The following is a 161949-nucleotide window of genomic DNA, read 5'->3' on the forward strand; positions in this document are numbered from 1 at the left end:
GTTCATAAATATTGTTATTATACCAGCGTTAAAAAAATCTATAAATAAACTTCCTACTAAAGGTACAATGAAAAAGGCTTTTGGTGCTGGGCCAAACTTTGTTACAATAGCCTCCATATTTGCCATTGCATTTGGTGTAGCTCCCATTCCGAAACCACAGTTTGCAGAAGCCATTACAGCTGCTTCATAATCCCTCCCCATTAAATTGAAGGTTACAAAGTAAGCAAATAAAGCCATTAGTACTGTTTGAGATAATAACATTATGATTAAAGGTAATGCTAAATCCGCTAACTGCCATAGTTGTAATGCCATTAAAGCCATGGCTAGGAATAATGATAATGCAATATTTCCTAAGATATCAATTTCATCTCCATAAATTTTAAATTTACTAGTAGAATCTGATAAATTTCTTAAAATAGCCGCAGCAAACATAGCACCTATATATGGTGGAAATGTCATGCCTGTTTTCTGAAGTAATGCTGAAATGATTGTCCCAATTCCCATAGCTAGAAAGATTTGTGCTGTTGCATTCATAAAGTTATTAGGAACTAATTTCTTAGTATTCCCCTCTTCAGTAGCTGCACTTTCTTCATGAGCTACTTCTGAAAAGCTTTTCTTTTTTGCCAGAAGATTATTCTTATCTATTAATCTCTTAGCAATAGGTCCGCCAATCATACTTCCCATTATAAGACCAAAAGTTGCTGATGCAATGGCTACAGTGGTAGCTCCCACTGCTCCTGCCTTTTCAAATACCGGTCCAAAGGCTCCTGCTGTTCCGTGTCCTCCTACCATAGGCACAGAAGCTGTAGCAAGTCCTATAAGTGGATTCAGTTTAAATAGTTTTGCTAAAAATACCCCAGTAAAATCTTGAAGAGTTACAAGGGATACTGAAATGGCAAGAAATATGAAAACTTGTACTCCACCCTTTTTTAACAGCTTAAAGCTAGCTGTAAACCCAATAGTTGTAAAAAATACAGTCATGAATAGTTTTTGTAGGGTTGCATCCATTTCTAGAGTTAACATACCCGTTTGTTTCAAAATTAAAGTCATTATTGCAAACAATAAACCACCTATAACTGGTGAAGGTATACAATATTTTTCAAGAAAAGTTGCTTTGCTTTTTATAAACTGTCCTATAAATAAAACTATAACTCCAATTGCTGCTGTTTGAACCATGTCCAATTTTAAAATCATATATTTCCCTCCTCCATAATTAATTAATATAAAATTAATTATAGCTAGTTACTACATCAAATAACAAAATACTACGGGAAACTTCCGAAAAATATTTTTAAATTTTCTAATTATTGATAACTATCTGTAATCAAGGTATGACTAATGGCTTAATATGATTTTTATAACCATATATTCAACGGTAAAATGCTTTGAATTTATGAGTATTTTATTTGCTTTAACACCATTTTACGAGCTTATTTCTAATTTAAAAGAGATTTGAGGTTTATATGATATTCTGTGGCTTCAAAGGTTGTATTATACTTTAACTTTATTTAATCCCCAAGGAATTATAGAAGGTCTTTAATCCAACCTTCTTATTAATTAATGAACAAGTTAATTTTTAGTAGCAAATTTGAAAGTAGAATTAACTTAGTTTTGCAATAATGCCTTCAATAAACTTTTTCACGCTAATCTTCCCAGGCTCTTCAGCAGGATTATTTATATGCCTAATCTCTTGTCTTATTTGTTTAAAATCAAAAATCAAGGTACTGTATTCTGTGAAAATGCTGTTGCTATAATCCTCACAGCCCAATTCCGCTATAGTAGTAAAGGCCTTTTGAATTGTTCTTCTCACTCTTTGTTCTAGAGCCTTCTTGCTTGCAGCAGTATTTTCTTTAATCCCCTCTTCTTCAACAACTTCTTCATATATGTCTTGCAATACATAATTCAAAGAAGGATTTTTCCTTCTTTGCTCTAATATTTTATAAATAATCTTTCTTAAATCATTACTTCCAATTACCGCTGAAATTCCTATGTCCGTAAAAATATTAGTTATTTTCTTATCTATATCCAACTGTTCAATTGTATTAGCTCCACTGTCCTTTAAGTTTAACACAGCATCTTTAATTAAATTCAATGAATTTTCTAGGTCAATATTCTCACATACACCCTTAATAACCTTTATAACTTCTATATTGTTAATAGGTTTGCTTATAAAAAACTTTATTCCACTCTCATAGGCTCTTGATACTAAAGCTTCATCTTCCACTTGAGATATCATAATGAACTTTCCTTTATACCCCATTTTAGTAGCAGAATTTATAGTTTCAATACCATCCTTAACAGGCATTAATAGATCTATAAGCACAATACTAGGGTTATAAAACAAGATTTCTTGCGCTCCATGCTCACCACTGTCTAATTCGCAAATTACACGACCTAAATTATTCTTTTTTATTATAATTCCAAGCATTTTTCTTATGTTAACATCATCATCAATTATTAAAAAAGTCTTTTCCATACTTATCACCTGCTCAATGAATTTTTAGGAATTCTCACTAAAAATGTAGTTCCTTCCTGTAATTTTGACTCTACAGAAATAGCTCCCTTTAAGTTTTCAATAATATTTTTTACATGAGCTAATCCAATTCCTGTAGAAGAGGTCCCAGTTTCCTCCTGAAATTTTGTTGTAAAACCTGGGTTGAATATATAAGGCAGCACTTCTTCTTCAATTCCACGTCCATTGTCTACGACTTTTATGTATATGTTTCCGTCCCTTTCCTGTTCTATGACATCGATATTGCAATTGTCCTCACAGGCTTCTATACTATTTATAATCAAATTATTTAATATTGCAAACAGGCTATAGTAAGGTATTATTTCAAAATTCTGTTCAAAGGAAAAATGCAACTTTACTTGAAGTCCATTAGCATTAATATATCTAGTTGTATTATCCCTTATAATTGTAAACACTGTGGATAAGGTCATAACCTCTTGATTTTCCACACTATTAATTAAGTCTTCTAATCCACTTGTAACCCTATGATAATCTTTTTTAATTTCATGTACTTCTCTAGCAATATTTAAGGTTTTTTCCTTTAATTTTTCTTCATGGCTATATTCTTCGTATAAACTATAGCTTTCTCCCATGACCTTTTCTATATCCTTCATAGATTTTTTCAAATAGAACATCTCACTTTGAATGTTAGACATTAACAAATTTAATTGAGAATATCTTTCCTGATGCTCTTTTTTTAAAATATATAATTTTTCTTTTTTATGAGCTAAACTTAATAGATAAACTATTAAACTTCTTATAATGGCCGCTAAAACAATTACCTTAAGCACCTTAATACTTATATTTCTTCTTATTAAAGCTTCAAAAATATTGCTTAAAGAATCTAAAGTTGCAAGAAGCAAGAAGCTATAGATAATATTCTCCTTATGTTGTCTAATTTTAGTTGCCTTTATTAAAGTTCCTAAAATTAAATAATATAAAAATGATGGAAAGTTAAAAATCAATCCTTGATAAATTTCAGCTTTAAACAATAATACACTTATAATAGTTCTTACAAATAACACGCCTATTCCACAAAATACCCCTAAGGTAATTTCTTCAATATCTTCTCTTGTTAAAATAACAAAGTTGAAAATAATAACCCCTATTGAAAGTTTTAAATCACTTTGAAAGGGATAAAAGTACACCTGAGCAAACAATGTTATTAATAGTACAATAAAAAAAAGCTTCTTTTCCTTCAACTTATTCCCCTCATTTACTAATAAAATTCTTTGTATAAATTTCTATAATACTGCAATATGAAGTTTTTATATTAGTTTTCTATAGGTATATTTCTTCATAATTAAATAATGAACAAGTTCATTTTGTGAAGCTGCTTTGGCAGCATTTTGGGACTAAACAAAGGTATCTTTGAATTTTTAGCAAAGAAAAAGGCACTCCATCTCTCTAAGATTAGTGCTTCTCTCAACCCAGTAATTAATTTAATAGCTTAAAGCTGAGAATATATACATAACTTAACATTAAGCCTTTAAATTTATTATTTATATTATATCATAGTAATTTTAAAAATAAACCTATAATCTAGCTTAGGCATCTTCAAAAAATGAATAAGTCAGTATGCTTGTCTATTTTGTGTTATACCGCGTCAACAGAACCCTTAGATAGCTCTACTATCTAAGGAACCTCTTTCCTTGTCTAACTCAAAATATACTTCACATCTTTGACTTGTTATTTATTTTCAGATGCCTTATCTTACTCTATTCTTAAAAGGATACTCTACTTGTTTTGTAAAAACTCCTTATGCTCAGTGACAAAGTCCCGCCCCATGTTTTTAAGATGCTTTTTAATAAAGGTCTCTGAAAACTCCTCTGGGGTAATTCCATAACAAGCTAAAGCATCAGTGTAATACATGATTACATCTACCATCTCTTCTACAAAAGCCCGCCTTACTTCAGAGTCATTCATTATAGCTTTTTCCCCGCGCTTTTTAATGATAGCTATAACCTCTCCCATTTCTTCAATGAGCCACAACAAACTGCTGCGTCCATTTTCAGGGATTAAAGGCATCCATTTTCCTTTATATTTTTCTTGTAATTCATTTTGCATTGACATAATTTCTGATATTGTTAAATCTGACATAATACACTCCATATTATTTTATTTTTTCTTATGGTTATAAAGGCTTTACATTTCCAAGGCAATAATATAATTAAATAGCTATAAAAAGCCATAAACCTTTAAGGGCTAATTCATATTTAAGCATCTTCACACCTTTGACTTCCTTTAAATTGCCTATTAATACAATTTTACTATCCAATCCTCACCTGACTTATTTCTCTCATACATAAATTCATTATAATTATCCGAATCAAAAACCTTTAGTAACTCCATAAAGTCATCCACTAATGCATAATCCTCTAATGAGTCCCTATGGATCCACTTCATTTCTCCTTCATCAGAAGAAACTAAAGTGCCCTCATATTTATCTGTCTTAAAGAGCAATACAATATATCTTTCGTCCTCATCTGTCTGAAATTGTTTAACTCCACATAGTTTAGGGTCTTTTATATTTAGCCCAGTCTCTTCATAAATTTCACGGATAACAGCCTGAACAAAGGATTCCTCCTTTTCAACATGTCCCCCTGGAAAGGTAAGTCCATGCCAATCTTTTTTCACCCTATCTTGAAGCAAAATCTTATCCTCATCATAAACCATACACAAAACTGTTACTATTGCCTTTTCACACTTACTCATTTTTATCTCCTTTTGTACTTAGTCCTCTTCACTTTCTCGTGACATTTCCAACTACAAGCTATTTCTTATAATAATCCGTAAAAATAATGGGCTAATAACATTTTTCCCATTATGCTTATCATATCTTATGTGATTTTCTCTTATGCCAAGTTTGTTAATTCCACAAGCTAACATTAAATTTCTAGTTTTCAGGAACTGTAATACTTCTTAAATACCTGCCTTGTCCTTGAATATTATCCGGTGCTTCAACAAAGGCTTCTCTCACTAAATATTCATTGGTTGCCCCGAAAATTTGGTGCCATAACTCATTTGCTATTTCCTTTATATCCACCAAATGTGTTACTGGTGTTAACTTTGTTGCGTTAGTTTCAAAGCTTTTAAAAATCTCCTTAACTTCTGGAAAAATATTGTTAAGAATAATATCTGAGACTTCCTTAACAACTGTATCCATTTCAAAGTCATAAAATACTGGAACCTTCACTGAAATACTATTATCACTTTCCTTTATGGTAAGGTACTCTAATTCTTCCAAGAAATGAGCTAAATCCTTCTCCTGTGGTGAAAGCTCAGTATACTGTATGTTTTTATTTGTTACATTGCATATTAACCTGCCACAGTCATATGCCATTTCTTTATTTTTCCTATCCAAAATTTTGTTATAGGCTATATTCACACCTCCAAAAGGACTTGATTCACTAAAACCCTTTTGTGCAAGCCTAAGAAATCTAAACATGTCTTTTCTTGAACCATTTAAATCTCCAAAGCTATTAAAGGTAAAACCACCGCTTCTGTAGTTATTGCTACTACACAAGATTTTATTGCTATGATTTTCAACTAAATCACTATTTTCATATGCAACTATGATATAATCTCTGTTTGCTGGCTGTAATTTTGATGCGCAAAAGGTATTTTTTTCTGTGAAAAAATCAAATGCTGTACCGTCAAAAATCTTGTCACAAACTACATGATAAAGTATGCGCTGATGACTATGGTGTTTTGAACATTTTAGCTCTAAAACTTTTTCATAAAGTTCATCCTTCAGCTCTATTACTTTTTTACCAATAACCTCACCAATGTCATTAAGGTAATTCTCCATGTCAATAACATCTTCTTCTAGAAAAATTGGGAATGTAACTCTATATCCATTGTTTCTAGCCTCTATTGCATTAATGAACTGAAGACTATTAATTAGATCAATTGCCACCACATCTTCTAGATTTAACCTCTTTGCTATTTCCCGACTATTTATAGAAAAGGGTTTGTTTTTAGCAATTAAGTACAAGATTTCAGAAGCATATTTTTTATTGCATACATAAGCTGGATTATAATCATCATATTCCCCAACATCTCCGAAAAAATAAAAATTCAGTTTTTTATTAATCATTTTAACTTCCCCAATCCCCATAAGATTAGTAATAATTAAACTACTCATACCTTTATTTCATTTTTATGTATTATTTCTTGAATATTGCAGACCAAAGTCAAAGTATAAGTTATATCTACATAAAACCTACCATAACTCCCTTAAGACCTTTTAAAAGCAAATAGAATAAATCTTTGATCTTAAGGCTTTTTCCTATTAAACTTGGTCATGCCCTTTTATCAAAAACGCTACCAGCATTTTTTCTAGGACTTTATTTGCTTCACTGTTAACTATTTAAACAATAATCACTAATCCTTTAGAAATTTACCCATTATAATGGAATCTATATATCCTTCAGTTGTTTTGATGGATTTTTTTCTTCTACCTTCTTCAGCAAAACCAAACTTTTTATAAAGACCAATGGCTGGTATGTTGTTCTCAAAAACTTCTAGCTCAATTTTTTCAACATGATTTAAGTCACACCACTCAATGATCTTTTTCATTATCATACTACCTAAACCCATTCCGGAATACTCCTTTAAAATAGTTATACCAAAGGTTACAGTATGATTTAGCTTACTCTTGCTGCTCCTATCTAAAGAAGCTGAACCTACCATTTTGCCCTGAATTTCTGCAACTAAAAAAAGTGCAGTGCTTAATATGTATTGTTCTTCTTGCTCCACAGTAATATTAAATTCGTCAGCCGTTGATGGGAAAAATGGAGATTCTTCCATAACTTGCTTAACCATCAATATCATTTCTTCAGCATCCTTAGGTTCTGCATCTCTAATTATTATATTTTTATTGTTTATTAAATCTTTTATCATTTTTTCTCCCCCTCATGTCTTATAAGTTTTAGTTAACGAATTAACCAGTTTGCATATCAAAATATTAATTATCATTTCAATTACTTTTTTATTATTTATTCATTGTATAATGGCTCTTCAATAAATGTTGGATAAAATTTATTGGTTTTTATATATTCTATTAACTTCTCATGAATGTAAGGTACATAATTAATATTCTTCAATTCTTCTATTTCCACCCATTTTGTATTACTTGTAACCGCTGGATTATTAGGGTCTATATCTGGTACAGATGGTGGCTTAATCTCATAGTTTCCATTTAGAAAACAACTAAATACAAGACTTATATGTGGTGTTTCTCCATAAATAAAGTTAGACTTATTAGGCTCATACTCATATACATATATCAAGTCACCTACAATAACATCTAAACCTGATTCTTCTCGTATTTCTCTCACCACAGCTTGTTTAACAGTTTCCCCTATTTCAACAGCACCACCAGGTATATTGTAGTATTCACCATTTCCAAATTCATTTAATAAAATCTTGTCATTGTTAATAACTATACCTCGTGCACTGACTCTTATATGAAAATTCATTAAATTCCTCCCCATTAATGACCTAAAAATTTCTTATGTTAAATCATTTATCTGCTTAATCAAAATTATAGTTCCCTCTGATATTCTATAGAATTAACTATAGTATATTGATATATGAAATCTTAAAACTTGGATAATTTTAATATATAGCCACTATATCTCTTAATATCTCTATATTTTTATCCATATCTCCCCAAAACTCTAATCTATGACCAACTCCATAAATTTGCTTTAAATAAATATTTTCTTTTTTACAATGATCTTTTAGAAGTTCAGCATTTAACTGCTTATCCTCTGTGCCTGCAACTACAGCTATAATGCCTTTTCCATATTTAATGTAAGGTAAGGTTTCTTCTATGGGTGTCAAAAATATGTGTCTTGCTTTAATACATAGTTCTTCCTCAATCCATCCAGCAATTACAGTTCCTAGACTTTTTGAAATAAATACTATATCATCATACTTCGGCAAGCCAAAGTTCTGTAATTGGGCTAAAACTGAATTCTTTATATCCCTTACACACTCTTCAAATGATTTATCCTGTTTAAAAAAATTATTATAATTAATAGCTATTTTTTCATATCCCCTAAGCTCAAATTTAAAACCAGCATAGTACAATAGCGGACAATCTACACTATAATTTGCTCCTGGAAATATCACAACCACTTTTTTATCCCCCAATTAATTCTCCCCCATATATATATTGTTATTAATGATGTTCATTATATCTTTTTAGTTATATACAAAGTAAAGTTAAATAATGCTCCTACATAACCACCATTGTGATTTATTAACTCCTCAATTTCTCTATTCATATTTTCAATAGCCAACTGGCTTAAACCATCAACTTTTGATGTAAAAGCTGGAACGGAATTGAGAACTTTTAAATATTGTTTAGCATTATTCTTTGTTTCTTCTGTGTACTCTATTTTTTCCACTAGTTCAAATAAACCAGATGCTTCAATCTCTGATTTTCTTTCATCATCCTCACATACTCCATCATGCTCTCTTCTTTGTGGTTTTTCACTATTTGTAGCATAGCTAGAAACATATTTGTTAACTATGCTATCAATATTTTCTCTTATTCCTATGGTTTCTGCTAATTCATCATTGCTTGAGGTGTACCAAAATAAAATAAGATACCCATTATCTTTCAAAAGTTCATGACATTTTTTGTACTTAATATTTTTATCTAGCCAATGAAAGGCCTGGGCTGAATATATCACATCAAACTTTTCATCATTGTCCACTTGCCACTGCTCAAAAGAAGCTATATCTACCGAAACCTTTGGATAGCTTGTACATTTATCCTTTAATATTGCAGCCATATCTTCTCCAAGTTCTATAGCATTTATAGCAAATCCTTTCTTTGCAAATTGTACAGTTGCTTTTCCTGTGCCTGCACCAATTTCTAATATCCTATTATTCAAACTTAAATCAGTTTTAAAGATAATATCTTCAATTAACTTCTCTGGATATGATGGTCTTATTTCATCATATATCTCAGCAATTCCTTTATAAGGTTCGATTTTCTTAATCATAAATTCCCCACCGCCTATATATCTTTAAATAATTATATAGTGTACATAAATCCTCTAAGTAAACTATTTCTTTTCTATAATTTCTCTACTCATGTGTCAGAGCTACCACCCTTAGATAATTAAAGTTGAAATCGCTGCTTTATCATCTTAGCAACCATTTCTGGTGAAAGATTTGAATTGTCTATTTTTATGTAGTTATCATAAGGAATTTCACCCTCATTGCTTACACATCTGTATTTTATGCTGTCGTTTATTAATCTTTGGTTAGATGCTTCAATATCTCTCTTTGATGCTTTATTTTTCAGACGATTTTCAGTAGCATTCCTTTGTAGTCTAATTTCTTCAGGCGCCACAAGCTCCACAAAAAATATATCTGCATTGTATTTTTTGAAAATATTGCAAACACCCTCAACATAATCCCAATCTGCCTGTTGGTCAAAGGCCCACATATATGTAAAAATCATTCCATATTGCTGAGAACTTGCAAATTCCTCAAAAATAACTTGTCTTATTTTACCGATAGCCTTTCCATTGAAATAGCCAAATATATCTAGTACGGGTTCAATAATCATATGATTGTGAAATAACCGCAAATCTGTAATTTTGGTAAGTTCTTGTCCAACAGTCATCTTACCCACTGCACTATCTCCAACAATAAAAACTAATTTCAAAATAACACCTCTTTTATCAACTATGAATAATATTTACTCAGTTATACTTGTTTAGCTGGATTATATCTATCTCCATATTTTTCTTTTGCCATTTTTGTGTACTTCAAAATGAAATCTGATTTAGCACTGGTATATCCATCTCTATTATGCTTATATTTATCCATAAGTCCTAATTTTAGCTTGCCATATTCATCAGCAACCTCTTTATGCTCCAAAAGGTAATCCCTAAAATATAATTCATTCCAATTATCAAAGTTGCGAACATGCAAGTGATATACCTTTTCTGCAAACCCTTCTTTTGTATAACCTTTATTAAAGGATAATTGCAGGTATGGACTTTCTTGAGATGACATCAATGCCCAACCACACTGACTTAAAATATTCTTGAATTTTTCAATATTTGTTTCAGAATCTACTTCTAATAAAATATCTACTGTAGGTTTAGAAATCAAGCCTTCAACTGCACTGCTTCCTATATGACTAATACGCATGATATTTTTATTATCAAGACAATTTAAAAGTTCTTCCTTCTCAATTTCATACCAATGCTTATAGTTATAGTTATGTTCTTTTAAAATGATAGGAAATAGCTCCCAAAGCTCCTCCAGTGTCATTTCTGATAATTCTTTCCCCATATTCATACCTCCATGAAATAAAAGTTAAATTATATTAATTTGCTATTAATTTTAATTCTTAAAAACATCCATTTCTAAGTTAATCATTAATCTGCATTTTTATTATAAATTCCTAGTTTCTTATTTTAGAATGCTGAAATAACTTTCAGCCTATTGACTATCCTTATTTAACTCCTTATTTACTTGTTGCTGAACTCTTCCAAATGAGATTTCCTTATTTTCTCCACCTAAGGTTAAAAAACTCTTTGCCAAATCCTCAACGGTAGGCTCTAATACATGCATAAATTGGTCATAGGCAAAATTAAATTTAGGATCATTTTCATCTTGTCCAAAAACAGAATATAAAAGTTGCTCAATCATTTGATCCATTCCCCATAGTTTCAAATGCAGTAGTTCATGTATAATCAATGCTTCTAAATTAGTTTGCTTTGGATTGTAATTATTTATCATTAATATGGCTTTTCTGTCCGTCACATCTATTTTAATATCACCACTTTTACGCCACTCTGTATTAACAATCTCATATTTTATATCCCAGTCTCTTAGCCTTAAAACATATTGCCATTTTGTTAGATAAGTTTCTATTAATTCTTCATCAAATTTCATAAATACTCTCACCTTTAATTTTAATATTTTAATAAGACTCTTTAATAATCTTTTTATTTATAAAGCCTAAAGATTATTGTAAATTCTTTCTTTGCTTCATAAGCAAAGCCTATCTTTTTCTTAACAACAACTTGAAATGTCTTGAAAATTTATTTGTATTATCAATATCATAATATTCTATTTCTTCAACAGGTATTTTTACAAATTCATAACCTACGAAATACTTCTTTATATCTTCTATATCAACATAAAAGTGTGGAACATTTCTTTCGGTATCATGTTCATCTCTTAAAATTGTATTTTCATCAACTCTTACATATTTATCAGCATTCTCATATGCTGTTGAGTTCTTTGAGTTTAAAGTTATAAATAACTCTCCATTTCTTTTCAGTATACGAGTAATTTCTTTTAGTGATTTTATAAACCCTTCTGTGTCAGTGTGGTAAATTACATTATAAGCCATAATGCAGTGAAAGGTTTCATCCGGAAATGGTAACTTAAGCATATCACCCTGCTCTATTTGAATTTCCATCTGTTCTTCCCTAGCCCAACTTCTCAAATGATTAATTCCACTTTCCGACAAATCAATTGCACTTACCTCGTATCCTTGCTTCGCAAAATACATAGAATGTCTTCCTAACCCACATCCCAAATCTAGAAATTTACTATATCCCTTTGATTGCCAACTTTCAGCTAAAAAACTTGCTTCAGTGGTTGGCACTAACCAATAATCTATTTCATTTTTATCCCAATCCCATGCTTTTGATTTAATCATATTTCCCCCACTACCTAATAAAATTAACTTGTGCTAATGTCATATATCTATTTTCATTTCCATTACCTTAGTAAATACAATCAAACAAACTAACCTGTACTGATTGATTATACTTTGTCTTTATCTCAGCAATCTTTAGTAACTCCTCTAAGTAAAGTATTTCTTTTTTCTTCTTCTGTACCTCTAATAATCCTAAAAATACCTGGGCAGTTAGTATGCAATCTGCCAAGGCTCTATGCCTATTTTCAGGTATTTCTAAGTTTAAAGCCTGAGCTAAGGTATCTAGTTTATAATTTTGCAAATCAGGTAATACATATTTTCCAAGTAAAATGGTATCCATTATAGGAGTTTTAGCAATAGCTTCATACTTTTCTGTATGATGTGATAAGATATTTGCTTCATACTTTGCATTTTGAGCTATAAATACATAATCCTTTTTTCCACATGAATTATTAACCTTTCTCATAACCTCATCTATGCAGGGCTTTCCTATTAAATCCCTATCTTTGATTCCAGTTTGAATTATACCTCGTTCTGTAAGATGACATCCTTCAGGTGGTTGTATAAGCCAACTTATAGAAGCTTTTTCATCTATGCTAAAGCCCTGTACTCTTTGTATTCCTAATTCTATTGGTTCTGGAGAACGTCCCTTTGGAGTTACGGTTTCAAAATCTATCACCAAAAACTCCGTGTCACTTAATAATTTCTTAGCCATAATCCAGATTGTTCCTTTCATTTATTTCACTTTTCATTGTATTTTAACAATATTTTGAAAGTCTAAAGGCTCTAGCTTTTCTCAGGTTTTTGAGCAAGAAATAATTCTACTGTATCCTTGATAATTATTTCATTTCCCGATTCCTCAATTGCCGATTTTATCCTGTGAAAAAGCTGAGACTTTATTGTTTCTTCTAAGGCTATGTGATTTGAATAAGTATTAAGTAATTCTATATATTCAACTCCAGTCATTTTCCTCATATTATGGTATAGCTTAAACTCAGCATTAATAAAACCATATTCCTCTATTTTGCTTATACTTGAATATCTTGGTTTGTCTTGGTTATTGGATGCCTCAATACTCCACTGTGGTAAAAGCTCTTTATAAATAGCTTGAATTTTTTTATGTACTGGATTATCCTCGTGATTTGGTGATGGTTTATTCCAAAATAAAGCAATTGTACCTCCACTTTTTATTACTTTATAAGCCTTTTTATACCCATACTCTTCTGGTATCCAATGAAAGGCAGTAGCAGAATATAACATATCAAACTTATTCTCTTCACAGTCATAATCTTCAAAGGCACATTGAATAACATTAAAGTTGTCATAAGCTTTAAACTTTTCTCTTGTATAAGAAGCAAGATTTTCCCCTAGTTCAACTGCAGTTACCTTACAATTTGCCTTTAAAAAAGGTTCTGTTGCTTGACCTGTTCCGCAGCCTATTTCTATAAGAGACTTACCCTTAGTGATTTTGCCATATTCCATTATATCCTTGTATATTTCCGTTCCATAACTTGGACGTCTCTTTTCATAAGTTAAGACTGCCTCATCAAAGGTATATTTTAACTCCATATAATCTTCTCCTTCACAATAATTTTTCAGTATTTTGTCCATAAAAGAAATTTATAAATTCCTCTATTTATCTCTAGTCTATCTTTAAGGATGTTACTACAGGTAGTACAGAGCGACCATTCCACCTATCACCAAGTCCCAGTTCCCCTGGAGAATCATTCTGGTAATGTCCATTAATACCTTCAATATTAATACCACCATTTTCAGTAATTGTGATACTAGCATATAGTTCATCTTTATATAGAACTAAGTCTTTTATAAAGGGATACTGCTGGTGAATTTCTTCTGAATAAGAAAAATGCTCATGTTCAGGTCCAACCCAAATATAAGACATAGAATTAAGCCCAAAATAATAGGTTTGTCCAATTTTCTCAAGTGAATCTCCATGGTCATGTCCATTAATGCATAAAAGTACCTTTCTTCCTCTATCATTTATCCTATTAATTAAAGCTTTTACTTCAGCCTTGTTATGTACCCCTCTTTTAGCAAACTCATTTTCAAAACTATGATGGGAGAAAATCACATAATAATCACTACTATCAGTCAATTCATTTTCTAACCATTTTAATTGTTCCTCAGGAAGAACTGGATAAGCATCTTTTGTTTTGTTATAATTTCTCTTATAATATGGTTCATATCCCTCATCAGTTTTTATAAAACAGGTATCTAGTACAATAAATTTAAAATTGCCCTTTTTAAAGGAGTAGTAACTATTGTCCAGGTTTAAAAACTTCATCACATCTTTTCTTGGAACCGCATCAGAATCATGATTCCCTATGACATGATAAACAGGCTTTCCAATATCTAAAAGCATATGCAGTAAAAATTTATTTTCCTCTTTTGGTACACAGAAATCTCCAAGTTGAATAACAAAATCCAGCTGCTTATCTTTTACCTTAGTTATAAAATTTGGGAGCTTCTCAGCTCCATCATGAATATGGTCATAGTGTAAGTCAGCAAATACTGCAAATTTAACCTTTTCCATTCATTTACCCCAAATCCTTTTTTAGTTTACTATACTTCTAAATAATACTTAAAATTCTATTATACACCAATGTATCTCTATTTTACCATATTATTACTTGTATTTTATACCACTTATTTCTTAAATTTACACTTAAGAACCGTCTATTAAATTATAAGTTTGTTTGAAAAATTGTTTACCTTTATGCAAAAAGCCTGTAGACTTTTTTACGCCCTACAGACCTTAATCTCAATATATACTTAACATGGATATTTAACCTTAAATTTTTCTTAATTAGTTACTAAAAACTTTGTTATTTTACCATTGAAATTTCCTTCTCTAGGACATCAGCAAATCTTTGAATATAAGGTCCAAGCCCTTCTAGCCATTTTATAACTTCCTCATGATCTTTATACTTACTTGGCTCTTCCCTAATCCTTATAGTCTTCTCCATGACCTCAATGTCTTCAATTAGGTTGTTATCCAAAGCCCACTTCCCTGCTTTAGTTTTAGAAATGATTTTACCTGTCCTAAGGGTATAAATACATCTTGCAATATCTAAAAGCCACCCAGCAGAATACAGTCTTTTATCTGTTTTGGCTCCAAATCTTCTTATTGTATCATAATGTTTTATCACAGCTTCCAGGACTTCTTCTTTTCTTGGATAGGTAAAATTGTGCCTTAGTTCCTTACCATATAACAAATGACCCTGTTCAATTAATTCTATCATGGAAAAAGGATCAAAGCAGTATTTATTTGTTATTTTCTGACCACTAGTCCCCCAATATACCACTGTATCTGGATTATTATTAATGAATCCATCCAGTGTTAAAAATCCACCTTCAAAGGAAGGAAAGTACAAATTATTTCTATATTTCCTAGAAAGCTCTTGTCTTAAATTAAGTAATTCCTTTCCTTGAGTATCTGAAATTTCTGTTTCAGTTAAACATAATATATCAATATCACTCCACCCTAATTTAAAATCTTCAAGGACAACTGAACCATAAAGATATATTGAGGGCTTATTTTCTAGTAAAATATCCACTATGCGATTTTTAATTATTTTAATTGACTGCTGCATTTCTAAAACTCCTCATTTTAATAATAATCATATGAAACTAATATGCTCCTGCTCAGTTAGAAATTATAAAGGATGTAATAATAAAAATCTTCTTATCACATCCTTTAAAATAACTTCCTTAATTTATTTCACGGCAATTCAAATAATGTAGTTTAAACTACCTACTTAGGCATCTTCAAAAAATAAATAAGTTAGTATCCTCGTCTATTTTGAGTTATACTGCGTCAACAGAACCCTTAGATAGCCCACTATCTAAAGAACCAGTTTCCTTGTCGGCACAAGCTTGCTTGTGAGCTCAAAATATCCTTCACATCTTTGACTTGTTATTTATTTTCAGATACCTTAATTACTTTTTTTCTGTATCTATAAATATCGCCGCCTGATTTACTAACATGGTAAAAGGCTTCAAATCCTCGTTTTAATAATTCTTCCTTAGGTTTTCTCTTTCTGTTATCTTCACCAATACAATCAATTATATAACCGCCATCCTTAACAACCCTTGTTAACTCAGCAATTTCAGCATCATAATTATCCCCTACTACATGTCCAGACATTACAATATCAAAAGTATTATCCTCATATGGAATTTTCTCTACTGTGCCATCTAAAACTACGACATTAAGAATATTCTCAGCCTTTATTTTATCACGTAAATATTCTCGTAGTGCATCTGTTGGTTCACTGGCATAAACTCGTCTAGCCTTTTCAGCAGCAGCAAATGCAAGTCTTCCCGTACCACTTCCAATGTCTAGAACTACCTTATCCTTAAAATCAGCTAGGTCAAATAGAAAGTTCTTATCCCAATCATAGATATAATCACAGTTTTTATTCATGAGTTCAGGGTATACATAAACTATTGATGTTTCCATTTCTCCTATAACAAAAACTTCTGCTTTACGTACCTCTTGATGAGAAAGATTTTTAGGCACTTCATGAGTTAACTTTTCAAGGAAAACTCTACTCTCAGGGCACTTATGAAAAAAGTACCATTTTACTGCTGGATTGTATTCCAGTGCTATTGCTAAATTTTTAGAAAAATCCTTATCACTTAAATGATTTTCACACATCATTCTAATAATCCATCTATCCATAAGTAAAAACGAGTTGAAAGAAAATTCTTCTGGCTTGATCCAGTTATAATTCATATACTACTCCTCCATTTGTTGAGGGCTACAGCATATTCACCCGTTACATAAAATCTACTAAAGTCTACTATTTAGAGATTTTTTCCTTATTCACCGTAACCTGTTTTGTCATAAGACTACTCCAGTTTGTTATGTTGCTCCAAAGGCTTAAATTCCTGTGTAACGAACAGTACATATCAGCATTATCTTTTTTATTGATACTATGCTGATTCCTTGTATCTTGAAAGATTTATTGATGCGTTTTTATCCCTATCGATCCTGCTATTGCATGATGGGCAGGTAAAAACTCTATCTTTAAGTTTTAAATCTTTCTTTATTGTTCCACAACAAGAGCAGGTTTTGCTTGAAGGATAAAACCTATCTGCTTTAACAAATTCAATGCCATTAAATTTACTTTTGTATTCTAAAATACTCATAAACTTATGGAAACATTGTTCGCTAATAGCTTTTGATAAGTGTTTATTTTTAAGCATACCTTTTACATTTAAATCTTCAACAACTATTCTGCTTGGCTTGGTTTTCACTATTGCAGTTGTTGCTTGATGAATATGATTTAAACGTATATTAGAAAGCCTTCTTTGAATAAGTTTTATTTCTCTTTCCAGTTTTTTTATATTATTAGTTTTAGTGAACTTATAGTGGTTTTCACATTCCTTTCCTATTTGAATTTTACCTTTTTCATATTTTGTTGAAACTTGTCTTTGTTTTCTTTTTAATTTCTTTTTTAGTCTTTTAACTTCTTTAGTTTTATTAATATTTTTAAAGGGCTTATCTATATTTGAAACTATTGCTAACTCTTTAAGTCCAAGGTCTACACCTATTGATATACCGGTGTTTTCAGGTATAGGTTCCCTTTTCTCAACACCTACAGATATATACCAAAACTTCCCATCAAAACTTATTCTGGGATTGGTATATTTAATATCCATTGGTATCTGCTCTGCCGTCTTAATCCAACCAACCTTTTCAATCAATACTAAATTGTCTTTTACTTTTAATTTATGTGTATCATTATAGAATGATGGTTTGCTTTTTCTTCTACTTTTAAATTTGGGTTTATCCGCTAACCCCTTAAAGAAGTTTTTATAAGCATTGCAGGCATCTTTTACAGCCTGTTTTGCAACATTGTTAGATACTTCACTGAGCCAGTTAAGTTCGAATTTCTTTAATATGGTTAATTCTTTTCTCAAATCTCCATCTTTTATAAACTTGTCACCATTTTTATAATTTTGTTCTTGCCTTCCAAGTGTCCAGTTATATATAAATCTTGAAGTTCCAATTGATTGCCATAATTTTTGTTCTTGCTCTACGTTAGGAATAATTCTAACTTTCTTCGCCTGTATCATTTTCTAATAACTCCTTAATCATTTCCTTAGCTTTATTTTCCCTCTTGATTAATTTGCTGTTCAGAATAATAAAGGTGTCCACCTTCTGTTATATGGTGTGGTTTTAATTTCCCTTCATTATTCCATAGTCTTAAAGTTTGAATACTTTTTCCTACTAACTTTGAGAATTGACCAATTGTATAATACTTCATGCTATCACCTCTTTATGCATATTATGGCAGCATAAAAATAATAATATACAAATATATTTTATTAAGTTTTAGTAGTTCTATTCAAGCTGTTGCTCTCCTCCCATTATTTATAATAGAAAATCTAACATTACACTTCATATCACTTCACCCTTTCAAAATAATATTTGTTATCACCATAGACTTAAACAATGGAATAATAAATTATTCCTAACTTATTTTACCATATTATTACTTGTAATTTATACCATAAATTATCAATACTTATGCAGTTTTTTGATTATAGTTTGAAATTAATAAGAGAAGAAAACATTTCATCAAAATTAATGTTTTCTTCCCTTATTAATAGATTTAAGCTAAATACTTAATATTTCTTATAACAAAAATTTTCATGATAGCTTACCCATGTTTTTTAGATAACATATTATTACTCTTATTCCACATTGCTTTAAAAACTTAATGGTAGCAAATTAAATAAACTTAGCTACATATTAACATTAAAGCTCCTTCTATTAAGTTGTTTCAAAAAAGCGTAATCTACAGTCATCAATGGTTATGACACTGCATTCCTTTGCTCCCCATGGTTCTTCTTCAATGTCTGAAATTTGATTCCACCCATTTTCTTTAACAAACTTGTGAAAAGCTTCAATTCCTTCAATCATTAGAAATCCAGCCACATCTTTTACTGGCTCTCCTTTAAATAGATGAAACCCTCTAAATGGAGTTATGTGAGCAACCGCTACTTCATCTGGATAATCGGTGACACAACCATAGTTTCCACTCCCATCACTATACCTTGAAACCACGTCTCCATACCAGCCAAGAACTTCTTCAAACCATTTTACAGTTTTGTCCATATCTTTTGTAAAATACACTGGTCCATTCTCTCTAACAACATAACCTCTTTCAGCAAATTTACTCATTTTTTTAAACCTCTCTTTCTCAATAAGTTGGAAGTTTATTTTAGGATAAGCATTAAGATCAATGAAAGTATCACGAGCAGCTGAAGGAGTTACCCCATAAAGTTTACTAAAGGCACGAGAAAAAGCTGATGCGGATTCATAACCATACTTGAGCGCAATGTCAATTATTTTCAACTCACTACCTTTAATGTCATAAGCTGCAAGTGTAAGCTTTCTTTTGCGAATATACTCACCCAAGGATATGTGAGTCAAAAATGAGAATATACGTTGAAATTCCCATGTTGAGCATCCAACTAACCTAGCGGCCACATTAAAATCAATAGTTCCAGTTAAATTACTTTCTATATAGTCCATTGCAATATTCATATCCTTTTGCCAATCCATTTTTTCACCTCCTAATCCTATTATAAAGAAACAGTTTTATTCTTACTTTGCATTTTATGTATTCTTCTGCATATTAAAAGCATAGATAATTTCTGCATGAATCTTCTAAATTAAATTATAAGCCTTCAAAAATGTGCTTTTACCTTTTACAGCACAAAGTATAACTAAGCCTAATTAATTCTACCACATTTTTACTTGTAATTTATACCATAAAATTGCTATTATTTTTTATTTACTTTATCTTATTCGCCAATTTAAAAGAGAAGAAAACACACTAATAAAATTAATGTTTTCTCCTCTTTTTATAAATCAAGCTATAAAAGTTTTTTTAACTTTGTGGACATGAACTTATTTCTTTTTTATATCCATACTTGTATATTAGCAATAAACCAGCTATAGTCAGAATTAAATCGTAAAGTATTGAGTTTAGTATTGGCGGTCTATAGCTTAAGTTAAACAACTTTATAATGCTAAAGTCTATTACATTATTTAGTGAAAGCTTCTGGAAGAAAATTCCTGTAAGAAATACATAAAATGTAGGTAGTATATAAGCAATGATCTTATTATTAAAAGCTACTGTTGCCCCAAGGATAAAAGTTGAAAAAGCAGCTACTGAAATGGATAAACATAATATTACAAAAGCTATATATCCAACTTTAGAAATATGATATATATTTCCATAAGGTCCTAAATGAGGTATATACATTGGATCTGTATTAGCAAGTCCAAATTTTAGTATAAAGCATAACGCTAATATGATGTAGCTAACTGAAAATACAACAAAGTTTATTATTGCATTCACAGCTATCTTAACTACATAATAAGTTTTTACATTTATTACATCCAATAATTTAAATAAAAATTTTGTCTCCTTATCTTTTATTATAGATGTAGCATAAATAAATCCAACTATCACTGGTGTAAATATATATATATAAGACCTTTGATAAATTGTAACAAAATAACTTACTCCATTAATAACCTCTAGTTCATAGACCACTTTATTTAAATAAGGTATAGATATACAAATTATAATTGCTATCATAGAAATTATAGTTTTCCATGATAGTAAAGTCTTTTTCAGTTCTAACTTAAAATAAGCCTTCATATAAAACTCCCCCTAGTATTTATCAGCTACAGCCCCAATTGTAGCTGCTTTTATATAATTTAAATTCTTTAAGGCTTTTAATGTTTCCACATCTCCACTTACTACTACTCCAATAATCCTTAAATCCTCTTTATTAATTTCAGTTTTTCCCCCACTTAATACGTTGAATAAACTTTTATATCTATAATGAGTATCTTTATTTGAATTCCCACAGATTATTGAATCAATAAAACTTTCTTCTGGATTTTTCATTACCCTTCCTTGCTTATCCAGAGCTTTTATGCCATATACCTCATCTTCTTCCAGTATGGATTTTGACAATTTATCTTTATTATTTTTATCTAGAGTGTCTACCCAATACCAATTTAAAGTTATACCTTCTGGTATTAGAGCTTTAGCTTCTTCAAGGCTATAGCTTTTATCAAAAGACAGTGATATTTCCATGAGTTTATCTTTTTCTATGTTGTTAAGTTCCTCTAAATCATTAATGTATTTATCATAGCTTATTAAAGGATGATAAAATTTCATAACTAGCTTTCCTACTTTATTATATTTTCTCATTTCTTCTAGGTCCTTAAAGCCTTCACCTGAACTACTGAATAAATAATGTCCCATGTCTCCATAGATACCATCAATTAGTGGCATATAAGAATAATCTTCTTTGAAAATACCATCCACTATTGGCTTTTCTCCTAAAAATCTATACCTTGGGTACTCAATCTCTCCAATCATTATTCTATCATCCTCTTGTGTATTTCCCATATAAGCATTAGGCATCGCTACTTGAAACCAGGTATGTAATTCATTTAATTTCTTGTTTCTTACATGATTTAAAATAAAACTGTTTGCAATTAATAATGCAGCACTTAAAGTTATAAATATCATTAAGCTTATGATTATGTTTCTTATTATAGAAAAAGTTTTGGCTCTTTTAATAGTGTTATTAAAACTAGGTGTTGGTTTATCTTTCATCTCAAACAATTCTCTTAATCTTTCCTCATCACTTTTCAAAATTATCCCTCCAAACTTTTTTAAATTGTTCCCTAGCCCTAAAAAGATAGGTCTTTACTGTATTCTCATTAATATCTAAAATTTCAGCTATTTCTTTGTAAGACAATCCCATGTCATACTTAAATAACAGTAAGTTCTTTTGTATTTCACTAATTGAATTTAAACATTTTAGAATTTCTTCTTTTTTCTCTGAATCTAGTATGAAATCTTCCACTAATCTATCCTCTCTTAGGCTTTCTTTAAAAATGTCTTCATGGAGACTAAGCTGAATATGCCTATTGTTTTTTCTGCATAAATCGTAATATTTGTTGATTGCTACCTTAAAGAGCCAGGAAGATAACTTTTCAGTTTGTATTCCATCTATATATTTTAATGCTTTATAGAAGGTATCTTGAACAATGTCCTCAGCATTAGCTTCACTACATCCAAGCTTAATTAAATATTTATATATGAGATTCATCTTTTTCTCAAACATCTCATTAATTAATTCATTGCTCATCATATCCTCCTTCCATAAAGTTAGTTAATTAGGCATCTGAAAATAAATAACAAGTCAAAGATGTGAAGACTATTTTGTGATAGACAAGGAAACAGGTTCCGCAGATAGTGGAGCTATCAAAGGGTTCTGTTGACGCAGTATAGCACAAAATAGACTAGCAGATTGACTTACTTATTTTTTGAAGATGCCTTATTTGTTTCTGAAGTACTTCTATTATTAAGACGTTCAGCGAGCAAATATGTATACACTAATTTTACACTAAATGAAAAATCTACCAAACATTTTTTATATAATCCATATGCACGGTATATAAACATGTGGCAGATTTTTAAATATATTTTTAATGAAAGGTGTTTGTTCATCAAAAAGTTAAACACAGTTGTAAATTGATTCTTTTCAAGTTCATAAGTATAAAATATCAAAGTTATTTATTAGGGTAGAACTTTTAATTTTTTATAGATTTATACATTTCTAAACTTGTTTATACCTATAAATTCTTGTTCATTTTATAATACTTCGTACTCCTGCTAAATATGGGTTGGAAAATCCAAGTTTACAATTGTATATAATTTTGTTAAATACTTTGAATATGTAAATATTTTCTGTATAATTTAAAATAAAACTTTTAATATTTCCAAGGGAATATCTTTTGGGGGATAGGGGGATACATATGAAGCTAGATGAGCTATATGAACGTTTTGAAGAGGATAAAAGATTAAATACAAATAAGGCTAATAGTATAGAGTTTTTAACTTCCATATCATATATTGATAAATACTTAAAGGAAGGTATGAAGATTCTTGATATAGGAGCTGGTACAGGAGCCTATAGCATTTACTATGCAAGCAAAGGCTATGATGTAACTGCTGTTGAGCCGGTGGAAAGAAATTTAGAGGTTATTAAAGCTAAGGCACTAGAAAAGAACCTTAAAATTAACATTCAGCAAGGTAATGCTTTAGACTTATCTCATTTACCAGCCGAAAGTTTTGATGTTGTTTTATGTTTTGGACCACTATACCATGTGGACACTGACGAGAAAAAACTAAAGTGCATTGAAGAAACTAAAAGAGTTTGCAAGAAAAATGGAAAGATATTTTATGCTTACTTATCAAATGATATGGTATTCATAACTGAGTCAATGCTTTACAACAAAGAGTATTTAGGTGGACCTCATTATGACCATAATACTTTTAAATTAACTGATATGCCCTTTTGTTTTATGACTGTTAATCACATGGAACACTTAATGGAACTTTCAAAGCTGAAAGAAGTAAAACATTTTGCTGCAGACGGATTATCTGAGTTATTAAGTGAAAAAATAAATACCTTTAATGGGGAACAGTTCAAAGAATGGTTTAGGTTCCATCTTTACACCTGTGAAAAGAAAGAACTTTTAGGCTATAGCAATCATATAGTTTTTATTGCTGAAAAACAGGACTAAAATTAAAGGCAAATCCTATGATAAATATATAAATCAAAGTTAAACTTCCTAGTTTTTAATATAGACTTGAAGAAGAAAAATTTATTTTCTGTTTTCAAAAGGTCTTAAGGGAGACAAGATAAGGGTTATATATAAATCAGTGTTGATTTTGACTTCATATAATTAAAGGTAGTTTTTATGATTTTCACTAATGTGATTACTATAAATTCTTATAGAAAAAAATGTGCTAACTTAGCTTTTAAGTTAGCACATTTTATTTTTATCTGATTTTCTACTTATTCTATAATGTACTTATTCTATAAGTATACCAACTTTAGGAAGGTCAGATAGTTTCTCTTCTATTTCACCATATCCATAAAGCTGTGGAGTTAAATCTTCTCCAGCAGCGAGTCCAAGGTCCATTGCTTTTCTCCATCTTGGATTATTGCTTACATCATATACAATGCCTTTAATGGCTACATAAGCAGGACTCCCCATTATACCGTCAAACTGAGCTAGTTCATTTAAGGTAAATTTCCTAGGTTGTCTAAGATAACTTTGTTGAGCTTCATAATAATTTCTATGATTATGCTCTGCAGCATCTGCATCAGCTTTAGTTCTATGAACTGTCCCATGTGGATGTTGAGGTGGTGCATAAATAGAATATAGTTTAATTGGTTTTTTGCCTGTATTAATTAAATTATGCCATGTACCAGCTGGTATGATGAATATGAAGTCATCACAAACTCTTGCTCTAAAATCTAAGCAATTTTTTCTGTCTCCCATCATAACAATGCCTTCCCCTTCTTCAATCCTTATGAATTGATCAAGGTGTGGGTGATTTTCTAAACCTATTTCTCCTCCAACAGGGATGCTCATTAAGGTAAGTTGTAAATGCTTTCCTGTCCATAAAGCAGTACGGAAATTTTTATTTTCTTTAGTAGCCTCTTCAATATTAGTTACAAAAGGCTTTGGACCATAGTCCTTTGATTTCATCTCCATACAGTCTAAGTCATGCATTGGTTTTTTGTTATGATGTGGGTAATGATTCATGTCATAATCCTCATGCATTAAGTGATAATCATGCTTTGACTCTTCATCACAATGCCAGCAAGGATATTTTTTGTTAGAATTAGGCATATTGTTACTCCTTTTATAATGTTCTACCACCATAATATGATTAATGTTTACAAAAGGTGATTTTAATTCATAGAGTAAAACGACCATTCTTTCATACTGCTAAGATACGGTGTTCATGACTTAATCTCTTCTTCCTTATATTAACTCAATGGTATCTAGAACTTCCCTAGCTCTCTTAATAAGTCTATAATCTGCCCTTTCTATAATGAATTCACTATTAGCAGTATTCATTCTTTTAGTGCACTCTCTGTATTCCATTTTACTTCCCACATTTACCTTCCCAGATAAATGAAAATTAGTACATCCAGTTAATTTATATATTTCTTCTAAATTATTAGCATTTACTCCGCATCCAGGCATTATAGTTATAAAACCCCCAAAATTCTTCTGGATTTCTCCAATATAGTTTGCTCCTTCAAGGGCATTTTTTCTTTGTCCTGAAGTTAAAATTCGGCATATTCCCATTTCAATAAGTTTTGGAACGTCCTCTATTGGGTCTTTCGCATCATCAAATGCTCTATGAAGTACTACTTTAAGAGGGTGAGCAATTTTTACAAGTTCCTTCATTCTCACTATATCTATCTTTCCATCACTTAATAATATACCAGTAACTATGCCCTGAAATCCCATTTCTTTTGCAAGGATAATATCACTTTTCATAGTTTCAATTTCATTATCATCATATAGAAAGTCTCCAGAGCGAGGACGTATCATTACAAAAACTTCTATGTCCTTTAATTCTTTTGCCTTTTTCATTAATCCATAGCTTGGTGTCAGTCCTCCTATATTTAAAGCAGAACATAATTCTATTCGGTCTGCTCCTGCCTTCTTCGCTGTTATCATGGATGTATAGGAATCCACACACACTTCTAATATCATAACCTTATCCTTCCTTTGCTACGAGGTTATCTAAAGCATTATATTTAAAATCATCATCTAATGGGAATATTGGTCTTTTCACCAATTTATAATCTAGAGTTTTTAAATCTTCATTTGTACTCCCCTTTGTAAGTGCCATTATGCTGCGCTTTGCAACCACCTCATGCTGATGAGTAAGATAACCAAGCTTACATACTACTATTTCTGCCTCCTTTGGATCTACGCCTAAGTCTGTAAACATCTCAGGTACTATATAGCCAACATGAGCTTCTGCAAGAACTATATCCACTCCATGACTATTAAACAGTGCTAAGTCCCCTTTTATCATTCCTTCTCTAGACCAATCTTTAATATAAGCTTTTACTAATCCCTTTGCTGTTATAGGTGATGTAGTAATAGTATCAAACTTAGCACCAAAGGTAAGTGTTATTTCTTTTCCAACTTTTCCTTCACACTCTTTTGTCGCTATAGGATCATATATTCCACCATATATAACTGGTCTTCTTAAATTATTTGTTCTCTCGTCCGCCATTATTAGTTTTAAAAAGTCTGTACAGTCTGAAGAGGAACCAGCCGTTGGGTTATCCCCAGAATCAGAAAGATAAATAGGTAACTTCCCTTCTTTAACTACTTCAAAAGCAACATCTAAAGCTTCCTTTTCATTATAGGTCTCAGTATGGAAATGAAAATCATGTTTTTTTGACCAAATTAACTCTGCTAATCTAACTGCCTCTCTTTCTGCCAACTTAAGGTCATCATTTGCTACTACGTAAACAGCAATAGAGCTATCCTTATTATCTGCCCAAGGGAACCCCATCAAATAGGAAGCAGCCATTATACCTTCCTTTTCTTCGCACTGTCTAAGTTCATTAATTAGTTCTACCATGGGCTCCACAGAAGTTTGTGATTGTTCTCCAGCAATTAAAATTGGCACCTTTACCCAAGCTGACTTAGGCTTTGCATTACTTTCAAGAACCTCTATGGTCATCTTTGCAGCATGCTCACCAGTTTCAAAGCAATCTGTATGAGGAGCACATTTATAACCAACAAAACCATCACAATTGTTGTGCATTCTTTCAGTCATAGTAGTGTGCATATCAAGGGAAGAAATAATAGGAATACTTGGAAACATTCTTCTTAAGTCTTCCAAAAGGTATCCTTCTGCCTCACCTTGTTTATCAACTCTCATAGATCCATGCAATGCTAAGGTTATTGCATCTATTGGTGCTTTTTCCTGTGCAGCTTTAGCTCTTTCTATTATTTCTTCCTTAATTTTCATATAAAAATCATAATCAACTTCACCATTAGGCACTGCTCTAGCAAACACCGTAGGAATTACTTCATAACCAGCGCCTTGTAAAGTCTTTATAACTCCAGTTGTAGAATCATTTTCTCGAAGATTATTAAAAATATCCTCTCCATATATAATTTTAAAATCTTTTTCACCTGCTATTATAGGATTAAAAGAATTAGATTCATGGTGCATTCCTGCAATTAAAACTCTTTTCATTATATTTCCTCCTCATATTTTTATGTTAACACTAGCAATTAACTGTAGTGAAAGATTATTTGTTATTACAGATATTGTTTTCTCTTTTAAAACCTAACCCTTGTTTTGAATTATTTTATCTAAAATAAGTTTCAAATCCATTATTTATAATTTCTGAACCCCTTGGTACTTGAACTGCTATTAAACACATATTGAGAAAATCAGCACTTGACCCCATGGCGTTCATCAAACATAGAAATAATGTAAACCAGTTGAGCCATCCTAAAATACTAAGAATAAAAGGTAGTATCATTGATAATAGAATGAATGGCACAACAGATATAATTAAATATCTTCCCTTTTTGATTTTTTCTGTAGTATAAACAAAACCTACAAAACCATTGATCCCCCAGTACACTTTATCTGAAGTAAAAGCCTTGGGAATAAAACTAGCATGAAGGAATTCATGTATTGTCATAAATATAAAAAACATAATAACATATAGAAAAGTAACCAAATTTACCGTAAAGGTAATACTCAAGTCATTATTAATATTGAATAGTTCCTTCAAAGGAGGATATAAATAATAGGCAATAACTGCAAATATAATTCCATTTATAATCATAAAAGGTACTGATAGTAAAATTGTTATACCTAAATTAGAAGGCTCTTTTAATTTAGTCCATCCATCTGCTACTAATTTACCACTTACCGCTTTGTCAGCAGCAGGTATTTTTGTTATATATTTCATTATTCAACCTCATTTCTTCAAGTGTACATAATATCTACTAAGAACTTACTATGAAATTCATATATTTCATAACCTATAAACTTTAAGTAGCTTTATCTTATTCACACTTGTCCCATTACTCATCAGTCTGATCCATTAGAGTAATTCTCTTTTTATATTATTTAGGTAATATATATTTAAGAATATCTCTTAAATCTTCAGTATCCACAGAATACATTGCATTCTCACGAACCTTTGAAGAGCTATTTACTTCTTAGTAAATCCAAAAAACTTATAGCTTCCATCTTCACCTTCTACAAGTTCATAAGGCTTAGTTTGTGCAAACCATTTCTTGGCAAATTTATTTTTTCCTGCAGGATATAGTAAGTAATGTACCTCTCCATTAAAACGCACAAATTCCAGTCCTTCCTCCCCTAACTCTAAAGCTATTTTGTCTTTGTAATATACACCTTCGTATTTAGAAAGCTCTTCTCTATCTATTTTAACTTCTGGAATCCTTTTTGGTTCCTCAGTTTCTCCTGTAAAAATAATTTCAGCAATAGCATTACCAATGTGATAATTGTTTCCACATTCTGAATTAGACAATATCACAATACAGATATCCTCATCATAGAAGTCTTGTCTATATGTCATAACCCCTAAATGATCCCCTCCATGATAGAATCTTGTCCTCCCATACACCTTATCCTTGGTTAACCCATAGCAATAGCCTTCTTTATTTTCAGTAAAGAAGCGGTTATAGGTGTTATGGGATAAATATAATCTATGTTTAAGGTAGTAATACCACTTGCACAAATCTTCAAAATTAGATACTACAGCTCCTGCCCCAATGCTGAATTTTTCATTATAATACTGGCATCTTACTACTTCATTTCTATCCATCTGATATGGGAAGGCCTTATTTTTTATAATAACATGTCCATCATCAAGCACTGTGTTTTTCATTTCAAGAGGTTCAAAGATATATTTTTTTAAAGCATCACCAAAATTCATACCAACAATGTTTTCTATTGTCCATGCTATCATGTTGTAATTAGCGTTATTATATTCAAATTTACTTCCTGGCTGAAAACTTAGGGGTTTCTTAATAAATTCATGGAAAAACTCTTGACGATTAAAAGTATTTCTATCATAGCATTGGAAAAAGTCATCTTCCCAATTATAAAATTGGTGAAGTCCTGAAGTATGTGATAATAAATGATGAGCTGTAATGTTGCTATCAATGTGTAATTCTTTAGGTAAGTATAAGTTTATAGACTTATCTATATCTATTTTTTTCTGGTCATATAATAACATAATTAAAAACGCTGTAAACTGCTTAGATATTGATCCCAAGGTATAGCATGTATCTATACTATTTGGAATATTGTATTCATGACATGCCATTCCAGAAGATTTATTAAACATAACCTCCCCTTTATTCAAAACAGCTATAGTGCCTGAAAATGGCCAAATCTCTAAATATTTATTGATATAACTTTCTATAGTTCTTAGCTTCATAACTATTAATTCCTTTATTAATATTCATCATTCTTCATCTATTTTTTCTTTGTTAATTTCATATAGGTTTTCTCACCTTTTTTCCAGATGTTTAAATTAGCTAATCTCTCCCCATTATCTCCATGGTCAGGATTATTGAAAGCATCTTGAAGGTTTTCACAGGGCAGTTTGTTACAGTGTCCACAGTGGTTAAATCCCTTTTCAATAGAGCATTTTGCTATTTCACATTGTCCCCAAAACATTTTCCCCTGACTTTGTTGGCAACCTGGACAGTTTGTACCTTCTCTCCACTCACAATCCCCGCAATAAGCTCCACACATAGCAATCATATTTTTATCCATATATATCCCCACTTTCTTTTATATCTATTTTAACTCAACAAAATGTGAAATTTCAGAAACCTTTATATATGTATTCCACTAAATATATTGATTTCCTCCAAGCGCATGAGAAAAACTCAATGAATAATATTAAATAAAAATTTACCCCTAACCTTTACAAAGATTAGGGGTGCACTTAATTATTCTAAGTTTATAAAAATTCATATCAAAAACTTATGGATGATATCTTTTTGAATATCGCTTCTGCATTTTCTTTTTTAAGCTATCAAGGACCTAAAAGAGCAATTATCTTTTATAATCATGCTTAACTCGTTTAATAGTTCCCCATTCCTTCTTTTTTTTCTTGTATCCAATAAATGAAGTTACTCGAACAAAAGAAATAACATATCGGAAAAATAAACTCTCTAATAAACAAATAAATACTGCCTTCAAGGCATCTGAAGGTGTTATTTTTAAATTCTGGGTATATATTCTTTGAAAAAATGCTGTTATTGTTAAAATTCCTCCATATAATGAATAAAGTAAAAAGAACTTTATCATAAAAGGAATATTAAGTATTCCAAAATTCCATGCAATAACTGTGGCAACTATGCCAAATACTTCTATGGCAGGGGCTAAAAGTTCAAATAGTAAGTAATACATATAGGATACAAAACTTACTAACCCAAATCTTAAGTTAGCAAAAACTCTATAATACTTCGTCATACTTTGAAATAGCCCCAGATACCAACGTCGACGCTGCTTCATCAAATCTTTTAGTGAACCAGGCGTTTGGCTCCAGCATATAGCATTCGGTTCATAACGAAGAGAGTATTTAATATTGTTATTGCGGCAAAATACATGAAGCTTCACGGCTAGTTCCATATCTTCTCCTAAAGTGTTGCTATCGTATCCACCTGCTGCCACAACAATATCTTTTTTAAATAATCCAAAGGCACCTGAAATGATTAAATTTCCATTAAATTGGTCCATAAGAATTCTTGATGCTAAAAAGGATCTATCATATTCAACAACCTGCATACAAGTGATGAGATTTAGAGGAAGATGATAACCTTTAACTTCACCACCTACCATTTCTACGCACTGTGCTACACGAATAAGTCCTCCTACAGCCACAATAGAATCATCTTCTAACACCGGTTGTACAATCTTTTCTAGTGAGTCTCTTTGTAAAAGAGAATCTGCATCAATACCAAGAAAATATGGAAAACGTGAAGCATTTATACCCATATTTAATGCATCGCCTTTTCCTCCATTTAACTTACTAATCAAAGTAAGCTTTATGTTCCCTACCATAGCTTCATAAACGGCCTTATGAGGCTTACATTCCAAACGTCTATGGATAGGTCTACTCACTGGCTTTAGCTGAAATGCTTCAATTAACTTCTTTGCAGTATTATCCTTTGAACCATCATCTACCACAATTATTTCATAAAGCCTATAGTTTAATTCTAATAAAGATTTTACACTATCCACAATGGTAACTTCCTCGTTATATGCAGCTACAAGTATGGAAACAGGCACATAATAATTATGCTTTAGCTCATTACGAAACTTAATCATCCTATCTCTTTGATAAAGCTGCAATGCCCCAATAGTTACAGATAAGAAAAGGTATGAAGCATAGGTTAGCAGATAAATTAAATAGAACCATCCTACCCCTTCCATAAATTTATCGACAAAACTAATCATTGCTCCTCTTCCACCTTTCGTTGCTCTATCATATAACTAAGAATCTCCTTGGCATAACGATCTTTGCCTTCTAGAACATCTTGCAACTTTTCAATATCAACCTTTAGATTTACTAAAGAAAGAGCTGCATTATATCTAAGATACCAATTTCTATGATGCAAGGCTTTCTTTAAGGTATCAATAGTTTCCTTACTAGGATATTTATCTAAAATAGCTGCTGCTACAATCTTTATATTTTCATCTACTTCTTTTTCATCATTCAAGTAGGCTATTAACAAAGGCTCAACAGGCTTGTAAACATATCTACGGTAGTACCTCATGATTGCTAGCTTAATTTCAATACTTATATCTTCCGATTGGAGAACTGAAAAGAATCTTGTTTTAAAATTACTTGAATAAGCTGTAATAAACTGTATCACTGATACCATAATATTATCATCCCATTTTTTAAAATAACTCCATAATCGCTCTGCAAGATCATACTTATCGCCAGCAAAAGTTAGTAATCCATCAGAAAGTAGCTTCCTATGGTGGAACCATTGCCTATCATTCATAATTTGCAAACTGTTCTCTATGGCTTGGGAATTTCCTAAAGCATACAAAGCATTCAAAACATTTTCACGACAGTACACTGTGGAATTATCCATATAGGATATAAGTATCTCCATAAGAGGGCTATAATCCCTGTCCTTTTGAGGAGGATTTTTGAAAATGAAGTATGCAAAGAAAGCTCGACTCATACTTTCTTTCCTTGCATATTTATAAGCTAATTCTTGGATAACCAAATAGTTTTCTTGTATATATTTCTCCAGCTTAAGTCCTGTATCTCTCAAACTATCTAGTGCACGAACATAAAAAATCAATTCATTAACATTATTTAACCGTTTATTTAATAGCTTTTTATGGTTTTCTTCTATAGCTCTTCCTAAATTTAAATTATGAAGCTGTGTCCTGATCTCCTTTTTCCATCCATTGACCTTCTTATTATATTTCTTTTTTTCCCTTTTAGAGTAGGCTATGTAGATAATATTATAAATCAAAAGCACACAGCAAACAAAAAGGTAACTGTAGATAACCTTATCTATACTAAAATTCATATTATGTCCCCCAGCTTTCCTTTAAAATAAAGTAGGACCTTTTTAGCTGCTGGTAATAGATTACCTTGCTTCTCCATGGCTTTAGCTGCATCTCAGTCATAGATATTGGAGTTTCTTCTAATAGTTCACTAACACCAATATACATACTTGAAATTTTCAAACCTTCAACACCAAAATTCTCGTAATAATCATCATGAACTTCCATGTCAGCAGGGTTATAGAAGTTTAATAGTTGCCAAGGAATTCTAATCTCTACAAAACCTGTTCCATAGCAGAAATCTGCCAAAGAGTTATAATTACTACTGTTGGGATTTCCATTTCCATAAACCAATCTTCCTGTTTCATAGGTATCAAAGAATCTTTGAGTCATAATTTCCTCATCAGTCATACCTTTTGACACTAATGCTTTATTCTTACAAATCATAGAAATAGGCACAAATTCACTGGAGTCTTTTGCTGGAACGGTTACAAAAGGATCTTCTCCTTTAATCTGAGTTAAATAATTTTCTCTTAAAGACTCATATCTTGACTGTACTAACAAGCGACTATCCTTAGTTCCATTAATACAAAGGAGGAAATCTGCTTCCCTTTCAAAGTTAAGCTTAGGATTTTCACTTCTTTTGCTACCACTTTTAGGTGTAGTATCAATAGGAATATAAAGTGAAGTCTGTTCACTAATATTCTTTTTCTCAACTAAAATATAAAGAAAACTCTCATCATATCTAGCAGATAAAGTAACCTCTTCTCTACTTAATATCTTATCCTTATCCTCCCACTCAGAAGAATCCCCATCTATATAGGTGGTTTCTTCCGGTGTACCAGTATGAAAAGACATCAATCCATATCCTTGTCCATCAGTCTGAAGGTCATGCCAGCGATATGACTCTTTTACATTTACTGCATAGGAAGTATTCCAGGTACGTCTTTCCCATACATCCTGCCATGTACTAACTACTGCTCCACTACAACCTGAATTTACAATATCACTGTAAGTTGAAACCAAAGCTTTTCCCTGTTCCTCTTCTGTAATAGGTCCACTTATATCATCAGTTCCTCTAGCGGAAGAAAATCCATAACTTGCAATAACTACAGGCATAGAGTGATAGGTAGCTAGAAGCTGAGTATAGCCCTCATAATAAAATTCCTTATTTAAAGTTGAAAGTATACCTGAGAGTTTAGCTTTCTGCTCTTCAGAAAAGTATTCTTGAAAACCTGGGCAGAATTCATATAATCTATAAGAAGCAAAAAAACCACTAATAACTTCATCAGTTGAAAGGATATTTTCTGCATCTAAATAATTATATTTTCCAAGCTGCTTTCCATAAAACTCCTCATAAACAAAAGGATCGTTTTGAGGGTCATTAATAAAGGATATTAGCCTTTGTGTCTTATACTTTTTACTCTCATAAGAAAGCATATCATCCATAATTTTTGCCAACATTGCCTCAAATACTGTGGCATCTTCATCTGTACGGAAATACTTTCCCTGATAAAAATTATCTTGAGTTTCATTGTGATTTGTATAAGCCATGGTGCCTGGATTCCAGTAACTCCCAATGATATATCCTAGCACCCAAGGTGATATGTTCTTTCGATAGTTTCCGCTTCCCTTCATCTTATTTATAGAAATGCTTTTTCTCCCGTGAATTATATCCACCACATCTTTAGAATCTGCCCTCAAGGTTTCATAAAAATCATTACTATAGGCATCTTTACCAGAATTATTAGCATAATCTGATACCTGAATTCCTTGTAGCAAATAAAGTGGAACTTCTCTTTGGCTATTATATTCATAAAAAGCATTATAAAAAGTATCGTTATAAATTGTATTTATACGAATAGTATTAGCTCCCATTTCTTGTATCTGTGTAAACCACTTTATCCAAGTATTCTTATCAACAGCGTAATCCGTAGCATGGTAGCTGGGTATATTACTTTCCAAATCCACCCCTTTAACCAAAAATTCTTTGTCTTCCCCATTTTCATTTTTAATGTAAATCTTTTTGTTTTCAGTTCTCCACTGGGTTGTTACTGGCCTATCTGGATGGAAATCAATATAAAAACCACCGTAATACACCGCATAGCGTAGCCCCAGCACAGAAAGCACAAGCATGACAGCGGTAATTATAAATTTTCTCATTTGGCCCTCTCCTTCATTATTTCACTAAATCATTTATATTCTTAGATTCATGAGAGTATTGATAAAGAGTATTTATATGCTCATCAAGCCAATTCCCTCTGGCTACAAGAAAGTCCTTTAGCTGTTTTACTGACTGCTCATAGCTAGTATAATTTCTCTCTACTGGTGTTAAATAATTCATATGATTATAATTAGATAAATCAAATACATATCCCCAAACCTTATAGTTTCTATCAACAGAACTCCCTAACCACTGATTAGTTTCATCAATATAACTAAGAAGGTAAGCTTCACTGAGAGTTTCCTTGCGTAATTCCTTGTATCTTTTAATAACTGCAGTAACAAACTTTTCATCCTTAATTAAAGCATTAAACAAGGGTGAATTTATCATGGTAAATCCAGCTTCATTCCAGGCATTTTCCATGTAATTGTCCCCTCCATTGTTAAAGTCCCACACACAAGGTTTTAGTTTTCCCCTTACATCCTTATAGTAAAAGGTAGAATAGTGCCCAGCATCCACGTTTCGGAAAAATTCATTGATTACAAAATACTCAGCAAAACTATTTAAGTCTATATACTGGGTATATCCCTTTTTTTCATCAGTTAAATCATAAGAGTACAGTACCTTTTCAATCTTGCTTATATCTTTCCTTATATATTCTTTACGCTCCTCTGTAATTTGGGTTAATCCTGGATATCTAACATCTAGTGCAGAAATGCCACTACGATAGGTGTAATGAGCATAATTATCTAGTTCCTCATTACCTTTTCCTTCTCTATCCCAAAGTACAATATAGCTAGTAATAGTGCTATTTTTATCAGGTTTTTTAATATTGATTCGTCCTTCACCTCTACTTACACTTTCCATGAGTAGATAAAGGCCCTGATACTTTCCATCTAGAAACACCTCACAGTATCTAACATTTGGAGCATAATCCATAATTTCTCCTGAAATATTCAAAGCAACATAATTACGCATAAGGGTTCTATCAAGAAATGGCCCATTTAGCACCCATTCATCATGTGGTTCCATTCCTGCAATCCCTTTCTTATTCTCCGTACCATCCTCCAAAACAAGGTGAATAGAATAAGATTTCTTATCAAAAAATCTAGATGAATTTCCCCGGTAACTTATTTCTGCTAAAGAAGATAATGTAGGTTTATCAGTAATATTATTAGCACCCTTTTGCTGGTCTATAACAGAAAAAGATGCTGTAATCCTTGGTAATTCATCTGCTGCAGTCTCATATCCCACAGTTTCACCATTTTCTACAATTGGTGTGCCAGGGACCTTTTGTCCACCAGTATTTATATTAACAATTGGAAGGTGTGTTTTAAATTCTTCACTTTTTTCATCATTAGTTGCTTGCCATTGCTTTTCACGATGCTGATGAACTCTAATGGATTTACTTTCACCATTTAATTGGTATAACCCAACGCAAATTCCTATAATAAATACCATAGTAATCGTATATATCAATTTGCTCTTCATTGTTTTTACCCACTTATTTCATCATTTTGTGTAATTATATTTACATACTCCACACTGCCAAGAGCATATAATTTCTGAGTTATTCCTTCACTTTTTTTATAAGAAAGATTATAAGTGCTACGCGACATTTCAAATATAAATTCTACTGCTTGCTCAGTTGTATTCTTAACTCTTAACAAAGGCTTTTTGTTAAAATACTCAAAAACTATTCCTTCAATATCAGTTTCTTTACTTCTACTTGCACGAACAATTAGTAGAATTCTATTTTCATTTTTTACTCTTCCCATTAAAAGTAATACCACAAAAACTACAACGGTACCTATTCCAGCAACTAGATAATCTCCAACCCCACAACATATACCAACGATGATAGCCCAAAAGATATAGGTGGCATCTCTAGAATCCTTAACTGCTGTTCTAAAACGAACAATAGATAATGCACCCACCATACCAAGGGAAAGGGCAACGTTATTTCCTATAACCGTCATAACTGTTGCAGTTAAAATAGTTAATGTCATTAGAGAAACATTGAACTTTCGACTATATGCAGTACCTACGTGGGTAAACCAGTAGGAAATATAAATAGCAATTGAAATTAAAGCTGATGAGATAATATGTAATAAAATTGACTGAGTACTTAAGGTACCACTTTGTTCCAAAACATTCAGTAATAATTCTTTCATAAAAACTTATCCCTTCCCATATTAAAATAGGTAATGCTTACTGACGGATCTTCCTAGAGAATATTTGCTTACAGAAACTTCACTAGTATCACATTCATTAAGCATATCCTTGATATACGCAAACAAAAATCCATTAAATTTTACTTCTAGTACCCCTAGATAAGGGTCTAAAATACTATTTTCCACAAGAGTATCAGAAAAAATATCAAAGGAACTTTCTGTGCCAATAATATGATGATCAAAGGTTACTCTTATATCATTAGCATTTGCAACAAAAGCTTTTCTTTTATAGGTTACAACTGTCTTAGGTCTATAACAAAGCATATTCATTAATGAAAAGCATTCCGCAGCAAAAGGTTCTTTATACTTTAAAAGCACAGAATAATTTCCTTGAATCATCCTTTGGGCATCTTCCTTATTTAATCGTAAAGAACGTTTTTTTTGCAGTGGCCCTTGCTTCTGCTTCATTTCTAATAAGGCAAAATTTGCTTTAGGATCATATATTCTTAATCTAATCTTTCGTCGAAGCTCCACGCCCTCTTCCTTTTCATGATAATCCTTATCATCCAAGGTATCAAAATATAAGGATCTTATCATATACCCATCATCCTGACTATGACTGTCCACTTGAAGGATTTTGCTTAAATTATGGCTATATTGATAAAATTGAGCAAGAGAGATTAAAAACTTCTTTTCTTGCCTTAAAACTTCATTCATTTCCTATAATCTCCTTTAATGCTGCATAATCATGAAAAGCTATAGAAATCTTCCTTCCATTAAAGGATTTCTTCAACTCAGCAAAATTTTTCTCCACTGAATTTAACCCTTCCTCATGGTATGTGTTTTTATCTATCAAGCCATGTTTACCTGGAGCTTGCATTTCATATATATTGATAAGCTCTTTGCCATACTTGTTAGTCAATGCCTCTTCATTTTCAATATGTTTTTGCTCTTTCCCCTGATAATAATTCATAACTGCTAAGCTATCACAACTAGCTTTTATTAACTCTTCAACTTGCTGTGAAAATCCAAAATCATCATAAAAATAAGGAATGCAAGCAATTACTTCTAGTCCGTTTTCATGTGCCTTTTCATAGGTTTTCTTCATATTTGCTACAAGTCCATCCATAATTTTTTCCCGTGATTGCTTATCCCATTCATCTAATAGGTAAGGCTCCACATCAAATAACACACCCTTTATTCCTGCACTTTTCTCTAGTGATTTATTAATATTAATTACTTTTTCTACTTCACTAAGCATAGTTTCTCCACTTTCTTCTAATGCCCATTGTGGAGCCCCTGTAAGGAGATATACACTAATTTTTTTATCAGTAGCTTCCCTCACAAAATTCAAAATATCCTTCTCCTGTAAATCTTCCGAAAAACTTTGATAAATTGTGTTAAGCTTCAAATCTTTCATTGTTTCATAAAGCTGAGCACGGCCCTCTAATACTTCAGAATCCTTCCACGAAAATAACCCTCTTGTTTCCTGTGCAGTTTTATTTAAACTGCATCCACTAAAAAAACATCCTACTGTAAAGAAAATTGCTATAAATAATATTTTATTTATTTTAAGCTTCATTAAACTTATCCTACCTTTATGATACTTTTTAATACATTGTTTATGGTAATTATAAGGAATTAGATTTGAAACTTAACTTATACACCAGTCCTCCCCTGCTTCTCTTAAGGGTTTATGAATCTGAATAAGTTAAAATCCTATCGTTGAACCCTATATAAAAATATATCTTAATCCTTCTCATTGAATTTCATAATACTACATAGTACTACATAATACGACTAATTAATACAAATTTCTATTGTAGATTATACTCCATATTTTTATAATACTCAATTACCTTTTCCTTATTTTCAATTTTTTATGAAATATGTATTATGCTTACAACCTTTATGATAGCCAGTACCCTAGTAAATATATTTAACATATCTACTAATTTACTTTTACAAAAAAATTATGCTGAAATTTACAGGTTTTTATACACAAAACCCAACTTGTACAGTACTCCTATGTTTACCTTAAAGCCTTTCGGGGTGTATATAATATATCTTCATCATGAAACCCTATAATTTATAAATACTCTAACCAATAGATAAGCCATGGATATATAGAGAAATACTTCTTCTACTATCCATGGCTTATAAATATTAAATTAATAAATATTGGTTTTTGGCTAAACCCTTATTATCTTACTTCATTAATCTGCACATTCTTCTTTTAATATAGAATAATATTTGCAATTCACTAAAGAACCATCTTTAATCTTGTGTATTTGTCTTAAAGTGCCTTCATATTTTAACCCACACTTTTCAATAACCCTGCCAGAAGCTGTATTATCCACATGATGACGCCCTGTTATTCGATTAAACCCTACTTCTTTAAAGGCAAATTTAATTAGAGCTGAAAAAGCTTCAGTGATTAACCCTTTATTCCAATAGGCTCTACCGATGCAATAACCTATTTCACAGCTTTCAATATTATTATCTACATTCATAAGTGCAATAGAACCAACTACACTTTTATTTTCCTTTACTTCAATTGCCCAGTTATAATTTTCTTCACTACTATATTTATCAATCCACATTTCAAGAAGCCTTCTACTTACTTCAACATCACTGTGAGTTGGCCAAGATAAGTATTTTGTAATCTCGTCGTCTGATGCCCAATTATTATACATATCCTTAGCATCATCTTCTTTAAACCTTCTTAGTATAAGTCTTTCAGTTTCTATGGTTTTAGTTCCTATATGATGTAACATTGTGCCCCCCACCTAAAATTCATTCTATGTTCTTCAATATGAATTTTTTATATTTACCATATTCTTATTTGTTTTTCATGTATTTATAAAAATTCCTAGTAACATTAAGTTGTGCTAGATTTGCATTTTTTAAAAATATAATATTTCCATGGTGAATCTTTATCTAAGAGAATCTCTTTTACAAAATTAAACTTTTCATTGGAATACTGCTTCAATTCATCTAAGGTGTGGAAGTAAAAATCTCTATCGTATTCCTCACCCTCAATTGTTGTATAGCTTGATTTTTCGCTTTTCCCTGTGCCATCTTTAACCGCTATAAATAAAAATCCATTATCATTTATAACCTTATAAACTTCCTCGAATGCCTTTGAGAGCTTATGATTTGGAAGGTGTATTAAACCAGCTATTATAATGGAACCATGAAATTTACCAAGATAAGAATAATCATTTAACATATCTTCAACAACAAACTTAATATGAGGATTTAACTCTTTTGCAATTTTAATACTTTCTTCACTAAAATCAAGTCCAGTAACTTCAGCACCAAGGTTTTCTAATCTCATGCTCTCATATCCCGCTCCACAGCATAAATCTAAAACCCTTGGGTTTTGTGGCAAGTAATTAATAAATTCCATTAGATATGGAATCATGGATTCATCGTCATACCATTTACTAGCCCACTCTGAAGCAGTTTTATTATAAAAATCTTTTGTACCCTTCATAGAGAATCCCCCCAATGTTATGTTAGTGTTTTTACCTTAAAGTATACCTTTTAACTTTATCCTTTATAAAGTTTTGCATTTCCTAGCAACACTACCTCATCACCCTTTACAATTATGGCACTCTGAGGCTCTGTAGTGTACACTCTTTTTCCTTTTTCACTCATGTACTTTTCAATACTCTCATTTTGTGATTCTGTATTTTTATAATGAACTTCCACAGCAAAATCCTTAACATAACTCAGACCTTTTTCATAAACAAACTCTGGATAATCATCATCTGGTGAAATGTAGTAATCCTCACACTGCATCATAGTACCAGCACTCCACCCCATCTTAATTCCAGGATGATTTTCAAGGGTTTCAATTAAATTAAATTCTTCCAACCTTCTCATTGTTTTCTCTGGAAAGCCACCAGTAAAAAAGATTATATGGCTTTCATTAATTTTTTCCTTTGCACCATGGCTATCATCCGTAAAATAATTAATCAATGTTATATTGTCATCACTAATACCATAGGCATGGAAAGGAGTAGTCATCCTTAAGCATTCTTCTCCATTAATTTTACTGTAAAGTGATTCCCACTGTTCTGCATCCTTTATCCAATCTTCATGAAAAGCAAAAGGTATTATGCAAACTTTATGGTCAGGTTTAATTATATTTTTAAAAGTTTCATAAGCCCAAGGCTGATGAAAATCTAACTTATCTAATAAAATATTCATTGTATTGCCCCCTTAATCTAATCTTAAATTATTCTCTAACCTTGGTTCCTTGATGGAAAAACAATTGCCATGTTCCATCAATAAGCTTCCATATAGAACTTCTCCTTGAAGTTACCCCAGTACTTTTATTAAAGGTTTCAAAATTAATTAAAACTACATCTTGTGCTAAACTCCTTACTATAAAGTTCTTTGGAACTATCTCTACTTCCTTGTTATCAGGTACACTATCTAAGGTTTCCTGCTTATTACAAACATACCCTGAAGTACAATACTCAATAAATTCATCTGCTAATAATTTATCTAGTTCTTCTACGGATTTTCTTACCTTAGGATCTAAAAGTCTTTTTTCAAGGTATATAATCTTCTCTGAGAGAGTTTGAACCCCCATAAATAACCCCCCTTTTTTAGAAAAAGCCACTAATAAATAGTGACCTTAAATTTTTCTATTTCTTACTCAATATGCTCTTCTTTTATTCTGATTACCTCTACCTGTGGATACCTTTCTTTAAGCAGTTTTCCTAGAGTTTCAAGTCCAAGGATTTCAGTAAAAGTATGACTTCCTACAATTAAATTTATTTTTGCATATCTTGCATACTCCACAGTATATAATAATTTTTCTCCTGTAAAATAAACATCGCAGCCTTCATCTACACAGGTCTTAATATCTATAGCTGAAAACCCCGCTCCTGTAACAACTCCAATTTTCTTAATCAACTTATCACTGTTTTTCCAACTTCCTACAGGTTCTTCTAGTAACTCTTCTATTTGTTTTACTAATTCCTCAAAGGTAATAGGCTTGTCTAATATTCCAATTCTCCCGCAATACATGCCCTCATCATTAGAAAACTTATCAGTAACTTTAAAGCCAAGTTTATTTAATATAGAAACATTATTACCAAACTCAGCATCATCTAGTGGTAAATGAATATAAAAATGAGTAATTGCGTTATCTCTTAAAATCTTTAGGCAATCTTCCTTCATTCCCTCCATCCATGTCCAAGCATCATGGTGAGTTATAAGTAGATTTATGCCATTTTTAACTGCTTCTTCTGCTGTTTCAATGGTTAAATTAGTACAATAACCTACTTTAGTAATAGGTTCGCTTCCTATGTTGGTAAAGCCATACTCATCTTTACCCTCTACAATATCTAACTTTTCTTTTGTAAAAGTATCTATTATAAACTTTTCAAATTCCTTAACTAACATACTCTCATCCCCCATTCTACTTTTAAAGCTCTACCCAATATCTTTGAGTTATTTTATCACCTTCTATAACCTCATTCTCTAGCACTCCACCATTTTTCATTATGGTGCCTGCTGAACCTAAATTATCCTTATCGCAGGTAATTAAAGCCTTATTAATTCCTAGTTCTTTTGCCTTAGATAGCGCAAGTGACAACATCAATGATGCATAACCCTTTTTTCTTTCGCTAGGTCTTATGCCATAACCAATATGTCCTCCATAATTAAGTAAATAGTCATTTAAATAGTGTCTAATATTTATAGCGCCTAAAATTCTCTTATTATCTTCAACCAAGAATAAAGTATGAGCTGGAACAAAACCATCAGGACAGGTTTCTTCAAATTTATAGGTGTTTTCTAACCAAGTTTTATAATCCATATCAAGTAATCTTGCAGCATAAGGTACAATATTTTCCTTAGCTTCATCCCACTCTGTTATAAAATCGTAATGCATCTCTTCCATTTCTAAAGTAGGTCTTAATAATTCTATCTTCATATAATTCATCCCCTTTATAAATACTTTTCATCTCTAAGGCTCTTCTCTTGTTAATGCCTTTTTCAAGTTAATTAACTTTTATTTCCTTATGAATACGTAAAATAAACATTTTTTCTAAACCTTTACTTCTGATATCTTAAATATGAAAATCCTATGCCTCTGATTTTCATAAGGATTATTAAATCTCAATCTTCATTCCATCATAAGCAAATTTTATATTCTCATACTGTTTTTCCAGCTTCAAATAGTCATCATAGGATTTGCCCCAATCCTCTCCTAGATGAGTCATAATAACTTCTTTAATGCTATACTTGTGCTTTAGTTCTTCTATTTCCTCCATTGTAAATAATTCTTCTCTAAGCAAATTATCCTTTTTAAGTATAAACCCACCCTTAAGCGTTTCTCCAATAACTGTGTCTCCAATTATCATCACATCTGCATTCTCAAAAATGCTATGTTCTGGGAAAGGCGTCACATCACAAGGGGCATAAATAACCTTATTTCCATTTTGTTCAAAGACAAACACTGTAGCCGAGGTTGCTTTAATAAAAGCAATTTTTATATCCTTTATAGTAATGCTTTCTTCTACTACCTGCCTTTTTATTAAGTTTCTAGCCTTTTCATAGTAATCTAAGAAAGAGCCATACTTAAAACCAATGGTGTTTATATCCTCCATTACATGGTTCATAGCTAGCACCTTTATTGGATTTGTGCATTCTCTTCCCTCTGAAATCTCTAGCCAATCAATGCGAAGCTGTTCAAAAATTCTCATTCCTAGAGTGTGGTCGGGGTCTATATGGCTAAATAGTACTGTATCTATTTGCTTCACATTGCTATAATTAATAGCATGAACAATATCCTCTGGTGTATCCACCATCAGGTTTAAATCTTCTAGGTATAAGCTGCAACCAAACCTAGAATAAGGTTTTCCTTTTTCCCTTGCTTCTTTGCATATATCGCATTGACAAAGTGGTTTAGGTAGTGCAACACAGCCACCGCTTCCTAGTATTATAAACTTCATCTTTCTATCCTCCAAACTGTAATAAAAATCAGATCTATATCTTTCTTTTCTGTTTCAAAAGCCATTGGTAAAGCTCAGGTTCTTCATATGCTAATGTGCACACTTCATGTCCTGCACCTTTATAAATTTTAAATATAATATTAGGATTATAAATTCTTAAGCAATCAACTATTCGTTTAGATTCCTCAAATTCAACTACAGTGTCATTATCTCCATGTGCAACCCAAATAGGTAATTGATTTAAACTCATAGCCTTTTTAGGTGATATTGCACCTCCGCTTATGGGAACTATTGCAGCAAATCTTTCTTGGTTAAGTATGGCGAAATTCCATGTTCCATATGCCCCTAAGCTATATCCTGTTAGATACTCTCTTTCCTTATGTATACTATAATTATTTTCTATTTCATCTAGTAATTCCTTTAACATATTAAACTGCATTTCCCATACTTCACCTGATGGGCACTGGGGACATACCACAATGAATGGAAAGTTATTATCTTCCCTTAATATCTTATTTATACCCCATTTTTTAACATCATCTATGTTATTGCCACGCTCCCCTGAACCATGCAAAGAAAGAATCAAAGGCCATTTACTATTAGTTGTATAGTTTTCAGGTAGATAAACAATATAATTTAATGTAAGCTTAATAGTTTTTTCAAACTTATAACTTTTAATCATTACTTAATTCACCCCTTGGAATGCTTCCTTTAACATTACTACTAGACTCTATATAATTTATAGTAAAAAAATAGTTCCTATAACTCTATCCAATACCTTAGAACCTCTTTACCAGTTTCTTTTGAAACTATGGTATTTTCAAGTTTACCGCCATTGGACTCAATAATTCTCTTTGATCCTATATTATCAAAATCACATGTTACCAATACTTTTTCAAATCCTAGTTCTTTAGCTTTTTCTAATACTAACTTTAATATAACCTTCCCATATCCTTTTCTTCTGTATCTAGGTGATATATCATACCCAATATGTCCACCTTCTTCAAAATTTCTTTTACCAAGTTCATGTCTTAACCTAACAGTACCTAGAATATCGCTATTACTGTTTATAAGCCACCATTCAGTTGAAAGTACATATCCTTGTGACAAACCAATGCCATTAGATAAATCTTTAAGGTCCTGAATATAATTTTCAAAATTAAAATCAGTATTTAAATAATCACTGCTAAAGATATTTTCATTGTTATCATTATAATCACTAACCATGTTAGTGAATTTTTCTTTTAACCAAATATCTGGTTTAACTAAACTACACACACTCATCACCTCATTATATAAAGAAAATTTTCTGTCATAATAAATTACTTAACCTCTTAACTTACCTTTGTTCACTACTACAAATTCAGCTCCATTCTTCTATTTCGTGTTGTCATACCTAATGCTTCATAAAACTTAATAGCAGCACAGTTAAATTCCCATACAACTAACTGTAAAGATGAAGCGCCTTCTGCCTTTGCATAATTTACAACATGTTCAAACAACAATCTTCCAATTCCTTGTTTATGACAGCTTGACTTAACACAAAAGTCATCTATAAATGCAATTTTTGCTGGAATTAGTATTTGAATATTTTTAGAAGTTATTATCTTCACAATACTGTATGCTACCAACTCTTTATTACTGACATCTTCAACTACAAAGAGTTTTGTATCATTTGGAGTTATTAACTCATCAAATTGCCCTTTTATCATTGGTGTATCAACATCTACATACACATCTGGTCTATTATTCACATGTAGCTTATGAACTTCTGAAACAAGCTCGTTTATGCTTTTGAAATCACTTACCACCGCTTGTCTTATTTTAGCTTTCATTTTTTTTACCATTCACACCCTATCAATAAGCTCACTCAAAGGTTAAAAATTCATTTAACCTTTGAATATAATAGATTATCAAAATACATACCGTTAAACTCCATAACTTTTCTTAATAAGCCTTCTTTTTCAAAGCCACATTTTATAGCAACCTTTTCACTTGCTTTATTTCTTGGATCTATACGAATTTCGAGCCTAATTAAGCCAAGCTCCTCAAAGGCTATTTTTTCTAGCTCTTTTACTGCTTTAGAAGCAATTCCTTTGTTAAAAAGCTTTCTATCTATAAAATAACCTATCTCCCCAATATGAGGACTTTCTTGAAATATTCTTATATTACATCCTCCAACAACCTCATTGTTATATATAATTGAGTAATTATATTCTAAGTTATTTTTTCTCTTATGCTCCCGCCTTTTAATCCATTCTCTCTCCAAATCAATGCTTTCAGTAATGGTAGCATGATAGTATTCAAATTTACCTTCTGTTAAGATTCTAAAATATGATTCTGCATCTTCAATTATTGGATATCGTAATTCAATCATAAACCTCTCTCCCCATATGTTAAGTTTAATTTAATCTCGATTGTTTAAAATTCACACCTATTGAAAATATCCTAAAGTAACTACTTAAATTCTCATAGTTATATTAATACCTATAACTATAGATTATTTCATCCTTAACTTCTGGCTCCTCAGCTCCTATGCTCCTGTATAGTGCACAGGCTGCTTCGTTACCTATATTTGTTGGAATCCATATTTTCATTGCTTCATGTAGCTTTCCATCTTCAATAATTTTTTCAATTATTCTTTTAGCAATTCCCATTTTTCTATAACACTTCAAGGTTCCAATTTCATATAAACAAATCATGTTTTTTGTAGTATCAAGTCGTCTTTGAATATAAGCTATAGCATAAGCTACTGGCTTACCCTCTACTGTTGCAACATAAAACCAATTATCACCACTACTTAAAAACTTTTCTATGGCGGCTTCACTAAAAGAACATAAATCTTCTTCACCTTTTACATTGCTAATGGCATCTTTAACATAACTCATTTCATCTATTCCGCATCTAAAAATCTTTTCAATCATCTTTATTCCCCAAAAGCCATAAATAATTATTCTTAAAAATCATCAGCTAGCTTTTCTTCTACAATAAATCTAGTTGGCCAAAATTCATATAAACTAATGCTTTCAATATATCCTGAGAAAGAAGAAAAGTTTTCTGCTACTATTGGTATTGCCTTTTGTATAACCTCTGGTTTATCAATAATTATGGTAGCGTGAGGTGCCCAGTTTAAATCATTTGCATAACTACTATTAAAGTTTTCTTGTAAATTCAATAGCTCATGGGAAACTGATGGCGCAGCAAATAGCACTTCCATTCCAAATAAACCAATATGGTTAAAAGATACCTGTATCTTTGATGTATTACTGTCAACTTTCTTTAATAGTTCCTTTAATTCATTTTCTTTTTCTAACTCAAAAGTTCCTAGAGTGATATGATAAGGTAGGTTAGGAGTTTGATTCCCTACAAAACCTGCTTCCAAAAGCCTCTTATATATCCTTCCTAATTTTTCTTCAGTTTCTTTATCAAACTGTGCCATTACACATAAGAACTTGTCTCTCATTGACTTATCCCTCTTTTCTATATATCTATTAAGTTGGCATTAGTTGTTTAACAAGAAATTTATATAATAGACTTTTCATATCTGTATTCAATTAATTTTTTACCTATGGTTATTTCCTTAATCGCTCCATCATGTTTAAAACCAACTTTTTCGTAAAATTTTCTTGCATTTATATTTTCTTCAAGAACCCATAAAATAACTTTACTATAATCCCTTTTCTTTAATTCATTTATTCCCCAGTTAATTAATTCAGAACCAATCCCCATATTCCAATATTCTGGCAGTAAGTATATACCCCATATTTCCCCACAAGTATCAGTTTTATCTGCATCTCTGCATTTGCCTATACATATAAGTCCAACTGCATCATTATCCTTAAATATAATCGCATCTTCTTCCCACTTCTCTGTTAATGCCTTTTCAAAGTATGCTTGTCTCTTTTCAACGGTAATGTTTTTTAATATTTCATCTGGTACTATACCTTTATATGCTACCTTCCATGACTTTGAATGAATTTCTCCCAATGTTTTAGCATCACCTATATTAGCGTAGCGAATTCTAAACATAATATCCTCCCCTACTAAACTCAACACTATCTATTTTGATTTTTTATAAATTCCGAATCTATTCATCATATGATATGATATAACGTAATTCCTTTAAATCTTTACCCATATCGGTTATTCGAAAAGTATTATCATATTTGAAACCTATTTTCTCATAGAAATTTCTGGCTCTTATATTTTTTTCCAATACCCAAAGTTCTATATTAGTTAATCCTTCTTTCAGTATTTCGTTGATTCCCCATTCTATTAATTCTTTAGAAATGCCGCTTCCCCAAAACTTTGGAAGCAAATAAACTCTCAAAATCTCTATACATAATTTTTCACTATTATCATCTCTAGGTTTTCCAAAAGATATTAGCCCTGCTGGTTCACTTTCATCAAAAGCAATAATAGTCTTAGGAGAACCCTCTGATAATTCACTAATAAATCTTTCTGTTCTTCTTTCAACAGAAAAAACGTCACTTAAAATATGGTCAGGAATAATATCTTTAAATCCAGCTTGTGATGACTCAGAAAGAATTTTGCCCAAAACAGCTGAATCATCTAAGTTTGCATATCGAATTAATGTGCTCATGAAAATCCCCTCCCTCTGAATGTAATATTACCTACTAGATGGTAATCTACGGCTATCCAAAGAACTTGCTATCTCACCATCTTTATACTTAAAATAAACCCCCTAAATGTCCATGTTATCATCCATAATTTTAATAAATGAATTCTAAATGCAAATTCATAAAAAAAATGATGCAAACTGCTGATGTTGATTTTCGCTTCTGATATTTCTCTCAATCTTTGCCTAAAGTATTAACTTAGTTGTCAACACTATCTTTGACAAAAACAGAACGGATGCCCAGCAGGGTCAATCATAACTGTCCAATCATCTGAAAACTGAACAGGAGTTACAGCAGCCCCACAGTTGATAGCGTGTTGGATAGCTTTTTTTGTGTCTGATACGGCAAAGTCCAAATGAATACTTTTCTGTTGCTCATTAGGATTATCCGGCCAAACAGGAGGTTTATAGTCAGCTTCTTCTTGGAATATCAAGAAAGGAGTTATTCCTGTTTTGCTTACAGATATCCATTCTGGATCATCGTTATGCTTTTGCCACCCCAATAGCTTTGCATAGAAGTCAGCTAATGCGTTTGCATTTTGACAGTCAATTACTACCGAGAATATCCTAATGCTTAACTCTTTATCACTTTTTATTTCACTCATAATTTATCTTTAGTGAGAGAGTGTATAATAAGTACCAAACCTCACTAAAACTCACCTCTTTTCTATATCTAGTGTACATTCCTAGACACAGATTGATTTTATTTTCATTATACATAGACTACATATAATCTATGTGGTCTATGATTTATTGCTTGTGTATAACCTATTAATAACTATGTGTGTAATTCGTCATATGAGAATATTAACTGGTAACTTTATCCTATTTATATCTTTCTTGCTAATATTCCTGCTGTATGATGATAATGAGGTTCACCATGTCCATCGTCTATAATATTTTCTTCAAAGTATTTAATTATCTCCCAATGTTTAAACATCATTCTTAATTCATTGTCCTTAAAACCAGTTACCCATGTACCTATCTTATCTGAATAATAGGTATCCTCATTTTTTATTTCTGCAAGTTCATATTGGCGGCTAAATGCATTATCGTGAATTGTGAATACCGTAACATACATATATCCACCATCTTGTACGTTATTTTTTAGTCTTTGAATAACCTGGATTGATGCTGCTTTATCTAAAAAATTAAGTGCACCACCTGTAGAAAGAACTAAATCATATTTGTTATTATCATAATAGTCAAATACTGAAATAACCTCTGTCTCGATGTTCAATCCAATACTTGCAGCATTTTTGCTCAAAAGTTTTAAACCTTCTCTTGATATATCTATAGCCTTTACTCTTATTCCTTCTCTAGCAAGAAATATTGAATGTCTTCCATTACCTGCCCCCGCATCAAGACTTGTTTCGATCGGGTGTTCTCTTACTATCCTTGCAATTATTTCATCTGGTTTCTCTAAATACCCATCAGTGTCTGAATAAATTTTATTTCATACATTCATTTTAATATCACTCATAAATATCCCCTCCCTCTGAATTTAATATTTCCTACTGTTATCCACAGAACTTATATCCTCTCACCATTTTCATACTTAAAATAAACCCCATAAATGTCCATGTTATTATCCACAATTTTAATAAATGAACTATCATATAATCCATAAATAGTTCCATACTGTGATGCTTCATAAACTTCTTTCATATGGTCTTCACTTGCAGAATCTAGATGTGGTTCAACATTAATGTCCACAAGTCCAATGCCTTCATAAATAGCTAGTTCTGGAATGTTATCATTTATATCTCTTGCTAGCACTACTCTTTTAGCCATATTTATTGAACCAGCACTCATTCCAATTGTAATCCCTTCTCTCTTCTGCAGAGCAGGAATTAAATTATATTGTTTTAAGTACTCAATTTGCTTTAATGTATTTCCACCTGAAAGCCAAATCACATCAGCATTTTCTACATATTCAAGAGCTTTTTCTTTGGGAGTTCTATAATCTATGGTGTTAACTTCATTGAAAACAACCTCATTTTCTCTGAACATGGTGAGAAATACTTGCAGATATTTATCAGTTTTTAAGTGCTCAGCAAAGTCTGATGCAATAAATAACATAGATCCATTGTTATGATAATGTTCTTTTATGCAATTAATAAAATCCTCAGTAAATCCATATGGAAATCCACTTGTTAAAATCGATACTCTCATTTCTCATTCCCCCTAACGTGCTATAAAGCTTAATAATTCAATTAGCTACTTAGCTTTCTAATAAGCTCTTCCGCTACTTTAATTGAGTTTAGTGCTGCTAATTCCACATTACTTTTAAAAGATTCCGAACCATTCTCATCAGCATTATCTGACATAGATCGAATAACTATAAAGGGAATTTTATTAACATAGCAGCTATGAGCTACACTAGCACTTTCCATATCCACACATAAAGGGTTAAATCTTTCTATTAAATCTTCTCTTTCATTGTGTGTAATAAAGGCTTCTCCAGTAATTATCCTTCCAATATAGCATTTATTCTGAGGTTCTATTTCTTTGCCAACTTCTTCGCATAAGCTTAACAACCTTCCATCTGCTCTAAAATATATATCCTCCATCCAAGGATGGTATTCTGTTAAAATTCCACCTTTCACATCATGGTAAGCTATTTCATTTGAAATAACTGTATCTCCAATTTTAAGCCTTTTATTTAAGGCACCAGCAACTCCAGTTAAAATAACCCGAGTAACTCCAAAGCTATCAATTAAAATTTGTGTTGCAATAGCAGCATTTACTTTACAAACTCCACATAATACTGCTACTACTTCAACCCCTTCATAAGTTCCTGAGTAAAACTTTAACATAGCTTTTTCACAAAGCTTTTTATCTTCTATCTTATCTATAAATGGCTGTATTTCTTTTTCTGTAGGTCCAATTATTCCTATTCTCATTTTTCTCCCCCATGTATTAATTCCTATGCAATATAAATCTTTGGTGTGGATAGTTTCTATCTATAAGTAACTCATCCTCCACAAATCCAAACTTCTTATACAGTGCTCTTGGAGCTATTCCCTTCTCATCATCTTCTCGAAAAGTCATAACCAAAATATCCTCACCTTTTGGTAAGAGACAAAGCATTTCCTCAACCATTGCAGCACCTATGCCCCTTTGTCTATACTCTGGATGCACCGCCATACAGGATAAACATTTTTGGTTGTAAGAAAATATTAGAACTCCAACAACTTTTTCTTTGTGTTTAACACAAATTGCAGAATTTCTATTAATATTTTTAATTACAACCTGTTTGTAGTCATTTATTTCTTTATCTGTATCTAACCCTGGGAAGTTATGTTTTACAACTTCCACCAGTTCCATCCAAGAGCCTAAATCACTTAACTCTGCCATTTTTAGTTGAAGCTTCTTATCCATAGCCCCGCCTCCTAATCCTTCAAAGGTAATATATTTTTTAAAGTTTGTTTATAATCAAGTTTCCTGATTCGTATTTTTTAAGTCCTTTATAAAAGGCGGTATAAGCAATGATTATCCACATAACTGCTACTGCTAGCACAGAAAATAACATTGGTAAATTAAAGTTGCTTATAATTCTAGCGGGCATATATACCATGAAAGCAGCCGGTATTATGGTATATAAAACATACCTAAGTCCACCTTTAAATATGCCTTCTGGATATATGGTAAAGCTTATTAGAAATTCAGTGGTAAGTTGTGCAATACCTTCGGTGTTACCACTATAAAAACTTAAAGCATGTATGGTTACTAAAACTGAAGCAAAGATTAGTGCACCTGTAATTATAAAGAGTAAAAATAACCCAAAGGCTTTAATATTAAAGCCCTTAATAAAGAAAAATAAAATAACTCCATATAAGGTGTCTCCCCAAGCTGAAACTATAGTCTTTGAACAAAGAATGTTTATTAAAGGGTCCTTAGGCTGTAATAAATAGGTGTCTAATTCTCCATTTAAAATCATTCTAGTAATTTGATTTACATTGCCAAAAGTTATGAAGCAAAGTCCAAAACTTGCTGAAGATATTGCCCAAAGCATCATTACATCTGTAAAGCCATAGCCACCTATAGTATTTACATTGTTAAATAGTATCCACCAGAAAAATATGAAAGCAGAATTATTTAATGCCATTCCAAAGCACTGCATTAAAAAGCTTACCCTATATTCCATCACTGCAGATAAATTGAATTTAAAATAAAAACCCATGAGCTTTAAGCTCTTTTTAACCTCCATTAACATTTAAGTTCTTTGCCCCCTTTCTGTATAAAATCATAGCTAGCAAGAAAAATCCTATTAAATAAATTATTTGTATTCCAAAACCTTTGTAAAACGCACTGAAGGAAAAATCTACTGCAAGCTTTCCTGGTACATAAGTTACGTAGGCAAAGGGTAAATACTGTGATATATTCTTAAGCCAATTAGGAAAAAGCTCTATTGGCATTAACATTCCACCTAAAGTAAAAATAAGCTTTGAATAAATCCAAAAGAAAGCACTATTTTCTTCAAACCAAAAGGAGGTTAAGGCTAAGGATATATAAATAAAGAAATTTATAAAGCAACCTACCATTAAGGATAAAAATATAAAAGGTAGATGTGCAAAGTTGAACCCTTGCAAAGTTCCTACATAAATTAATCCTACTAAAATTCCTATAATTCCATTGGTCAAAAGCTTTACCCCTACTTCTCCAAGAAAATAAGAAAAACAATATAATACATAGTTATAGGGTTTGTTTAAAAGATAAGCTATATTTCCACTTTTAACATCTTCATTTACTTGAAGGTGTACCTCTGTTCTTGAAAGAGTTATTAGTTCTGTAACTACTAAATACCAAATCATTTGATTTAAGGTAAACCCTCCAACTAAAGCTCCCTTTTCACTGTAAATGGCTTTCCAAAGCATTAGATATATAAACATAATAAAGATGAAAAATATATTCTTACCTAAGAAGTTCCAAAAATATACTAGGCTGTTTGCCATGGTGATTTTTGAAATTTGACCATACTTACGAATTAATTGCATAGTTCTCACCGCCCTTTTTTTGTGTATAAATTAGTGAGATTACCTCCTCTAGGGGTGCTTCTGATATGGTGATATCATTAACCTTTCCACATTTTATAAGTGTTGTTAATACCTCATCTATATCCTGTTTTGTGGTATCAACTTGTACCTTTACTGCATTTCCTTTATGCTTTATTATATTTAAATTTGAATCCTGTAAATTTACAGTGTCACTGTACTTAATGTGGATTTCCTTTTTATTTAGATAATCATACTTAAGACTTTTTATGGTTTCATTTAGTACTACTTCTCCATGGTTTATTATGATAGCTCTTTTACATAACTGCTCAATGTCTCCAGCATCATGGGAAGTTAAGAAAATTGTAGTCTTCTCTTCCTTATTTAACTGTAAAATAAGCTCTCTAATTTTTTGTTTAACCACAACATCTAGTCCAATGGTTGGCTCATCCAAGAATATTATTTCTGGCTCATGTAAAATTGAAGCTGCAATTTCACAGCGAATTCTTTGTCCTAAAGATAGTTTTCTAACAGGTACATCCATTAAATCTCCTATTTCAAAAACTTCCTTAAGCATTTCAATTCTCTTTTTAAGCTTTTCCTTATCCATTTCATAAATATTTCCCAGTAAATTAAAACTGTCTAATGGAGGTAAGTGAAACCAAAGTTGTGATTTCTGTCCAAACACTGTACCTATTTTATAAGATAACTCTCTTCTATCTTTAGCTGGATTTAATCCTAGAACCTCAATATTTCCTGAGGATGGATATAAAATTCCAGTCATCATTTTAATTGTTGTTGATTTTCCTGCTCCATTTGGTCCAATAAAAGCTAATATTTCTCCCTTTTCTACTTGAAAGGAAATATCCTTTACAGCTTTCACTTCCTTATAGGAAGGTGCAAACATTGATTTTATGCTTCCACTTAGCCCTGGTTCTTTTGTTTTTACCTTAAAAGTTTTGCATAGATTATTTACCTTGATGATGCTCATAAAAGCGCCCCCCTTTTTTTTATTTGTATATTAATAATTAAGACTTTGTTTATACATGAAATCTTTTAATAATTAATATCTTATTGCAATAAATTGTGCACTGATTTAATTGCAACTTTCATGATTACTATTTAGCCTTAAAAATTTGTAAAAAAATAAAGCCTAAAGTACAAATCTCATAGGTTGAGACTCGTCCTTTAGGCTTTTTTCCTAAAAGTGTAGATAAAATCCTGCATCGCTCGGACCAGACATGTTTCCATCGGAACCCTAGATGCACTCTCATAGTAAGTCAATTATAGTATATTTAGAAACATTTGTAAATACAGTTTTTATAAAATTCTAAATTGTTTTATAAATACCTAAGGTAGAAGCTCAATAATAAATGCCCAAATACCTCCTATAATCATTCCTATGATGGAGTCGCACCAATCATTACCTTTGTCTGGATTTCCCTTAATTACTACATTAACTGTTTCAGTTAATGTAGATTGGTTTCCAGCTAAATCAGTAGCAATTACTGTAATAGTATTCTTTCCTGGTACCAAATCAACATCTATCTTGAAGCTACCCTTTTTATCTATACAGACTTCTTTACCATTTACTGTTACATTCTTAAGATTCTTATCTTTTACCGTGCCACTAATTTTTATTGATTTTTTATTAATTAACTCCTTATCCTTTGGAAATTTCACTTTAAGCTCAGGCAGTTTTTTGTCTACAATTACTTTAACTGGTGCTGATTGAGTTGTTTCTATTTTATTTTCTTCTCCCGTAACCGTAATAGTATTTACTTCTGCAGTAAGCTCTATATTAATTGCAAAGTTTTTATCCTTGGTTTCTGCTGAGGCTGTTTTCTTTCCATTTACATATACATTAATTTTGCCATCAACATTCATTTTACCTTCAAGAATTATACTGTCTTTATTTACATAAGTTGTTTCTTTTAAGTTTGTAATTTCAGGTGTTTCAACACTTTGGGTTACTACATTAACCTTCTTTGTTACTGTAGTTTGGTTTCCTGCTAAGTCCGTAGCTGTTACTGTAATTTGATTTTCTCCCTTTACAGCATCTAAAGCTGTCTTAAAGTTACCTTTTTCATCTACAACTACTTCCTTATCATTAACCACTACTTTGTTAAGATATTTATCTGCAACTGTTCCTGTTACTTCAATAGAGGTTGCATTGATTAAAGCTTCATCTGCTGGCACTGTTACCTTTAATTCAGGTAAGGTTTTATCTACAATGACCTTAATTGGTACTGACATATCAGAAGTCTTTCCATTAGCTTCACCATTGACTGTAATTGTATTTTCCCCTTCTTTAAGCTTTAACTCTGCTTTAAACATTTTGTTATCAGTATCAACACTTAAAGCTGAAGCTCCATTTACAAATATATTCACTTTTCCATCCACATTGGTTTTGCCTTCTAAAGTTACAGTATCTTTGTTTAAATAATTTAATTCTTTTAGATTATTTATCTCCGGCGTTTTTACTTCTTCTGCTGGTGCTTCTGTTTCATATTGCATTATTGCTCTAACCATCATAGAACCAGTTATTTTATACTCAGCTATAGGTGTAAGTCCACCATTATAAACATAGCTTCTGTCATTAGCTGTACTATTTTTGTCTATACCTATAGCAGGTGATTCTGCTACTGGATATAACTGCTTTGTCACTATATAAAAATCTTTGTCTGTAGAATAATCAAAATCTAATAGATTTATTTTATTCCACTGGCCTCTATTTATAGTAATTTCTTTTAAGTCTCCTGCTAATTGTACTTCTCCTTTTTCATCTAAGTAAGCTATACCTATTCCTATTTTGTTACCAAGAGCTTTTGAGTGATCATCTACGAAGAAGATATTAGCGTACCCAACTCTTCCATAACTTTTAGGTGTAAATTTAACTCCAAAACCAGCCCCACTATTTGTAAATGCTGTTGAGGCATCTTTTATGCCATCATCGTAGGATATTTCTTCCTCAGTATTATGGAACTTTCTCATAGCGATGTTAGCTGAATTATCTTTTTCACCTTCAACAGTTACTTTAATATTCTCAGTATGGAAGTTTTCATTTGTAACTCTTAAAGTATATTCTCCAGCAAATACTCCCTTGATTGTAAAGTTTCCTTCAGCATCAGTAGTTACACTTTCATAATTTGAATCTTCCAGAATTCTTACAGTAGCATTAGCTACAGGTGCATTAGAAGCCTTATCTATTACTTTACCTACAACATTCCCCTTCTTTATAGGGTCTAACTTAATTTGCTGTGTAATAGTTTGTTCTTCTTTAAGTGATACTTGAACTTCTTTTGGATGATATCCATAAGCAACAGTTCTAAGGGTATAACTTTCCCCTTCTTTGTTCCCTGCATGAGTTATTGTAAAGTTTCCTGTTGCGGGATCAGTCTTTACACTTCTACCTGTTTCTAGTATTGTAACAACTGCATCAGCTGGTAAAAAGCCTTCAACAAACTGATCAGCTTGAGCTTTTGGTTCTTGAGTTTCCTCTGCTTGAGTCTCTGCAGCTGCAGCAATTGAAACAATTGAGTTAGTGTTATTATTTGACACACTAGCTTTTGGTAATACAGCTACTGAATCAATATACCATCCTGGTGCACCCATTAATCCGTTAGTATATAGATAAAATCTTACTTTAACTGATTTTCCTTTATAAGCGGATAAATCTAATGAAAGTGTTTCCCACTTCTTAGCCCCCTTCATAGAATCTTTTAAAACAGTCCAAGTAGTACCATTGTCCTCTGATATTTGCACATTTGCAAAATCATCAGTTCCATTGTATACATAGCTATAAGCATCTAACCAGTGATCAACAGATAATACTGTTTCTTCATCAGCTGGTAGATTTATAGCTGGTGTATCTAAATATCCTGCATGGTCATAGGAATAATTACCCGCAAGATTAGTTGCCCATACCTTAGTTCCTGTTAATGCAGCTTTTGGTCCAGAGGTTGGTGCTCCCCATGCCCAGTCATTATTTTTACCTTTATCTGATAAGATTCCAGTGGTAAATCCACCATTATCTTTTTCAAAATTTGTATAGAATATCTTTTTAATTTCTTTGTAGTCAAGTGCTACTTCTTGTGAATATACACTTTCATTTCCTGTGAAATCAACAGAAGTTACCACATAATAGTACATTCCTGTTTTTACATCAGTATCTGTGTAATAAGGATTAATTGTAGTTGCAATATTACTATATGGTCCCCCTTGAGTAGTTCCACGATATATATTATATTGTTTAAAATCCGAGGTAGTAACCTTATTCCAATTTAAAGCTACACCTGATTTGTTAATAGCTGCTGTAAAATTACTTGGAACACTTGGTGCTTCTTTATCAGTTCCAACAAAGCTCATATTTTCAAAATACCAACCGATACCGAAACCTGCAGAGCCTGTTGTGAATTTAAACTTAACAAAAACTGGCTTTTGGTTTCCTATATAAGAAGCAAGGTCTAAATAAACCTCATGCCATTCTTTATTTGAACCAGTAACCTTTCTAAGTTGTTTCCAAGTAGCTCCTTCATCTGTTGATATAAGCATTTCTGCGTTATGAGAATATGAAATATCATTCCACTCAGAAATTCTTAAACTAGCTTCCTTTAAGTTTGTATCTCTTAAATCCAATGGAGGTGATAAAACCTCACTAACTGTATTAGGAGATACATCATAGCTTTCAAGCTTAGTACCAATTACCTTACTTCCACTTAATGCTTTAGGCCCTGAAGTAGATGTAGGCGCTCCCCATTGAAATTCACCTGACAATTTCCATCCTAAAACATCTTTCTCAAAATCATTACTATATTTGTCTGGTTTTATACCAAACATAACAGTAAGGTTGTAAACCTCTGATGTAAAAGTATTCTTACTATAATCTGAAACAGAAATTTTATATTCTAATCCCTGCTTAATAACTAAGTTTCCTGGTACTATAGCTTCATAAGTACCACTTTTGGCATTTCCTGATACGCGTTTCATAGCAATTTCTTGCCATTGGCTCATGTCAGCATTCTTTACTAAAAGCTTAGCTGATGTTACTCCTACATTATCTTTTATTTCTGCTGTTATAGTTGATGCTGTATTTGCAAACACTTCTGGTAATTGTCCATGAACTATTTCTGGTGCTATTTTATCTTCACCTGGAACTAAAACCTGACCTTCTATTGTACCAGTGCCAATCCCTAAAACTTTTGCTACCGCATCATAAGCATTCACTAACCCATAACCGTAACCCATATTTGGAGACTCTGCATATTGGTTATCAGTTAATTTTGTTGCTGTTTCTTTAAGTATTTTTTCCATTTCCTCTACTGTTAAGGAGAAATTTGCTGACTTCATAAGTGCTGCTACCCCTGCAACGTGGGGTGCTGCCATAGAAGTTCCATCCCAGCCTGCCTCATAACCATCTATAACCGATGAACGTATATTTACTCCTGGTGCTGATATTTCTGGTTTAATTAACTCAGGATTCCATGGAGATGGCCCTAATTTTGAGAAATTTCCTCTTTTATTGTTAATATCAGTTGCTCCAACTGCAAAACTTCCAGGCAGATTTGATGGATTTTGAATTGAACCTGGTCCTGGTATTGGCTCACCGGTTTTTTGATTTCCTGCTGCAAATACTGGCAATATTCCAGCTGCTCTCCATGCATTAAGAATATCTACGAACCATGGGTCTACCCCTGCTGATCCTCCCCAAGAGTTATTAATTATATCTGGAGCCTTTTCAGCATTTCCACCTGGGGCAAGGAACCATTGTGCACCTGCTAGCAAATGAACACGTTGTCCTCCAGCATCTGTAAATGCTTTTGCTGCAATCCATTGGGCTCCTGGCGCTACTCCTATGGTATTTTTCCCATCTGGTTCTTGTCCAAGTATTGTGCCTGTACAGTGACTTCCATGTGGTACCCCGGAGTTATCCCATGGAAGCTCTGAGTTTGTCATAGGATCGTACCAGCTTTCTTTAGGATTAACCACTTGTCCCGTTGTTTTGTCATAACCTCTCCATTTTTCTTTAAGAGCTGGGTTATCCCAATCAACTCCAGAGTCTAATACGCCTACTACTACCCCTGTACCATCCACCTTGAAATTCTCCCAAACCTTCGGTGCACCTATCTGTTTAATATTCCATCCTATTTCATCTTCAGGCATATCTGTAACAGTATTAGTTGCTTCAGTTTTTAAAGGCTTGTCTATTTCTATAGTATCATTATAGTAAACCTTTTCTACATCACTTCTTTTTGCCAGTTCTTCAATTACTTCTTTATTTGCTTTAACATAAACAATGTTTGCTATATGAAAAGATTTAATATTCCGAACCTTATTTTTAGTCTTTTGCTTTTCTAAATATGAAATTATTGGTGCCTGCGTTATTTCAGCCTTCTCTTTTAAGCTATTAATAACGCTCTTTCTTGCTGAAAGTTCTTTTTCGTGTAAAGTCTTCCCTTTAGCACTTAGGCTTGCAATTTTAGCGGTATCAACTCTATCTTTTAAATATACTAATACCTCTAATAATTCCTCCCCACTATCAAACTTCTGTTTTACCTTCTGCTCAATTTTGTCTAAATGATTTTTGTTATTTAAATTCCCAGTACTAGGCATTTCCCTAGCTTGTACCACATTCGAAAAGCATCCAAGTAAAAGTGTTAAAGATAGCAACAAAGAAATAAATGATTTAATTTTTTTTGGTTTTTTCATTCATATCCCCCCAAATATTGATTATTACATCCTTTAAAATTCTCCTTCTTTTGTGAGTTAATTCCTCTACCTTCACTTAACCTTCACTTATTGTATATCTACCCATTTACATTATATCACTTACATTTATTGTAATCAAAGTATAATTATAACTTTTTATAAAATTAGTATATTTTTTATTTTACTTATTTTTTTATTTTTCGTGTTTTTTCACTAACCAATATAAAAACTTAGTAAATGCATCTTAGTGAGTTTTAAGTGCAACTTACTCCCCATATTATTTACAGAGCTTATTTATAGGTTTATATTAGTATTAGGATATGATATTGAAAAATATGGAATATAAATAAGATAGATGTTAATTTTTGAAACTTATTTTTTTAAGGTCATAAAAAAACTATTTATATCTGAGCTCATATCTTACGCTAGTCTTATAAGTATAAAAATACTCATGTTTAAGTTTTGTGATGAATTGCAAGCTATAAGGCTTACTTAGAAGAATTGCTTAGCTTTAAAAAAATATTTATAAGAGGATTTACTTTTAAAAAATTTGTAATAAATCACAAAAATAACTTTTTAGGAGGTGGTACTTTGAAAATAATCATTGACAGTTCTGCAGAAAATAAAGAAATAGAAATAATAATTAAATGCACGGAAGTTAATGAAGAAATACAAAAAATCATTTCACTACTTAAGCAAAATGATGAGAAAATCATTGGTATTTCTAATGGTACTTCCTACCTCATTGAACCAAATGATATATATTACTTTGAAACTGTAGATAAAAAGACTTTTATTTACACAGAAGCGCAGGTTTTAGAGACTCATTTAAGACTCTATGAAATAGAGGAAAAACTATCAAAGCTAGATTTCTTTAGAGCCAGTAAATCTACCATAATAAACATTTCTAAAATTAAAAAGCTTGCACCTAGATTTAATGGTAGGCTAGAAGCTCAACTAGAAAATGATGAAAAGCTTATTATTTCAAGACAGTATGTGCCAGTAATTAAGGAAATCTTGGGGATGTAAAGGAGTGATTGTATGAAAAAAAACATGGAATTACTAATGCAATTTAAGTTTGTATGGGGACTTTTCTATGCTGCAGCTATTATAATTTACACTATTGTAAATATGCTCCTAGGGAAATCCTCTATGGAATTCATAGTGGTATGGCAACTGATGATTTTAACTATTGTTCTTGTGTTAATTCAATATCTAATTTTCGGTGAATTCACTTTAAATAATGTTTCTATGAAGGGAAAATTCCTAATTCATTTTATACTCTGCTATGTAATAGTACTATTGTTCTTAAATATGTTTCAGTGGATAAATGTACAAAATATCTCTTCCTTAGGACTTTACACTGGAGGATACACACTTTTTTACCTTGGAATACTTAATTCACTTCACATATATTATAAACTAACGGGAGAAGAGCTAAATAGTAAGCTTGCAGTTTATAAACAAAGTAAAAATCTTAAAAAATAAGTTATTTTAACTAAGGCTATACTTTAATGTACAGATTACCAAAGTGCAAATGCATTTTATTCATCACCAGAAAGCCATAAGAGAATCAAGGTAGGCACTATGTAAAAGTTTAGTCTTGACTTTAGTTCTCAAAAATATAGTAATATTGAAAAGTAATCATAGTTTTCATAGTATGGAGGGATTATTGTGAATGTTATTGAAATAAAAAATTTAACTAAAACCTACGGAAAAAGCCGTGGTATAGATGGGGTTACCCTATCAGTAAAGCAGGGTGAAATTTACGGATTTATCGGTCCTAATGGGGCTGGTAAGTCAACCACTATAAAACTATTACTAAACCTTATATTTCCTAATAGTGGAGAAGCTAAAATCTTTGGCTTAGACTGTGTTAAGGATACAACTAAAATTAAAGAAGATTTAGGCTATGTACCAAGTGAGGTTAGATATTATGATGATGTAAAGGTTGGAGAAATAATTAACTATGCCAAAACCTTTAAGAAAAACATTGATGAAGAGTATGTGAATCACTTAATTAAAACCTTTGATGTGGATTTAAATAAAAAGATTTTTGAATTATCCCTAGGAAATAAAAAGAAAGTAGCTCTAATTCAAGCCTTTATTCATAAACCAAAGCTTTTAATTTTAGACGAGCCTACTAACGGACTTGATCCATTAGTTCAACAAAAGCTATTCACTGAGCTGGTAGCCCTTAAAAATTCAGGTTCCACTATTTTCTTATCTAGTCACAACTTAACTGAAGTTGAAGAGTTTTGTGATAGAGTAGCCATAATTAAAGAGGGTAAAATCATTGAAGTTAAAAATATTGAAGAGTTTGCAAATAAAAAGGTTAAAAGAATCACCCTAAAGCTTTCTCAAAATCTTTCTGAAGAAGTTAAAACTCTAGGTGGAGAAATTGTTCAATTTAAAGATAATGTATTGGTCTTTAATTACAATGGGAACATTACTAAGCTTCTTTCCCTTTTAGTTAAATATCCTGTGGAAGATCTAATCATTGAGGAAAAGAAACTTTCTGAAGTATTTATGGCTTATTACGAAATGGAGGGGAAATAAATGAATATGTTTAAAATGGAACTAAAAAGAGGTTTAAAACCTTTAGCCATATGGAGCATTGTTTGTGTTCTACTAATTATCTTGTTTATGTCCATGTTCCCTTCAATGAAAGATAGTGGCATGCAAGAGCTTGTTAACACTAAAATGGATGCCATGCCTAAAGCGCTTCTTGAAGCTTTTAACTTAGAGAATATGCCTGATTTTTCAAAGCTTAATGAGTATTTTGCTTATGTATTTCAATATATAGTAATTGCTGGTTCTATCTATGGTGGTATTTTAGGCTCTAAAGCCTTAATCAAGGAAGAAAGCGAAGGAACTATAGAATTTCTTTATGCTCAACCAGTTAGTAGAACTAAAATTGTTACTATGAAAATCTTATCTTCTGTGGTAATATTCTATTTATTTGTAATGGTAATGGCTCTTGCTTCAATAGGAATTTCTCTACTTGTGAAACCAGAAGATTTAAAAGTAATAGATTTAGTGATGGATATGAAACTTCTCTTTGGTGGTTTCTTCTTAATAGGTTTAGTATTTATGTCTATAGGCTTTTTAATATCAGTGGTAATAAAAAGCCTAAGGCTTGCAATGCCAATCTCTACGGGAATATTTTTTACCACTTATCTACTTGGAACATTCTCTGGTATGATAGATAGCCTAGAATTCTTAAAATACTTTTCTCCATTCCACTATGCAGTTCCATCGGAGCTTCTTAAAAATGGTTTAGATATTTCAAACGTTGTAATATCTATAGTTATTATAATAGTAACTATTACTGCAACTTACTTTATTTATAGAAGAAAAGACTTTATAATTTAATACAACCTTGATAATTTCAAGTCCCTCATCTTCAATAAGTGGTAGACTAAATCTGAATCCAAAACTGTTAGCTCTATGCAGTTTACTGCTACTTTAATGTAAAATTCAAAGCCCTATAAGTTTTACTTTACTTATAGGGCCTATTATATGACTATTATTTTTGTTTTTTCATTACGTTATAATTAGCTTGAAAACTTATACGAGCTACAGACCCCCACGATAAAAATTTATTTTATTCTTCTCCAATAAGCCTTTAAGGAATCAATATAGGTTTAGTTAACAAGTTATGCCTTCACTTTTACTCCTTGCAATATTAACTCCACATATCCTTTGTTAGTTCTTCAATTTCTTTTCTTCTTTTTTCTGTTTCTTCTGGATTTATGTTATATGTGTTACCTATTTTTTCAATTATATCCCCTTCATGAGGTTTTCCAACAATAAAGCTTCTTGCAATATTATGCATTTTTCCTTCTTCATCTTCGCAAACTGCAAAGTTACCTTCAAATCTATCTATTATAAACTTCATAATATCCTCCCCATATTTTTAAAATTCACCTGAACTTATATAAACCTTTAAAGCCCTAAGAAGTTTTTTTAGCTTTATACTTTATTATTTCACACATTTGTCACATGGGTCTGCTTTGGGACTTGATGAAAGTGCTCCTTCATTTATGGTCTTACTCCTTGATAAAGTTGAACAGTTCTTATCATAGTGATAGGATTTACCATTTGGTGTCCAATATACTGTTCTATTTGAACTTGAAGACACTGAAGCCGGAGTAGTTACACTGCTCTCCTCCTTTACACTTGGTGCAGGGGTATTTTGCTGCTGGCTACTAGCCACTGCATTATCTTCCTTTTCTTCATAAGAGCTTTTATCACTTGAACCAGTTGAATTTCCAAAACCATTGTAAGTTCCTGGTTTAGTATTAAAGGTTACTGCATTTCCATCACTAGTTGCAACTATAGTGCCACTCTCATCAGTTCTATATACTGGTGTACCTTTGCCTTTTAGCCTATCTAAAATATTTTGCTTTGGATGTCCATAAGTGTTATCTTTCCCTACAGAAATCACAGCATACTTTGGATTTACTTTATTTAAAAACTCTGAAGTTGTAGAACTATTGCTTCCATGGTGCCCAACCTTTAAAACTGTAGAAGATACATCAAAACCCTTAGCTATTATTTCCTTTTCAGGCACATCTTCTGCATCTCCTGTTAAAAGAAACGAAGTATTTCCAAAGGCTACTTTAACCACTATTGAGTAATTATTTAAATCCTCATAGCTTGAGCCATTTGGGGATAAAATTGTTACAGTTGCTTCTCCTAATTTAAAGCTTTCTCCTGGCTTAGGAGCTGTAAAACTTAGCCCCTTATTTTTTGCCGCATTAACAACATCTGTAAAGGTCTTAGTATTTGAAGCTACCTTTGGCATATATAGCTTTCCAACCTTGAAGGAATTTATAACGTAATCCAATCCTCCAATATGATCCTCATGAGGATGAGTTCCAATTAAATAATCCACATTTTTTATTCCTTGCTTTTGTAAGTAATCCTTAACTAAGTTTCCATCGTCATTGTTTCCTGCATCTACAACCATAGCCTTATCGCCTTGCTGAATTAAAATAGAGTCCGCCTGTCCCACATCAATAAAGTGAACCTTTAGCTCACCCTTTACCCCTGTACTTCCATTTGCTGAAGCTGGGTTGGTTACACTATTACTATCACCTTCAGGTGCATTGCTTTCATTTTTACTATCTCCCTGAGTTTGCACGGTATCTCCTGTTTTATCATTTGTTGTTCCACCATTAGCACACCCACTAAAGCCAAATAATGCGGTAATTAAAAAGGCAATAAGGGTAATACTACTTATGTTTTTTCTTAGCTTATTCATCTAAATCCCTCCTACATTTATTATTTCTACAACCTATGATTCTATCCTTTAGGTAATTTTTTGAAAATCTTGCTATATGAAAATTTATAATAATTGTTCCAGGAGATAAGGAACATAATATCTTTCATAGCCCATTTCCCTCTCTACAATCATAAATACGTCACTGCCTATTAAAGGTGCTAAAAGTATAACAAAAACCAGGTATGGTTGTCCACACCTGGCCCAAAAGAATCTATCTAACTATCATGCACCTTAATAATTATAGGAAAGTTCATATATAACCTGCCTATAATAACTACTATATCTTTATAAACACATGTCCTATAAATATATTAACTTTTCCTTTTCTAAATTTCTACCACCAACATCCGCAACCCAAGCCACCGAATAAGAAGAATAATAAGAAAAGTAAACCTAAGTCTCCAAATCCTGTGTTGGAATTATTACCCCATTGAGGGTTTACTCCTGAGTATCCTGGATTGTAATTGTTGAAATTAGCAGTATCAAAGCCTTCATTACTATTCAATCTTCTTAGTAATTCTCTTCCTTCTGGAGAGTTTAGCAGATTTTTCAAAGCTTGCGCTTCTGTCATTCTAATCACCCCTAATAAATTTTAAGTAAAAGCAATCATTAAGACAAAGCAAGATTACTTTATTTCATGCTGATCAACCTTTACTTAAGTAACGATAATACTGCCTAATAATATACTATGTAGCTTGTACACTTTTGTTACTGTGAACTTTTTATAGTTTTTATGTCCAGGACATTGAAAGAAAAAAATTTATTTAATTTGTTATTAAGACTAAGAACATAAAATTGTTTTACAGGAAACATTTGGAAATTATTCCATATAAATCAACCTTATTTTTTTCTTTCATTAGTAACCATTAGTAAAATTTTGGTATAATAATTATGTATGGACTTAAAATTAAAGCTAAGCTTATTTAAGATTCTACCTTGCTTGTCTTTAAGACTCTAATGATAAATAAATAAGATAGTTCTTAATTAGGAAAAGCATACCTTTACGTAATTACAAATTAATTTTAGTACTTTTCCAACTTGTACATTGAAATTTTATGTTGATATACTAGAAATTTATATTTAGAAAGGAGTCTATAATGAAGTATAATTTTGATTCTATTATAAACAGAAGGGGTACTAACTCTTTAAAGTGGGATTATGTTAACGCTACATTTAATAAGGAAGATATAATTCCCCTTTGGGTGGCAGATATGGATTTTAAGTGCGCTGAACCTATAACAAAAGCCATTGAAGAAAGGGCAATGCATGGCATTTTTGGATACACTGGTAAACCAGAATCCTATTATAATTCAATAATTAACTGGATGAAAAAAAGGCATGGTTGGGAGATAAAAAAGTCTTGGATTTCACATAGTCCTGGTATTGTGCCTGCAATAAATATATGTGTGCTTGCATACTCAAATCCTGGTGATAGAATTTTGGTTCAATGTCCAGTTTATTATCCTTTCTTTTCTTCCATTGAAAATCATGGGAGAATATTAGTAAATAGCCCTCTAAAATTAGTTCATGAGAAGTATTACATGGACTTTAACGATCTTGAAGACAAATTTAAAACTGGAATTAAACTTATGATTTTATGCAATCCTCATAACCCAGTTGGTAGAGTATGGTCTCTAGAGGAACTTAAGCTTTTAGGAGATTTGTGCGTAAAATATGATGTCACTATTATTTCTGATGAAATACATTCAGACTTAATTTACCCTTTTTACAAGCACATTTCTATTGCATCAATTTCAGAAGAACTAGCTCTTAAAACAGTTACTTGTATAGCTCCTAGTAAAACCTTTAATATAGCTGGTCTTGCTACCGCTACTATAATAATTCCAAATCAGGAGCTATTAAATAAATACAATGCAGTGCTTAATAATCTCGGAATATCTATGTGTAATACTTTTGGAGTAACAGCCCTTGAGGCTGCCTATACCTATGGTGAAGATTGGCTTGAACAGCTGCTCCTATACCTAGAAGGCAATATGAAGTTTTTAGATAACTTTCTTAAAACTCGCATTCCAAGAATCAAATTGATTCCTCCTGAAGGAACCTATCTTGCGTGGCTAGATTGCAGAGATTTGAATCTTAATGGCGAAGAACTTAAGAACTTTATGATTAGTAAGGCTGGGGTTGGGTTAAATAATGGCCTTGAATTTGGGTGTGGTGGTGAAGGTTTTCAAAGAATGAATGTGGCTTGTTCTAGAGAAATTTTAGAGAAAGCTTTAACTAACATAGAAGAAGCAGTTAATAATTTGGATTAATATGTTTACATTTACTCCTTTTAGTATATATTAAATCAATACCTAATTTGCATTAATCATATTTAAATAAAGTATATTATAGATGCACTGGAGTATGTTTCTCCTGTGCATCTTATTTTTAATCTATTAAAAGCACGCTCTTTAAAAACTTCCTTCTCTCTTTATTAATGTCTGAATAACTCTTTCTATATTTAATAGTCCGTAACCAAAATAGTCATCTCTACCTTTTTCACCTAAATCTGTGGATGTACTTTTAAGGATTTCTTCTATTTCTTCTGGCTGAAGTTTAGGATTAATTCCCTTCATTAAACCTACAGCAGCTGAAACCATAGGCGCTGAGTAGGATGTGCCGCTATCTATAACCCTTTCATTGTCCCTACTAAAAACTAAAAGTTTATCTCCTGGAGCAACCAGGTCTAGTTCCCTGCCAAAGGCTGAACCACCCTTTTCTCCCCAAAGTGCTCTATTATTATTAATACCTGTTGAACCCACTGCTACAACATTTTTTAGCTTAGCGCTATAGTTAGTAATTTCCTTATTATCATTGCCTGCTACAGTTACAAAGGTTATGCCATAAGAAGCTGCTCTATTAATAGCTGCCTCCAGTTCTCTTTTAAGCTTTTTTACTTCTTCATTATCTTCATGTTTAAAAGCTATAACACTGCTAAAATTAATTGCTGCTATGTTTAATTTTTCTTCTAAAACATAATGGTCAATTATATCATTAATGGCATAAGTTAGCCTTGTTACATCTGATTCTCCGCTAGCCTCAGATATTTTGTATTGTATGGTCATTATAGGTTGAGACAAGCTATATCTTCCATTATTATTAATTCCCAAATCATAAATTATCTCATCACAAACAAACTGAACTTCTGTACCATGATTAATTCCTACCTGATAGCTAGTCCAAGGATCTTTATGATATTCTCCCCAAGCTGGTACACACCTAGTACCATACACATATTTTCCTTCATTCTGCCTTTTATACTTATAATCAATGCCTGAATCTAATATGACAATATAAGAACTTTCAAGCTTCCTATTCTTTAATAACTTAGCAGCCTGAGCAGTCTTTATTTTATTCTTATAATACAGATTATCCCTTAAGGAACTTGTTTTATAGCCAGACATAGTAGCTGTAACCATCATAGCAATTATAAGCAATATCAGCTTTTTATTCATAACACCACCCAATTACAAACCCCCTTCAAAATGAAATTTCCTTTACTTTTATTAACTATCCTTGACATTTATAAGAATTTCTAAACGAAATTGTCTTAGTATTGTAGAGTAAGTTTTATGTTGCTAAGTCTTCTGTAAGTGATCAAAGATATACTTCTGTATAAGTAGATATATCCATTTACTTTCCAATATTAAATATATTATTTCACATGTGAAATAATTATAGATTAGCCGTTTTCTTTTGCTTCATAAGCTGAAATCCCAGATAAAAATTTATTATTTTTCATAAGTATCTTATAAAACTATAAATTTAAGTCCAAAAAACTTTGTAGATTTATACTACATAACAGTTTCTTTGAAGCATTCATAAGCATAGTATATAAGTACAGTATGTTTTGGGAGGTTTTCATTGTTGTTAACAAGCAATAAGAATAATTTATCTAAATGTCCTAGTTTTTCAACATCTTCAAATACTGATATAAACTACAGGGAAAAATACAATTGTAATTTAGCTTGTAAACGGATAGATGTTAGTGGTACATGGATTACTGGTTGGAAAGGAGCTCCAGTTAAAATGTACTTATTCCAAGAGGGTAATTTGGTTACTGGTACTTATGAATTCAATGATGGAAAAGTAATAGGAGTATTAAATGGCAATATTCTAGAAGGGGGTTGGGCTGAACTAGATAATGTAGGTAACTTTCGCTTTGCTTTCTTTGATAATGGAACTCGCTTTGAAGGTAATTGGGGTTATGGTAAAGATTCAACCGGTGCAGGAATTTGGTATGGAAGGAAGTTTCAGGAGGAGTCCTTTGATATAACAGGAGTTTGGGATAGTAATTATAGCAGAATGTATCTTGAACAAAGAGATAATACAGTTGTAGGAAAATATGATAAAAATAATGGACGGATGGAAGGGGTTTTAGAGGGTAATATTTTAACTGGCAATTGGTTTGAAAGTAGGTTTAAAATTGGCACTTTTGATACTACTGGAAGATTTAGACTTACCTTCAATACTCCCAATACCTTTACTGGAAGTCGAGGTGTTAAGGACAGTATAAATAATGAAGGCCCTTGGACAGGAAAAAAAGTAGGTTCTTTAAGCTCCTTGGCCATTGAAGAAATAACAATAGATACCACAGGAACCTGGAATACAAACTTTAATACAATGTATCTAAGGCAAACAGGCTTCAACGTCAGTGGAGAGTTTGAATTTAATAATGGAAAAATACTAGGTGTTATTTACGGAGATACAATGACAGGAAACTGGTACCAAGATATTGACAAGGATGGAATCTATAATACCATTGGCACTTTTATATTTATTTTCTCTAGGGACAATACTTCTTTCAAAGGAACCTGGGGATATGGTGAAAGCCCTTCTGATGGTGGTCTATGGAATGGTGTTAGAGTAGCTTGAGTGTAGAGATCATTATGGTGATTCTTAGAAGTTACTTATTTTAGAAAAGTGCTCCCCAAATTCTATGGTAAAAAACATGCAAAGCCCTGAAACCCTCATAAACACTATATCTTCTTATCTTTATATATTTTTTTTAAGATTTATGCTTATATTCTTATAAATATTTATTCTTATATTTTTATTAATATTTGTTCCTATCTTTTTTAAAAGATTTCTTTATGTATTTTTATAAAGATTTATTCTTATATCTTTGTAAAGACTTCTTCTTGTATTTATAGCCCTTTATGATTCCTATTTCTCACTGATTTCCTTTGTTTTTCCACCTAAAAAGACCTTAAGCCAGAGGCTTAAGGTCTTTTTACTAATATATTAATATACTAATTAACTATTATCTGATTTAATTATTAAGTGTTTCTTGATTTAACAGCTTCCTATCCTATTGCCACTTACTTTTCTAAGTAAGCCTTTGCAGCCTCTATGAATTCTTCTTGTGTATCTTTTACAACAAAATCATCCCCGAAGAAGCCATAAGCTTTATCTTTATATCTCCAGCATTCAGCTATGCATGTAGTTTTTAATTCACTTGCTGGAATAGCCTTTTTAAGTTCCTCTATATTTACATTAGAACATCTTTCGCATACGTAAATCATTTTCTTCTTCCCTTCCTTTTAAAATTTAACCTTATTATATCACAAAAATGAAGTTAAATTTACTGGTCTATAGGTACATTTTACAAGCAATTCTCTTTCCTGTATCTGTTTTAAAATTGTCCTCAATTGCTGCTTTTAGCTTTTCTTTATCACTTCTTACAGGTCTTGTTTCTAAATTCACTAAAAGATCTGCTTCCCACTGAATTTGAAAATCAACACCATCTATTTTGGAAAAGGTGTGATGGCTTCCAACCACATAAGAAATTCTATCTATTTTTTCTTTTGGATATCCTATTTTCTCTAGGATTTCTCTTGAAACTCTAGCTCCTTCTTTTTCCTGATTAGGTGCCGCATCAGAGCCATGGATTTTGACTGCATCAATTGCTCCAATATCATGAAGTATAGCAATCATTGCTATGTGCTCTCTTTCTTCCTGTGGAACCTGTTCACCTTCCATGATTTCCTCTGCATATTTAAGTACATTTAAAGTGTGTTCAATCCACCAAGTATTTTCTTTAAATACTTCCTTCATTGCTTTAATTGCTCTTTCTATAAACATGTTACTTCTCCTTGATTTATTATTAATTTATTTTTTATTTAAATCCACATACCAATCAATTAAGGATCTAGCAATACTAATAGAATTAGGTACTTGAGGCATACTGTCAGCTGAAAACCAATAAGCTTCAGCAATTTCATTTTTATCTATATTTATTTCACCGCTATCATATTCTGCAGTAAAGCCCACCATTAAAGAGTTTGGGAAAGGCCAAGGTTGGCTTCCAAAATATTTTATATTTTTAACCTTAATACCAACTTCCTCCATAACTTCTCTAGCAACACATTGCTCTAAAGTTTCTCCTGGCTCAACAAAACCTGCAAGGACACTGTAAAATGGGAAATTAGATTTTGCATTTCTAGCGAGAAGAAGTTTATCCCCCTTAGTCACAGCCATAATTACAGCAGGTGATAGTCTTGGGTAATTAATAAGTTTACACTTAGGGCAAGCTTTTCCAAATTCATTAGGAAGCTTATAGGTTTCCCCGCCACATTGTCCACAAAACTGATGTGTTTTATCCCAAGCCATAATTTGAATTGCACGACCAATAAACATGAAAAATTCCTCATCTACTAAATTAAATAGCTGCCTTAGCCCTCTAAACTCCATACCTTCAGGAACCACTGCTTCGTTTGATAGTTCTGCTGAGTAATACTGGTTATCATATCTTTCTCCTAAATCTTGTACTCTTACTGGAGTTAAGTTTAATTCCTGTAAATCCTCAACTTGAGGGATAATAGCTTTATCATTTTCTATTTTTACTAATAAGTCGTTGCCACGAAAAGCAAACCAAAATATGGGCTTTTTATTTAGTAATGAACTGTCCTTCATTAGTGAATCTTCCATCATTTTATTCCCTTCTTTCATTTATCCTAAGTAATTTATTACTTCCATTATACTACTATCTAACATAATTTATAATATATCTAAATTCCTAAAATAATAATTTACTTGTAAAAAAAACTTATCATTAATATAATTAAATTATTATTTGTAATATTTTTCCTATGTAAGTTTCTTTTAATTTAAGCAACTCTAGAACATACTAATCCTTATGATTTTACATTAAATACGCCTTAAGTATAGTACTTTAATATCTTTGCATATAAATCTTACAGTACCACATATATATAATTATTAAATAAATAAGGGGGTCTTTTTATGGTTAGTACTATGTCTATAGCTAACATGGTAATTTCTTTAATTGCAACTTTAGCTGTTGTGATTATAAGTTTTATCTATTTTTACAAAAAAGAAAAAATTACTATTAAACCCGTACTTATAGGAGCTGGAACTTTTATTTTATTTTCTCAGGTACTAGAGAAAATACTTCACTCTATTGTAATTAATAATAAAGTTTTTACTAATCCTTTAGCTTTTGCTATTTATGGAGCCTTGGCTGCTGGTATTTTTGAGGAGTGTGGAAGATTTATTGCCTTTAAAACCTTGTTGAAAAATAAGCATCAGTGGAAGGATGGAATTGCTTTTGGAATTGGCCAAGGTGGGATTGAAGCTATTCTTGTGGGAGTTTTATCTACCATTAATTATTTAGTAATATCTAGCCTTATAAATGCAGGAACCTTTGAACAAACTCTCGGTGCTGCCGTACCTTCAGAATCTCTAGCACAGCTAAAAGGTGTTTTAACTGGCCCTTCTTCCATGTTTTTAGCTATAGGTATAGAAAGAATTTTTGCTTTTGCAATGCAAATTGGTCTTACCATGGTAGTCCTTTACGGAGTTAGGCATAAAAAGAATCTCTACCTACTCCTTGCTATACTACTTCATGCACTTATGGATGTTCCTGCTGCACTTTATCAAACTGGTTTTTTCACAAATGTTTGGCTGGCAGAATTAACATTCTTTGGTTTTGCTATAATTGCAGTACTTTATATTAAAAAATCAAAAAGATCCTTTGGTGATTAAGGTAGGCTTCCATGATGAAAATTTAGCTTAATCATTACCATAAAGTTTTAAGATAACTAAGGTAAGAGTAATGGATAAGTAAGTGGCAACTTTGGTTTCCTATATAAAATAAGTTCTTATGTTGACATTTGTGTGATAATCATAAAAAAAGCAAAAGCACTACTGTTACACCAATAGTACTTTTGCTTTTTATTTAATATCTTATAATATAGTATATTACATATAACCACCCGAAAATCCCATGGACAATTGCCCAAAATATAGATTTCCAAGTAGTAAAGGATATTACCATGGCAAGACATGTACCAAAGCTTATGCCATTCTTAACTATTTCTTTTTTCTTCCCCATATTAAACCCCCATTTAAAATTGCTTTAATTTTATATATGAAATTTTTAGCTACTCAGTTAATAAAGTTACTTCTACAATTTCTGGTTTATTGAATAATCTTTGAGGGAATAGACTATTTCCAAGTCCCCTACTTACTATCATTGTAGTATCATCTAATACATATTTTCCATTAGTATACTTAGGAAACATTCCTTGACCTGGAGCTATTAATCCTCCAATGAAAGGAAGTCTCACCTGTCCACCATGAGCGTGGCCTGAGAACACAAGATCTAATTTATAGCTGCTATATTCTGATATATATTCAGGTTTATGAGCTAATAGAATTTTAAACTTACTTTCCTCAAGATTTTTAATTGTTGCTTTCACTGTTTCTTCCAATGGTTGTTGAAGGGGGTCATCTATACCAAGAATATAAATTTCCTCTCCATTTTTAACAAGATTCTCATTTTTATTTCTAAGGACTTTAACCCCTATTTCTTTTAATCCCTTTTCCAAGGCTGAGAATTTCCTTGATCTTATCTCATGGTTCCCATTAACATAATATACTGGTGCAATTTTAACTAGTTCCTTCATAAACTCTAAGCTTATTTCCTCATTATATCTTCTGCTATCTATTAAATCTCCTGTAAACACAATTATATCTGGACTTAAACCCTTAACTTTTTCTGCTACCTTATGACCAAAATTAAAAAAACTTTTATTATGAAAATCGGATAAGTGAACAATTTTATACCCTTGAAAGCTTTTTGGTAACTTTTTTGATGCGATATTAATTTTGTTTATAGAAACTAGATTATTCTCACAATATAAAAATATAATAAAAAGTATTATTAATAAAAATATTAACCATTTTTTCTGTTTCATTTATGTAACTCCAATCACTTTTAATGGGCTAAAAACTTTACTAACAATTATAATCTATTATACCATAAAATGTCTCCTAGAAGGCAGGTATTCATCTATTACAAAACATCAAGATAAAATATAAGCTCTACCTAGAATTAACAATCTTAAAAACCACTGAAAAGCCTTACTTTTCAGTGGTTTAAGTTTATATTTATGAATTAACTTTTTAAGATTATTAACCATTAAATCTATTTGCTTAACCTAATTTCCCAATTGATCCCAATGTTCATAGGCTTCATAGAGTCCGTCTATTGCTAAAGCCTTATTGTTGGATTTAATAGCTCCCTTCAATCTTGCCAAACTTACATTTAGTTCATTTATTTCATCTCTTTCAGAGCTAAACTGAGTCCTATTTATTAGTTTATTCCAAGTTTCTTGAAGCTCCTCACTATGGAGTTTAGCTTCTTCCCATCTATCATTATTAATATCCTCCTCTACAATAGTTACAAGTTCCATGAAGTTTTTATTATGAACCCTTGTGGTTTTTAAATAATTTCCACTAAGCATAACCACTACGAAAAGTACTATAGTTACAATTGGTATGCTCACAACTAAAAACTTTCTCATATTTCCCTCCTTAATAAGGTCCTTTGTAATCTCCGATATCCTTAATGTTTTTTAGTTCATCTTTATATTTATCAATATAAAAAACTCCATTATCATCTAGTGTAGCAAGAAAAACTTCTGAGGGCTTCTTTACATTATATTTTTTAAGTTCTTTCATTAACCATCTTTCATCTTTTCCTAATTCTTTTAAGTTTTCATGAAAAACTACTCCATTATATATTAACTCCGTGCTTATAGCTGCTTGCTGAACCTTTTTTTTCATATCCTTTGGAGTCACAGGTTGATATTCTGACTTTTTAAGTACTGACAATTGCCCATTAGGCTCAATAATTGCATACTCAACTTGATTCAAATCAAAAACATCTTTGTTTCTTAACATTTGTAGCAAATCAGCTGCTCTGAACTTCATTTTACTTAATGCACCTTCCATTATCTTGCCATTCATAATAACAATTGTTGGTTCACCATCTATATATTTCCCTATGTAAATCCACTTATTTGTGATTACCTCCATAAGATATCCAAGGGCTGCCCAGGTAATTAATCCAACCCAATGAGGCCACGCTCTGCTGGATAGGTCTGTAGTTAAAGTGGCAGCAATAGAACCAATTGTTATGCCTAATATATAATCGAAGAAATCCAATTGACTAATTTGTTGCTTTCCAAGGACTCTTGCAAAAATTAATAACGTAAAGAATCCTATAATTCCTCTTACTAGTACTACTAGCCCCTCATTCACATTCATCCCTCCTATGATAATTATCGAGTTCTCAACTGTATTTTAACAAACTTCCAACTCTCATGTTATGATTTACTTATCTAGGATAATTATACCTATTTATTAAAAGCTATTGCTTAATACTATTCCAGTATATTACAATTATCATATATTATATTTCATCTATGATCTAATAAAAAAGGATGTGGAAATTTTAATGAGTCAATCTGAAAATTTCTTAGAAAAATGGAATAAGTATAGGCAACTTGGAAAGGTAAAATATGTCCTCTTATTTGGAGTTCTAATAGATACTTTATACTTTTTATTATTTATTACCTTAATACTTCCTATGTTGAAGTATAACTTTAATTTTCACTATTATTCTTGGTTTAACTTTATAAAAAATGCTGCTATCGGAATTACTGTTGGTCCTATTATAGGTTTTATTACAGGATATACTCAGTGGAATGCAAATGAACACAGGCATGCTGCTGTGATGGAGCATGAAGATAGGCTATAAGGAAGATTAAACTCTATAATCCTAACATAGAACTTTTACGGAATCATGTTTTTACCTCAATAAATAAAGCAAAAGGAGCTAATACATAGCTTATAACTATGCAACTAGCTCCTTATAATTTATTGTTTTCACTTCACTCATATCTTAGAAGTATAACTTCTCACTATTTTTTTAAGAGGAGTTATACTTCTAAGCACTTTGAACAAAGTGAAATTATTCGTTTTTTAATGAGTATTATAGCTCGTGTTTTTCTGGAAGTATTTCAATCCAATAACCGTCTGGGTCCATTATGAAATATATTCCCATAACCTTATTTTCAAAGCAAATGCAACCCATTTCTTTATGTTTTTCATAAGCTTCATCAAAGTCTTCTGTAACTACAGCTAAATGGAATTCAGCTTCCCCTAGGTTGTATGGTTCTTTTCTATCTTTAAGCCAAGTTAACTCTAGAGTAAAACCTGTAGTTTTATCTCCCATATAAACAAGAGTAAAACTGTCATCTGGTGCATTATATCTTCTTGCTTCCACAAAGCCTAGTGCTTCTTCATAGAATTTCATACTTTTTTCAAGGTCTAAAACATTAAAGTTAAAATGATTAAAGGTAAATTTCATTCCAATTTCCGCCCTTCTAAATAAATTTCTATGTATAGTATACACTATACAAGAATTAATAGTAAAATATAACAAGGAAAAATTAATAAAGGTTCTTCACCAAATCAAGGTTCCATGAAAATATGAAATAAGCTAGTTTTCACCCTACTAAACCTAAAGCCTGTAAATTTCTAAGTTAAGGAGGTAAAAAAATGAGTAATATTAAAGCTAAAATTCATTATATTTATCATAGTGGATTTGCCCTTGAAACCCAAAATAGTTTTTTAATCTTTGATTACTATAAACACCCAAGCCTTGATGAGGGTTTAAAAACTGAGGATATTTTAACCCCTGAAAACCTTAGGTCTAAAAAGAAGGTGTTTGTTTTCTCCTCTCACAGTCATGGAGATCATTTTAACCCCCAGATTTTAAACTGGGAACAGTATAATGATAACACTGAATATATCTTAAGTAGTGATATTGAAATAAGTAACTTGAAACCAAATTACACTATAATTTCTGAAAGTGAAGAAAAGCTTATTAAGGACATTTATGTTAAAGCTTATGGATCAACAGATCTAGGAATTTCCTTTCTTGTTAAAGTAGATGGCTTAACTATTTTCCATGCAGGTGACCTTAATTGGTGGCACTGGAAGGAAGATTCCTTAGAGGAGAGAACCTTAGCTGAAAAATCCTTTAAAGAAAATATAGAAATCTTGAAATCACAAGTAAGTAACATTGATATAGCCTTTTTCCCTGTTGATTCAAGACTTGAAGAGTTTTATTACATTGGTGGAGAATACTTTTTAAAGGCGCTTCACCCTAAGTTATTTATTCCAATGCATTTTGGGGATGATTTTTCGGTAACTAAAACCTTTGCAGAGAAATTTAAACTTCCTAATACTACCTGTGTAGAAATAAATCATGGCTTCCAGGAAATCTTGTTTTAACAATTATTGTGAAAAAGTTTATCAGTTCTATTTTAAAAACAGCATAATCTAAGTGATTTTACTAAAGTAGTAGCAATTTACTTAGATTTAACAGCTTTGAAGGCAGATTTACACTGCTACCAAAGGAATTCCCATAAACTGCTCAACTGCTACTTATAAACCTTAGCAGACTTAAAGTTCCCAAAATGTTGTTAAATTGCTACCTTAAATAGGTTATTTAAAACACAAAAATCCCTAGGGAAAAGTTCCCTAGGGATTTTAAAATTAATAACACTAATTTAAGAACCTTTTTAACTCTATAGGTCTTTCCTTAGAATTTTATCTCTAATTTATAATTCTTATAAATTAAGAGCAGAAGCAATTTTGTCCTTTTCAAAACCAACAAATTCTTCTTCATTTATAATTATCACTGGTACTGACATATAGCCTTTTTTCATTAGAGCTTTTCTAGCTTCCATATCCTTAGAAATATTGTGTTCAATATATTCTACATTCTGCTCCTTAAAAAACGCCTTAGCTTCATGGCAATATCCACAAGAATCACTGCTGTAAATCTCAACTTTTTTCATAATTTTACCACCTTTCGTAATCTATATTTTATATAATTCTCTTAATTTTAGGGTTCTATATAGAGAAACAACTTTAACTTTTAAAACATTATTTCCATAAGTGGTTTCTCCAATGACATAGGCAAGCTCACTGTAATCTAAATATCTAACCTATTCTTAGAGTGAACAAATTTCCATCCTGGAAGCCTATATATTCTCCAATGTATTTAACATTTCCTTAAGTTTATCCTTTAAAAGTATTGCTTCTTCAGCTGAAAGTCCTGTAGAACAAAATAATTTAGCGGGTATTTCTACTGCCTTATCTTTCATCTTAACTCCAGCTTCTGTTAACCTTACATAAACATTACGTTCATCCTGTTTATCCCTAACTCTTACAACTAATTCCATAGCCTCTAGCTTTTTTAACAGTGGGGTAAGGGTTCCAGAATCAAGATGAAGTTTTGTTCCTAGTTCTTTAACAGTGACATCATCCTTTTCCCACAACACTAATAAGGTTATATACTGAGTGTAAGTTAAGCCTAATTCATCCAAGAAGGGCTTATAACGCTTTGTAACCTCTTTTGAGCAAGCATATAAGGCAAAACATAGTTGATTATCTAACTTTAATAGTTCGTAGTTCATAATTATAATAATGCTTCAATATGTGGTTTTATATCCATTGGTTCTGTTGTTGGTTCAAATCTTTCCACAATCTTGCCTTCCTGATCTATTAAAAATTTAGTAAAGTTCCATTTTATAGAGTTTCCTATTAAGTAATCTGGAAAGCTCTCTTGAAGGAAGCTGTTAAGAATTTTGCCTGATGGATGAGATAAATCAAAGCCTTTAAAAGTTGTATTTTCAGTTAAATATTTAAACAGTGGATGAGCATTTTTTCCTCTTACATCAACTTTCTCAAATAGTGGGAAAGATACCCCATAGTTAAGTTGGCAGAAACTTTGAACTTCACTATTATTTCCTGGTTCTTGCTCTGCAAATTGGTTACATGGGAAACCTAATATTTCTACACCTTTATCTTTATATTCTAAATAAAGTTTTTGTAAATCACCGTATTGAGGAGTAAAGCCGCACTTACTTGCTGTATTTACAATAAGTACTACCTTTCCTTTATACTCTTCTAGAGATACCTCTTCTCCATAGATATTGTTTAATTTAAAATCATAAATATTCATTGTTAATCCTCCTTAAAATTCTCAGCATTTTATCTTATTCATTTAAAAATCAATTTATTCATTTTGTTAGTATGAAATTCAATTTTTATAAATTCTAATATATAAAATTAAATTGTATGCAACTAATCTTTATATTATTATAATACTACTCCTAATCTATTTAGTCAATAGCTGAAAAGTAATTTTTTCTAATAATTTGTTAATTTAATTAACTTCATGAATATATATAATTTTGAGCTTGTTTACTTATATAAGTTGCAAAATTATTTCTACATTATAAGATAATTTTAAGCAACTTATATTAAAGAGAATTTAAAATAGAATTCCATGTATTTATGCAGTATCTTTATTACATTCTATATAGATAAAAGAAAAAGAAGGGTATTTTCCCCTTCTCTAAATATTGTCTTACTACCTATTTCTTTTATAGCTACATAATGTAATCTAAGTCTTCATCACTTAAACTAACTATTAAAACTACTTATAAAATAAATTATTTTACAAAACTAGTATTTTTGACACCACTAACTTCTTTTTAAGTAGTATTCTAATATGTTCTTAACCTTAGGAACTACTAAATGACTTCCCCCTCTTGACTTCACATCTTCAATCACCATAGAAACAACAATCTTAGGGTCATCTAAATTTAAAGCCACAAACAATCCATTTTCTTTTCCTTCTTTATCTTCAGCACTCTTTTTTAACTCTGCAGTACCAGTTTTACCTCCTATTGTAACTCCAGCTATGGTCCCCTCATGGGCTGTTCCTTCAGGGTCTGCTACTACAGCTTTTATTCCCTCAACTAGGGGACTTATGTTTTCATTGGAAATTGCATTAGCTTTCCAAACCTTAGCCGTATGTCCTTGGGTAATATCCAAGGCAGGTGACAAAATGTTGCCCTCATTTACTAAAGAAGAATAAGCAAGTGCTAAGTGTAGTGGAGTCATGAGAACTTCTCCTTGACCATAACCTGTATCTGCTAAAAGTATATCCTTAGAAATCTTATTTTCATTAGCAACTTGTGTATTTTCCATTGGATATTCAAAAGGTAACTCCTCACCTATACCAAAGGACATTGCTCCCTTTGCAAAATCTTCTTTTCCTATATTTAATGCTGCCATTCCAAAATATATATTATCTGAATACTTAAAAGCATCTCTTAAATTAACTGGTTTTCCTGGGTCCTTAACTCTGGTGATTTTATAATTTCCCCAGGAGTTACTAGGCTGCCACTGATTCCCCTGAATGTTTACTCCCTCTTCTGGTTTTATAACTCCCTTGTTAAGACCTATGGCCCCAGTTATTAACTTAAAGGTAGATCCTGGAGAGTAAGAATTATTAAATTTGTTATCAAATTCATCTATAGGAGTTGCTTCCCAAGCTGTCTTCTGAGTATCAGTTGTATAAGTTGAAAATACATTAGAATCATAGGAAGGTGAACTCACCATAGCAAGAACTTCTCCTGTTTTAGGGTGAGTTGCAACAGCTGCTCCTGATTCTTTGTTCATTTCTTCATAAATCTTCTTTTGTAATTGTAGGTCTATAGACACCTTAATATTTTCTCCATCCTGAGGCTCTTTTTTTCCTACTTCAATAACTTCTTTCTTTTCTGAGGTTCCTCTCTCTATATAAATTCGACCTCCTGCTTCTCCCTTAAGTCGTTTTTCATATACTTGCTCTAATCCTTTTTTGCCAATTAGACTATACTCATTATAGCCTTGATCCTTTACTTTTTCTAATTCCTCTGCAGTTATGGCTCCAACATATCCAATCAATGCTCCACAGGCTTCCTCACCAGGGTAAACTCTTCCCATTTCTTCATTAACTTTCACTCCATTAATTTGTAAAAGGTAATCTACCTTTTCCTTTTCTTTTGAAGCTACCTTTACTATTGGCACAAAGTAGTCTGGATTAGTATTTCCCTTTAATTTACCTTCAATTACTTCAGGTTTTATATCCAGCAGCTTAGCCATTTGAATAATTTTATTTTCTTTATCTTCCTCGAAAAGTCTTGGATGAATCCCTACTGAATTAATCTTTGAATTTACAGCAAGTCCAGTTCCACTTCTATCATAAATTTCCCCTCTATTAGGATGAAAAACTTCAGCTCTTACCTTGTCTCCTGGCTCCATATAAGGAAATATAAGTCTTTCGTTCCATACTACCTTCCAAGTATTTTTCTTTTCTACTTTTTCCTTTGCAAGTGTTACTTCATATCCTGGTATTTCCACCGTCCCTGCTAAAGTGTTCATTTTAATAGAAAAAGGAATCTTTACATTTTCTTCTTTAGTTTGCTTTAAATCTTCCATCTTCGTTGCAGTAATGTTAATGTCCTTAGCTTCTATTCCTTCATAGATATTAGTATATCGCTTTATAAAATCCTCTTCAGTAATTGCAGCTTTTGAACTTTGTGAAACCATGGTATACATAGCTTTAAAATCCTTATTCTGCCAACTTGCTTTATAGGCCTCAAAAGCATCCTGAGGATTCTCTTTTTTACTGCAGGCAGTTAATAGCACTACAAAACTTAAAATAATTGTAGTAGCAGCAAAGGATTTAATCCCTTTAAAAATGCGAAGCCTTCTCTCTTCTTTATTGTTTTTATTTTCATATATCTCCGATAGAGCTTTCCCCTTTAAAGAAATCTCATTCTTACGTCTATTAGCTTTTATAAAACTTCCGAGATAGTTCTTTTCTAATATTTTACCTAAAGGCTTATCCATAAATTGCACACCTTTCTTTAATTGTTTAATTGATATATTTATGATTATATCATATTTGTAATTATATTCAAAATATTCCCAACATAAACAAAACTGCTAACAATATACTGTTAGCAGCTTCTAAAGGTTTGAGTATGGTCTTGATTTATAGGTAAAATTATTCTTTTATATAGAAGGATACAAAAAATTGATCTTTAGCTTTTTTTATATCAAACTGGTTTATTAAACTAAAGTTTTTAGTATCATAAATATATATTTTTTCCCCATCTGAAGATATAAACCTATTTTCATTTATATAGCTTGTTTTATTATCATTTTTACTACTAAATACATTTACCTCCATTGTGTTTAAATTTATTTTTGCAATTCTATTATTTGTTTTATCATTATGATAACTATGCTCTACTACATACATATAATTATCGTAATAATGCAAGTTAAATAAATTATTAAAAGGTAGCTCTACTATTTTAGTAGAAAAATTATTTAAATTTAGTTCTATGATTTGGTTAGTCAAATTATCATTTCCATCTCTATTTGATAATATATACATATTATTATTAATTATCTTAGCATCAGTTATAAAGCTTAAGTTAGGTAAATCTACTGTGCTGGATATTTTAAAATTAGTTTTATCTAATACATGTATTTTCCCATATGTTTTAGTATTATGTATAATTCCAATTACATATAGGTTTTTAGTATCTTCCAACATAAATATACCTTGACCCTCAATTTCAGTAGAGTTTAAAATTGAGTTTTCATACAAATCAGTTTTTGATATATATGTGGTTGTTATGCTAGAACTTCCAGAGTAAGCAAATTTATCATCTATACTAAAATGAGTAGGTGTAATATTATCTGTACTTTTAATTTTCTTAGACTCCAGGTTATTAGTATTTAGTTGAAGTAGGTATTTATTAGGCTTATTTTCAGATATAGGACATGCATAATATACATAATCACCAGTACTTTCACCAAATTTCATGAAACTTGCCATTGTAATTCCACCAGCATCAATGGATTTACTTGATACATATTTACCGGTGTTATCATAGGTATATACTGTAGATTTAGAATTATTGCTTGCACTGAATATTACTCCATATTTGTATTCGGCATCACTATTTTTAAAACTAGAACAACCCGTAAAAAGAAGTAGACTAAATATGCACAATAAAATTATTAATATTCTAATTTTTTTCATTTCATTTCACCTCATTAAAAAAGTCATATGTTATCATGGCTATGGTAACATATGACTTTTGGTTAAATACCTTGAGTGTATATGGTATAAGTATTGCTAGATTGAATTAAGTCTATAGGAGATACTATTCCACCACCTTGATTCAAATTTAGACCAGTCTTTGTTTTATAAGCCTTATATACTAATTGAGAGCAATAGAAACGAGCTGTAGTTTCTATATCAAGGAAATTCCAGTTATAAGCTGTTCCTCTATATCCGTAAGCATAATCTGCTGCAGATGCATCTTGGGTTGAATCAGTTCCAGATGTTGTCGCGCCATATACTGTATTATATCTAGTATTCCATGTGTTAGAGTAAGTAGCGACACCTCCATCAGGGAATGATTCAACAGTAGTAGAGGAATTATAAACTATGCCTGCATGACCAACTAATGAACCGAATTTTCCATCTTTAGTTACTAAAATAACTCCTTTTCTTGTAGGATAGGATCCAGTTGAAGCTAGTGTTGGTATTTTAGTTCCATTGTCTGAAGCTTTATCAGGCAACACCATTTTGGACCTGTTTTCTTTAATTTGTTTATCTAGCCTTTCAAATTCTGCTAATTGTTGAGAAATAAATGTTTTGTCTACTTTTTCATTAACTTTGAGCTCTTGAGCGAAAGCTATATTTGTTGAGCAGGAAAGACATACCCCCAAAGTTAATATACTTGAAATGTACTTGAATTTTCTCATAATATTCTCTTCCCCCTTAAATATATTCCAATATAATTATACAATGTAATCAACTGATATAGTTCACTAATTTGGAAGTTTAACCAGTATTTAACACTACACTTTAAATTCAAGTAGAGCTTATATAAAGGCACTGTTGTGCAACCTACTTAATTGTTAGCTGTCCAGCAACTTTATTTTTCCACAAAAAAATGGTGTGATAAAACTACTTTTTTAAGTAGTTTTATCACACTCACTTATACTTTAAGGTATGGATATTAATGTTTATTAAATAAAGGAGTTTTTTAATTTAAAACCCTATATCATTTTAAATAACACACTGTTTTCTAAATAAATGTGAATAAATAAATCTTTCTCTAAATTATGAAGCTTATCATATACAAGTTTGAAAGTGGTGCATGCTCCTTCTGGAGCTTTGAAGTCTCTTGTGATTTGCTCCATTTCCTTAAGGATATCCCCTGCCGCATCATGCTCTTCTTCTGTTTCTTTTATGAACTTTTCAATACCTTCCTTATACTTTTCATCTTTTGTGTTTTCAAAAGCTTTGATAAGTGGGAATAAATTTTCTTCCTCTTTTACTAAATGCTCTTCAAGCTCAGTTTTAAGAGCACCAAATAATCTATGAACCTTTAATAACTCTTCAGCATGGTGGCTAAAGTGAACCTTTAAAACTTTAAATAGTAGAGCATCAATTTCTCTTAACTCTTTTTTAGTGAAATCATGATGTGTTTGCTCAATGTGTCTCATGAGCACCGTTGGCTTTTCTTTTCTCCAATCTCTATACTCAGCATTGGATTTTATAAATTTGTCATATTCCTCATTTAACTTTTCCACAATCACATCTGAATTTAAGCCTTTTTCTTTTAATGCTGCTCCTAAAGTGTCATGACCTCCACAGCAATAATCTATTTTTAACTCGTTGAAGATTTCACTGGAGCCTGGAAAAATTGAAACTACTTCACCTAATTTTTGATTTATATTAATTATTCTTTCCATTATTATTCCTCCTATTTTTTACTGTAATTTTTTCATTTTTTATTTTTACAACTAATAGTTTCTTGCTTTTTAGTATTTGTGTTTTCCTATGACTTTATTTTATATTTTTTTAGAAATATAAAATATGATTTGAATCACATTTTCAAAATAAGTAGTAAAATAAAAACTGCATGTCTTCACATAACTTTTAAAAAACTACAATTACTTATAATTCTTCACTTATATTTTAGAACCTACTATCTACAAGATTTTATTTAAACCTCTATAAATTAAGATAAGTTAAATTTCCTATAATAAAAAAGCCACTAAAAAAACTTCCTTAGCACAATTTGTACTAGTGTTATTTTTCTTAGTAGCTAACTATACTTTTTAACTTATGTTTTTCACTAACTTATAGCTTTAAGCTTTAGATTATAATTTTATAATGCCATGGCTACATCAAAGAAACCATGTAGGAGTATACACGGAGATAATGATTTAGTCTTAAAATACAATTTTCCAAACATATACCCTACCATAGCCTGTGCAGCTGTAGCTATTAAAAAAGTCCAAGTTACTGTGCCAGAGCTTATTATAGGGCTCACTACATGACTTATCCCAAATATTATAGCTTGTATAACATTACACTTTTCATCAGTTAATCGTAACCCCTTTAGCCCAGATATTAAGAAACCTCTATAAAGAATTTCCTCATAAAAACCTGGGTAACATGAATTAACAATTGTATTTATAATAAAACCTATAACAAACTTTCCATTAGCCATATTTTCAAAATGAATAGTTCTATTTGTAATTCCTACAATGTTAGTTACTATTTTAAAGGTTACATATAAAATAATAACAAATATAATGGATTTAAGTGTTAAGTTCCAATTATAATCACTAATTCTTATTTTAAAGAAGTAGCAAATGAAAATTGATAAGGTCAACACTAATGCTGCAATGAAAAAATGCAAAATATTAACTTCATTTCCAGAGTAATTGTTAATTCTAAATATGTTAGTCATTATGACAACGCAAATCAGAAAAATAAATTCTAAAATACCAAATAGAATCAGAGCCCTTTTGTTCACATATATAGTTCTTCTTTCATCACCCCTAATAGGAAATAAATATACTATCCCAATTGTAACGGCTATAGCACCAGTCATAAGTAATGGATAAATTAATGGGCTTTTATAATAAGAATTGATATTATACCTACTATAAAAATATAGGCATAAAAATCCCACTGTTAGAACTCCTAAATCCCACACTAGGGTACTTAAATTCTTTTTATTTAAATATCTCATAAAATCCTCCCAAATTCTTATCAACTACATATACACTAACTCTTTTATAGCTTTAATTACCTCATCTGGTCTAGTTTCATTTATACAGTGATTACTGTCTTTAACTATTCTAAAGTCACATTTATCGGATAATTCCTTTAATCCATGAGACAAATTTTGTGAAAGTCTCTCAATTTTTACTGCTTCTACTTTTGGTATTCCTTCAGCTACCATTTCACTGACAGAGTATTGCGGATCTTCAACTAACACTATTAACGGACATTTTGGAAAAGCTCCAGCCATCTTTATATTTGCTACATTATATTTTAAGTCAAGTATTTCCGAAAGTTGTGCTTTATATATTTCAGGTCTTACATAAAATTCCAAAATTTCCTTTTGAATCTCTATAGGAAGACTAAGCTGATTCGAAGATAGTTCCGGCTTTATCTCTTTCATCAATTGATCTCGAGTATACTTAGAGTACTTTTTCCATAAATCAATATACACTTCATCTGAGGTAGTTTCATTGGATATGGGAGTATCCAATTCATCAAACTGATTCCCTCTATTCATTGATGCAGATTCTACTAGCAATATACTTTCTACATAATCTGGATACAACCTTGCAAAATGCTGAACACACAAACCACCATAAGAATGACCTACTAATATAACCTTTTCTTTGATTCCAAGTGTGAGTAGTAAGTTATATAAATCTTTAGAGGCTATAAGCGTACTACTTCCTTCATCGCCAATTTGGCTATTTCCAACTCCTGATCTGTGAATTGCAATAATTTTTGCATGTTGTGATATTTCTTCTATAATACTTAACCAGTGATAAATGCTTCCTCCCATTCCTGGCATAATAACAACATTCCTTTTTCCACTACCAGTGATTAAACATTCTAATTTTTTCTCTCCCACATCTATTAATTTAAACATCTTTTATACCCCTTAATAAAATTTAAAATCTTGTCCACTTTCAACTCTAAATACCTAGCTATTACACCCTATCCCCTTGATAATAGGATGCAAAAGGACATCTAGTTCTTTAAATGTTTTCATTATCTTCAAGATAATTTATGAAACTTTATAATCTCCAAATACACTATCTAGAGTAAAAAGTTCTCCTGTATAAATCTTGCTACTCCATCTTCTTCGTTACTATAAGTAATATGGGTAGCAACTTGTCGCACTTCTTCAATTGCATTTAAAACGGCTACTCCATAGCCACAAGTTTTTATCATTCCTATGTCGTTATGATCATCACCAAAAGCTGCAATCTGACTTAAATCAATATTTAGATGTTCTGCTAGCTTAATTATGGCATAGTCTTTAGTAGCATCTTTATGAGCAAACCTACACAAATTTTCACCAGTATAAGTAAGAAAGCTACACTCAGAATACTTAGCAGCTAATTCTAGAGCAGATTTCTTATTATAAGCTTCTACTGTAATTTTAAAGGTTGGACAATTTAGTGATATCTCAAAGTTATTGTATGCAACATCATTATAGCTTCCATCACTTTCTAATAACTCTCTACTGTTGGAGTAATTGCCCATTTCTGTTACCACAGATACATATTCAAAATCTGCATGCTGTACACATTCTTTTATTAGCTCATCAGAGGTTGAAGGTGACAACATGGATTTGTAAATTATATCTTCATTATGCCTTGCCAGTGCACCTCCATTTGTTATAACAATATCAGGTTTTATTATATCTATGTATCTTTTGGCAGCCCTATCTGAACGTGCAGTTGCAATTGCAATACTAATTCCTTGTTCTTTACACTTTTTTAGGGTTTCTAAAGTAAAATCAGATATACTTTTATCCCCTTTTAGCAAGGTTTGATCTAAGTCTGTTATAATTAACTTCACCTTTTTATTCATATTCTTACTCCTTAATAAAACTTAAAGCCCTATCCAGCTTTAAATCTAAATCCTCTGGATACCAATGACCTATTCCACTATTAATATAATATTCATAGGGAACTTTCAACTTGTTAAATCTATTCACCATATCTTCTAGATTTTCAACTGGAAGATCTTTCTCCCCTTCCAGCAGTACCCATCTTACTCCTCTTTTGATAGAAGCATTGATATTTTCCTCAGAGAACCTATTTGTTTTTAGTGAGCAACATAAAGCTACAACTCCATTTATAGGAATTACATTAGTTAGGGTAATGTCTACAGCTGCAATAGCTCCCCCTGAAAATCCACCAATTATAACTTGGGTTTCATCCACAGAATACTGCTTGGACACTAAGTCATAACAAGCTTTAAGCTCTTCATATAAGTTATCATAGGTTTTCTTTATACTTGTTTCATCATCCCTTGAATCATTTTCAAGTATTGCATTGTTCTTAATCCAACCATAACTATTATGTCTTAATATTTGAGATGATTGAATATAAACTACAATATAGCCTTTACCTAGAAGATAATTTGGTTTCCAATACTTCTTATGGTATTCTAAATTGTCACCATCCCCATGTAGATTAAAGAATAGTGGATACTTCTTTTCTTCTGGATAGCCTTCTGGAGTATGGACCTCATACTTAAATTTAGCTTGTTTTTGTGCTTCAATTAGTAATAAATCATTGTTTTTCTTTAACTCTTTATATTCCTCATAATCCTTTAAAGCTTCAAACCAGTATAATGGACATAGGAATTTTTTCTCAATCATATATTTAAGTGTTTCAATAGTTATATCATATTTTTTACTGCTATAAGCAAACCAACACTTATCAAACATAATTGTATAAAGATTTTTTTCTATTTCTTCCCTTGGTAGACTTTCTAATCCCTGTTGTAATATTAATAAGGCTTCTTCGTATTTTTCTTCTTCCTCTAATTGGTAATATGCTTCACTAAGCTTCTCAAAACTTATATATCTCATAATTTTCTCCATAATTTTCTCCATAATTAATTCAATTATATTTTTATATAACACAGAAACTTAATAGCTTTCATTAAATAGTAAACAAGTTCATTTTGAAGAGCTACTTTTGAAGCCAATTTATCCCAAATAAATGGAATTTGTTACACCACAGCAACTTACCTAGGCTGATCACCTACCACTTAAAGAGGATGATAGACTTGAAGCTTTCAAAATGTTGTTAAAGAAATTTAACTTTAAGTTACTATATTTTGATACTATTACTACTTTTTCTTCAGTATATAATCTATATAACCCGATGTGTATTCAATGTCCTCTATAACTCTTTTTACTAATCTCTTTTCCTTATAAATAATGTTAAATCCAGTAAGGTATTGTTCGACTTCAGCTTCTTTATAATGACTATATAAAACCTCTTCACCTTCTTCATTGTGCATAAATTCCCCCTGTCTGATTTCAACTCCCTTACCAAAAGAGTCACATTCCTCACTTAAAAAGTTCACATAGCACAACCCACCAGGTTTTAGCACTCTTAAAAACTCTTCTAAAGCAATACTAAATTCGTCTTTACTCATGTGAACAGAAGTATTATAGGAGAATAAAAAGCTAAAAAACTCAGCTTCGAAAGGAATTTTTGTCATATCTCCCTTTATAATATTTAAATCTATTTTATTAGTCTTACAAAAAACTTCAGCCTTTTTCAGCTGTGAATGGGACACTTCAATACCATAAGTTTTATAATTAAACTCATAAAAAAGTGATAAGGGCGGATTACTTCCACCAGCACCACAATCAAGAACTATTTTTTCATGAGGACTTGAGTTACAGTACTTTAAAAAATTATATAGTGGAAAGGCGTTTATAAGCTTATGCATAATTACATTCTCCTTACACAATATCCTTTTGAAGTATAGCCATTATAATTCCATCTTCAAGCTTACCTTTAATTAAATCTCTTTCTCTTACAACACCTTCTTTTGTGAAATTTAATTTCTCAAGTACCTTTACTGAGGCATCATTTCCTGGTGTAATAAAAGCTTCAATTCGATTTAAATTCATTTCACTTAGTCCGAATTTAACTACTGCCCCAACAGCTTCTGTGGCATATCCTTTATTCCATTGATCTTGAGCTAAGTCATATCCAATTTCAGCCCTACGAGCTCCATCATCAAAATCACCTAAACAACATATGCCTACTAGCTCCTTTGTATCTTTTAACTCTATTCCCCAAGTTATCTCTTCTCCAGCTTCAAATTCTTCTTTATATCTTTTTATAAATTTCACTGCATCCTCTTCAGATTCTATAGGGCTAAACCAATCATATTTTGCAACCTCTGGGTCACTAAATACTTTGTAGATTCCTTCTACATCATTTTCATTGACTTCTCTTAAAATTAGTCTATTAGTTTTAATTTCATTTATTGTTTCAATCATTTTTACTTCCCCCTTTTAAACCATACAATACTTTGTAATACTCTTTTAAAATTATTGCTACTGACTTTTTTGCTAATTAGCTTTTACATAAAACCTGGGCTACTATTAGCGATAATTAAGGCATCTTCAAAAAATAAATAATTCAGTATTCTCGCCTATTTTGAGTTATACTACGTCAATAGGTTCCTTATCTAACTCAAAATATCCTTCACATCTTTGACTTGTTATTTACTTTTAGATGCCTAAAGCAAAAAGTTCTCCTGTATAAACCTTGCCACTCCATCTTCTTCATTGCTATAAGTAATGTGGGTAGCAACCTGTCGCACTTCTTCAATTGCATTTGAAACTGCAACTCCGTAGCCACAAGTTTTCAGCATATCTATGTCGTTATAATCATCTCCAAAAGCTGCAACCTGGCTTAAATCAGTATTTAAATGTTCTGCTAGCTTAATTATGGCATAGTCTTTAGTAGCATTTTTGTGGGCAAATCTACACCATGGTTCCCCACTATAAGCAAGAAAACTGCACTCAGAATACTTAGTTGCTAACTCAAGGGCTGCCTTATTATTGAAAGCTTCAACTGTTATTTTAAAGGTTTCACAATCTAGTGATTCTTCATAAGTATTATATATAGCATGATCGTAATCCACACCATTTTTTAATAAGTTTGGGCTATTGGAGAAATAGCCCATTTCCGTTTCTACAGTTACTTCTCCAATGTCTGTATGCAGTACACAATCTTTTATTAATGCCTCCGATACTAAAGGTGATAGCATAGACCTATAAATTACTTCCCCATTATGCTTTGCTAGTGCTCCTCCATTTGAAATCACAATATCAGGTTTAATTAAATCTATATATCTTTTTGCCGCTCTTTCTGAACGTGCTGTTGCAATTGCAATGTTAATCCCTTGCTCTTTACATTTTTTAATTATATCTAAAGTATACTGAGATATACTTTTATCTCCTTTTAATAATGTTTGATCTAAATCTGTTATAATTAGCTTCACTTTCTTCTCCATATTTGCCTCCCTCAATAAAATTATTTAATGCTTACCTTCTCTTACTAAACATTAAACAAATTCATTTTCAGCATTGCTTTCAATGGACATTTAACTTTAATGAAGTCATATGTGAGTATCATTCTCTCAAAATTCTAAAACTCTTCTATGACCAAAGTACCACAGCTAAGTTTGTTGTATAACTCTACAATCTTAGGACTTAATAATTTCACCATATTATATCCCCCATTAATGTGCAGTATTCTTATTTAACTAAGAATATCCTTAATTATTGCATTTAAGGTTTATTCTTCGAAACACTTGTATTTACTATTATTTTTAGTTGTGCCTAGTATTACCCTATCCTCGTATTCATTAGTTCTCGTGTTATAAGCAGCTTCCTTTTTCATTCCTTCTTGTTTAAAGCCTAACTTCTCACACAACTTTATTGAAGCAATATTCTCTGGATGTACTGATGCTTCAATTCTATTTAAATCCATAACTTGAAAGGCAAATTTAAGAACTTCTTCTCCTACTTCCCCCATAATGTTTTGGCTCCAGTATGCTTTGTTAATCATAAAGCCTATTTCTCCTTGAGAATTACACTCATTAAAACTATGTAACGTAATTAGGCCTACAACATTATCCTGGTCCCTTGTAGCAATGCACCATCTAATAAATTTTTTATTTTCAAATCCTCTCAAAAAGGCTTGTACAGATTTTTGAGCTTGCTCCATTGTTTGCATAACTCCCATTTGTTGATATTTTACTGTATCATCATCTGAATATATTTCATATATTGCTAAATAGTCTTTTTCCTGCACTTCCCTTAAAATAAATCTTTTACTCTCTAGATTTGGAAATTCATTGAAATCAAATTTAATTAGTCCCATATATTTCACCTCTTCCATACAACATGTAGTTAAATTATATCATAATTTACATTTTATTCTATGTAACTTATTAATTTTTACAATGTTCATTGTTTTTTGTCATTATCGTTATATCAGAAAAAATATTTACTGATGGCTTCTATCAATGATTTAAGCCCATATTCCATCTATATTCCAAAACAAAACACCATAAAATTCATTGCTGAATATTACAGTGTTTAAACTAATTCTTACTTTAATTTTAGCTAATTTTCTTTCTCATTCTTAAAAAGGTTAATTTCTCACCTGCTATTTCACCTTCACAGGTATAAAATATTTCAAAATTACATTTCTCATAGACTTTAATAGCTCTTTTATTGAAAGCTGCAACTCCACATCTAACATATTGTCCTTTGTAGTTATACTCTCTTACAGCAAAATCAATGCATTGTGAAACAAAACTCACTCCAAGTCCCTTTCCACATAATTCTGGTTTTAAACCCCAACCTACCCACATTTCATAACAATTTTGCGAACTATTTTTAACCACTTCATGACTAACGTAACCCTCATCCTCTAGCTCTTCACCATCTTCTTGAAAGAATTCAACAGTAAACTCGCCAACAAGATGATTTTCTTCATCTAATACTGCAAATTTTCCCAATCCCCAACTTTCCTCATTAAGTAAAAGTTCCTTTTCATTTACATAATCATATATATGGTATTCATCGCCATACTTCCAATTGTCAATGATTTCATATGCATATTCTAAATTCATTGGAACAAATTTAAAGTCCATGCTATAACCCCTCTTTCTTATTCGTACCAATCTAGATATTTTAATTTTACAAACTGAATCTTATATCAAAAATGCACAGAATTACTTGTGTTCTAAATTTCTAATTAGATTTTCTCATAATTATACATCTTTCTTTGAACCCAAGACTCTTCCAGAACTCTTGTCCCCTTTGATTCCAGCAGAAAACATCTAAATCTATAGAATCAGTTTCTAGCTCTTTCATAAGTTGGTTAAATGCAATTGTACCCAGATGTTTTCTTCTTACATTTTTACAAATAAAAAAATGTGATAAATAATAAGGAGTGGTTTGAGTTCGTACTAGAGCATAACCAGCAACCTCTTTATCCTCTAGAAATAAAAATGCTACTGCACCTTGTTCCATAGCATACTTTAATCTTTCTTCTAAAACTTCAACTTCTGGTATATTATCATTCTTTTCATCCTCATATAATTCCCTATTTAACTTTGCAAGTACTGACAAATCATCCATAGTACATTTTATAAGTTCCATATCACTTACCTCCATTATAATACTTAAAGCATAAACTTTATTTTTCAAATATGCTCCTTACATCTTCTAAACCTTGATAAATCTCTGCTCTTGTGAAATTTCCTTCTTGCAGTTCCTTATCGCTCTTTTCTAGCAAGGAATTATAAAACTCCATTGCAATTTTATAAATTACTTCTGAATCTTTTTTATTTATTTCTTCGAAAAGTATATTCTCTGCCTTATTATAGTTACCCTCATGTACAAGACGATTTAACATAATTTGTAGAATATCCGTTGAGCCAAGCTGGTTTAAGTTTATTTTTTCGTTGCTTTTTTCTTTTTTATTTAGCACCGTTTTTGCTAAGTTTTTCGCTAGATTTTCAATCATTCTTTCAATGTTCAAAATTTCACCTTCTTAAAGTATATTGCATGTTAGTAGCTTTACTTACCCTTAGTTAAATTGTAGCATAAATTGAATATTATTACATACACCCTATGGTAATAATATACCTCTTTTCCTAATTGCTACTTTGTAATACAATTATTTTTCTTATTACCATAAAGTTCTAAACTATAATATTAAAAAAACTATTAAGAAATTGAAAAATTTGTCGAAATAAGTAATATGAATTTAAGCTAGTTATAAACTTCAAGGAATTTAAAAACTTGAGTTCTTTAATAAACTATAATTTCAAATTATAAAAGTTAATCTTACTAGAGAGGAATTAAAATATGAGGAATACTAAATATGTTCAATATGCTCCTTTAATCTTTGCAACTTTTGGATTGTTCTTTGCTATAGTTGGATATTTTATCACCTTTTATATTCCAAGGAATATAGCTAAATTTACTTGGTTAGCACTTATGGTTATTTTTATAGTTGTTGGCTTGAAGTTTGGTAGTTTAGTTAAAGGTTTTTATATAGACTTTTACAAGGATTCTCTAACGGGTCTTAAAAATAGAGTTTTTTTCTACTTAAAACTTGACTGCATAATGGATAGAATATCAACTGTACCGGAACCATTAACTCTTCTGATGATTGATATAGATAACTTTAAACATATTAATGACACTTTTGGACATGTTAATGGAGATAAGATATTAAAGATTACAGCAGAGATTCTTAACTCTAGCGTTAGAGGAAATGATATAGTTGCCCGTTGGGGTGGTGAGGAATTTACAATTTTATTGCCAAGCACAGATATTAATAAGGCTACAATAATTGCTGAAAGAATTAGAGAAAACATCTCAACACACGCTTTCAAGATTGATGATGCTTCCTTAACTATAACAGTAAGTATAGGAATATGTTCTACAACTAAGAAAATAGATGCAGAAGAATTTGTTAACCTAGCAGACTGTGCCTTATACAAAGCTAAGGAAAAGAAAAATAAAGTTGTAAACTATGAACAGTTAGTCGCTGTTTAGGCTTATATAAAAGCTCCACTTTAATAGTATAAACTTTAAGGTGGAATTTTACTTTTATAACCTGATAAAATCAAAAATCCACTTAAGTTTAATTAGGTAGTTTCAAACTAATTAAATCTAAGTGGATAACTTATTTCTATTATAAAATTTTTATGTTCATTGGTTATATTTCATAGTATTATTGCATGGACTTATTATCTTCATAGATGCCTAGTAAAGCATATAAAGTAGTCTATAGCACCTCATTTACTTTACTTTGATCTTTCTTATCACTACAACAATCACCATTCTTCATACCCTTGAACATCATAGGAATCATAAATAGCATCATTATAGGACAAATAAATGGAGTAATAGTTGCTAATAAAGTTTTAGCCCCTCCTCCAATGTTTAAAAGCGGAAGTATACCTACAATGAGAATAGGAAGTCCACAGCATAATGCCATCATAAGCATATGTTTAATTGGACTATGTTTTTTACCATTTCCTCCATTGTTATCTCCATGACATTTCATATTTCATTCTCCTTTCATATCCTCTTTTTTCTTTATTATACCTTTGTCATATGTAGATAAAATGAAGATTTTCTTTGTTGGAAAATGATTAATTTCTTTCTTTAGCACTATTATATATTTAGCTATATTGCATGGTATATCTTTTATACAGTGATATTTGCTCTATGTTTCTTTTCTTCTCTTAAATATAAAATATAAATCAATGTTGCAGATAACATGGTGATAGAAAACACTAAAGGCCAAACATATACCACTCCAACTCTTTCAATATATCCACCCATTATTACTGGTCCTATAGCAGATCCTCCACCTGTAATTATATTTAATACTGAGTTAAATCTTCCTCTATGGGAGCTTGGCGCATGGTCTGCTATATATACTCCTGAATTTGTGGCATTTAAGATTTCTCCAATAGTCCAAATTATAGTTGCAATTATGTATAAGGGATAAGCTTTAATAAAAAAGTTCATTCCAAAGCCAACAGCAAAAAATACTCCTGACACTGCTATGTTAAATAGAGGTTTATTCTTTTTAGTTAAATGCACTATTAATGTGGTCATAGTTACCACTATAATGCCATTAGTAAAATATATTCCTCCCATAAGTTCTGGGGCTCTATCACCAAAAACCTCTGTAAACTGAAGAGGTGTACCAAAGTTTCCTTGGGAATAAGCAAAAGAATACACAGAGGATAATAATGCAAAAGCTAACACCACAGGCTTTTTCATAAGTACTGAAAAAATACTACCTTCTTCAGCCCTTTCTTCCTCAGCTATTTCCAGTTGCTCCTCAGTAGAAGGTTTAGTTTCCTCAACAAATATAGTTACTAAAATTATATTTATACAAATTGCCACTGCATTCCCTATAAAGGTTAAGGCAAAATAGTTTTTATATAAGAATCCTGCTAAAATTGGTCCAATAGAAAATCCGATATTTATACCAAGGTATAAAAGTGAAAAGGCAGTTTTTCTATTACTTGAATCCGTCAAATCAGCTACCATTGCACTATTGGCTGGCTGAACTGCTCCAGTTGATACTCCTGCGAGAATTAAAAGCCAAGGAATTGTCATTGATTTTCCAAGGAAGGCACAAGGAAGAAATAGAAGTGCGGCTATACTTTGAAAAATAATCATAACTTTTTTTCTTCCAATTATATCTGAAAGTTTTCCACCTAGTAATCCACCCGGAATATAAGAAAGAGCGGAGAGTGAAACGAATAATCCTGCTTCTTTAGCACTAAGGGCTAGCTTGTCAGTTAAAAACAGAGTTAAAAGTGGGAAAACAAAACTTCCCATACTGTTTATTACTCTCACAAAAAATAAAATATAAATTCCTCTAGGAAGCCCTGAGTAAGATTTAAAGACCTTTTTTAAATTCATATTATCGCCGTCCTTCCAATTTTAAGCAGTGTGCTACCAAAACATTCTTTATAGTTGAATAATGAATGTTTCATTATTCATTATCAATACTTTCTATTTTCATAAATAACTATAGTGCATCTAACTATTCTCTACTTGTATACATTTCTTTTCAATGATATTAAGTATCTAAATAGATATGTAATTTAACACTTAAAACCTCATAAATACTCAAGTAAAATTATATCACCTAATTCTACACAACTAAAGAAATTTTCAAAAATATTTCTATATACTGAATTTTCTTCACCAGCAAAGCTATTTCACAGCCATTATTTAACTTATATTAAATAATATTTTTACTTTCTATTTTAAAATTAAAAGAAAAAGTCATAACCCTCCATTAGCAGATGGTGATGACTTAAATAACTTTATAAATTTATACAATATTTTTTTTCAAGTTTTACAGGATAGTAGGACCTTTTAGCTTTTCTTAATCCTTCAATACCTAAGTCCTGCTCTCTATTTATATACCCCACTTCATTCAAATACTTTTCAACAAAGGTCTTATTTGTAAAAGCATATATTCCATTGATATCTTTTCTTCCTTTTTCAAAGTGGACTATTGCCATATCCTTATTAACAACTTCTCCCACAGTAAAGGTTGAAATTATATCATCAACATAAACTGCCATACCCTTTAGATTTAATTTATCAGCATTGTATAAAACTTCTTCAATTCCTTTTAACTCATAGGTTAAAAATTTATCCCCAGTAAAGTTTTCCTTGTGCCATTGATGCGCTAACTTAATGCAATCTTCCATTACTCCCGGCTCTGAAAAGTCCTTTACTTCGTAGTTATAGTTTTTTACAAAGTAATTATAGTGATTTTTCTTCCCATGAAGTTTCTTTCCCGACAGAGTTGCTAGCTTTTCCTTTAGATATATATAATCAAAATTATCTACATCTTCTTCAATGTGAGCATCTTCCCCATATATGTCCTTAAGATCCTCAAGGAAAGAATCCTCCACATCTTTAAATAGATATTTCATATTATTTTCTTTTTTATATTCTTTTAGTTCATGAATTAACTCTTTTAAATTCTTTTTACTATATCCAATTGGTTGCATAAAGTAATAATTATCCTTAAAGTCTTTTTTCTTTATTATTAGAATACCTTTGTGTATGGCATATTGCACATCACAGGCTTCTCTCCACACCAGCAAGGTAGTAAAGGAATACTCGCTAGTGATAAAGTTATAATTTTGCAAATACCTATCCAATATTGGCTTATCTTTAATGGTAAGTTTCTTAAATATCATCATAAAATTCTCCTTGTAAACATTAGTCTATTCTTGTTTTTATCCTCTTATGACTTTATCTCTACCATCCATTATAATGTATTCTTGTTTTATCAAATCTATCTCCTGGTGTTTTCTCCTCATCTGGGTACCCAACTGGCACTATTGATAAAGGAACCACACTACTAGGTAATCCTAGAATCTCTTGTATTTTCTCTACTCTATCAGCTATTGGATAAACTCCTAGCCAAACAGCGCCAAGTCCCATATCCTGTGCTGCTAGTAATATGTTTTCAGTGGCAGCAGAACAATCTTGTACCCAGTATCCTTTGAATACCTCTTTTTTCTCATCTCCACAAACTACAATTGCAACATCAGATTTTAATAGCATTTTAGAGTAAGGATGTATTTCAGTTATGTTCTTCATTATTTCCTTGTCTTTTAATACTACAAACTCCCAAGGCTGCTCATTTCCTGCTGAAGGCGCGGCCATAGCCGCTTTTAATAGGTCTTCTACAATTTCATTACTTACTTTTATGTCTTTATATTTTCTTATACTTCTTCTTTTTAATATCGAATCCATAAAATACCTCCTAATTTGGTATATCTAATTATACTATTATAGAGAAATAGTTTCTATGACACAAGTACGCACTATTTTGTATCATAGTACCTAAAAGGATACTGTAACATATAAATTTATAGAACTTTATGAAACTCCTCACTTCCTATAATATGCAGCACTAAAAAAATTTCCACACTGGTGAATGAAATACATTTTCATCTTGGAAACCTATATCAATAACCCCTTAAGGGTTTATGAAGATGAATAAGTTGAATTTCTATAATGGAACTTGTATATTTTTAACAATATGTTTTGCGAATGACATATTAGCTTTGTAACTAACATATTAAGTGTTAAAACATTGTATTTTCGACACCGTAACTATGTTTACTATTAACTTTAAGAAGATTTTAGCTGAAAACACTTTATAATAGTGAACCTTTATTATTTTTGCCCATCCCATTTGTATATTTGAATAATTAAGCTAATAGGCATATAATAAACATGTATACAATATTTAAAAGGGGGATGCGTAATGGATAATAGTAATAAGAATCAAACCCATACTGCATTATCACATTGGCATAACTTTAGACTTAAGCTTTTATTACAAGGAATTGTTGTAGGTATTTTTTCTGGGTTCCTAATAGTACTCTATAGGATTGTTCTAGAAAAAGCCGAAGAACTAAGACACTTTATCTTAAACCTTGATATTTCAAAGTATAAACTTATGCCTCTATGGTTTTTATTTTTAATAATTTCAGCATATATTGTTGGCTTGTTAATAAAGACGGAGCCTTTAATCAGTGGAAGTGGAATTCCTCAGGTGGAAGGGGTACTTCTTAGAAAGATTAATATGAATTGGTTATCTGTAATAATAAAAAAATTTATTGGTGGGGTCATTTCTATAGGAGCTGGTTTATCCCTAGGTAGAGAAGGCCCTTCTATACAGCTTGGAGCTGCAATGGGACAAGGTGTTAGTAGAATTTTTAAAAGAATACAAATTGAAGAAAAATACTTAATTACTAGTGGGGCTTCCGCTGGACTAGCTGCTGCCTTTAATGCACCTTTAGCAGGAGTAATGTTTGCTCTTGAAGAAGTCCACAAACATTTTTCTCCTCTCATCTTATTATCAGCAATGTCTGCCTCACTAACCGCAGATTTTATTTCAAAACATTTTTTTGGTCTTAAACCTGTTTTTAATTTCGAAAATGTAGTAGCTCTGCCTCTTGAAAGTTATGGTTACATTATAATATTAGGAATTATTGTGGGTATCTTCGGTGCCCTATATAATAAGTGCCTTTTGAAAACTCAAGATATTTATGGTAAGCAAAAGTGGCTTTCAGTGAAATTTAGACCTATGATTCCATTTTTAATTGCTGGAGTATTAAGCCTAATTCTTCCTCAAGTCCTAGGAGGAGGTCACTCATTGATAGAAGCAATGATTGAAGGTAGTTTTACTCTCAAAATCCTTTTTGTAATTCTTATAGTTAAATTTATTTTTTCTATGATAAGTTACGGTTCAGGAGCACCTGGAGGAATATTTTTTCCTTTATTAGTGTTAGGAGCATTAACTGGTGCAATTTATGGAAATATATTAGTGGACTTTTTCAATTTTAATCCTCGATATATTAACAACTTTATAATTCTAGCTATGGCAGGGTATTTTACGGCTATTGTTAGAGCTCCTATTACAGGTAGTATTTTAATTACAGAAATGACTGGATCATTTTCTCACTTACTTTCTTTAAGTCTTATTTCTCTAGTAGCTTACGCCACCGCAGATTTATTAAAGTCTGAGCCTATATATGAATCTTTACTAGAAAGACTTTTTAAAAACAATGGTACTTACGAATTTGGTGAACACAGTAATAATAAAGTTATATTGGAAGTCCCAGTTTGCTTAGATTCTGAAATAGATGGAAAAGAAATTAAGAAAATTAAATTACCAAATCATTGTTTACTTGTTTGTGTTCAAAGAGGAGCTAAAGAACTTATTCCAAATGGTAATACAACACTTCGCTCTGGAGACTATCTAAATGTGTTAGTTGATGAAAATAATGCGGCTGCAACTAAGGAAGAACTGCTAAAAATAGGTGGTAAACCTAATATGTAGTCATAAATAATAACCCCCTACTTCTTTTGTTTTCTAGAAGTAGGGGGTTAAATCTATGTTGTAATACCTTTATGTTTATAGTAATAGTTCTAAACTTTTATTCTATATTTTATCTTCTATAGAGAAAATTGCAGTAAAGCCTAGGTTTTAACGGCTCACTACACAATTTCTCCCTTTATTTTTACCTTCATAAAGAGCCTTATCTGCATCGTTGATTGTGAAATCCACACCTAGGTTCTCATTATACTCTGAAACTCCAAAGGTAACAGTAAGTTTAATTCTTTTTTTATCATAATTAAAGTTACTACCCTCTATTTTCTCTCTAATACGTTCACAAAGTAAAACTGCTTCCTCCTCATCTGTGTCAGGTAAGAGCATAAGAAACTCCTCCCCTCCCCATCTTGATAAAACATCTTGCTTTCTTATATTAGCCTTTAATATTTTTGATAGCTTTACAAGAATATGATCCCCACAATTGTGTCCATACTTATCGTTGATGCTTTTAAAATAGTCAATATCTATGATAACAATAGAAAAGCTTCTTTTAACATCTTCATAAGCAGCAGCTTCCTCTTGAATTTTACTCATAATATAACGTCTATTATAAATACCAGTCAGTACATCAGTTTTAGAAATGGCTTCTAGTTCATTTGTTTTAACCTTAAGTTCCTCAGACTTTTGAGAGTTATTTAAGGCAATGGCAATATAAGAAGCTAAAGCTTTAATCATTCCTATTGTTCTATCAGAGTAGGCATTAGACTTATAGCTTTGTACTGTCATAGCACCAACTATTTTGTTCTCAGTAATCAGTGGATAATAGATTATAGACTTACATTTGAACTTATTCTCAGTAGCTCCAACTCTAAGCTGTTGTTTATTATCCAGAATCATGTCGTTAATACAAATTTCTTTCTTTTCTCGTATGCATTTTGCTGCATAACTTTTTTCATTATCAAGCATAATGTGGTACAGAGGTAACCGTTTCCCCTGTTCTATAAGGATCTTAAAGTCGATACGTGCTTGCTCATTATTGTATAAACAAATGCCAAAAACATCTGCAGCCATGAGCTTATTTATATTTTTATAAACCATGTTAAGAACTTTTTTAATATCTAATGTGGCAGTTATTTTTTGGCCAATTTCACCAATAATTTTAATATCTTCATAGGATGCAGCAAGAGCATTAGCCTTTAATGTAGTTTCCTCAGCCTTTCTTTTCAACTCTTCAGTTTTTAATCTTTGAATTTCTGCATCCTTTTGAGCCTTTTCAACCTTAAACTCAGTCATGTGTTGAGCAAGTTTATCATTTAATTCTGTAGTTTTTATTTTCTCATTCAAATGATGATAAGATTTAAGATAATTAAAGGCTAATTTATAGTCCTTTTTCTTTTCATAGGTCTCTGCTAAAGTCATATAGATATCTTTTAAAATTCCATTGGTTTTTATTTTAGATGCTATATTCCTTGCCCTAAGTAAATAATCAATGCCTTCTTCAACCTTTTCTTGTATTAAATAAAGGCTTCCAATATTATAAAGCATCTCTGCCTCTAGATACTGTTGATTACTTTCCTTATATATGGCAAGTGCCTTTTCAAAACTTTCCAAAGCTTGTTCCCACTGTCCTAATTCTTTGTAAATTAATCCATAAATACTATAACACTGCCCAAGATAATATCCTTCAGAATTGTTATTCTGAAAAACTTCTATTGCACGTTTATTATATTCTAGCGCAAGCTGGGTGTTTTTCTTTATAAGATACACGTCTGCAATATTTGAAAGAACTAGGCTCTCAATTTTATGCCTAGTGTCTTCAGCAACTTTTAAAGCTTCCTGGAAGAATTCTAAAGCATCATCAAATTGCCCAGAATCATAGTATACTACTCCGATATTATTCAAAAAAGTTGGATCTATTTGTAACTTATTTTCTTTAATCAATTCTATTCCTCTTAAATAATAGCGCAAACCATATTCAAGATTACCCAAGTTAGTGTATAAGTATCCTAACACATAGCAAGCCTTCATTTGTACATCTGAATCACCTGAACTAATAGCCATCTCATTTCCTCTGTTAGCTAAGTCTAGTGCCTGAGCATACTTACTATGAGATCCGTAATATCTAGCTAATGCAATGAAGCTTAAGGCAATTCCCTTTTCATAATTTAATTTTCTTGATAGTTTTTCTGCTTTTTTAATAAGGCTTATTGCACTTTTATCCCCAGCCTTAAGTAATTCCAAGCAATTTTCAAGTAACAAGTCAATTTCTCTTTGAGCTATATCCTTGCAATTATTTTCCACCACAATTGCCTCCACATTTGCTATTTAATAATACTAAATAAAATTTAATGATATTTAATAATACCACAAAAATCAAAATCTGTCTAAATAAACTAGTTTATAAAGTCAGAAAATTGTATCTAATCAACCTGTGTGTATTCTTCTAAAAAGTATCTAAAATTTCATTATTCCTCTAAACAAACTGCACATGCCAAACATTGCTATAGAGGCTCCAATAATTTTATTTATTATACAAAATATCTCTATCTTAAAATTTCTTTTTGAACTATCAATTAATTTTGACACTGATATCCATAGGATTGTAGAACCAATGAATATAGATAATACAAATAACATATTTTTTCCTACTTCTAAAGTGTTTATTTTTAACCCAATTTTCGTAAAAATTGTAAGGAAAACTAGAAATGTCATTGGATTTGAAAGTCCCAGTAAAAAGTTAGAAATCCCTGGATGTATAATGAATTTTCTTTTCTCATCTACTATAGCCTTGTCCTTAAGTGCATTCATAAAAATATTTAATCCAAGGACTAAAAATAATGCTCCTATTGCATTATTAATTAAGTATTTGTGTTTATGTATAATATCATCGATAAAGCTAATACCAAATACTGCACATAAGGAATACACTACATCAGATGCTGCTGCTCCAACTCCAGAAAAAAAACCGCTTTTCCAGCCATTATTTATAGTTCTTTGAATGGCTATAATTCCAAGTGGTCCTATAGGAAAGGAAACAATCATTCCTATTATCAAACCCTTAAATATCATGTTCAATTTATTCCCCCCTAAAGATTCCCTTATAATACTAAAATATTATAAAGATACCACTAATAACTTTAATCGCTATTAACATATATATCATATGTTTAATCTATATAACAGTACTTTCTTAAATTTATTTATATCCTATATAGTTTCGATTATAAAATATATGATATTAGTAGAATAATTATAATCACTAAACTATTCTCTACCTAAAGTAATAACCTTACACCAGACTCTAGACCTTGACATATTATACTATTAGATTTATTATTTTATATATAATTAAATAATCTCGGTAGGTGAGGTTACTACAAGGATACGGATTGCTGCCGTAAAAGAATGGAAACATTCTTAACTGGTTAGCAGGTTTTGCCGAACAAAGAAGGCTTAATCTAATGCAATTACATTGCCTTGCAGAGCTAAAACTTGAACGAGAAAGTATTGAGCAAATACCTTCGTTATCTTCAAGTTTACGGAGGTTTTTTATTTTGAATTTTCGGAGGTGAAAAAGAATGGACTCAGCCGGTAGTAGTTTGGATGGAACGGACAATTTTATATGGTTAAATAGTACTTTTCATTTGAAGGCAAGCTCTGTTCTTTTTTACATCTTGAAGCCACCTAACTAAATTGTTTCTATTAATCATATAATTGCTGTCCTCATTTATTCTTAACTATGAGATTCCCCTTATACTGGCCGTAAAATAAAGGCTTCCATTGCAATGAAGTTTTTATTTTAACTCTTAAATTCTCCTTTTCCTAAACCACAAGGTGAAGGTGTTAGGGAATTTATTACAGTACAGAATTCTTATATTTAGATTATCTAAATGTATATTTAAGAGGCGGTGATTAAAAATGAATAAAGTAGAAACTTTAATCCATGTTTTATCAAAGGATAAATATGAGCTTCTATCAGAGTTTCTCTATGACGCTCATCCTATCGATGTTGCTATTCTTTTAGAGGAATTAGATGATGAAAACTTAGTGAAGTTTAATTCTTTAGTAAACAGCCAGCTTATGGCTAAGTTTTTTGAGCAATCAACTATAGAACTTCAAGTAAGGTTAATTAAACTTATTGATTTTCAATCAATAGTAAATATTTTCTCATTTATGTCAAAGGATGATGTTGCCGATATTCTTGGGGGTCTACCAATAAAAATGAGAAAAGCTTTGCTTAAAATCATGAAAAAAAGTGATACTATAAAGCTAGAGGAATTACTAGGTTATGCTGAAGATAGTGCTGGTGGTATTATGACAACAGAATATATATCCCTTCGAAGAGATTTAACCACCTCAGAGGCTTTAAGTAAAATTAAAAATATAGGTCCTAAAACAGAAATAATCGAAACAATTTTTATAACAAATCAAAAAAAAGAGCTAGTTGGAACTGTTGATTTAAGAGATATATTAATTTCTCCTGAAGATAAACTACTTGAAGAGATAATGAGAGAAAATATTATTTATGTATATCCTGACATAGATCAAGAACACGTTGCTTTGCTAGTTTCAAAATATGATCTAAAGGCAATTCCTGTTGTAAATCACAGAAAAAGTCTCTTAGGAATTATTACTGTAGATGACATTATTGATGTTATCGTTGAAGAACAGACAGAAGACATGCTTCATTTAAGTGGTGTTAGTAAAGAGGAAAGAGTAGATAGCACTCTTTTAACCTCTGTAAGAAAAAGACTTCCTTGGTTATTTATAAACTTAATTACAGCATTTTTAGCTTCTTTTACAGTAGGCTTATTTGAAGATGTTATAGCTCAGGTGGTAGCACTAGCCGCTGCTATGCCTATTGTTGCAGGAATGGGCGGAAACGCAGGCACTCAATCCTTATCTGTAGTTATTAGAAGTATTGCCCTAGGTGAAGTTGATTTAAAAAGTAATTGGAAGCTCATCTTTAAAGAGGTTTTTCTCGGTATGATAAATGGAGCAGCTACAGGTTTAGTGACTGGATTTATATTATATTTAAAGTATGGAAATCCATATCTTGCCCTTATTATTTTTATTGCTATGATTGGAAATTTAGTTATAGCGGGCTTCTTTGGTTTTTTAATTCCTCTTGTTTTAAAAATGTTAGGTATAGACCCTGCACTAGCATCCTCCATATTCCTAACAACTGCAACAGATGTATGCGGATTCTTTCTTTTTCTTGGGTTAGCTAAAAACTTTTTGAAATTTTTAATATAGATAACAAAACTCCTAGGTATCTCATTATTAACCTAGGAGTTTTGTTCTTCTCTAAATAGCTTTATTATAACCTTAACAACTTTCTTATCATATGTCCTTTACTTGTTAGGATAAGATGGCCATGAATTCTTCTCCTGTAATAGTCTCTTTTTCTAGGAGATATTTTGCCAATTCATGAAGCTTTTCTTTGTTTTCTTCTAATATATCAAGAGCCCTTTTATGGCAAGTTTTAATAATTTGAAGGACTTCCTCATCAATCTTAGCTGCGGTTTCAGCCGATACTATTAATGAAGCATCTCCACCTAAATATTGATTGTTTACAGTTTCTAGAGCCATCATATCAAACTTTTCACTCATACCAAATCTAGTAACCATAGCTCTACCAATCTTTGTGGCTTGCTCAATGTCATTAGAAGCTCCGGAAGTTATGCTATTAAACACAATTTCCTCCGCAGCACGCCCGCCCATATAGGTAGCTATCTTATCTAATGCTTGCTCTTTTGTCATTAGAACCTTTTCACCTTCTTCCACCTGCATGGTGTAGCCTAATGCACCAGAAGTTCTAGGTATTATAGTTATCTTGTGTACTGGTGCAGAGTGGTTTTGCTTTGCTGCAACAAGCGCATGACCGATTTCATGATAAGCAATAGTTAATTTATCCTTCATGGAAATCACTGCATTTTTTCTTTGGTATCCAGCAATTACAACTTCTACTGCTTCTTCTAAATCACTTTGAATTATATATTTACGTCCAAACTTTACTGCACGAAGTGCTCCTTCATTGATGATGTTAGCTAAATCTGCTCCTGAAGCTCCTGAAGTAGCTCTTGCAATGCCATTGAAATCTATATCATCGCCTAATTTAACATTTTTTCCATGTACTTTTAATATGTCTTCACGGCCTCTTAAATCAGGTAACTCTACAGGAACTCTTCTATCAAATCTCCCTGGTCTTAATAATGCTTTATCAAGGGTTTCAGGTCTATTTGTAGCTGCTAAAATTACTACCCCTTTATCTGCATCGAAGCCATCCATCTCAGTTAAAAGTTGGTTTAATGTTTGTTCTCTTTCATCATTACCACCTGGACCTGCTGAATTTCTACTTTTACCTATAGTATCTATTTCATCGATGAACACAATACAAGGTGACTTTTCCTGTGCTTGTTTAAATAAATCTCTCACTCTAGCAGCACCCATCCCAACAAACATCTCTACAAATTCTGAACCTGAAATTGAAAAGAAGGGTACTTTTGATTCTCCTGCTACTGCCTTTGCAAGAAGGGTCTTACCTGTTCCTGGAGGACCTACTAATAGTGCTCCCTTTGGAACCTTTGCTCCAATTTCCTTATATTTTTGAGGATTGTGTAGGAAATCTACAATTTCTTGTAAAGCTTCCTTAGCTTCATCTTGTCCTGCTACATCGGCAAAAGTCTTCCCAGTTTGTGCTTCCACATATACTTTCACATTACTCTTCCCAAAGGTCATTGCATTTCCCATGCCACCCATCTTACCTTGTATTTTTCCTACAAGCCTCTGTCCAAGGATTGTGAAGATCACCATTGGAAGAATCCATGATAATAGGAAACTAACAAGTGGCGAAGTTTCCTTTGGTATAACTCTTTCAAAGCTTACATTAGCACTATAAAGACGTTTAACTAAATCAGGGTCTTCTAAACGACCTGTTATATAAAGACCTTCTTTTCCCTCTTCATTAACAGCGCTAAAGCCTATTTGGTTTTCTTGTATTTCAACTTTTCTAACCTGCCCACTCTCAATTTGCTTTAAAAACGTACCATAATCAACTTTGCTAATTTCCTTTTGCAATATCATAGGTAGTAATAAGGTATTTGCAAGCATCATAATGACTATTACCACAATATAATAATAAATCAAAGGTTTTTTAGAATTTTTTTGTATTTTCATTAAATTTCTCCTTCTAAATGGTATTTCCTTACTACAGATTTACAACGTATTTTCAAGTAAGTTTTATTTCTGTGATTGTGCAAATTAATTTAACTCCGCAAACCTCTTCCACATTCCTTACAGCTTATATTTTTTAAGTCCTTCATCCATATTATTAGCTAAAGTATTTAATTCTTCCGCTGAATTTGACATTTCTTTAAAAATTTCTAACTGAGAATCTGCACTTGCAGCTAATTCCTCACTAGCTGCTGCTGTTTGCTCTGAAACTCTTGTACTGTTTTCAATAGCAGAAATAGCATCCTCTTTTAGATTTTCCATGTGGTTTATTGCTTCGTTTGTGTCATTGATTTTTTGTATAATTGATTCAATAGACTTAGCTATTTTATTAAAGGAACTCTCAGTCTGATCAACGGCTTCGAGTTGCTCACTAGAAACATTCTTCATAGACCTCATAGCATTAATTGCCTGTTGAGAATCCTTTTGAATATTTTTCATTGTATTTTTAATTTGTTCAGTTGATTTTTTACTTTCCTCTGCTAGTTTTCTAACTTCTTCTGCAACTACTGCAAAGCCTCTACCTGACTCTCCAGCTCTAGCAGCTTCAATGGCAGCGTTAAGAGCTAGAAGATTTGTTTGGTCTGCAATACTTTGTATTGAATCTACGAACAAACTTATATTATTTAACGTAACAGTAAGATTTTCTATAGCCTCAAATATCTTCTCTGAAGATATATTGTAATTATCAGATTCAATTCTTAGACTTTTAACAGTTTCAAGTCCTTCTTTATTTAAGCTACTTACACTGCTAGCCTCAGTCATCATATCGTGATAACTGTTACTAACAGCATCTATATGTTGAGACAATGCCTCAATCTTATCTACACTTTTTTGTGTTTCTGCCACTTGATTAGTTACACCTTTAGCAATTTCATCAATTGTGTTAGTTATTTCAGATATTGTTGCTGTGGCTTGTCTTACTTTTTCAGACATATTTAAAGAGGAGCTAACCATGGCTTTTGTAAGCTCAAAGCTTCCTTGTATTATTTTTCTCATTTCTGAAGTTAATGAGTTCATGTGATCTGCAATCTTGCCTAAAGCTTTGAAATCCTTCTTTTCAATATCCATAGATAAATCTCCAGAGTTTATAGCATGAGCAACATTAGTAAAATTGCTAGAAGCTTTTTTAATTACTGCCATAAATATAACTAATAAAAGTAATGCTAAAACTATATTTGATATAACACAAACTGTTGCTATCATTAAAAAGTTTTTTGAACCAGTAATGGCTTTTAATAAAAGCGCTAATATTGAACCCTCAACAGCTGTAACTATCACTGATAAAAAAATAGTGGCAGTAAAAGTTGCCTTTAATAGCTTTCCTACACTGCTTCCTTTACTTATACCTTTTTGAATTAACTCACTCATGGATATTTCCCCCTACACTTTTTTGTTCCTTTTAATACATCTTCATTTTTACGCTTCATACAGTCAGCAAAAATAAAGACTTTCTTATTCCTGCTTCTCATCTTGGTTCCCTTAAAGCTTTCTAGTGTTTCATAAAATACATTTTCACCTTCATAGCCTATATTTTGTCTACTCCGCCTATCAATCTATATTTTTCCTTATGTTTCTCACCAATCCTTTGCGATAATTACCAGGAAATAGCGCTGGTTTTATGAGGCCAAGCTTCCTTGACACCATTTTTTTAATTTGATACCATTATCGTACCGACTAGCCGGTAAATAAGTATTATATTAATATATCATAATAAACAGCTTTATTAAAGAGTAAAATCATTAAATATTCGAGGTGTAAAAATAATGTCCTGGATTCTTGGTGCTATATACTTACTAAACTTTATAACTATACTTACAATCTTATTTGTTGAAAGAAAAAAGCAATCCATTGCATTTACTTGGATTCTTATAATGACTTTTCTTCCTGTAGTTGGTTTTATCCTTTATCCTTTTTTAGGAAGGAATTTAAGACCCAATCAGAAAAAGTTATTTAAATTAAAAAGGGAATTTGATATTCTCTATAGCGAAAGACTTCAAAAGAAAAATTTACTTTTCAATGAGGATACTGCTTCTTATATAGATGAAAATACACACAAATACCAAGGTCTTATATCAATGAATTATAACGCTGGTAATAGTGTTTATTATCAAGATAATAATATTGATATATTTACTAAATGCACAGATAAATTCAACTCTTTGCTTAAAGATATTGAAAATGCTAATGACACCATACATATGCTCTACTACATTATTAATAATGATGAAATTGGCAGTGAAGTTGTAAACCTCCTTACAAAAAAAGCTAAAGAAGGTGTGGAAGTACGTCTTCTTTATGATCATGTGGGAAGTATTCTTACTCCTCAAAAAATGTTTAGGAATCTAATAAAGGCTGGAGGAAATGTTTGTAGATTTTTCCCTCTTAGTCTTGGAACTTATACCCGTGTGAATTATAGAAACCATCGTAAAATTGTTATTATTGATGGAAAGATTGGATATATAGGTGGAATGAACATTGGTGATGAGTATTTAGGTCTTCATAAGAAGCTTACCCCTTGGAGAGATACTCACTTAAGAATTACAGGTACTTCTGTGTATGCTCTTCAAGAGAGATTTCTAATGGATTGGTGTTATGCTTCAAACACTATGAAAGATATAGCTGCAGCTACTTTGAGTAAATTCTTCCCTCCATTCCAATCACAAGGAAATATTGGATTACAAGTACTTTCTAGCGGACCTGATGTTAGCGGAGAACAAATTAAACGAGGATACATAAAAATGATTACTTCTGCAAAGGAAAAAATATTTATCCAAACCCCTTATTTCATTCCAGATGAGCCCTTCCTTGAGGCTCTCCAAATTGCTGCCTTATCTGGAGTTGATGTTAGAATAATGTTACCTTCCATTGCAGATCATATCATAGTTAATCATGCCACAACTTCGTATATAAATGATGTTTTACCTTATGGCATTAAGGTATATTTATATCAAGGGTTTATTCATTCAAAAATGATTGTAATAGATGGAGAAGTTACCTCCATTGGAACTGCAAATATGGATGTTAGAAGTTTTTCTTCTAACTTTGAAATTAACACTTTTATTTATAACACTGAGTTCTCAAATAAGTGTAATGATATTTTTGAAAAGGATATGGCTGAAAGCAAATTAGTTACAAAAGAAACTTATGCCTCAAGAGGACGTATTGCTAAAATTAAAGAAGGTTTATGTAGGCTTTTATCTCCATTATTATAAATTTCAAACTTTAAAGTAGGATCATAAGAGTTGAAAACTTAATTAAAATATAATAAATAAATAGTCTAACCCTATAGGGTTAGAATTAAAAAGCAAGTGGCTACCTCATAATTCATGAAAATGTATAGTGAGTAGCTCTTTTATTTTTCTAAAATTAGAGGGACATTGAAAACAACTTCATAAAAATTTGTTTTCAACGTCCCTTTAATTACACTTTCAATATTTTTATTCTAGAGTTTCTATTAATTTTGTCACTGCCTCTACTGCTGCCACTTCGTCTTCACCTTCAGCCTGAATAGTTACAATATCACCACACATAGCCCCAATGCTAAGAACCCCTAGCAGACTTTTCATATTAACTTCTTTATGGTCCTTTTTTATTCTCATATCACTTTTAAACTTATTACCTTCTGCTACAACCTTTGCAGCTGGTCTAGCATGAAGCCCAATCTTATTTTTAACTACAACCTCTTGTTTAAACATAATATCCCCCCGTATTCTTATATTAAATTATAGGTAACCTAGGTAATCTCTTCCCTTATATCTGACCTTCCCTTGTTTCCCTTAAATATTCCTCAATTTCCTCTGAGGTAGCCATTAATAAAACCTGTTCAGCTATCCTTTTACAACCTTCATAACTTACTTTCCTAATTAGTTCCTTAGCTTTAAGGATAGATGGGGCATTCATGCTGAATTCATCAAGTCCTATACCAATTAATATAGGTACTGCTTTTAAATCTCCAGCCATCTCTCCACACATTCCTACCCATTTTCCTGCTTTATGAGCATTATCAATTACTAACTTAATAAGTCTTAAAACTGCTGGATGAAGAGGATTATAAAGATAAGAAACCTCCTCATTCATTCTATCTACAGCTATGGTATACTGTATTAAATCATTGGTCCCTATGCTGAAAAAGTCCACTTCCTTAATAAGTAAATCTGAAATCATTGCAGCAGAAGGAATTTCAATCATTATTCCTATCTCTATAGACTCTTTATAACCTAGCCCCTCTTTTCTTAGTTCCTTTTTAACTTCCTCTAAAACACCCTTAACTTGTCTTATCTCCTCAACACAAGAAACCATTGGAAACATTATTTTTAAGTTTCCAAAAACAGAAGCTCTTAAAAGGGCTCTTAACTGGGTTTTAAATATATCCTTCTCCTTAAGACATAATCTTAAAGCTCTATAACCTAGGAAAGGGTTTAATTCTTCTTTTAAGGGTAAGTAGGGTAACTTTTTATCACCACCAATATCTAGTGTTCTTATGATAACCCCTTTTCCCCCCATATTTTCTAAGGCTTCCTTATAAGCCTTAAATTGTTGTTCTTCAGTTGGGAGACTATTATTATCCATGTAAAGAAACTCTGTTCTGAAAAGTCCTACTCCCTGTCCACCAAGAGCTAAAACTTGTTTTGCATCTTCAGGATTTCCAATGTTTCCAGATAATTCCACTTTTCTTCCATCTAAAGTTATGGTTTCTAAAGCTTTTAAAGTCATAAGATAAGTTTTTTCTTGTAAAATTTCCGCTTGTAGCTTCTTAACCTCTACTAAAACTTCTTCCTCTGGATTTATAATTACTTCTCCCTTATCTCCATGGACTACTAAAAGATCTCCTTCTTTAATTTCCTCTATAGCTAAACCTACCCCCACTACAGCTGGGATGCCTAAAGTTCTTGCCATAATTGCAGAGTGAGAGGTTCTGCCTCCAACTCCTGTAACAAACCCTAAGACTTTTTCCTTATTCATTTGCGCAGTATCTGAAGGGGTTAAATCTTTTTTTACAATTATACACTGCTCCTTTATATCTCCTAGAGCTATAGTTTTAACTCCCAAAAGAAGGTTCATTATTCTGCCGCCCACATCTTTTACATCTGCTGCTCTTTCTATCATATATTCATTGCCCATATCTTCAAAAATGGAAACAAACATATTAATGGTTTCTTCCAATGCAAATTCTGCATTGACGCCTTCAGAGTTTATCTTCAGCTCAACTGCACCAAGGAACTCTGGGTCTTGAAGTATTAAAAGGTGAGCTTCAAAAATTTCAGCTTCTTCCTCTCCAAGGGTTTTATTTGTAAGCTCCACTATAGCTTTTATTTCCTCCTCAGCTGTAATTATTGCTGATTTAAATCTATCTATTTCTAAAGTTGTATTTTCAATTTTTCTTTTCTCAACTTTAGGTTTATCTTCCTTTATTATAAAGGCCTTTCCTATGGATACTCCACTTGATGCCCCAATCCCCTTAATCAAAACTGTTCCCCCTTACTTTACTCTCTTATTAACTCCCCAGCTTCTTTATCCACAATTAAAGTTACATCAGGATGAAGTTGTAAAATCGAAGCGGGTAAATCTGGAGTTATAGGACCATTAAGCATTCTCTCAATAACCTTAGCTTTTTCGTTTCCCGAAGCAAGAAGAATAATTTTCTTCGCATGCATTATAGTTTTTATTCCCATACTAATAGCACTTCTAGGAACCTCCTCTATAGAAGTAAAAAATCTAGAGTTTGCTTCTATAGTCTCCTCATCAAGATTTACTAAATGAGTTATAGCTTCAAACTTTATGTCTGGCTCATTAAAACCTATATGTCCATTTATGCCTATGCCAAGTAATTGCATATCAATTCCACCAGCATTTTTTATCTTAGCTTCATAACTTTTACACTCTGCTTCAATATCTTTCGCTGTTCCATCAGGAATATTTATATTATTTAAATCTATGTCAATGTGCTTAAATAAATTTTCCACCATATAGTAATGATAGCTTTGCAGGTTGTTTTTATCTAAACCATAATACTCATCTAAATTAAAGGTTTTTACCTGTTTAAAACTAAACTTTCCCTGGTTGTGCAAACTAACTAGCTCCTTATAAAAACCTATGGGCGTTCCACCTGTAGCCAATCCAATGACACTTTCTGGCTTTAATATAATTTGACTTGCCATCATGTCTGCAGCTACTCTACTCATATCCCTATAATTTTCCCCTATTATAATTCTCACTTTTCATATCACCTACCTCTAAATGGCCTTTTGGAAGGATTATTCTTTCCTCCCCTTTAGATAGAATCTTAAATTTTGCATGGCAAAGGCAACTTCTTTATGTTAAATTCTCTTCTAAAATGCCTGAAGAAAATCAGATGTTCCCTATTGAACCCTTCACAGTTTTAACTCTCTACCATTAATTATAGTTTTTGAAACCTCAAAAGCATTATCAAAAATTATAATATCGCTATGTTTTCCAATGGTTAAACTACCCTTATCCTTGTGAATACCAATAACTTTAGCTGGGTTTAAAGAAGCCATATTAACTGCTTCATATAGTTCTATACTGCTGTGCTCATAGAAATTTTTCACTGCCTTATTTAAGGTAAGAACGCTCCCTGCTAAGGTTCCATCTTTTAACCTAGCTGAATTATCTTTAACGGTTACTTCCTGTCCTCCCAAATCATAAATTCCCTCTTTCATGCACCCTGCTCTCATGGAATCCGTTATAAGCACCAGTTTATCTGTTCCTTTTACTGCTTTTAACATAGGAAAAACCCCTGGATGTACATGAATTGTATCTGCTATAATCTCACAGGTTATATTACTGCCTAATACCGCTCCAACAACCCCTGGTTCCCTGTGATTTAAAGGAGTCATTGCGTTAAAAAGATGGGTAGCATGACCTATTCCACTTTCAATGCTTTTCATAGCTTCCTCATAAGTTGCATTTGTATGACCTATGGAAAGCACAATCTCCTTATACTTACTAACCTTATTAAGGAAATTATGATTTTCATCTTTTTCTGGAGCAAGGGTTATAATTTTTATAATGTCTAAGTAATTCTTAATAAAATTAAAGTCTGGCCTCATTATATGGTTAGGATTCTGAGCCCCTTTATACTTTTTATTGATAAAAGGCCCTTCCACATGACAACCTAACACTGTTGCTCCATCCATCTCACTGTTCATGGTAGTTCTAATAACCTCAAAAGCTTTATAGATATGTTCTTTATCCATGGTCATAGTGGTAGGTAAAAATCCTGTTACTCCATTTTTAGCTATGGTTTTACTAATTACCTTAAGGGCTTCTATTTCTCCATCCATAGTATCTCGTCCTCCAGAACCATGGATGTGAATGTCAATAAGTCCTGGACCAACATATTGTCCCTTTGCATCAATAACCTCTAGTTTCTTGTGCTTATGTTCTTCATAGTTATCATTAAAAGAAGTCACCATAAAGTAATTCCCATTGGAATCCATAGTTATTTTATCCTCATCAAGGATATCTATGATTTTTTCTTCATAAATAAGAGCTTTATTTTTAAGCACAGCATTTTCTGTTATGATGTTTCCATTTATTATTGCCTTCATATACTCACCTTCCCTAAAGCTCCTTTATACTCTCAGTAAACCCAAACTTTTGCCAAGGCTCTATAAAATCTAAGAGAAATAGCTCCTCCTTATTTATTCTTCCCACCACATTAGTTTTTCCTGAATTCTTCATATCCTTAAGTGCAACTTGAAGTTCCCCAGCATAATGTCCATATAAGGATGTATCAATAAGTAAATCCCCTCTTTTTATATCTGGACAATTAAAGGGAATAAATTCCTGACCTTTATACTTCACTCTACTTTGGGTTGATCTAATCATATACTCTGAAACATCTCCCCTATTAAAATGAAACTCTTCCAAAACTATTTTTCTCTCAATTGGTGGAATATTATCCACCAATTCTACATCAAAAGTTATAATATTGCGATTTAAGGCACCTAAAGCTTTAAGCTCCTCCTCTGATGCAAAGCAATTAGCTACTATCACATCATCTACTAAATTAGTTGCAAATAAATGTTTAGCTTGAGCCGTGATTGGAAGCTTTCTATGTTGCTCTAGGGTGCAAAGCCCCTCATTTACTGGCCAAGGACCAAAACTTGCATTCCTCGAAGACACAAAAGCTGCAGTTCTAATACCAAAATCCTTAAACTGCTTACTGCATTTTATAAAATGGTCATAACTTAAACCAGAATATCTATGTGGGTAAAAATTATGACAACCAATTAAATTTTCAACATTTGGTTTATAGCTCATTATATTCTCTAAATATCTTGTTCCATTACTCATATTTATTTCTATTTTTAATCCATAGGGGTTAAAGGTCATTATGGATTCCTCTATACCACTAAAACCCAAGTCCAGCCTGATACCATAAGCGTTAAGCTCCTTGAAAAAACTTAAGTCCTTATAACTTATTCCAAGCTGTCCAAACACATTTGGACTAACATCTGCAATAACTTCCATGCCTAATTTGTTAGCTTCATTAATTATTTCCTTAAACTCACCAATGATTTTTTCTTTGTCTCCCTGAACCGATAACAAACAAGTAAAAACTCTTGAAAAACCATAGCTATGAGCCAGGTTCAAATAAGCTAAATTCTCCTCCAAAGTTGCTTTTTCTGGGTATATTGAAACACCTAACTTCCTCATGTAAATCCCTCCTAAATTAATGTTTTTAAAGCTAAGTAATAAGCTCCTAAAGTTGGTGATACTTCTTTATCAACTATTGCTACAGATCTTATATTCTCCTTTAAGGCCTTCTCAAACTCACTTTTCACAATTGGTACCTTAGTTAAAATACTTCCTTTTATTCCAACGGTTACAGACTCCTTAAATCCAAGACTTTTATAAACCCTCAAGGTAGTATCAGCTAAATCTCTTCCGCTTCTTTTAAGTATTTCTATAGCGGACTCTTCTCCTTTTTCTGCACATTTAACTATTGCTGGAACTAAGGCTGCAATTTGACCCTTTGTTGATCCATAAACAAAGGATATTACTTCTTTTCTATTTTCTATGCCCATTTCCTTCAATAAAACTCTTGAAAGATTACTTTTTTTTAGTTCCAAGTCCTCTTCTAAGGTCATAAGTTTTAAAGCCTCTATGGCAATGAAATATCCACTACCTTCATCCCCAAGTAGATGTCCCCAGCCTCCAGCCCTCTTGGCTTTTCCCTGATTAACTCCATAACTTATTGAACCGGTTCCAGAAATAGTGAGAATTCCATCTTCACCCTTTAAAAGAGCAGCAAGGGCTATTACTGCATCATTAACCACCTTAACCTTCACCTTATATCTATTTATCAAAGTATCTGTAATAAAAGTACTTGAATCTTCACTTTCAGCTCCAGCCATCCCCAAATATATGGCTTTGCATTCCTTATTCTCCATGGATTTAGGAAGCTTTGAACTGCACTGTTCTATGGAAGTAATAATATTTTCCATTGCCTGCTTTTTATTTATAAGGATATTACTAAAACCTGTGTTTGACCTGCTCAGTTCTTCCCCCTCCAAGGTATATGCCACAGCCTCAGTCTTTGTACCTCCACCATCTATACCTATAATATAATCCAACAAAATCACCTACCCTATATGGTTATTAATATGTAGCTATTAATATATCTATGGTGTTACCCACTACTTTATTAATTAAATAATGAACAAGTTGATTTTATAGGAAACTAAAATTAATAAGGTCTCACAAATGATTTCCTTTTAGTCTCCTTAAAAACTATTTAATTATATGCAACCAGAATTAAAACTTAACTTATACATGAGTCCTCCCCTGGGTTCCTTAAGGAGTTATGAATATGAATAAGTTAAAACTATATCATGGAACCCTATAGATATACCACGTCATAGCTTTAAATAAAATTAAGTTTTTTCAATGCTTCGATAGCAAAGTACTTTAACGTTTCAAGTGGTAAATCTATATAAATGAAGTTTTAAACTGTCCTTGTGTTGGTAAAAAACTCTAACAGTTTCCTGTTAGAGTTTTTAGACCTTTTATATTTTACAGATTACTATAGATTCATAGAATTTGAATTACCTTTAAATTCTAATTCCTTAGCATGTTTTTCAGCAACCATAACAAATGGCATATAAACTAAAATACCTATACAAATATTTACTAATTGAAGAATTATCCCCATTACTGATCCTGTTGCTAAGAATCCACTTATGATTGGTGGCATTGTCCAGTGAACTATAGCTATGGTTTTTGGAACAAGGCCTATAGCTATGGCACCATAACTTATAATTGTAAGCAATACAGGTAGGAAAATAAAAGGAATAGCATAAATTGGGTTTAGTACTAAAGGCATACCAAATAATACTGGCTCATTAATATTGAAAGCTGCAGGAGCTATTCCAAGCTTTGCCTTTGCCTTATTCTCTTGTCTTTTTCCTATTATTAATATAGCTATTAGAAGACAAATAGAACTACCTGCACCACCCATGTATACAAAGGTGTCAAAGAATGAGGAAGTTACTATATTCTCTGCTGCTTGACCTGCTTGGAAAGCCTTAACGTTAGCTTCCATTAATGGTAAGAATAAAGCACTTGTAATTGGTAGAAGTATGTTTGTTCCATGAAGTCCAAAGAACCAAAGCAAGTGAACTAAGAAAACTACTAACAAGGCTGCTGGTAAACTACTTGCAAGTCCTAGTAGTGGCTCTTGAATTAACTTAAAGATAAACTGATGTATATCTGGAATTCCTACTAAATCTAAAAGTATCTTTAAGGCACCAAAGATTGCTAAAACAATTAAAGATGGAAGTAAAGCTGCAAAGGATCTGCCAACAGCTGGTGGAACCCCATCGGGCATTTTAATAACCAACCTTTTATTCCCCATAAGCTTAACAAAAAGCTCTGTTGCCACAAGTGAAACAAACAAGGCAACGAACAACCCCTGTGCTCCAAGGTATCCATAAGGAATTGCCCAATCCTTAGCAGATCCTGCATAAAGCATCAGCAAAGACGCAAAAGATACAACCCCTGCTGTTAAGCCATCCTTTTCGTAAGATTTGGCAAGATTGTAACTTATAGTAAATACAACTAATAAGGACATAATTGCAAAGGTTCCATTCCATAAGGTACCTCCAAAGGAGTTCCACTTCTCACCAAAGATTCCCTTCATAAAGTCTCCCCAGCCTGGTATTGGAAAATTGTTAAAAAGTACTGCTAACGAACCTACTAAGATTAAAGGCATAATAGCAACGAACCCATCACGTATAGCCACTAGATGTCTTTGCGAACCAATTTTACCTGCAAAAGGTACAAAATACTTTTCCAGAAAATCCATGACTCTTTTCATTAAAATTCCCCCCGTGATTAATATTTATAAATTCCTTAGCCACTGGCTAAATAATTACTGACTCAAAAGAGTTAAGGCATGTTGTAAAACTTTCTCCCCGTTCATTAATCCATAGTCCATGCTGTTTATAACATCAACTTTTATCCCCTTTGGCTCATAAGCACCTTTGTATTTGCTAAGTAAGAATCTTACTTGAGGTCCAAGAAGCAGTACATCTGTATCTTCAATATGATGTTTTAACTCTGCTTCAGCCACAGCTATTATCTTAGCTTCTATATCAAGTTTTTTAGCTGCTTCAACCATCTTAACCACAAGAAGACTTGTAGACATTCCTGCTCCACATACTAGAGTAATTCTTTTCATTTAATCCCTCCCTTTCCTATTTTTTTATTGGCTACCAAAGTCAAACTATTAACTTTACAGGAGCTTACTTTCTTTTCCTTAAAAACCCACAAAGTCAGTAAATTAAAATTTCACTAAAAAATCTTTAAGAACTTAATAATAAATGAGACTAAATTAATACCCTAAACTCCTTTATAATTTCATGTATTAAATTTAACTTGGAAACCTTTATCTATAAATATTAAATAGCAATTTCTGTGCCAACACACTAAACTAAGATAATTTTTCAATTTTCATGCCTATATACCTTATTATTAACTGAATAGTCTTGAAATTTTGCTTAGTGCTTTAAAATTCACCTAGTGTTTTTCTTTTTATTTAGTGTTTTAATAAATTCACTAGTGTTTCATTTTATTTTTTTATAGTGTTTTACTGTTTTGAAAATCTTTCATACATATCTACAAATTCCTGTGCAAGATCCTTTACGGTAATGGCATTCATAAGATGATCCTGTGCATGAACCATAAGAAGAGTAACGTCTACGGTATTTCCTGAAGCCTCATCTTGAATGAGCTTGGTTTGTGCTATATGTGCCTTAGCTAATTCTTCACCAGCCTTTACTAATACCTCTCTTGCCTCTCTTACCTTATCAGCCTTAGCAAGCTGAATTGCCTCCATAGAATAACTTCTAGCATTTCCCCCATTAACAATAATTTGTAGCATTACCTCCTGGTAATTCATGTCCATCATCCTCTCTCAAATTGTTTATTAAATAAATTTAAATTATTTCCTACTTATACTAATAATTATAGCAATTTCTATGCCAAAACAGAAAGTATGCTATTAAGTAGCTAGCAATATAATTTAAATAAAAAAATCAGATGCTATAAACCTCATCTGATTTTTTAATATTTCATTCATTCTTTGTGTCTTATTTCATCTTTACCTAACACAAATGTATTAATACTACCTTCTCACTAGGATAACTATATACTTTCACTGGAACCTTCTAAGAGGTAGTATGGTTCTAGGTGAACAATAACCTGAGTATTTTCACAAACTTCTCTTCTCACTTCATCCTCAATATTGTGTATAAGGTTATGAGATTGTTCAACTGTATCATTTGAGTCAACCTTAATATGGAGGTCTATGAAAATTTCATCATTTCTTCCTCTGCTTCTAATTCGATGTACATCCCTAACCTGAGGAAACTTAAGCACTACTTTTTTAATTATTTCTGAATCAACAACAGCCCTATCTACTAAAACTGCACTATTTTCCTTAAATATCTCATAAGCAGCATGAAATATAAATATAGCTACTATTATTGATGCAATAGGATCAATCACTGCTGGCAATCCAAGTCGTATGCTTAAAAGAGTTATCAGTACTCCTATAGAAACATATATATCAGACCTTGTATGCAAGGAATCACATATTAATATGGAGCTGTTTAATTTCTTTCCCTCTCTGTATTCAAACACACTTACAAATACATTCACTGCTAAGGTTAAAATTAGAGCTAATATGCTCTCTAAAGTTATATCTGGAGTTCTTGGAATAAAAAATCTTTGAACTGCACTAATTAAAACACTAATTCCCACAAAAGTAAGCATTCCTCCAATAAAAAGACTTGCTAATGTTTCAAATTTCCTATGACCGTATGGGTGATCCTCATCAATAGGTTTTGCTGCATACCATATACCAATAAGCCCAACTATATTAGAAGAACCATCTGAAAGTGAATGGAAGCCATCTGCCGAAAGGCTTGTGCTTTTTATCATGCTCCCAACAAATATTTTTAATATTGCTACAAAAATATTTGCAAACAGTATAACAATTAGCACTTTTTTAACTCTTTCTAGATTATTATATGACATAATTTAACCCCTCTTTTTTTGATTACTAAAGTATTGTTGTTTTTAACCATATATAATATTGATATGCAATATTTAAAAATATGTTCTCAATTAATAATATATTATAAATATAATACACCCACAACCCTAGTACCGTCAACATATTAGCCGTAATACTTATTCTCAATTGATACTAAATTCCTATGAATATTGACACTCATTACCATGGCTGTTTGGCTCTATTTATTCTATACTTAAGAAATCCCCTAGTTTTCAGTTAAACTTTAGCAGTAAATTCATAATAATAAACTTCTTGGCATTTCACTATTAACATAATAGGTTAGATTACAATGAAAAATCCTTAAAGGGCACATAGCACTTTAAAGATTAGTGTAAATTTCTAAATAGGCATTAAATATCTTTAAATCAAATTAAGCTCATCAGGATTACTTAATGAACATTAAGTAATCCTGATGAGCTTAAATAAAATTATTCAATAAACCTAGCGTTAATTAAGCGGTAAACCTATAACCTACACCCCAAATAGTTTCAATATATTCTCCCCTAGTTTTCAGTTAAACTTTAGCAGTAAATTCATAATAATAAACTTCTTGGCATTTCACTATTAACATAATAGGTTAGATTACAATGAAAAATCCTTAAAGGGCACATAGCACTTTAAAGATTAGTGTAAATTTCTAAATAGGCATTAAATATCTTTAAATCAAATTAAGCTCATCAGGATTACTTAATGAACATTAAGTAATCCTGATGAGCTTAAATAAAATTATTCAATAAACCTAGCGTTAATTAAGCGGTAAACCTATAACCTACACCCCAAATAGTTTCAATATATTCAGGATTAGAGGGATCAAACTCAATTTTTTCTCTCAATTTTCTTATATGGACAGTTACTGTGGCAACACCACCAAAGGAGTCTAAGCCCCAGATTCTTTCGAATAGTTCTTCCTTAGTAAACACTCTATTGGGATTACTAACTAGAAGAAGTAGTAGATCAAATTCCTTTAAAGTAAATTCAGTTTCATCACCATTTACGTATACTTTTCTTGCTATTTTATCTATGGCAATGCCCTTAATCTCCACTAGATTTTTATTTATTGACTTGTTTTTATCCATAAGCCTTTCATATCTAGCAATATGAGCTTTAACCCTTGCCACAAGTTCATTAGGACTAAAGGGCTTTGTTATGTAATCATCTGCTCCCAGCCCAAGACCTCTCATTTTGTCTACATCTTCTTTTTTTGCAGAAACAATAATTATTGGAATTTCAACTTCACTTCTCAACTTCTTGCAGATTTCAAAGCCATTCATGTTAGGTAGCATTAAATCCAATAAAATCAAATCATAATCTCCACTTTTTGCTTTAAGTAGCCCAGTATCTCCACTATTTTCAATATCCACAGAAAAACCATTGATTTCGAGATAATCCATTTCTAATTCTGCTATGCTTATATCATCTTCAACTATTAAAATCTTTTTCATAATTTGATCCACCTTGTCAATTAATACTTTTCAAGGAAAAGAAAATTGAAGTTCCTTCACCTAACTCACTTTCAGCCCAAATCTTCCCCTTATGTTCTTCTATAATTTTTTTAGCAATTGCAAGGCCCAGTCCTGTTCCTCCCACAGTTGTTCCCCTGGATACATCACTTCTATAAAATCTTTCAAAAATATAGGATAGTGATTCCTCTGGTATACCCTTACCATTATCTTTTATTTCAACTGTAATATAATCCTTGCTTTCACTTAGGATTATATCTACCTTTAGTTTTTCATCTTTTTTATACTTTATAGAATTTCCAACAATATTCATTATGGTTCTTTTTATTTGCTGCACATCAATTTCTGCATATATTAATTTTTCTGGCAGAATTGAAGTTAGCTCAACCTCTGATGTATCTAAATCAAAGCTAATTTCATCTACACAATCTTTTATATAGCTTACCATATCAACCCTTTGATATTTAAAATTTTCCTTATTTAAATCCAGCTTTGAGAATAAAAATAAGTCATTAATCAAATTATCCATGTAAATAGCTTTAGTGTATATAGTGGTAACATACTTATCCATCTTCTCTGGTGTATCTGCTACACCATCCTTTATCCCCTCCACATACCCTTTAATAGAGGTAATAGGGGTTTTTAAATCATGAGATATATTTGAAATTAATTCTCTTCTATTTTCTTCATACTGCTGTTGGAGTTCTAAGGATTCCTTTAGTCTTAATCTCATTTCTTCAAAGGTCTGACTGAGTTGTGCTATCTCATCTTTTGAATTAATCTTAATATTATAATCTAAGTTTCCTTGTTTTATTTCATTTGCTGCCTTTTCTAACTCTTTTAAAGGTTTTACTAGGGTTCTTGAAGTCCAATAGCTTAACATCATATTTGTAAGTATTAGTATAATTAGAGAAAAAATTAAAATTATAAAAGAACTTTCTCTATAAATTCTTTTAAAGGTCTCTAAATTAACAATATAAAAAATACTACTTTCGCTACCATCCTTTAAGTAAAAATCTTGTTGTCCTAAAATGTATAGTCCTTCTCCTGGTGGAACTTTTTTTTCTGAATTAAAGGGAGGCAAAGTTTCCACCTTAATATAATCTTTAACAAGTTCTGACTCATAAATTATTTTATTATTTACTACTAGCACAATTCCCGTGTTACTAACTGTTGAGGTTTTCTCCAGTTCAAGTAAGTATTCACTTTCAACAATTTTGTCAGGGTCCTGTAATATTTGTCTATTTACCTTTTTTTGAAACTTATTGTTTGAGGTTATAACTTCTGTAAAAAGTTTGTAAGTATTTTTTTCAAATTTACTAGCGTTACCCTCCTCTACTTTTCCTACCACATGATTAAGAAAAATATTGCTTATTACGGCTATTAGAATAAATGGAATTATTATCATTGCTATATAAGTGAGCCTTAACCTTGATTTTATAGTCATGTATAATTATTTCCTTTCTATTTTAACTAAAACCATTTTACTATTCATATCTAAGAGCTTCTATTGGATCTAGATTAGCTGCCTTTCTCGCAGGATAAATTCCAAAGAATATTCCCACTGCTGAGGAGAATAATATAGCTCCCACAATAACTTCAGTAGAAAGCCTTGGAGTTATATTTGCGAAACTTCCTAGCATATAAGCTCCCGAAATACCAATTATCATACCAATAATTCCCCCAATTAGAGATATTATAACAGATTCAGTTAAAAATTGAAGTAAAATTGCATTGGTTGTTGCACCAATTGACTTTCTAATTCCTATTTCCCTGGTTCTTTCAGTTACAGAAACAAGCATAATATTCATTACTCCAATTCCACCCACTAGTAATGAAATAGCTGCTACAGCACTTATGAAAGCGGTGAAAATTCCTAATATGTTATTAATTTGATCTAATTGATTTAAGGCATTTTGTGCCTTATATAGATCCTTACCCCTATTATTATGCCTACTTTCAAGGATATTTATTGCTCCACTGCCTGCATTCTCTGAAGTGGATTTTTCTGTAGCCATAACACTTATTTTATCTAAGGAAAACTCACTAGAGTACATATTTTGGAGTAAGGTCGCTGGTACATACATAAGAGCAGGTCTTTGGCTCATATCAACCCCAAAGTCTCCCATAATAGATTTTGTAACTCCAACAACTGTTACTTTAATTGGAGATGCATTTGAACCTATCTTTAAACTTTTCCCTACAGCATCTTCATATCCAAAGAGAAGCTTTGCTGATACTTCATCTAAAATTACTATATTTTTTCCCTCAAGATACTCCCTTTCATTGAAAGGTCTTCCATATACGAATTCCATATTTTGTATTATTAAGCCATCAGTGTTGGTACCTGTGATACTCGCTCTTTTACTAAGAGTCTCTGATACTGCTACCCCTTGTTTTGATATACTAGGTGCAATATATTTAACGGTTTCTACATTATTTTTAATTTGTTTAATATCTTCAAAAGTAATAGAATCACTTTTAGAAGCTTTGGTACTATCAACAGAAATATTTATTGTAGATGAACCAATCTTTTCAAATTCACCTGTAATGGTACTTTGTCCTCCTTGCCCCAATGCTACAATAGCAATTACTGAGCTTATACCTATAATTATACCTAACATAGTTAAAAAGGAGCGCATCTTATTTGAAATAATGCTATCTACAGCCATTTTAAAGTTTTCTGACAAGTTACTTATAAAATTCATAATCCACACTCCTTCTATAATAAAATTCTATCCTTAACTGAGTAATCTTCTACTATTTCCCCATCTTTGAACCTAACCACTCTTTTAGTATGCTGTGCAATATCTGGTTCATGGGTAACCATTATTATAGTAGCTCCTTCATTATTTAAATCCTGAAATATTTTCATTATTTCAACTGATGATTTAGTATCTAAATTTCCTGTAGGTTCATCAGCCATTATTACAGCTGGGTTATTCACTATAGCCCTAGCTATAGCAACCCTTTGTTTTTGTCCCCCTGAAATTTCGTTTGGTCTATGCTTAACTCTATCACTTAAGCCCACCCTATCTAGAGCTATTAAAGCCTTTTCACGTCGCTCACCTTTAGGTACTCCAGCATAGGCCATTGGTAGCTCTACATTTTCAAGAATTGTCATTCTAGGAAGTAAGTTGAAAGCTTGAAATACAAACCCGATTTCCTTATTTCTAATTAAAGCTAGCTCATTATCACTAAGATTAGAAACATTTTTTCCATTTAATATATAGGTTCCATTATCCATTTTGTCAAGACAACCTAAGATATTCATCATAGTAGATTTTCCTGACCCTGAAGGTCCCATTATAGAAGTAAATTCTCCCTTTTCTATTCTTAAGTTTATATTTTTAAGAGCAGTAAAATTAATTTCTCCAGTAACATATTTTTTTACTATGTTTTTAACTTCTAACATTATTTCTCCTCTCCCCCAGCTTCTTTAACAACCTCACCAGACTTCATATTAGTACTTGGGTTTAAAATTACTTTCTCTCCTGGGGTTATTCCTTCTACTACCTCTGCTTCCATATCAGACTGAAGCCCTAGCACAATCTTCTTTTCCACAACTTTATTTCCTTCAATTGAGAAAACATAGGCCTTTCCTTCCTTATCACTTCTAATACTTTCTGCTGGAATCCTTAACACACTTTTTACCTCTCCAAGTAGTAAATCCACATCTGCATCAAAATCAACCTTTAACCCTTCAGCCTTATCAACAATATCAATTTCTACTGAAAGCGTTGTTTCTGTGCCTGCTGCTGATGGAGCTTTTTTAGCTATTGGATCTATAAAGGATACCGCTCCCTTATACTCCTTGCCATCATATTTAATCACTGCCTCTTGTCCTAATTTAATTTTTGATGCATCATACTTACCAGCAGATAATACAACTTTAAGATTGTCCACATCTTGAACTGTTATAGCTGGCTGAGTTGCTACAGTAGTTGTGGCGCCTTCAACAAGGTTTACTGCCGTTACAACTCCATTAAAGTCCGCAACTAAAGTACTCTGACTTTTTGAAAGGCTGCTTTTTGCATTATCTAAATTTAGCTTTTGTAGTGCTATATTATTATCTGATTGTTTAAGCTGCTCACTTGAGAAGGGTTCTTTTAAAGAATCCTTTTTTGTAATAAGAGGAGCCTTTTGACTTTCTAACTGAGGAACCTTTGCTGCCTCAGCTGGATTTTTCTTAGCTTCTTCAATTTGAGCCTCTAAATCTGATATTTGTTTCTTTAAATCTGCAATAGTACCTTTAACCTCATTATTGCTGTTTACTTGGTTTTGTTTAGTTAGAACAGCATTATCATAGCTAAGCTGGGCTTGCTTAACAGCAATATTAGGATCAGTTACCTCAAATTCAGCTAGCACTTGTCCCTTTTCAACTCTATCTCCAACTTTCACATTTACTTTTTTCACTTTACCCTGAATTGCAAAATAATCTTTGCTATTTTTTGATTTAATTGTAGCAGTAGTTGATAGATACGCCTTCACATCTCCTTGTGTTACCTCTGAAGTTTTTACAGTTGCTCCTACCTCTTTGCCTTCTTTCCTAGTCGCTATAAATATTCCACCTGTGATTACAGTTGTAATTAATATAAAAGTTATTACTTTCTTTTTCATAATTTGGGCCTCCATTAATTTTTATTTAATTATCATAATGTAATTGTACAAGGTGACTATAAAGCGCCCTTAAAGTAATTCTTAAATATTTCTAAAATAACTTTAAAATATTTATAAAGTCATATTACTTCTTGAAGAAGTTTTCATATGATAGCTCCTTAATCTTAAAGTAGATCCCTAATAAAAAATGCAGATATAAACTTTAATATCAGTTCATATCTGCATTTTACTTTTATAAATTTAAAATCCTAACTCTTTTATACTTTCCCCTCTGACTTAAACATTAATTTCCATGTTAAAATCATCTTTTCTTTTCCGAAAAATATAAGTAACAAAAAAACCTCTTTCATCTTGATTTTCATTATACTCAATTAACTGAAAGAACTTTAATATATCTTCAAAATCAGTTGGTTGGATTAAATCTTCCTTTCTAATTTTAGAATCAGCTTTATGCTTATATCCAAAACCAGAAACAAATAGAATACCTTCCTCAGTTATATGGCTTTGAATCTCTTTAAGTTGCTGTTTACTTAGTCTATAATGATTAATTAAAATATTATCGAAAATCCCCATATGATTTAAAGCATTTTGTATTGTTAAATCAATTTGTATTGTATTTACTGTATAACTATTTCTTTCTGCAAACATGTTCAAACGTTGAAGTGCTTTATTACTAAAATCTACGCCTGTAACTTTAAAGCCTTTCTCAATTAGGAATAAGGTATTTCTACCGTCACCACATGCTATATCAAGAACAGTGCCTTTCTTAAAATATCTAATACTTTGTACTAAAGTATTTTCTGGACTTAGTGGATTAGCACCTCTATTAACAAACTTTTCATCCCAAAATTCTTTGTTTCCCATATACTCCATTTAATCCCCCCCCCATGCTAGATAAACTTTACAAAATTTTTATATTGTATCCTAAGCTACTAGGAGACAATATAAGAATAAAACTAAGAATATTTATTCCAACTTTTCATTTAATAAAACCATATGTATATGGTCTTCCCATTTACCATTTATTTTTAAATATTTGTAGGCTAACCCTTCATTATAAAACCCTAATTTTTCAACTACTCTCATAGAGCGGTTATTTTTCGGCATAATATTTGCTTCAATTCTATGCAATCCAAATTCATTAAACATAACTTCAATTCCCTTTTGAATTGCTTCTGATATATAACCTTTATTAATTTCATCCTTATCTAATTTATAACCAAGTGTACAGGATAGAAAAGCACCTCTAACAATGTTACTAAAGCCAACAGTTCCTATTATTCTGTTTTCATCTTCCTTTTTAAAAATCCATAATCTTAAAGCATTATTATTTTCAATACTGGATAATTCTTTATCCAGTTGTTCTTCCTGATACTGCTTAGTGTAAAATTCCTTCTTCTTCACTGGTTCCCACTGTTCTAAAAAACACTTATTATTTAAATAATAGTCAATAACCAACTCTGCATAGGATTTGTCTATCACTTTTAGCACAAGTCTTTCCGTTTCATAAACTTTTTGCATTAAAATCACTCCCCAAAGGTATCTATGATTAGTATAAAGACGTCTCTACCCAGAAATATTATATCATTACCGCAAGTAATACTAAATCTTACATAAACAGGTATAGCTCCTACTAATGTAATACTATTTACTACTGCAAATAAATACTCCCCTTTGCTTATTATATCTTGTACATTTATTGATTTTAGGTTAGAATAATATTGTTGGGTAAAGAGTGGTGGTGTAAAAACTTTTAACTTTTTATTATAAAACAACATTCACACATTGTAAATACAAATTTTAAATTTATACATAAAAAAAGGAAGTTTTAAAAACTTCCTTTTTATTTTGCAATAAATCTTGTAAAGAGTGCTATATTTGCTTAATTTACTTTGACAAATCAAAATTCCTATCTCATTTTTATAATTAATTCTATTTATCTTCTATCTGTGTATGTAGTTTTAAAATAGCGCAAAATAGAATGACTAAATTAAGAATAATAAATACTACTTGAGCTAAGAAACCAAAGGATAATGCCGATTGAGATTGCATAGCATCACCAATTTTAATTCTATTATTTATTAATGTTGCTATGGGTCCTTGTACATATTCTTTCAAATATATTACGCTTAATATCCCTATAGTTACACTTAATATCTTGCTATTACTTATTTTTAATAGACATAATACTGCCAACATAAATATTATATAAACTATGAAAAACTTAGTTGCACTTAGTACCTCAATATCAAAAATCATAAACTCAAGCTTATGCCATAATGTAAACATATAAGACAAAATAATATATGCTATTGTGCAACTTGTATTAAAGACTTTTCCATTTTTAAAACCCACCATAACAAATCCCCCCTTTTTATTTTTCAATACTCTGAATACAACATTCAGTCTTAAGAATAATCATACTTAATTTTCTAATAGGATAATTTTTCTTCATTATCTCTTTTTAAGGTATGACATTTCCTTACTCAAGCTCAGCAAAAATTTCATGTATGTTTCCATCTGGATCAGCAAATAATGCCGTTCTTTGATTCCATGGCATATTCTTGGGTGATTGGATGGCTGCTGCTCCCATTTCAATTAATTCTTTGAAGGACTTGTCTACCTCCTCTGGATTTTCACAAGGGAAAGCAAGTTCAAACCCCTGCCCTAATGGTTCCTTTTCATATTCCTTACTATAATCATACATAACTTCTCTCATGCAAATAGCAAATCTTACCCCAATATTTTCAAACTCAACGTAGTTTCCTAGGTCACTTTTTATCTTGAAGCCAAGAACCTCATTGTAAAACTTTCTCATTGCATCTATATCATTTGTCCAAATTGTAATAAGATTGATTTCTGCTTTCATTATTCTCCTCCTTGTTAATTTTATCTAATTGTATTTGTTATTTGTTTATCTAACCTTGCCTTTCCTAAAACACTTTAAATAGTAAAGTCAACCTGAGCAATGAATCCGGTTTTTAGTTCAATTTATAAAAATATTATGGATCAAAAATATCGGACTTTTATTTTGGTATTATTTAGACTCTCTATCTCTGAGCAATTATGCAATCATGAAATTCCCCCACAAGCTCTTTTGAATACCAAACTCCATATTTTATTTCCCTAATAATAAATCCGTTCCTCCAATAAAATTCTTTTACAATTTCTTCATTATGTGCAAATCCATTTTCAGGCACTTCTTTATCTAAACTATATGAATCTTCATTAACTCTGTATTTTATGTCAAGATATGACTTTCCCATTTTAATCTGATTACTTATAAATTTATTATATAGATTAAGCGAAGCTATAAAAAATCCACCTTTTTTTAATACTCTATGGACTTCTTTTAAATATGAATCTATATCTGCTAAATACATATGAGTAAACACAGACCACATTATCACAATATCTACTGATTCATCTTCTATAGGGAAAATAATATCTTTGCATTTTAATTTCCCATCTTGTGAATACACACCATTGTATGCATCTATAAGTTTAAATTGAAAATTATTATTTACTTTTGATATATTATCTACACAATAAGAAAGTAATTCCTTATTGCTATCTATTCCAATAAATTGGCCCTGTCCACTTAAATAATCCAAAAAGTGAATGGCTATTCTCCCACAGCCACATCCGATATCTAATATCTTTTGGTCTGGTTTTATAGATAACCACTGAATAATTTTTTCTGACTGCTCCTTTCCCAAATTAAAATAATAATTCTTATCATCAAAAGGCCCAGTCCAGTTTCTAATCTCAGGATCAGGAATAAGTTTCTTGATTTCCATAATTACCTCCATACATTATTCTTATAGTTCTAAGCTAACAGTAATCTAAAAAATCATATACAAAGCTTAACTTTCTCATATCAAAATCCTTATCTCTTCATTCAAATCAAACATTAGAACTAAAGGCTATAACTAATTTAATAATGTTATTCTTTTGAAACAATGTGTTCAATAGAGTCGATATTCATTAACAGTTTAGTTTTAAAAAATTCTGGAATTATATTAGCTTCAGCCAAACTTTCTACTGATAACCAATGCAGACTTTCTTTGGTGCCTTGGTCCGTGAATTTTCTATAAGATAAATCTATATCGGAAGTATCTTTCATTAAGTAATAAAAGGTTACTTCATGATGCGCTTGTCCTTTCACCTGAAAAAATCTTTCCTGAATAAAGCATAGTTTATCAATTTGAAATTCAATGCCTGTTTCCTCATAGACTTCACGAATAATAGCTTCCTCGGAGGTTTCATTCATTCTAACCTTTCCACCAACAGTATAATAGCAGGAATAATCCTCATATTTTGCCATAAGCAAACAATTGTCTTTGATAATAATTGCCGCAACTCTGTAAGTAAAACAACCTTGAGGATTTTTAAATACTATATTTTCCTCTTCCACAGGCACCCTCCCCTTCACTATATGAATATCTTTTTTCGTATAATCAATCCTTGTATAACACCTAAAACTGTTACCAAAATACCAGTAATCAATAATATTATATTAATAGTAACTTTTTCTAAAATATACCCTCCAAGTAAATATCCTAATGGAATTGCTATGTAAGAAATAGTCATGGATGCGGCTGTTGATTTACCTAATATGTCTTGAGGAACTTCTAGTTGATATATTGTTCTTAATGCTATTCCAACAATAGTTAAAGAACATCCAAATATAAACATAGCTATAGCAAGGATGTAAATTGAATTACTTAATCCAAATAGTACAAGTGCTGACCCCTGTATTAAAAACCCTATTACTGCTAGCCTTTTATTGCCAATGTACCTACTAATATATGGTGCTATAACAGATATAACAACGCCTCCAACTGGAATACATGAAGAAACAATTCCGTAGTAGAAGCTTGATAAATTTAAATAATTACCAACAAAAACTGGAATATAAACTGAAATTGGTGCAAGAAAGAAATTAATAAACCCTCCACCAATAATAGCTGTATAAAGCAAAAATTTGTTGTCTATTAACGTCTGAAATCCTAACTTTATACCATTTAGCGTTCCACCCTTAACCTTTTTGCCATTTATAATTTCAGAGTTTCTATCCTTAAGAACAATAAACAATTCAGAAATTCCAGAAGCAATAAATGAAACTCCATTTATAATAAAACAAATAACAGGAGAAAAAATACCAAAGAGAATACCACCTATTATTGGCCCCACTATACTTGAGATTTGAGTAATAGCAGAACTTATAGAATTCACAGCCATAATATTATCAGTTATTTCAGGAGTAATACTTAAGCTTGCTGGCTGAAAGAAAGTATCCACTATTGCAATTATAAAACTCATAACTATCAAAGTGTATACACTTGCATTAAAATATACTAGTATACCTAGTACAATTACAAAAAAACCGCTTATAAAGTCACATACAGCCATAATATTCTTCTTGTTGTACTTATCTGCAATGACTCCTGCAAAAGGTGATAAAAATATACGAGGTATAAAACAAATCATTAAACTAAATGAAGCAATAAATGGCGAATTAAATTTTTTTAAGATGTACCACATAAGTACTACTTCCTGAATATAATTACCAAGAATAGATACTAATCTTCCTAATAATAATAGAGTTATATTTTTATCTTTTAATAACTTTAACAAATCTCTTCCCCCTCAAGATAATCATGTTAAATAAGAATTTTTGTATTTTAAAATATTCAATCTCTCCCCTTAATACTTAAGAATATTGAGTATTAAGGGGAATGATTAAGAGAATATATCAATAAATCTTCTTGTCTTTACCAACGGCCAAAATTATTAAACTCACTACTAACATAATCTTCTATTCTTCTTGTGCCAAGCGAAACATTTCCATTTTAGCATAAAAAATGCCGCATATTCATGTTGAACAATACGGCATTTAAAACTGATTTATTTTATTAGTTGTATAAATTATTTTTCATTTAACTGCTTTACAGGTCTTGCTTCAATATATCCTCTGTATCCCATAGGTGCTAATTGAAACCTTGGCCCATCTTCATCGGCCCATTTAAAGCCATAAACTTCAGGATTGTAATTTTTCATAGTATCCCAAAGCTGATTTATCTCGTCATCAAATTTTTCATTCTCATATGGTTGACCTTGAAAAACCATCATCTTGCAGGGCTTAAGATCAATTAAGTCAAATCCTTCTGGGATTTCTCCTTCATAATTCACTGGAACTTCTACACCTTGGGCATATACTGATGTGCCAGGTTTTATTAAGTTTGAAGGCATCCACATTCCAATAGGTTCATAGAGAGCTTCTTTAATACTAGAAAGTACTCCCCATACATCACATCCTACCTCTTCGCAATACTCAAAGTAATGTGTAGCCTTAATGCCACGTTTTAAGATTAACTTTCTTGCTGGACGATCCACCACTTGCACAAAAACTGTTTTTACTTCAGAGTTTTTAGTCATATTATCCTCTCCTTTTTCAATCATAAGGTAATAATCACGAATATGACTGGGCATAAAAAGTTTTAGCGGAGGAGTATTTTTACAGTAATATTGAGGAGTCATACCAAATTGCTTGGAAAATGCCCTTGTAAAACCTTCATGTGAGTCAAAAACGAAATCCAGTGCTACATCAATTATCTTAACATCCTCATCCCTCAATTTAATAGCTGCTCGAGACAAACGAAGTGCTCGAATATATTCAAAGGGTGTTTTATCTGTTAATTCCTTAAAAATCCTTGTACAGTGCCATGGTGAATATCCTGCTGCATTTGCTAGCATGTAAAGAGTTATTGACTCATTTATATGATTCTCAATATAAATTTGCATACGCTGTACCGCATTTATCTTCTCCCAATTTTCCATGTTATCACCTCTTAAATAAAGGATATCATAGGTTTATTTAATTCTACTTGACCTATTTTGCTAAAGATTTCTTGAAAATCAAATTTAACTTCATAATATACTGCTTAGCCCTAACTATTACAAAAACCATAACATATTTGATATGTACTCATGCCACTACTTATGACTTAGTTTTAATACCCTATGATTCAGTTTTCAAAGAACAATATTATTCCTCTAAAATTCATTAGTTACGTGGCTTAATAAGAAAAAAAGCTTTCAATTCAATGTCTACTATGCTTGTACTCTAAATTGACTGCTAGAAATCTTTGAAACCATCTTATCTATGAAATCAGTCATATCCGTAGGTGTTACTACTTTAAATTCATGATTTGGATTTGACTTACGATTATAGTATATATTACCTATCATCTCATCTATTAATATTGATAAGTCATTATCATTAAACAAATTATGTAAACAGTAATTTCTAGAATTCTTTAGTGATGACCATAGTATTTCTTTATTTTCAAGGCTTTCAAATAATCGTGAATCAATTTCAGCAATATCTTTTAAATAAGCATCTATATACTCTTTGTCTCCAGTAATTCTAGTCGGCGTCCAGAACCTACTGGTATAAGCAATATCAGTTAGTATATGAGCATAATATCCAAATAAAAAATCAGCATTTGCTGTATCAGTATAATTTCTAATATTAAAATTCAAACTATTTTCCCACTGATTATAGTTAGTATAATACCCCCAGCCTTCATCACCAACGCAGAAATGAGTTGATGATTTTTCTGAACGTAGACATCCTTCTCTAAACATAATTGCATCAGGGGCAAGAGACCCTTTATAAAATGCAGTAGTATCTTTTATATTAATATTATTTTTCAATAAGTTTTCAGCAATTTTTAAATGTACCATAAAATATCCCATTTAATTCTCCCCTTTTCTTAAGCGTATAAAATATAATCAATTATTGCTTAATTATAACAACTATGCTTTACCTTTTTTTGAATTAAGGCATAAAATATCGCATATTATCGTTGAATTATAATGTATTATGAGCAATTTACTTAATTGCATATTGATTTCATCACTCTAAAAAGATTATGTCTTATTATTCTTTGTCCTTATTTTCGATTTCAATAATAGTCATGATAGAATAATTGGCTAAATCTAATAGGGTATCTATAATACTCTCGTCTTTTACTTCAGCATCTTGTTTAATTAATTGCTTGTATCTTCGTATCTTATCTTCTAGTCTAATTGCAGGCATTATAAGTCCGTATTCTTGAAATCCTTCGCTAAAACTGTCTCCATAGTCTTTATTTTTTGCGGTATATACCTTACTTAATTTTTCACATATTTCTCTATGCTGTTCAATTTTTGTCATATAAAATCCTCCTTTCTTTTCTTCGTAGTTTCTTTCATTTATGTCTTAACTTATTTGGATTACGACGTAAAAATGCCGTAAAAATCATTACTGAATAATACGGCATTTAGAAAAATTATTTGCTTTTTAATTTTAGTCGTTAAATAAGAAAGTTGCGAACTAAGCAAACTTGATAATCCCCTTGCAAACTAAATTGTTTATGAAACCTGAATTATAAAAATTACAACTTAAATAGCAGTCACTAAACCAATCATAGGACTCAAATACTATTTCATGAGTATCTGCAATCTTGATGTGAAATATATCCCACTCAAGTACATCACCCACTTTAATAATCTTTAATATGCTGTTAATATTTATCTTGTTTAAGTCAAAAACAAAAAAATCTGATTTTGGCTCAATGACGTTTCTTCTAAGTATTGAATATTCCTCTTTTATCGTGTCACCTATTTTACTGAAATCATAGCTTAATAGCTTTCCTTCAAAAGAAATGCATAATCCTCTACTCTGATACTCCAGAAGAGCTTCCATAAGTTTATATTTATCTCTTACTTGGATAAATTGTTTATACGTATTTATCATACCCTATTCGCCATATCTTTCTTCTCTGATTCTTCCTGAATACATTTATCGCATACAGGACCTGATATAAAATTAATTATTATCCTATCCTCATATTCTCCACATACCAAACAATGATACCTCCAATCTGGATTTTCAATTATATTTATCTTATTTTAAAGATAATCCAAACCTTCACCACAACAGTTTTCGCATAAAAATACTTCACTTGTTTCAGTTGAACAAATATAACATTCCAATTAGCTTCCCCCTCATATATGGACATATATATATTCTATAAACTACTTTTAGTACGTAATTAATTACTATCACGACTCAATTATAACATATTTTGTAAATACCGTATTATTCAATTTTCAAAGAACATTTATGTCACACTTTTTTCAAAATACGACTATCTTCTAAGGTTTCGCACTGGAGACGTTCCTTTACTAAGCCAAGTATGGCTAGGTAAAGGAATATACTTTGGCTACTCTAAAAACTTGAACAAAACCTGCTAAAGCTGACTTGAGTACATTATTAGGTGAAGCGCTTATGCTATTCTGTGTATGAAATATATCATTTTATAATTAGTCTTCTACAGTCTTGGGCTTGTACAACTTTAAATCCTATATTTTTATATAACTTAAGGGCTTTCTCATTACTTGCTAATGCATTTAAGTTCACACCTGCTGCATTTTGCTCTAAACCTCTATTTATTGTAAATTCTAATATTTTTTTACCGTAGCCTTTTCCCTGATATTTGATATTAACAAACAATAAATCTATCTCAGCATTTTTTACCATTGAGGCACCCACAATCTCATTGTTTTCAAAAAAGATATATATGTATTCTTTTTCCTCTAGTGTTGCCTTTCTATTGTTTTCAATAACCTCTTTGCTTGCACTCAAATACCAATTATATGGCTTAATATCATTTTCTCTTCTCAATACTGAGAAAGCTTCACTTTCAAGCCTTATTTTATCCTCGTAATACTTATCTTCATATTTTACTGCATGAATATTATGTTCATTAAATTTAGCTCCCTCATATGAAAAGCGATATACAGAATACCAATATTCAAATCCAATTTCATTAAATAGCTGTTGCCAGGTGAGATTATCTTTAACATGAGAAACTTCAATAAAATTTATAGACCTCTCTATAAAAAGTTTTTTAGCTTCTTCCCAAAGTTTCAAACCTACTGGTATTATTAGTTCGTCAGTTGCAGCTCCCATTTCAACATAACAATGGCCGCCACCCATTACTAAATGAATAAATCCTTTAATTCCATTATCATCGTATACTAAAATTTTAGATGCAGACTTCAAATTTTCAATTTCTGCTGGCATCGCCTTGTATTCTAATGTATATATTTTTACAATTTCATCAATATCAGATTGTTTATAATCTCTAATCATATTTATTCTCCTTTATCTTTTATTAAAATACTTTAAGTTATGCATAAACATTTCACCTAACATCATAATTACAAGTAACATACAGAGTTAACACCTCAATTAGTTCCTTGTTATCTTGAAATGTGGGTATAGTGAACATGCACTTTAGCATATTCGGTTTGATGAGTGCTCCACCTACTCTTTTAACATCTCTTTCTACCCAATATCTTGTAACGTTCTATATCGCTTTGAAAGCTTAATGACATCCATTCATTAAAATTACTTAATTTATAAATGGCATGATACTTTGACCATTCTTCTGAGTTAGCCCGATTAATTTTATAGATATCTAAGTGTCCCAAACTCTCTCCCCCTCTCAATTATTAGCCCCACATTTAGTTTGTTTCTAATTGCTATAGCCCACTTTCTAATTAATCCTATTCTACCATATAATTACTGTAATAATATGCCTAATAACTCTATTTATTGGTAAAAAACAAAAATAAAGACAATTTATGGCGAATGCTTTAATGTAATTAAAGCTTTACCTATAAATTGTCTTCTTATGGTTATATCACTGAGCTAGTTAAAAGCCTCTCTTAACTTTTCTACAGCTAATAAAACCTGTTCTAAATTATTTTTTGTTTTAAGGTTTTCTTTAGTATAGGCCATTATTTCTCGTATATTATTTAAAGAGTTGCTAAACTTATGGTTCATCCATTGATATCTAGGCAATAGCCATAAATGAAAGTGACCTGAGCGTTCTTCTTGAATAATAGTAACCTCATTAATATCACATACCTGTTTCATGGCAACCCTTGTTTTATAAACTAACTGAAAAAGTTCTGTAGATTCCTCTAAGGTTAGCTCTGCAATAGATCTTATGTGATTTTTAGCTGCAACAATTAAAAATCCGCTAAGTGGAACATCCGGGTCTTGGTGAAGAACAAAGTTTTTTGTGTCATATATTATCCCCCCTGGAGGTAGCATGTCCCCCTTTCCAATAGAGCATCCCATGCATTGATCCGGCCACTGATTATTCATAAAATCTTTAAATCCCATTTTCAACCTCCATAATCCCTGAGAATGTAAGAAGCAGTCCTGTTAAGGTCAACCCACAGTTTATTTTATTTTCTCTTATCATCTTTTTAATTTCACTAATTTTTATCCATTTACGCTCTTTAACTTCATTTTTATCAAATTCCTCAATGCAGCTTATTGCTTTGCACCTTACTATATTAACTACAGCATCAGACATGCCATTCGAAGGATTATATGTACATATAAGTTTAGGCTCTGTTACCTTATAGCCTGTTTCTTCTAGAACTTCTCTTTTAGCAGCCTCTTCAGGCTTTTCTCCTTTTTCAATTCCTCCTGCTGGTATCTCCCATTCAATTGAATTAGTAGTATATCTATAGGATTGAATCAAGAGAATTTCGTCATTATCATTTTCTATCACTACTCCCACTGATTGACTTTCAAAGTGTAAATAATGATGTTTTTCAATTAACCTTCCATCAGGAAACATAACCTTGTCAACATATAAATTCACCCATGGATTTTCATAAATAATAGTTCTGGCTAACCTTTTAGGTAGCATATTTTCATCCCCAATCTAAAAACCTCTTTGTTTTAAAATACTAGTTCCTAGTAATTTAGACTTATTATACCATAACTATTATGTAAGAATATGTATTTAGCCCTATTTTTAAAGTGTAATTCAACACTTTCCGCTCTTTAGATTACTATAATTTAAAAAATTTATTTTTTGTGTAAGTCAAGTTTAAGAACTTTAAGTATATATAGCTAAAGTGGTAATTTAAAAAAACTATCACTTTAGCTATAATTAACACTTGGTCTTACTTATTATAAATTCAAAATAAGAACCACTACTATTAAAATGAAATGGAATTGTAATAAGTTAAATTTGAAAAATCTTATTTATTATTTACCCTTTAAGACCCTTGGCCTGTCGCTCCATATTTTCTATGACAACATCATGAATATCTCCTAATGAAGCACAATATTCAAGAACTTCCCATGGAGTATTGGTATGGAAATGTATTTTTATCAGCTCTTCATCCCCAACTACAAGCAAACAATCACCTTCAAAGTTTTTTGATATATAATCATTTATTGCATCTTCTGAAAGATTTTCACCTTCAATTAATAGCTGCGTATCAAATCTGTACTCAATCATAGCTAGCCTCCTTTTCTATGTTGCAAATTTCTACTTATAAATTATTATAAGTAAAGCCTAACTTATAATAATTTATAAATTTCTCTTAACTCATAAAAGTACAACATATTTACTCTTTATTATATTATTACTCAAATATAATAAAGATAACTCTTACTCTCTAATAGAACATCATTCAAATTATTTACTGCTTGAAAATTTATATTCAATAATTTTTCCACAGTCCTCATAACCAATACTTTTATATACTTTATTTGGAGCTGCTTTTCTACAATCAGCGTACAATACTGGCGTAAAGCCTTCCCTCAGCAAATCCTCTGTAATTCTATACATTAGAAACTTTGCATACCTTTTATTACGATGATTTCTGTCAGTAAAAACACCATCAGTCATGGCAATACTCCCATATTTATGTACAGATGCCATGGCAACGAGGTTTTCCTCTTCATTTCTCCAAACATGAAAATCAGGTTTTGTGAGCTTTCGTTGTGCTGACTTTTTAGCTTGTTCAGGTGTAAGAAGTCCAAAGCCAAGTTCTTCCCAATTGTCTCTAGAAAACATAGTGAGAGATTCTAAATCCTTATCACTGGCTTTTGATAAACAACCAGAAACCAATTCAGGCTTTATAAGTTTATGACAAACATATGAATTTTTAGGAACACTTGTCTTAAAAGGAACTCCTGAAATTCTTGAAACCTCTTCAAGTATTGACTCAAGATATTTTTCTTCTCCGTCTATATTAAGATTAGGATTAAGTACAAGTTTCTCACATATAATTTTCACAACCGCATCCTTTTCATCACCAGATAAATTATCTTTAATATAAATCCATAAAGGTGATGTTAGACGTTGTTGCCCAATAACTATATTTTTATCATTTGTTACAATAAAGGAATCCTTAATTGTACCTATAGCATATAACATGCTAAAACGGATTAATTCCTGTTCAGTCATTAACTGCTTAAAATAGTTTTCTTGAGTTACTATATTTCTCATTCCAAAATCCCCTAACTAGATTTTTTTAAAACTCTATCATCTTCTTATTTCTTACATCACAAGGAATTACTTTTGACTCTATGATATCCCAATATCCATTCATTCTTAGCTCTTTGCAATGCCATTAAATTTGAATTATTGCTAATTACTAACTTACCCTACTCATTTAATAAGCATAAGCTGATTTCCTACTGAATCTTGCTGATATTATTTTCTTTACAACCATGCCATTAAAACAATTATCATAAAAAATTATTTAGGGTTTCTATTAATTTATGCTGTTATATTTAAATTATATTTTTATCTCATAACAATCATTAGCTGTTACTGTTGTGAATCCTGAATGTTCATATAACAATAGAGCATTTTTATTTTCTGTTTCAACACTAAGACTAATTTTATCAATTCCACAACTTAATAAATAATCAATTGTTTTTGTTAATATTGCTCTTCCAATACCTTTTTTTCTATGGCTCTTAAGAACCGCCAAATCAGCAATACTTCCTTCATTATTATGTATCTTTGCAGATACAATTCCTACTATAATATTGTTAACTTTACAAACAAAGTTACTACATTTAGGATTCTTTAAATTTGACTCATTATATGATTTTTCTTCTTCTTCTGTTGTCCCAAAAGCTTCCATACCTATTAAAACAATATCATTTAAATCATCAAGTGAAGCCTTACTCAAGACAACATCAGTATATTCCGAATAGTCTCCTTTGTAATATTGTTTATTAAAATTCATTATATATGTTGAATATTGCTCCTTCCCACCTACACACTTAACAAATTCACCAATACTATATGCTCCTCTTTCATTTATAAACTTTAAACTACCTATATTTAACTCCTTACATTTACATTTTACGCTCTGAAAAAATTCTGCAAAATTTTCTTTACTTCTATGCTCTGGATGAATTGTCCCCCATGCATAATACGTTCCTGTATTATACCCTGGAGTTATGCCGAAATATGCAATTACATTTTCTTCATTATAAAATAAAAATTTAGTAATATCTTTTCTTTCTCCATCAAAATAAAACTTTAAATCTGTATTATCTTTTTTATTGCATATGTCAACTAGCTTCTTAATATCATTAAAGTTATTTTCACTTAATCCTTCTTCTGTAACTATTTGGTTTTTGTAATTTATCTTTAACAAACAATATTCCCCCCAGTGTTCATTCATCAAATTCACCAACTTCTGGATAATAGTCACCAGTAACCTCTATAATATTTCCATCTGGATCAGTTAATTGAAAATAATAGTATGGACTTGTATTGCAGACATACTTAATTTTAGTTATATTATCAGTAATATTTAATTCCTTGACACGGTTATATTCTTCTCTTAAATTTTCATCCCAGAAATTTAAGACAAACTTACGGGAATTTGGTAAAGTAGAAATTGTCTTCAAATCATCAAAGTACTCTAAATATTCTCCCTTATGTATTACTTTATCTGGATTTTCCGAATCAAAATAGCCATTCATAAGAGCTATACATTTCCCCTCAAAATCAAACATTGCAAATCTATCCATGTTTTTCTTGGTAACAGGCATCTGAAGTAACTTCTCATAAAATATAATTGACTTCTGAAAGTCCCTAACTATTAAATAAATAGAACCTAAATGCATTTAATTCCTCCTATTAGTAGAATATTCTAGATTAACTTTCCTTCGTAAAATAGTTTTCTTTTGCCATTATATATCTCACCCTAAAGTTCTATAATCATATCTCTTTTAAAAACTCTAATGTTTTCTTATGTAAAAATGGCTGAATCAAAGGATAAGTTAAATTATCTGGCATATGATGAAATAATTTAACTTCACTTACTTCATAATGAAGTTCACTATCTAATGCTTGTACTTCTGCGTAGAATAGCTGTCCAAATGAATCAGTATAATGAATATTTTCATCTGTTTCTACAGAGTAGATGCATATTGGAGTTAATTTAAAATTCATTGCTCCTGTTTCCTCAAATAATTCCCTTGATGCAGCATCATTGATAGTTTCATTTCCCTCCCTATGTCCCCCTGGGATTTCCCAAGTATTCCTATTCTTATGCCTTACATAAATCCATTGTCCATTAAATTTTGTCATTATCACAGCAAATTTTAATTTACTATCTTCTATAGTATTTAATTCATAAAAGTTTACTTTAAACACTCACCACACCTCACATTGCTAAATCAACATATAATCACGCTCTGACATTACTGAACTTTAAATCTACTCATTTAATCAATTATGCAAATTGGACTTTGTCTCTTTTACTGGGGGTTTCCATAACGGTGCATCTATAAATGTAGTCTCTTTTACATTTGGAAGAATATCATATATTGAACAATTTATTTGTTTTTCTATATATTCTTTCATTTCAAATGTTGCATTCCAGCGTTCCACAGTAAATGGAAATGTTCCATAGCGCCTTGTCGTATTAACAAACCGCTTTTCCAACATACAAAAACCTTGAGCATCTGCAATTGAATCACAAACAATTAACAATTTATCGTAGTCATCATAAGCTATGTCATTTAAATACTTTCTTACAAATTCACCTTCTTCCTCACTCATATCATTTCCCCCTATTTCTTTGTCAATATCAGGAACTGGAAATGAATGTGTCAAACAAATTCTAGCTGCTTCATCCCAACCTTTTTCCATCATAAATTTATATCCGTCAAAACTATGTCTTCTTGCACTTACTCCATATCTTCTACCTATATCATGAAGTAGTCCTAACACATATGCTTTGTCTGGGTTAAGATTACTAAATTTTTCAGCAATGATTTGGGCTGCTAATCCTACATTAATGGAATGTTTTATCCATGGTCCTTGGTTTAATTGTCCTGCTATTTCTAGTTCTCTCTCAGCCATTTTTCTACTTGGAAACATATTACCCTCCTATATGTATAGTCTAATTTATTACTTGTAAGTCTGATGTTTAGTTACTCAAATATATTTATTTTATTTAGATAATCTACTTTCTAGATACCTATCTTTTGTTAATCCAAAATATATCTCATCGTAATATCTACCATTTGTATAAATATTTTGTTTTAAAATCCCTTCTTGTTCACATCCAAGTTTTTTATGCATTTTAATAGAGGCTTCATTTCCCTCTAAAACACTTATAGAATACTTATTTAACCTTCTTTCCATAAATGCGTATTTCAAAAGCAGTTCCACAGCACTTGTTCCATAGCCTTTCCCCCTATATTCCCTAGCAACTTTAAGTCCAATTCCAAAAGTCCCATTTCTGTCATCATCTAATAATATGTTTATTCTTCCAACATGTACTCCTTCTAAGGTTTCTATAGCAAAAAATGTTCTACCATTGCTGCTTGAAAAATCTGCAATTCTTTCAGAAGACTTCTTCGAATCAGAGATTACCGGAGGAAGTTCAATCATATAATCTACTAATCGTCCTGCTATACTGTCAAAATTAGTATAATAATCCCATTCCCAATCTTCCTCTCTCCAAGCTCTAAGTCTAATTGAATCCTTTTGCCAATAATAGTTATCGTATACTATTTCTCTCATAAAATATCTCCCTCTATTTCTTCTATTTTAAAAACTCTAATGTCCTCTTTTGTAAAAATGGCTTAGTTGCTATATTCATAAGTTCACATATATTATTAATAATATACTTTGGCATATATTCATTTATATCCCACCCTTGTCCATTACTTAACCAAACAGAACTTAGACCAACATCAATTGCTCCTTTTATATCACACTGTGGGTTGTCTCCAACAAACAATGTGGCTTTACTATTTGAGTTGGCTCTAGATAAAGCAAGATGGAATATTTCAGGGTTAGGCTTTCTAACATCAACTTCTTCAGAAATAATGATAGTTTTCATATACTTTCTTAAATCCAATTTATCAATTTTTCTATTTTGAAAATCAGAATGACCATTTGTTACAATCCCCATTTTTACATTTTCTTGTATGAGAAAATCTAAAACTTTATATACATTCGCCATAGGTTCTGCACATTTTGGAAACTCCTTATTCCAAAAATCAACTAATTCTTTTAAATTAGGTTTATATTTCCACGAAATTCTGCTTTGTAATTCCGTGAACATTTCTTCTCGTGGTCTATACCCTTGCCAATCAATTTGAAAAAAAACTTCTTTCATAATTAGTTTACTATCATAGGTCAACGCATGAGAATATTCAAATATAAAAAGATCAATAAAGTTGCACAATGACTTATTTCTATCATGTAATGTATCATCTAAGTCAAAAAGTATGGTATCAAAAATCATATGTTTTACACCAATCTTTCTTATCTTCTTTGGGTAGTTTTTCCCAACTAGGATGCCAAACCTCAACATCAAAATGAACCAGTGGCAGAATTAATTAAACTACTATTTAATCTTTTTCTATATATTTTTAAGAAAATACATAGAAGGAATTAAGGTAAATATAAACTCCATAGTAAAGCCAATAACTAACCATAACTTTAAACTTGAAGTCCATGGCCAGATGATTTGGATTATAACTCTGGACAACCATAATCATCATGGAACAGAACACTATATCATAATAACTATCACTAATACCATGGCTTTTTAAATATTCAACCATTTATGGGAAAAATAAACCTTTAGCTTTATCTAACGCATCAATAATACCCACCTCAAGTGGCACTAATGAGTAGATACTACTAGTCATTCATTATTATTCTGATTCCCATTATTCCATTTTGCCCTTGTCCTCATCTTTTTCAAATCAACTAATGCAGAATATTGATACTTTTTACACCAATTACAAAATATTGACTTAGGTGATAGTATTATTTTTGTAATCATTGAATTTGGAACACTTACCCATCCCCTATTCGGTATTAAAGAAATGTCAAGAAAATCCCCTTTTTGTTTCACCTGATATATTCCTTTAATATGTCCCATTTCTTCAGATGGATTAATAGAAAACTCACCAGTCTGATCACCAATCACAAATACTGGGGTAAAATTTATCACAACCTTTTTATCTTGTACTACTTCTATTATAGACAAACCTATGCCCTTATCTGTTTCAACAAATTTATATTTAATCCCCTGGTCAATATATTGCATCTGCTCATCTAACTCTATTTCTTTCACTTGCATATCAATTGGAATGAATTCTATGATCTGACTTTCCATGGTATATCTAGAATAGTAGCGCATCTGTCCATTCATAGGAACTGGAATTGGAAAAGCATCTAATTTCAAGGCTGTGTCATCAATGCAAACATCTACAATAGTTTTTTTTCTTCTAATAAAATCAAAGTTATATAGGAAAAATATAGGAAGGCATGATGGTCTTTTACTTCCTAACCCAATGGGTGCCAATATATTCATGGGAGTACTTTTCTTCTTAGTCTTTTCCTTTATATATACATGAACCCTTCGTTTTTCTAAATCCTGAAAATCAAAGGAAATTTCTACACATCCATCCACTTTTTCAAAAACAATATTTTGCATATCCGTTTGTATATGCTTATTTAATCCTTTTTCCGCGACATCGCACTGCTCATTTGGATCAAATTTTAGTGACATGTCGTCATACATATCTACATATCCATCATTTCGATATGCTAATACCCGAAATCCCGTCCCTACTTCATTGCCATTTAGATATTGTAACTCAAGGCCTCTATATATTGAATCTGGCTTTTTCTCAAAGTTTATTAAAGCTAATTTTTCCATTGGTGCATACTTTATTCCAAAGGGTAGTATTGTTTTCACTTTCACTCCACACCTCCTAAACATCTCCACATTACCCACATTTAAGAAAAGCTATCTTACTACGGCTAAATACAGTCCTACCTTTAAACATCAACTTCTCTGTTTTCTCAGTTTTTCTCTGTAAACGGTAATTACTTGGTTATACTTACAGTTATTTACCGCTTAGTTTGATAAGTCTTACATTATTTAAATTTTAAAAATTACGTGGTCTTTTATTTGAATTACGTCTTATCTACATTAGAATACTTTTTATTGGACGCAATTATAATTAACAAAAACCCTATACCTGAAAGAATACCCCCAACAATATTTGTCCAAAGATTAAACCACATTGAACAGCCTATTAATACCATAGTGATACCTACTGCAAAGATTTTTTTATGCGACATTGCTTTTATTTCATTTAACATATATATTTTTCCTCTCTTTTCGTTCATCTCCTAATCCCATTGACCTGGAAATCTTAGTTTTTTTAGCTTAGGAAACTTTTTACTATATTCCTCAACTTCTTCCTTTGGAAGGTTTTCAAAAACTTCAGATTCATAGAATTTTCCTTTTATACCTTTCATACTTCCTTCCCATAACTCAATACCCATAAAGGCGTCAAAGTTCCTCCCCTCAGCAGATGTGATATTAAAATTATCACAGGTTTTAAATCCTATTCGAGGGTAATAGTCTGGTTCTCCAAAAATTATAATACCTTTATAGCCTTTATTTTTAGCTATGTCCATGGTTTCCCTTAATAGTAGTTCTCCAACCCCACAGCCTTGCCATTTAGGCTCTACGCAAAGAGGTCCAAAAGTTACAACTTCATGTGTATCTTCACCATCAACAACTTTTGCCTTGGAATACATTATATATCCAATTATCTCTCCATCCTTTACTGCTATTCTACTTAACTCTGGTAGAAAATCTTTATCTTGTCTCATTTTATGCACAAGGTAATGCTCGTCACATCCAAGATGATGATTGTTCCAAAATGCATGCTGAGTCATAAGTTCTACCTTGTACCAATCATCCTCAGTTTCCATTCTAGTTTCTACTTCTTCACGGCTTAACCTTTTCTTTTTCTTTGGAAACCATCCAAATTCTAATCTTACTTCTTTTCTTTGTAAATCATTGTTTTTGTAGCAGCAAGTATCCATACCAATAAGAGTAAATCCCTCATGCTGATAAAAATCTATGGCATTAACATTACAAGATTGTGTTTCTAGTATAATAGCTCTACGGCGCTGTCTTCTTGCTTGTTCCTTTGCCATCTCAATTAAAGCATGTCCTATTCCTTGCTTTTGATAATTTTCTGCTACCCAAAGTTCTGTAATTCTTAACCTATTAGACCATAACTCTTGATCTGTCTCCATAGCTGCAACTAGCTCATCATTTACTAACACTCCCCAAGCATATGCATTTTCCCAATGATCTTCATATAACTTATCTGGATAATTATATTCTTCTGGGGTATGAGTTACTGGCTCTGCAAAGTCTTTCTTTTCTATGTCAATAGCAAAACCTTTGCCTGTTTTATTTACTATAACATCATAATACTTATCTGTAGTGTACCTTATAGGAATTATAGTTCCCTTCCATTTTTCCTTTGATAAATGTATAATTTCGTACTCCATAATCTTAATCCCCTCATTTCTATATTGCTTATTTCCTACTAATTTATTGTTCACTTAACTGTCTAATTTTTTCATTACAAAATTTTATTAATACTGATTTTATTGGTGGGCTTAACTTATCTGGAATTTTATCATAATCGAACCATTTTAACTGAAGAACTTCTGATTCTTGTATATGTACCTCACCCATAAAATCATTACATAAATAAACTATATCAATAATATACGCCTCATTACCGTCTGGATACATATGATATTGCTCACTGCCAGAAAACACACCATAAAGTTCTAATCTATTTGCTATTAATCCTGTTTCTTCTAACAATTCTCGCCTTGCAGCATCTTCAACTTTTTCACCCATCTCAACCGAACCACCATGATATCCCCAGCATTTATTATCTTTTCTTTGTTGCAATAAAACTTTATTATCTTTGTATATAATTACACTTGCTCCACATAATTGAAACTTTTTACCCATAATACCACCCCCAAAATATTTTTAATTCATCAATCCCCTAATTGTATATACTTTCAAATTATCAAACACTCAATTCTTCTTATGAAAATCCCATTGCTTTTTTAACTATTTCCATTTGCTCCTTAGATGTCAATAATTCCAATAACTTAAATGCAACCTTAGGTGCTGTCTCTGGACAATAAGAGGTTATAATATTCTTGTCTACTACTACTGGTTCATTAACAACGTCTACTGAAAATTCTGCTAATTGTCTTTGACGCTTCCCATCTCCCAAATGATAGGTTGTTGCTTTACGATTCTTTAAAACTCCACTTTTCCCTAAGGGTAAGGCTGCAACACAAATAGTTGCAATAATTTTCCCCTTAGCATCAAATTCCCTGATAAGATTTAAAAACTTTTCATCATAGGTTTCTTCGTAAAAACCATATTCTTCAAATCCCCCTGGAATTGCCAAGGCATCATATTCATCAACATTTATATCATCTATTAACCTATCTACAGTTATAGGAATATTAAAAGTACTTATAACTTCTTTGTTAAATCCACAGGTTTCAACCTGTACATCACATCCATAACCATCCCTTGCCCATCCTAAAACATCTACAAACACGCTAAATTCCATGGTTTCAAAGCCTTTTGCTAAAAATAATAATATTTTTCTTTTCATAACCTTCTCCTCCTTGTTATGTACAAAGCCTTACTTGCAACCTACTTACAATCATTCTCTTGGAGACCTATAGTTGAATTATAAGCTTGACTTTAATTATCTCTTTCTTGCCACAATCTTATTAATGGCATGAAAATGTTTAGGTGCACCAGGATGTTCATCTTCAAGAACAAATTCCTTATGATTAACTATTTCCCAATCTTCATAAAGTTCTAACAATTCTCTTTCTTTCGCCATACCAATTGCGAAATCTTTGATATCATCCGATGCTGGAACTTTATCCGTAAATATTTGAATAACATGAATTCCACCAATGTTAGTATTTTCTTTTGCATCCTTAATAAATTTATGCCACCCTGCTCTATGAACAAAATGCAGTGTTCCAAAGGAAATAATAAGATCATATTTATATTTCCACTGAAATGTACATAAATCTTGTACAAAAGCATTTATCTCCACATTTCGTTTTTCTGCTATTTTATGCACCTTATTTATAGCATTTTCTGATAAATCAAATGCAGAAACATTTTCAAATCCACTTCCTATAAGATAGAATGCATTTTTTGCTTCCCCACATCCAGCTTCTAATACTCTGCCTCTTTTATTAAAAAGATCAATAAACTGTTCTACTTCTGGATTGGGCTTAATTCCGAATGCCGAAATAGAATCATTTTTATAACTTTCCTCCCAAAAAGGTATTTTTTTCTGCTCCATTTTCTGTACCTCCTTCGTATTTTTAACAATAAACGAATATAACACTATATAGTGTTTATGGGTGGTTGGAAAGATTCCGCTTAAGTTAACTTTAATCAAATGATACCTTCATTATTTATCATTTCAACAAATTCAATTGGATGTTGAATAATTCTTGAAGTTTCCTCTATTGAATAACCCTCAGCAAGATAACTCTTTGCTATAACGCTCATTGATTCTCCTATCTCTATAATGTGATGGTCTGGGTCATAAATACGGACAACTCGTTGTTGCCATTCATATTTCTTAGGCTCATGTACGTATTCTATATTCTTATAAGCCTTCACCTTTTCCATGAATTTTTCAAAATCATCCACTTCAAAATATAGTTCCATATTATTAGACTTCTCTATAACTGAATTAACAGGTACATTTGTAAGCCATGCAAAATCCTCTTGTATTGCAAATCCACCGCTAAATGTTACATTTCTCCCTAAGTCAAGAACAACTTCTTGATTAAAAAGCTCCTTATAAAATTTCTTAGAAACATTAACATCTTTAACAGATAATAATGCTAATTTAAATTCCATATAAATACCCCCATAATATAATAGATTAACTATATTGCTCACTTCCAGCTACTTAAAACCTCATTTACTATAGGAATTTGTTGTTCAATTCTGGATTTACTTTGCAAAATGTAATTTTTCATCCACTCATTCAAATTTGACAAATCAACACTACGATGTATTCCTATATAAACAATTATCTCTCTCAGTTGAAGAAATATAGGTATTTGTTTTAACCAATACTCATCTATAGAATTTTCTTTAGAATAGCCCTTCATGAAACTTTCCATAAACCGTTGTGCCTGAGCATGTCTCTCATCTATGCTATCATCTAAAAACACATAGATAATGTAAAATAGTTGGATAGCTATATCTTCTACAAACCAACTATATTGACACTCATCAAAATCAAAAATATTAATACCTTCATCACTTAATATAAAGTTTCCAACATTAATATCTCCATGAATAATTCCAAATGAATTTGAATCTTTACTGAGTTGATTAATTCTATTTACTATAGCCTCATAACTTTCATAGACTTTATATTGATCAACAGGAATAAATTTCTTTATACTTTTTAAATAGTAGTTCTCTGTCCATTCTGGTCTTTGAATTTCTTTTATTGAAGGCATATATTTCTTAGCTAAAAAATGTATTTTACCTGTTGCTCTACCACATTGCTCAAATAATTCGTCATTACTAATACATTCAGGATATCCAATTTTCTTGCCAATAGCTTTCTCAAAAGATGTGACAATAAAATATGAATCTTTTACATAAATTCTCTCTGTTAGTCTATGGTGTATAGAATTGATAGGCTTCGAAGCTAATACTCCATTATTACCTAAGTATAAAATCCACTCTAGCTCACCTCTCACCATTTCCTCTTTTCGGTGGGAGCTATGAGTTAACCTTAAAATGTATGACTTATCTTGTTTTTTATATTCATAAATAAAATTTTGAAAATCCCCAATTAAATTTAGAGCTAAAATATCTACTCCAAATCTCTTTGCAGCTTCTTTTAAAATATGTTCACTCAATAATTCCTTTACTTCCTTCTTCAATTTTTTCACCCCCTGCTGAAACACTTTATATTTACGATATTTATAAGTTAATTTACAGGTCCCCTTAGTAAATAATTTCCTTATAAATTACATTTTACCATGTAGCTAATGTAAAAATACACCTAAATTATCTTATTATTTTCATAAATGAAAAAATAAAGACAACTCACAGCTAATACTTTAATTTAATTAAAGCTTAGATGGAAATTGTCTATAGTTTCATTTTCTATATCCTAACATGAGTTAAATAAACCTAAAAAATAACCTACGCCAAACTTATAATAATAGTATTAAAATAATTACCAAGCTTTATTTTAGTCTTACTATAAGAAGATTATTCATTAAATGTTATATTGAAATTTCTAGCACTTTTAGTTCATTCTCTAGCTTACCTGTATCCCTAAATCCTATGGAAAACCAAAATGGCTCCCCAGTTATCTTATTAGCAGTAAGCCATATATTTTTTACTCCACAACTGATAAACTTTTGTTTGGCAAAATCATAAAGATGTGTTCCAAGTCCTTTTCGTCTATAGGATGGGTCTATATAAAATTCCATTATATATCCCCAATCAACCCTTTCATCTTTATCAATCTTAGCATGTATAAACCCAACGGATACAGTATCAACCTTTAACAATTCTAACCACCGATTATTTTCACCTTGTTTATTAATGATACTACTAAGAAACCTCTCATGTACTTGTAGAGAGCAATCCCACGCTACTTCTCTCATATACTCGTATCCTAGTTTCATGAAATCCATACACCTATCAGGATTATCTGCATTAACTAATACAACTTCAATTTGTTTCATATTATTTTTAATTTCAACCTTTTTAATGTATATAGGGCTGTGATTATCTGGATCTATTTTACCACTATCTTCAAAGCCTAGACCGCACCAAAATGGCTTCCCATTAACTTCATCTGGTGTTAGATACATAGCTTCTATACAATGGCTTAAAAAAGTCTTCTCTATATGCTTAAACATTTCACTCCCGTATCCTTGACGGCGATATTGTGGTAAAACATAAAATTCCATTATATATCCCATATTAGGAGGTAAAATATCCTTAATTCCACCTAAATCAACAGCATAAAAACAGAATCCAATCAAAATACTATCATCAAAACAAAGCTCAAAGTGCATATCCTCTCGACTTCCTTGTATGTTTACTCTTTGCCTGGCATATTCAGTTATCATTGAGTCACTTTCTGAACTTCCTATCTCTTTAAAATAGGGAATCCACATACTCAATAGCTGTTGAAATTGTTTTTCATTTCCCTTATCAATTTGAATAAATTTAATTTTTTTCATAGCGAACCTCTCCTTCTAAAAATAAAATAAAACACCTCCGACAAAACCAGAGGTGTTTATATCTCGCTATGAAAAAGAAGAACTAATTAATTCTTTTTATTAAATGCGGATAAAATAACTACTGATTTCGTCGCCATATTAATTTTCATCATTTTATCCACCTCCATTTCAAAATCTATATATTTATTATACAGTATTTTACATCTGCAATCAAGTAGGTACTGGTACTATTTCCCACACACTTATGTATAGAAACCTTTGTCCTATTTTACACTCTCAACGCTTAATAATATATATTCAATTAAATTATTTAGAATCATATCTCATTACATAAAATTCCCCAAATCCAATATATGTTTCTTGCTGTTTTGTTTCAACAATTTCAAAGCCTTGTGATTTATAGCAATTCACTGCCCTCTTGTTCCAAGTCCTAACTTCTAATACAACAGGCTTGTTAGGAAATCTTTTTTCACTTTCCACTAGAGCCATCTTAGTTATTATTTTTCCCATTCCCTTATTACAACAGTTTGGATTTATTCCAATTCCAAAGAATACAGAGTCTCCTTCATCTAATAAGTTTACAAATCCAACTAACTGACCATCCTCATTTACATAACTAATGTACCTATCTCTTCTTACAGCATCAGTCATGGAATAATTTTCTTCAACCATCTTGTCCCATGATGGAAGATTATAAATTGAATACTCTCCAGAGTATCTCCATTCTGAAATCTCCCTTGCCTGTTCTTCTGAAAGTTTTTGTGCTGTCAATTCCATTGTTATTCACCCACTTATTTTAAATATTGCTTATTAACTTTTCTAATGCAATTAAATTATGTTCCCACCTCAAATATTCTTTTGCTTCATCATATGAACACCATTTATATTCCTCATGTTCCTCAGATAATTTTAGTTCAGGTATATCTTCAACTTCAGCTGCATAACAAAAATCTTGCATATCCATTAATACACCGTTTTTGGGTTCTTCATATTCAAATGTGTACTCTAAATCTCTAATTAACTTGATATTACTTATTCCTGTCTCTTCCCAAACCTCTCTCAGTACAGTTTCTATGAAATTTTCCCCAGTCTCAACACCACCACATACTGGTTGCCAATAACCACTCCTCTCAGGAGTACGTTTTAAAATAAGCACTTTAAAAGATGGATTTTTACAAAAGACAAATACTTGCACATTAACTCTTTGAACCACTAAACCATCACCTCAACATTAGAAAATATATTAATTATTTCTTGAAACTTTTTTCTTCCCCAACACTAACTTTTACTTTTTCAAATAAACTTCTCCTCACCAACTTACTATTTTGTATGATTTAAATAAATTTTAAAAACTTCAATTACGTTAATTTATAAAATTTTTAGTAAGTACTCTCCTTACTAGTTATATTTTACCATGAGGTTAATGTAAAAATATACCTGGAATCCTTTGTTATCTGCACAAATGAAAAAATAAAGACAATTCCCATCTAATACTTTAATTTAATTAAAGCTTAGATGGAAATTGCCTATAAATTTATTTTAGTCGTTCTATAAGAATATTGTGTAATAAGTTTACTGTAGATTATGCTTATACCATACATAGGGAATTAATGTGATTTACAAAATTCATCTAATGCAATGAGCAACATTTTATATCCGGTCTTATGCTGCCAAAATGATTTATTCTGATTCATTACTATATTTTTAAATTCATCATAACTTATGTATTTTACCGCCTGTACTTCTTCTTGCTGCACAGTGACCTCGTCAATATCAAAGTTTGCCTTTAATACAAAAACATCATAAAATTCATTATCAAAAAAAGCTCCATTTTTTTCTATCATAGTTTCCTTGAACGTATAAAGATATTCTACAGAATTCATGAAAGGTGAAATATCCAGCCCTAATTCTTCCTTTGTTTCACGTATTAACGTACTTTCAATGCCTTCACTGCTCTCAATATGCCCGCCGACTGATACATACCACAAATTAGCGCCTGCATCTTTGTCCGCACTACGTTGCTGAATTAATAGCTCATTTCGAGAATTTAGGAGCCATAAGTGTATTACCCTATGGCATATCCCATTCTTATGAGCTTCGTTTCGCTCAATTATTGCACCTGTTTTTTCTCCATATTTGTTATATACATTAAAATATTCCATATTTGACCTCCTCAACATTACGCCACATTTGACTTTCACCAAAAGATGCACACTTTTATACAAGTATGCCTTAATTAATTAGTTGACTTTAAGTATAAATTCTTATGATAATTTAGCCATTGCTTCAAAGCTTCTTCTCCATAAGATAAAATTTCCCTTTTCTCCAATTTGCTTCTCCTACTTTCACGTAGCCGTTTTTATAGTACATTTTTAAGGCAAATGGATTTAGTGAAAAAGCATCCAATCTTATCGTCTCTACACCTTCATTTTTTAACTTCTCTTGAATATGATTTAAAGTTACTGCACCTATACCCTGATTTTGAAACTTGGGATTTACGCACATTCTATGAATTACTGCATAAGTTGCATTTGGATATTTCCAATTTCCATTAATATATTCTTCATCACAGTCATTATTTAAAACATATACGCAAGCTATCTCACTATTAATTTTACCAACATAGAGTTGTTTATTTCTAATGTCGGTTTCAATGGTGTGTTTATCTGGATATACTTCATCCCATTGCAAAATATTATGTTTGTTCATCTCTTCAATTCCATCAGAAAATATATTAATTATTTCTTGTAACTCTTTTTCTTCCGCAACACTAAATTCTACTTTCACCAATGATTTTCACCTCTATAAATTACCATTTTTATAGCTTAAATAAAATTAATATATTAATGTTTTTAGACTATTAATTACTATATCTGGTCTATCTAAATAAACTTCATGTTCACTATTTTCAGCAACTATTAATTTTCCTTGCTTTGAAAGTCTTGATAACTCAATTTGTAGTTTTCGCCACTGATCTTCATATAAAATTGCCTCTTTCTCTGGAATATTGTATTTTATCCACTCTTTTTCTGCTACCTTATTATCCCTTGCTATTACTATTAGCGGGATATTAGGAAATTCAGGAATACTCCTAATTTCATTACAATCTATATGCCAATTTTGGAATTCCTCTGCAATAGTTTTATGAAGCATGGAACTTGTGAAAAATTCTTCTACAGCTATCATATCTTCATCACTTATACGATTTTCATAAGCCGAAATTATACTTCTATTCTGCTTCTTTAATTCTTCTTTTGATTTCTTTGAAGAATCAATATTACTCTCTACCATTTTATCAATTGCAATGAGAGAATTCATAACTGGTGTATGAAGCATGTACAATTGTTCGAAATTGAAGGAAGTAGAGTCAAGTAACACAACACCTTTTAATTTATAAGGGTACATTTTTGCAAAGTGCTGTACACATAGCCCTCCAAAAGAATGTCCCATTAAAATAAATTTATCTCTTATGCCTATGTTTTCTAAAAGACAATTTAATTCTTCTGCAATATTTTTAGTAGTTCTAGGAGTTTTAGGGGCCTGGCTTTTCCCATAACCACATCTATGGTATAAAACAACAGTAAAATCTTCTTTTAAATCTTCCACAATAGAATACCAATCATAGAATGAACTCCCTATGCCTGTTTCTATAACAAGCACTGTTTTACCATTACCCAAAATTTTATATTCTAAATCTACTTCAATCATAGCCCTTCACCTCATCTTTTTTAAATCAAACAATCATTGAATAGCGATAGTTTATCTGTTTGGTATACAAATAATCTTTACTTCATCTTTTCATAGGATAATAAAGCTTATTTTTTTGGGTAAATTATTTCCCAATTACTATATTCCATATTTTTATAATAATAGTAATTATGCTCATAAACTTATCTATCATTTCTTTTAAAAAAATGTGAGATAATAAACGAATTAACTAATAACCATAGAATCACCAGTCCGATTACTGGCAAAATTGAGCTCGCCATGTTACTTATCATACTTGAAGCATATGCTATAAATGCCATAATAGTAACAGTCCATATGCTAGTTGCTAGAATAAATCTTTTTAGTATTTTGCCTTTCATATTCACTTTACCCCTTCTTAAGTATGTTTACTGCAGTGCAGCTTTTTTTATGGCCAATGATAGATTTTATAAAACTATTTATATCTTGGATACTCTGGAAGTGAGTCAATTAGCTTCATTATCTTCCCTTCATTATCAAGTAGTATTTCAATATTACCTGCATCTTCTCCAAGGTGCATCATAAATTCTCTGCAAGCACCACAAGAAGGTATAACTTTTCCATCTTTATAAACAGAGACCACTTTATCTACTTCATTTTCTCCATGAGTGAGCATTGTTGATAAAGCATTTCTTTCCGCGCACATTCCTAATGAACTATTTGTATCTATGCATATACCTGTATAGATATTTCCCTTTTTCGTTAGCACCGCTGAAGCGACACCTCCAACCCACATAGTACTTGAAACTTGGTGTGGATTTATTACATTCATCGCTTCTTTATAAAGTTTTTCCCATATTAGTTTCATATCGATCGATTCCCCCCCTATTTATTACAACACAATTATATCTTTCATCTACCACCGAATTTATTTACTCACTCCATTAATCATCTCTTTTATTGCATCAATTACTACCTGTGGCTTGTCCTTCTGTATATAATGACCACAATCCTCTACAATAATGTGTTTGCTATAATTTGATAAGGTTGCTAAGTCCTTTTGATAGTTTCGCCAAGTTTCTTCTGTAATCACAGAAGATTCTTCACCTTTATGGTCTGCTGTAAGGACTATCATTGGAATATTTCTTAGCGTATCCTTTTTTCTTGCTTCTTTTACTTCCTTGCCACTCCTTATTAATTCATCAAAATTTTGCTCTTCACCAATCAATTGTCTTTTAAACACTTCTATCTCTTTTGAAGTACAGCGCTTCATCCTATCTTCAAATTGATTTTCATGTGAACAATCAACGAATATAATACCTGCCACTTCTTTAGGGTATGTAGCTGCAAATAGCCTAGCATTATAACCTCCAATTGAATGAGCCACTAAGATATAAGGGCCTTTAACCTTTGCTTTGTTTAAAACAGTATGTAACTCATGAACTTGTTCTAAACTGGTTCTTGACAAGTCATCTGCATCACTATTTCCAAGACCCACTCTATCATAAGAAAATGTACTTGTATGTTTAGAAATTTGATTTTGCACCACCTTCCAATCATCCTGTGTACAACCTAGCCCTGACTCAAATACAACAGTTGGATCTCCAATTCCACAACAATTCACGCATATATTCAATGGTTTCATTTTATTTATTTCTATAAACATAAAATCCCCCTAACTTCATTATCCCTGCATCTCTATATTATAATTTTGCTTTTTCTACACAGCTAATCCAATTCAATTAAAACGCTTTTGTATACACCTTCGCCAAAACCATAATTAACTTCGATAGAGCTATTATTTAACCAGTTTACGCCATAAGCATTACTTGAGAATGGCCTATAATTATCATCAGTGGATTCAATAACCTTTAAGTCCTTTACTAGTATTAATCCTTTTCTCTCATAAAAGCTAATAATTCCACCATTAAAAAAAGTTCCCTCTTTTACGATCAAAGTTTTTGAAGAATTAGGCGAAGGAAAATAAAAATACCTAGGCTGAGTATTGGTAAGTAATGAAAATAATAAACTCATTGTGATAAACGTAATTGCTATAAAATTCACTAGACTCTTTAAAGTCCTATTTAATCTTGGATTTATTAACCTCAAGATAGATATGATAATCAAAGCATTTAATATTAAATTAATTGGATTTTGATTAATACTAAAAATTAAAACATATAGAGAAAAGACCTTATTCAAGAATAATAAAGCTCCTCTAATTAGTAGCAAAATTAATAAGTTAATCCTTAATCTTTTATTATTTAAAGACTTCTCCATACTTTTAGCCTCTCACTTTCCTAGTTTGCTTTACTACTTTCATATTTAACACCTCTTCAAATTCCTGTTTTGTCTTCCACTCTATAAATTGAAACTTTATTTAATTACTTCTAGCAATTCACTTAGGGATTTAATCTCAATAAAATTTTTCTTATTTATATCACTATTATGTTTACGGTTTATAAAAACTGGTGTGAATCCAAAACTTTCAGCCCCTAGAACATCTGCTTCAAAGTTATCACCAACGAAGTATACTTGTCCCTTTTCAACTGTGGTATCAGCTGTTTTAATATCATCAAATACAACTTTAAATAAATCTTTATGTGGCTTCCTTAATTTATAATCTGCGCTAAAATGTATATTAACAAAATACTTTTCTAAATCATATTGATTAATGAACTTTTTCATTTCATTCCTTTTAAATATAGAATTGCTTAGTAAATAAATTGGAATTTCTAACAAATTAAGTTGCTCTAAAGTAGAAATAGTGTCATTAAACAATTCAGTAGCATTCATTTCAATTACACAATTAAATAAAATTTCTTCTACTGAAGAATTCACTTTAAAACCATATTTATTTTTAAAATCTAAAAGTTCGTCCTCAAATGCCAGTTCTGAATTATCCTCACTTCTTTTATTATAAAGCCCTTTCCAATATGTAGAAGCATAATGTAGAAATTCAACTTTATCAGTATCTTTTGATAAAATATTTTCATGTAAATACAATAAACCCGAATTAAAATCAAATTTAATGTCATGAAGTATTGTCTCAAATAAATCAAAGATAATAACTTTAGCTTTTGCCATAAAACCCCTCCTAACCATCAGGTTGTTTTGATAACCATGTTTTATAATTGCCCAATCTCCAACAGTACCATTTTACCATATAATTACTGTAATAATATACCTTAACTACTAATTACTTATATCTCAAGTGAAAGTATTATGCAGTGTAGCTAAATGTTTTAGGAAAAACTCACAGATGTATGACCCCTCTTCCCAGCCCCTTTGATTTGAAGATTTTTTATAAGGCATCTTCTAAAAATAAGTAAGTCAGTATACTCGTCTATTTTGTGTTATACTGCGTCAACAGGTTCCTTATCTGCACAAGCAAGCTTGCTTGTGCACTGAAGATATCCTTCACCTCTTTGACTTATTATTTATTTTCAGATACCTAATTCATTTATGCAAGTATGTTATTTATTTTTAGCTTTTTATAGTTTATAAAAAAATATAAAAAGCTACCCTTAACTACTAATTACTTATATCTCAAGTGAAAGTATTATGCAGTGTAGCTAAATGTTTTAGGAAAAACTCACAGATGTATGACCCCTCTTCCCAGCCCCTTTGATTTGAAGATTTTTTATAAGGCATCTTCTAAAAATAAGTAAGTCAGTATACTCGTCTATTTTGTGTTATACTGCGTCAACAGGTTCCTTATCTGCACAAGCAAGCTTGCTTGTGCACTGAAGATATCCTTCACCTCTTTGACTTATTATTTATTTTCAGATACCTAATTCATTTATGCAAGTATGTTATTTATTTTTAGCTTTTTATAGTTTATAAAAAAATATAAAAAGCTAAATTGTATAATCTTACCCTTATTATGAAACTCTTGGACAGGGGTTGTTTTAGCTTTTATCCCATGTTAAGATATGTTCATCAGCAATGTACTGAAGCAATAAAAGCTACTGATTGCCACAAGGAGTTACACATACCCCCAAGGAAATAAGCAGCAAAATAAAAAATAAGGAGTTGTTGATATATGATAACTAATAAAATATTAGC

The 161949-nt window shown here is 31.3% G+C and carries 170 protein-coding genes, 2 pseudogenes and 1 riboswitch (1 of these 173 only partly in view); of the genes and pseudogenes, 14 read left to right on the top strand and 158 right to left on the bottom strand.

Features of this window, described 5'->3' with window-relative positions; all coding sequences use genetic code 11:
• The 25 genes and pseudogenes from gltS to C661_RS0110960 all read right to left on the bottom strand — a co-directional run.
• A protein-coding gene (gene gltS / locus C661_RS0110835) for a sodium/glutamate symporter (protein ID WP_017415336.1) crosses the window boundary here: on the bottom strand, positions 1–1194 show its 5' portion. The gene continues 15 nt to the left of window position 1, outside the view; only the first 1194 of its 1209 coding nucleotides appear in the window; it begins with the start codon at positions 1192–1194; its stop codon lies beyond the left edge, outside the window.
• A gap of 406 nt (positions 1195–1600) precedes the next feature.
• Positions 1601–2476 carry a response regulator gene (locus C661_RS0110840; RefSeq protein ID WP_017415337.1) on the bottom strand — a complete coding sequence of 292 codons (876 nt, stop codon included), beginning with the start codon at positions 2474–2476 and terminating at the stop codon, positions 1601–1603.
• Between the two features lie 5 nt (positions 2477–2481).
• Positions 2482–3714: a sensor histidine kinase gene (locus C661_RS0110845; RefSeq protein WP_017415338.1), complete on the bottom strand. Its 1233-nt coding sequence runs from the start codon at positions 3712–3714 to the stop codon at positions 2482–2484.
• Positions 3715–4249: 535 nt separating this feature from the next.
• Entirely contained in the window at positions 4250–4612 is a 363-nt protein-coding gene (locus tag C661_RS0110850; protein ID WP_017415339.1) for a MazG nucleotide pyrophosphohydrolase domain-containing protein, read from the bottom strand.
• Between the two features lie 156 nt (positions 4613–4768).
• Complete coding sequence (locus C661_RS0110860) at positions 4769–5227, bottom strand: 8-oxo-dGTP diphosphatase (protein ID WP_017415341.1); 459 nt, start codon at positions 5225–5227, stop codon at positions 4769–4771.
• 181 nt (positions 5228–5408) lie between these two features.
• On the bottom strand, positions 5409–6611 hold the full coding sequence (locus C661_RS0110865) for a hypothetical protein (RefSeq protein WP_017415342.1): 1203 nt from the start codon (positions 6609–6611) through the stop codon (positions 5409–5411).
• A gap of 287 nt (positions 6612–6898) precedes the next feature.
• Positions 6899–7417: a GNAT family N-acetyltransferase gene (locus C661_RS0110870; RefSeq protein WP_017415343.1), complete on the bottom strand. Its 519-nt coding sequence runs from the start codon at positions 7415–7417 to the stop codon at positions 6899–6901.
• A gap of 95 nt (positions 7418–7512) precedes the next feature.
• Positions 7513–7995 carry an NUDIX domain-containing protein gene (locus C661_RS0110875; protein WP_017415344.1) on the bottom strand — a complete coding sequence of 161 codons (483 nt, stop codon included), beginning with the start codon at positions 7993–7995 and terminating at the stop codon, positions 7513–7515.
• Positions 7996–8134: 139 nt separating this feature from the next.
• The gene (locus tag C661_RS22765) at positions 8135–8674 is read right to left on the bottom strand and encodes a hypothetical protein (protein ID WP_017415345.1); all 540 of its coding nucleotides are present in this window, start codon (positions 8672–8674) and stop codon (positions 8135–8137) included.
• A 41-nt stretch (positions 8675–8715) separates the two neighbouring features.
• A complete protein-coding gene (locus C661_RS22770) occupies positions 8716–9534 on the bottom strand; it encodes a class I SAM-dependent methyltransferase (RefSeq protein WP_017415346.1) in 819 nt (272 codons plus the stop codon).
• A 119-nt stretch (positions 9535–9653) separates the two neighbouring features.
• Positions 9654–10205, bottom strand: a complete 552-nt coding sequence (locus C661_RS0110890; protein WP_017415347.1) for an AAA family ATPase — start codon at positions 10203–10205, stop codon at positions 9654–9656.
• A 41-nt stretch (positions 10206–10246) separates the two neighbouring features.
• The gene (locus C661_RS0110895; RefSeq protein WP_017415348.1) at positions 10247–10840 is read right to left on the bottom strand and encodes a GrpB family protein; all 594 of its coding nucleotides are present in this window, start codon (positions 10838–10840) and stop codon (positions 10247–10249) included.
• 150 nt (positions 10841–10990) lie between these two features.
• Positions 10991–11446, bottom strand: a complete 456-nt coding sequence (locus tag C661_RS0110900) for a hypothetical protein (protein ID WP_017415349.1) — start codon at positions 11444–11446, stop codon at positions 10991–10993.
• Between the two features lie 109 nt (positions 11447–11555).
• Positions 11556–12221, bottom strand: coding sequence for a class I SAM-dependent methyltransferase (locus C661_RS0110905; RefSeq protein WP_017415350.1), 666 nt, complete (start codon positions 12219–12221; stop codon positions 11556–11558).
• Positions 12222–12288: 67 nt separating this feature from the next.
• Positions 12289–12936, bottom strand: coding sequence for a 3'-5' exonuclease (locus C661_RS0110910; protein WP_192812659.1), 648 nt, complete (start codon positions 12934–12936; stop codon positions 12289–12291).
• A 71-nt stretch (positions 12937–13007) separates the two neighbouring features.
• The gene (locus C661_RS0110915) at positions 13008–13790 is read right to left on the bottom strand and encodes a class I SAM-dependent methyltransferase (RefSeq protein ID WP_017415352.1); all 783 of its coding nucleotides are present in this window, start codon (positions 13788–13790) and stop codon (positions 13008–13010) included.
• A 73-nt stretch (positions 13791–13863) separates the two neighbouring features.
• Positions 13864–14775 (bottom strand): metallophosphoesterase family protein, encoded by a 912-nt coding sequence (locus C661_RS0110920; RefSeq protein WP_017415353.1) that lies wholly within the window; start codon positions 14773–14775, stop codon positions 13864–13866.
• Positions 14776–15067: 292 nt separating this feature from the next.
• Positions 15068–15835, bottom strand: coding sequence for a nucleotidyltransferase domain-containing protein (locus C661_RS0110925; protein WP_017415354.1), 768 nt, complete (start codon positions 15833–15835; stop codon positions 15068–15070).
• A gap of 323 nt (positions 15836–16158) precedes the next feature.
• Positions 16159–16980 (bottom strand): class I SAM-dependent methyltransferase, encoded by an 822-nt coding sequence (locus C661_RS0110930; protein ID WP_017415355.1) that lies wholly within the window; start codon positions 16978–16980, stop codon positions 16159–16161.
• Between the two features lie 200 nt (positions 16981–17180).
• Positions 17181–18326 carry an RNA-guided endonuclease InsQ/TnpB family protein gene (locus C661_RS0110935; protein ID WP_017415356.1) on the bottom strand — a complete coding sequence of 382 codons (1146 nt, stop codon included), beginning with the start codon at positions 18324–18326 and terminating at the stop codon, positions 17181–17183.
• A 47-nt stretch (positions 18327–18373) separates the two neighbouring features.
• Positions 18374–18517, bottom strand: a pseudogene (locus tag C661_RS21760) (MerR family transcriptional regulator); the annotation flags it as partial.
• A 509-nt stretch (positions 18518–19026) separates the two neighbouring features.
• Positions 19027–19821, bottom strand: a complete 795-nt coding sequence (locus C661_RS0110945) for a helix-turn-helix domain-containing protein (protein WP_017415358.1) — start codon at positions 19819–19821, stop codon at positions 19027–19029.
• Positions 19822–20149: 328 nt separating this feature from the next.
• The gene (locus tag C661_RS0110950; RefSeq protein WP_017415359.1) at positions 20150–20929 is read right to left on the bottom strand and encodes a hypothetical protein; all 780 of its coding nucleotides are present in this window, start codon (positions 20927–20929) and stop codon (positions 20150–20152) included.
• A 12-nt stretch (positions 20930–20941) separates the two neighbouring features.
• On the bottom strand, positions 20942–21940 hold the full coding sequence (locus C661_RS0110955) for an anti sigma factor C-terminal domain-containing protein (RefSeq protein ID WP_017415360.1): 999 nt from the start codon (positions 21938–21940) through the stop codon (positions 20942–20944).
• Complete coding sequence (locus tag C661_RS0110960; protein ID WP_017415361.1) at positions 21930–22439, bottom strand: RNA polymerase sigma factor; 510 nt, start codon at positions 22437–22439, stop codon at positions 21930–21932. Before C661_RS0110960 ends, C661_RS0110955 begins: the two co-directional genes overlap by 11 nt.
• A gap of 670 nt (positions 22440–23109) precedes the next feature.
• Between C661_RS0110960 and C661_RS0110965 the strand changes: the two genes are divergently transcribed.
• Positions 23110–23880, top strand: a complete 771-nt coding sequence (locus C661_RS0110965) for a class I SAM-dependent methyltransferase (protein ID WP_017415362.1) — start codon at positions 23110–23112, stop codon at positions 23878–23880.
• Positions 23881–24441: 561 nt separating this feature from the next.
• Here the strand turns inward: C661_RS0110965 and C661_RS24240 are convergent.
• The 37 genes and pseudogenes from C661_RS24240 to C661_RS0111150 form a co-directional block, all read right to left on the bottom strand.
• A pseudogene (locus C661_RS24240) lies at positions 24442–24846 on the bottom strand (cupin domain-containing protein); the annotation flags it as partial.
• A 288-nt stretch (positions 24847–25134) separates the two neighbouring features.
• A complete protein-coding gene (locus C661_RS0110975) occupies positions 25135–25878 on the bottom strand; it encodes a copper homeostasis protein CutC (RefSeq protein ID WP_017415364.1) in 744 nt (247 codons plus the stop codon).
• A 4-nt stretch (positions 25879–25882) separates the two neighbouring features.
• Positions 25883–27388 carry a M81 family metallopeptidase gene (locus tag C661_RS0110980; RefSeq protein WP_017415365.1) on the bottom strand — a complete coding sequence of 502 codons (1506 nt, stop codon included), beginning with the start codon at positions 27386–27388 and terminating at the stop codon, positions 25883–25885.
• A gap of 115 nt (positions 27389–27503) precedes the next feature.
• Positions 27504–28118 carry a DUF3267 domain-containing protein gene (locus tag C661_RS0110985; RefSeq protein WP_017415366.1) on the bottom strand — a complete coding sequence of 205 codons (615 nt, stop codon included), beginning with the start codon at positions 28116–28118 and terminating at the stop codon, positions 27504–27506.
• Between the two features lie 246 nt (positions 28119–28364).
• Positions 28365–29618 carry a serine hydrolase domain-containing protein gene (locus tag C661_RS0110990; RefSeq protein WP_017415367.1) on the bottom strand — a complete coding sequence of 418 codons (1254 nt, stop codon included), beginning with the start codon at positions 29616–29618 and terminating at the stop codon, positions 28365–28367.
• Between the two features lie 38 nt (positions 29619–29656).
• Complete coding sequence (locus C661_RS21770) at positions 29657–29959, bottom strand: DUF3795 domain-containing protein (protein WP_017415368.1); 303 nt, start codon at positions 29957–29959, stop codon at positions 29657–29659.
• Between the two features lie 285 nt (positions 29960–30244).
• Positions 30245–31651, bottom strand: a complete 1407-nt coding sequence (locus tag C661_RS0111000) for a glycosyltransferase family 2 protein (RefSeq protein WP_017415369.1) — start codon at positions 31649–31651, stop codon at positions 30245–30247.
• A complete protein-coding gene (locus C661_RS0111005) occupies positions 31648–32748 on the bottom strand; it encodes a HEAT repeat domain-containing protein (RefSeq protein WP_017415370.1) in 1101 nt (366 codons plus the stop codon). The genes C661_RS0111000 and C661_RS0111005 overlap by 4 nt, the downstream gene beginning before the upstream one ends.
• A 1-nt stretch (position 32749) precedes the next feature.
• Positions 32750–34888, bottom strand: coding sequence for a hypothetical protein (locus C661_RS0111010; RefSeq protein ID WP_017415371.1), 2139 nt, complete (start codon positions 34886–34888; stop codon positions 32750–32752).
• Positions 34889–34904: 16 nt separating this feature from the next.
• Positions 34905–36380 carry a CotH kinase family protein gene (locus C661_RS0111015; protein ID WP_017415372.1) on the bottom strand — a complete coding sequence of 492 codons (1476 nt, stop codon included), beginning with the start codon at positions 36378–36380 and terminating at the stop codon, positions 34905–34907.
• Positions 36381–36385: 5 nt separating this feature from the next.
• Positions 36386–37063, bottom strand: coding sequence for a DUF4956 domain-containing protein (locus C661_RS0111020; RefSeq protein WP_017415373.1), 678 nt, complete (start codon positions 37061–37063; stop codon positions 36386–36388).
• Between the two features lie 21 nt (positions 37064–37084).
• A complete protein-coding gene (locus C661_RS0111025; RefSeq protein WP_017415374.1) occupies positions 37085–37780 on the bottom strand; it encodes a polyphosphate polymerase domain-containing protein in 696 nt (231 codons plus the stop codon).
• On the bottom strand, positions 37773–38645 hold the full coding sequence (locus C661_RS0111030; protein ID WP_017415375.1) for a hypothetical protein: 873 nt from the start codon (positions 38643–38645) through the stop codon (positions 37773–37775). The genes C661_RS0111025 and C661_RS0111030 overlap by 8 nt, the downstream gene beginning before the upstream one ends.
• Before the next feature lie 634 nt (positions 38646–39279).
• A complete protein-coding gene (locus tag C661_RS0111035) occupies positions 39280–39840 on the bottom strand; it encodes a GNAT family N-acetyltransferase (protein WP_017415376.1) in 561 nt (186 codons plus the stop codon).
• Positions 39841–39944: 104 nt separating this feature from the next.
• Positions 39945–40562, bottom strand: coding sequence for a class I SAM-dependent methyltransferase (locus C661_RS22775; protein ID WP_017415377.1), 618 nt, complete (start codon positions 40560–40562; stop codon positions 39945–39947).
• Positions 40563–40618: 56 nt separating this feature from the next.
• The gene (locus C661_RS0111045; protein ID WP_017415378.1) at positions 40619–41281 is read right to left on the bottom strand and encodes a Type 1 glutamine amidotransferase-like domain-containing protein; all 663 of its coding nucleotides are present in this window, start codon (positions 41279–41281) and stop codon (positions 40619–40621) included.
• A 28-nt stretch (positions 41282–41309) separates the two neighbouring features.
• Positions 41310–41669 carry a nuclear transport factor 2 family protein gene (locus C661_RS0111050; protein WP_017415379.1) on the bottom strand — a complete coding sequence of 120 codons (360 nt, stop codon included), beginning with the start codon at positions 41667–41669 and terminating at the stop codon, positions 41310–41312.
• 62 nt (positions 41670–41731) lie between these two features.
• Entirely contained in the window at positions 41732–42487 is a 756-nt protein-coding gene (locus tag C661_RS0111055; RefSeq protein ID WP_017415380.1) for a Nif3-like dinuclear metal center hexameric protein, read from the bottom strand.
• Between the two features lie 22 nt (positions 42488–42509).
• On the bottom strand, positions 42510–43019 hold the full coding sequence (locus C661_RS0111060; RefSeq protein ID WP_017415381.1) for a GNAT family N-acetyltransferase: 510 nt from the start codon (positions 43017–43019) through the stop codon (positions 42510–42512).
• A 178-nt stretch (positions 43020–43197) separates the two neighbouring features.
• Positions 43198–44040 carry an MBL fold metallo-hydrolase gene (locus C661_RS0111065; protein WP_017415382.1) on the bottom strand — a complete coding sequence of 281 codons (843 nt, stop codon included), beginning with the start codon at positions 44038–44040 and terminating at the stop codon, positions 43198–43200.
• A gap of 34 nt (positions 44041–44074) precedes the next feature.
• Positions 44075–44722, bottom strand: coding sequence for a carboxylesterase family protein (locus tag C661_RS0111070; protein WP_017415383.1), 648 nt, complete (start codon positions 44720–44722; stop codon positions 44075–44077).
• 77 nt (positions 44723–44799) lie between these two features.
• Complete coding sequence (locus C661_RS0111075) at positions 44800–45318, bottom strand: GNAT family N-acetyltransferase (RefSeq protein WP_017415384.1); 519 nt, start codon at positions 45316–45318, stop codon at positions 44800–44802.
• 77 nt (positions 45319–45395) lie between these two features.
• Positions 45396–45875, bottom strand: coding sequence for a GNAT family N-acetyltransferase (locus C661_RS0111080; protein ID WP_026051026.1), 480 nt, complete (start codon positions 45873–45875; stop codon positions 45396–45398).
• A 50-nt stretch (positions 45876–45925) separates the two neighbouring features.
• On the bottom strand, positions 45926–46417 hold the full coding sequence (locus C661_RS0111085) for a GNAT family N-acetyltransferase (protein ID WP_017415386.1): 492 nt from the start codon (positions 46415–46417) through the stop codon (positions 45926–45928).
• 103 nt (positions 46418–46520) lie between these two features.
• A complete protein-coding gene (locus tag C661_RS0111090) occupies positions 46521–46964 on the bottom strand; it encodes a GNAT family N-acetyltransferase (RefSeq protein ID WP_017415387.1) in 444 nt (147 codons plus the stop codon).
• Positions 46965–46996: 32 nt separating this feature from the next.
• On the bottom strand, positions 46997–47503 hold the full coding sequence (locus C661_RS0111095; protein WP_017415388.1) for a 2'-5' RNA ligase family protein: 507 nt from the start codon (positions 47501–47503) through the stop codon (positions 46997–46999).
• Between the two features lie 59 nt (positions 47504–47562).
• Positions 47563–48069, bottom strand: coding sequence for a GNAT family N-acetyltransferase (locus C661_RS0111100; protein WP_017415389.1), 507 nt, complete (start codon positions 48067–48069; stop codon positions 47563–47565).
• Between the two features lie 58 nt (positions 48070–48127).
• Positions 48128–48643 (bottom strand): GNAT family N-acetyltransferase, encoded by a 516-nt coding sequence (locus C661_RS0111105; RefSeq protein WP_017415390.1) that lies wholly within the window; start codon positions 48641–48643, stop codon positions 48128–48130.
• Between the two features lie 248 nt (positions 48644–48891).
• Positions 48892–49284 carry a VOC family protein gene (locus C661_RS0111110; protein WP_017415391.1) on the bottom strand — a complete coding sequence of 131 codons (393 nt, stop codon included), beginning with the start codon at positions 49282–49284 and terminating at the stop codon, positions 48892–48894.
• Positions 49285–49508: 224 nt separating this feature from the next.
• The gene (locus C661_RS0111115; RefSeq protein ID WP_083861663.1) at positions 49509–50129 is read right to left on the bottom strand and encodes a methyltransferase domain-containing protein; all 621 of its coding nucleotides are present in this window, start codon (positions 50127–50129) and stop codon (positions 49509–49511) included.
• 83 nt (positions 50130–50212) lie between these two features.
• Positions 50213–50854: a Type 1 glutamine amidotransferase-like domain-containing protein gene (locus tag C661_RS0111120; protein WP_017415393.1), complete on the bottom strand. Its 642-nt coding sequence runs from the start codon at positions 50852–50854 to the stop codon at positions 50213–50215.
• A gap of 41 nt (positions 50855–50895) precedes the next feature.
• Complete coding sequence (locus tag C661_RS0111125; RefSeq protein WP_017415394.1) at positions 50896–51585, bottom strand: 5'-methylthioadenosine/adenosylhomocysteine nucleosidase; 690 nt, start codon at positions 51583–51585, stop codon at positions 50896–50898.
• Positions 51586–51601: 16 nt separating this feature from the next.
• The gene (locus C661_RS0111130) at positions 51602–52063 is read right to left on the bottom strand and encodes a GNAT family N-acetyltransferase (protein ID WP_017415395.1); all 462 of its coding nucleotides are present in this window, start codon (positions 52061–52063) and stop codon (positions 51602–51604) included.
• Between the two features lie 37 nt (positions 52064–52100).
• Positions 52101–52898, bottom strand: coding sequence for an ABC transporter permease (locus C661_RS0111135; protein WP_017415396.1), 798 nt, complete (start codon positions 52896–52898; stop codon positions 52101–52103).
• On the bottom strand, positions 52882–53679 hold the full coding sequence (locus C661_RS0111140) for an ABC transporter permease (protein ID WP_050551828.1): 798 nt from the start codon (positions 53677–53679) through the stop codon (positions 52882–52884). Before C661_RS0111140 ends, C661_RS0111135 begins: the two co-directional genes overlap by 17 nt.
• Positions 53663–54667, bottom strand: coding sequence for an ABC transporter ATP-binding protein (locus tag C661_RS0111145; protein WP_017415398.1), 1005 nt, complete (start codon positions 54665–54667; stop codon positions 53663–53665). The genes C661_RS0111140 and C661_RS0111145 overlap by 17 nt, the downstream gene beginning before the upstream one ends.
• Positions 54668–55026: 359 nt before the next feature.
• A complete protein-coding gene (locus C661_RS0111150; RefSeq protein WP_017415399.1) occupies positions 55027–60384 on the bottom strand; it encodes a S8 family serine peptidase in 5358 nt (1785 codons plus the stop codon).
• A 591-nt stretch (positions 60385–60975) separates the two neighbouring features.
• On the opposite strand from C661_RS0111150, the gene C661_RS0111160 reads away from it, so the two are divergent.
• The 4 genes from C661_RS0111160 (at position 60976) to C661_RS0111175 (ending at position 63759) form a co-directional block, all read left to right on the top strand.
• Entirely contained in the window at positions 60976–61413 is a 438-nt protein-coding gene (locus C661_RS0111160; protein ID WP_017415401.1) for a LytTR family DNA-binding domain-containing protein, read from the top strand.
• A gap of 12 nt (positions 61414–61425) precedes the next feature.
• The gene (locus tag C661_RS0111165; protein WP_017415402.1) at positions 61426–61872 is read left to right on the top strand and encodes a DUF3021 family protein; all 447 of its coding nucleotides are present in this window, start codon (positions 61426–61428) and stop codon (positions 61870–61872) included.
• A 186-nt stretch (positions 61873–62058) separates the two neighbouring features.
• Positions 62059–62943: an ABC transporter ATP-binding protein gene (locus tag C661_RS0111170; protein ID WP_017415403.1), complete on the top strand. Its 885-nt coding sequence runs from the start codon at positions 62059–62061 to the stop codon at positions 62941–62943.
• On the top strand, positions 62944–63759 hold the full coding sequence (locus C661_RS0111175) for an ABC transporter permease subunit (protein ID WP_017415404.1): 816 nt from the start codon (positions 62944–62946) through the stop codon (positions 63757–63759).
• 313 nt (positions 63760–64072) lie between these two features.
• Here C661_RS0111175 and C661_RS0111180 read toward each other — a convergent pair whose 3' ends face one another.
• The 3 genes from C661_RS0111180 to C661_RS0111190 all read right to left on the bottom strand — a co-directional run bounded on the left by C661_RS0111180 (position 64073) and on the right by C661_RS0111190 (position 66245).
• Positions 64073–64285: a DUF3006 domain-containing protein gene (locus tag C661_RS0111180; protein WP_017415405.1), complete on the bottom strand. Its 213-nt coding sequence runs from the start codon at positions 64283–64285 to the stop codon at positions 64073–64075.
• A gap of 84 nt (positions 64286–64369) precedes the next feature.
• Positions 64370–65653, bottom strand: coding sequence for a ComEC/Rec2 family competence protein (locus C661_RS21780; RefSeq protein ID WP_017415406.1), 1284 nt, complete (start codon positions 65651–65653; stop codon positions 64370–64372).
• A 355-nt stretch (positions 65654–66008) separates the two neighbouring features.
• Entirely contained in the window at positions 66009–66245 is a 237-nt protein-coding gene (locus C661_RS0111190) for a hypothetical protein (protein ID WP_017415407.1), read from the bottom strand.
• Between the two features lie 526 nt (positions 66246–66771).
• Here C661_RS0111190 and C661_RS0111195 point away from each other — a divergent pair.
• A complete protein-coding gene (locus tag C661_RS0111195) occupies positions 66772–67947 on the top strand; it encodes a MalY/PatB family protein (RefSeq protein ID WP_017415408.1) in 1176 nt (391 codons plus the stop codon).
• 141 nt (positions 67948–68088) lie between these two features.
• On the opposite strand, the gene C661_RS0111200 is transcribed toward C661_RS0111195, so the two are convergent.
• Positions 68089–69144, bottom strand: a complete 1056-nt coding sequence (locus C661_RS0111200) for a S8 family peptidase (RefSeq protein WP_017415409.1) — start codon at positions 69142–69144, stop codon at positions 68089–68091.
• Between the two features lie 397 nt (positions 69145–69541).
• On the opposite strand from C661_RS0111200, the gene C661_RS0111205 reads away from it, so the two are divergent.
• Positions 69542–70552 carry a hypothetical protein gene (locus C661_RS0111205; protein WP_157785687.1) on the top strand — a complete coding sequence of 337 codons (1011 nt, stop codon included), beginning with the start codon at positions 69542–69544 and terminating at the stop codon, positions 70550–70552.
• Positions 70553–70998: 446 nt separating this feature from the next.
• Here the strand turns inward: C661_RS0111205 and C661_RS0111210 are convergent, their stop codons facing one another.
• The 3 genes from C661_RS0111210 to nudC all read right to left on the bottom strand — a co-directional run bounded on the left by C661_RS0111210 (position 70999) and on the right by nudC (position 72610).
• A complete protein-coding gene (locus C661_RS0111210) occupies positions 70999–71202 on the bottom strand; it encodes a hypothetical protein (protein ID WP_017415411.1) in 204 nt (67 codons plus the stop codon).
• A gap of 67 nt (positions 71203–71269) precedes the next feature.
• Positions 71270–71761 (bottom strand): HD domain-containing protein, encoded by a 492-nt coding sequence (locus C661_RS0111215; protein WP_017415412.1) that lies wholly within the window; start codon positions 71759–71761, stop codon positions 71270–71272.
• A gap of 27 nt (positions 71762–71788) precedes the next feature.
• Positions 71789–72610 (bottom strand): NAD(+) diphosphatase, encoded by an 822-nt coding sequence (nudC, locus tag C661_RS0111220; RefSeq protein ID WP_017415413.1) that lies wholly within the window; start codon positions 72608–72610, stop codon positions 71789–71791.
• A 312-nt stretch (positions 72611–72922) separates the two neighbouring features.
• Between nudC and C661_RS0111225 the strand changes: the two genes are divergently transcribed.
• Positions 72923–73684 carry a YhfC family intramembrane metalloprotease gene (locus C661_RS0111225; RefSeq protein WP_017415414.1) on the top strand — a complete coding sequence of 254 codons (762 nt, stop codon included), beginning with the start codon at positions 72923–72925 and terminating at the stop codon, positions 73682–73684.
• Positions 73685–73877: 193 nt separating this feature from the next.
• Here the strand turns inward: C661_RS0111225 and C661_RS23960 are convergent, their stop codons facing one another.
• The 4 genes from C661_RS23960 to C661_RS0111245 form a co-directional block, all read right to left on the bottom strand.
• Positions 73878–74033 carry a hypothetical protein gene (locus C661_RS23960; protein WP_017415415.1) on the bottom strand — a complete coding sequence of 52 codons (156 nt, stop codon included), beginning with the start codon at positions 74031–74033 and terminating at the stop codon, positions 73878–73880.
• Between the two features lie 49 nt (positions 74034–74082).
• Complete coding sequence (locus C661_RS0111235; RefSeq protein WP_017415416.1) at positions 74083–74898, bottom strand: metallophosphoesterase; 816 nt, start codon at positions 74896–74898, stop codon at positions 74083–74085.
• Between the two features lie 243 nt (positions 74899–75141).
• Positions 75142–75507: a DUF4363 family protein gene (locus tag C661_RS0111240; protein ID WP_017415417.1), complete on the bottom strand. Its 366-nt coding sequence runs from the start codon at positions 75505–75507 to the stop codon at positions 75142–75144.
• A gap of 10 nt (positions 75508–75517) precedes the next feature.
• A complete protein-coding gene (locus C661_RS0111245) occupies positions 75518–76246 on the bottom strand; it encodes a DUF421 domain-containing protein (protein ID WP_017415418.1) in 729 nt (242 codons plus the stop codon).
• Positions 76247–76442: 196 nt separating this feature from the next.
• On the opposite strand from C661_RS0111245, the gene C661_RS0111250 reads away from it, so the two are divergent.
• On the top strand, positions 76443–76745 hold the full coding sequence (locus C661_RS0111250; protein ID WP_017415419.1) for a hypothetical protein: 303 nt from the start codon (positions 76443–76445) through the stop codon (positions 76743–76745).
• Positions 76746–76979: 234 nt separating this feature from the next.
• Here C661_RS0111250 and C661_RS0111255 read toward each other — a convergent pair whose 3' ends face one another.
• Entirely contained in the window at positions 76980–77357 is a 378-nt protein-coding gene (locus C661_RS0111255) for a VOC family protein (protein WP_017415420.1), read from the bottom strand.
• Positions 77358–77548: 191 nt separating this feature from the next.
• Between C661_RS0111255 and C661_RS0111260 the strand changes: the two genes are divergently transcribed.
• A complete protein-coding gene (locus C661_RS0111260; protein ID WP_017415421.1) occupies positions 77549–78286 on the top strand; it encodes an MBL fold metallo-hydrolase in 738 nt (245 codons plus the stop codon).
• A 338-nt stretch (positions 78287–78624) separates the two neighbouring features.
• Here the strand turns inward: C661_RS0111260 and C661_RS0111265 are convergent, their stop codons facing one another.
• The 18 genes from C661_RS0111265 to C661_RS0111355 form a co-directional block, all read right to left on the bottom strand.
• Positions 78625–78855 (bottom strand): glutaredoxin domain-containing protein, encoded by a 231-nt coding sequence (locus C661_RS0111265; protein WP_017415422.1) that lies wholly within the window; start codon positions 78853–78855, stop codon positions 78625–78627.
• Between the two features lie 186 nt (positions 78856–79041).
• Positions 79042–79476, bottom strand: coding sequence for a MarR family winged helix-turn-helix transcriptional regulator (locus tag C661_RS0111270; protein ID WP_017415423.1), 435 nt, complete (start codon positions 79474–79476; stop codon positions 79042–79044).
• A 2-nt stretch (positions 79477–79478) separates the two neighbouring features.
• A complete protein-coding gene (locus C661_RS0111275) occupies positions 79479–80024 on the bottom strand; it encodes a glutathione peroxidase (RefSeq protein ID WP_017415424.1) in 546 nt (181 codons plus the stop codon).
• 524 nt (positions 80025–80548) lie between these two features.
• Complete coding sequence (locus C661_RS0111280) at positions 80549–82747, bottom strand: penicillin-binding transpeptidase domain-containing protein (RefSeq protein WP_017415425.1); 2199 nt, start codon at positions 82745–82747, stop codon at positions 80549–80551.
• 157 nt (positions 82748–82904) lie between these two features.
• Positions 82905–83954 (bottom strand): hypothetical protein, encoded by a 1050-nt coding sequence (locus tag C661_RS0111285; RefSeq protein WP_017415426.1) that lies wholly within the window; start codon positions 83952–83954, stop codon positions 82905–82907.
• A 62-nt stretch (positions 83955–84016) separates the two neighbouring features.
• Positions 84017–84685, bottom strand: coding sequence for a YiiX/YebB-like N1pC/P60 family cysteine hydrolase (locus tag C661_RS21785; protein ID WP_017415427.1), 669 nt, complete (start codon positions 84683–84685; stop codon positions 84017–84019).
• A 297-nt stretch (positions 84686–84982) separates the two neighbouring features.
• Positions 84983–85681, bottom strand: a complete 699-nt coding sequence (gene ric / locus C661_RS0111295; RefSeq protein ID WP_017415428.1) for an iron-sulfur cluster repair di-iron protein — start codon at positions 85679–85681, stop codon at positions 84983–84985.
• 419 nt (positions 85682–86100) lie between these two features.
• Complete coding sequence (locus tag C661_RS0111300; RefSeq protein ID WP_017415429.1) at positions 86101–86973, bottom strand: CPBP family intramembrane glutamic endopeptidase; 873 nt, start codon at positions 86971–86973, stop codon at positions 86101–86103.
• A gap of 24 nt (positions 86974–86997) precedes the next feature.
• Positions 86998–87894 (bottom strand): alpha/beta fold hydrolase, encoded by an 897-nt coding sequence (locus C661_RS0111305; protein ID WP_017415430.1) that lies wholly within the window; start codon positions 87892–87894, stop codon positions 86998–87000.
• 170 nt (positions 87895–88064) lie between these two features.
• A complete protein-coding gene (locus C661_RS0111310; RefSeq protein ID WP_017415431.1) occupies positions 88065–88844 on the bottom strand; it encodes a Cof-type HAD-IIB family hydrolase in 780 nt (259 codons plus the stop codon).
• A gap of 4 nt (positions 88845–88848) precedes the next feature.
• Positions 88849–89865: an alpha/beta hydrolase gene (locus C661_RS0111315; RefSeq protein ID WP_017415432.1), complete on the bottom strand. Its 1017-nt coding sequence runs from the start codon at positions 89863–89865 to the stop codon at positions 88849–88851.
• Positions 89866–90116: 251 nt separating this feature from the next.
• The gene (locus C661_RS0111320) at positions 90117–90728 is read right to left on the bottom strand and encodes a class I SAM-dependent methyltransferase (RefSeq protein WP_017415433.1); all 612 of its coding nucleotides are present in this window, start codon (positions 90726–90728) and stop codon (positions 90117–90119) included.
• 13 nt (positions 90729–90741) lie between these two features.
• Positions 90742–91287: a GNAT family N-acetyltransferase gene (locus C661_RS0111325; protein ID WP_017415434.1), complete on the bottom strand. Its 546-nt coding sequence runs from the start codon at positions 91285–91287 to the stop codon at positions 90742–90744.
• 242 nt (positions 91288–91529) lie between these two features.
• Entirely contained in the window at positions 91530–92309 is a 780-nt protein-coding gene (locus tag C661_RS0111330) for a Cof-type HAD-IIB family hydrolase (RefSeq protein WP_017415435.1), read from the bottom strand.
• Between the two features lie 284 nt (positions 92310–92593).
• Positions 92594–93181, bottom strand: a complete 588-nt coding sequence (locus C661_RS0111340) for a GNAT family N-acetyltransferase (RefSeq protein ID WP_017415436.1) — start codon at positions 93179–93181, stop codon at positions 92594–92596.
• A gap of 241 nt (positions 93182–93422) precedes the next feature.
• Positions 93423–93959, bottom strand: a complete 537-nt coding sequence (locus C661_RS0111345) for a GNAT family N-acetyltransferase (protein WP_017415437.1) — start codon at positions 93957–93959, stop codon at positions 93423–93425.
• A gap of 100 nt (positions 93960–94059) precedes the next feature.
• Positions 94060–94470, bottom strand: a complete 411-nt coding sequence (locus C661_RS0111350; RefSeq protein ID WP_157785688.1) for a GNAT family N-acetyltransferase — start codon at positions 94468–94470, stop codon at positions 94060–94062.
• A gap of 37 nt (positions 94471–94507) precedes the next feature.
• On the bottom strand, positions 94508–94852 hold the full coding sequence (locus C661_RS0111355) for a DUF6483 family protein (protein WP_017415439.1): 345 nt from the start codon (positions 94850–94852) through the stop codon (positions 94508–94510).
• A 329-nt stretch (positions 94853–95181) separates the two neighbouring features.
• Here C661_RS0111355 and C661_RS0111360 point away from each other — a divergent pair, with 329 nt between their 5' ends.
• Positions 95182–95877, top strand: a complete 696-nt coding sequence (locus C661_RS0111360; protein WP_017415440.1) for a GGDEF domain-containing protein — start codon at positions 95182–95184, stop codon at positions 95875–95877.
• 232 nt (positions 95878–96109) lie between these two features.
• On the opposite strand, the gene C661_RS0111365 is transcribed toward C661_RS0111360, so the two are convergent.
• The 4 genes from C661_RS0111365 to C661_RS0111380 form a co-directional block, all read right to left on the bottom strand.
• The gene (locus C661_RS0111365) at positions 96110–96391 is read right to left on the bottom strand and encodes a hypothetical protein (RefSeq protein WP_017415441.1); all 282 of its coding nucleotides are present in this window, start codon (positions 96389–96391) and stop codon (positions 96110–96112) included.
• Positions 96392–96534: 143 nt separating this feature from the next.
• On the bottom strand, positions 96535–97770 hold the full coding sequence (locus C661_RS0111370) for an MDR family MFS transporter (protein WP_017415442.1): 1236 nt from the start codon (positions 97768–97770) through the stop codon (positions 96535–96537).
• A 410-nt stretch (positions 97771–98180) separates the two neighbouring features.
• Positions 98181–99074, bottom strand: a complete 894-nt coding sequence (locus tag C661_RS0111375) for a DUF2156 domain-containing protein (protein ID WP_026051030.1) — start codon at positions 99072–99074, stop codon at positions 98181–98183.
• Positions 99075–99132: 58 nt separating this feature from the next.
• Complete coding sequence (locus C661_RS0111380) at positions 99133–99633, bottom strand: nitroreductase family protein (protein WP_017415444.1); 501 nt, start codon at positions 99631–99633, stop codon at positions 99133–99135.
• 517 nt (positions 99634–100150) lie between these two features.
• Here C661_RS0111380 and C661_RS0111385 point away from each other — a divergent pair.
• Positions 100151–101731: a ClC family H(+)/Cl(-) exchange transporter gene (locus C661_RS0111385; RefSeq protein ID WP_017415445.1), complete on the top strand. Its 1581-nt coding sequence runs from the start codon at positions 100151–100153 to the stop codon at positions 101729–101731.
• Positions 101732–101878: 147 nt separating this feature from the next.
• Here C661_RS0111385 and C661_RS0111390 read toward each other — a convergent pair whose 3' ends face one another.
• Both C661_RS0111390 and C661_RS0111395 read right to left on the bottom strand, forming a co-directional pair.
• Positions 101879–104026, bottom strand: coding sequence for a sensor domain-containing diguanylate cyclase (locus C661_RS0111390; protein WP_017415446.1), 2148 nt, complete (start codon positions 104024–104026; stop codon positions 101879–101881).
• Positions 104027–104179: 153 nt separating this feature from the next.
• Positions 104180–104794 carry a LysE family translocator gene (locus C661_RS0111395; RefSeq protein ID WP_242825996.1) on the bottom strand — a complete coding sequence of 205 codons (615 nt, stop codon included), beginning with the start codon at positions 104792–104794 and terminating at the stop codon, positions 104180–104182.
• Between the two features lie 281 nt (positions 104795–105075).
• Positions 105076–105237: riboswitch (M-box (ykoK) riboswitch) on the top strand.
• A 406-nt stretch (positions 105238–105643) separates the two neighbouring features.
• On the opposite strand from C661_RS0111395, the gene mgtE reads away from it, so the two are divergent.
• Positions 105644–106981, top strand: coding sequence for a magnesium transporter (gene mgtE, locus C661_RS0111400; protein WP_017415448.1), 1338 nt, complete (start codon positions 105644–105646; stop codon positions 106979–106981).
• Positions 106982–107086: 105 nt separating this feature from the next.
• On the opposite strand, the gene ftsH is transcribed toward mgtE, so the two are convergent.
• Positions 107087–108904, bottom strand: a complete 1818-nt coding sequence (gene ftsH, locus C661_RS0111405) for an ATP-dependent zinc metalloprotease FtsH (protein ID WP_017415449.1) — start codon at positions 108902–108904, stop codon at positions 107087–107089.
• A 117-nt stretch (positions 108905–109021) separates the two neighbouring features.
• Positions 109022–110329 (bottom strand): methyl-accepting chemotaxis protein, encoded by a 1308-nt coding sequence (locus tag C661_RS0111410; protein ID WP_017415450.1) that lies wholly within the window; start codon positions 110327–110329, stop codon positions 109022–109024.
• A gap of 395 nt (positions 110330–110724) precedes the next feature.
• Between C661_RS0111410 and cls the strand changes: the two genes are divergently transcribed.
• Positions 110725–112173 carry a cardiolipin synthase gene (cls, locus tag C661_RS0111420; protein WP_017415452.1) on the top strand — a complete coding sequence of 483 codons (1449 nt, stop codon included), beginning with the start codon at positions 110725–110727 and terminating at the stop codon, positions 112171–112173.
• A 225-nt stretch (positions 112174–112398) separates the two neighbouring features.
• On the opposite strand, the gene C661_RS0111425 is transcribed toward cls, so the two are convergent.
• From C661_RS0111425 to C661_RS0111725, 58 genes are all read right to left on the bottom strand, one after another.
• Positions 112399–112656, bottom strand: coding sequence for an HPr family phosphocarrier protein (locus tag C661_RS0111425; protein ID WP_017415453.1), 258 nt, complete (start codon positions 112654–112656; stop codon positions 112399–112401).
• Positions 112657–112711: 55 nt separating this feature from the next.
• Complete coding sequence (ptsP, locus tag C661_RS0111430; protein ID WP_017415454.1) at positions 112712–114427, bottom strand: phosphoenolpyruvate--protein phosphotransferase; 1716 nt, start codon at positions 114425–114427, stop codon at positions 112712–112714.
• 17 nt (positions 114428–114444) lie between these two features.
• Positions 114445–115176 carry a glucosamine-6-phosphate deaminase gene (gene nagB, locus C661_RS0111435; protein WP_017415455.1) on the bottom strand — a complete coding sequence of 244 codons (732 nt, stop codon included), beginning with the start codon at positions 115174–115176 and terminating at the stop codon, positions 114445–114447.
• Between the two features lie 156 nt (positions 115177–115332).
• Entirely contained in the window at positions 115333–116532 is a 1200-nt protein-coding gene (gene nagA / locus C661_RS0111440; protein ID WP_017415456.1) for an N-acetylglucosamine-6-phosphate deacetylase, read from the bottom strand.
• Positions 116533–116545: 13 nt separating this feature from the next.
• Positions 116546–117643: a DUF871 domain-containing protein gene (locus tag C661_RS0111445; RefSeq protein WP_017415457.1), complete on the bottom strand. Its 1098-nt coding sequence runs from the start codon at positions 117641–117643 to the stop codon at positions 116546–116548.
• An 11-nt stretch (positions 117644–117654) separates the two neighbouring features.
• Positions 117655–118563, bottom strand: a complete 909-nt coding sequence (locus tag C661_RS0111450) for an N-acetylglucosamine kinase (protein ID WP_017415458.1) — start codon at positions 118561–118563, stop codon at positions 117655–117657.
• 449 nt (positions 118564–119012) lie between these two features.
• Positions 119013–120305, bottom strand: coding sequence for a PTS sugar transporter subunit IIC (locus C661_RS0111455; RefSeq protein WP_017415459.1), 1293 nt, complete (start codon positions 120303–120305; stop codon positions 119013–119015).
• A 54-nt stretch (positions 120306–120359) separates the two neighbouring features.
• A complete protein-coding gene (locus C661_RS0111460; RefSeq protein WP_017415460.1) occupies positions 120360–120668 on the bottom strand; it encodes a PTS sugar transporter subunit IIB in 309 nt (102 codons plus the stop codon).
• A 408-nt stretch (positions 120669–121076) separates the two neighbouring features.
• Positions 121077–121388, bottom strand: coding sequence for a PTS sugar transporter subunit IIA (locus C661_RS0111465; RefSeq protein WP_017415461.1), 312 nt, complete (start codon positions 121386–121388; stop codon positions 121077–121079).
• A 245-nt stretch (positions 121389–121633) separates the two neighbouring features.
• On the bottom strand, positions 121634–122527 hold the full coding sequence (locus C661_RS0111470; protein WP_017415462.1) for a cation diffusion facilitator family transporter: 894 nt from the start codon (positions 122525–122527) through the stop codon (positions 121634–121636).
• 789 nt (positions 122528–123316) lie between these two features.
• The gene (locus C661_RS0111475; RefSeq protein ID WP_017415463.1) at positions 123317–124009 is read right to left on the bottom strand and encodes a response regulator transcription factor; all 693 of its coding nucleotides are present in this window, start codon (positions 124007–124009) and stop codon (positions 123317–123319) included.
• A gap of 16 nt (positions 124010–124025) precedes the next feature.
• Positions 124026–125474, bottom strand: a complete 1449-nt coding sequence (locus C661_RS0111480) for a HAMP domain-containing sensor histidine kinase (RefSeq protein ID WP_017415464.1) — start codon at positions 125472–125474, stop codon at positions 124026–124028.
• Positions 125475–125514: 40 nt separating this feature from the next.
• Positions 125515–126735, bottom strand: coding sequence for an ABC transporter permease (locus tag C661_RS0111485; RefSeq protein WP_017415465.1), 1221 nt, complete (start codon positions 126733–126735; stop codon positions 125515–125517).
• 14 nt (positions 126736–126749) lie between these two features.
• Positions 126750–127442, bottom strand: coding sequence for an ABC transporter ATP-binding protein (locus C661_RS0111490; RefSeq protein ID WP_017415466.1), 693 nt, complete (start codon positions 127440–127442; stop codon positions 126750–126752).
• Positions 127442–128647 carry an efflux RND transporter periplasmic adaptor subunit gene (locus C661_RS0111495; RefSeq protein WP_017415467.1) on the bottom strand — a complete coding sequence of 402 codons (1206 nt, stop codon included), beginning with the start codon at positions 128645–128647 and terminating at the stop codon, positions 127442–127444. The genes C661_RS0111490 and C661_RS0111495 overlap by 1 nt, the downstream gene beginning before the upstream one ends.
• A 276-nt stretch (positions 128648–128923) precedes the next feature.
• Complete coding sequence (locus C661_RS0111500) at positions 128924–129520, bottom strand: class I SAM-dependent methyltransferase (protein ID WP_017415468.1); 597 nt, start codon at positions 129518–129520, stop codon at positions 128924–128926.
• 93 nt (positions 129521–129613) lie between these two features.
• Positions 129614–130168: a GNAT family N-acetyltransferase gene (locus C661_RS0111505; protein WP_017415469.1), complete on the bottom strand. Its 555-nt coding sequence runs from the start codon at positions 130166–130168 to the stop codon at positions 129614–129616.
• Positions 130169–130173: 5 nt separating this feature from the next.
• Positions 130174–130425 carry a hypothetical protein gene (locus tag C661_RS23965; protein WP_192812660.1) on the bottom strand — a complete coding sequence of 84 codons (252 nt, stop codon included), beginning with the start codon at positions 130423–130425 and terminating at the stop codon, positions 130174–130176.
• Positions 130426–130579: 154 nt separating this feature from the next.
• Positions 130580–131005 carry a hypothetical protein gene (locus C661_RS0111515; RefSeq protein ID WP_017415471.1) on the bottom strand — a complete coding sequence of 142 codons (426 nt, stop codon included), beginning with the start codon at positions 131003–131005 and terminating at the stop codon, positions 130580–130582.
• 124 nt (positions 131006–131129) lie between these two features.
• Positions 131130–131516: a VOC family protein gene (locus C661_RS0111520; RefSeq protein ID WP_017415472.1), complete on the bottom strand. Its 387-nt coding sequence runs from the start codon at positions 131514–131516 to the stop codon at positions 131130–131132.
• Between the two features lie 181 nt (positions 131517–131697).
• A complete protein-coding gene (locus C661_RS0111525; RefSeq protein WP_017415473.1) occupies positions 131698–132447 on the bottom strand; it encodes a class I SAM-dependent methyltransferase in 750 nt (249 codons plus the stop codon).
• Positions 132448–132593: 146 nt separating this feature from the next.
• The gene (locus C661_RS0111530; protein WP_017415474.1) at positions 132594–133064 is read right to left on the bottom strand and encodes an NUDIX hydrolase; all 471 of its coding nucleotides are present in this window, start codon (positions 133062–133064) and stop codon (positions 132594–132596) included.
• A gap of 17 nt (positions 133065–133081) precedes the next feature.
• Positions 133082–134287 (bottom strand): MFS transporter, encoded by a 1206-nt coding sequence (locus tag C661_RS0111535; RefSeq protein WP_017415475.1) that lies wholly within the window; start codon positions 134285–134287, stop codon positions 133082–133084.
• Positions 134288–134578: 291 nt separating this feature from the next.
• A complete protein-coding gene (locus C661_RS0111540) occupies positions 134579–135490 on the bottom strand; it encodes a helix-turn-helix domain-containing protein (protein WP_017415476.1) in 912 nt (303 codons plus the stop codon).
• Positions 135491–135763: 273 nt separating this feature from the next.
• Positions 135764–136411 (bottom strand): zinc dependent phospholipase C family protein, encoded by a 648-nt coding sequence (locus tag C661_RS0111545; RefSeq protein WP_017415477.1) that lies wholly within the window; start codon positions 136409–136411, stop codon positions 135764–135766.
• Positions 136412–136595: 184 nt separating this feature from the next.
• The gene (locus tag C661_RS0111550; RefSeq protein ID WP_017415478.1) at positions 136596–136871 is read right to left on the bottom strand and encodes a nucleotide modification associated domain-containing protein; all 276 of its coding nucleotides are present in this window, start codon (positions 136869–136871) and stop codon (positions 136596–136598) included.
• Between the two features lie 159 nt (positions 136872–137030).
• Positions 137031–137453 carry a hypothetical protein gene (locus tag C661_RS0111555; protein WP_017415479.1) on the bottom strand — a complete coding sequence of 141 codons (423 nt, stop codon included), beginning with the start codon at positions 137451–137453 and terminating at the stop codon, positions 137031–137033.
• 558 nt (positions 137454–138011) lie between these two features.
• Positions 138012–138854: a GNAT family N-acetyltransferase gene (locus C661_RS0111570; RefSeq protein WP_017415481.1), complete on the bottom strand. Its 843-nt coding sequence runs from the start codon at positions 138852–138854 to the stop codon at positions 138012–138014.
• Positions 138855–139036: 182 nt separating this feature from the next.
• Complete coding sequence (locus C661_RS23650) at positions 139037–139195, bottom strand: hypothetical protein (RefSeq protein WP_017415482.1); 159 nt, start codon at positions 139193–139195, stop codon at positions 139037–139039.
• Positions 139196–139415: 220 nt separating this feature from the next.
• Positions 139416–139895 carry an HIT family protein gene (locus tag C661_RS0111580; RefSeq protein ID WP_017415483.1) on the bottom strand — a complete coding sequence of 160 codons (480 nt, stop codon included), beginning with the start codon at positions 139893–139895 and terminating at the stop codon, positions 139416–139418.
• Positions 139885–140433, bottom strand: coding sequence for an NUDIX hydrolase (locus tag C661_RS0111585; RefSeq protein WP_017415484.1), 549 nt, complete (start codon positions 140431–140433; stop codon positions 139885–139887). The genes C661_RS0111580 and C661_RS0111585 overlap by 11 nt, the downstream gene beginning before the upstream one ends.
• A gap of 348 nt (positions 140434–140781) precedes the next feature.
• Positions 140782–141033: a fatty acid kinase subunit FakA-related protein gene (locus C661_RS0111590; RefSeq protein ID WP_017415485.1), complete on the bottom strand. Its 252-nt coding sequence runs from the start codon at positions 141031–141033 to the stop codon at positions 140782–140784.
• Positions 141034–141213: 180 nt separating this feature from the next.
• Complete coding sequence (locus C661_RS0111595) at positions 141214–142029, bottom strand: GNAT family N-acetyltransferase (protein ID WP_017415486.1); 816 nt, start codon at positions 142027–142029, stop codon at positions 141214–141216.
• Between the two features lie 292 nt (positions 142030–142321).
• On the bottom strand, positions 142322–143197 hold the full coding sequence (locus C661_RS0111600; RefSeq protein ID WP_017415487.1) for a GNAT family N-acetyltransferase: 876 nt from the start codon (positions 143195–143197) through the stop codon (positions 142322–142324).
• Between the two features lie 19 nt (positions 143198–143216).
• Positions 143217–143672 (bottom strand): VOC family protein, encoded by a 456-nt coding sequence (locus C661_RS0111605; protein WP_017415488.1) that lies wholly within the window; start codon positions 143670–143672, stop codon positions 143217–143219.
• A 94-nt stretch (positions 143673–143766) separates the two neighbouring features.
• The gene (locus tag C661_RS0111610; RefSeq protein ID WP_017415489.1) at positions 143767–144204 is read right to left on the bottom strand and encodes an NUDIX hydrolase; all 438 of its coding nucleotides are present in this window, start codon (positions 144202–144204) and stop codon (positions 143767–143769) included.
• Positions 144205–144279: 75 nt separating this feature from the next.
• The gene (locus C661_RS0111615) at positions 144280–144933 is read right to left on the bottom strand and encodes an HD domain-containing protein (protein WP_017415490.1); all 654 of its coding nucleotides are present in this window, start codon (positions 144931–144933) and stop codon (positions 144280–144282) included.
• Between the two features lie 72 nt (positions 144934–145005).
• Entirely contained in the window at positions 145006–145581 is a 576-nt protein-coding gene (locus tag C661_RS0111620) for a GNAT family N-acetyltransferase (protein WP_017415491.1), read from the bottom strand.
• A gap of 22 nt (positions 145582–145603) precedes the next feature.
• Positions 145604–146311: an HAD family hydrolase gene (locus C661_RS0111625; RefSeq protein WP_017415492.1), complete on the bottom strand. Its 708-nt coding sequence runs from the start codon at positions 146309–146311 to the stop codon at positions 145604–145606.
• A 127-nt stretch (positions 146312–146438) separates the two neighbouring features.
• Positions 146439–146633, bottom strand: a complete 195-nt coding sequence (locus C661_RS23970) for a hypothetical protein (RefSeq protein ID WP_192812661.1) — start codon at positions 146631–146633, stop codon at positions 146439–146441.
• Positions 146634–146716: 83 nt separating this feature from the next.
• Positions 146717–147784 carry a hypothetical protein gene (locus C661_RS0111630; RefSeq protein ID WP_017415493.1) on the bottom strand — a complete coding sequence of 356 codons (1068 nt, stop codon included), beginning with the start codon at positions 147782–147784 and terminating at the stop codon, positions 146717–146719.
• 215 nt (positions 147785–147999) lie between these two features.
• Positions 148000–148215: a hypothetical protein gene (locus C661_RS0111635; RefSeq protein WP_017415494.1), complete on the bottom strand. Its 216-nt coding sequence runs from the start codon at positions 148213–148215 to the stop codon at positions 148000–148002.
• Positions 148216–148218: 3 nt separating this feature from the next.
• Positions 148219–149400: a GNAT family N-acetyltransferase gene (locus C661_RS24245; protein WP_017415495.1), complete on the bottom strand. Its 1182-nt coding sequence runs from the start codon at positions 149398–149400 to the stop codon at positions 148219–148221.
• 43 nt (positions 149401–149443) lie between these two features.
• Positions 149444–149878, bottom strand: coding sequence for an NUDIX hydrolase (locus tag C661_RS0111650; RefSeq protein WP_017415496.1), 435 nt, complete (start codon positions 149876–149878; stop codon positions 149444–149446).
• Between the two features lie 79 nt (positions 149879–149957).
• Positions 149958–150545 carry a DJ-1/PfpI family protein gene (locus C661_RS0111655; RefSeq protein WP_017415497.1) on the bottom strand — a complete coding sequence of 196 codons (588 nt, stop codon included), beginning with the start codon at positions 150543–150545 and terminating at the stop codon, positions 149958–149960.
• A gap of 96 nt (positions 150546–150641) precedes the next feature.
• Positions 150642–151259, bottom strand: a complete 618-nt coding sequence (locus C661_RS0111660; RefSeq protein WP_017415498.1) for a methyltransferase domain-containing protein — start codon at positions 151257–151259, stop codon at positions 150642–150644.
• Between the two features lie 95 nt (positions 151260–151354).
• Entirely contained in the window at positions 151355–151828 is a 474-nt protein-coding gene (locus C661_RS0111665) for a glyoxalase/bleomycin resistance/dioxygenase family protein (protein ID WP_017415499.1), read from the bottom strand.
• Between the two features lie 38 nt (positions 151829–151866).
• Positions 151867–152874 carry a phosphotransferase enzyme family protein gene (locus C661_RS0111670; RefSeq protein WP_017415500.1) on the bottom strand — a complete coding sequence of 336 codons (1008 nt, stop codon included), beginning with the start codon at positions 152872–152874 and terminating at the stop codon, positions 151867–151869.
• Positions 152875–153222: 348 nt separating this feature from the next.
• Positions 153223–154194: a GNAT family N-acetyltransferase gene (locus C661_RS0111675; RefSeq protein WP_017415501.1), complete on the bottom strand. Its 972-nt coding sequence runs from the start codon at positions 154192–154194 to the stop codon at positions 153223–153225.
• 306 nt (positions 154195–154500) lie between these two features.
• Complete coding sequence (locus C661_RS0111680; protein WP_017415502.1) at positions 154501–154971, bottom strand: GNAT family N-acetyltransferase; 471 nt, start codon at positions 154969–154971, stop codon at positions 154501–154503.
• A 19-nt stretch (positions 154972–154990) separates the two neighbouring features.
• On the bottom strand, positions 154991–155407 hold the full coding sequence (locus tag C661_RS21795; protein ID WP_017415503.1) for an NUDIX hydrolase: 417 nt from the start codon (positions 155405–155407) through the stop codon (positions 154991–154993).
• 394 nt (positions 155408–155801) lie between these two features.
• Complete coding sequence (locus C661_RS0111690) at positions 155802–156356, bottom strand: NUDIX hydrolase (RefSeq protein ID WP_017415504.1); 555 nt, start codon at positions 156354–156356, stop codon at positions 155802–155804.
• A 124-nt stretch (positions 156357–156480) separates the two neighbouring features.
• On the bottom strand, positions 156481–156981 hold the full coding sequence (locus tag C661_RS0111695) for a GNAT family N-acetyltransferase (RefSeq protein WP_017415505.1): 501 nt from the start codon (positions 156979–156981) through the stop codon (positions 156481–156483).
• Positions 156982–157029: 48 nt separating this feature from the next.
• Positions 157030–157902 (bottom strand): alpha/beta fold hydrolase, encoded by an 873-nt coding sequence (locus C661_RS0111700; protein WP_017415506.1) that lies wholly within the window; start codon positions 157900–157902, stop codon positions 157030–157032.
• A 454-nt stretch (positions 157903–158356) separates the two neighbouring features.
• Entirely contained in the window at positions 158357–158749 is a 393-nt protein-coding gene (locus tag C661_RS0111710; RefSeq protein ID WP_017415508.1) for a cytidine deaminase family protein, read from the bottom strand.
• Positions 158750–158809: 60 nt separating this feature from the next.
• Positions 158810–159547 carry an alpha/beta fold hydrolase gene (locus tag C661_RS0111715; protein ID WP_017415509.1) on the bottom strand — a complete coding sequence of 246 codons (738 nt, stop codon included), beginning with the start codon at positions 159545–159547 and terminating at the stop codon, positions 158810–158812.
• A 62-nt stretch (positions 159548–159609) separates the two neighbouring features.
• Positions 159610–160161 carry a hypothetical protein gene (locus C661_RS0111720; RefSeq protein WP_017415510.1) on the bottom strand — a complete coding sequence of 184 codons (552 nt, stop codon included), beginning with the start codon at positions 160159–160161 and terminating at the stop codon, positions 159610–159612.
• A gap of 96 nt (positions 160162–160257) precedes the next feature.
• Positions 160258–160968, bottom strand: a complete 711-nt coding sequence (locus tag C661_RS0111725) for an HAD family hydrolase (RefSeq protein ID WP_017415511.1) — start codon at positions 160966–160968, stop codon at positions 160258–160260.
• Between the last annotated feature and the right edge of the window lie 981 nt (positions 160969–161949).

This window comes from Clostridium tunisiense TJ (assembly GCF_000300195.1).
Taxonomy (GTDB): domain Bacteria; phylum Bacillota; class Clostridia; order Clostridiales; family Clostridiaceae; genus Clostridium_J; species Clostridium_J tunisiense.

Coding starts and splice junctions, on each gene's coding strand:
- C661_RS0110840 (WP_017415337.1), bottom strand. CDS start 2,476: ATGGAAAAGACTTTTTTAATAATTGATGATGATGTTAACATAAGAAAA.
- C661_RS0110850 (WP_017415339.1), bottom strand. CDS start 4,612: ATGTCAGATTTAACAATATCAGAAATTATGTCAATGCAAAATGAATTA.
- C661_RS0110860 (WP_017415341.1), bottom strand. CDS start 5,227: ATGAGTAAGTGTGAAAAGGCAATAGTAACAGTTTTGTGTATGGTTTAT.
- C661_RS0110865 (WP_017415342.1), bottom strand. CDS start 6,611: ATGATTAATAAAAAACTGAATTTTTATTTTTTCGGAGATGTTGGGGAA.
- C661_RS0110870 (WP_017415343.1), bottom strand. CDS start 7,417: ATGATAAAAGATTTAATAAACAATAAAAATATAATAATTAGAGATGCA.
- C661_RS0110875 (WP_017415344.1), bottom strand. CDS start 7,995: ATGAATTTTCATATAAGAGTCAGTGCACGAGGTATAGTTATTAACAAT.
- C661_RS22770 (WP_017415346.1), bottom strand. CDS start 9,534: ATGATTAAGAAAATCGAACCTTATAAAGGAATTGCTGAGATATATGAT.
- C661_RS0110895 (WP_017415348.1), bottom strand. CDS start 10,840: ATGGGGAAAGAATTATCAGAAATGACACTGGAGGAGCTTTGGGAGCTA.
- C661_RS0110900 (WP_017415349.1), bottom strand. CDS start 11,446: ATGAAATTTGATGAAGAATTAATAGAAACTTATCTAACAAAATGGCAA.
- C661_RS0110905 (WP_017415350.1), bottom strand. CDS start 12,221: ATGATTAAATCAAAAGCATGGGATTGGGATAAAAATGAAATAGATTAT.
- C661_RS0110910 (WP_192812659.1), bottom strand. CDS start 12,936: ATGGCTAAGAAATTATTAAGTGACACGGAGTTTTTGGTGATAGATTTT.
- C661_RS0110915 (WP_017415352.1), bottom strand. CDS start 13,790: ATGGAGTTAAAATATACCTTTGATGAGGCAGTCTTAACTTATGAAAAG.
- C661_RS0110920 (WP_017415353.1), bottom strand. CDS start 14,775: ATGGAAAAGGTTAAATTTGCAGTATTTGCTGACTTACACTATGACCAT.
- C661_RS0110925 (WP_017415354.1), bottom strand. CDS start 15,835: ATGCAGCAGTCAATTAAAATAATTAAAAATCGCATAGTGGATATTTTA.
- C661_RS0110930 (WP_017415355.1), bottom strand. CDS start 16,980: ATGAATTATAACTGGATCAAGCCAGAAGAATTTTCTTTCAACTCGTTT.
- C661_RS0110935 (WP_017415356.1), bottom strand. CDS start 18,326: ATGATACAGGCGAAGAAAGTTAGAATTATTCCTAACGTAGAGCAAGAA.
- C661_RS0110945 (WP_017415358.1), bottom strand. CDS start 19,821: ATGGATTGGCAAAAGGATATGAATATTGCAATGGACTATATAGAAAGT.
- C661_RS0110950 (WP_017415359.1), bottom strand. CDS start 20,929: ATGAAGGCTTATTTTAAGTTAGAACTGAAAAAGACTTTACTATCATGG.
- C661_RS0110960 (WP_017415361.1), bottom strand. CDS start 22,439: ATGAGCAATGAATTAATTAATGAGATGTTTGAGAAAAAGATGAATCTC.
- C661_RS0110965 (WP_017415362.1), top strand. CDS start 23,110: ATGAAGCTAGATGAGCTATATGAACGTTTTGAAGAGGATAAAAGATTA.
- C661_RS0110975 (WP_017415364.1), bottom strand. CDS start 25,878: ATGATATTAGAAGTGTGTGTGGATTCCTATACATCCATGATAACAGCG.
- C661_RS0110980 (WP_017415365.1), bottom strand. CDS start 27,388: ATGAAAAGAGTTTTAATTGCAGGAATGCACCATGAATCTAATTCTTTT.
- C661_RS0110985 (WP_017415366.1), bottom strand. CDS start 28,118: ATGAAATATATAACAAAAATACCTGCTGCTGACAAAGCGGTAAGTGGT.
- C661_RS0110990 (WP_017415367.1), bottom strand. CDS start 29,618: ATGAAGCTAAGAACTATAGAAAGTTATATCAATAAATATTTAGAGATT.
- C661_RS21770 (WP_017415368.1), bottom strand. CDS start 29,959: ATGGATAAAAATATGATTGCTATGTGTGGAGCTTATTGCGGGGATTGT.
- C661_RS0111000 (WP_017415369.1), bottom strand. CDS start 31,651: ATGATTAGTTTTGTCGATAAATTTATGGAAGGGGTAGGATGGTTCTAT.
- C661_RS0111005 (WP_017415370.1), bottom strand. CDS start 32,748: ATGAATTTTAGTATAGATAAGGTTATCTACAGTTACCTTTTTGTTTGC.
- C661_RS0111010 (WP_017415371.1), bottom strand. CDS start 34,888: ATGAGAAAATTTATAATTACCGCTGTCATGCTTGTGCTTTCTGTGCTG.
- C661_RS0111015 (WP_017415372.1), bottom strand. CDS start 36,380: ATGAAGAGCAAATTGATATATACGATTACTATGGTATTTATTATAGGA.
- C661_RS0111020 (WP_017415373.1), bottom strand. CDS start 37,063: ATGAAAGAATTATTACTGAATGTTTTGGAACAAAGTGGTACCTTAAGT.
- C661_RS0111025 (WP_017415374.1), bottom strand. CDS start 37,780: ATGAATGAAGTTTTAAGGCAAGAAAAGAAGTTTTTAATCTCTCTTGCT.
- C661_RS0111030 (WP_017415375.1), bottom strand. CDS start 38,645: ATGAAGCTTAAAATAAATAAAATATTATTTATAGCAATTTTCTTTACA.
- C661_RS0111035 (WP_017415376.1), bottom strand. CDS start 39,840: ATGTTACATCATATAGGAACTAAAACCATAGAAACTGAAAGACTTATA.
- C661_RS22775 (WP_017415377.1), bottom strand. CDS start 40,562: ATGAAGGGTACAAAAGATTTTTATAATAAAACTGCTTCAGAGTGGGCT.
- C661_RS0111045 (WP_017415378.1), bottom strand. CDS start 41,281: ATGAATATTTTATTAGATAAGTTAGATTTTCATCAGCCTTGGGCTTAT.
- C661_RS0111050 (WP_017415379.1), bottom strand. CDS start 41,669: ATGGGGGTTCAAACTCTCTCAGAGAAGATTATATACCTTGAAAAAAGA.
- C661_RS0111055 (WP_017415380.1), bottom strand. CDS start 42,487: ATGTTAGTTAAGGAATTTGAAAAGTTTATAATAGATACTTTTACAAAA.
- C661_RS0111060 (WP_017415381.1), bottom strand. CDS start 43,019: ATGAAGATAGAATTATTAAGACCTACTTTAGAAATGGAAGAGATGCAT.
- C661_RS0111065 (WP_017415382.1), bottom strand. CDS start 44,040: ATGAAGTTTATAATACTAGGAAGCGGTGGCTGTGTTGCACTACCTAAA.
- C661_RS0111070 (WP_017415383.1), bottom strand. CDS start 44,722: ATGATTAAAAGTTATAAGTTTGAAAAAACTATTAAGCTTACATTAAAT.
- C661_RS0111080 (WP_026051026.1), bottom strand. CDS start 45,875: ATGAAAGCTAAAATAAGACAAGCGGTGGTAAGTGATTTCAAAAGCATA.
- C661_RS0111085 (WP_017415386.1), bottom strand. CDS start 46,417: ATGATTGAATTACGATATCCAATAATTGAAGATGCAGAATCATATTTT.
- C661_RS0111090 (WP_017415387.1), bottom strand. CDS start 46,964: ATGATTGAAAAGATTTTTAGATGCGGAATAGATGAAATGAGTTATGTT.
- C661_RS0111095 (WP_017415388.1), bottom strand. CDS start 47,503: ATGAGAGACAAGTTCTTATGTGTAATGGCACAGTTTGATAAAGAAACT.
- C661_RS0111100 (WP_017415389.1), bottom strand. CDS start 48,069: ATGTTTAGAATTCGCTACGCTAATATAGGTGATGCTAAAACATTGGGA.
- C661_RS0111105 (WP_017415390.1), bottom strand. CDS start 48,643: ATGAGCACATTAATTCGATATGCAAACTTAGATGATTCAGCTGTTTTG.
- C661_RS0111110 (WP_017415391.1), bottom strand. CDS start 49,284: ATGAGTGAAATAAAAAGTGATAAAGAGTTAAGCATTAGGATATTCTCG.
- C661_RS0111120 (WP_017415393.1), bottom strand. CDS start 50,854: ATGAGAGTATCGATTTTAACAAGTGGATTTCCATATGGATTTACTGAG.
- C661_RS0111125 (WP_017415394.1), bottom strand. CDS start 51,585: ATGAGAATAGGAATAATTGGACCTACAGAAAAAGAAATACAGCCATTT.
- C661_RS0111130 (WP_017415395.1), bottom strand. CDS start 52,063: ATGGATAAGAAGCTTCAACTAAAAATGGCAGAGTTAAGTGATTTAGGC.
- C661_RS0111135 (WP_017415396.1), bottom strand. CDS start 52,898: ATGTTAATGGAGGTTAAAAAGAGCTTAAAGCTCATGGGTTTTTATTTT.
- C661_RS0111140 (WP_050551828.1), bottom strand. CDS start 53,679: ATGCAATTAATTCGTAAGTATGGTCAAATTTCAAAAATCACCATGGCA.
- C661_RS0111145 (WP_017415398.1), bottom strand. CDS start 54,667: ATGAGCATCATCAAGGTAAATAATCTATGCAAAACTTTTAAGGTAAAA.
- C661_RS0111150 (WP_017415399.1), bottom strand. CDS start 60,384: ATGAAAAAACCAAAAAAAATTAAATCATTTATTTCTTTGTTGCTATCT.
- C661_RS0111165 (WP_017415402.1), top strand. CDS start 61,426: ATGAAAAAAAACATGGAATTACTAATGCAATTTAAGTTTGTATGGGGA.
- C661_RS0111175 (WP_017415404.1), top strand. CDS start 62,944: ATGAATATGTTTAAAATGGAACTAAAAAGAGGTTTAAAACCTTTAGCC.
- C661_RS0111180 (WP_017415405.1), bottom strand. CDS start 64,285: ATGAAGTTTATAATAGATAGATTTGAAGGTAACTTTGCAGTTTGCGAA.
- C661_RS21780 (WP_017415406.1), bottom strand. CDS start 65,653: ATGAATAAGCTAAGAAAAAACATAAGTAGTATTACCCTTATTGCCTTT.
- C661_RS0111190 (WP_017415407.1), bottom strand. CDS start 66,245: ATGACAGAAGCGCAAGCTTTGAAAAATCTGCTAAACTCTCCAGAAGGA.
- C661_RS0111195 (WP_017415408.1), top strand. CDS start 66,772: ATGAAGTATAATTTTGATTCTATTATAAACAGAAGGGGTACTAACTCT.
- C661_RS0111210 (WP_017415411.1), bottom strand. CDS start 71,202: ATGATTTACGTATGCGAAAGATGTTCTAATGTAAATATAGAGGAACTT.
- C661_RS0111215 (WP_017415412.1), bottom strand. CDS start 71,761: ATGTTTATAGAAAGAGCAATTAAAGCAATGAAGGAAGTATTTAAAGAA.
- nudC (WP_017415413.1), bottom strand. CDS start 72,610: ATGATGGAAGATTCACTAATGAAGGACAGTTCATTACTAAATAAAAAG.
- C661_RS0111225 (WP_017415414.1), top strand. CDS start 72,923: ATGGTTAGTACTATGTCTATAGCTAACATGGTAATTTCTTTAATTGCA.
- C661_RS23960 (WP_017415415.1), bottom strand. CDS start 74,033: ATGGGGAAGAAAAAAGAAATAGTTAAGAATGGCATAAGCTTTGGTACA.
- C661_RS0111235 (WP_017415416.1), bottom strand. CDS start 74,898: ATGAAACAGAAAAAATGGTTAATATTTTTATTAATAATACTTTTTATT.
- C661_RS0111240 (WP_017415417.1), bottom strand. CDS start 75,507: ATGAGAAAGTTTTTAGTTGTGAGCATACCAATTGTAACTATAGTACTT.
- C661_RS0111250 (WP_017415419.1), top strand. CDS start 76,443: ATGAGTCAATCTGAAAATTTCTTAGAAAAATGGAATAAGTATAGGCAA.
- C661_RS0111255 (WP_017415420.1), bottom strand. CDS start 77,357: ATGAAATTTACCTTTAATCATTTTAACTTTAATGTTTTAGACCTTGAA.
- C661_RS0111260 (WP_017415421.1), top strand. CDS start 77,549: ATGAGTAATATTAAAGCTAAAATTCATTATATTTATCATAGTGGATTT.
- C661_RS0111265 (WP_017415422.1), bottom strand. CDS start 78,855: ATGAAAAAAGTTGAGATTTACAGCAGTGATTCTTGTGGATATTGCCAT.
- C661_RS0111270 (WP_017415423.1), bottom strand. CDS start 79,476: ATGAACTACGAACTATTAAAGTTAGATAATCAACTATGTTTTGCCTTA.
- C661_RS0111275 (WP_017415424.1), bottom strand. CDS start 80,024: ATGAATATTTATGATTTTAAATTAAACAATATCTATGGAGAAGAGGTA.
- C661_RS0111280 (WP_017415425.1), bottom strand. CDS start 82,747: ATGGATAAGCCTTTAGGTAAAATATTAGAAAAGAACTATCTCGGAAGT.
- C661_RS0111285 (WP_017415426.1), bottom strand. CDS start 83,954: ATGAAAAAAATTAGAATATTAATAATTTTATTGTGCATATTTAGTCTA.
- C661_RS21785 (WP_017415427.1), bottom strand. CDS start 84,685: ATGAGAAAATTCAAGTACATTTCAAGTATATTAACTTTGGGGGTATGT.
- ric (WP_017415428.1), bottom strand. CDS start 85,681: ATGGAAAGAATAATTAATATAAATCAAAAATTAGGTGAAGTAGTTTCA.
- C661_RS0111300 (WP_017415429.1), bottom strand. CDS start 86,973: ATGAGATATTTAAATAAAAAGAATTTAAGTACCCTAGTGTGGGATTTA.
- C661_RS0111305 (WP_017415430.1), bottom strand. CDS start 87,894: ATGTTTAAATTAATAGATGTGGGAGAGAAAAAATTAGAATGTTTAATC.
- C661_RS0111310 (WP_017415431.1), bottom strand. CDS start 88,844: ATGAATAAAAAGGTGAAGTTAATTATAACAGACTTAGATCAAACCTTG.
- C661_RS0111315 (WP_017415432.1), bottom strand. CDS start 89,865: ATGGAGAAAATTATGAGATATATAAGTTTTGAGAAGCTTAGTGAAGCA.
- C661_RS0111320 (WP_017415433.1), bottom strand. CDS start 90,728: ATGCATAAGCTTATAAACGCCTTTCCACTATATAATTTTTTAAAGTAC.
- C661_RS0111325 (WP_017415434.1), bottom strand. CDS start 91,287: ATGATTGAAACAATAAATGAAATTAAAACTAATAGACTAATTTTAAGA.
- C661_RS0111330 (WP_017415435.1), bottom strand. CDS start 92,309: ATGGAGAAGAAAGTGAAGCTAATTATAACAGATTTAGATCAAACATTA.
- C661_RS0111340 (WP_017415436.1), bottom strand. CDS start 93,181: ATGGGACTAATTAAATTTGATTTCAATGAATTTCCAAATCTAGAGAGT.
- C661_RS0111345 (WP_017415437.1), bottom strand. CDS start 93,959: ATGGACTTTAAATTTGTTCCAATGAATTTAGAATATGCATATGAAATC.
- C661_RS0111350 (WP_157785688.1), bottom strand. CDS start 94,470: ATGGAACTTATAAAATGTACTATGGATGATTTGTCAGTACTTGCAAAG.
- C661_RS0111360 (WP_017415440.1), top strand. CDS start 95,182: ATGAGGAATACTAAATATGTTCAATATGCTCCTTTAATCTTTGCAACT.
- C661_RS0111365 (WP_017415441.1), bottom strand. CDS start 96,391: ATGAAATGTCATGGAGATAACAATGGAGGAAATGGTAAAAAACATAGT.
- C661_RS0111370 (WP_017415442.1), bottom strand. CDS start 97,770: ATGAATTTAAAAAAGGTCTTTAAATCTTACTCAGGGCTTCCTAGAGGA.
- C661_RS0111375 (WP_026051030.1), bottom strand. CDS start 99,074: ATGATGATATTTAAGAAACTTACCATTAAAGATAAGCCAATATTGGAT.
- C661_RS0111380 (WP_017415444.1), bottom strand. CDS start 99,633: ATGGATTCGATATTAAAAAGAAGAAGTATAAGAAAATATAAAGACATA.
- C661_RS0111385 (WP_017415445.1), top strand. CDS start 100,151: ATGGATAATAGTAATAAGAATCAAACCCATACTGCATTATCACATTGG.
- C661_RS0111395 (WP_242825996.1), bottom strand. CDS start 104,794: ATGATATTTAAGGGTTTGATAATAGGAATGATTGTTTCCTTTCCTATA.
- mgtE (WP_017415448.1), top strand. CDS start 105,644: ATGAATAAAGTAGAAACTTTAATCCATGTTTTATCAAAGGATAAATAT.
- ftsH (WP_017415449.1), bottom strand. CDS start 108,904: ATGAAAATACAAAAAAATTCTAAAAAACCTTTGATTTATTATTATATT.
- C661_RS0111410 (WP_017415450.1), bottom strand. CDS start 110,329: ATGAGTGAGTTAATTCAAAAAGGTATAAGTAAAGGAAGCAGTGTAGGA.
- cls (WP_017415452.1), top strand. CDS start 110,725: ATGTCCTGGATTCTTGGTGCTATATACTTACTAAACTTTATAACTATA.
- C661_RS0111425 (WP_017415453.1), bottom strand. CDS start 112,656: ATGTTTAAACAAGAGGTTGTAGTTAAAAATAAGATTGGGCTTCATGCT.
- nagA (WP_017415456.1), bottom strand. CDS start 116,532: ATGAAGGCAATAATAAATGGAAACATCATAACAGAAAATGCTGTGCTT.
- C661_RS0111445 (WP_017415457.1), bottom strand. CDS start 117,643: ATGAGGAAGTTAGGTGTTTCAATATACCCAGAAAAAGCAACTTTGGAG.
- C661_RS0111455 (WP_017415459.1), bottom strand. CDS start 120,305: ATGAAAAGAGTCATGGATTTTCTGGAAAAGTATTTTGTACCTTTTGCA.
- C661_RS0111460 (WP_017415460.1), bottom strand. CDS start 120,668: ATGAAAAGAATTACTCTAGTATGTGGAGCAGGAATGTCTACAAGTCTT.
- C661_RS0111465 (WP_017415461.1), bottom strand. CDS start 121,388: ATGAATTACCAGGAGGTAATGCTACAAATTATTGTTAATGGGGGAAAT.
- C661_RS0111470 (WP_017415462.1), bottom strand. CDS start 122,527: ATGTCATATAATAATCTAGAAAGAGTTAAAAAAGTGCTAATTGTTATA.
- C661_RS0111475 (WP_017415463.1), bottom strand. CDS start 124,009: ATGAAAAAGATTTTAATAGTTGAAGATGATATAAGCATAGCAGAATTA.
- C661_RS0111480 (WP_017415464.1), bottom strand. CDS start 125,474: ATGACTATAAAATCAAGGTTAAGGCTCACTTATATAGCAATGATAATA.
- C661_RS0111485 (WP_017415465.1), bottom strand. CDS start 126,735: ATGAATTTTATAAGTAACTTGTCAGAAAACTTTAAAATGGCTGTAGAT.
- C661_RS0111490 (WP_017415466.1), bottom strand. CDS start 127,442: ATGTTAGAAGTTAAAAACATAGTAAAAAAATATGTTACTGGAGAAATT.
- C661_RS0111495 (WP_017415467.1), bottom strand. CDS start 128,647: ATGAAAAAGAAAGTAATAACTTTTATATTAATTACAACTGTAATCACA.
- C661_RS0111500 (WP_017415468.1), bottom strand. CDS start 129,520: ATGGAGTATATGGGAAACAAAGAATTTTGGGATGAAAAGTTTGTTAAT.
- C661_RS0111505 (WP_017415469.1), bottom strand. CDS start 130,168: ATGCAAAAAGTTTATGAAACGGAAAGACTTGTGCTAAAAGTGATAGAC.
- C661_RS23965 (WP_192812660.1), bottom strand. CDS start 130,425: ATGTTGTTTTATAATAAAAAGTTAAAAGTTTTTACACCACCACTCTTT.
- C661_RS0111515 (WP_017415471.1), bottom strand. CDS start 131,005: ATGGTGGGTTTTAAAAATGGAAAAGTCTTTAATACAAGTTGCACAATA.
- C661_RS0111520 (WP_017415472.1), bottom strand. CDS start 131,516: ATGAAAGCAGAAATCAATCTTATTACAATTTGGACAAATGATATAGAT.
- C661_RS0111525 (WP_017415473.1), bottom strand. CDS start 132,447: ATGGAAATCAAGAAACTTATTCCTGATCCTGAGATTAGAAACTGGACT.
- C661_RS0111540 (WP_017415476.1), bottom strand. CDS start 135,490: ATGGAAAATTGGGAGAAGATAAATGCGGTACAGCGTATGCAAATTTAT.
- C661_RS0111545 (WP_017415477.1), bottom strand. CDS start 136,411: ATGGGATATTTTATGGTACATTTAAAAATTGCTGAAAACTTATTGAAA.
- C661_RS0111550 (WP_017415478.1), bottom strand. CDS start 136,871: ATGACAAAAATTGAACAGCATAGAGAAATATGTGAAAAATTAAGTAAG.
- C661_RS0111555 (WP_017415479.1), bottom strand. CDS start 137,453: ATGATAAATACGTATAAACAATTTATCCAAGTAAGAGATAAATATAAA.
- C661_RS0111570 (WP_017415481.1), bottom strand. CDS start 138,854: ATGATTAGAGATTATAAACAATCTGATATTGATGAAATTGTAAAAATA.
- C661_RS0111580 (WP_017415483.1), bottom strand. CDS start 139,895: ATGGGATTTAAAGATTTTATGAATAATCAGTGGCCGGATCAATGCATG.
- C661_RS0111585 (WP_017415484.1), bottom strand. CDS start 140,433: ATGCTACCTAAAAGGTTAGCCAGAACTATTATTTATGAAAATCCATGG.
- C661_RS0111590 (WP_017415485.1), bottom strand. CDS start 141,033: ATGATTGAGTACAGATTTGATACGCAGCTATTAATTGAAGGTGAAAAT.
- C661_RS0111595 (WP_017415486.1), bottom strand. CDS start 142,029: ATGAGAAATATAGTAACTCAAGAAAACTATTTTAAGCAGTTAATGACT.
- C661_RS0111605 (WP_017415488.1), bottom strand. CDS start 143,672: ATGCATTTAGGTTCTATTTATTTAATAGTTAGGGACTTTCAGAAGTCA.
- C661_RS0111615 (WP_017415490.1), bottom strand. CDS start 144,933: ATGTTTCCAAGTAGAAAAATGGCTGAGAGAGAACTAGAAATAGCAGGA.
- C661_RS0111620 (WP_017415491.1), bottom strand. CDS start 145,581: ATGAGAGAAATAGTATACGATAACTATTATTGGCAAAAGGATTCAATT.
- C661_RS0111625 (WP_017415492.1), bottom strand. CDS start 146,311: ATGATTTTTGATACCATACTTTTTGACTTAGATGATACATTACATGAT.
- C661_RS23970 (WP_192812661.1), bottom strand. CDS start 146,633: ATGGTTGAATATTTAAAAAGCCATGGTATTAGTGATAGTTATTATGAT.
- C661_RS0111635 (WP_017415494.1), bottom strand. CDS start 148,215: ATGAACGAAAAGAGAGGAAAAATATATATGTTAAATGAAATAAAAGCA.
- C661_RS24245 (WP_017415495.1), bottom strand. CDS start 149,400: ATGGAGTACGAAATTATACATTTATCAAAGGAAAAATGGAAGGGAACT.
- C661_RS0111650 (WP_017415496.1), bottom strand. CDS start 149,878: ATGGGTAAAAAGTTTCAATTATGTGGAGCAAGTGTAATTATATACAAA.
- C661_RS0111655 (WP_017415497.1), bottom strand. CDS start 150,545: ATGAAAAGAAAAATATTATTATTTTTAGCAAAAGGCTTTGAAACCATG.
- C661_RS0111660 (WP_017415498.1), bottom strand. CDS start 151,259: ATGGAGCAGAAAAAAATACCTTTTTGGGAGGAAAGTTATAAAAATGAT.
- C661_RS0111665 (WP_017415499.1), bottom strand. CDS start 151,828: ATGGAATTTAAATTAGCATTATTATCTGTTAAAGATGTTAATGTTTCT.
- C661_RS0111675 (WP_017415501.1), bottom strand. CDS start 154,194: ATGAAAAAAATTAAATTTATTCAAATTGATAAGGGAAATGAAAAACAA.
- C661_RS0111680 (WP_017415502.1), bottom strand. CDS start 154,971: ATGGAATTGACAGCACAAAAACTTTCAGAAGAACAGGCAAGGGAGATT.
- C661_RS0111690 (WP_017415504.1), bottom strand. CDS start 156,356: ATGGAATATTTTAATGTATATAACAAATATGGAGAAAAAACAGGTGCA.
- C661_RS0111700 (WP_017415506.1), bottom strand. CDS start 157,902: ATGATTGAAGTAGATTTAGAATATAAAATTTTGGGTAATGGTAAAACA.
- C661_RS0111710 (WP_017415508.1), bottom strand. CDS start 158,749: ATGAAACTAATATGGGAAAAACTTTATAAAGAAGCGATGAATGTAATA.
- C661_RS0111715 (WP_017415509.1), bottom strand. CDS start 159,547: ATGTTTATAGAAATAAATAAAATGAAACCATTGAATATATGCGTGAAT.
- C661_RS0111720 (WP_017415510.1), bottom strand. CDS start 160,161: ATGGAGAAGTCTTTAAATAATAAAAGATTAAGGATTAACTTATTAATT.
- C661_RS0111725 (WP_017415511.1), bottom strand. CDS start 160,968: ATGGCAAAAGCTAAAGTTATTATCTTTGATTTATTTGAGACAATACTT.